Origin of the sequence: Lichenifustis flavocetrariae (genome assembly GCF_026130545.1) — a bacterium.
Taxonomy (GTDB): domain Bacteria; phylum Pseudomonadota; class Alphaproteobacteria; order Rhizobiales; family Beijerinckiaceae; genus Lichenihabitans; species Lichenihabitans flavocetrariae.
On sequence record NZ_JAMOIM010000001.1, the window covers coordinates 229,093 to 459,778 of the forward strand.

The following is a 230,686-nucleotide window of genomic DNA, read 5'->3' on the forward strand; positions in this document are numbered from 1 at the left end:
GGCATCGATCCGATGGCATCGACCGGGAAGGGACGCGGCTCTCTTCTCGATCTCATGCTTCTCGAAAAGGCCGCCTACGAGATCAGCTATGAGGTCGCGAACCGGCCGAAGTGGATCTCCATTCCGCTGCGCGGCTTCAACACCTTGGTGGATCGCCTGACCGGCCGAGAGGGACGTTCGTGATGGGCGCGCAGGAGACACAGGGGGGCGGCGCGGACGCCATTCAGGCGCTCGTCGAAGGCCGCCACGGCGACCCGTTCGCGATTCTGGGCGCTCATGTGATCGGCGGCACGCGTGTGATACGGGCCTATGCGCCCGGCGCGCGCGGGGTTGATGTCGTGGCACGCGAGGATGGCTCGCCGCTTGGCACTCTTGAAATGATCCATGCGGCCGGTCTGTTCGCCGGCCCCGTGCAGGGGAGCGGACCTTACAGGCTCCGAATCCACTGGCCGGATGCCGTGCAGGAGATGGAAGACCCGTATAGTTTTGGTCTTCTGCTCGGCGAACTCGATCTTCATCTGATCGCCCAAGGCACGCATTATCGGCTTGGCCATTGCCTCGGCGCCCAGCCCATGACGGTGGAAGGCGTCCCCGGCGTACGCTTTGCCGTCTGGGCTCCCAATGCCCGGCGCGTGTCGGTGGTCGGCGATTTCTGCGCCTGGGATGGACGCCGCTACCCGATGCGCCTGCGCCAGGCTGCGGGTGTCTGGGAATTGTTTCTGCCGCGCCTTGGTCCGGGCACCCGCTACAAGTTCGAGATCATCGGACCGCACGGCGACGTCCTACCCCAGAAGGCCGACCCTGTGGCGCGGGCCGCCGAAGCGGCGCCCGGCACGGCTTCGATCGTGGCTCGTGCCGACCCTCACGAATGGACCGATGCGGCATGGATGGCAGAGCGTCCACATCGGCAAGGACTTGAGGCGCCGATCAGCGTGTACGAGGTCCATGCCGGTTCGTGGCTTCGCTTCGCGGAGGACGGCAACCGCAGCCTCACCTGGCGGGAAATGGCCGAGCGCCTCGTCCCCTATGTGCAGGAACTCGGCTTCACCCATATCGAGTTCCTGCCGATCATGGAGCATCCGTTCGGCGGCTCCTGGGGGTATCAGCCCCTCGGGCTCTTCGCGCCGACGGGACGCTACGGCCCACCGGAGGATTTCGCTTATTTCGTGGATCGCTGCCACGCATCCGGGATCGGCGTGATCGTCGATTGGGTTCCGGCCCATTTTCCGACCGATGTCTGGGGCCTCGCCCGATTCGATGGGACGGCGCTCTACGAGCACCAGGATCCGCGCGAGGGCTTCCACCAGGATTGGAACACCCTCATCTACAATCTCGGCAGACAGGAGGTGAAGGGCTTCATTCTGGCCAGCGCCCTCGAATGGCTGGACCGCTACCACGTCGACGCGCTGCGGGTCGATGCCGTCGCCTCGATGCTCTACCGCGACTACAGCCGCAAGGCTGGCGAGTGGGTGCCCAACATTTACGGTGGGCGTGAAAACCTCGAATCCGTCGAGTTCTTCAAGCACCTGAACAGCATCGTGTCGGCCCGCCAGGATGGCGCCATCACCATAGCCGAAGAATCGACCGCCTGGCCGGGTGTCACCCGGCCCGTCGAGGACGGCGGCCTGGGGTTCCACTTCAAGTGGAACATGGGATGGATGCACGACACGCTGCAATATATGGAAAAGGATCCGATCTACCGCCAATACGACCATCACTTGATGTCGTTCGGGATGGTCTATGCTTATTCCGAGCATTTCGTGCTGCCGCTCAGCCATGACGAGGTCGTGCACGGCAAGGGGTCCTTGATCAACAAGATGCCCGGCGACAACTGGCAGAAGTTTGCCAATCTCCGAGCCTATTTCGCATGGATGTGGATGTTCCCGGGCAAGAAGCTCCTGTTCATGGGATGTGAAATCGCTCAGTGGGCGGAGTGGAACAACGATGCGTCGCTTGATTGGAACCTGCTCGATCATCCCGCCCATAAGGGAATGCAGACCCTGATCGGAGATCTCAATCGGCTCTATGTCGGCGAGGCGGCCCTGCACGCGACCGACTCGAACCCGGACGGCTTCCGCTGGGCGGTGGTCGACGATGCGCAGAACTCCGTCTACGCCTTCGTCCGCCAGACTCCGGACGAGACCACGCACCTGCTCGTCGTCAGCAATATGACGCCGCAGCCGCGGCGAGATTACCGGATCGGCGTGCCCAAGTCCGGTTACTGGCTGGAGGCGCTCAATTCCGACGCCGGCCTCTACGGGGGCAGCAATCTTGGCAACGGCGGCGGGGTTGCGACGGAAGCCATTCCGGCGCACGGCCACGATCAATCGCTCAAGCTCGTTCTTCCGCCACTCGCGACGATCGTCCTGCGCGCGCCATAGGCAGCTGCCCAGCCGCCTGGAGCAGTTTACGACGATGGCCGCAGCCGATTGGGTCGGCCATCGTCGAGAGGCAGTTCCGGGCGGGGACGGGCTGAACACGTGGGGAGGCCAGAGCGATGAGTGCTGGCGACTACAGTCAGACCGCAGGCGCTCCTGGTTTCTCGATCGATTCCATCCGCGGTCGGCAAGTCGCGAGGACGATACTGCGAAGCCAGCAATGGGCGGGATCGGAGTCGGCGCGTGGATGCCACATCTGAGACACAGTGATCGGCTCCGTGCGCACCGGCAGATCGAAACTTTGCATCGGTTTTCCGGCTTTCCCACCCCGTCGAGTCTGTTCTGCCAGAACGAAGGATTTGGTCACCAGTCCAACCAGGTTCGACGCCGACGCAACCGCCATAGCGGCCGGGAAACCGGGGACGACGACGACAATCCGGCGCCGCAGGCCGATCGCCATGAGGGCATCGTCGACAGGTCCGTGTGTCCGGCCGCGGCGAGAGGCGACCACATGACCGCAAGCCGCATATCGGGCCGCCGTCATTTCGCCCTTGAGCAAGGGATGTCCCCGACACACCACCCCGACGAAATGATCGCGGAACAAGGACTGGATCTTCACTTCCGGTCCCGTCTCACCAAGCACGCCGATATCGAGGTCAACCAGACCCTCGCGTAGCAGCCGCACGTCCTTGTCGGGTTTGGGCGCGAAACGGAGTTGCACACCCGGCGCAGCCTTTGTCACGGTTCCAACAAGTCGGGCCGCATGGGCCTCGACGAAGCCCTCGTTGGCCCGGATGGTGAAGACACGTTCGAGAGTGGCAAGGTCAATCGCCCTCGTGGCGGGTTGCAGCACCGCTTTTACCTCGCCTGCAAGTCCGTGGACGCGCTCGCGCAATGCGACGGCATGCGGGGTCGGCACCAAGCCCCGGCCGGCACGGACCAGAAGTGGGTCGCCTGTCGTGTCCCGAAGGCGTGACAAGGTGCGGCTCATGGCCGAAGTGCTGAGGCCGAGAACCCGCGCGGCTCCCGCCACACTGCCTTGGGTCAGCATGACATCGAGCGCCGTCAGCAAGTTCAAGTCGGGATCGATCATTGTGGAATAGCCTATGCTCACTCGATCCAATCCTGGCATGGCGTTTCGCGCAGGTCATTGTTGTGGGAGTTGCGCCTTCCGCCCCGTCGACATGCGCGTAGTTTGTCTCGATCCCCATGTGCAGAGAGAGACCGATGGCGCTCCACGTCGAGCCAGAGCAACGAACGGTGTCTCGGCCGTGCCTGAACGAAGACGCGAAAGAGGACGGGTTACCCGTACCGCGCCGTCACTATGCGACCCTCGCCATCCTGGCGACGCTGGTGCTGGTCGTGCTCGATGGCGCCGTTGCGAATGTGGCGCTGCCGACGATTGCCGCCTCGCTGCATGTGTCACCCGCTTCGTCGGTCTGGGTCGTGACGGGCTACCAGCTGGCTCTGGTCATGGCCCTGCTTCCTTGCGCCGCTTTGGGAGAAAGTCTGGGGCTTCGTCGTGTCTTCGTGGGCGGGGTCATCGTCTTCACTGGCGCCTCGCTGCTCTGTAGCTTGTCGCCTTCGCTGCCGTGGTTGATCGCGGCGCGCTTTATTCAGGGCCTCGGCGGTGCGGCCGTGATGGCGCTTGGGATCTCCTTGATGCGCTTCACCTACCCGAAGCGGCTGCTTGGTGCGGTGATCGGCTGGAACGCGACCGCGATTGCCTTGTCGGCGGCTGTCGGGCCGACCATCGGCGCATCAATCCTGGTTCTCGCGAACTGGCCGTGGTTGTTCGCCATCAACCTCCCGGTGGGCGCCATCGCACTCGCCGCCGCCTCGGCCTTGCCGGAGCCGCCCGGCACCGGACGAAGCCTTGACCTCACAAGCGTGGCCCTCAATGCCATAACGTTCGCATCCCTGGTCCTGAGTGTGGATCTTGCAACCGAAAGACCACAGCTTGCGGCCGTGCTGCTCGTCGTGTCCGTCTCGAGTCTGGTCGCCTTGGTGCGCCGCGAAATGCTCCGCCATGCACCGCTCATCCCGCTTGATCTGCTGCGGAACCCTTCGTTCAGACTCTCGGTGGTCGCGTCCATCTGCTGCTTCGCCGGTCAGATGGCGAGCTACGTCGCCTTGCCGTTTTATCTGCAACACAGCCTTGGTCAGGACGCCTTGCGCACGGGGCTCTACATGACGCCCTGGCCTCTCATGGTGGCCGTCGCGGGTCCGATCTCGGGACGTTTGGCCGATCGGATGTCGAACGGATTTCTGTGTGCAGCAGGCGGCGTCGTCCTCGCCTTGGGGCTCGCGCTTTCGGCCCTGTGGCCGGTCCATGACAATCTCCTGCCCCTCGTGCTCTTCTTCGTGCTGAGCGGACTCGGCTTCGGATTCTTCCAGACGCCCAACAACCGGAACATGCTGCTCTCCGCCCCGCGTGAGCGTAGCGGTGCTGCGGGCGGCTTGCAGGGCACGGCCCGCCTCCTGGGTCAGACGATCGGCGGCGTGATCATGACCTTGCTGTTCTCACAGACCTCCGCGGACGTTGCTCCTCGGATCGGCCTCGCGGTCGGTGCCGTCCTGGCTCTCGCGGGTGGGCTCGTCAGCGCGCTACGGATCGCCAAAGCACCGCAAGAAAGAAGGGTTTAGGACGCTTGCATCAACGGTGATAGCCCGCTCCCCGGCCGGGGCGCTTTGCGGAGACTGAAGATGTGCCGCATAATGCCCGCGAGCGGGCCCAAACTTCAGGTCCCAAGCCTTGGTCTTCGAGCACCAACTCACTCGCGCCGACAAATCGGTTACGCGGACAAATAGGCCACCACGTCGGCCACCGGCACGACATCCGCATATTTCAGATGCATGTCGTAAAGGTTGGCATAATGCGGGCTCTCGTGAACGTCGGACACGCATTCTTCGGGCACGATCGTCCGGTAGCCCCGCGATAGGCTGTCGACCACGGTCGCGCGCACGCAGCCGGATGTCGAGCCGCCTGTGACGATGACGGTGTCGACCCTGTGGAAGGTGAGGAGCGAGCCGAGCATCGTGTCATGGAAGGCCGAGGCCATCCGCTTGTTGATGATCACATCACGGGCACGGTCGATGTTGAGACGGTCATCCAACATCGCCCGCCGCGATCCGTGACGGATGTTTTGCAGCGAATCCTCGGTATTGGTCCGGGTGCCCCAGATGCCGCAATCCTCACCCGAAGGCAGATAGGCCACATAGGTCCACACGACGGGCCAGTTCCGAGCGCGCGCTAGATCGGAGATGCGGCTGATGTGCTCCATCTGGCGCGGGTCGGTCTCATAGGCGGTCACGAATTCGTCGGGCCGTGTGTAGGCGTTCTGAGGATCGACGTTGACGATCGCTGCCTTCGCACCGAAGCCGAAGCGCGGCGTATCGCGGGACCGCAACTCCCGATACATCTCGCGCGCAGTCATGTCGGAGCGGATCATGTGACGAGCCCTCCAGCGGATCTGCCGCTCAGCGCAGCTTCGATCGGCTTCCTTTGCTTGGCTATAGGTGCATAAGTCTGTTGCATCTCTTGCAAAAACTTTGGTCTCGTGTGGTCCGACGTTCCATGTAACGTTCCACGCGGAAACGCCAAAAGATCAGAAGGGCCTACTTCTTTGGAGATAGGCCGATGCGGACGTATCTTCCCCTGAATGCGCTGCGGGCTTTCGAATCCGCCGCACGGCATTTGAGTTTTACGCGCGCGGCCGAGGAACTGTGCGTGACCCCGACGGCGATCAGCCATCAGGTTCGTTCGCTGGAGGAGTTTCTGGAAACGGCGCTGTTCGACCGAAAGAACGGCCGGCTGAAGCTCACTCCCGCCGCCGCCGTCGCGTTGAACGAACTCTCCGAAGGCTTCAACAAGCTCGAATCCGCGATCTCGCCGCTCAACCGGCGGGGCGGCCCACAGCGGATCATCGTGGCCGCTTCCCCATCCGTTGCGTCCCTCTGGCTGCTCCCGAAGCTCCGGCGCTTTTTCGAAGCGGCGCCGGGCATCGACGTGAGTCTCTCCACGGTTGTGACAGAGGGCGACTTCGACGAGGGCGGCTTCGACGTGTCGATCTGCAGCACCGAGGATCATCCGAACCGCAAGGTCGACTACCTGATGGACGAGGAGATCGTGCCGGTCTGCTCGCCCGACCTTCTGCCGGCGAAGCGCGCGACGGCCCTGCAGGAACTGCCCTTGATCCACGACGACAAGCCGCATGAACGCTTCCCGACGTGGCAGCGCTATTTCGAGGAGATGCGAGTGCCGGTGCGCGACCCCTCGGGCGGGCTTCGCTTCAACCAGTCGAGCTTGGCGATCGAGGCGGCCGTCAAAGGCCACGGTATGCTGCTTGGACGCAGCCGGCTCATCAGCTCGGCACTGGCCGAACGCCGCCTCTTGCCCGTGACCGAGCAAGCCTATCCAGTGCGCGGTCACTATTACACCGTGCGTCAACCGGGCGCGGCCGCGAAGCCGGTGAAAACCTTCATCGACTGGTTGGCCGGCGAAGTCGCGAACGAAGACTCGGCCATGACGCGGCAGTGACGCGCCACAATCTGCCGCGATAGGGTCAATCCGCCAGCGCATGGGCATCTTCGTCCGACCACGTCAATGCCGCCGCCTGACCGGGCTCGACCGGGGCGGCGAAGAAGGTGCGGTCCGATATAAGGGCCGCGGCTTCCAGACCGTTGTCGCCGATGAGGCCGACGCGCACCAGGGCCCCGAGATATTCGACCGAACTCACATGGCCGGTGAGGCGGGCCTGGTCGGCGGACGAGCCGATGCGGCAGCGGTCCGCCCGCACCGCGATGGACCCGTTTCCGCCCGGCACGACATTGTGGCCTCCGATGAACCGCGCCACGAAGGCGGTGTTGGGTTTCTCGAAAATGTCCCGCGCGGGGGCGGCCTGCCGGATGTGACCGGCTTCCATCACCACGACGAGATCGGCCAGTGCCATGGCTTCGTCCTGGCTATGCGTCACATGCACGAAGCTGATCTGCAGTTCGCGCTGCAGGCGCTTCAGTTCGCCGCGCATGCGCTCCCGTAGGAAAGGGTCGAGCGCCGAAAGAGGCTCATCGAGGAGAAGGACACGCGGCCGTGTGATGAGCGCGCGTGCAAGCGCCACGCGTTGCTGCTGACCGCCGGACAGCAAAGCGGGCGGGCGTTCGGCATACTGTCCCATCTGCACGAGATCGAGAAACTCGCGCGCCCGCGCCCGCCGCTCGTCCTTCGGGACGCCCCGGACTTTCAGGCTGTAGGCGACATTGTCGAGCGCCGACATATGGGGAAACAGCGCATAGTTCTGAAACATCATGGAGGTGCCGCGGGCGATCGGCGGGTTATCCGTGACGTTGCGATCGCCGATCAGGATATCGCCCGCGCTGACCGGCTCATGCCCGGCGATCATCCGCAATGTGGTTGATTTCCCGCAACCGCTCGGCCCCAGCAGGCAGCAGTAGCTGGCTTTCGGGATACGCAGCGAGATCGTGTCGACCGCGATCGTGCCGGCGTAGCTTTTGCTGACCGCCACGAGTTCGACGTCGTAGGGGGCGTCCTTGTAACCCGCGGGCGGCACGGGCGTCCCGCTGACGCCGGGATCGGAATGCGCGTTCATGACCGGCTCCTCTGATGGCAGGCTGACGGCGCGCGTGGAGACACCAAGGCATCAGCCATGGGCCGACCGCTCCGCTGACAACCGCCCGCCGGCGCGGCGCCGCACGATCAAACCAATGGTGAGCATCGCCAGGGTCAGGACCGTGAAGGACACGACCGTCGTGACCGTACCGAGCGCGAACAGAACCGGCGAGGTGGCGGCGGTCGTCAGCGCCCAGATCTCCAGCGGCAAGGTGTTCTGGTTGCCGACCGTCAGCGACGATCGGGCAAACTCGTCGTAGGACAGGGTGAAACCGAACAGCGCCACGCCGATGATGCCGGGCAGGATGATCGGGAAGATGATGTCGCGGAAGCGCTGCCAACTGTTGGCGCCGAGGTCCGTCGCGGCTTCCTCGTAGCGACGATCGAACCGCCCGATGGTCGCGAAGGTGATCATCAGGCCGAACGGCAGGGTCCAGGTGAGTTGTGCGCCGAGGCCGGACGTGAAGAGACCCGTGCGCCAGCCGAGTTCCTTGAAGCCGAGCGCGATGCCGAAGCTGACGAAGAGGCTCGGCATGACGAGGCTGGCGACCGCCGTGTAGAAGAGGAGGGCCGCCCCCGGAAACCGCCGCCGGAAGCCCATGCCGGCCGAGACGCAGATCACCGCCGTCAGGGCTGCGGCCAGCAGCGCGAGCCCCAGCGAGCGCTGGAATGCGCTCGGTATGTCACCGACCCGGCCCGTCGCCTGCAACAGCCCCTGGAACCAGGTCGTCGAGGTACCGACCATGGGGAAACTCATGCCGCCGTTCGGTCCCTGGAACGACAGGACGAAGATCACGATCATCGGCCCATACAGGAAGGCCAGGAACAGGAGGAAGAAAAAGCCGAGCACGTAGAAGGAGCGGGATCGTGGCTGGCCGCCCTCGGTCATCATTCCGCCAACTCCTTCCGCACATCGACGATGCTGAAGATGCCGATCACCAGGGCCAGCACGATCACCAGCAGCACGACCGAACTCGCCGCGGCCGGTGGATATTCGAACGCATTCAGCTGGGTCGCGATGCCGGACACCACCCCGGCGCTCTTGCCGCCGCTGAGGACCCGGACGATGTAATAATCGCCCATGACCTGGGTCAGGACCAGCACCGAGCCGAGCGCCATCCCGGTCTTGGAGAGCGGCAAGATGATGTCGCGGACGATCATCCATTCGTTCGCGCCGGCATCCCGCGCGGCGGCAATCAGGCTGCGGTCGATCTTGCTCATCGAATTGACGATCGGCGCCACCATCATCAACGTGAAGATGTGCACATAGGCGAGGATGACGGCGAAATCCGAGAAGAGCAGGAAGTCGAGCGGCTGATTGACGAGATGCGTCGCCATGACCGCATCGTTGAGGATGCCGTTCCGGCCCAGGAAGGGGATCCAGGAGATCATCCGGATCACGTTCGAGGTGAAGAAAGGGATCGTGCAGGCGAGCATGAGGATGATGCGCCAGCGCAGCGTGCGGACGTGGAAGGTGAGGTAGTAGGCCACGAAGAAGCCGAGAACGAGCGTGATCGCCTCGACGATCGCCGCATATTCGAGCGTCTTGAGATAGAGCCGCCCCGTGACCGCGGAGGTGAAGATCTCGGCATAATTGTCGAGCAGGAAGGCCGGATAGATCTGCACCCGCTCGTAGTCGAAGAAACTCACGACCACCACGAAGATGAGCGGCATCACGAACATGAACAGCAACACGAGCGCGAGCGGCCCGACCTGCAGCCAGGAGACGAGCCAGTTTGGCCACGGCCGGGCTGGCTTTCGCGACGCCGCCTTCGTGCTCGGCGCGCTTCGCAGGAGGGGCGCCGCCAGGCTCATGCAGAGATGAACTCGTTCCAGCGCTTGGTCAGGTAGCGCTGCTCGTCCATCAGGCAGTTCCACACGGCCACATTTCCCATGCGGTCCCAGAGGGCACCGCCGTCGCGCTTGTTGCCGGCCTTTTCCATCATCTTCCCGAACGGGTCCTTGATGTCCTGCGCGGCCGGTTTTCCCTCGTACCAATAATCCCATTCATAGGGTTCGAGCATCGCCTTCGCGGTTTCGGGCACCGTGCTGTAATAGCCCTGGCGCGCGATGAAGGCGCCCTGCCAGCCCGAATTGTACCAGTTGAGATAGTCCATCGCGGCATCGAGCTTGAGGCCCGACAGGTGCTTCATTGGCACCAGCGTCACGCCCCAGCCGCGATACCCTTCCTTCAGCGGCACGAATTCGCACGCGATGCCCCGCGTCCTCACTTCGGTCACGGCGGGGGACCACATGGACTGGATGACGACCTCACCCGAGGCCATCAGGCTCACGCTTTGGTCGAAGTTCTGCCAGAACGAGCGGAATTGGCCACTCTTCTTGAGTTCGATCAGGGCCGCGATCGTCTTGTCGATCTCGGCCTTCGTCATGTTGCCCTTGTCGGCATATTTCATCTGCCCGGCGGCCTCTAACGCCATGGCGGCATCGAGAATGCCGATATCGGCCTCGTCGACGAGCGACGCCTTGCCCTTGAATTGCGGGTTGATGAGTTCCGCCCAGCTGTCGATCTTGTGCCCGACGAGGTCGGGGCGGATGCCAAGCGTGTCGGCGTTATAGAGGGTGGGGATGCTGGCCAGCCATTCGGTCGGCGTCGCGGATAGTTTCGTGCCATCCTTGTCGGCATAATACTGGAACTTGATCGGCGCGCCGCCCTGCACCGAAGCCTTCTTGCCGTCCGGGTATTCGCCCTTGGTGAAGATCGGAACCGTCTTGTCCCACCACTTGTATTTCGAGGTCGGCACCGGCATCCCGATGCCTTGCTTGATCAGGTCCGGCACCACGTTGATCGAAAGGTCCGAAATGTCGATAGACTCGGGCTGGGTGAAGGTGCGGTTCAACTGGGTTGCGTAATCGACAGCCTGCATGTCGATCTTAAAGCCAAGATCCTTGCTGGCTTGCGCCGCGATTTGCGGGATCACCGAAAAGGACTGGCCCACATGGGCGAGCGTGATGTCCTTGATGTTCTGCGCCCAGATCGTCGGAAAACCGGTGATCGCGCCCGATCCCACCGCAAGTCCGGCTGCCGCCGCCCCGCCTTTGAGAAGCGCCCGGCGGGACGGTCCGGACTCTTGATCCACGGATATGTCGGCCATCGAGTTCCCCTTCGGTGCAGCTTCCAAGGGGATGATCCCATCCGTGTTCCGTCGGTCCTACTGACGAAAACTCATTGGCGGGTGAGAAAAGCTTTCGTCGAAAAGGAAGGCAGGTGGCGCGCAATGAGGCAGTGGCGACCTCAAGCCTTTTGGAGGAACCAAGTCGGAAGCGGCCCGCAATGCATTAACCTAATGCGCACGCGGGAGACAGACGCAGATCCAATTTTACCGAAGCTACACGCGTCGCAGCCACGGTGGTTGAATGTGCGGTGGGGCTTATAAAAATGAAGAATATCTCGATTCTCGGTAAGTTCCTGAGTGTCATCACGTTGTTTGCGTTGTTCTGCGTCGGTGCGACGCTGTTCTCGACGAGCAAGATGCGGGTGATCGATGACACCTATAGCGATCTGAGCGATCATCAGGGTGCCGCCGGTATTTCCATGGCGCGAGCCAATCGAGCCCTCTGGGCCATGCGGTCCAGCATGGCCGACCTGTTGATCGCCAGGAAAGATGACGAGGATCGTGCCGCCCAGGCGACCCTGTCTGCGAACCGCGCCGAATTCATCAATCTCATGGATCAAAGCGCTGTCTTGTTGCCTGAACATGCAACCAGATTCGCAGCGCTCAAGCAGAACGTCATCCAGGCTCTCGAAAAAGCCTGCGCCGAAACGGTCGAGCTTGGGAAGGCAACAGACACCGAAGGCGTCCTGAAGGCCCAGAGCGTCTACAGTAAGGATTGCGCTCCGGCGCTCATGGCCATGGCGGCCGACCTGCGAGCAACCGTTGATGATCTGCTGAAAGAGACGAAGGTTATCAACGATGCTACGTCAGATGTCACGAACGCCACCATCTATACGACATGGGCGCTGATCATGAGCGGCATGGTGCTGCTTGCTCTGACGGGCTTCTTTGTCGTGCGGACATGGATTTCAAAACCGCTGACGACTTTGGCCGGATCCATGTCGGCCATCGCGGGCGGTGACTACAAGGTTGAGATCCTCGATGCCGACCGAAAGGACGAGATCGGTACGATTGCCCGTGTGGCCCAGGTGTTCAAGACGACGGGTCTCGAAAAGATCGCGCTTGAAGCGCAGGCTGCCCGACAGCGACAGGAAGCCGAGGAGGCTCGTGTGAGGGACGAGCAGGCCCGAAAGAGCGTGGCCGAACAGCAGGCGCAGGTCGTCGACTCCCTGGCGTCCGGCCTTGAGAATCTCGCCCGCGGCAACCTGATGTTCCGCATCGATCACACCTTTGCACCCGAGTACGAAAAACTGCGGGCCGACTTCAACGGTGCCATCGGTCAGTTGCAGGACACCATCTCGGTCATTTCGGCATCGACCTCGGCGATCCGGTCGGGCACGGCCGAGATCTCGACCGCCTCGGACGACCTGTCCCGCCGCACGGAACAGCAGGCTGCGAGTCTCGAGGAAACAGCGGCGGCGCTCGATGAAATCACCGCCACGGTGAAGAAGACCTCCGAAGGCTCTCGGCACGCCCAGAAGGTCGTCGGCAGCGCCAAATCCGATGCTGAACATTCGGGTCTCGTGGTCAGTCAGGCGGTCGAGGCCATGAGCGCCATCGAGCAATCGGCGCATCAGATCAGCCAGATCATCGGCGTGATCGACGAGATCGCCTTCCAGACCAACCTGCTGGCGCTGAACGCGGGCGTCGAGGCGGCGCGGGCGGGTGAAGCGGGCCGTGGCTTCGCGGTCGTGGCTTCGGAGGTGCGGGCCCTGGCGCAGCGATCGGCAGAGGCCGCCAAGGAAATCAAGGCGCTGATCTCGACCTCGAGCCAACAGGTCGGCGCGGGCGTCGATCTCGTCAACGAAACCGGCGACGCGCTGAAGCGCATCGTCACCCAGGTGGCCGAGATCAACGAAGTCGTCTCCAATATCGCAACCAGCACGCAGGAACAGGCGACGGCCTTGCAGGAGGTCAACACGGCCATCAACCAGATGGACCAGGTGACGCAACAGAATGCCGCCATGGTCGAGGAATCGACGGCGGCCAGCAAGAACCTGGCGACGGAAACCCAGGAGCTTGCGCGCCTGATCGGACAGTTCCAGGTCGACGCGAGCCATCGCCCGACCACCGCGCGGCCTCAGGCGAAGCCGGCCCGCAAGACGGTCACGGCCTTGAAGACGACCGGCTCCGGCGGGGCAGCCCGCAAGCCTGAGGCCGCGGCGCAAAGCTGGGAAGAGTTCTGATCCTATCGCAGCCCGGTACCCCGACGGTCGGCAGACATGCCGATCGATCGGGGTACTGCCGCGTTTTTCAAACCCGCTTCGGCATCGTCTGCCGAGTTTATTGACATCGGTTCGGCACCAATCGGCCTCCAAGGCGTCTATCCTCCAACCCCGAGGATGACCGATGCCCCGCTACTTCTTCAACCTTTGCAAGGACGGCCGACCCCCTGACCTCGCCGGGGCCGAATTGCAGGATCTCGCACACGCCCGCCGGGAGGCATCCCGGCAGATGGCCGAAGAGATGAAGGCCCAGACGGATCAGTTTCTGCAAGACGAGGAATGGCGGATCGAGATCTCGGATGAGACGGGTCTGATCCTGTTCACCGTGTTCGGCACAGCGGTCGAGTCGGCCGCAGGCCGGGGGTAGACATGAATTCAGCGCTGGTGGCCGTTACTCTGTCACACCAGAGCCCTGCCGGCTCTTCATCAGTGGCTGGATGTGTTCCCCAAATTGCTCCATGCCGATGATGAAATCATCGAAGGTGAGCATCACGCCTTTCAGGCCGGGCAGGGTGGCGATCTCGTCGAGCATGCGGGCGATGCTGGCGTAGGAGCCGATCAGCTTGAAGATGCCGGTCGGCTGCGGGTCTTGGATGACGCTCATGAGGTTCGAGGCGGTCGATCCCTCCTGGGCTTTGCTGTCGGCGCCGGCCTGCGTGGCCTGCCATTGGAGTGCTTCAAGGTCGGTGCCGGCCTTGTAGTGGTCCCATTTTGCGAAGGCCGCCTCATCTGTTTCATCGGCGATGATCATGAGTAGCAGCAGGGCGCCGACGTCGCGCCCGGTCGCGGCCACGGCGGCCCCGACGCGATCGAGGACGGCGCGGGGTGCTTGCGGCGCGTTCAGACCGGGCGCACCGACGAAATTGTAATCACCATATTCGGCGACGAAGCGCATGCCACGGTCGCTCTGGCCGGCCCCGACGATGGGAATGTGCCCGGAAGGCTGCGGGCTCAACAGGCAATCGTCCATCTGGAAGAAATCGCCCTTCAGGTCGGAGCGGCCTTTCGTCCACAACTCCTGCATGATCTGCACATATTCGGACACATAATCGTAGCGGCGGGCGAAATGCGCGTCGCCCGGCCAGAGTCCCATCTGCTGATATTCCTTCGGCTGCCATCCGGTGACGATATTCACCCCGAATCGGCCGGGCGCGATGGAGTCGATCGTGACCGCCATCCGGGCCACGAGGGGCGGCGGCATGGTGAGCACGGCCACGGAGGCGAAGAGCTGGATGCGGCGCGTCACCGCCGCGATCCCGGCCATCAGGGTAAAGGATTCCAGGTTGTGGACCCAATATTCGCTTGGCCCGGTATAGCCGCGTAGCTTGATCATGGAGAGCGCGAAATCGAGACCATAATGCTCGGCCCGCTGCACCACGGTGCGGTTGAGATCGAAGCTCGGCATGGTTTTGGGCGAGGTCGTGGAGATCAGCCAGCCCCGGCTGCCGATCGGGATGAAGACACCGATTTTCAAGAATTGACGCTCCTGGGCTCCCGAGGGGATGCCGGTTCCGCTGCATCCAGGGTGGCCCCCGTCGTGGCGCATGTCACGCGTTCGCACGCGCCATGGCGCCAGCGAGCCACCTTGATGGCCTATGCTCGCAAGTCCATTCCGGTGTCGCCTAATGACCTTTTCTCATCCGTCTTGAAGAAATCATGCATGGCGCGGCCCGTCGGATCGGCCCTAGCGTCGCCTCAGCGCAGCAAAGGGTGCTGCAAGCCGGGCCATCCTCCGTGACGGGGCGTCCGGCATAGAGGCGGGACCGGCATGGTGGCGAAGGTGGCTTTCATCGGAACGGGCGGCACCATGTCGTCGGTCGGCCGGGGGCCTCTCGATCTGCTGGATTACAGCATCAACAAAACCATGCTGCATGCCGAGGAAATCCTCGACGCCTTTCCCGAGGTTCGGGAGGTGGCGGAGATCGTCCCGGTGCGGTTCAAGGCCGTGCCCACCACGGCCCTTGGTTTCCCCGAATGGAAGGAGCTGGCGCTCATCTGCGACAGGCTCGTGGCCGAGCACCCGGATCTTGCCGGCATCGTCATCGGCCATGGCACGGCGACGCTGGAGGAGACGGCCTATATCCTGAGCCTCACGCTCAAGGTCTCCATCCCGGTCGTGATTGTGGGATCGCAGCGGCCGCTCAGCGGTTTGTCGACGGACGCCGCCCTCAACCTCGTCAATGCGGTGCGGACCGCGGCGAGCCCGGCGTCGCGGGGCAGGGGGGTGCTGGTGCTCCTCAACGACGAGATCCAGGCGGCGCGCGAGGTGACGAAGACCTCGACGTTCCGGATGCAGACGTTCCGGACGCCGGATTTCGGCATTCTCGGCTATGTCGACGGGGATCTCGTCCGCTATTACCGCTCCACCGAGCGGCGGCATGCACCGGACACGGAATTCGACCTCCGCCCGCTCGAAGCCCTGCCGCGTGTCGATATCGTCTATTCCTACGCGGGCGGCGACGGCACGGCGATCCGCGCCTATGTGGCGGCTGGCGCACGGGGGTTGGTCTCGGCCGGTTTCGCGCCCGGGATGACGACACCTGACGAGGGTGTGGCACTGGCCGAGGCCGTGAAGGCCGGCGTCACGGTGCTGCAATCGACCCGCGCGGGCAGCGGCGTCACCCTCGATGGGCACAAGCTGCGCGACATGGGAATCATCCCGGCCGACAACCTCAACCCCCAAAAGGCGCGCCTTCTTCTCGCCTTGGCCCTGACGGTGACGCGTGACCCGGTGGAGATCCGCCGCATCGTCGACACCTATTGAGCGCGGCTCACATGACGCAGCCAAACCTCCTGTCGGCGTCCGAGGCGGTGGCGCGGATGCGGGCGGGGCAACTGTCTGTCGAAGACCTGGCGCTTTCCTGCTTCGCGCGCATCGACGCGCGGGACGCGGTCGTCAAAGGCTGGGTGGCGCTCGACCGCGATCGGGTGCTTGTGCAAGCCCGTGAGCTCGATCGTCTCGGTCCCCGCGGCCCGCTTCACGGTCTTCCCATTGCGGTCAAGGACGTCATCCAGACGCAGGATCTGCCGACCCGACACAACTCGCCGCTCTACCAGGACAGCTTTCCGGCCATCGATGCCGGCTGCGTGAGAACCCTACGCGCCGCCGGAGCGTTGATCTTCGGCAAGACCGACACGACCGAATTCGCCGCCACCGTCCGGGGCGGCCGGTCCCGCAATCCGCATGATTCCGCCCGGACGCCCGGCGGTTCATCGAGCGGCTCGGCAGCCGTGGTGGCCGACTGCCAGGTGCCGATCGGGCTCGGCACGCAGACCGGCGGGTCGACGATCCGCCCTGCCTCCTTCTGCGGCGTCTACGCGCTGAAGGCGACCTGGGGCGCCATCAATCGCGAGGGCCTCAAGATGCTGTCGCCGACCCTCGACACGCTTGGACTCTACGCGCGCTCGGTGGCCGACCTCGACCTCCTGGCCGACGTGTTCGACCTCGAGGATCGCGTGTCGCCCAAAGCTGTCGCACTCGCAGGGGCTCGGGTCGCCGCCTGCCGGTCTCCCGTCTGGCCCAAGGCGGAAGCGGCGACACGCGCCGCCTTCGACACCGGCATCGCGCTGTTGCGGCGTGCCGGCGCGGACGTCGTCGACCTCGATCTGCCGCCACTCTTCGACACATTGCCGGATCATCACACCGCGGTCATGCATGGCGAGGCCAGAGCGACATTCCTGAGCGAGGACCGGTTCGACCACGCACGTCTGCACGACGATTTCAGGGCCATGGTGGAGAACCGCAGGAGGATCTCGAAGGCCGCTTTGCTTGAAGCCTATGATGTCGCGGCGCAAGGCCGCATGGCATTCGATGCCATCGCGGCGGATTTCGACGCCGTCTTGACACCGAGCGCCGTCGGTGAGGCTCCCGTGGGCGAGGGCACGGGGGACGCCTCCTTCAATTCGATGTGGACCCTGCTGCATGTTCCGGTGGTCAACCTGCCCGGCTTCGTGGGTCCTGCCGGGATGCCTGTTGGCCTGTCCCTCGTTGCGGGCCGCTACAGAGACCGTCATCTGCTCGGCATGGCAAAGATCATCGGACCGCTCTTCGAGGCGCAGGGAGCAACGCATGCGCGTTGAATTGCTGCGCCGCTCGACCGGGATGGCCTGAGCGACCATGACGATGTCGTCGAAGGTCGATCACGCCGCGCAGCCGGAGGTTTCCCTGCCAGCGCTGCGCTCCGGCCGCCGTCCGCTCGTTCCGCTGATCGTCGCGGCGGCCTTCTTGATGGAATCGATCGATTCCACGGTTTTGAACACCTCGATCCCGACGATCGCGACCGACCTGCGGGTCATGCCGCTCACGCTTCACATGGCCATCACGGTCTACACGCTCAGCTTGGCGGTCTTCATCCCGATGAGCGGCTGGCTGGCCGACCGTGTCGGGGCTAAGCGTCTGTTCTGCGGGGCGCTCGGCCTGTTCATGCTCGGCTCGGCGCTCTGTGGCGCGTCGCAGAATCTCGAAGGCTTGCTGGCCGCGCGCGCCCTGCAAGGGTTCGGCGGTGCCATGACGACTCCGGTCGGGCGGCTCATCCTGCTGCGATCCTTCGACAAGCGCGATCTGGCCTGGGCCATGAGTTTCATGGTGACCCCGGTGCTGATCGGCCCGTTTCTTGGTCCGCTGCTGGGCGGGCTGATTACGACCTACGCGTCCTGGCGGTGGATTTTCTATCTCAATCTGCCTGTCGGCGCGGCTGCGATCGCCGCGACCCTCGCGTTCATTGCCCCGGACCCCGAGATTCCACGCCGCCGTTTCGACCTCAAAGGGTTCCTTCTGGTCGCCCTGGCGTTCGCCTGTCTGCAACTCAGCATCGAGAACACGACCGCGCCCTTCCTGCCGGGCTTTATGCGCCTGATCGTCGCCTTGCTAATCCCCGGCGCGGCGCTGCTCTATGTCTACGGCGCACGAAACACCGCGCATCCGGCGCTTGATCTCACGCTTCTGCGGTCCCGTACGTTCCGGATCGGGGTGCTTGCTGGAAGCCTCTGCCGCGTCGGCTTGAACGGTCAGCCGTTCCTGCTGCCCCTCTTGTTTCAGCTCTGCTACGGCCTGTCGGCGCTGCAATCCGGGTCGATCACCTTCACGGCCGCCATCGGGTCGCTGATCACCCGGCCGCTCATGGTACCGCTTCTCAGGCGGTTCGGGTTTCGGCGCCTGATGCTGGTGACCCCGATCCTGGGTGCGATCGTGATCGCGGGCTGCGCGGGCTTTACGAGCACGACGCCGCGCCCCCTGCTCATGGCTTATCTCGTGCTGTCCAGCCTTGTGTCATCGGTGCAGTTCAACGCCCAGAACATGTTGATCTACGCCGAACTGCCTCCCGACCGGCTGAGTGCCAGCGTCAGTATCGCGGCCGTGGCGCAACAGATTTCCATGGGGCTCGGGATTTCGCTCGCGGCGACCTTCCTGGCCGTCGTCGGCAATCCGGCGACCGGCCCGGTCCAACGTGATTTCACCCTGGTGTTCCTGCTGATGGCCGTGATCCCGCTGCTGTCGCTTCCCCAGTTCCTGCGCCTGCGCTCGGAGGACGGTGCCGAAGTGAGCGGTTGGCGTGCGGATCGAAAGGCAAAACCGTCAGACGCCATTCCCCGTTTCTGGCCCGGCCGAGATCGTCGCCGGGATCCGGCCTGAAACTTGCAGCATCACCCTTTTGCGGACAGCGCCTGGAAGGAACCCGCTATGTCGCTTCAAGACATCACCAAAACGGAGCCGGGTCTGCGTGGCTCAGGTCCCACCCGCGAGGCATTCCGGGACGCCATGGCGAGACTCGGGGGCGCCGTGAATGTCGTCACCACCAGCGGTCCGGCCGGTCAGGCGGGCTTTACCGCCTCGGCGGTCTGTAGCGTTTCCGACAGCCCGCCAACGCTGCTCGTGTGCCTCAACCGCAGCGCGTCGGTCTATGACACGTTCAAGGCCAATGGCATCCTCTGCGTCAACACGCTGGCCTTCGGGCAGGAGGGGATTGCGAGCCTGTTCGGCGGCAAGACGCCGATGGCCGATCGCTTCGCCTCGGCCAAGTGGACCACGCTCACCACTGATGCGCCGGTGCTCGACGGCGCCCTGGCGTCATTCGATTGCCAGGTCGCCGAGATCGTCGAGAGCGGCACGCATGATGTTCTGTTCTGCTCGGTCCTGGCGGTTCGTTCGGCAACGGCCGGCCACGGGCTCATCTATTTCGACCGGCGGTTCCATGCCGTCGCCGACCAAAGCTGATTGTCGCATGGCATGTCGCTTGCCTCGCATCAACAGTTCCCGCCTCACGCTTGAAGGAGATTTGATATGGATATCGGCGTCTTCATTCCGATCGGCAACAACGGCTGGCTGATTTCGGAAGCGGCACCCCAGTACAAGCCGAGCTACGATCTGAATAAAGCAGTGGTGCAGAAGGCCGAACATTACGGGTTCGAATTCGCCCTCTCGATGATCAAGCTGCATGGCTTCGGCGGCAAGACGGAGTTCTGGGACTACAACCTCGAATCCTTCACGCTGATGGCGGGCCTCGCGGCCGTGACGACCAAGATCAAACTCTACGCCTCGACGGCCGTGTTGACACTGCCGCCCGCGATCGTGGCCCGGATGGCGACGACGATCGATTCCATTTCCGGCGGCCGGTTCGGGATCAATATCGTGTCCGGCTGGCAAAAGGCCGAATACGACCAGATGGGGTTGTGGCCTGGCGACGATTACTTCGGGCACCGCTACGAATATTCGTCCGAATACGTTCAGGTGATGAAGGATCTCTGGTCGACCGGCGAGTCGAACCACAAGGGCCGCTTCTTCACCATGACCGATTGCGCCATGAAGCCGCTGCCTTCGGCCGACATCAAGATCGTAGCGGCAGGCCAGAGCGGTCGCGGCATGGAATTCGCCGCGAGCTATGCGGACTATAATTTCGTCATGGGCACGGGGGTCAATACGCCAAGGGCATGCGCACCGACCTGCCAGAAGCTGGTAGAGGCGGCTGCCAAAACCGGCCGCGACGTCGGCTCTTACGTGCTCTTCATGGTGATCGCCGACGAAACCGACGAGCTCGCTCAGGCGAAATGGCAGAAATATCGCGATGGGGCCGATGTCGATGCCCTGTCCTGGATGGCCGATCAGGGCAGCAAGGACGCGGGCGATAACGGCACTGCCAAACACATCAACCTTCCCGAGGGCGCGGTGAATTTCAACATGGGAACGCTCGTCGGTTCCTATGCCAACGTGGCCCGCATGCTGGACGAGATCGACACGATCGAAGGCGCCAAGGGCATCATGCTCACTTTTGACGATTTCTTGATCGGACTCGACCAGTTCGGCGAACGTATTCAGCCGCTGATGCAATCCCGTGCGACCGTTCAGACCCGGCTTGCCGCGTGAGCAACGCGGTTTCGGCGGACACAATTCGCGCCACGATCATGGCCGGGACCGTGGCGCCTCGGTCGGCTGTCAAAAGCGAACTGCCGCCCCCCTATGACACGTCGTCGCCCGAACCGGCCTGGGCCGAACGAAGCTTCGCCGCCGCGGCGCCCCGACGGATGACGGTCGCGCCCGCCGGACCGGTCTCGGATGATCCGATCGACGCGCCTGTCCACACATTGGGCATCGGCGGCCTTTTGGCCGCCTACGCGGCTGGTGCAACGGACCCGGTCGCGGTCATGGCAGGCCTGAACGAGAGAATGGCATCGCACCCCTCGGGACGCGATGCCGTGCTGGCCGCGATCCCGCGTGCGGAGGCCGCGGCGGTGGAGAGTCGGCGGCGATTGCGGGCCGGGGAGGCCCGTGCGCTCGAGGGCATCCCGTTTGGGGTGAAGGACATCATCGACGTCGCGGGCGCGCCGGTCACCTGTGGGTCTCTGCAGACGGGGCGCCGCGTAGCCACCCTGGATGCCGAAGTGGTGGCTCGGCTGGTGCAAGCCGGCGCGATCCCGGTGGCGATGCTGGCGACCACGGAATTCGCCTGCGGCTCCGCCCACAACCCGCGCTATGGCGCGGTCCGTAATCCTTGGCGTGCCGACCGGTGGACGGGAGGGTCCTCGACCGGCTCCGGTGCCGCGCTGGCGGCGCGGCTGCTGCCGCTGGCGCTCGGCACGGACACCGGCGGATCGATCCGTATTCCGGCCGCGTCCTGCGGCATTACGGGCTTGAAGCCGACCCGCGGCCTCGTCCCCCGCACCGGGGTGGCGAGCTTGTCCTGGACCTTGGATCATGTGGGTCCGCTGGCCCGTTCGGCCGACGATCTCGCGGTCGTCATGCCGCTGATCGCCGGCCCGGACGGTCGGGATGCCTATGCGGTCGCGGCCTATGCCGGGGACCGGGCACGGCTCGACCTTTCCGGCCTGCGGATCGGTGTGCCGAATGGCTGGTTCGTGGAACTGCAGGACGAGGCCGTCCTGGCCGCGTGGCGCGAGGCGTTGACCGTGTTCGAGAGCCTCGGGGCGCGGCTCGTGCCGGTGGATCTCGGCCCGATCCAGACCGCCCATGAGGACGGCTATCTGCTCATGATGTGCGAATTGGCGAGCCTGCAGGAGCCCGAGATCGACCAGATGGAAGCCTTCGATCCCGGCACGCGGGCCCGTATCGAGCAGGGTCGTATGTTCGACGCGATCGACTATTTGCGCGCCCTGCGCCGCCGTCCGCTGGTGCAGACGCGGATCCTCAGCGCAATGGCCGAGACCGACGTGCTCATCACGCCCGGCCTTGGCGGCGAGGCCGCATTCCTCGACGATCTGACCATCGCGGTGAACGGCGAGCGTCACCCGCTCCAGCGCGTGGTCCCGCGCAACACCATGATCTTCGACTATACCGGTCTGCCTGCCCTGATGCTGCCCTCCGGCCTTGGCTCGACGGGGCTGCCAGTGGCGATCCAGATCGTCGGCAAGTTGTTCGACGACGCGCTCTGCCTGTCTGTCGGCAGCGCGTTTCAGCGTGCGACGGGACACCACCGGCGGGCGCCCCCCGAGGCAGCGTGACGCTCTGCCATTGCCATAGGACGGCGATTGGTTGAAGGCGCCGGCCGGTTCACCGTAAGCGCGTCGTCACCTTAGTCACGCTGTCTCACCCTCGACGATCTCGTACCCCGTGTCGATGATTTCGGGCGTCCCCGGTCGCTCGGACTGCTGCAACATCTTCTCGACCGCCATCCGCCCGATGAGAAACCGGTTCGACCGGATGGTCGAGAGCCGCAAAGGCAGGGCTTGACCGATGTCGAGCCCGTTGAAGCCGAAGAGGCCCAGATCCCGTTTCGGGGTAATGCCAGCTGTCATGCAGTGAAACACTCCGCCAACCGCCATATCGTCGTTGGAGAAGACGGCCACATCGACGTCGGGGCTGGACCGGAGAAGTGCGTCCAACATGGACCGGCCCGCCCCGGTGGAACTCGGCCCCTGAGTCATGGCTTCGCCCGCGAAAACGTGCCCGGCATCGCACAAGGCCTGCCGCAAGCCGTCGTAGCGCAGCTTGGCGCGCCGGTCTGCACTCCAGTCGTGACCGACATAGCCGAAGCGCCGGTAACCGCGGCGGAGAAGATGCCGGCCCGTGTCGTAGCCCGCGGCCCGATGTGACAGGCCCACCGCGAGATCGATCGGCGTCGCGTCGATATCCATGAGTTCGGCGATGCGGATGCCGCTCGTCTGCAGCCGTCGGCGCGTCATGGGCGTATGGTCGAACCCCGCGATGATCATGGCCGCTGGTTTCCAGGCGAGCAGCGAGGCGACGAGTTTCTCCTCCGTCGTCGCATCGTAGTCCGTGATGCCGACGACGGGCCGATATCCCGAGGGCTCGAGCCCGGCATTGATCCCCTGCAGGACTTCGGGAAACACGATATTCGACAAGGAAGGAATGATCACCCCGACGAGACTCGACACCGAGGAGGCAAGCGTGCCGGCGACACGATTGGGCACATAGCCCATCGCGTCGACAGCCTCCATCACACGTTCCCGCGTACTGTCCGCGATTGGACCGACGCCGCGCAGGATGCGTGACACCGTGATCTCGCTAACCTTGGCGCGAGCCGCGACGTCAGACAGCGTGATGGGCTGCTGACCCGTCGAGCGGCGGCGCTTCGATCGTTCAGAGGGAGCTGACATCAACCTTCGCCACGAAAACCCGTGGGCCGCCGAACGGCGTCACACGACGCCACCTTAGGTGCAGAGAGGATGATCCTCAAACCGTGTCGCGCATCCGGATGCGGCTCATGTCCACTTAATTCATGTTAGCGCTGTCATTTCGGGGATGACGGCGCTGACGGTTCCTGCGATGGTACGTTCCAAGAACAAGCAGATGCAGGACATCATGCAGCAGGGTGGACCACAGTCGGCCGTGATCGGCCTCGGTTCGATGGGCCTCGGCATGGCTCGGAGCCTTCTCCAGGCTATGCCGGTCGTCGGCTTCGATCGCGATGTCGCGGCGGTCGAGCGTTTTATCGCGGATGGTGGGCGGGGCGCCGCTTCGGTGATGGAAGCCGCTCAAGGTGCATCTATCCTGGTGCTGGTGGTCGTCAATGCCGCTCAGACGGAAGCTGTGCTGTTCGGTGAAGCCGGTACGCAGGGAGCGGCGGCGCAGCTGGCGAAAGGCGGTGTCATCATCTCATGCGCCACGATGGCGCCCGATGACGCGCGGCGGCTCGCATCGCGGTGCGCGGAGCATGGCTTGCACTATCTCGACGCGCCGATCAGCGGTGGCGCAGCCCGCGCCGCAAGCGGTGAACTGACCGTGATGGCGTCGGGCACCCCCGACGCTTTCGCGGCGGCGCAGTCTGCGCTCGATGCCATGGCCAAGACCGTCTACCGGCTGGGTGACGAGGCCGGCATCGGTGCGTCCTTCAAGATCGTCAATCAATTGCTTGCCGGCGTCCATATCGCGGCGGCCTGCGAGGCAATCACGCTCGCCAAGCGTCTCGGTCTCGACCTCGAAAAGGTCTACGAAGTCATCACGGCCGCGGCCGGCAATTCCTGGATGTTCGAGAATCGTATCCCGCATGTGCTCAAGGGCGACTACCGGCCCGCGAGTGCGGTCGATATTTTCACGAAAGATCTCGGCATCGTCGCCGATATCGGTCGCTCGACCAAGTTTCCGACGCCGATCGCGGCAAGCGCGCTGCAAATGTTTCTCATGACGTCGGCTGCCGGCATGGGACGTGACGACGACAGTTCCGTGGCGCGGCTGATCGCGCAGATCGCGGGCCTCGACTTGCCCGGACAGGCCAAAACCTAAAGCTTGGTCAACGGGCTCCAGGCATCCCGATGGGGAGGGTGGATCGTGCGGAGTGTTGACGGTTCGGCTGTCAGGCGCGGCCCAGCCCCGGATGTCGGCTGGCGCCCCGGTTCGCTATTGGAAATTCGGCAACTCAACGCCCTCACGGCGCTCATCCTGTCCGCGGCGTTGATCGATTCCTTGAAGCCCTATTTCCCCACCAACGACAATCTGCTGGGCGTCTCGGCGCTTTGAAGGCTGTCGGATCGCTGTCCAAAATGGAGCATACCTTGGCCAAGAACATCGTTTTCACCGGCGGCAGCGGCAAGGCCGGCAAACACGTCGTCGCCTATCTGGTCGAGCAGGGCTACAATGTCCTTAACCTGGACATGAAGCCGCTCGACCACCCCAAGGTCCGCACGCTCATCACCGACATCACCGACAGCGGCCAGGTGTTCAACGCTCTCACGAGCACGCTGGAAAAACACGAATTCGCGCCGTCGCTGCGGGCCCCGAAAATCGACGCCGTGGTGCATTTCGCCGCGATCCCGCGCATCATGATCACACCCGACAACGAGACCTTCCGCATCAACACGATGGGAACCTACAATATCGTCGAGGCGGCTGAAAAGCTGGGGATCCGCAAGACGATCATCGCCTCGTCCGAGACCACCTATGGCCTCGTTTTCTCCAACGAGCCGCGCGATCCGGCCTATTTCCCGTTCGACGAAGACTATCCCGTCAACCCGATGGACAGCTACGCCCTGTCGAAAATCTGCAACGAGCGTACCGGCCATGCCTTCGCGCAGCGCTCGGGTGCGGACATCTACGCGATCCGCATCGGCAATGTGATCGAGCCGCATGAATACGCGAACTTTCCCGGCTTCTTCGCCGATCCGGGCTTCCGCAAGCGCATCACCTGGAGCTACATCGACGCGCGCGATCTCGGGCAGATCGTCGATCTCTGCATCAAGAAGGACGGGCTCGGCTTCCAGATCTTCAATGCCGGCCAAAACGATTGCTCGTCCGACCTGCCGACCGCAGACCTCTTGAAGCGCTTCTATCCGAATGTTCCGGTCCACGGCCAACTCGGCGAATACGAGGCGCTATTTTCCAACAAGAAGGCGCGCGAAATGCTCGGTTTTGTCGAGCATCACAATTGGCGCAAATACGTGTCTTCGACGGCCAAAGTCTGAAGAACTGCCGTTCTCAGGATAGTTACGGCGTATCCATGCGAGCCATGGATGCGCCGCCGGCAAACCCAAATGTCGGGAGCGGCGGTAGGGATGCCATTCGAAGCACCTGGCCCGAGGCCCTGCCTGACCGGGATGCCAGATAAATCCATTGTTACCCATGCCGGAGGAGATGTCGTCAAGCCATCGCGGCGACGAGCTGCCATCACCGGAAACGAACGGCAATTCACGTAAATGCAATCTATTGCAGGCTGATCAGTGGATGACCGACCCGGTCTGAAGCGGTGGGCATGGAACGCAAGACTCTCCCGTCATGGCCCCTCGGCCTGTCCGCTGCTGTCGCACTTTTAGCTGCCGTGATCATCCTTGGTGTCGGCGGCTGGCAGATCCACCGCACGCGTGAAGCGATCCTGCGCGATGCCGAACAGAACCTGCAGAGTCTGTGTAGATCCCTCGCGCAGCATGCCGGTCGAACGATCGAAGCTGTGGATCTGGCGCTCGTGGAAGCGGTCGACCGGGCCGAGGATCCGTTGGGGAGTCCCGGATCGGCGGACTACCTGAAGCGCCGGGCTGAGATGCTGGGCCAGGTGCGTAACCTCGTACAGACCGATGCCGAAGGCGTGTGGATCAACGACTCCGACGCGCCGCACCGTCCGGTCGACAGTGCCGACCGGGTCTACTTTCAATGGCACCAGACTCATCCGGACCGGGCACTTCATGTCGACCAGCCCATCGTAGGACGCGCCAGCGGCAAGGTCAGCATTCCATTGTCGCGCCGGATCAATGCGCCGGACGGATCGTTTCGCGGCATTGTGGTGGCGACGCTCGCGCCTGAATATTTGGAGCAGTTTTACCAAAGCCTCAAAACAAGCACGCATAGCGCCATTTCGCTTTGGATGGACGACGGTCATCTCCTGCTTCGCTATCCTGCTATTCCGAACAACACGAAAAGCGATCCCTCCGCTCCTCAGGCCGCCGCAGCTGAACTCTTCAAGAACCGATCCGGCCTAAACCGCTCCCGCTCGCCTTGGGATGGCATCGACAGGCTCTTTGCTTTCGAACACATCGACGAGCTTCCGCTGGTCGTTGCCACGGGGGTGTCGGTCGACGATGTTCTCGCCGATTGGCGCCAGGACGCGATCGTTCAGTCCATCGTCGTCGGCGGAGCCGCCCTGGCGTTTGCCGTCCTTGGCTTTGGCATCGAAATACATCGGCGCCGGATCCGAATCTACCATGCCGCGTCGCGTGAGACGGACCGTCAATATCGGCTTCTCGCTGAGAATTCCTATGACCTGATCATTTTGAAGCCAAGCTTCGACGCCGCTCTCGCCTATTGCTCGCCTTCGTCGCGCGCGATGGTCGGATGGGACCCCGAAGAGATGATCTCGATGCCGACCGAGGTCTTTGTCCATCCGGATGATCTCGTCCGCGTTCAGGCCGAGTTCCAATCCCTCACGCCCGAGAATCCCGTGCTGACCAGCCAGCATCGGGTTCGCCACAAAGGAGGCTATTTCATCTGGATCGAGGTGGTGTTTCGCCGGACCCGCGATGGCAGCGTGCTGGAGTCGGCCCGCGATATTACCGTGCGCCGCCAGGCCGAACAGGCTCTGGCGGATAGTGAGGGCCGCTTCCGATCCCTGGCCGATGCCTCTCCCGACATGATCCAACTGCTCAACCTCTCAGGATTGCGCCGGTATGTCTCACCGGCCGCTCGAGAGATCTTCGGACGCGAGCCGGACGAGATGCTCGGAACGCATCCGCTCGATTTCATCCATCCCGACGACGGTCAAGGTGTCAGTGAACTCCTGCGGGGCATGACGTCAGGTGAACAAGATCGAGCCCGCAGTGTCCACCGCGTCCATCACAAAGCCGGGCACTGGGTGTGGGTTGATGTCCAATTCCGCCTCATGCGCGATGCCGCCTCCGGCCAGCCGTTTGAGATCGTTTCGCAAGTCCGGGACGTCGCGGAACGCGAAGCCCTACAGGCGCGCCTCAAGGAGGCCAACCGCCTGCTTCGGCTTGCCGAAGAGATCGCCCAGATGGGGCATTGGCGTCACGAGATCTCCAGCAACACCCTGAGGTGGTCGGAGGAAGTCTATCGCATCCATGGGGCACAGCCGGCCATTTTCATCCCCACGGTCGAAGCCGCCATTGCGATGTACCACCCGGATGATCAGGCCTCCGTCGAGCGATGCGTCGCATCGGCCATAAACCAATCCCAGAACTACGAGTTTCGGGCGCGGATCATTCGGCCGGATGGGGAAACACGCCATGTTTTGGCACGGGGCATGTGCGAGGTCGACTCCGCGGGCATGATGATCGCACTCTTCGGCATCATCATGGACGTCACCGATCTGCGGCGGGCCGAGCTCGCGGCCATGGAAAACGAGGCTCGATATCGTCTGCTGGCCGACAACACCACAGACATGATCACCCATATGGATCTGGACGGTCGACGGTTGTTCGTGTCGCCCGGATCACGCAACTTGCTGGGCTATGATCCCGATGAACTGAACAATACCAACCCGCATGACATGATCCATCCGGAGGATGCGCCCCAACTGCGGCAGGTGTTCGCCGATCTCTCCTCGGGGCGCGTCGCGCAGGCCGTTAACGTCAACCGGCTACGTCACAAACAAGGACAGTGGATCTGGGTCGAAGCGTCCTTGCAGGTGCTTCTTGATCAGGAGGGCAAGCCGGCCGGCTTCGTGGGCGCGGTTCGCAATATCATGGATCGAAAGCTCGCCGACGAAGCGATGCGGGCCAGCGAAACGCGATATCGCGTCCTTGCTGAGACGACCTCTGACGTCATCACCCAGCTCGATCTCTCGATGCGGCGGCAATATGTCTCGCCCGCCTGTCGTCATGTGCTCGGCTACGAGCCGGAGGAAATGCTCGGGTTGCGCCCGTCCGACGCGATCCACCCGGAAGACGCGGCGGATATCCGCGCCCTTGCGGCGCGCCTCGTCGCCGGCGATGTTTCAGGCGACAGGGCTCTCACGACCTATCGGATGCGCCATAAGGCAGGGCATTGGCTTTGGGTCGAAGCCGGCCTCAATCTGATCCGGGACGAGGTCACCAATGCTGCGGCGTCGATCATCTGTTCGCTGCGGGATGTGACGGAGCGCCAGCGCGCGGCCCGGCACCTGGAGCGAGCCAAAGCGGCAGCCGAGCAGGCGTCGCGCGTCAAGGCGGATTTTGTCGCCAACATGAGCCACGAGCTCCGGACGCCGCTCACCGGCATTCTTGGGGTGCACGATTTGCTGCGTCAGGATCCCAGCCTGAACGACGGGCAGCGGCGACTCGTCGGCCTTGCCAGCGATGCCGGAACATCGCTGCTCGCCATCGTCAACGATGTGCTAGATTTCAGCAAGATCGAGGCCGGCCAACTTATATTGGAGCGTGTGCCCTTCGATCTCGATGACTTGGTTGGAAGCTGCCGCGATCTGGCCGTCAAGGACATCAAGGGCAAGCCACTCGAAATTCGGATCGATCTTCACCCGGCCGTGCCTCGACGCCTCACCGGCGATCCGACGCGACTGCGGCAGATCCTGCTGAACCTCCTGACCAACGCGGTCAAATTTACAGAGCGCGGCACGATCACGGTTGAGGTCGGTTATGCCTTCGACACCGGCATGGTCCGGATCGATGTGACGGACACCGGCATCGGCATTCCTCCCGACCGGGCCGCACAACTCTTTGACCGTTTTACCCAGGCCGACACTTCGATGACCCGTCGATACGGCGGCACCGGGCTTGGGCTCGCGATCTGCAAGAAGCTGATCGAGCTGATGAAAGGCCGTATCGGGGCCGATAGCATGCCCGAAGGCGGTTCGCGCTTCTGGTTCGAAGTTCCGCTCGACCCGCATGTCCACATCTCGAGCAGCCGCGCTGTGGTCGGTGGCCGCCCGTCGCATGTCGCGAGCAGTCGCCTTCTGCTCGCGGAGGATCATGCCATGAACGCTGAGATCATCAGCGCCATGCTGACGGCACGTGGTCATCAGGTGGAGATCGTGTCGAACGGCGCCGAGGCCGTCGACGCGGTGCGGTCTGGATCCAAGTTCGATCTCGTTCTCATGGACATGCAGATGCCGGTCATGGACGGGATCAAGGCAACGACCGCGATCCGTCAGCATGAGGCCGTTGCGGCTCGGCCCCGTGTGCCGATCGTCGGGCTGACCGCCAATGCGATGGTCGAGGACGCGGCCATGTGCCTCGAAGCCGGCATGGACGCCCATATGGCCAAACCCGTCGTCTGGGCGGATCTTTTCACCACGATCGATCGGCTGCTTCAGGAGCGCACGGAGGTCGACGCGGGCCAGGATCCGATCTATCCAAGCGAATTTGACCGTGCGGTTCTCGATGAACTGGCAGGGGCGATCGGTACTGAGCGGCTCGACCACCTCCTTGACCTCTTCGTTTCCGAACTGCCGGTGCGAATGGCCCTGATCGCGGAAGCAAACGAGGTCGAGGTCGCTCAGCATGCCCATATGCTGGGGAGCATTTCGGGACAACTCGGCTTCAAGCGGCTATCCGACCTGTGCCTTGGGGTCGAACGCGATCTCAGGGCAGGCCGAAAGCCAAGCGGTATGAACGAAATGCGGGATCTCGCCGGTCGAGCTGCGGCCATGGTGGCGAATTGCAGCTACGCCGCCAAAGCCTGAACGCAGGTGCATCCCGTGGCGAAGGAGCGAATCCGGCGCGCCTCGTGTGATGCGGCGCTCAGGTGCGGTGCCGCGTTGGAGCTATGATTGTAAACCATTAAGATCGAACGAAGCTCTTTGTCCTTTCGACGCCAAGGTCGCGTATCTCTGCATGCCTGTTTACATCGCGATAACTTCCGTAGGCATAGAGTCGTACTTTATAATGTGCCCGTAAACCTCGTGCTTCCGGTCGGAGCCTATCCCTTGATGGTGCCAACCCAAGCAGGAGCGATCCTATCACAGTAGAGTCGAAAAATAATCTTATCAATTTGCTGAGAGCTCTTGCACATATGCGCAGGGCCAGTCCATCGAGGTTCCTGTGATGAAGTTGTTCCGCGCGAACCTGTCTGGAAAAGTCGCCATCCTGGTCGTAGTGTCTCTCATCCTCGCCGCATTGGCGTCGTGGCTATCGGCGTCGACGGCCCTTGAGCGCGAGGCGCGATCGCGCGCCGCCGAGCGCCAGGAGGCCAATATGCGGGTTGCCTGGGACATCCTGCATCAATATGGCAAGGAGTTGCGCGTTCAGGACGGGGTTCTCTGGGCCGATCAAACACGGCTCAATGGGCTCATCGACCCCGTCGATCGGATCAAGCAACTTGTCGGAGGAACCGCGACCCTGTTCATGGGCGACACACGGGTCACAACCAATGTCGTGAAGGCGGACGGGACTCGCGCGGTCGGCACGAAGCTCGCCAAAGGCCCGGTCTACGATGCTGTCCTGGGCAACGGAAAAGCCTTTCGCGGGGAAGCCGAGATTCTCGGTGTGTCGTATTTTACGGCCTATGATCCTTTGCGCGATGCCGCCGGTAAGGTCATCGGCGTGCTCTACGTCGGGATTCCCAAAGACGTGTTCATGAGCAGTACGTCGCAGATCGAGACCTCTTTGCTTCTCTTGAGCGGACTGGTCACGATCGTTTTGGGCGGTGCGACCTACCTGATTGGACGACGGTTGTTCTCGCCGCTCAACCGGATCGTCGGCGCCATGGGGGCTTTGGCGGCGGGCGACCCCTCGGTGCCGATGCCTTGGGCATCGCGTTCCGACGACATCGGGGCCATGGCCAGGGCGATGCTCGGTTTTCAGCAGGCCGCCGTCGAAAAGGTTCAACTTGCGCGGCAAGCCACCGAAGCACGAACCGCCGTCGAGCATGCGCGTCAGCAGGCGGAAGCTTTGCGGGCCGAAGAAGTCCGATGGCAGAAGGAGGCCACCGAGGCCATTGCGACCGGCCTCGCGCAACTCTCCAAGGGGAACCTTGCGTTTCGTCTGACTAACCCGTTTCACGCGACCTACGAAGCCCTGCGGTCGGATTTCAACGCCGCCGGTGCGAAGTTGCAGCAGGCCTTGTCGGCGGTTGCGGCCGACAGTGGCGCCATCCTTGAGGTGACGGACGAGATCTCCTCGTCGGCCGATGATCTCGCGCGCCGCACCGAAGCGCAGAGTGAAAGCCTCGAAACGACGACAAGGTCGGTCCAGGAGATTTTCGCGACGGTCCGAAAGACATCCGAAGGCGCGTCGCATGCGCGTGAGATCGTTGCAAAAGCCAAGGCGAGTGCCGAGAGTTCAGGTGAGGTCGTTCGCCAAGCGGTCGAGGCCATGAGCGGCATCGAGCAGTCCGCCCGTCAGATCGATCAGATCATCGGCGTGATCAATGACATTGCTTTTCAGACCAACCTCCTGGCGCTGAACGCCGGCGTGGAAGCGGCACGCGCCGGAGAAGCGGGGCGGGGATTTGCGGTGGTGGCGTCGGAGGTCCGCGCGCTGGCCCAGCGGTCCGCCGATGCCGCCAAGCAGATCAAAACCCTCATCGCGGCTTCGTCTCATCGGGTCGATCAGGGCGTTGAACTGGTCGGCGAAACCGGCCGCGTGCTCGAGCGGATCATCGAGCAAGTGGCCGACATCAACACGACCGTCATCGATATCGCGGCGTCCGCCAAGGATCAGGCCGAGGGCCTCGATCGGGTCGTCGCAACGATCGCTCAAATGGAGAAGATCACGCGACAGAATGCAGACATGGTCGACAAGTCGGCTGCCGCGAGCCATGGCCTCCAGTCATTGAGTGAAAGCCTGGCCTCGTCGGTGGCGCGTTTCACGCTCGATCACCGTCAGGCCGAGGTGGCCCGACCCGCACTGCGGAAAGCCGCATAGGCGGCGCGATAGACCGCATGTGCGTCGGAGGCGCAACACTTCGGCAGGCCGAAAACATCAATCTTTCAAACGCACTATCCATTTGGACAGTGCATTTCGACCGTTTCCTCCGCATGCAAGCTGCGCGGCAGTTCATGCACGGAGGACGATCATGCAGGCGTTATTTGGAATTCAGCCGTGGGTCTATGCGCTGGTGACGTTCTCGATTTCAACGGCGGCTTCGGCATCGACCTACACCTACGACCTCAACTCGTCTCTGAGCAGCAGCACCGGCGGCCCAGATCTGACGGCCGACGGAGGGACGTTGGGCGCGACGGGATATTCGTTCGGACCGAACCAAGGATTGACGTTGAGCAACGTTGGCGGGCCGGCCTTTTCGTCCTACAGCATCGACCTCAGCTACTTTTTCAACGACAATGTGACTGCGCGAGGCAATGGCTATCGCAAGATCATCGATTTCGCCGATTTGACATCTGACTCCGGTCTCTATTCGCGGTTTGGAAACATCGAACTGTATCCGAATGGGTCTGGCACTTCGACCTCTGGGTCGACCGAAAACGGCAGATTGGCCGATGTGACCCTGGCGCGTTCGTCGGCCGGCATCGTTACCGTTACGTTGGACGGAACAGGGATCCTGACATACGACGACTCGGTGTCCAAGACGTATCTGTTCTCGAACACGAGCACGCTGCACTTCTTCGAGGACGACAAGGCCACTGCTCAGGGAGAGGCCGCAGCCGGGTTCGTCAATGCCATCACGGTGACGACGGGTTCGAGCATCTCCACTGTCCCGCTTCCGGCGGCGGCACCGATGTTCGGCGCTGCCTTGATCGCCCTCGCGGGGTTCAGCTACGGCGTGAACCGACGCGGTTCGCCGCTCAAGGCCGCTGCCTGATCGCAGTCCTGGTCTCTTATGCGATCCGCGCCCGGAGCAATGGCTTCGGGCGCTCTCAAGATAAAAGCTTTGTTGCCGATTGCCTGAAGGACGTCGCTGGTTCCTACCCTTCGTCTCTAGCCTTGCGGCCGAGCATGCCCCTCTGTGGGTCATAGCCCCAGGCGGCCAGAAGAAACGCCACGGCGCCTGCCACGATCGTGACCGCGAGCGCGAGCGGATTGAGCGTCCCGTAGGTGGAGAAGCGCAACAGTTCGACCACGTAGGCGAAGGGATTGATCCTGATGAGCCAGACAATCCAGGTCGCGCCGCTCTCCTGGACTTTCCAAGCCGGATAGAGAGCCGTCGAGAAGAAAAACGCGGGAAAGATCACGAAATTCATGGTCCCCGCGAAATTCTCCATCCGGCGCACGTAGACGGTGAGGAGAAGTCCGAGCGCCGCGAGTGTGAAACTGGAGAGGAACAGCGCCGGAAGCAGTGTCGCGGGCGCGAGCGGCGGGATGTCGACCTGAAACAGGAAGGCGATCAACAGGAACACATAGGCCTGGGTCACGCCGAGCAGCGCGCTCGCCAGAAGTTTGGCCAGCAGAACGAACCAGCGCGGTACCGGCGCCGTCAGCAAAAGCCGCAGCATGCCGGCCTCGCGGTCGAAGACCAGCGCCAGCGATGATTGCATCCCCTGGAACAACAGAACCATGCCGATCAGGCCGGGCAGCATGTAGACGTCGTAGGTGACATAGGTCTCATAGGGGGGCGTGATGGACACGCCGAGGATGTTCTGGAACCCGGCGGAAAACACCACGAGCCAGAGCGTCGGTCGCACGATCGCCGAGACGAGCCGGCTTGTCTGGAAGCGAAATCGCAGGAACTCCCGCCAGATGATGGCCGACAGGGCCGAGAACCAGGGCGTCACGCGGCAGCGCCTTCCTGCCCGGTCCGTGCGACGGACAGAAAGGCGGCTTCGAGTGTGAGGCTGCCCGAGCGCGCCATCAGGTCGGAAGGCGATCCCTCCGCCACGATCCGACCGCGATGGAGGACAATGACTTTCGAGGCCTCCTCGATCTCCTGCACGAGATGGGTCGCCCAGAGCACGGCGATGTCGCGTTCGCGGGCGAGTGTGAACAGATCCGCCACGAGCGCGCGGCGGCTGCCGGTGTCGAGCCCCGAACTTGGTTCGTCGAGCAACAGGATCTCGGGGGTGGTGAGCAGGGCGCGGGCGATCTCGATCTTGCGTCGCGTTCCGCCCGAGAGTTCGCGGACCTGGCGCGGCCCGAGGTCCCCCAGGCCGAGCTGGCCGAGACAGCTAGCGATGGCGTCTCGCGCCACGCTCCCGCGCAGGCCGTGCAGGCCGGCATAGAAAGCCAAATTGTGCATCACCGTGAGGTCGAGATCGAGCACCTGTTGCTGGAAGACCAGACCCATGGACGCCAAGGCTGCCGTCGGCCTTGCGGCGAAATCCTCGCCGAGAACCTGAACCGTGCCGCGATCGGCGACGAACAAGCCTGTGAGGATCTGGAACAGGGTCGTTTTTCCCGCCCCGTTAAGCCCCAGAAGAGCCGTGACCGAGCCGCGTTCCGCCGCGAAGGAGACATCGTCCAACGCCTTGATGCGTCCGTAGGACTTGCTGAGTCCCCTCACATCGAGGGCTGCCCCGGAACGTGTAATGGCAGGCTGGCTCACTGGACGGGTGTCTTGCAAGGGCTTTCACCCTCGTCGACCCCCAGCGTGTCGAGTGTCGTGCCAGGATGCAGGAAGCCCTCGAAGGGCGCATATTCGACCACCGCATCGCCCGATGTCAGCATGATGCTCTGCCGGAACTGGTGATCCCACCGCCGGTAGGATCCCTCGACTCCCTTGCTGACGTCGATCGCGACATCGGGGCCGACGAGAGCCGCGGCGATTTCGGCGCCTGTCTTGGCCTTGCCACGCGTGATCGCCTCGACGACGGAGCGCACCGCCACCCAGGCGGCCCAGTCGCCATCCGTCATCGGTCGATGCGCCGTGCGTTCGAAGCGGTGGTTGACCTGCGGCGCGCCATAGCGTTCCGCGATCGCATCCCAGGCCGACGCCTGCAGCCCTTCGGTGCCCACGACCGGGCGCGGCCGGGACTGCTGGTAGGGCACGAAGCGCCCGAAATCGCGTGTCGTGTCGGCGAGGAAGAGGGCATCGTAGTCCCGTGACGAGGCGGTCATCAGCGCGACGTTGGTCTGATCGCGCTGGCGGGGATCGTTGCCGAACACGAAGGATTTGGTATCCGAGATCCTGGCGCCGAACTTCTTGGCGGATGCGGCGAAACTGTCGGCCAGCGTCTTATCCGCCGGCAAGGGCCCCACGAGGACAAGCGTCTGTTTCCAGTTTTTCTTGACCAGGAATTGCGCCAGCGCGTCGGTGAGCATGGCGGTACTTGGCAGGACGTGGAAGACATTCGTCCCACAGAGTTCGGCGCGAAGATCCGTTTCGGGATGCCGGATGTTGAACACGGGCGGGCCGTTGGGGGGCAGCGCCTTGCCGATCGCTTCGAGGTCGGCGAGCGGAAGATCCACGATCAGGGCGGCGGCATCGCCGTCCGCCGCCTGACGCGCAGCCGCCACCGCATCCGCGTCGGGAGCCAAAACATGCCGCTCCAGCTTGATCGTTGCACCGACGGCATGCGCGGTGGCGCGCGTGTCACGGATCGCAAGCTCGGCGCCCGCAAAAGGTTCGGGCGGAGGTGCCCGGTAGACCCCATCGTCCGATGCGACCTCCGCATAGGCGGCATCGCCCTCGCGTGAGAGATATTCGATGCGGATATCGCGTTGTGCGGCTCCGGATTGCTGGGCCGAGGCGGGTGATGGCGCGATCCCGGCGAGGACGGCCGCCAAGACCATGCACCAGGACACCTTGACGCACACGAGGGGTCGGTCCGCACGCAGCATCGGCTTCATTATCGGCTCTTTCGGGTTGGACAGCTGGAACGGCGTCGAACACATCCACGTCGGCCGTAGCAAGGGGTGGCCCCGCGCGGTGGGATCAGCGTGCAGCGAGCTTCGCCTTCAATTCCTCGCTCGGTGCGAGGTCGGCCGCCGTCTTGCCCGCTCCGTCGTGTGCATCCCGCGCGGCGCCACGCTGCAACAACAGATCGACGACCTCGTCATGTCCAAGTTCGGCGGCGATCATCAGCGGGGTTCGGCCCCGATCGTCTTTGGCGTCGATCGTCGCTCCTTTGTCGAGCAGCAGAGATACGAGCTTGACGCCGTCGTCGACCGGCACGTCGTTGGCGTAGCCTGCGGCCCACATCAGCAACGTCAACTTGTTGGCATAGACCGCATTGACCCCGACCCCTGTCGCCAGAAGGCGGGTCACCACCGGCACGAACCCGCGTGCGGCCGCATAGAGCACCGCGACCTTGCCGCTGGCATCCGGCGTTGCCGGATCGGCCCCGTGGTCAAGCAGGAGATTGACCATCGCGAGATCGCCGTTATAGGCGGCGGCAGAAAGTGGCGGAACGCCGGCCCGGCCCGGAAGGCTGACATTGGCACCATGCGCCACCAGCGCGCGGGCGGCCTTCAGACGGTCCTTCTCGGCGGCGGCATAGAGCGGCGTCGCGCCTTCCACGGTGCGTTCGTCGATGTCGGCACCATGGCCCAGGAGAAGCTCGACCACCTTGTCATGGCCGGCGCGCGCCGCATGGGTCAGGGCTGTGCCGCCTGTCCGGTCCCGTGCAGCCGTCGAGGCGCCCGCGTCGAGCAACCGCGCCGTCAACGTGTCGCATCCATTCTCGGCGGCGGAGAACAGGGCGGCGCTGACCTGGGGCGCCTCCAGAGTCGCATGGCGGGCTTCATATTGCGCCGTAAGCGCGTCACACGTGCTGTCCGCCGCAACCGCAGCGCTGGCCAGTGGGCAGAGAAGCGCAACGGTCGCGATCCAGATGAGGCCTGAGCGTCTCAAACGGGCAATAGATTTGGGCGTCAGCATCGAGGCGGCGATACTGGACGCCGCTGGACCGCACGGGCGCGCCTTGCGTTCGACACACAACCCCATACCTGCCATGTTCATCGCTGTTCTTCCGCTCGGCACGCTCATGAACCGGCGATCTCCTTCGTGCAATGACGGCGACGATGGACCGAGCATGCCGGTCCTGTCCAGTCTCGGGGCGTCCCCGCCCCGGGCATCGGGCCTTGGGGTTCTCTGCGGCATCGTGCTGATGCTCTGCGGAACGGGCTTTGGCGCGGCCCAGGATGTGTCGCAGCCGCCGGGCATCCTCTACCCGGTCGCCGATACCACCATCCATGTGAATTGCATGGGCAGCGGCGCGCCTGCCGTGATGCTGGAAGCTGGGCTTGGGGGCAATTCTCTCGATTGGACCTATGTTCAGGCCCGTGTCGCACCGACGCATCGGATCTGCGCCTATGATCGCGCAGGGGCCGGCTGGAGCGGCCGCACGGCACGTCCACGAAACGCCGCGAATATGGCGGAGGAACTGCATCTGGCCGCGGTTGCGGCCAAAATTTCGACCCCCTTCATCCTCGTCGGTCACTCGTTCGGCGGTCTGCTCAGTCAAAACTATCTCGCGCGTTATCCGGGAGAAATCGCCGGCTTGGTTCTGGTCGATTCGATGCACCCGGATCAGTTCGCACGATTCACCGAAGCCGGGGTCGACGTTCCGACGGATCCTCATGGCGTGCTGGGGCACACGCCGGCCGCCGCTGCGGCCTATGGGCTCCCGGAGCCGCTGCAGGCCGTGGCCATCTCCCTGGCGCGTTCCGGCAAGACGCGCGTTTTCGTGGTGCGTGAGATGAGCGCGATGCTGCAGATCGCCCATGACGTCGACGCCGAGCCGCGTCCGCTTCGGCCAATCCGGGTTCTCGTCCACGGCAATCGTGAATGGGACGTGCCCTATCCGGATGGACGCATGGAAGCGGCATGGCGGGCCATGCAGGCGGATCTTGCCAAGCGCTTCGGCGCCTCCACCCTCACGATTGTGGAGGGAAGCGGCCACGAAATACCCCTTGATCGACCGGCCGCGGTCGTCACGGCCATCGAGGATGTGGTTCGCGAAGTGGTTGCGGCCCGGCCTTTGTGAAGGCTCGGCTTTAGGCCTTGTCCGGGATCGGCCGCCATGGTCCGGTAAGGACGTGGGATGTGGGACCGAATCGATGAAGCGCGTAATTGAAGTCGGATGCTTGATTCTGTTGCTCCAGGGCGGGGCCTTGGCGGCGACCAAAAAGGGCATGCGGTTTTGGAACCTGACGGGAGAGACCTTGTCCGAGGTGGCGCTCGCGCCGGCGGGCACCAAGAATTTCGGGGCCAATCAATGTGCGAACGACAAGGACGGCACGGTTGATTTCGATGAGGATGTGGCGGTCACGGGCGTGACGCCTGGCCGCTATGATGTCCGGATGAAGGATGTCTCGGGCCGCGTGTGCTACGCCAAGGCCGTCGAGGTGAAGGCCAACGCGACCTTCTCGGTGCATCAGAAGGAGCTGGTCGACTGTGCGAAATGACCGGCCGGCGTTTCCTCTGGCCGTCGGATGGATCGTCCGGCTTGCCGCCACGGGCGTGTTGCTGCTTGGCGCCGTGAACGCTGCGGGCGCGAAGGACACGGGGTTGAAATTCGTGTCCAACGAGCGGTCGAGCGAGATCTTCATCCTCGACGCCAATGATAATGCCGCCGGCTCCTTCAAGAGCTGCGGCCGTCCGCGAGGCATGAAGTTCACGCCGGATCACATGCGTTTCATCGTGGCCTGCGGCGGCGACAACACGATCGCGATCTACGATGTCGGGTCGCACAAACTCGTCAAACGCTTCCGCGACGTGCCGGACCCGGAAGCTTTCGACCTGCACCCGAACGGCCATGATCTCTACATCTCGAACGAGGACGATGCGGAGGCGACGGTCATCAATATCGAGACCGGCGAGGTGACAGGCCATTTTCCTGTCGGCGAAGAGCCCGAGGGTGTTCTGGCGACACCGGACGGCAAATATGTCTTCGTGGCCTCGGAGGCCGCGAACCTCGTGCAGGTGATCGATGTCGCGACCCAGAAGGTGGTGAAGGAGATCCTCACCGCGACGAGGCCGCGCCGGCTGGCTCTGACGCCGGACGGCAAGACGGTGTGGGTCTCCGACGAGATCGCCGGGATCCTCGAGACAATCGACGTCGGCACCCTGGCGGTTACCGGGAGCGTCACCTTCGAGGTGCCCGGCCTGCAGAAAGACCAGATTACGCCGGTGGATATCGCGATCACGCGGGACGGCCGCAAAGCCTATGTGGCTCTGGGGCGCGCGGACCGTGTGGCCGTCGTGGATGTCGCGACCCGGAAGCCCATCGACTACATCCTCGTCGGCAAACGACCCTGGGGTCTCCGCCTCACCAAGGACGACAAAAAGCTCTATGTCGCCAACGGCTTGTCCGACGATGTTGCGATCATCGATACCGAGAAGGGCCGCCTCACCAAGGCTGTGCCGGTGGGTGTGATCCCCTACGCGATCCTCGTCGACGATTAGGAACTCCGGGCGTTCTCTGGGCTCGGATGAACCTGCAAGAGAACGATCCGGCAGATCATTGATGAGATCGAAGCTGTATCCCTTCGCTCCGCTTGCGGGGAGAAGGTGCCGGCAGGCGGATGAGGGGGAAGCATTGGGGAAGACCCTCATCCGGCTTGTGGCCATCTTCTTCCCATAAGTTGGGGAAGGGACTTTTCGGGATCGCAGGGATCAAAGGCCGAGGGTTCGTCTTGACGTCGTTGGCCTTAGCCGGCGGTCGCCTGAGCCTTCCTGACCTCAGCCAGGATCGCCTCGGTGTCCTCGATTGTTCGCCGCCCACGTGGCGCCGGCAGGGCGATGCGGGCCAGGATTCGCGCCGGTCTCTCGCTCAGGACGATCAGCGTATCGGCAAGGCCGATGGCTTCCACGACATCGTGCGTCACCATCAGAACTGTCGCGCCGCTCTGCCCGACCGTTTGCGCAAGGACTTCGCGCAACCGATCGGCGGAGGCTCCGTCCAGAGACACGAAGGGTTCGTCCAGCAGCAACAAACCGGGATCGATGGCGAGCGCTCGCGCGAGGCTGACCCGGCGCGCGAGCCCGAGCGAGAGTTCGGACGGATAGCGGGACAGGACTGACGTGAAGCCGAGCCGATCGGCGAGGTCGGCCGTGTTGTCCGGCATCGCGGCGGGCCGTGCGAGAGCGATGTTCTCCGCCACGTTTCGCCAGGGCAACAGGCGTGGCTCCTGAAAGACCACGCCCAAGCGGAGAGCCTCAGGGTTCCGGACCTTGCCCACGAAGCTCTGGTCGAGACCGGCCGCGATCCGCAGAAGCGTGGTCTTGCCGCATCCCGACGGCCCGATGAGCGCGACGAAGCCACTTTTTGGCAGCGAAAGGATGAAGTCCTGGAGAACGACGACCCGGGTCGCATCGGCCGCGACATGCGCCTTGCGGGTGACGGTGATTTCAAACGCGTCGGGGACGCCAGCGTGCGGCGCGCCGTTCAAACGGTTGCACCCCGAGGATCTCGACCCCGAGCATGAGGGCGACGAACATCAGCGCATAGGCCAGGATCTTCGTGACGTCGAACAGGGAGAACGAGGTGCCGAGCACGAAGCCGACTCCGTTGGGACGCCCCAGAAGTTCGACGACGAGGACGATCTTCCAGACGGTCGAGAGACCCGACCGCGCCGCGATCGCGAGATAGGGCGCGAGTTGCGGCAGCAGCAGATGACGCAGGCGCTTCAGCGCCGAAAAGCGAAACACCTGGGCCATTTCGGCGAGGTGGGCGTCCATCGCGCGGGCCCCCTCGCGCGTGGTCACGATGACATTGGGCAGTTTGTTGAGCACGACCGCGACGATCGCAGCGGTCTCGTCGAGGCCGATCCACAGATAGGCAAAGATGATGACGACCAGTGCCGGCAGGTTGAGGAGGATCACCACCCATGGGTCAAAAAAGCGGTCGACAACCGGAACACGCCCCATGGCGGTGCCGATGATCGTTCCCAGCACGAAGGCGACCGTGAAGGCCACGCCGACCCGTCCCAACGTACAGGCAAATTGAAACGGCATCTCTCCGCTGCGGATCTCTAACCCGATAGTCCCGATGATCGTTCCGGGTGTGGGAAGCAGCCGGGACTGCGCCACCAGGGCCGCGACCTCCCATATCGCAAAGAGGACGGCCAGGGACAGGGCTTTCGTCACCCATCACTCCACGGCCGACGACAAGCGGTAGTAGAGGGCCGGGTCGAATTTGGTTCCGGATCCGACCAACTTGCCGGACGCCGTTGCGGCCAGGATCGAAAAGAGCCGTTCGGCATCCGCCGCTTCCTCACGGATCGGTCGGTGTGGAATGCCAGCACGCGTCGTGTCACGGTAGGCCTTGAAGAGGGCCTCGTCATCGGCATGCATCAGTGGCCGCAACGCGTCCCACTCCGCGTCCGACTCGGCCAGGATCGCGTTGGCTGATTGGGTCGCCCTCAGAAACGCCTCGAGCGTGGGCTTGTGAGCCTTCGCGAAATCCTCGGAAAACACGTAGCCCGTGAAGGCAACCGGGGACGCGACGCCCAGGTCCCGTTCCGCCTGGGCGACATCGAGAACGCGATGGAAGCCTTGAACATCGAGTTGGGCACAATAGTTCCAGAATTCGAGGCTGGCATCAGCCTCCCCGGTCCGCGTCTTTTCATAGATGAGCGGCGGTGCTCCGAACATCAGCGTCGCCTCGTGGCTGAGGTCGAGGCCCGACTTGAGAGCTGCCGCCTGGACGATGAGCCAGCTCTTGTCGAGCGGGCCGCCCGCGACCGCGAGACGTTTGCCCCGAAGATCGCGCAAAGTGGAGATCCCCCCGTCGCCACGGGCCATGACGGCGCCGGCCGCGGTCGAGTAGGGGTAGAAGAGGAGCTTGGCGCCGAGCGACCTTTCCCGGACGACCCAAAGCCAGTCCGTGACCGCGAGATCGACCGAGCCGGCGTTGAGGGCGAGTTTGGCCGCGTCGGGTGAGGCGAGGGACACGGTTTCGAGGTCGAGGCCAGCCTTGGCGTCGAGCCCATGCCGCCGCATCGTGTCGATCTGCCAGGCGACCGTTCCCGTCGACAGGAGACCGATCCGGATGTGTTCGGCCGCCATGGCGGCTGACATGCAGGACAAGCCCGCCAGGATGACGGAGAGCTGGACCATCGCGCATAAGCGAAGCGCGGATCGCGTGGTCAAGCTCACAAGCCTCACAGGCTGACCGTCATGCCGTCGAAAGCGATCTCCCAGCCGCTGGCCTCTACGGTTCTGCGCTGGGGCGAATCTTCGATCAGCACGGGATTGGTGTTGTTCAGGTGGATGAAAACCTTCCGCGCGACATTGATGTGCGCCAGAGCGTTGAGCGATCCGCTTTCTCCGATCATTGCCATATGGCCCATCCTGGCAGCGGTCTTCGATGAGAGGCCCAGCGCAGGCAATTCATCATCCGTGAAAGTGGTGCCATCGAAGAAAAGCAGATCCGCGCCAGCGAGCCGCGCGCGAAGAGCGTCCGTCACATGGGCGCACCCGGGGATGTAGACGAATCGGCGTCCGTTCGAGGTGATATCGAGACCGACCGTCATTTCCGTTTCCGAGCCGATGCCCTCGCCCTCGGACTGAAAAAACAACGGTCGCTTTCCCGGCACCGCGAAAGCGACAATGTGCAGCCCCCCACTCGCGAACGGGTGATCGAGCCGAAAAGGGATTCTGCGAACGAAGCTTGGATTGAGAACGCGGAACACCGGATCGGCGTCCAAAGTCTCTAAAACCTCAGCCGATGCGTGCAACGCGAAGGAGTGGTTCTCCCGAAGCGCCAGGAGGCCTGCCACATGGTCGAGATCGGCATTGCTCAAAATCACGGATTCGATCGGCGAGGACCGGCCTTCGCGCTGTGGATGCAGCTGCGGGGCCGCAAGGATCTGCGCGCGCAGATCAGGCGAAGCATTCAACAAGACCCAGGAAGCACCGTCGACGCTGACGGCCACGGTTGATTGTGTCCGTGGTCGCACCCGTGGACTGCCTTCCCAGGCAAGGCTGCAGACAGGGCAACGGCAATTCCACTGCGGAAAGCCGCCCCCCGCCGCCGATCCGAGCACCAGAACGTGCATCCTCAAACGCGGATCGAGCCGCTCGACCCTCAGATCTCGATGTCGGCCGACTCGTAGCTCGTCACTTCCATGCCGATGCAGACTTCTTCGACCACCGGGGTCGTCCAGATCAACTGCTGCATTACAAAGTTCTCCCTAAGCATCCAGCGATCTTCATCGCTTTGACAGGTCGATGGTGCTGCAATTCCGCTGTAGCGTCAATCCGACGTGTAATCCTCTGAGAGCTTTCTCGGCGATCCACAAAGGTGCATTGGCTGATCCCGGTCGCTGCTTCTGCAAAGGTCACGCGGCCATCTTTCGCACGCGCCCCGAGGGGGCTGCGGCATCCACTTCAAAGCGACCGACGAGCTGCGCGAGGGCCTCGGTGTCCCGTGCCAAATTATGGCTGGAGGCTGTCGTTTCCTCCACCATGGTGGCGTTCTGCTGTGTCACGGTCTCGATGTTGGTCACCGCCAAATTCACTTGGTCGAGGCCCGCGGCCTGCTCATTCGCGAGGGCTGCGATATCGGTGACGATGTCGTTGATTTCGACCACCTGACCGAGGATCCGCTTCAAAGCCACGCCGGACTCGCCCACGAGGTGCACGCCCTTGTCCACCTGCTGCGTCGCCGCGATCACAAGGTCCTTGATCTCCCGCGCGGCTTCCGCGGATCGTTGAGCCAGGGCCCTGACTTCCGAGGCGACGACCGCGAACCCGCGTCCGGAATCGCCGGCTCGCGCGGCCTCGACGCCGGCGTTGAGGGCCAGCAGGTTGGTCTGGAATGCGATCTCGTTGATGACGCTGATGATCTGCCCGATCTGGCTCGATGATTTCTCGACGTCGGTCATGGCCTCTATGGTCTGGCGCATCACGTCGCTCGAATGTTCGGCGTCCGTCTTGGCCGTGCCGACGATGTCGCGTGCGTGGATCGCACCTTCTGCCGATTTGCGCACCCGCGCGGTGATCTCGTTCAGGGTCGCGGCGGTTTCCTCGACGCTTGCCGCTTGCTGCTCGGTGCGTCTGGAAAGGTCGTCGGCGGCCGTCGAGATTTCATCGGTCCCCGACTGCAATTCCTGTGTCCCGACGATGATCTGCTTCATGACATCTCGAAGCTCGGTCACGGCGGCATTGAAGTCGCTGCGCAATCCTTCGTATTCAACCGAGAACGGAGTGCTGAGCCGGTAGGTCAGGTCGCCCTTGGCGAGATGCGCGAGACCTTTTGCCAGGCTGTCGACAACCGCGGCTTGGCGGGCGGCAGCCTCGGCCCGGTCCGCGTCGGCTTTCTGTCGAATGGTTTCTTGTTCCTTTCCGAGGCGGGCTGCCTCGGCCGCCAACTCATCGCCCCGGAGCATATTGCTCTTGAAGACCTGGACGGCGCCCGCCATTTTCGTGATCTCGTCGTGCCCCTCGTTTTTCACCTGCGCATTGCGATCCCCCTGCGCCAGACGCTCCATACTGGAGGCCAGGGCGCTGAGTCGCCGAATGACCACCCGGCCGACATAGAGCCAGCCGATCGCAACCGAGATGAGAAGCGCCACGCCGCTCAGAACCACGCTGATCGTCAGGCTTTGGTCCGTGACACCCTTCGAATGAGCCACTGCGCCGGCGACGGCCTCCTGCTGTCCGCTCACAAGCTTTTCAACCTCGACGCCGAGTTCGGCGGCGGCAGCCGTCATGGTCTGGAGAAGTGCGACCGTGTTGGCGTCGAGCTTCTCTTGCTCGGCCCGCAGCGCGAAGACGCTGTCCTGGCCTGTTCCCGCAAGGAACAGCCTTTCGCTCAGTGCGTTCAGCTTGGCTCGGTCAGGGCCGTCGCCGTAGACGCCGATGATCCTGTCATAGGCCTTCAGCGCATCCATCAACCGGCTGTGAGCCGTCGTATAACGTTGCTGGACGTCCGCCGCGGCATCGCTCTTGACGCTGCTGGCGGCGGACAGCATGCCGATCGTCAGGTTGCCGTCGGCCTGAACTTCCATGAGCGCGCGGAGCGCCGGGATCGCGACGTCTCCGAGCCGGCGTTGGATCGTATCGACGGCCGAGGGTGAATTGGTCCGCTTCAGCCCGACAAGAAGGACATTGGCCGTGTTTTGCGCCGTATCGACGAGTGGTTGCAGGAAATTCGTGAAATCCTGGTAGGCCGTCAAGGCGCTGGCGACTTTCTCGTCAAGCTTGGCCGCCAGAGCGATCCGTGACTCGGCCACGCCTCGCAAGTTGTTCATTTTCTCGGCGAGCGCCGTATTCTTGGCGTCAATCTTCGCGAGGACCTCGGGTGAATCGGTCATCCCCCGCAGAACGGCCAAGCGTTTGTTCTGTTCAGCTAGGAGGCCTGACAAGCGATTTGCCTGATCGCTCAACGCGGCAGTGTCCTTCCGGGTCGCCAGCGCGGGAGCCTCGGCGGCGAGGACCGACGATCGTTGCGCGAAGGTCAAGGACTCCGTAACCGTGGGAATCGTCCGCGAGCCGAGTTCACTGACGATATCACCTCCCTTGGAGGTCAGCCAGACAGACGACAGACCCGAAAGGATCGTCAAGCTGGCCACACAAGTAAAAGCCGCGATTAACCTTGCGCCGATCCCGAACCGCACGGTTGGTATGTTTGGTGTTGAAGGATGAGCCGACGCCAACAAAGTCATTCGAGGAACCCTCACGTGTTCCTCTGTTGTGACACCGAACATTTAATGGCCGGTTCCATCCGGTCCGGCCGATCGGTTGCTTAGTAGCTTCCGGCCAGCCCTGCCAGATACGTCGACACCTTGACGAGATCGTCCTCAGGCGTGGCCTTCATCAGACTCGTCATGCCGGGATTGTTGCCGCGCACACCGTTCCGGAACTCGGCGGTGGTCTTCACAAGGTAGTCGTGGCTCTGGCCGGCCAATCGTGGAACCGTGCTATTGCCTTGAAAACGCTCAAGATGACAGCTCGTGCATTGCACGGATGAATTGACCGTCTTGGCAATCCGGGTCACCTCGTCGGAGGCAGCCGGCTGATCCAGGACGGGCCAAGTCTTTTGTGCGAAATACGCCGCCAGAGCCTTCATATCGTCTTTCTCCAACGTGGAGGCGATCTGGCTCATGACTTCGTTCTGGCGCGCGCCCTTTTTGAAATCTCGTAATTGAAGGTAAAGATAACCTTCTGTCTGCCCCCAGATGATCGGGATATTCTTTGCCGTCGGCACGCCGTTAGCGCCGTGACAGGAGGCGCAGACCCCGGCTTTCTCTTCGATCGTATCGGCTTTCACGGGCCCACCGGCATCTTTTAGCCCAAGGAGCGCCAAAACGCCCAGAGCCACGGCTTGCAGCCTCGACACCCTCATGATCGTCAATTTCGTATCCGCCGTTGTAAAAGGGGCGGAGTCGTCGAACGACCCCGCCCCTTATTGTGCTCTAGGCCTTAATTGATGGTGAAGGCCATGATCGCATTGCCGCGCTTGTAGTCGAGCTGTGTGTTCCCGCCGGCACCGACCACGATATATTGCTGACCGTCGACCGAATATGACGACGGTGGAGCATTGACGCCGGCGCCAGCCTGGAACTGCCAGAGTAGTGATCCATTCTCCGACGAATAGGCCTTGAACAGGCCATTGCCTTCCCCGGTGAACACGAGCCCGCCCGCCGTGGCCAGGATGCCGCCGATCATCGGCTGAGCCGTTTTGACCTGCCAACGGATCTTGCCGGTGTTGTAATCGACGGCCGTGACGTTGCCCCATTGTTCCTCGGTCGGGATCACCTTGAAGGCGCCGCCCAGCCATAATTTGCCTGACGGATAGGCCGAGCTCTCCACCGAATAGGTCATCGGCTGGTGCAAATTGATCGCATAGGCAAGGCCCTGCTTCGGATCGGTGGCGATCGGGGACCATTCGACCCCCCCGTTCGCGCCAGGCAGCATGCGGGCGCCTTCCTTGGTCGGCAGAGCCCACATATTCTCTTGCGGCACCATGGCTTCGGAGAAGCGGATCAGGCTGCAGTCCTTGGCGTCGTGAACATAGAGGTGGCCGGTCTTGCCAGCGTGCAGAATGCCTTTGACCGGCTTGCCGTCCTTGTCTGCCACCTGCGTGATCACGGGCGGGGAGACCGCGTCGAGATCCCAGACGTCGTGCGAGATATATTGCTGGTGGCAGATGTATTTCCCCGTATCGAGATCAACGGAGACCAGCGAGTCGGTGTAGAGATTGTCGCCGGGGCGTGACGCACCATCGAGATCCGGAGAGGGATTGCCAACAACGAAGTAGATTCGATTGGTTTCGAGATCCACGGCCGGGTTCTGCCACACGCCGCCGCCAAGGGTCTTGTAGGGGTCGCCGAGCTTGGCCAAAGCGGCCTTCTCGGCCGCAATGTCGCGGTGCATGTCGCGTCCGGTCAAATCTTTCTCTGCCCAGACGCCGACCGAGTTCTCCGGAACTGTGTTGAAGGTCCACACCAGGTTGCCGGTCTTCGCATCAAAGGCCTTCACGAAGCCCCGGATACCGTATTCGCCACCGTTGGTCCCGATCAGAACTTTGCCCTTGGCAACCGTGGGCGCCATGGTCTCGCTGTAGCCTTCCTCGGGGTCGGCGACCTCCTTGTCCCACACGGTCTTGCCTGTGTGGGCGTCGAGCGCGACCAGATGAGCGTCGAGCGTCGCGACATAAACGAGGTTGTCGGCGACTGCCACGCCCCGGTTGTTCGGGCCGCAACAGAATGTCGTGATCGGCCCCATCTTGTGCGCGTAATGCCAGATCTCTTCGCCGGTGCGCGCATTCAAGGCATAAACGTGACTGAACGATGTGGTCACGTACATGATGCCGTTCACGATGATCGGCGACGTTTCGAGTGATTCCTTCACCTCGGTTTGAAAGATCCACGCGGGCCGCAGCTTCGCGACATTGGTCGTATTGATCTGACTGTTGGGGTAGAAACGGGATTGTCCGTAATCCCCGTTGGTGTGCAAGAAGTTCGAGCTGTCGCTCGACGCATGCGTCAGCAGGTCCTGGGTGACGGACGACAAGTCTCCGAATTTCGTGGCTGACTTGATTTCTTCAGAATATCCCGGGCCTGACAGCGCCATGGCGAAGGCGGCCGCCAGCATGGTCGTACTCAGATGATATCTTCGCGGATCCGCCATCTGTGGTCCCTCCCAAAAAGCGCCACGTTCTCGAATTGCGGCGTTAACATGGGAGGATGAACAGTGCCCCTATATTGGTCAAGCGAATTAGGGAGATGGCGGGATAGGAGCCGGCCGTTGGGTGACGATGAGGGTGCTCCAGAGCCGAATGCGGAGGTTCACTGTCGTTCGCGCGTAAGGTTGGTAGGCCCGTCGACTTGATCGCTACCCTCGGTCGCACTGCGCATCTGCTCTTGCCAAGCGATGCTGCTGCGGTCTCGGCGTCTCCCGCTGGCTTCGATGTCGACTCGGATCGAACCAGCTGCGGCCGATAAGTCAAAATCAAGAATTTCTCAAGCATAAATCAGAGAACCCTGGCTTGAAGGTTCCGGAGGAGCCGAGCCGTCTCGTTTCTTGAGGAAAACGAAAAGTCTTGGCCGGTACTGTGCCTCCAACATGAGGTAGGGCGTCCGCGATGCGAAAGGCGGGGTTGACCGGAGGCAAGAGGCGGCTTCGCTGTGCGGGTGGGCACCGGCCTGACCGAGCCGCAGGGGCGCATGCCGCGTCAACAATGTGCCGGTGGCCCGCGGAAGCAGCGCCGACCGGGAAAGATCGAATCATCTGGCCGGGTGACCCACGGACAGGCTGGCCCAACGCATGGATGCAACGCCGATGAACGTACCAATGACCAGTCTGGACAAAGCCGCTGCGGCCGGAACGCGCGAGTTGATCGCCTTCCTGGTCGGAGAGCAGGAGTTCTGCGTCGATGTGGTGAGTGTCCGAGAGATCCGGGTATGGACTCCTGCCACGCCGGTTGCGCATGCGCCTGGCTTCGTCTGTGGCGTCATCAACCTGCGTGGCGCGGTTCTGGCCATCATCGATCTGGCGGTGCGGCTTGGTTTGCCACCCACCATCCCGACCAGCCGCCACGCCATTCTTGTTGTTGAGATCCGGGAACGGGTCGTGGGGTTGCTGGTCGAAGGCGTCTCCGAGATTCTGACCGTCAAGAACGATATGATCCAGCCGGCGCCCGATGTCGCGTCGCAGATGGCGCGGGATTTCGTGCGTGGTATCCTGGCGGTCGATGGGCGGCTGATCAGCCTTTTGGTGCTCGACGCCGTCCTCCCATCGGAAACGGCGCAGTCCAGCCAGGACTGGGACACGTTTTAAAACGCGGAGACCGCCTCCGGGCGCGAGCAACGATGCATGTCGGATCATGAGGACGTCGTCATCATGCCGATCATGGCCAGCATGATCGAGAGCTTCCATCGCGCCCTCGACATCGTGGCGCGCGAACGCCGATACCTGACCCTGACGGAGGCGCCCCCGCTCCCCGACACCCGCGCTTTCGTGTTGAACGCAATGGCCGCCGGTGATCCGCGCTTCGTCGCGCTGCTCGGGGACGAAGTCATCGGCTGGTGTGACGTGCGGCGGCATTTCTTCCCCGCGCATGCGCATCGCGGCACGCTTGGGATCGGCGTTTTACCGGCTCATCGGGGGCAGGGGATCGGGGCGCGGCTGATCCGCGCCTGCCTCGATGAAACCGGTCATCTGGGCTTCACGCGGATCGAACTGGACGTGCATTCCGATAATCTGCGTGCGATCGCGCTCTACGAGAAGATGGGTTTCAACCGTGAGGGCCTCACGAGGGATGCGGCGCTGATCGACGGTGTGTATCGCGACGCGATCGTGATGTCCCTTGTCGATCGCGGCGCTGGTGCCCCCGCCCGAACGCTGTCGTGAGGGCCGTCCGGTCGTCAGGATTTACTCGCCCTGAGCGACTCAGTTGGGAGGCCTTGTCGCCGAATCCCGAACCTGCTCGGCTGGCGCGGGTCGCGCCTCCTTGATCCCTGCTCCGGGCGGCCCAACGGCTTCGTCGAAACAGGCAAGCCGCTCGACCTGATCCTTGATGGACCAGCAACCGTAAGACGACGGCGCGTTCCCGATACTGCTCGCCGCGAGCAACATCCCGACGATGATGCCATTCCAGCTCATTGCTCAGCCCTCGTTGGCCTTGCGGCTGACGATATCCAAAAGCGTTGTCTGGCCGCCGACCAAATTTTCGCTCCTGTCGCAGGACGCCTGCGGCGCATCCTGGCCCCATGACCACTGTAACCCTTTCCTCCGACGCAGCGAAGACTGGATAGTGATCCCGCACGTCGTCAGGCGATGCTGACCTCGGTGGAACCCGAAACGCGTCGGGGTCGCTGACAGCAACGAGAATGCGGACTGGTGCCAAGGGAGCAGGGCGGCAATTGGGTCAGCGTGTCATGATCAATCGTCCATCCCCGCCTTCCTCCCACGCCGGCTTGGCCCTAAAGGGAAGGGAACAGTGTTAGGCGGGGATTATAGGCGGCATGGCTGCGGCCAGTCAGAGAGCGGCGGAACTCGACGGCGAATGGTCGGCCATGATGGCGGCGGCCCAGACCGGCGATCGGATCGCCTATGAGCGTTTGCTGCGCGGCTGTACGCCGTTGATCCGCCGTGTCGTGATGCGGCAGGGGGTCTATGCCGACCGTGCCGACGATGTTGTGCAGGAGGTTCTGCTCACCATTCATCGTGCGCGGCAGACCTATGATCCGGCCCGCAGCTTTTCGGCGTGGCTTTGCGCGATCGCGCAGCGGCGCGCCATCGATGCGCTGCGCCGCCGGGGACGTCAGGACCGGCGCGAGGTGTTCGCGCCGCTGGACTACGAGAACCATCCCGACCCATCCGACGCGCGCCAGCACGGCATGACGGAGTCGATGCAGGACGCCTCCATGCGCGGGGCCATCGACGAGCTGCCCGACGGCCAGCGCGAGGCGATCGAGATGTTGGCCCTGCAGCAGATGTCGCTCGATGACGCCGCGATCGCGACCGGAAAAACGAAAGGGGCGTTGAAGGTGAACATGCATCGGGCCCTCAAAACCCTGCGGGCTCGGTTTGGGGGAGATCTGGGATGACCGCGCAGATCGACAGGCTCATCGCTGATCTCGGCGCCGACCTGCGGCCCGTCCGTCGCTTGTCCGCGCCGATTCTGCGGGCGGCCGGGTGGCTTTTGCTCGTCGCGACCCTGGCGATCGTTCTGGCCTACTTTGCGAACCTCCCGGCCATCGCGCATCGGCTTCGCTTCGTCCCCGACATGTGGCTCGCGGTGCTCGGCTCCACGCTCACCACCGTGCTGGCCGCCATCGCGGCTTTTGAGTTGAGCTTCCCCGATCGCAAGCCGGTTTGGGCCCTGCTGCCGCTGCCCGGCTTGGCACTCTGGGTCGCGGCGACCGGGATGGGTTGCCTTCGCGCCTGGGTGATCCCCGACACGCATGCAGCGGACATGGCGGAGGCGACGCATTGTTTCCGTTTCATCGTGCTGCTGTCGATTCCGCTGTCGATCGCAATGATCCTTATGATCCGGCGCGCCTGTCCTTTGCGCCCCAACCTCACGGCCGCGACCGGTGGGCTGGCGGTCGCGGCGGCGGCCGCGACCTTGCTCAACTTTTTCCATCCCTATGATGCCGGCGCGACCGATATGGTCGTCCACATTCTGGCGATCGGTCTCGTGATCGGGGCCAATCGTGTGCTGGGCGGCCGGCTCCTCACCCCCAAAACTTTTGCCCGGCGCCTGTAACCGGATCGCGGATCGGACCGAAGACGAGACAGTGGCGACGACGTCACTGTTCCCCGGAGCGATGCTTCGTGCCGCTCGCTCCATTTCGGAAAGATCCGATCATGACCAAATCCCTCGCCCTTGCTTGTTCCGCTCTCGCGCTCTGCGCCGGCTTGTCGTTCGCGTCCGTGGCTCAGGCCGATGACGCCATGAGCGCGGGCTCGGGCGATGCCATGATGAAGAAGGACAGCATGAAGAAGCACGACACGATGATGAAGAAACACGATGGCATGATGAAGAAGCACGCCATGAAGGGCGATGCCATGAAGAAGGATTCGATGAGCAAGGACGCGACATCGGACGAGTGAGACGTCGGGCAGAAAGCCGAAGCACATCGCCTGCCGCGATCTCAGTTTCTCCCTTGGCCCCGCTTTACAGCTATCTGATACAGGCCATGATTTCCCCTCTCCCTTGCGGAGAGGGGAGCGGATTCGATTGCGACTCTTTTGGAAGATCGTGCGTCCAAGCTGCTCCTCAATCAACGAGCCGCACTTCGTTAAATAGCTACGTGGAAGGCGTCTCGGCTAGAAGGGCCGCCTCAAGCAAGTCCACAATCCGATCTATGCTGAGATCGGCTGGCGGATTCGCGGCCAAGACTTTCTCGTCCCGCGCGAACTGCCCCTGGCGCGGGAACACGGTGGTGACGCGCGAACCCCAGGCTGTCTTGAAGGCGGTGAGGATACGGACCTTGTCGTCGACCAGCACGTGATGCTCGGCCGGAAATTGCGCCAGGATCGCGTCGAGTTCTTCGTCCTTGTGAACGGCGATCATCAGGTCGCCGTTGACCGCATCGGCAAGGCCTGAGCGCCGGAGTTTGTTCGGCTGGAACACTGCGTCGCCGTCCGTCAGCAGGGCTGTGCGTCCGAGACCGCGCATGCGATCCAGCACATCGAGAGCACCCGGATAAAGCAGCGTCTCGTAAGGGTAGTCTAGAATGAAGGCGGCGAGCCGCAAGGCCTCGCGGTCATCGGGCCGCTCCAATCGGTAGCTCTGGCAGGCACCGAGATAATCGCGGTAGCCGAGCGTCTTGAACAGGTGGTCCTGCAGCGCCCAATATCGATCCCGCGCGGCCGCTCCCGAGGTCGCGGCGACATGCGCCTTGAGATCGTCCTGAAAACGGTCGTTGTCGAGAAGCGTGTTATCGACGTCGACCAGGAATACGCGTGCGTCCGTCATTCCGTGTCCGCTCCTGGCATGCTGCCGCCCGCGATATCATGCATTGCAAGGGTCTCGGCAAGGCGTTTGGCCATCAGACCACTTCCGGCACCCGTTCAGCGGGCGGGGTGTTGCGACTGCGGCCGGTCCGCACCACGCCGTCGATCATCACCATGCCGATGCCGGGCAGGTCGCCGAGCTCGACCGCTTCGAGCAGCGTCTTGCCGGCGCCATGCTGCGGCCGATCCAGGAAGGTGAAGTCGGCCGCGCGACCGACTTCTACGAGGCCGCAATCGAGCGAGCGCATACGCGCCGTATTGCCGGTGCCGAAGCAGAAGGCCACCTCGGCCGGCACCTCGCCGAGCGACGACAGCATGGAGATCATGCGCAGGATGCCGAGGGGCTGCACGCCCGAACCGGCTGGTCCGTCGGTGCCGAGGATCAGGCGCTCCATCTGGTTCATCTCGCGCGCGGTCCGCAGCGTGTAGAGCGCCGCGCGCTCGTTGCCGTTGTGAACGATTTCGAGGCCGCGACCGCAGCCCTCACAGATGCAGCGGATCTCGCGATCGGGCAGGGCGGTGTGGCCGCCGTTGATGTGGCCCACGACATCCGTGTCGGCTTCGAGCACCACGGCCGAATCGATGAGGCCCGAGCCGGGGATCGAGGGGCCACCCGTATGGATGGTCGATTGAATCCCGTATTTGCGCGCCCAGCCCACCATCTGCCGCGCCGTCGCGCCGTCCTTCACGCCGCCGAGGCCGACCTCGCCGAGCAACGTGACGCCCGCCGCCGCGAGTTCCTTAAAATCGTCCTCCACCATGCCGGGCTCGATCACCGGCGCACCGGCATGGATCTTCATGCCGCCGGGCCGGAAGGCCGTGAAGGCGCGCTGCGCGAAGATCGCCATGGCCTTGAGGCCGACGATGTCTCGCGGCCGCCCCGGTGTATGCACCTCGCCGGCCGAGATCATCGTGGTGACGCCGCCATGCAGCGTCGAATCGATCCAGTTGATCTGGCTCTGGCGCGGCGTCCAATCGCCGGCGACGGGATGGACGTGGCTGTCGATGAGGCCGGGCGATACGCCGCAGCCGTGCGCGTCGATCGTGGTCTTGGCGCCCTCGGTGTCGAGGTCCTTGAAGCGGCCAATGGCCGTGATCCGCCCATCGACCGCCACGATCGCATCGGCATCGAGGATCGGGCGGCCGATGTCGCCGCTGAGCAGCAGGCCGATGTTCTTGATGACGAGCTTGCCCGAAGGGCCGGCCGCCGGTGCGTCATGCGCCATCCGCGTGTCTCCTGGAACGATCGGGTGGACCCGCCGCGAGGGCAGGCGGTTAGATCGTTTGTATACGAACGATGGCGAGCCTAGAGGAGCCAGGGCGCTGGCTCAAGGGTTTGGGCTGATGCAACGGCGTTGCATTGCGGCTTCGGGTTGGGAGCTGTTGCGTAATCTTCACCGAAACCGGTGTTGTTCTTGACGTGCTTAGGATCGGCCATCGTCGTGAGGTCTATGAATGAACGCGATCCACATCAACGCCACCATTGACGGCGACACGGTGACGACGCCGCGCGCCGAGTTCGATCGAATCGTCGAGTTGCTCGAAGATGCGCAGGATGCTGCTGCGGCCGATAACATCAGCCGTAAACTTTTGTCTGGTGAGGAAGAGTTGCTTCCCGCCGCATTCGTCGACCGCGCTCTTGCGGATGAAAGCCTCGTCCGTTTGTGGCGTGAACATCGTCACCTCACGGAAGAGATGTTGGCCGGTCAGGCCGACATCCCGGTCCAGACATTGTACGAGATCGAGCAGGGGACACGCGAAAGCAGCGTTGCCGTGCTGAAGGCCATTGCCGTGGCCCTCCAGGTTGGGCTCGACGATTTGGTTTAGCTACGACCTCAAGCGTGGATGCCTTCATGGGCGTGCCGCGACCCTGCCACGTCATTGCGAGGCGGCGAAGCCGCCGTGGCAACCCCTGCCGCGCCGAGGTCATGGATCGCTACCGGCCGGGCCGTCGCGATGACGGGCCAGCGACCCCTGTCAAAGCGGTCCGATCTCAATTGAAGTCGGCCTGCTTACCCCGCGACTTTCGAGAAATCCGCCACCGTCAGCGTCGTCCGCCGCAGCGCGTTGAGCAGCCGCAGGCGGTTGCGGCGGAGGCCGGCATCGTCGGCATTGACCGTGACACGCTCGAAGAAGGCGTCGACGGCCGGTCGCAGCCGCGCCATGGCGCGCATGGCGGCCTCGAAATCCTCGCAGCCAACGGCGGCGGCCGTGTCGGCCTCAGTGAGCGTCAGGGCTTCGGCGAGGGCGTGCTCCTCGGCCAGGTCGAGCAGTCCGGGCTCATGGGCGGCCTCGAAGGCGCCGGCACCGTCCTTCTTCTCCTCGGCCCGCAGGATGTTGGCGGCGCGCCGGTAGCCGGCGAGCAGCGATTTGCCGTCCTCCGTGTCGAGGAAGCGGCCGAGCGCCTCGACGCGGCGGACGATCATCAGCAGGTCGTCCTGGCCGGGCAGGGCGAAGACGGCGTCGATGAGGTCGTGCCGGGCGCCTTGATCGCGGAGATATACTTTCAGGCGGTCGGCGAAGAAGGCGAGGAGATCTGAAAGAACCGGAGTTTCATCATCTTGCCCACCGAGTCCGAAATGCAGTCGGTTTCCGATTTCGGACGCTTGTTGAGCCAGGGCGGTCAGCCGCAAAGTGGTCTGTATGTTTTCAGCAGCTGGCTTCTGTGCAATCGACCGTTGTTCGGCCATGTTCGAGTGAACGCGAGAAAATCTCAGTGGGTGAACCAGCGCCTGCAGAAGCCGAAGTTTCATGGCGCGATCCAATACGATCCTAATTACCCCCAACGCCGCTCGCCGCAACGCATAAGGGTCCTTGCTCCCCGTGGGCTTCTCGTCGATGGCCCAGAACCCGACGAGCGTATCGAGCTTGTCGGCAAGCGCCACCGCGATCGATACCGGATCGCTCGGCACCCGGTCGCCCGGCCCCTGTGGCTTGTAATGCTCCTCGACCGCCGCCGCGACCGAGGCGTCCTCGCCCTGCGCCGCCGCGTAGTAGCGCCCCATCAATCCCTGCAGTTCAGGGAACTCGCCCACCATGTCGGAGACGAGATCGGCCTTGGCCAGAAGCGCCGCCCGCTCGGCCTTGGCCGGATCGGCGCCGACAAGCGGCGCCAGATCCTTCGCCAGCGCCGCGATGCGTTGCACGCGCTGACCTTGCGTGCCCAGCTTCTCGTGGAACACGATGCTGTCGAGCTTCGGCAGCCGGTCTTCGAGCCGCACCTTGAGGTCCGATTCCCAAAAGAACTTCGCATCCGAGAGCCGCGCCCGCACCACCCGCTCGTTGCCGGCCACGATGGCGGCGCCTCCATCTGGCGCGACGATGTTCGAGGTCAGCAGGAACGCGTTGGCGAGTGTCTCCTGGCCGAGCCGGCGCAGCACGAAACATTTCTGATTGGCCCGGATCGTGGCCCGGATCACTTCCGGCGGGATGGCGAGAAAACTCTCGTCGAAGCGGCCCATCAGCACCACGGGCCATTCGACGAGGCCCGCCACCTCGGCCAGCAACGCCTCGTCCTCGACCACTTCCAGCCCTTGTGCGAAAGCGAGGTCGCGGGCGTCGTGCCGGATGATCTCGGCCCGGCGTTCGCTGTCGAGCACCACCTTGTGCTTCTCAAGCTGCGGCCCGTAGTCGTCGAAGCGCTTCACCGTGAAGGGGGCGGGCGCGAGGAAGCGATGGCCGCGCGTGATGTTGCCAGCCAAGATGCCGCCCACGCTGAACGCCACCACCTCGGGGTCCTCGGTCTCGGCCCCAAAGGTGCAGAGGATGGATTGCAGCGGCCGAACCCAACGCAGCGCCTCGGGCTGTGAGGAGTCCCGACCCCACCGCATCGACTTCGGCCAGGGAAAGCTCTTAATCAGCGCCGGCAGGATCTCGGCCAGCACCTCGATCGTGTCGCGGCCGGTCCGGGCGATGACGGCGGTGTAGAAGGATCCTTTCTTCGGGTCCTCGGTCACGCTCGCCTGCTCGATCGAGGTGAGGCCCGCGCTCTTCAGGAACCCTTGGATGGCGCCTTCGGGCGCCCCGACGCGCGGCCCCTTGCGCTCTTCCCGCGTGTCCGGCTGTTTCACCGGCAGGCCCGCGACATGCAGGGCCAGCCGCCGGGGCGTCGCGAAGCCGCGTGCGCCCTCATAGATCAACCCGCGCTCGACCAGCGCGTCGGTCACGAGCTTCGTCAGGTCGAGTGCCGCCTGACGCTGCATGCGCGCCGGAATTTCTTCGGAGAAAAGTTCGAGCAGGAGATCGGGCATGTGAGGCTTGCTGTGACTTCGGAATGCCTTCCTAGTCGGCGCCGGCCGCTCTGTCACTTCGGCAGGTGCGACAGTCCCGCATTTGGCATGCGGCTCTCGCCGTCTTAATCTTTGTTATGATATCGCGACATCCCATGTTCAGTGTCCTGATCCCGACCAAAAACCGGCCCGACCTCCTGGAACGGGCGCTCCGCTCGGTCCTGCGCCAGCAAGGTCCCTCCTGGGAGGCTATCGTGGCCGACGACGGGGACGGGAGCGGCGAAGCGGCCGTGCTGGCCATGGGCGATTCGCGCATCACGGCGCTGCGCACGGGAGCGCGCGGACAGGTGCCGGCGCGCAACATGGCTTTGGCCCGCGCCCGTGCGCCGTTCATCGCCTTTCTGGACGACGACGACTGGTGGGAGGCGCCGGACCATTTGGCCCATTTGGCGAGGGCTCTCGCGGCGGGTGCCGACCTCGCCTATGCGGATGGACGCATCGTGCGCGAGAACGACGGCGGCGTGGAAATCCCCTTCCTGGCGGGGATCGACCAAGAGGCTATCCGCCATGACAATATGCTGCTCGTGTCCGGCATCGCCTTCACGCGCGAGGCGGCGACCCGTGTCGGCCCGTTCGACGAGACCCTGCCGATTTATTGGGATTGGGATTTCTATCTGCGGCTGGCCGCCGGCGGGGCTCATTTCACCCATGCGGGCGGCGACGGCGTGCGGATTTCGGCACGGCAGGGCACAGCCTCGTCGGAGACCCACCGGGCCTTGCGACAGGCCCAGCTCGATCGGCTCAGCGCCCTGCATGGGCTGACGGGGCTTGTGTTGCGCAACCATGAAAGCATCGCGCTCGACCAGGCCGCAGCCCTTGTCGAATGAGGTGTCTGGCCCCGCGCACGTTGGGACGTCACATGAAAGCTGTTAGGTTCAATCCGCGCATTGAAGGCGCATCGGGAGGCTTACGATGAGTTGGCTTGGCGGGGCACTGGGAAACATCATGGAGTCGATCGGCTCCTCTGGCATCGGGGGGCAGCTCGCCAAAACCCTCGGGCCAACGGTGCTGCAGAGCGTGATCGCGCAGCTCAACCAGAACGGGCTGGGACCGAAGGTGAACTCATGGCTGGGCGGCGGCGAGAACCAGCCCATCACGCCCGACGAGATCCGCAATGCGCTGGGCAATCAGAAGCTGCAGGAGATCGCCGCCTCGCTCGGCATCCCGGCCGACAAGATCTCCGAGATCCTGGCGCAGGCTCTTCCGGCGGCTGTGGATCATGCCTCGCCGAACGGAACGATCGAACCGGAGCCGCAAGAGCCAGCTAGCAAAAGCTAAAAGGGCGGAGACGAATCGCTGCCGCCGAGGTGGGGCCATCACGCGCGCCGCGGTTGAGACTGTCGTGCTGTCGGCGGAAGCTGATCGAGAGGCGCACGCTGTCCGTACACGATCATTGCCCGATGATACCAAATATTGGTACGATGTGGCTCGACCGGGAGAAATCCAATGGCGCGGAACACATCTGTTTCGCTTGGCGATCATTTCGCCAGCTTCATCGACCATCAGGTTCAAACGGGTCGCTACGGCTCAGCCAGTGATGTCGTGCGGGCGGGCTTGCGCCTTCTCGAAGAGCATGAAGCCAAGGTGAAGGCATTGCAGGCCGCCCTCATTGCCGGCGAAGAGTCCGGCGAACCTGTTCCCTTCGAGAGTGCAGCGTTCCTCGTCGAGATGCGAATGAAGCACGCCCGATAAGATGCGTGGCTACAGGTTATCGCCGCTCGCACGAACCGATCTCGAACATATTTGGGTGCACACCTTCAAGAACTGGTCGGCGGAGCAAGCGGATCGCTATCACCAGAGCATCATCGCTGCCATCGAGGGTTTGCTCCGAGGGGAAAGTGTAGGTCGGCCCGTCGATATCCGCGCAGGCTATTTCAAATATGCCGTTGGGGCGCATTTCGTGTTTTTCACACTTTCGGACACTTCCCTCGACGTCATCCGGATCCTGCATCAGCAGATGGACGTCAGCAGACATCTGTAACTTCGGCTCGCGTTTGCGCGGGTCGGAGAGACTCGGATCTCAAGCAGGCAAACGATTTTCGTCGAGTTAAGGCGCGGAACCTCAGGCGGACGCCGCGCCACCGCCCGCCGTCTTCAGCCAGGCCGCACCGCAGGCTTTCGCGAGTTCGCGCACGCGCAGGATGTAGCTCTGCCGCTCGGTCACCGAGATCACGCCGCGCGCATCGAGCAGGTTGAACAGGTGCGAGGCCTTGATGCACTGGTCATAGGCCGGCAGCGCCATGGCGTGCCGGCTGCCCTCGTCGCCGGCCGCCAGGATCGCCTTGGCCTCGCCCTCGGCATCCTTGAAATGCTGGAACAGCAGCGCCGTGTCGGCCTGCTCGAAGTTGAAGCGGCTGTATTCCTGCTCGGCCTGCTTGAACACATCGCCGTAGGTAATGCGTTCGTCACCGTCGCGGCCGTTGAAGTTCAGATCATAGACGTTCTCGACGCCCTGCACATACATGGCGAGCCGTTCGAGCCCATAGGTGAGTTCGCCCGACACGGGAGAACATTCCACCCCGGCCACCTGCTGGAAGTAGGTGAATTGCGAGACTTCCATGCCGTCGCACCAGCACTCCCAGCCGAGGCCCCAGGCGCCGAGCGTCGGGCTTTCCCAATCGTCCTCGACGAACCGCACGTCATGCAGCGCGAGATCCACCCCGATCGCGGCGAGCGAACCGAGATAGAGCTCCTGCAGGTTCGGCGGCGAGGGTTTGATGATCACCTGGAACTGGTAATAGTGCTGCAATCGGTTCGGGTTCTCGCCGTACCGGCCATCCTTGGGGCGGCGCGAGGGCTGTACATAGGCGGCCCGCCAGGGCCTCGGGCCAAGCGCCCGCAGCGTCGTCGCCGGATGGAACGTGCCGGCCCCCACTTCCATGTCGTAGGGTTGCAGGATCACGCAGCCCTCAGCGGCCCAAAACCGCTGGAGCGTGAGGATGATGTCCTGGAAGGATCGCGTGGGTTCGGCGGGCGCGCCGGCAGTGGCAGACATTGACATCCCGCTCGGGTGGCTCAGGCGGCCGGACCCTAGTGAGGAGGAACAAGCGGGTCAACCGGCCATCGGCAGCCGGAGAATGTCTGGCTGGACATTGCGAAGGCGTTGGAAAGCTGGAGCGGGTGAAGGGAATCGAACCCTCGTATTCAGCTTGGAAGGCTGCTGCTCTACCATTGAGCTACACCCGCGTCGCCTCAGCATAGCCGAGCTTGAACCCGAACGCGATATAGTTTTGGTGGAGGAGGTAGGACTCGAACCTACGAAGGCGTAGCCAGCGGATTTACAGTCCGCCCCCTTTGCCACTCGGGACACTCCTCCGCACCGACCTTGACACCGAAGCGTCATGTGGATGCCGAAAAAACGGATCCGCCAAGGCGAACCGTCCCTCTCGTGGCGCGCTTATGGGGGATGGGGCGCGGGTCTGTCAATCGGAAAACCGGCGGGATCAGCGCTGTGCCGATTGCCAGTTCGGCGCCTCGTAGAAGGGCGCGTTGGAGGCGGGCAGAAGCGGGCGACCGCGAATGTGGTCGGCGGCTTTTTCGGCCAGCATGATGGTCGGGGCATTGAGATTGCCGGTGGTGATGGTCGGCATGATCGAGCTGTCCGCCACCCGGAGGGCCTCAAGGCCGATGACGCGCGTCTCGCGATCGACGACCGCCATCGGGTCGGCCGCGTCGCCCATGCGGCAGGTGGAGCAGGGATGGTACGCGCTCTCCACCCGCGTCTTGATGAAGGCGTCGATCTCGTCGTCGCTCTGCACGGCTGAACCCGGTTCGATCTCCTCGCCCCGGTAAGGCGCGAAAGCGGGTCGGGCGAAGATCTCGCGGGTCAACCGCACCGCGGCCCGCATTTCGGTCCAATCGTCCGGATGGCTCATGTAGTTGAAGAAGAGCGCCGGCTTGTCGCGCGGGTCCTTCGAGCGGAGTTTGACTTCGCCCCGGCTCTTCGACCGCATCGGCCCGACATGGGCCTGGAAGCCATGCCGGTCGGCCAGATCCTTACCGTTGTAGGAAATGGCAGCCGGCAGGAAATGATATTGCAGGTCGGGCCAGCGCACGCCCGGGCGGCTGCGGATGAAGGCGCAACTTTCGAAATGATTCGTCGCGCCGAGTCCGTCGCGGGTGAGCAGCCATTGCGCGCCGATCTTGGCTTTCGCCAGTAGCCCGAGCGAGGAATAGAGCGTGATCGGTTGCGTGGCGGCCACCTGAAAATAGATCTCCAGATGGTCGGTCAGATTCGCGCCCACGCCTGGGCGGTCGGCCACGAGCGGGATGGCGTGCTGGGCAAGTTCCCTGGCGGGACCGACCCCCGACAATTTGAGCAGTTGCGGCGAGTTGATCGCGCCGCCCGCAAGAACCACCTCACGCCGGGCCCGGGGTGTCACGGACGTGCCGCCGCGCGTGCACACGACCCCGACGGCGCGGCGGCCCTCGAAGGCGATGCGTTCGACCAGCGTCTCGGTCCAGACCGTCAGGTTCTTTCGCGTCCGCGCCGTGTCGAGGTAAGCACGCGCGGCGCTCCAACGGCGGCCGTTATGGACCGTACGGTCCATGCGGCCGAAGCCCTCCTGCTGGGCGCCGTTCACGTCTTCGGTCACGGGATAGCCGGCCTGCCGGCCTGCCTCGATAAAAGCTCGATAGAGCGGGTTGTCGAGCCGGCCGTAACTTGTATGCAGAGGGCCGTCATGGCCGCGATAGCCATCGCCGCCTTCGCCCCGCGTCTCGGCACGGCGGAAATAGGGCAGCACGTCGCGATAGGCCCAGCCGCGCGCGCCGGCCTCATCCCAACCGTCGAAGTCGAGCGGGTTGCCCCGGATATAGACCATGCCGTTGATGGTCGACGAGCCGCCGATCACTTTGCCGCGCGGGCAGGAGATGCGCCGTCCGCCGAGCGCCGGCTCCGGCTCGCTTTCGTAGTTCCAGTTCGCGCGTTCGATGTTCATCGCCATCGCCAGGGCGCTCGGCATCGCCATCAGGATGTGGCGGTCGCTGCCGCCACCCTCGATCAGCAGCACCGTGGCGGTGCCGTCTTCCGTTAGTCGATTGGCGAGAACGCAGCCGGCCGACCCCGCGCCGACGATGATGTAGTCATAAACGATCGATGGGCCGGCTTGCGTCACGATCACCTCTGCGGGGGTTGCGCCGTTCCTGCGACGGCGTGCGGGAGAAGTGCTCGCTGTAGCACTTCGAAAAATGGGAGGCCGAGACGAACCCGCAGGCGAGGCCGATCGACAGAATCGGCATGGAGGTCTGCAGCAGCAGGTGGCGGGCGCGTTCGAGCCGCAGGCCCAGATAGTAGCGGGTGGGCGCCTGGCCCAAATATTTACGGAACAGACGTTCGAGTTGGCGAGTGGAAAGCCCCACGCGGTCGGCAAGATCGGCGCAGGACATCGGTTGCTCGATACAGCGCTCCATCTCACCCACGACGCTGATGAGCTTCGGATGCGCGACCCCGAGCCGGGCCCGTAGTTCCATGCGCTGCCGCTCGTGCGCATCGCGCATGCGATGGTGAATCAGCTGATCGGTCACCGCGGAGGCGACATCCTTGCCGCGCTGGCGGGCGATGATCGACAGCATCATATCGATCGCCGCCGTGCCACCCGCGCAGGTGAAACGCGTGCGATCCAGCTCGAACAGTTCCTGAGTGACCGAGAGGTCCGGGAACTCCTCGTGGAAGCTGTCGAAATTGTCCCAGTGGATGGTGCAGCGGTAGCCATCCAGAAGACCCGCGCGGGCCAGAATATAAGGACCGGTGCAGATCGCACCGAGCGTCACCCCGCGACTTGCCAGGCCACGTAGCTTGGCCATCAGGTCGCGCGTGTCGACGGTCTGCACATCGACGCCGGCGCAGACCACGGCGGCGGCCGCGCCGGCCGCCTCGTCGTAGCTCCCGTCCGCCGGAATCGCGATGCCGTTGGAGGCTTGCACGGGTCTGCCGTCGCACGTCAGGATCAGCCATCGGTAGGCCGGCCGGCCCAGCGCCCGATTGGCGAGGCGCAGGGGCTCCACCGCGGACGCGAAGGCGATCATCGAGAAATCATGCACCATCATGAACGCGATGGTGATGCAACTGGCATCGCTCTCCGAGAGGGTTTCAAATGGCGGAGCCGGCCGCTGCGACCGGAGCGGAAGTATCCTGGCCTTGTCCTCAGACCGAACCGACACATGGGTCATTGCCACGTGAACCTCATCCAGTGATGGATCGAACGGACCGGCCGCGATTGGCATTTGTCCAATTCAAACCTAGCCTAAACGACCAGGCTCATGCAATTCCGACACCACTGTCGAATTCACGACACGATTGAGAACCACTTGGCCGCTTCTCAGCCCTTCAGCCCGTAACCCGGAACTCTCCTGGTACCAGCCCATTGGACGGAGAGGCTTCTGACGGGACGACGGCTTCGATGCGCAACATCACCCGAATCGCTTTGACGTTTTCAGCGGTGTTTCTGGCGCAAATCACTGCTGCGGTGTCCGCTGAGGGCCGATCGGCGAAGCCGCCGGTGTTGGTGGCTCAACTCGGCAACCTCGGGCCGACCAGCCAGCCCTACGGCTATCAACCGTATAACGATCGGAATCCAACGGGTTTTTATCACCCGAACGGCATGGGGTACGGCTCCTATTACATGACGCCGAAATATCACGGTCACCGCATTCACGCGCTGCGGTACCGGAAATTCCGAGGCTATTGAGGCGAAATCGATTTACCCTGCTGCTAACTTAGGCAAGGAGGCAGCGGGGAAGTGTTAAGGTCCACACTCCACGCTGCGACAATGCTCCGCACCAGGCAGGGACTGCGACTTTGACCGAGCAGCGTCTGACGACCTTTTCGGGGGACATCACCCCGCTGATTGGCTGGTTCGTGACATCCGGCCATCCTCTCATCCAGCAGCGGTTCTACGCCGCCATCGACAGCTCTGGGCTGCTCTGCTGGACCGACGATCTCGCGGCCGCCGAACAGTTCCCGTTGCGGGAAGACGCGGAGCGGTTCGCTTCGCTCTTGTGCCCGAACGAAGACTGGTCGGTCATTCGCTGAGCGGAACGGCTGGGACGTTCTCGTCGATCGGAGCTGCACCTCTGTGTGGCAGCACTTGGCCAAGAGCCGATGCCAGATCTCCGCCGCTCCCCACGATCACGCGGTCGAGCCCGAGCCAGGCGGCCATTAAGGTCAGTTCCGCTGCGAGATGTTCGCAGAGATCGGCGGGCGGGTGGGGCTCGGCATGGGCGTTCTGCACGAGGAGCGCCGAGGCATGGCGGTCGGCCTTCAGGTCCACCCTGGCCGCCAGTTTGTCGCCGAGCAGAAACGGCAGCACGTAATAGCCGTGCAGCCGTTTGTCCGCCGGGGTGTAGATTTCGATCCTGTAGCGAAGTCCGAACAGGCGCTCCGTACGGTCGCGGGCCCAGATCAGCGGATCGAACGGGGCCAGGAGGGCCCGCGCCAAGGCCCGCCGCGGCTGCCTGGCGTCTCGATGCAGGTAGGCCTGCTGCTCCCACCCCTGCACCCGCACCGGAATGAGATCGCCCGCTTCGACGAGCTCATCAAGGCGCGGCTTGGCGTCATCGGGCGAAAGGCGGAAGTAATCGCGTAAGTCATTGGCGGTTGCGACGCCGAGAGCCTTCGCGGAAAGTGCGAGCAGGGCCCGGTGCGCCTCGGCCTCTTCAGGCGTGGGCCTGTCGAGGATGCTGGCGGGCAGGACGCGCTCGGTGAGGTCGTAGACGCGCTCGAAGGTGCCGCGCCGGGTGCGCGTGGTGATTCGACCGCTCCAGAACAGCCATTCGAGCGCGGCCTTGCTGTCGCTCCAGCCCCACCAGCCACCGAGCCCGCGTGCGCCGCCGAGTTCAGCCGCCGTGAGCGGACCCATTTCGGTGATTCGTTGCAGAACGGCCTCGGCTTCGGGCCGGCGCTCCGTTGCAAAAGCTTTTAGCCCGCTCCAGACCCCAATGCCGCGGTCAGCACGCGCCATCCGCCAGCGCAGCAGCGGCTGCATATCGAGTGGCAGAAGCGAAGCTTCATGGGCCCAATATTCGAACAGGCGCTGCGGCCGGCCCCAGGCGGCAGCCTCAAGCGTCGACCGGGGGTAGGAGCCGAGCCGCGAAAACAGCGGCATATAATGCGCCCGGGTCAGCACATTGACGCTGTCGATCTGCAGCAGATTGAGCCGGCCGATGGCGCGACCGAGCGTGCCCCAGTTCATGACGCCTGTCGGACGCGGATCGGCAAGGCCTTGCGCCGCAAGCGCGACGCGCCGGGCAACGGGTAGGGAAAGTGTCTCGGCCACAATCGGCGTGATAGCCTGTGCGGCCTCTCGGGCCAAACACTTTCAGCGTCAGCGAAAGGCCGACGTCAGGCCGCTGATCCCGCAAGGGACAGTCGCCGCCGGGACAAAACTGCGTCCAGCATGAGGACGATCAGGGCGGAGGCGGCCAATATGGCGCTTATCGTGGGAAGCTGCGCATAGGACATGCCGGCCGCGATCGCGCTGCCGCCCAGCCAGGCGCCGAGCGCATTGCCGAGGTTGAAGGCGCTTTGATTGAGGGACGAAGCCAAGTTGGGGGCCTCGGCGGCGCCGTCGACGACTCGCATCTGCAAGGGAGCGCCGCTCGCGAAATGCACGAGGCCCCAGCCGGTGATCGCGGCGGCCGCGCCAACCGGGGTGGTGATCGCCAGACCGAGAACCAGCAGCATCAGGACCAGGGTTCCGGTCAGGCCGATCAGGGCGGTGAGCTGCCGCCAATCCGCCAGACGGCCACCGAGCAGGTTGCCGATGGTGATGCCGACGCCAAACAGCAGCAGCACGGTCGTGACGCCGTGCGACGAGATGCCAGCCACGGTTTCGAGAAGCGGTGTCACATAGGTGAAGGTGGCGAAGAGGCTCGCCGACAGCAATGTGCTGACCAGCATGGGAAGCAATACCGCCGGCTTGGCCAACACCCTTATCTCTTGGCTGAGCCTGATGCCGCGCTGCGGCGGCGAGGCGGGGAGCCAGCGCATAATTGCAAAAGCGGCCAGGATCCCGATCGGCACGATGGCCCAGAAGCTCGCTCGCCAGCCAGCCCATTGGCCGAGCGCCGTCCCAAGCGGCACGCCGAGCACATTGGCCAGCGTCAGGCCGGAAAACATGATGGACACGGCCTGCGAGCGCTGCTTCGGCGGAACGAGGCTTGAAGCCACGACCGCGCCGATGCCGAAGAACGTGCCGTGGCAAAGCGCCGTGAGAAGCCGGGCCGCCATGAGCAGTCGATAGCTCGGCGCGATTGCACAGAGGAAATTGCCGAGGATGAAAAGGCCGACAAGCAGCAGCAGGGCGCGCTTGCGCGACAGCCCCGACAACAACGCCGCCATGACGGGAGACCCGAAAGTGACGCCGAGCGCATAGCCGCCGATCAGCAGTCCGGCGGCCGGGATCGTCACATCGAGATCCCGCGCGACATCCGGCAACAACCCCATGATCACGAATTCGGTCGTGCCGATTCCGAAGGATGCGATCGCGAGCGCGATCAGCGACATCGGCAATTTCATGAAAGTTGGTCCGCGACGGTCAGGTTGCCCGGCGCGAACCTACAGCTGGCATGTCACGGTCGGAAGACACGCTTTTGCATTGCAGCATATTGCGGCGCGAATGGTTTGCTGCCGGACCGGTCGCCCATGTGACTGGCTTACCCACGCAAAGGGGCATGGATTCGTCACACCTTCCGCACAGCCCCCTTCGCCGCGCTCGTTGTCATCGCCGCATAGGCCTTCAGCGCCGTCGTTACCTTCCGCTTGCGAACCTCTGCCGGGTGCCAGCCCTTTTCCGCCTGTGCCTCACGCCGTGCGGCAAGCTCCGCGTCGCTGACGGCCAGATGGATCGACCGGTTCGGGATGTCGATCTCGATCGTGTCGCCCTCATGCACCAACCCGATCGTGCCGCCTTCGCCCGCTTCCGGCGAGACGTGACCGATGCAGAGACCGGACGAGCCGCCCGAGAAGCGGCCGTCGGTGACGAGCGCGCACACCTTGCCGAGACCTTTCGACTTCAGATAGCTCGTCGGATAGAGCATTTCCTGCATGCCGGGACCCCCGCGCGGCCCCTCATAGCGGATCAGCACGACGTCGCCAGGATGGACGCCGCCATTGAGGATGCCGAGAACGGCCGCATCCTGGCTCTCGAAAATGCGAGCCGTGCCGGTGAATTTCAGGATCGACTCGTCGACGCCGGCCGTCTTCACGATGCAGCCGTCTTCGGCGAGATTGCCGAAGAGCACCGCCAGCCCACCATCCTTCGAATAGGCATGTTCGACATTGCGGATCACGCCCGTCTCACGGTTTGTGTCGACGTCGTCGTAACGCTCGCTCTGACTGAAGGCCACCTGGGTCGGCACGCCGCCTGGCGCCGCCTTGAAGAATTCATGCACCGACGCGCTCTTGGTGCGCACGACGTCCCAGCGATCGAGCGCGGCAGCGAGGCTCTCGGCATGGACCGAACCGACGCTCGTGTCGATCAGCCCGGCGCGGTCGAGTTCGCCCAAGATCCCCATGATGCCGCCGGCATGATGGACGTCCTCCATATGGACGTCGGCGATCGAGGGCGCGACCTTGCAGAGCACAGGCACCCGGCGCGACAACCGGTCGATGTCCGCCATCGTGAAGTCAATCTCCGCCTCATGGGCGGCGGCGAGCAGATGCAGCACGGTGTTGGTGGAGCCCCCCATGGCGATGTCGAGCGTCATCGCGTTCTCGAAGGCCTTGAAGCTCGCGACGTTGCGGGGCAACACGCTCGCGTCATCCTGCTCGTAATAGCGGCGCGCGATATCGACGATCAGATGGCCGGCCTCGACGAAGAGGCGCTTGCGGTCCGCGTGGGTGGCAAGAGTCGAGCCGTTCCCGGGCAGCGACAGGCCGAGCGCCTCGGTGAGGCAGTTCATCGAATTGGCGGTGAACATGCCCGAACACGAACCGCAGGTCGGACAGGCCGAGCGCTCGATGACCTTGACGTCTTCATCGTCGACCCGGTCGTCGGCCGCAGCAATCATGGCGTCGACGAGGTCGAGTTTCTTGGTCTTTCCTGACTTCAGTACCGCCTTGCCGGCTTCCATCGGCCCACCCGAGACGAAGACGCTCGGGATATTGAGGCGCAGCGAGGCCATCAGCATCCCAGGAGTGATCTTGTCGCAGTTCGAGATGCACACCATCGCGTCGGCACAATGGGCATTGACCATATATTCCACACTGTCGGCGATCAGCTCGCGCGACGGGAGGGAATAGAGCATTCCGTCATGCCCCATGGCGATGCCGTCATCGACCGCGATGGTGTTGAATTCCTTGGCGACGCCGCCTGCCTTCTCGATTTCGCGCGCGACAAGCTGGCCGAGATCCTTCAGGTGCACGTGGCCGGGCACGAATTGCGTGAAGGAATTCACCACCGCGATGATCGGCTTGCCAAAATCCGAATCCTTCATCCCCGTGGCGCGCCAGAGACCGCGTGCGCCGGCCATGTTGCGGCCATGAGTTGTGGTGCGGGAGCGATAGGCGGGCATAGCGAACCTTCTGGGCTTGGAGCGCCGGTGCGCCCAAGGATACGGTCATGATTTTATGTCTGATCTAAACCTCTCCGAGCACCTTGGCCAGAGCAACCCGTTGTGCCGCCGGACATGCGAGGAGCTAACAAGGACTTTCACCCGCCCCGCCCGAGCGGGCCGCGATTGCGCGCGATTAAGCGATGTCGAACGTTGGCACCGGGCCCGTTCCCCAATATCCTGGCGCCGTCAACAGCGGCCGGTCGACGGGTCGGCGTGGCATTAAATGCGCCTCAGGCGGGGAACGAACATGGCGGAAAACAAAATGTTGGCGCAGATGTCCGAGAAGAGCGGCTTCATCGCCGCCTTGGACCAGAGCGGAGGATCGACGCCGGGAGCCCTGCGGGCCTATGGCATCCCGGCCAGCGCCTATAACGGCGACGCTGAAATGTTCAAGCTCGTGCACGAGATGCGCGTGCGTATCATGACGGCGCCTGCTTTCACGGGCGACAAGGTGATCGGCACGATTCTGTTCGAGAAGACGATGGACGGCGAGGCCGAGGGCAAGCCCGTTCCGACCTTCCTGTGGGAGCGTGGCATCGTGCCCTTCGTCAAGGTCGACAAAGGGCTCGAGGCCGAGAAGGACGGCGTGCAACTCATGAAGCCGATTTCCGATCTCGACACGCTGCTGGCCCGCGCCGCCAAACTGGGCGTGTTCGGCACCAAGATGCGGTCGGTCATCAACCTTGCGTCACAGGACGGTATCGCGGCCATCGTGGCTCAGCAATTCGAAGTGGCAGCGCAGATCGGCAGGCATGGGCTGATCCCGATCATCGAGCCCGAAGTGTCGATCAAGAGCCCGGACAAGGCCGGCGCCGAAGCGATCCTCAAGGCCGAACTGGCCAAGCATCTCGATGCGTTGCCCCATGACCGCAACGTCATGCTCAAGCTGACGATCCCGGATGTCACGGACACCTATGCGCCTTTCGCCGGGCACGACCGCGTGGTCCGCGTGGTGGCGCTGTCGGGCGGCTACAAGCGGGACGATGCCTGCCGGCGCCTGGCGAAGAACCACGGCATGATCGCGAGCTTCTCGCGGGCGCTCGTCGATGACCTGAAATATTCGATGAGCGACGCGGAGTTCAACGCCGCGCTGGGCCATGCGATCGCCGAGATCTATCAGGCGTCGACCGTCAAGCACTGAGCGCCGCATGGCCCTCCAGTCTTGAATGCAGAGGGCCGTGACTGAGCCTGCTCTTGCAAAAGCGGGATCAGTCATTTGGACCCGCACATTGAAGCAGAATTGAAAATGTCTGCTTCAATGTGCTTCGCGCAATCGGACTACTGTTCCGGCTAGAGGCCTGCGGCCAGGCGAAGAGCCGCGTTGATCCGCTCCTGCCATCCAGGTCCGTCCGCCTGGAATTTCTCCAGCACGTCCTGGTCGATCCGCAAAGACACCGTTTCGCGCGCACCGGGAAGCGCGGCCGAGGGAGCCGGACCCTCGATCGGCTTGGTCGTCACTTTCTTGAACGCGGCCTCGGCGGCCTGCACCGCGTCCATGGGACGTCGTGTTCTCTCGAATGCCATAAACTTTCCTCGCTCTCGCGTGTCGTCCGCGATCTCGATCTTGCGGGGCTACCAAGCCTCACCCTGCAAAAATCTTCTCTCGGCCGTCCGGACCGTTGATCTGCGGTGCGGCCGGGATCCCGCGCAGCCTGTGAATCAGCTCGGCCTGGCGCGCGGTCTCCGTCTTGTTCATCAATTGCGCAAGCTGATTGCGCAAGGTGTTGATGCTGCGTCCGCGTCGTGTCGAGATTTCGCGTAGGTCGAAACCGGCGAGCAGGTGGGCTGCGAGATCGGCCTCGGCATCGGTCAGGCCGAAGAACTCCGCAAGCTGGGCCGCCGAAGGACCTTTGGCCTTGGGATCCGTCACGAGCACCAGCAGAGCGGGCTGCGGCAGCATCACGGCATGTGCGCTTCTGCTCAGGGGCAACGTCATCAGAACCAGCGGCGCGCCGCCGCTTGGCCGCGGCAGCCGGACCGTGCGCGCCGTGCGTCGCAACGCTTCGGGATGAAGCGCGGACGCGATGGCATGCTGCAGAGCCCGGTTGGCAGGGCCAGTCTGGGCCGCGAGATGCCGGCCGGCGAGGGTGAGACCATCCTTCTCGCGCAGGAGGCTCTCGGCTGGCCCGTTCAGCATCACGGGATAACCGGAGGCGTCGAGCAGCATGACCCCGAATCCCGCCGCGTGGAGCGCCAGAAATCCACCTTCGGTTCCCGCTTCCGCATAGGCAAGCCGCCGAGCGATCTTCGCCGAGCGTTGCAGGTGAGGCAGAAGAAATTGGCCGACCGCGATGTCCTTCGCGTCGAAAGCTCCCGCCGACCAGGGCCGGAGAAGGGAGATGTCCTGAATGCCGTAGTCATCCGACCAGATGGCCAAGCGAAGCCCCTCGTGCAATCCGCGAGGCTCGAGGTAATCCGCATAGATCTGCGTTCGTTTCAGGTCGTCAACCTCCACCATCTGCCGTGTGGAGAGCACTTCGCCCGAAATCTTGACCGGTTTGCTGATGCCCCAGATGTTGCGCTTGAACCACGTGTCGAGGAATTGGTCCTGATAGTCGGATTGATCGAGGCCACAGGCGAGCCCGATATACTGCGTCTTATCGTGACTCCTGGTGAACAGGTCAGCGAAATGTGCATCGAACAAAGATGACAGATTTTCGAGCACAGTCAGCCAGCCTGAAGGCGCCAATGCCGCGTCGTAGATCGACTCCAGCATACGTTCCATCACGTCGCTGGAAAGTCCGTTCATCATCGATCGTCCTGAAGCCAAACTTGCCGCAAGCTAGGCATCAAAGAGAGCGGTCGCAACGCTATTTCGTCGTGATGATAAAGACAGCGAGATGATCTGGTCATTCGGCCGTGCCCGGTCGGTCATCTCCGCCGATCACGCGGCGGGTTCGATCAAGGACGGACTGTCGTCATCCTGGCCGCTCATGTTCACGCGATTGGAGACGATCCATTTCCGCAGGGCAGTCTCGGCTGCCGGTTGCAGCATTTCCGGACCGGCGGTTCCAGAAAGCCAGGCGTCGAATTGCTCCGGCATCAGGATGACCGGCATCCGGTCGTGGTAAGGTGCCATCCAGGCCGTCGCGCCCGAGACCAGGATCGTGGCGGACAGGATGTCCTCGCCGGTCGCCTTGTCGCGCCATCGGTCCCAGAGGCCCGCGAAAGCCAGCACGGGGGATCCGTCCGCCGCGGTGAACAGATGCGGCACCTTGGCGCCCCTTGCTCCGGTCCATTCATAGAAGCCGCTCGCCGGGACCAGGCAGCGCCGTCCCCGGAAGGCCGTGCGGAAGATCGGCTTCTCGGCGGCCGTTTCTGCGCGAGCGTTGAACGTGGCCGGGACATCCTTCAGCGGCTTCGACCACCAGCCTGGCACGAGGCCCCATCGCATGCGAACCAATTCGCGTTGCCCTGCCGGATCAAGACGCACGACATCGATGATCGTCGTCGGGGCGATATTGTAGCGTGGCTGCAGGTTAAGCGGAGCGCCGACGAGCTTCAAAAACGCCTGCACTTGGGCCCATGTGTAGTTCTGGGTGAAACGACCACACATCGAACACTCGTCAAGCCACTCTCGGGAGTGCGACCCTGCCGAGCCGCGCCGAGGCTCTTTGTCGCCCTTTGAAGGCCGCAGAGGCGTTGTCACCTCATAGCCAGGGTGTCGGACGGTGTCGAGACGCCCAGTTCCACAGGGTGGTGTGGTCATGAGGATGATTTACGGTCTCGCCGCGCTGGCGGGGTTCATGGGACTGGCGGTTCCGGCCGCCAGCCTGCCGCTGGGGGCCAGCCTGCAGCTCGTGGGCCGCGCGCAGGAACTCTCCCGAGCCGGTGCTTCCTGGGGCACCCCGCAGTTCATCAGCGACCGCCATCGGATCCGGAGGCGCCGACCAGTCGCGGCGACCGCTCCGCAAACCGTCGAGCCGAGCAGCGGTGACATGGGCGGCTACGTGGTCAATCGTTACGGCTATGGCAATTACGTCGCAGGCCCGGCGGGATATGGGGGCTATCCGACCGGAAGTGCCGAGGCTCAGATCTGGAAACAGCGGCAGGAATGGAAATGCCAGGCTGTCCCTGAGAGATGCTGAGTGGCTCGCCGTTCGCAAGATCACGACAATGTGCGTCTTGATGAGCCACGAGGCTGCACATCTCAGATGACGTTATGGATTGTTCGAAGCGACCCTTATGGTCGCAGTGATATTTTAAAGTGCTTTGTTCAACGCGGAGCAGGTGGATGTTTGATTTTATCACCATCAGCAATGGCATCGCGATCGTCCAGCACACCGAAGACGGGCATGTCTATCGTTTCAAGCCAGTGCAGCCCGGTAAATGGGACAAGCTGATCTTTTTGGGATCGGACGCAAATGAAGCCGCGAGTTCGTCGACTGAGATGTTTGCGGTTGCGGCACTCCGATTCGCCGAACGCGCGGCAGCCGAATGCATGTGCGGAAATGCCGATATTCCTGAGGCGACCTCCGTCCAAGACAGAGGCGGATTGTCGGCTTGGCTCAACAGGCTTCGGATCGGGCCCCGGCTGCCCCCAAAAGCACTGGAGGAGACGGGACACTGAAGCCTCTCGATCGAAGATGATGTGCAGGATCGCTTCAGGCTCTCGTTGCGGCGCTTCCAGTCAGAGGCCGGCGTCTGCGCCAGTCTGTCGCGACCGTCGGTCAAGATCGTGCCGTGTTGGATTGGCAATTTGAACATCGCGGACATGGACCCGGATGACTTCGCTCGAGCCGCGTCGACCTGTCTCGACGCCAGATCCCCAGGAATGTGAGCCGGAAGGCTTCGGCGACGCCGTCGAAGCGGCGGCCCTGATGCTGGGCCTCGTTACGGCGCTCGCGTTTGTGGGTTTTCGATGGGAGCGCAACCGGGAGGAGGCGGCCCACACTTTTGCAGTCGAACTCATGGAACGCGTGGCCCGTCACGGCGAGCATGCGCTCGTCCCGGTCTGGAGCGGCGCCGGAAAAGGGCCGACATCCAGTTCGGCCCGCCATACGTTCCGCGCCTTGCGCGGCCTTGGCGCCCTGGTCCCCACCGAGGCCGGAGCCTGCAAGGTCGTGACACGCTTTTCGGTCTGCAGCGGCACACGGTTTCATTGTTATGTCTCAGGCACAACACCGGTTGGTCCCGTCGAGGCCTCGATCGGGCTTTGCGACGATGGATCAGGGGCGTCCTACAGTTTCGACACGTTCGACGTGACGCTGCCGCTCATGGGAGCCGATCACGGCAATCGCGCCGAGGTCGACGTCAGCCGGGACGGAATGATCCGCTATGGCACGACACCGCTGCCACCCGAGGCCCTGCCGGTGCGGCTCCACAGGCGTGCCCCAATGGGTCCGCTTCGGTGGTAGGCGGCCGGCCATCGGGCGCCTCCCAGTCGGGCGCCCCCGCCGCCCTTGCGCGACGTGACCAGATCGCGGCGGTCCTGCGGGTCCTGGCGCCGCGTCTGCCCGACTACGAAGCCGGCGTCGTGGTCGACCGCGCGATGGACAGCCGCGGCCTGCATCGGGCGCACCCGGGCGAGGCCGCTTGGCTGGCCCTCGTGGCCTATGTTCGCCATGTTCTGACCGACTACGATGAGTTGCTGGCCGACGGATACGATCCCGAAAGCGCACGGTTCTTCGTGCTGGATAGCATGAACGAAGCTCTGGCCGCATGGGGTGTGCGCAGAAAGGTCGTCGAGGACGGGACTTCTACGCCTTGAGCCGGCCTCCCGGCCGCTAAGCGGATTGCAAACCGCAGAGGCGCTCGGCGAGTTTGTCTATGCTGACGTCGCCTTTGTTGAGGATCTGGGTCGCACCCTGAAGACGACGCCGATCTGCCTGCGTCAGGTCGAGCGCCGTGAGCACCACGACCGGAATGGTCCCGCAGCCAGGTCTCGCCCGCATTGTTTCGAGAAATGTGAATCCGTCCATGATCGGCATTGAAAGATCGAGCAGGACGATCCCGGGACGGGCCGCGGCGAGTTGTGCCAGTCCTTCTTGCCCATTGCCGGCCTCGGTGACAGACCAGCCGTCCCGTTCCAGTGCCGTACGGATCAGGGTCCGTGTGTTCGGGTCGTCATCGATAATCAAGGCGTCGGTTTCGGGCGGCCGGTAGCGGTCCATGACCGACTTCAGGCGGTCCCAGCGCACAGGCTTCATGACGTAATCCGCCGCGCCGAGCGAGGCCGCCAGGGCTCTCTGCTCCACGAAGGTCACCATGATGACCGGGATCTCCTTGAGCGCAGGGTCATCCTTGAGAGCGCTCAGCACCGACCAGCCGTCGACACCCGGCATCATGACGTCGAGGACGATCGCGCGTGGCTTCAACTCCTGGGCCAAGGCGAGACCATTGATTCCATCCGCCGCGGTTCGGGCCCGAAACCCCTCGCGACGCAGGAAGCGGGTCATCAGGGCGCGCTGATCCGCATCGTCATCAATCACCAGCACGAGGTCACCCGTCTCCTCGCTGTGCTGGTCAGCCTGGCTTTCGGCATCGATCTCCGTCGAGGCGATCGTGGCCGGGAGGCTGACCGTGAAGGTACTGCCCTGGCCCTGGATGCTCTCGACGTCGATGCGGCCGCCGAGCATCGTGGTGAAAGCCCGCGTCAGCGAAAGGCCCAACCCCGTCCCGCCGAAGCGCCGCGTCGTCGACTCGTCGGCCTGTTGAAACCTTTGGAACAGCTTGGCCAGTTGTGGCTGCGACATGCCGATGCCGGTGTCGGAGACTCGAAAGAGAATCCGGTCCCCCCGCAGCCCATGCTCGCGCGACACCGCGAGGGTCAGAACGCCGGCTTCGGTGAATTTGGCGGCGTTGCTCAGAAGGTTCAGGAGGATCTGCCTGACCTTCGTCACGTCCGAGCGCATTTCGCCGAGATTGGGGGCGAGTTGGAGATCGAGACGGTTGTTCTTCTTGCCGACCAGGCTCTGGACGGTCGTGGCGAGATCGCGAACGACGCTCTCGATCCCGAATTCCTCGGAGAACACCTCCATCTTGCCGCTCTCGATCTTGCTCAGATCGAGAACGTCGTTGATGAGCCCCAGAAGGTGCCGGGCATTACTCTCGATCTTGGTCATGTCGGCCGCCAAGCCGAGCGTATCCTCTCCGTCCGCGATCTCTTCGAGCATCATCTCGCTATAGCCGATGATGGCCGACAGCGGCGTCCTGAGCTCATGGCTCATGTTGGCGATGAAGGTGCTCTTGGCGAGGTTCGCTGCTTCGGCTTCATCCCGCGCGGCTTTGAGGGCCATTTCGAACTCGCGCCGTTCCGTAATGTCCTCGTGCACCCCCACCCATTCGCGAATTCTGCCATCCGGCTCGAGCACCGGCACAGCCCGGATGGAGAACAGGCGATAAACCCCGTCGTGCCGCCGAACCCGGTGTTCGAAGAGGAAGACTCGCCGGTGCGACACCGCTTCGTTCCAGGCGTTGACCGTGGGTTGCACATCGTCGGCATGCACGGCTTTGGCCCAGCCAAAACCCTGATATTCGGCTTCGGTCTGGCCGGTGAACCGCTCCCAGTCGGGCTGCGGCCCGCGCATTTCGCCCTGTGCGTCATTGGTCCAGATGATGTCCCCGACCGCCTCGGCCGCAGCCCGGAACCGCTCTTCGCTGGCCCGAAGCGCGCCCTGTATCCTCTGCTGGTCGAACGAGGAGGCCAGCATGGCGAGAAACAGGATCAGGAACGTCGCGCCTGCAACCGAGAGAGCGAGGTTCTGCTGTCCCATGGCAGCGCCCAGATGTGCGTGAGCCGCCATGCCGCCCGCCGCGAATGTGAATGTGGCAGCGCTCATGCCTGTGTAGTGCATGCCGGCCACCGCCAAACCCATGACGGCCGCGGCGGCGAGCTTCTGCCACACTCCATTCTGCCGAAACGTCAGCCAAAGCGCCGCGGTCGCGGCCGTGACGGCAATCAAGATTGAGGCGACGATGAGGAGGGGGTTGTAGGCAATGGTGCCCGACATCTCGATCGCGGCCATGCCGGTGTAATGCATGGCGGCAACACCCGCGCCCATGACGAGGCCGCTCACCAGGACATCCCGGCGGCCGGCCTCGCGTCGGCTGGACCAGGCGAACGCCACCCCGGTGACACCGACGGCGATCAGAAGCGACGCGAGTGTTCGCCCAACGTCATAGGCGACCGGTAAAGCCGTGTCGAAGGCGAGCATGCCGACGAAATGCATCGACCAGATGCCTCCGCCCATGGCAACCGCCGCGGCGAGCACCCATGCCCAGCGCGGCCCCGTGAACGTGCCCCGCAGACGCCCGCCGAGATCGAGCGCCGTATAGGACGCGAACATCGCGATGGCGATCGACAGCACGACCAAGACCGAGTTGTGCCTCATAGGGTCCATCTGGCGTCAACTCCGTCGGCATCGATCAATGGCGGTTTTTCGATCTCTGCGCATGGAGTGTCGCCGGTCCCCCGAAAAACATCGCTAACATGGGCAGGAAACTGGAGAATTCCATGCTTCTGCGCGTTCGAAGCAGATTGCTCTCCGACCTCCACGGAGGCCACGGCACCTGATTTTCGAGGAAGCAGATGGGCGTTCTGCAACGCGTGTTCGAACGTAAGCCGATCGGCCCCGAGGCCGATCACGGGCTCGGCCGCACGCTCACGGTTGCCGATCTCGTCACGCTTGGCATTGGCGCCACGGTCGGGGCCGGGCTGTTTTCGCTGACCGGGATCGCGGCAGCGGATTTTGCCGGCCCCGCTGTCGTGATCAGCTTCGCAATCGCGGCCGTTGGCTGCGCTTTGACCGGGCTTTGCTACAGCGAACTCGCGGGGATGATCCCCTCCTCAGGCTCGGCCTATGCCTACGCCTATGCGGCCCTTGGCGAAGTGGTCGCCTGGATCATCGGTTGGGATCTGCTGATGGAATATGCGATCGGCGCCGGGACGGTGGCGTCCTCATGGTCGAGCTACGTCCGGTCGCTGCTGCATGGGTGGGGATGGGATCTCCCGCATTGGTTCACTGCCGTTCCGTCGGCCGGCGGCCTCATCGATCTGCCGGCCGCCGCGATCATCGTGATGCTGTCGCTGCTGCTCATTGCCGGCATCCGTGAATCGACCCGTGTGAACGCGATCTTCGTGGTCCTCAAGGTTGCAGTGGTCCTTGTGGTCACGGGCCTCGGTGCTTTCTACGTGAACCCGGCCAATTATCACCCGTTCGTACCCGATAACACGGGGCAGTTCGGGTCCTTCGGCTGGTCAGGCGTGCTGCGAGGCGCCGGCGTCGTGTTCTTCGCTTACCTCGGCTTCGATGCGGTGAGTACGACGGCCGCCGAGGCGGAAGAACCGCAACGGTCGGTGCCGATCGGCATCCTCGGCTCGCTGGTGATCTGCACGTTGCTCTACATGGCCTTCGCGGTCGTGCTGACCGGCATGGTGAACTACCAGAAGATGCACGGGGATGCGGCACCGGTCGCGACCGCCATCGAGCGGACGCCCTTCCTCTGGCTGCAGGTAACGGTCAAGCTGGGAGTCATCCTCGGCTTCACCTCGGTTCTGCTCGTGGGCCTGCTGGGTCAAGCCCGGGTGATGTTCGCCATGGCTCGGGACGGCATGCTGCCCGCCGTCCTGGGTCGTCTCCATCCTGGCCGGAAAACGCCATGGGTGGCCCATCTCACCATGATGGGGCTGACCGTCCTCTTGGCCGGCTTCGTGCCCGTGGAGGCATTGAGCAAGCTGACCTCCGTCGGCACGCTCCTGGCCTTCGCGATCGTGTGCGGCGGTGTGCTCGTGCTGCGCGTCCGTGAGCCGGAGCGCCCGCGGCCATTTCGCGTGCCCTGGAGCCCTTTCGTCCCGGCCTTGGGGATCGTCACCTGCCTGGGTATGATGGTGTTCCTGCCCTGGCAGACGTGGTTGCGGCTGGGCGGATGGTTGGCCCTCGGCCTTGTCGCCTATGGCCTCTACAGCCATCGGCGGGCCACGAGTGTGCGTGCCGCCGCGGCAAACCAAGGGCCTGGTGCATCCTGAATCCGGCGCTGTCTCGGCCACGCAACGGCGGCGCCGATCACACTATCACTTTAAAGCAATCGACTGCGGCCATCGCTTCAGAAGCCTGAATTCGCCGATCAGGCGGTCATGCGCCGCATGGCCGCGATGATGTCTTGTTCTCTGTAGGGTTTTGGAAAAAATACACTTCTTGGCGGCAGCGGCACGCTGTCCGGATCGTAATAGCCCGAGGTCACAATGATCTCGATCGGAGGCCAGCGATCACGAATGGCGGCCGCAAGCTGCATCCCGTCCATTCCATTCGGCATGTCGATATCCGTGAAGACGATCCGGATGTCGGTACGGCTTTCGAGGATGCGAACCGCCTCGATGGCGTCGGCTGCCTCCACGACATCAAACCCCGCGTCCTCCACGAGGTCCACGGCCATCATGCGCAGGAGCGGTTCGTCCTCGACGACGAGAACGACTTGCTTCGTTTCGACGGGCTCGCTGGTCACGTTCGTCACGAGTGCCTGACCTGATCGAGAGGAGCTTCGAAGTCGGCTTCGAAGCCGGAGGCGGGGTAACGTAGCTCCACCCCGCCGGTTCCCACGAGACCCATGCGAATGAGTCGCGACCCGAACCCCCGGCGGCTCGGTTCGCGGGGTGGCGGACCGCCGTGCTCGCGCCACGCGAGGATCAACCTCGTATCGTCGCCAGCATCTTCGGCGTGCCACGAGATCTTCACGTGACCACCCTCACAGGAGAGCGATCCGTATTTCATGGCATTGGTCATGAGTTCGTGGAGCAACAGCGACAGGGAGAGGGTCGCGCGTGGTCCGAGTTCAATGGCCGGTCCGGACACTTGGAACCGCTCCGGCAACGTGAGCCTGAGCAATGTGGCAGTGGCGATCGTTTCGATCTTGGCCGCCGTCCAATTTTCGTCCAACAGGACGTCATGCGCGGTCGAAAGAGCGTGAAGGCGCCGCGTGAAGGCCTCGACCGCCTCCCGATCCGGCACAGATTTGAGCGTCTGCACGGCCACGGCCTGGACCATCGCGAGCGTGTTCTTCATGCGGTGGCTCAGCTCGTAATTGAGCAGGCGTTGCTGGTGCTCCGACTGGAGGCGAGCGACGCCGACTTCCAGCCGATCGGCCACGGCCCGGAGGAAGCCGACCTCTTCGGCCGTCCAGTGACGCGGGCGGCTGTCCTGGACGATGAACACCGACACTGTGCGGCCGCGCTCCCGCACAGGCATGTTGATCAAGGCGTGGATCTGAACGGCGAGCATCGGGCCCGGATCGGGAGCGGTCCGTGGATCGGTCCGGACATCTTCGATGATGAGCGGTTCGCCGCGCATGAGATCAGCGCGAATGTCGCCGTAGTCAGCGAACCGGTGTCGCCCTGCGATGCTGGACATCCCGGCAACCGTCCAATCCGGCTCGATCTCGACATATTCCGCAGTCGCGTCGAGCCTCCCGAAGCCGGCGCGCGTCACTCCCATGGTGCGGCCGACGATTTCAGCCGCGACCTGCGTCATCTGCGGCACGGTTTCGATGTCGCGCAGACGATCACCGAGTTCCAGCAGGGCTTCTTTCCGTGCTTCGTTGGCCCGGCGAGCCCGCTCGGCCAGGACCCGCTCCGTCACTTCGAGGAACAGAACCGCGAACGTGTCGTCGGTGATCTTGTGTGCCCGGCCTTCGTACCAGCGCGCCATATCGCCCGCCCGGCGCGTGAAGGTGATGGATCGGCCGTGGTCGACCACCTGTGCGAAATCTTGGATCCACTCATCCTCGATCCCGGGGAACACTTCACGAATGGTATGTCCGACGGCGTCCTGCGACGACACCCCGACGAGGTCGCCCCAGGCCTTGTTGACCTCCTCATAGCGCCAGTCGACGATATGGCCCACATCATCCCGGATCACACGGCCGACGATGAACCCTTCCCGAAGCCGTTCGAACAAGTCGCGCCAATACGCGTCCTTGATCTCGACGGCTTTGAGCGCGGCGACTTCGCTGACTTCCGTAAGGCCGGCCGTCGCTGCGGCGGAGAACAATTGCGTGATCTGCAGATCCCGCGCCGTGAAGGCATTCGGCAAGCTGGACTGCAGTTTCAGGACGCCCAAAACTTGGTCGCCCCGTGTCACGGGGGCCAACACGGCCGACCGCGATTTCAGCCGGAGCGCGAGGTCGCGATTGGTACGCGGATCGGCCAGCACGTCGGCCGCGAGGATCGGCGCACTTGCCCGGACGCAATGTCCCGCAAGACTGTCCGAGAGCCGCACCCGCTCGCCGACGAAAGGCGCGAGGGACCCTTGCACCGCCCGGTATTCCAGAATGTCGCCATCGACCAGTTCAAGCACACCGCCCTCGGCGGCCGGGACAGCCTGCATCGTGCCGGCCACCAGGGCGTTCAGAATGACGTCGATGTGTCCGCCAGCCGAAGCGATTGCGGCCTGCACGGTCGCAAAGGCGTTTCGCTCGCGCCGCGTGGTTTCCCGCTCTGTCAGAAGAGCATCGCGGCTCTGCAGGGATCGCCGCAGCTCCATCTGGCTCATGACCTGCCGGGCCAGCGCTTGCAGTCCGGTCAATTGCTCCTGCGTAAGCCCCGCGGGCCGGGGCAAATGATCGATGACGCACAAGGTGCCGAGCACGCGCTGATCCGGCGCCACGAGGGGAGCACCTGCATAAAACCGGAGGTGTGGATCGGCCGTGACGAGAGGATTGGCTTGCGTCCGCGGATCGAGAGTCAAATCCGGAATCTGCAGCACCGTTGTCTGGGCCAGCGCATGAGCGCAGACCGACTCGTTCAACGAGGTCTCGCACCGAGGGAAGCCGATGCGCGCCTTGAACCATTGGCGGCTCTGATCGACGAAGCTGATGAGGGCGACCGGCGTATGGCAGAGCTGGGTTGCCAGCAGCACGATATCGTCGAAGCCCTGCTCATCCGGCGTGTCGAGAATATTATAGCTGGCGAGGGCGGAGAGCCGTTCCTGTTCGTCGACAAAGAAGGGGTCGTCGATCGTGCCCGCCATATTCATGACTTCCGCACCTTCGAAAAGCGCCGCGATGCCACGCGAACCGGTTTGGCCTGCGCTGGTTGTTTCGGAGCATGCCGTGGACGTCCGGCTTGCCCGTTCGCGGCGCCGCCGCAATAAGCCACGCGAGGCACCAGGATTTTGCTCACACGCACGGCTCGGAATAGCGTCTCGGATAATTGGCGCGGCATTCTGCTTTAGCGCACGAATCAATCCAACACACAATGTTGGACGCGTAATCGGGTTAAAGTCAGCGCGCGCCGCTAGGCCGGGGACACCCGGAGCGCCGCCTCGTAGGCCAGCCGCACCCACTGCGCCATCTCGTCGGCATCGTCGAGTGCACTTTCGGGGACCGACCAATAGGGCATTTTGATCGGCTTCCCTTTGCGGCCCTCGTACGTCCACTGACGCGCCCCAGCCGCCTCGAACGCGATGGCGCTATCGGCATCGGCTTTGAGCAGGATCTCGCCCTTGAACTCAACCGCGACGATCAGGCCAGCGTGATAGATGCCTTTGCCGCCGAACATCCGCTTGATGGTCACCGGCCCGAGACGCGAGAACATGTCTTCGATATCGGCATTCGTCATGCGCTTGTCCTCGTCGGGGCCGAGGCTCCCTATCCGGAGTTTCGCCGACCTCAAAAACCGCGAACGCTAGAACAACCCAGCGATCAGGTTGATCGTCAGGGCCAGCACGGCCGTGTTGAACATGAAGGCGATCAATCCATGCACGGTGCCGATGCGCCGCAGGCGCGGCTTGGTGAAGGCGATATCCGCCGTCTGGCAGGCGACGCCGATCACCACGGCGAAATGTACGAAGTCCCAATTGTCGGGTTCCCGATCACCAGGAAACAGAAGCCCGCCGATCACATCGTCTTCTTCGGGCGTGGTCTTGTCGGGCGCGTAATATTCATGCGCGTAGTGCAGCGCGAAGATGAGCTGGGTCGTAAACCATGAGAGAGCGACCGTGACGAGCGCCAGGGCAACCCTGAGGTCCTTGATCAATCCCACCGCATTCTTGGCCCGCGACAGCTCCAGGCCGACGGCCCAGAGACTCGTCGAGGCTGCGATCAAGACCGCCACGATGATGATGCCCTGACCTTCATCGTGAGCCGCGACATGGGCCTTCAGGTCGGCCAGATCCTGCGTCCGCATGTGGAGCAGGGTGAGAGCCAGGAACCACAGGCAGGTCACGTCCCAGCACAGGATCGCCCGTGTGCTCGCCTCGATATGGGCCGGGACAACGCACGACAGGAGGAACAGGATGAAGCCGATCGCGATGCCGCTCGTCAGCCTCGGACGCGACACGAACGGCCGCAGCGACGGCACGATCCGACGACGGCGCCCTGACAGGGAAGTTGTGGCCGACAAGCTGAATCTCCGTCACACACGATCATGGCGCCCGATCTCGACGCGAGGGCGCTCCACCCTCTGGCATCTGTCGGCAAATCATTCTACATATGAATTGCGGAGCTGCGGGGTGCGTGAGGACATGTACTCCCGGGGCCTTATCGATTCCTGAGGGAGCTGTCCCTGACCTCGCTCGTGGGCTTGGTCACATGGCGCCCACCTACGCTGTAGGTTCCCGGGGTCGAAATCCCACGGCCACTGTGGCCCCGCACTTTATTCCTGGCATCTGAGGCGCTTGGAGAGGTCGACGAACGTCGTCGAGTGTGTCATCCCAGCCTGATGGCAGCTTCCTCCAAGACTGGGATCCGCGCTGAAGCTCTCGCGCGTCGCGCGGCTGTGTCGGACGCGGTACGTGACGCTTTCGCGTCCCGCCTCGCAACCATGGGCGCAAGCCTCGTGCGCAGCGAGCAAGACCCTTTCGCAGACCCGGTCGTGTCCCTGTTTCTGCCCGTGCGGGGCGAGCCCGACACGCGGCCCTTGATCGATGTCTTGGCTAAGGTCGGCCTCGTGACGTCCCTTCCGGTGCCGATCGCTCGAGGGGAGCCTCTCGTGTTCCGACGCTGGTCTCCGGGCGAGCCTCTGGAACAGGGGTCATGGGGCATCGAGCAACCTCCCGTCGAGGCGCCGACGGTCGAGCCGGATGTCTTGTTCGTGCCCTTGGCGGCCTTCGACCGGCGTGGGGCCCGCATCGGCTACGGGGCGGGCTATTACGATGCGACGCTGGCCGCCTTGCGCCGGAAGAAACACGTGCGGGCCATCGGGGTTGCGTTTTCCTGTCAGGAGGTCCTGTACGTTCCTGCCGAGGACCATGATCAGCCGCTCGACCTCGTCCTGACCGAGCGCGACGTCATTCTTTGCGAGATTTGAGGCTCCATGCGTCTCTTGTTCATCGGCGACGTCATGGGCCGCGCGGGCCGCGCCGCGATCACGACGGAACTGCCGAAACTCAAAACCGCCTTGAAGCTCGATGCCGTGGTGGTCAATGGTGAGAACGCCGCAGGCGGCGTCGGCATCACCGAAGCGATCTGTTCCGAAATCCTGGACGCTGGCGCCGATGCCGTGACGCTCGGCAATCACGCCTGGGACCAGCGCGAGGCGCTCGTCTTCATCGAGCGGCAGCCGCGTTTGATCCGCCCCCTCAACTACCCGCGCGGCGCGCCGGGGCGGGGTTGCAACCTGATCGAACTCGCCAACGGCCAGCGCCTGCTCGTCATCAACGCCATGGGTCGCGTCTTCATGGACACGCTCGATGATCCGTTCGCGGCGGTCGACCGCGAGGTGGAAGCCTGCCCGCTCGGCACGGCCTGCGACGCGATCCTGCTCGACATGCATGCCGAGGCCACGAGCGAGAAACAGGCCATGGGCCACCATCTCGACGGCCGCGTCAGCCTGGTGGTCGGCACCCACACGCATATTCCGACGGCCGATCACCAGATCCTTCCCGGCGGCACCGCTTATCTGACCGACGCCGGCATGACCGGGGATTACGACAGCGTCATCGGTGTCGAGAAGGAGGAGCCAATCCGGCGCTTCCTGACCAAGCTGCCCGGCAGCCGCTTCGAGCCGGCCAGCGGGCCTGCGACCTTGTGCGGCGTGATGGTGGACATCGACGACCGCACCGGCCATGCAAACCGCATCGCGCCGCTGCGCATCGGCGGTCGCCTCGCGCCGACGATGCCGGATTTTTAGCGCGGGTCCAAACCTCAAGCCCAGTTGCGCGAAGCGCCTCAGTTGGTCGCTGATCCAAATCGTAAGGTGCCGAGGGCTCATCCTGCGATAGGGAACACGCAGCCTCCATCAGGAGTGCGAAGGTCGATGCGCAGACCGGCTCGACCGCGAGCACGACGTCGAGTTCGGCGCGTGGATGCGTTTCGTTGAGGTAGAAATTCCACCTCTGCGAATCCGCCGGCCGGCGCCTGACATCACGCAATCGTGTGCGCCTGCGTCAGCGCGATTTGCATCGTGTCGTTAACCGTCACGTAGCTGGATCCTAGAGGGGGCTTCCACCTGGGGAGGAGGAAAGCCCAATGGCCCGCATTCGGACCTTGAGCAAGGTTCTGCTCGGCGCAAGCTGTGCAGCTTTAATGGTTGGTACCGCGTCTGCTGCTGTCATCACGAACAGGACGCCGGTGGATTTTACAGGCGGTTCGGTCAGCATTGGCTTCGGCACGCAGGACATCACGTTCAGCGATAACGGCACCAATATCTTCGATTTCAATCCGGTGAGCGTGGCGACAAGTGGCGGCGGTGCCGTAACGTACTCGTCTTTCTTTGGTGTGCCCTTTACTTATTTCGATGCGATCCGCGGCAGCGGCAGTCTGACGTTCGGCTCGACGGCAGAGTTCTCCAGCTTACCTGCTGCCACGGTTATTCCATACTCGGCGACGCCATTCATCATCGGTCTCGCCGACACCACCAGCAACGGCACGCACTACGGCTATGGCGAGTTCGCCGGCACGTCGCTTGTCTCCTACGGCTTTGAGTCCGTGCCGGGTCAGGCCATCACGATCTCAAACACGAGCCTGTCAGCCGTCCCGCTTCCAGCCTCTGCTCCGATGTTCGGTGCGGCCCTGCTGGCCTTCGCCGGTTTAGGCTACGGCGTGAAGCGCAAGAAGGCTGCCGCCTTGGCCTGATCTTCGGTCCCAGCCCGTAACTGCCGCCCGTGGCTCACGCTGCGGGCGTTTTGCTTTTGTTAAGGACTTGCGATCCCTGGCCAAGCTGCCCGGTAGCCGTTTCGAGCCGGCAAGCGGGCCTGTGGCCTTTTGCGGCATGATGGTGGAGATCGACGACCGGACCGGCCATGCAGACCGCGTCGCGCCGGCGATGCCGGATTTTTAGAAGGAGCAAGACTCGCAACAGCGCGATGGCGGCGCAATGCGCAAACCGGCTTCGGCAACTTCACTCGACTGTGAGGATGATGTCGAGTGAGCGGCGTGGATCATCCCGGCATTAGGTAGCAAACACACCAAGGGTAGTCGCTGCGTTGGTCAGTAGGGTAATTCGTACGCGGGAAACCGATGGCGCAGCTACGGAGTAGCCGTTCAAAACACCGACATTTTGTTCTTGCCAAAAAATTAAATTTAGGTAATTTTTTATCGCGGCGTTTTATGTTTTTTCAAGGTAAAAATTATGATGTAAAAAAACTTGTAGTGGTGGCTGGCGTGCTGTTTGCGGCAGCTTCGCCCGCGTCTGCCACAGTGCTGACGTTTGATAATCTCAGTGGCTCCGGTGTACTTGCGGATGGATATGGCGGCATAAATTGGGGTGGTATCTGGAATTACTACGATTCTGATCAGACCCCGTACACGCCTGAGTCTCCGCCCGAACGAATCTATGCCACACTTGGTACTCAGCTTCCGTCGTTTTCTTTCATCGCCGACTCGGTATTTAGTGGCGTCTATGTGTCTGGACTGGGTAGCGTAAGCGGACCAATTGGATTTAACCTTTATTTAGGTGGAAATCTGGTTGGAACTTCAAGTGGCACCGTAGATCCTTCGAGTACTCCTACTTTGCTTTCTTCGGCATATTTTGGTAAAGTAGATACTGTCCAGTTCACGGGGTCTGCTGATTATTATACTCTGGACAATGTCGCTTTCAACACCTCTACCGTCCCACTCCCGGCATCGGCCCCGATGTTTGGCGCAGCCCTCATGGCCCTTGGAGCTGTCGGCTACGGCATGAAGCGCAAGGCGAAGGCTGCGGCCTGATACGGTTTGGAAAGGTCTGTGCGCTAAGCGACAGACCGGCAAGTCAACACGAGGCGCCCGTAGCTCACGCTGCGGGCGTTTTTGTGTTGGGTAGAGTGGAGGAACGGCTCAGGCGTATCCTGACGCCTCACACGTCCTTCTTGCTCACCTCAGGTCCAACCCGCCGCCCGAAATCAACCGCCGCCGTTTCCTGTCCCTGCGCGATGATGCCCTTTCGGATCGCGCGGGTGCGGGTGAAGAGTTCGAACAGTCCGTCGCCGTCGCCGTAGCGCACCATGCGTTGCAGGGCCGAGAGGTCTTCGGTGAAGCGGCCGAGCATTTCGAGCACGGCGTCCTTGTTGTTCAGGAACACGTCGCGCCACATGGTGGGGTCCGAGGCGGCGATGCGGGTGAAGTCGCGGAAGCCGCCGGCCGAGAATTTCATCACCTCGGTCTGCGTGACCTCTTCGAGATGGGCCGCCGTCCCCACGATATTATAGGCGATCAGATGCGGGACGTGACTGGTGATGGCGAGCACCATGTCGTGGTGCCTGGGCTCCATGCGTTCGACCCGTGCCCCAAATCCCTCCCAGAGCCGGTGCATCGCGTCCGTGCCGGCCTCGGTCGAGCGCTCAAATGGCGTCAGGATGCACCAGCGGTCCTGGAACAGTTCGGCAAAGCCTGCATCCGGTCCGGAAAACTCGGTGCCGGCCACGGGATGAGCCGGCACGAAACAGGCCTGCGCGGGCAGATGCGGCAGCACCGCCTCGATCACCGCCACTTTGACCGAGCCGACATCCGACAGGATGGCGCCCTGCTTCAGATGCGGCGCGACGGTCGCGACGACGCGGCCGCTTTCGCCGACCGGGACGCACAGCACGACCGCATCGGCGTCTTGCACCGCCGCTTCGCTCGTCTCGGCCACGACATCGGCGATGTCGAGCTCGCGGACCCGCTGTCGGACCGTCGGGTCGGCATCCGTCACGACGATGTGCCCCACCTGACCGGCGGCCCGGGCCGCCCGCACCACGGAGGTGCCGATCAGGCCCAGTCCGATGACGGTCAGCCGTTCGAAGATCCGCTCAACCACGCGCCGACCCCGAGCCCTTCATGAAGTTCGCCAGGGTCTCGACGACCAGACGGTTCGCTTCCTCCGAGCCGATCGTCAGCCGCAACGAATCGGGCAGGCCGTAGGCCGCGACGCGACGCAAGATCAGCCCCCGGTCGAGCAGATAGGCGTCGGCCTCGGCGGCCGTGCGGCCCGGCGCGCGCGGGAAGGTGAGAAGCACGAAGTTGCCGACGCTCGGCGTCACCTCCAGGCCCAGCGCGCTCAGTTCCGTCGTGAGCCAGGCCAGCCACGTGTCGTTGTGGGCAAGCGAACGCTCGACATGGGCGACATCCGCGATGGCCGCGATGCCGGCTTCGAGGGCCGGCCCGTTGACGTTGAAGGGGGCGCGGATGCGGTTCAGCGCGTCGCAGACGGCGGCAGGCGCATAGAGCCAGCCGAGCCGAAGACCGCCCAGGCCGTGGATCTTCGAAAACGTCCGGGTCATCACGACGTTCTCGCTCTCGGACACGAGTTCGAGACCCGAGGAATAGTCGTTGGTGCGCACATATTCCGCATAGGCCGCGTCGAGCACCAGCAGCACATGCGGGGGCAGGGCGGCATGCAGCCGCTTTACCTCGGCGTGCGGCAGGTAGGTCCCGGTCGGATTGTTGGGGTTGGCCAGGAAGACCGCGCTGGTGCGATCGTTCACGGTAGCGAGAATCGCGTCGACGTCCGCCGTCAGCGCCGTCTCGGGCACCGTCACGGGGGTGCCGCCGGCCGATTGAACGGCGATCTTGTAGACGAGAAAACCATGCGCCGTGATGATGGCTTCCTGTCCCGGACCGACATAGGCGTGGGCCAGAAGCGTCAGGAGGTCGTCCGATCCGCAGCCACAGACGATCCGGGCGGGATCAAGACCGTAGCGCGATGCGATCGCCTCCCGCAGGCGGCGCGCCGAGCCGTCGGGATAGAGTTCAAGCGTGCTCGCCGCATCACGGAACGCCGCGATGGCGCTCGGCGCCGGCCCGAGCGGGGTTTCGTTGGATGACAGCTTGAACGTCTTGGCGCCACCCGTTGCCGCGCTCTTGCCCGGCACATAGGCGTCGATCGCCATCACGTTGGCGCGGGGGAGCGGGCGGGCGGGTGCCGAAGAAAACTCGGTCATGGAGAAGTCCGGTCGTCCGTGAAGGTCATGCGAGTTCGAATCGGGCCGCATGGCTGCCGACCGCGGTCACCGCGGTGGTGCCGGCAAACTCGGCCAAGGTGGCGCTCAGACGACCCTCCGGCAGTGTACCGGGCGTCGATAGCAACAGCGCCGCACCGTCGCTTTCGGCCGCGTGGCCCACGATCGCGCCGCCGAGCGTTGCCAAAGCCTCCGCAAGCCCCTCGCGCCAGCGGTCGAGCGTCACGGCGTGGAACACCACGTCGCGGGCGGCGGCTGCGGTGACCGGGCGGGCGATGACGAAGACCGGGATGCCGGCCGGATGATCAGGCCGCTCCACGAAAGGCAGGCGGGCGATGATCTTGGGCGCCTCGGGCGGCATCAAGTCGCGCCACCAGGCCGACTTCGCATTCTCGGCCCGAAGGAGGCCGAGGTCGCCGGCCGCAGCCGCCACCGCCCGGATGACGCCGTCGGTGCCGAAGTGGCTGTGCAACGGCACCGTGAAGCCGAAGTGAAAGCGGGCGCTGTCGCGCATCGCCGCATCGCCGCCCGCCATATCGGCATGAACCGCATAGGGGTTTTGGAGGAACGTGAAGGTCGAGATGATGACCCGCCAGATGCTCTCGACCGTGTCGAGCGGCAGCCGGCCCGTATGCCGCTCGGCCAAGCGCCGCATCATCTCGGCTTCGCGACCCGGCCGGAACGCCGAACCGCCCCCCTGGCGCGCCTTGATGGAGATCAACTGGTCGATGATGCCGCTGCGTTCGATCAACAGGGCGTGCATCCCGGCGTCGATCCGATCGATCTCGACTCGGAGATCGTCGAGTTGGGTGGCAATCGAGGAAGCGGCGGTAGGATCGGACAAGGCAGGTTCGGGCTCTTTCGAGGCCGATACGATCGGCCCGGATGCAACTGGGGTCATAGCGGCGGTGACCGCTTTTAGCAAAGGGCCTTTGCGTCGGCGCAACCGTATGGCTCCCCCTACCTCATTGGCCGACCAATAATAAATGGCGCCAAGATTCAGCTCTCCCGGCGCAGCTTGGTAAGTTGACGTTCACATCCGTCGGGGACAGTGCCTCGGAGAAGAAAGAGGCGTGAACATGCAGGCGGTCAATTGTGAAGGGTGCCAAAACGGCGTCGGCTTTGCGCTTCCGTTTTCGATGGCCTTTCAGCCGATTGTCGATGTCGAAGCCGGGTCGATCTTCGCCCATGAGGCGCTCGTGCGTGGCACGGACGGTGCTGGCGCCGGCAGCATCCTGTCCGCTGTCGACGAGGACAACCGTTACAGCTTCGACCAAGCATGCCGCGTCAAGGCGATCGAACTGGCCTCCGGTCTCGATCTGCAGAAGGACAACGGCTATCTGTCGATCAACTTTTTGCCGAATGCGGTCTACGAGCCGAGTGCCTGCATCCGCTTGACGCTCGCGACCGCCAAGCGGACTCAATTCCCCCTCGACCGGCTGATCTTCGAGTTCACCGAGAACGAGCGTCTCGATCCCGCGCATGTCCAACGCATCATCGCGAGCTACAAGGCATTGGGTTTCAAGACGGCGCTCGATGATTTCGGCGCAGGCTACGCGGGATTGTCGCTGCTGGCTCGTTTTCAGCCCGACATCATCAAGATCGACATGGACCTGATCCGCGGCATCGACACGAGCCGCGTGAAGCGCGTTCTCGTCCGCGCCATCGTCACCGCCTGCGCCGACCTCGGCATTTCCGTCCTGGCCGAAGGGATCGAGACGGTCGATGAATATGCGGCCTTGCGCGATTTGGGCGTCCGACTGCAACAAGGATATTTGTTCGCGCGGCCGGCCTTTCAGGCTTTGGCCATCCCGGCTTGGCCTGACGTGTTCTGACTCGCCGGCTCAGTCGGATCGACCGCAGTCATCGCTCCAACAGAAAAGGGCCGCTCCCAAGCTGGAAGCGGCCCCCGCATTGTCCGGCCTTCAGGCCGATCCTGGTGTCGGACCTACGCAGCCAAAACCGCGGCGGAGACAGAAATCCAGGCCTGGCCCTGCGGCTTGAAACAATGAGACACTGGATCACCTCCTTTCGTTGCGTTGCGATAAAGGGAGGATGCCTGCTTTCTCCCGATCCTGCAACCCTGTTGCGGCACGTCACTCATGTGACGTAAGGCCCCGCCAGGACGCTCAGAACGTATAGCCGATCCGGCCCCCGAAATTCGTCATGCCCGCATTGCGGGCGCAGAGATGGTCGTTGGAGATATGCTCGGCCGTGGCCATCACGCTCCAATGATCCGTGAGCTGATAGCCGAGCGTGGCCGATTCCCGGAACATGAGGTGACAACCCACGGCCGAGTAGCCGACAGGCGGCACGAACTGCGTGTGGCCATCGTTGTAGGAGCCGCCGAGCGAAATTTCACCGAACAACCGCTGATAGATCGGCACCGTCCAGGTGAGGCCGAAATAACCGTCGCTCGTCTTGCCGTCCGTGTTCAGATTGCCACCGACATGCAGGCGGGGGATGAGGTAGTTCCAATAGCCCGCATTCGTTTCCACGATCCGCGGGCTCAGGAGTTCCGCATTGAGGTCGACGCCCGAGCCTTGCTCCGGCGTGTCGTAGCCGTGGTAGAAGATGCCGCCGCGCACCTCGGACAAGACCCCGAACGGATAGGCATGGGCAGGCGCTTGCGGCGTCACATAGGACGCGGGCGAGGCTGGAAAATCCGCGGCATGGCCCAGCGTGGCCGGGAGCGCCAGGGCCAGAGCTGCCGTTGTCGCGATGGTCTTGACGAAACGCGTATTCAAAAGCAGCTCCTCGGCGAGTGAAACCGCCACGACATTGTTTAGCGGTACTCAGCGTCGAGCCGCTTGTCCATGCGTCCAGCGAGATCCTGGATAAATTGCCAGGCAGTGCGTCCTGAACGCGACGCTCGCGTGGTCGCCCATTCCAGGGCCTCTCCAACCAGTTGGTCGCGCGGCAACTCGAGGCCGAGCCTTGCCGCATAGGCGTCGATCATCGCGAGATAGTCGTCCTGCGAGCATTTGTGGAAACCGAGCCACAAGCCGAAACGATCGGACAAGGACACCTTTTCCTCCACGGCCTCGCCGGGGTTGATGGCGGTGGCGCGCTCGTTGTCCATCATGTCGCGCGGCATGAGATGACGTCGATTCGACGTCGCGTAGAAGATGACATTATCGGGCCGTCCCTCGATGCCCCCGTCGAGCACGGCCTTCAGGGACTTATAGGATGTGTCGTCCGTATCGAACGACAGGTCGTCACAGAACAGGATGAAGCGGCACGGCGCGTCGCGCAGCAGCGTCATCAGCGCCGGCAGGCTGTCGACATCCTCGCGGTGGATCTCGACGAGCTTCAGCGGCAGTTCAGACCCTCGCGCGCCGTTGACCGTCGCATGGACGGCTTTGACGAGCGACGACTTGCCCATGCCGCGTGCTCCCCACAGCAATGCGTTGTTGGCCGGGAGACCGCGCGCGAAGCGCTGCGTGTTGTCGAGAAGGATGTCTCGGACCCTATCGATCCCCTGTAGGAGGTCGAGGTCTACCCGGTTGACCTTTGGGACGGGCACCAGCCGCCCGGCCGTGGCCGAGAACACAAAGGCGTCCGCGGCTCCGAAGTCGGGCTGGGCCGGGGGGGTGGGGGTCAGGCGTTCGAGCGCCGCCGCGATACGTTCCAGCACCGGGAGCAGCGAATCCGTCATTGTCATTAGGCAATCCAGCGAGAGTCGAGCGCCGTCCTGGCGGTCGGTGTGAAGAGAAAAACGGAGTGGCGCGTCGCCAGCCGGGAACGCTGTCTCGCCGAATGCCGCGCGACATAACCCCTCGCGGCCTTCATGCAAGTCACCGACGCCTATCCAAATGGATCATGCCTCCCACCAGGCGACCACCTAGCGTTTCTCGCGCTTCCGGCGTTCGAAGCATTTTCTTCGGCGCGCAGGCCAAGCGAGGCGGAGACCAGTATGAAGATTTCAGCGAGATTTTCAAATGCTTCAATTGAGGTCGGACATGCCCGATCCCCGGGGAGGAATGGAGCGGACCTCATGGCGCGCGGCCGGCTCGTCATCCTCGGGTTCGCATTCGGTGCGATAGGCATGGGCGTGGGGACGTCCTCGGCGGCTCCGATCACCTACAATATCAATCAGACGATTGGGTCCGGCAGTGTCGTGGGCAGCATCGGCACCGACGGCACGCTCGGCAGTCTCGGCGCGAGCAACGTGGTCGACTGGACGCTCACCCTGACCAGCGGCATGGCCTCTTATGTCCTGACCTCATCCAATAGCGCCGTGGTCGGGTCTGGTGCCGATCTGATGGCTACCTCCTCCCAACTGCTCTTCGATTACAGCGGTACGGATGGCGGCTACTTGTTGTTTCAGCAGGGCCTTTACAGCGGCAATCACTATTATTGCGATGCAGCGGCCGGCAACTTCGCCTGTTCCCAAGGCGCGACGGTGGCTCCGGAGAGCAACAGCAGCCCGAGCTTCCAGAATGTCGGACTGTCGGGAAATGTGGTGATCGGCACGGCGGTGTCTTCCGTCCCCCTGCCGGCGGCCCTCCCCTTGTTCGGTGTCGCCGTGCTGACCTTGGCGGGCCTGGGCTATGGGAAGAGCCGCCGCAAAGCCAGCGCGGTCACAGGCGCACCGATCGCGTGACACCTCGATTCTGATCGTTCGAAGGGCGCGCGGCGGAAGCTGCGCGCCCTTCGACATCCTGCCGGCAGGAGCGTTGCAGCCGCCAGGCGCGACGCTTCCCGTAGACGTGGACAGAACGGCGGCCGCGCAGCCTCTCCTGTTTGTAAGTTTTGACGCGATTGCTTTCACGCGGCCGACTTGTATAGTCCCGCGCGATTTGTTGGGCCGTGGGCTCAAGGCTCACCACCCACTGGAGTTTTCAGGTGTTCACTTCTGCATTCGCGCAAACGCCCGGGGCCCTGGGCGGCAGCGCAGACATTATCCAATTCGTCGTGCCGATGGTTGCGGTTCTCGGCATCATGTATGTGCTGATCCTCCGACCTCAGCAAAAGCGGACCAAGGATCATCAGGCCATGATCACCGCCGTGCGACGGGGCGACACGATCGTCACCACCGGCGGGCTGATCGGCAAGGTCACCAAAGCGACGGAGCCGACCGAGCTCGAACTCGAAATCGCCCCGAACGTCCGGGTCCGGGTCTCGCGCGCCATGATCTCCGAGGTTCGTGCCAAGGGCGAACCCGTGAAGGAAGCAGCAATCAAGCCATGATGGTTCATGTCCCGTTGAGCCTCGAGGCGCGCCGCGCATGATCCGCTATGCTCCGTGGAAAGTCGTGTCCATCATCGTGGCCACGCTGATCGCGCTTCTCCTCGTTGTCCCAAGCATGCTGCCGCAAACGGCGCGCGAGTCGCTGGCCCGCAATGTGCCGTGGCTGCCGGCGAAGACCATCGTGCTCGGTCTCGATCTCCAGGGCGGTGCCCATGTGCTGCTCGAAGTCGACACACCCTCGGTGATCCGCACCAAGGTGGAGGGATTGCGCGACGACGTACGCCGGACGCTGCGCGAGGAGAACGTGCGCCTGACGGGCGGCATCGGGTTGCAGGCCAAGGGGATCCAGCTGCGGGTTCCTGATGCCAACGACCGCGCAAAGCTTCTGCCGAAACTGCGGGCCCTGGCCCAGCCGCTTGGCGCATCGCTGACCGGGGCCGTGTCGGAATTCACCGTCAACGAGGGCGACGACGGCGTCATCCAGTTGGCCCTCACCGACCAGGGGATCGATGCGCGTGTGCGGCGTGCCGTCGATCAATCGATCGAGGTGTTGCGCCGCCGCGTCGATGCGCTCGGCACGACCGAGCCAAACATCCAGCGCGAGGGCAACGACCGCATTCTGGTGGAAGTGCCGGGGCTGCAGGACGCGCAGCGGTTGAAGGATATTCTGGGCACGACGGCGAAGCTCGAGTTTCGCCTCGTGGCCGACGCAGGTGAGGCCCCGTCCGACGTCGAGCAACTGCCCTATTACACGCCGACCGAGGGAAATGGCACACTGCCGGTCGAGAAGCGCGTGATGGTGCAGGGGGAGGACCTGACGGACGCGCAGCCCGGCTTTGACTCACGGACCGGTGAGCCTGTCGTGAACTTCCGCTTCAACCTGCGCGGCGGCCAGCAATTCGGTCAGGTCACGTCGGAGAATGTCGGCAAACCGTTTGCGATCGTTCTCGACGAGAAGATCGTATCCGCACCGCGTATTCTTGGGGCCATCACCGGCGGCTCGGGCCAGATCTCTGGTAGCTTCACTGTGCAGCAGGCGAACGATCTCGCGGTCCTGCTGCGCGCCGGCGCTCTTCCGGCCAAGCTGACGATCGTCGAGGAACGTACGGTCGGTCCTGGCCTCGGGCAGGATTCGATCGACGCCGGCAAGCGGGCCGCCTATGTGGCCGCCGTGCTGGTCCTCGGATACATGCTGCTCACCTATGGGGTGTTCGGCATTTTCGCTGATATCGCCCTGGCGGTTCACATCTTGTTGATCTTCGCCTTCATGGTGCTGCTCGGCGCGACCCTCACGCTGCCGGGCATCGCCGGCATCGTCTTCACGATTGGCGTCGCGGTCGACGCCAACGTGCTGATCTATGAGCGTATCCGCGAGGAGAACCATGGCGGCCGCTCGATCCTCCAGTCGCTTGATGCCGGGTTCCGGCGGGCCTTCGCGACTATCATCGACTCGAACGTCACCATGTTTGTGGCCGCCACGATCCTGTATCTATTCGGGTCCGGGCCGGTGCGCGGATTTGCCGTGTCGTTGGGTCTGGGTATTCTGACCTCGGTCGTGACCGCCGTGACGATGACCCGGATGATGATCGCCGTCTGGTACCGCGTTAAGCGGCCGACCGTTCTGCCGATCTGAGGCGACCTTCATGAAACTCCTTCGCCTCGCGCCCGAGAACACCAAGCTTGGATTCATGCGCCTCCGGCGCTTCTCCTACCCGTTCTCGGCCTTTCTCTCGATCGTCTCCGTCGTGACCTTTCTGGTCTGGGGGATGAATTTCGGCATCGATTTCGCGGGCGGTACGGTGCTGGAGCTGCGCGCAAAGTCGGGGACCGCCGACACCGCTGAGTTGCGTAAGATGGGGGAGGGGCTGAACATCGGGAACGTCGAAGTGCAGGGCTTCGGCACGCCGTCCGATGTCACGCTCCGCTTCGGGGTGCAGCCGGGCGGCGCCGCGGCCCAGGAGACGACTGTCAGCAAGCTGCGCGATCTCGTGCAGGCCAATTATGACATCCGCCGCGTCGAGGTGGTCGGTCCGCGCGTCTCGGGCGAACTCGTGCAGTCCGGCACGCTCGGCGTGGTCGTGTCGATCTTCGCGGTGCTGCTCTACCTGTGGTTCCGGTTCGAATGGCAATTCGCGGTCGGGGCCATCATCGCGACCATGCACGATCTGCTGCTGACCGTCGGCTTCTTCTCGGTGACCCACCTTGAATTCAATACCACCTCGATCGCCGCGATCCTGACCATCGTGGGCTACTCGTTGAACGAGGCCGTGGTGGTGCTCGACCGCATTCGGGAAATGATGCGTAAATACAAGCGCATGTCGACGGCTGACATGATCGACCTGTCGGTCAATGCCGTGCTGCCACGCACCATCATGACGGCAACCACGGTCGCCCTGGCGCTGCTCGCTCTCGTGCTGTTCGGGGGCGAAGTGATCAAGAGCTTCTCGCTCGCCATGATGTGGGGCGTGGTCGTCGGCACCTATTCGTCGATCTTCATCTGCTCGCCGATCCTGATCTATCTCGGGGTTCGCACCGAAGCCGGTGCCAAACCCCTCCCGACCAAACAGGCACCCACGAAGCAGGAACCGACACCCGCGAAGGCGCGGACAGCCTGACGGTTATCTTCGGGGCCGGCATGGCCTCGGACGGTGCGGCTTTACGGGCAGGGACACCGATCATGGTAGAACCGACTGGTTATGTCCCCGGTGCGCATGCCATCGATGCTTATGGCAGCGGCGCTTTCAAATTCGCCGGCATGTCGCACCGGGGCTCCATTCTCGCGCTCCCGACCGGTATCCATGCTTGGGGACCGGAGCGGTTCGAGGAGATCGACGTCGCGTCGTTGGAGGCTTTGTTCGCCCTGCCGAAGTCCACTGTTGAATTGCTGCTCGTGGGCACCGGTAACGATCTCGTGCCTCTCCCGGCCACGCTCCGCACTCAACTGAGGGATGCCGGCATCCGCTTCGACCCGATGGCGACGGGTGCCGCGGCCCGCACCTACAATGTGCTGATGGGCGAAGGCCGCCGTGTCGCGGCTGCCTTGCTGGCCGTTCCGTGACGATTCCATCGTCGCCTGACGCCAACCCAAATGATGCCCACTGCGAATCATTGGTCAAAACCAGCGACCGTTCCGCTTGGCTCGCAGCCCTGTTCGCGCCCCCTGACAAGCGCCACTTTCTCTATGCCATCGAGGCTTTCGCGATTGAGATCGCGGGGGTGAGGGCAAAGGTTCGCGAGCCTCTGGCGGGCGAGTTGCGGCTGCAATGGTGGACCGATGCCATCGAGGGCGAAGCACGCGGGGACGTTCGCGGTCATCCCGTCGCCGCGGCGCTGATCGAGACGATCCGACGGGCGCATCTGCCGAGGGCCACGCTGACCGGGATGATCGACGCGCGTCGCACGGATTTGTATGACGATCCTCTCGCCTCGCTCGATGAGTATGCGGCTCGTGCCGACCAGATCCATGGTGCCAGGATCAGCCTCGAAGCGCTCGCCCTTCAAGGCACCCGCGATCCCACGACCGAGGCGGCGGCGCGGCATGCGGGACGGGCCATGGCGGTCGTCGAAACGCTGCGCGCCTTTACCAGCGGCGGAACACCGTTGCATATGACGGTGCCACTCGACCTGCTGCGCCAGCATGGCATCGGCGCGGCCGAGGTTCTGGTGCGGCGGACCTCGGCCCCGATCCGGGCTGCCATTGCGGCTCTGGTCGATTTCGCATGGCAGGAATGGGCGGCGCTTCGCGACACTCGGCGGACGCTTGACCCCAGAGCCGCACCCGCGTTCCTCACCGCAAATCTCGCCGTGCCGGAACTCAAGCGAACGCGGCAGCGGGCCTACGACCCCTTCACCACGCAGGTCGGGCTGGCGCCCTGGCGTCAGCAGTGGATCCTATGGCGCGCAGCACGCCGCAACGGCATCCTCTGACCTCAGGCTGACATCTGCCCCATCCACGATCGGCTCATGCGCCCGTGACGACCGGCACGTCCGAGCGGCTACCATATTCGGCCCAGGAGCCATCGTAGAGGGCAGCATCCGCTTTGCCCAAGGTTGCCAAAGCGAGGACCAGGATCGCGGCCGAGACACCTGAGCCGCAGGTGGCGATCACGGGTTCGCTGAGGTCTATGCCGGCATCCGCAAAGGCGCTCCGCAAGGCAGCCTGGGATTTCAACGATCCGTCCGCAATGAGGTCGGAGAACGGAACGTTGAGGCTGCCCGGCATGTGGCCCGCCCGGACGCCTGGGCGGGGTTCCGGCGCCTCACCCTTGAAGCGCGCCGCGGGACGTGCGTCGACCACACGTGCGGCGCCGGTCTCCAGTGCGTGCCGGACGGCGGCAAAATCGGCGACGGCGCCTTCCTGCTGGTGGGCCGTAAACGAAGCTGGCGGACGCCGGGCCGCGCCGGCCTCGATGGGTCGACCTTCGGCCTTCCATTTCGGCATCCCGCCGTCCAGGAGCCGGACATCGCGGGCGCCGAAGATCCGCAGCGTCCACCAAACCCTCGGTGCCGAGAATAGACCCATACCGTCATAGACGATGAGAGTCGCGTCGGACGGAATGCCGAGCGCACCGACCGCTCGGCCGAAGCTTTCCGGATCGAGCAACATATGCGGAAGGCCGCTGGATGCGTCTGAGAGACCATCGACATCGAAGAACACAGCGCCGGGGATGTGTCCGTTCTCGAAGTCCTGCCGCCCGTCGCGGTTCTGTGTCGGCAGGTACCAGGATCCGTCGATCACGACGAGGTGCGGATCGGCGATGCGGGCGGCCAACCAATCGGTTGTGACAAAGGGGCTTGCAAGAGCGTCGTTCGGGCGCGTGTCAACCATCGGGGCCTCGGGATGTGCGGGGGACCATGACCCGTTCGGACCGGCTTCGTCAATGCGGGATACAGACGAGGCCAGAGTGCAGTATTTCCTAACGCACGCGAATACGTAGAAAGCGAATAAAATAATACGAAATAAAGGTCTTTGATTTTATTCATAGGTAGAGATCGTCTGAGAGTTATTGCTTGATTATGAGATGCTGGATCTTCGATGTGTTGAAGATGCGAGGCCGGTAGTGATTGCGAGGACAATGATTGCGGTTGCGTTTGCTGTCATGGCAGTTCCAGCGTCTGCCGCAAGTGTGACCTACACCTACGCCGGGATCGTCGACTACGGCTATGACCGGGCCGGTATTTTCGGGTCGAACACGGAGCTGACCGGTCAGGCGTTCCGGCTGATCGAAACCTTCGATTTCGCCAAAGCCGCTTATCGTTATGTCGATGCCGAACAGAGCCTGCAGTTTGGGGGCACCGAGCGCGGTTTCTCGAATTCCGCCAGCCTTACTCTGACGATCGGCGATACCTTGCGTTCCATCGCGGACCTGTCCGATTACATTTACAGCGGATCGGTCACCGGCAAGCACCAGGATTTCGTCAAGGACAGCTCAGGGTATGAATATTCCGGATTCTACGTCGCTTCGACGCTGATGCCGGCCGATTATGGAAGCCAGTTCAGCCTGACCTCGAAGGACGCCACCTTCATCGGCAACTATCAATATTTCGATGCCAATGACGCCGCGCGGGCCACCTATGCCAGCTTCGACGTCTCGTCCCTGACAGTGACGAATGCTGCAATCTCTGCCGTGCCGCTTCCCGGGTCGTTGTCCATGTTCGGTGCCGGACTGCTGGGTCTAGGCGTCGTGCGCTATGGGGTTCGGCGTCGCCAAAAGACGGTGTGACGCCGACAACTGCCGGGCAGGACCGCGTCGGCGCTTCCGCTAATACAGCACGCCCGCTCTGGGCAGTCTCGCGAGACGTCGATCGGCTGCGGCCGGGACGGCGAACAAGCCGGTTCATCGGCACTTCCCAACCTGGAAGGCCTGTTTTACAAGGCCGCACCGCTTCTTCGTGCAAGGCACTGCCATGACCGCGATCATCGACATCATCGCCCGTGAAATTCTTGACAGTCGCGGCAATCCGACGATCGAGGTCGATGTCACGTTGGAAAGTGGTGCCTCGGGTCGCGCGGCGGTGCCGTCTGGCGCCTCGACCGGCGCCCATGAAGCGGTCGAATTGCGCGACGGGGACAAGAGCCGTTACGGCGGCAAGGGGGTCCAGAAGGCGATCGCCGCCATGGAGCCGATTTTCGAAGCCTTGGAGGACATCGACGCCGAAGACCAGATCGCTGTCGACGAGGCGCTGATCGCGCTCGACGGGACGCCCAACAAATCCAAGCTTGGAGCCAATGCGATCCTTGGCGTGTCGCTGGCGGTCGCCAAGGCCGCCGCGGACGAATCGAACCTCCCGCTTTATCGCTATGTTGGTGGCACGCAGGCGCATGTGCTTCCCGTTCCGATGATGAACATCCTCAACGGCGGCGCGCATGCCGATAACCCGATCGACTTCCAGGAATTCATGATCATGCCGGTCGGCGCCGAGAGCCTCTCGGAGGCCGTGCGCTGGGGCTCGGAAGTGTTTCACACTCTGAAAGGTCTCCTGAAGAAGTCGGGCCAGAACACCAATGTGGGCGACGAGGGCGGCTTCGCGCCGAACCTGCCGTCGGCCGAAGCTGCTCTCGACTTCTGCCTGGAGGCCGTGACCAAGGCCGGCTTCAAGCCGGGCCAGGACATCGTGCTGGCGCTGGATTGCGCCGTGACCGATTGGTTCAAGGACGGCGTCTATCACTATGAAGGCGAGGGTAAGAAGCGCTCGATCCAGGAACAGGCCGAATACCTCGCCAAACTCTCCAAGGACTACCCGATCGCCTCGATCGAGGACGGTATGGGTGAGGACGATTGGGAGGGCTGGAAGATCCTGACCGGCCTCATCGGCGACACCTGCCAACTCGTCGGCGACGACCTGTTCGTGACCAACACCGAGCGGCTCTCGCGCGGCATCAAGATGGGTGTGGCCAATGCCCTTCTGGTCAAGGTGAACCAGATCGGCACGTTGACCGAGACGCTTGCGGCCGTCGACATGGCGCATCGTGCCGGCTACCGGGCCGTGATGTCGCATCGGTCGGGTGAGACCGAGGATTCGACGATCGCGGATCTCGCGGTCGCGACCAATTGCGGGCAGATCAAGACCGGATCGCTCGCCCGCTCGGACCGGTTGGCCAAGTACAACCAGCTGATCCGCATCGAGCAGAGCCTCGGCCTTCAGGCCAAATATGCCGGGCGCGGAGCCCTGAAAGCTCTCTGAACGGAGGGGTGGCGGGGAACCTGCCGGTCGCCCGCAACGCCCGACAACTTCGCTTCGCTCGACGCGGATTTGTTGTTGACGCGTGCGGCACGCCTGCTCACAACGACCGGATGACAAGTTCCGCCATGATGTCCGGCCTCTATTACGCGTCGCTTCAATAGCGGCGGAGTGCTTGTCATTTCTCAACCGCTGCGACGCCAGCGGTTGAAGTTATTAAAAAACCGTCGGTCTCGCCTCTTTCAGCAGGCCGAACGTGTTATCTACCATCACCATCAAGAATCGTGTTTCGATCGGCATCGTTGGGTTCGGCGCCTTTGGGCGTCTCATGGCCCGTCATCTGGCGCCTTTCTTCGCCTTGCGCGCCTATGATCCCCGACTTTCAGCCGGCGGCGCTGGCGACATCTCCCCGGTCGTGTCGTGCACCCTGCGTGAAGTCGCGCAATGTGGAATTGTGATCATCGCAACACCGGCCGCCGCCATCGAAAGCGTGGTGAAGGCTCTGGCGCCTCACCTGCGACCGGCGACGCTTGTGCTGGATGTGGGGTCGGTGAAGGTTGCTCCGGCCGAAATCATGCGGCGGCACCTGCCCGAACATGTGGATATCGTGGCAACGCATCCGCTGTTTGGGCCGGAAAGCGCCAAGAACGGCATTCGCGGTTTGAAGATCGCCGTGTGCCCATTGCGAGGTCGCCGGGGTCCTGAAGTCGGCGCCTTCCTCAAAAAATGCCTGGGCTTGGACGTGCTGTTTGCGGCAGCCGAGGACCATGATTCCGAGGTCGCGTTCGTGCAGGGTCTGACGCATGTGATCGGCAGGCTCCTCGGGGATTTCGAGCTCTCGCCGATGCGCTTCACGACGCGGAGTTTCGAGCTTCTGTTGGAAGCTACCGACCTCGTGCGTCACGACGCACCCGAGGTTGTCGACGCGATCCTGGGCGCCAATCCCTATGTCCAGGAGGTTCGGCAACAATTCTTCAGGGCGGCGTCGCGCCTTGAAGCGGAGTTGACGCAACGGCATCGCGGAGGGGCGTTTTCCAGAGATCGGGCTGCGGCCGAGCACGATACGCCTCCCTCCGAACCGGCGCGTTAAGTACCCGTTCACCACGACCCATCATAGTCCGGCTATGGTCGTCCGTACCCGTCTTCGCGCCGTTCTCATCCCCCTGACGCTCTACGCGGTGTCGGGCATCGCCTCGACTTATTTTCTCAACACGGCCAAGAACGGGGAGCGCGGCACGAAGGCCAAGCTGGAATACAAGGCCACGATCGCCGAGCTTCGGGCCAATCTCGACGACCTCAAGGCGCAACGCGCCAAGTGGGATCACCGTGTGATGCAGATGCGATCCGAGGGCGTCGACCGCGATCTCGCGGAGGAACAGGCGCGCAACAAGCTTGACTATGTTGATTCGCGTGACGTCGAGATTTTCACGGGATCGATCAAGCACTGATATGACGCGATTGTGCAATGCACAAACGCAGGTGCAATAATACGCAAGCACATTCAAAGATTTGAGCATAGCTGGTCTCCCCGGGAGACCTCTCGCTTTTCTGAAAAAGCTCCACTAGGTTACCGGCAAGACGTGTTGGGGGCTGGCGTAGCTACGCTCCCGTTTTGCCCAGGAGCAATCATGGCCCCAGCCCTGAAAACCGCAAGGCCCGAGGCCAACGGGTCTGTGCCCGCGCCAGCCAAGTCGAACGTTCCGCCCTTCACAAAGGAGGAGGACTTTTCGGCCTACAGCGAAATGCTGATGATCCGCCGCTTCGAGGAGAAGGCCGGCCAGATGTACGGCATGGGGCTCATTGGCGGCTTCTGCCACCTCTACATCGGCCAGGAGGCCGTGGTGGTGGGCATGCAGATGGCCCAAAAGCAGGGCGATAAGGTCATCACGGGCTACCGGGACCACGGGCACATGCTGGCCTGCGGCATGGAGGCGAAGGGCGTGATGGCGGAGCTGACAGGCCGGCGCGGAGGATATTCGCACGGCAAGGGCGGCTCGATGCACATGTTCTCCAAGGAGAAGCATTTCTACGGCGGCCACGGGATCGTGGGCGGGCAGGTGCCCCTCGGTGCCGGTCTCGCCTTTGCGAACCAATATCGCGGCGACGGGACCGTGGCGGTGAGCTATTTCGGTGATGGGGCCGCCAACCAGGGGCAGGTCTACGAGAGCTTCAATATGGCGCAGCTGTGGAAGCTGCCGATCGTCTTCGTGATCGAGAACAATCGCTATGCGATGGGCACCTCGGTGACGCGCTCCTCTGCGCAGCCGGACTTTTCGCGCCGTGGTCTCTCGTTCAATATCCCTGGCGAGCAGGTCGACGGCATGGACGTGCGCGCCGTGCGGGCTGCCGGCGCCAAGGCGCTCGAATGGTGCCGCGGCGGCAATGGCCCCATGATCCTGGAAATGCAGACCTACCGCTATCGCGGCCACTCGATGTCGGACCCGGCCAAATACCGCTCGCGCGACGAAGTGCAGAAAATGCGCGACGAGCAGGATCCCATCGAACAGGTCCGCAATCGCCTTTTGAATGAGCACAAGGCCAAGGAGGACGACCTCAAAGCGATTGACGCGAAGGTCCGGTCTGTGGTGACCGAAGCGGCGGAATTTGCGCAGCACGACCCCGAGCCGGATCCGTCCGAACTTTGGACCGACATTCTGCTCTGATCGCGACGGGATTCAGGACACCACGATGGCCACCAATGTATTGATGCCCGCCCTATCGCCCACGATGGAGCAGGGCAAGCTTGCCAAATGGATGAAGAAGGTTGGGGACCCTGTGAAGTCGGGCGATATCCTGGCTGAGATCGAGACCGACAAGGCGACGATGGAAGTCGAGGCCGTCGACGAAGGGACCCTCAGCGCCATTCTGGTCGAAGAAGGGACCGACAATGTCGCGGTGAATACCCCGATCGGCGTCATCGTGGCCGAGGGTGAGGATGCCTCGGCGGCTGCGCCGCCTCCGAATGGGTCGGTTTCCGCCAAAGCGCCGGAACCCGCCAAACCCGGGGCCGCCGATGTCGCCGAGAAGCCGCAGCCTGCCGGCGTGCCGATCGAATCCGCTGGGCCGCCCACCAAAGCCGCGACCCATGGGCTGACCGGCGGGGCGCCAGCCGAGGCCGCGCCAGAGGTGCCGGAAGGCACCGCGTTTGTCAGCGTCACGGTGCGTGAAGCGCTGCGCGACGCCATGGCCGAAGAGATGCGGCGTGATGGCGACATCTTCGTGATGGGCGAAGAGGTTGCCGAGTACCAGGGTGCCTACAAGGTCACCCAGGGTCTTCTGCAGGAATTTGGCGCCAGGCGGGTCATCGACACGCCGATCACTGAATATGGCTTTGCGGGCATCGGCGTCGGCGCCGCCATGGCGGGTCTGAAGCCCATCGTGGAATTCATGACGTTCAATTTCGCCATGCAGGCGATCGACCACATCATCAATTCGGCGGCCAAGACGCTCTACATGTCGGGTGGCCAGATGGGTTGCCCGATCGTGTTCCGTGGTCCGAATGGCGCCGCGGCGCGCGTCGGCGCGCAGCATAGCCAGGATTATACCGCCTGGTATTCGAGCGTGCCGGGCCTCATCGTGGTGGCGCCCTATACGGCGGCGGACGCCAAGGGCTTGCTGAAGAGCGCGATTCGCAGCCCCAATCCGGTTGTTTTCCTCGAAAACGAGATCCTGTACGGCCAGCAATTCGATGTGCCGCAACTCGACGACTTCACCGTCCCGATCGGCAAGGCCAAGGTGGCGCGCCCCGGCAAGGATGTGACGATCGTCTCCTGGTCGATCGGCATGACCTATGCGCTCAAGGCCGCCGACGAACTCGCCAAGGAGGGAATCGAGGCCGAGGTGATCGACCTCCGCACCATCCGGCCGATGGATACGGAGACGATCCTGGCGTCGGTCAAGAAGACCGGCCGCTGCGTGACGGTCGAAGAAGGTTGGGCACAGTCGGGCGTCGGAGCCGAGATCGCGGTCCGGGTCATGGAAGGCGCCTTCGACTATCTCGATGCGCCGGTGGCCCGCGTCTCAGGCAAGGATGTGCCGATGCCTTACGCGGCCAACCTCGAAAAGCTGGCGCTGCCCAACGTGGGCGAAGTCGTGGCCGCCGCCAAGGCCGTTCTCTACCGCTGATCGTCGACATACGCGCCGTTTTCCAGCGGCGCCCTTTCGTGCTTTCGAGGCGTCCATGCCCACAAACATTCTGATGCCGGCTCTCTCCCCCACCATGGAGAAGGGCAACCTTGCGCGTTGGCTCAAGAAGGAAGGCGATGCGATCAAGGCCGGCGACATCATTGCCGAGATCGAGACCGACAAGGCCACGATGGAGGTCGAGGCCGTCGATGAGGGGACGCTCGCCAAGATCGTGGTGCCGGACGGCACCGCGGATGTGGCGGTCAACGATGTGATTGGCGTCATCGCGGGCGAAGGCGAAGATGCGGGCAGCGTAACCACCGCTCCTGCGGCCAGCAAAGCACCGGCTCCGGCAGCCGGCGATCTCGCGGTGCCGGTCGGCCTGCAATACGAGCGCGCGCCCAAGATGGAGCCGGTCGCCGGCCAGGCCGCCAAGCCGGCTGCCGTGAACGGGCATGACAAGGCCGAAGGCGGCCGCGTCTTTTCCTCGCCGCTCGCCCGCCGCATCGCCAAGGAGAGCGGGATCGATCTCGGCGCGATTCAGGGCTCGGGTCCGCATGGCCGCGTGGTCGAGCGCGATGTGAAAGCCGCGATGGCGGGGGGCGGGGCCGCGAAGGCAGCGCCCAAGGCCGCAGACGCTTCCCAGGTTCAAGCGCCGGCCGCGACGCCTGCGCCAGCACCGAAGCCTGTTGCGGCATCTGACGAGACCGTCAAGAAGATGTTTGCGGCCGGTTCATTCACCGAGGTGCCGCATGACGGCATGCGCAAGACCATCGCGCGCCGGCTCGTCGAGGCCAAGCAGACGATCCCGCATTTCTATGTGACGGTCGATTGCGAACTCGACGCGCTGCTGGCGCTGCGCGAGCAGATCAACGCCGCGGCCCCCAAGGACAAGGATGGGAAGCCCGGCTACAAGGTCTCGGTCAATGACATGGTCATCAAAGCCATGGCGCTGGCGCTGCAGCGCGTGCCCGAGGCCAATGTGACCTGGACCGAGGCCACCATGCTGAAGCACAAGCACGCCGATATCGGTGTCGCGGTGTCGATTCCGGGTGGCTTGATCACCCCGATCATCCGGGCGGCCGAAACCAAGACGTTGTCGGTTATCTCGAACGAGATGAAGGATTACGCAGCACGGGCCCGCGCGAAGAAATTGAAGCCGGAGGAATACCAGGGCGGGACCTGCGCGGTCTCGAACCTCGGCATGTTCGGGGTCAAGAACTTTCAGGCCATCGTGAACCCGCCGCATGCCACCATTCTGGCAGTGGGTGCCGGGGAGAAGCGCGTGGTCGTGAAGAAGGACGCGCCTGCCATCGCGACCATCATGTCCGTGACGCTGTCGACGGACCATCGCGCGGTCGACGGGGCGTTGGGCGCAGAACTGATCGCCGCCTTCAAGACGCTGATCGAGCATCCGATGAGCTTGCTGGTCTGAGCATTCCGCCGTCGCGGCAACCCAGCGGCGACGGGGTTCTGCATTGCTTCGCTCCGCTCGCAAGGACGGCTTCTATTCGACTGCAGTAATTTGGGGCGTTCATGGCTGATTCCTACGACGTTATCATCATTGGGGCTGGTCCCGGCGGCTACGTCACCGCGATCCGGGCGGCGCAGCTTGGCTTCAAGACGGCGGTCGTGGACCGTGAGCATTTGGGCGGCATCTGCCTCAACTGGGGTTGCATCCCGACCAAAGCATTGCTGCGGTCGGCCGACATCTATCACGGCATGCTGCACGCCGAGAGCTACGGTCTGTCGGCCGGCACGCCCGGCTTCGATCTCGGCAAGGTGGTGGGACGCTCGCGGGGCGTGTCGAACCAGCTTGCGACGGGCGTCGGCTTCCTGCTCAAGAAGAACAAGGTGGACGTGATCTGGGGCGAGGCCTCGATCACAAAGTTGGGCGAGATCGCGGTGAAGCCCGCGACGAAATCCGCCCTTGGCCGTCCGCCGATCCCGGCCCCCAAGGGTGCCCTCGGGCCAGGCTCCTACACGGCTAAGAACATCATCGTGGCGACCGGCGCCCGGCCGCGTGTGCTGCCCGGCCTCGAGCCGGACGGCAAGCTGATCTGGACCTATTACGAGGCGATGGTGCCCGAGACCATGCCGAAGACCCTGCTGGTCATGGGCTCGGGCGCGATCGGCGTGGAATTCGCCTATTTCTACCGGACCATGGGCGCCGAGGTGACGATCGTCGAAGTGCTGCCGCAGATCCTGCCGGTGGAGGATGCCGAAATCGCGGCGCATGCCCGCAAGCGCTTCGAGAAGATGGGCATCAAGGTCATCACCGGCGCCAAGGTGACCGGCGTCGAGAAGGGCGAGTCGTCAATCACGGCGACGATCGATGATGGCAAGGGCGGGCTCAGCAAGATCACGGCCGACCGGCTGATTTCGGCCGTCGGGGTCGTCGGCAACATCGACAATCTCGGGCTGGAGAAGCTCGGCGTGAAGATCGAGCGCGGTATCGTCGCAACGGACGGCAAAGGGGCCACCAACGTGCCCGGCATCTACGCCATTGGCGATATCGCTGGCGCGCCCATGCTGGCCCACAAGGCCGAGCACGAGGGCGTGATCTGCATCGAGACCATCAAGGGCCTGCACACCCATGCGCTCGACCGCGCCATGATCCCGGGCTGCACCTACTGTAATCCGCAGATCGCCTCGGTGGGGCTGACCGAAGCCAAGGCCAAGGAAGCCGGTCATGAACTCAAGATCGGCCGCTTCAATTTCATCGGCAACGGCAAAGCCATCGCGCTTGGCGAACCCGAAGGCCTTGTGAAAACCATCTTCGACGCCAAGACCGGCCAGCTCCTCGGCGCCCATATGATCGGCGCCGAAGTCACCGAGCTCATCCAGGGATTCGTGGTCGCGATGAATTGCGAGACCACGGAAGAAGAGCTTATCCACGCCGTCTTCCCGCATCCGACGCTGTCCGAGACGATGCACGAGAGCGTGTTGGATGCTTATGGTCGGGTGGTGCATATGTAGTATGCGATATCTTGGTGCGAACGCCGCAAGCATGCCATAGCGGGTCGCACTGATCGCAGGGCATGAGCGCCTATTCAACCAAGCCAACAAATACGCCTGGCAACATATTGCGTGCGCCTTCTCTCCGGACTGCCTGGCGAGATGACCGAGACCGAGTACCGCCTCGACGTTTGCGCGAAGCGATCATGCGGGTCGCATCGTTGCATCTGTTCGGTATCGGGCCTCTGACGAGGACGGTGGCGAGCCCGTCGTCTACGACACCTTCCTGCGAGACGAATGTCCAGCTGACACGGTGTTCATACGCTTCAGGGCCGCGCGGCGAGCGATGCCATCGATCATGAAGTCCAGCACTCCGGAGGGGCGCTGGCAACATGCCGTTGAGCAATCGATGAGCTTACAAGCTTGCCATGTCCTGAGGCACGATGTTTGCTAACGCCTCAGAGGCGTTTGTCAACGACAGCCTCCTGGCGATTGGGGTTTGCGGCCGCCGTACAATGGACAGGAGCGGTGATGCAGCACTTGGATATCGATTCTCTTGCAGTGCTGATCGCGGTCAGCCGTCGTCAGAGTTTTTCCGCTGCCGCAAGGGAGATCGGGCGGAGCCAGGCCGCCATCTCGTTCACGGTGGCCCGACTTGAAGAGCAAGTGAAGGTTCGATTGTTCGAACGGACACCACGAGGCGTTATGGCCACGCCCGCCGGCCTCGCCCTCGTGACATATGCCCTACGGATCATCGCGCTCGAAACGGAGGCCCTCAAGTGCCTGCAGGGCGATGTCGACCATGCGCGTGTGCGACTCGGTCTACCGGACGACTACATGGATGGGCTGGGATCGTCGGTGCTGTCGCATTTCGCAGCGGCTTGGCCCCGTGTTCAGGTCGAGATCACCTGTGACTTTTCCCGGCGATTGGAGACGCTGGTTGCCGCGGGCGACCTCGATATCGCGGTCATCACGCGTGACAGGCGATCCTTGGCAGGAGAAAAGCTGCGGGACGAGCCGCAAGTCTGGTGCGCTCGGCACGATACCCGGCCCGAACGGGAGGATGTGTTGCCCGTGGCTCTGTTCAGCGACCAGTGCCGCGCCCGGCCTTTGATCGTCGAAGCCTTGGAGGCGCTCCGCCGCCCCTGGCGCCTTGCATTCACCTGCAGTCACCTGCATGGGATCTATGCGGCGGTTGAGCGGGGAGCGCTCGCCGTTCTACCTGCCTCCTGCGTCCCGGCGCATTTCCGTGTCGTCGGACCCGAGGACGGGTTGCCGGACCTTCCGACCCTCGAACTCGCTCTTCTCGTTGGCGAGGGCGTTGGCGTCATGCCACGACGACTGGCGCGAATTCTCCGGGATCGCTTCGTTCCGGATCAGGTCTCGGACGGGAGGACTGCCACTGCCGCCTGAAAGGCAGCCGCGAGAGCATCGATCTCCTCCGGTCCGTGAGAAAACGACATATACACGCGACCGAAACACTGCGGCATCACGATCACGCCTCGCGCCCGCATCGCGTGATGAAGCTCGAGGGAGAATGTCGGTTGCGCAAAGGCCAAGGCCTCAGTGTAGTTTGTCGGGCGGGCACCCGGCCAGATCGTGAAGACAGTGCCATAGCCGCTTGTCTCGATCTCGACAGCCGACCCGGTGTGGCATGCCGCAAATCGGCTCCGTAGGGCGTCGCCTCGCGCGAGCAGGGCTGGATAATCTTGTTGGTCGAGTTCGGCCAATGTCGCGTTGACCGCTGCGCAAGCGACAGGATTGCCACTATAGGTCCCCGCGCGGTTGGCCCGCCCATCTTCCAGAACCCGCATGACGTCGAGGCGCCCAAGGACGGCCGCAACCGCCATGCCGCTTCCGATTGCCTTGCCGACAGTGGCAAGATCGGGATCGAGTCCGAGACGGTGGCTCGTCAGCCCTGCATGGAGGCGGAACCCCATCAGCACCTCGTCGGCGATGAGAAGGGCGCCGTGTCGGCGTGCGAGGGTTTGGAGATGCTCAAGGTAGCCGGGCGCGGGCATGATGCAACCCGCGTTGGCCATCATGGGCTCGACGATGATCCCCGCAATGTCAGTGCGTTCCGCGAAGACCGCTTCCGCATCGGCGAGATCATTGAATCGGGCCAGAACCATGGAGCCATTGTCGGGCCTATGGTTCGCCGCCGGGTGGGCTTCCATCGAACCGGCGTTGCCGAAGGCTTGATCGTCGTACCAGCCGTCATAGCCGGCCGCCATCTTCACCACGCGTGAGCGGCCGGTACAAGCGCGGGCGATGCGACAGGCGAGGTGGACGGCTTCGCTCCCGCTATTGGTGAACACCACCCGCGTGAGCGCACCCGCATGGGCAGCCAGCGCGGCGGCAGCCGCTTCCTCGCTGCGATGGGCGAAGGCCGGCAACGGACCATCGCGCAAGGCTCGCTGTGCTGCTTCGATTACGGTTGGCGGGGCGTGTCCGAGGATCGTGCCACCAAACCCCAATGCCGTGTCGATGTAGCGCCGGTTGTCCGTATCCCAAAGATAGGGGCCCGCCGCGCGCTGCACCGAGAAGGCTTCGCCGGGCAGGGAACGGCCAGCACTGGATATGCCGCCGACGAGATGGGTTGCCGCCATGCCTCAAAGTCCGAAAAAGTGCGGCAGCCACTCGGTCAGGGGCGCTACCATTGCGAGCAGGACCACGCAGGCCACGCTTGCGGCCCAGTAGGGCGCGAGCCAGCGCGACACAGCCCACATGTCCACGCGGGCGACGTTGCAAACCACGAAGATGTTGGTGCCGATCGGGGGCGTGAAGAGCCCGATGCCGAGCGTCACGATGAACAGGAGGCCGATCTGGTATTCACCGAAGCCCGCCGCGCGTGCGATCGGATGAAGGATAGGGCCGAGAATGACCAGGGCTGGCCCGAGGTCGAGCCAGAAGCCCACGACTTTCAGCAACCCGAGGACAAGCATCATCGTGAGCGCCGGGCCGACATGGAGTCCGGTAATCCAGGAAGCCGCCAGCATGGGGATGCGCTCGACAGTCAGGACCCAAGCGAATGGTGTTGCCACCGCCATGACCATCATGATCGCGCCCGTCGTGGCGAGAGCGTCCCGGGCAATCCCGATCAGATGACCGGGTTTCAACTCCCGATAAACCAAAGCCCCGACCAGTAGCGCGTAAATCACCGCGAGACCTGCGGCTTCGGTTGCTGTTGCCAGGCCACCGACGATGGAGCCGAGGATCAGCAGCGGCATCAGCAGGGCCGGTCCGGCGGCGCCGGTCTCGGCCATGAAGCGGCGCATTGTCAACCGCTGCTCAAGGCGGGGAAAGCCGTGACGGACTCCGACGCCATAGGAAACCAGCATGAAGGCTGCGCTGACCAGCAGACCGGGGACAATGCCGGCCACGAACAATCCGCCGATCGACGTGTTGGTGATCACTCCATAAAGGATGATGATCACGCTTGGCGGCACGATGATGCCGAGCGTCCCCGAGGCGGCGGTGACGGCCGCCGCAAACGCGAGGGGATACCCCCGCGCGTGCATGGCCGGTATCATGATGGACGCCACGGCTCCCGTGTCGGCCGTCGCAGAGCCGCTGATGCCGCCGTACACGAGACAAGTCGCGACATTGGCGAGCCCGAGGCCGCCACGCAGACGCCCGAAAAGGCTTTCCGCGACACCCACGATGCGACGCGTCAGGCCGCCCTCGTTCATGATCCCCCCTGCCAAGAGAAACAGTGGGATCGCCGATAAGGTTATGCTGTCGGCCCCGTGCAGGGTCTGCGACGCGAGCCAGGACAGCGGAAGATGCAGTCCGCTCGTCGTGATGGCCAGCAAGGTCGCGGCCGCCATGGCCCAAACCACCGGGATCCCGGCCAACAACAGCACCAGGAAGGTGCCGATCATGAGCGCGACCGTCATACCGGCGTTCCGGCGCCTTGCTGGCCGACAGTCGCGGGAGCGTGCGCCTCGGATGGAGGCACGCGACCGAAGAGGCGACGTAGCGCCAGAACACCGAGGCAGGCTCCGAGCACGGGTGCCGCGGTCAATTGGACAAAGCCCGGCCAGCGCAGCAACGGCGTCGGGACTAGGCCCGAACGGTCGATGGCCGCGATCCCGCTGACCAGAAGGGCAGCACCGACGATCAGCACCACCACCGCACCCAGTTTTTCGAGCAAACGCTGCCAGGGCGGCGAGGCCGCCGACCTTAACACCTCGAAGGCGGCATTCTCCCGCCGTGCCTCGGCCAAACCTGCGCCGAGAAACGTGGTCCAGATGAAAGCGATCCCGGCGACTTCATACGACCATTCGAAGCCGGTCGTACCCAAGAACCGCGTGACCACCGCGATGAGGGTGGCCGCAACCATGACAAGTAAAGATCCAATGCCCGCCGCCGTCAGCAGCCGCAGCGGAAACCTCACTTGCCTTTCGCTTGGTTCGCGGCGGCGGTAACCTCCTCGACGAAAGGCTTTCCCCAGACTTGGCCATATTTGGCATAGACCGACGCCACCGCGGTCTGGAACGGCCCCTTATCGACCGTGTTGACCTCGACGCCCTTACTCTTCAGCTCGGCAATGACGCGCGCATAGGTGCTGTCGAGCTGACCGCGATACCAGGTCACAGTGTCGGCGGCCGACGTGTCGAGGGCTTTTCGCTGCTCCGCCGGCAAGGCATCGTAGCGATCCTTGTTGATGTACCAGAAATTCGCGGTCCAGATGTAATTCGAAATCGTCAAGTACTTGGCGGCCTCGTACCATTTCTGATCCTGGAAATCCCGCATCTCTGGCTCGACCCCATCCACCACATGCGATTGCAGGGCTGTGTAGACCTGCCCGAACGGGATCGCCTGCGGCAGCGCGCCGAGCGCCTTCAACGTGTCGAGGATGACCGGGATCGGCGGCGTGCGCAGCTTCAGACCTGCCAGATCGGCTGGCGCTTTGATGGGCCGGCGGCTGTTCGCAAAATCGCGAAAGCCGGAATCCAGAAAGCCGAGGAGAACAAAACCCTTGTCCTGGCCAAGCGCCTTGAGCTTTTGACCCTCCGGGCCATCCAGAAACCCGTGCACGTTGGCAAGATCGTCGAACAGGAACGGGAGCGCGAGCACGTTCAGTTTGGGATCAATGCCATCGACGACGCCACCCAGTCCGATGTCGATTGAGCCTGCGCCGACACCTTCCGCGATGGGGCCCTCGTCACCAAGTTGGCCGTTCGGGAAATCCTGGATTGTCAGTTGGCCGTTTGTCGCCTGATTGAGCTCGTCGGCAAAGCGGCGAACGGCCTGATCAATCAAACTGTCCTCGCTGCTCGCATGAGCGAGGCGAAGCGTGGTTTCGGCCTGTGCGGCAGGAGACACCACGATCGTCAGTCCAGTGCAACAGAGCGCAATGGCCAGAAGCTTTGATCTCCTCAACACGGGCTCACCTCTTCGTTGACATCGCGTCAGGATGAGGCTCCGTCCCAGGGGCGTCAAACTCCGCGTGGAGCAGTGGCTTCCAAGAATTTCCGCAACGCTATCGGTGATGCTTATGACGTCAGCGCGAGCTCTGGGTTTCGCGGTGGGAGTGAACGGATTTCCCATGCGGTGGACGCTTGGGTCGACGGGTCGAGACGATCGTCCACGAGGTCAATTTACCCGGCATTTCTATGAGCAACAGCCGCTGTCTTCTCCGGAGGCGATGCTGACATCTGGCTCCCGAAGACGAACCGCAGGGCCGATGGTCGGATCTCTCTCGATCACCCTCCTGCCCAGGTTAAATTCGTTTCATCCGCGTTCTTCCTGTAACGAGCGCGCGGCTCACCACGTATCTTCCTTCGTACAGGGCGGAATGCAGGCGAGGAGATGATCGATGACGACGCGACGCACGTTTTTGGGCACGGCCGCGGCCGGATTGTCAGCAGCTCTCCTGCCGATGGGGTGGAGCCAACATGCGAAGGCCGAGACCTTCGCGGTCACGCACAGCGAGGCCGAGTGGCGCAAGCTTCTGACCGGGGATCAGTTCACCGTCCTGCGCAGGAGTGGAACGGAGCGGCCCTTCACCAGCAAGCTGCTCGACGAGCACCGGGCTGGAACCTTTAGCTGCGCTGGCTGCGAGCAGGCGGCATTTTCCTCCGACACGAAATTCGACAGTGGCACGGGCTGGCCTAGCTTCTGGGCGCCGATCGAGAAGGGTGTGGGGCAGGAAACCGATTCAAGCTTCGGCATGGCGCGCACCGCCATCCATTGCGCGCGCTGCGGCGGTCATCTCGGCCATGTCTTCGATGACGGCCCGAAGCCGACAGGGCTGCGCTATTGCATGAACGGAGTGGCGCTGTCGTTCAAACCGACAGCGGCATAGCGTCGGGACCACCATGGTCCTTCTCGCGCGGCGCCGTGCGGGACCCGTTTCGTCGATACGGCGCGGGATGGCCGCGGCACCATGACCAGCCCGTGCCGCTACATGCTTGTGCGATCGGGCAGTACGATGGCCGATCACACGTCCGACATCACCTTCCTCGACCCTGCGTTCAGGCTCATGCCTTTGCGCTTGGCTGACAATGGAGCTTCATCATGAGAATAAACACGCATTGGATCTCGGGCCGGACTGGCAGGTCCGTTCTTCTTGCCGCCGGCCTTGTCGCGGCGGGCGCCGCTTTGGGGCTCGCGCCCCGGTCCTTCGCCGACGAAGTTCGCGCCGTGCCGGCGCCGGCCGTTGACGAAACGCCGAACGGAGCGACATCGGAGACCGCGGTCCTGGCCGGCGGCTGTTTTTGGGGTGTTCAGGGTGTCTACCAACATGTCCAGGGCGTGACGAGCGCCGTCTCGGGCTATGCCGGCGGCGACAAGAGCACGGCGAACTACGACGAGGTCAGCGAGGGCACGACCGGCCACGCGGAGTCGGTGAAGATCACCTTCGACCCGCGCCGCATCAGCTATGGCAAGATTCTGCAAATCTACTTCTCGGCCGTGCACAACCCGACCGAACTGAACCGCCAGGGTCCCGACAGCGGCACCCAATATCGATCGGCCGTCTTCCCCACCAGCGACGAGCAGGCCCGGGTGGCCAAGGCCTACAAGTCCCAACTCGGGGCCGCCCATGTCTTCGACGCCGCCCTGGTGACGAAGATCGAGCCGGGCAAGAGCTTCTATCCGGCGGAGGCGCATCACCAGGACTTCCTGGCCCGCAACCCGACCTATCCGTATATCGCCGTCAATGACATCCCGAAGGTCGAGGCCCTGAAGCGGATGTATCCGGACGTCTACCGCGCCGACCCGGTGCTCGTCGCTGCAGCGCCGAACACGAACTAAGGGTCCGCAGTCGGGTTGTTGCTCTTTCGCTCAACGAGAGCGCTCTCGGCGCAAAGCGGTGTTTACCGCTTTTTGCGCCGAAGCTGGTCGAAGTAGACGATTAGGATAATCAACGCGCCGGTGATGATGCGCTGCCAGAACGGATTCACGTTGAGCAGGTTCGCGCCATTGTTGATCGTGGTGAGGATAAACGAGCCGAGGAGAGGCCCCTGCACGGAGCCGACTGCCCCGAAAAGGCTCGTGCCGCCGATCACCGAGGACGCGATGGCCTGAAGCTCCCAGCCTTCGCCCTGCGTGGCATTGCCGATGCCGATACGGGCCGCTAGCAGCACGCCGACGAAGGCCGCGAGACCCGCCGAGATGATATAGGCGAGATAGATCATCGCCTTGACGTTCACGCCCGTCAGCCGCGCGGCCTCCGCGTTCGAGCCGATGGCGTAGAGATAGCGTCCCCACCGGGTGTGTTGCAGCAGCACATAGGCCGGAACCGCGACGACGATCACCATCCAGAAGAGCGACGGGATGCCGAAGTAGCTTTCGAGTGAGAAGCCAGTGAACTCCTTCGGCATGCCCGAAATTGTCTGGCCGTTCGTGATCAGGAGGCCGATGCCGCGGAGGGCCGTCAGCGTGGCCAGGGTCATGATGAAGGGCGGCAGGCCAAGCTGCACGATACCGAAACCGTGAAAGGCTCCCACCGCGACGCCCATCAACACCGTCAGGGCAATCGCGCCTGCGATACCGAAGCCGTGCGTCATGAGCAGCGCCGTGATGACGCTCGCGAATCCCACGACCGCGCCGACCGACAGATCGATACCGGCCGTGATGATCACGAAGGTCTGACCCACCGCGATGATCGCCACCATCGAGCCCTGCCGCATGAGGTTCGAGAGGTTGCGTTCCGTCAGGAAGGTGGTGGTGGAGAGCGAGAGCCCGATCCACAGGAGCAGCAGCAGGCCTAGCAGCGTCAGGCTCAAGACGAGACCCATGCGCGACCCGCGTGGGGCGGGGCTCGGCGGGGCCGCGGTTGCGAGCGGGTCCTTGGTTTGCACGGTCATGGCGGGCTCGCGAAAAAGAGGGTCAGACGCCGATGGCTTCGGTAAGAATGGATTCCTGGTCCGCCTCGCGGCCGACATGGCTCGCGACCAATTGGCCGCGCCGGAACACGTGCAGCGTGTCGCTGAGGTCGTAGACCTCTGGCAGGTAGGACGAGATCAGGATGATGCCGGCGCCATCTTTCAGCAGCCGGGCGAAGATCTTGTAGATCTCGACCTTGGTGCCGACGTCGACTCCGACGGTCGGCTCGTCGAAGATGAACAGCTTGGCGCCGTGGTTCAGCCATTTGCCGACCACGACCTTCTGCTGGTTGCCGCCAGAAAGGCTCGAGACATGGGCCTCGCGCGAGGCGGTCTTGACCTGCACGTCGCGGATCTGCTTGTCGGCCGCCGAACGCTCGGCGGTTGGATGCAGCAGGATGCCCCGCGTCAGCCGATCGAAAACCGGCAGGTTGATGTTCAACCCGACCCCGAGATTGAGGCAAAGCCCCTGGTCACGACGGCTTTCCGGCACGAGCGCGATCCCGCGTCGGATGGCATCGGCCTCGTTGCGGATGGTGATCTCCGTACCGTTCCAGAAGACCGAACCGCCGCTTTTGGCAAACCGCCCGAAGACGGTCTGCACGAACTCGCTGCGCCCCGCGCCGATCAGGCCATAGAGCCCGACGACTTCGCCCGCCCGTACCGCCAATGAAACATCCGTGAATCCCGGCCCCGAGAGCCCCTGGGTGCGCAGGATCTCCGGCCCGAACGGGATCGTCTCCTTGTAGTGGATCTGATCGACCGAACGGTTGATCATTCCTTTGATCAGCGCGCCCTCGTTGGTCTCGCTCACCTTGCTGGTCGAGACCAGCGCGCCGTCACGCAGGATCGACACGCGGTCAGCCAGTTCGAACACTTCTTCCAGGCGGTGACTGATGTAGACGATCGTCACACCCTCGGCTTTGAGCCGACGGATGAGGGCGAAAAGTTGAGCCGCTTCCTGCCGCGTGAGATAGCCGGTCGGCTCGTCGAAGATGAGAAATCGCGTGCCACGGGTCGAGGCCCGCGCGGTCGCCACCAACTGCTGCTGGCCGATGGTCAGGCTCGACAGCGTCGCGCCTGCCTGGATCGCGAAGCCGATGTCGTCGAGGATCTTCTGCCCGGCCCGCACCATGGCGCGATGGCGCAACAGACCGAAGCGGGTACTCTCGTCGCCGAGGAACAGGTTCGCGGCCACGCTGAGATGCGGGCACAGCACCACTTCTTGATGCACCGCATTGATGCCGAGCCCGATTGCCTCATGCGGCGAGGCAAGCGCCACCGAACGGCCCTCCCAGAGGATCTCGCCGCTTGAACGCTGATGAACGCCTGTCAGGGTCTTGATCAGGGTCGACTTGCCGGCCCCGTTCTCACCCACGATGGCGTGGATTTCGCCGGGCATGAAGTCGAGGTCGACGCTCTTCAGCGCGTGGGTGGCGCCAAACCGTTTATCGAGCTTCTGCAGCACCAAAAGGGGTGCCACGACGGCCTGCGCCGCAGGACGTTCGAGCGTCATCGTGCTCATGGAACCCTCCCTCGAATGCCGCCGCCCGCGTGGGACGGCGGCAGAATGTCGACGATAGGCGGGTCAGTTCAGCTTGGGATTTAGCAATTCTTGGCTGCGGGGCGTGCTCATATTGGCCTTGGTGATGGCGTTCACGCCCGTATCGACATTGGCCGCCACGTTTTCGCCTTTGGAGGCGGCGAGGGCGGTCTTGACCCCATCGTAACCCATGCGGAAAGGGTCCTGCACAATCAGGGCATAGATTGTGCCGTCCTGAAGGTAGCCTACGAGCTTGGGGTCGCTGTCGAACGCGATGAGGGTCATCTTGTCACCGAGCTTGTTCTCAGCAACGGCCTGACCCGCGCCCTGGCCCATGATGAGGTTATCGGCAAAGGCACCGACGAGGGTCGGGTCGGCCGTAATGAGGTCCGTCATGATGTTCAGGCCTGTGGTGGCCTGTCCGTCCGCCACCTTTTCCTGTGTCAGCTTCAGACCGGGATATTTCTTCAACTCTTCCTTGAAGCCCTGTACCCGCTGATCGAGCGAGCCGACGCCCGGGAGCGAGTTGATGAGCGCCACATTACCTTCGGCCTTGCCGGTCTTAGCCTTCACGCCCTCCGCGAGTGCATCTGCCGCCACACGGCCGCCCTGGACGTTGTCGGTGGTGAGGAAGGATGTAAACGCCTTGGAATCAGCGGCTGAGTCGATGCCGATAATCTTCACCGATTTCGCGGCTTCGTCGATCGGCTTGCCGAGCGCCGCAAACTGGGTTGGCGAAATCACGACGGCGGCCGGTTTGCTGGCGACCGCATTCTCCAGGATCGTGATTTGACCATTGATGTCCGACTCGGATTGGGCGCCGAGTTCCGGCACCTTTACGCCGAGGTCTTTGCCTGCCTTGCGGGCGCCGGCCAGCACGATCTGCCAATAGTTCGAAGTCGTATCCTTGACGATCACCGGGATCGTCGTTTCGGCTGCAAAGGATGTCCCGCCGAAGCTCAGGAGAATCGGAAAAACCGTCGCCAAAAGAATCTTTTTCATCGCATTCCCTCCGTAATGTGTCTTGTCGGGCGTTCTTCGACGCCTTGGTGAGATCCATCCCACAATCGACGCACGCGGTCACGCGGCGTTGAACACCAGTGGCCAGTCCGGCCGAGTTATTTCCGCGCCTCGCACCACCGAATGCTGCGTCAGTCGACCTCAACCAGAGCCTTCACCACCCCGGCGCCAGGCCCGATCAGCTTGGCGAACTCGCTTGGCAATTGATCGAGGGTAAGCCGATGCGTGTTGAGGGCCTTTGTTGGAATCCGACCTGCACCGAGTGCGGCCACCACGGTCTCGAAATCCTCGCGCGTCGCATTGCGGCTGCCGAGCAGCGTCGTCTCCCGCTTGTGGAACTCCGGATCAGAAAAGCTGATCTGGCTGCTGACGATCGAGACGAGCACGTAGGTGCCGCCATGCGCCACGAAACCGAAGCCGCGCTCCATGGCGGCCGGGCTCCCGGTCGCATCGAAGACGACATCGAACATGTCGCCATCCGTAAGTCGGGACAGCTGGGCTGCGTCGTCCGTGCCGGTCTGCACGACGGAGGAAACGCCGAGATGCGCCGAACAGAAATCCAGGCGATCGGCGCGCGAATCGAGCACTGTCACACGACCGCCCTTGAGACCGGCAAAAAGCGCGACCGCCATGCCGATCGGCCCCCCGCCGACGATCAGAATCCGTTCATCGCCACCAAGATTGCTGCGCCGGACCGCATGCGCCCCAATGGCCAAGAACTCGACCATGGCGGCCTCATCGAGGCTCAAGCCGGGCACGGGCAGAATAGCGTGCTCAGGCAGGCTCAGGTAGCCCGTCATTCCGCCGTCGCGATGCACCCCGAGTACCTGGAGTGTGGTGCAACAATTGGTCTTACCATGACGGCAGGCGACACAATGGCCGCAGGAAAGGTAGGGGATGATGCAAGCCGTATCGCCGATGCGAAGCGCGCTGCCATCCGGCACCTCCTCGATCACCCCGGCGAGCTCATGTCCCATCACGCGCGGATAGGCGAGATAGGGCTGATTTCCTGAAAAGATGTGGAGATCCGTGCCGCAGATGCCCACGCGGCGGATGCGCACCAGCACCTCGCCGTTGCCCCGCATCGGCTTGGCGCGCTGTTCCGCTTTCAAAAGACCAGGAGTCTCGCACACGATTGTCAGCATGAGATCATCGACGCTTCTTCCCCGATCCCGACCATTCAGTCATTTTTGGCCTTACCAATTAGCGCCAACCTACTAAGATGTGCTGCATGCCGTCAAGTCCGTCTGATCGGTTCGATCCAGTGAGCCTAACCCCTACAAAGCGAGGCGAGCCGCGCCGGCTCTATCAGCAGGTCGCGGACCAGATTCGCGCGCATATCCGCAGCGGTCGTTTTCCGCCCCTGTCGCGGCTACCCGCCGAGCGGGACTTGGCCCAGCAACTCGACGTGTCACGGCCGTCATTGCGTGAAGCGCTGATCGCGCTCGAAATCGATGGTAGTGTCGACATCCGGATGGGCTCCGGCATTTACGTCTGCGCTCCCTCCGAGGCCCAGGGGAGCGCGACCCAGGCGCTCGGCGAAAGTCCCTCGGAGTTAATGCAGGCGCGGGCGGCGATCGAAGGGGCAACGGTGGTGTTGGCTTGCGCCCGCATGACACCGGAAGCGCTCGCGGAGTTGCGGCAGATGCTTGATCGGATGCGGTCGATGATTGCGGAAGGAGTGACGCCCTTCGAACACGATCGCGCCTTCCACATGGCGATCGCTCAGCAGGCCGGCAATTCGGTGCTGGCTCGCATCGTCGGCGAGATGTTCGACGAGCGTCAGAGCCGCATCGCTGCCGGTCTCAGCCGAAAATACGAGACGCCCGACACCTGGATCGCGGCCTTGGCCGAGCACGAACTGATCTACGCGGCTTTCGAGGCCGTGGATCCGCTCTGGGCTCAATCCGCCATGACCCGCCACATCCAGCTTTCCGCAGACCGGTGGACGCGTGACATGGAAGAGTGAGCCGGCGCTCGCTCTGCTGTCGAACGTTGCCAAGGCCCAGTTGAGGGCCTCAACGAGACTGAAGTGTCAGGACGGCAGCAGCAACTCCGGTAATCCTGAAAGATCGTCCAGCACGACGTCGGGCACCCAGTCCGGATTGAGCGGCTCGCCGATCCGGTCGATCCAGACGGATCCGATACCGAGTTCGTGGCAGACCTTGAGGTCGGTGAACTGACCCATGCCGACGTGAATGGTCTCGTCCTTCGTCACCCCCATGACGGCATATGCGTGCAGGAACAGCTGATGATCCGGTTTATATGCTCGAGCCTGCTGAGCCGTGACGACGTAGTCGAGCGGGGTGCCGATCGCGGCAATCGTGCCGGTTATCAGCTCGTCATCGGTGTTGCTGATGACTGCGAGCCTATAGCGCTCCCGTAGCCGAGCCAGCGCGGCCGGCACCTCGGGATGGGGCGCGATCCACCGCAGGATCGACAGCAATGTTTCCTGATCGTCCGAGGTGGCAGAGTAACCAGCATCACGCAGCACTTCGTTGAGGCTCGACTGCAAGACGGCTTTGTAGTTGCAGAAGGGCGAACGCTGCTGCCGCTCCACCGCCGCCTCACGCAGCCGATCAGCGAGGGCAGTTACCTGCTCGTCCGTCTCGTTCCCTCGCAGACGCCTGGAAAGGATTGCGCGGACTGCCCGCCTCACGGCGTCGTGCCATTGCACCAGCGTGCCATAGCAATCGAAGGTGATGACCTTAGGAATTGGATCAAGCTTCAGCATGGCCGGCCATACCCCTCGAATGTGACCTTGGATCGAGCGGACAGGTGTCGCTCAGAATGCCTGTTATTCACGAGAACCAGCCTTTCGCGTGCCGGGTTCTCGCAGGCCGGATCGAAGTTGGAGATCCCACCACAGCCAAATCGCAATCTACCGATCGCTCGCATTTTAGACTAGGACTGGCTCATTGCCCGTCGGTTTGGGATGAGGGTCGCCATGAAGACACAGTCCTCCCATGCGCCAGAATTTGCAGTTCTCCTCCGTATCAACCCGCTGTTCGGCGACCTGGACCCCAATATTATCGCCGGTCTCGCCGGTCTCTGCTCCACACGTTGCTTGACCCCCAAGGAGGTGCTGTTTCGCAAGGGCGATCCGGGCGACGCCCTCTACGGCATTCGGCGGGGCCAGATCGGAATCGAATTCTGGACCCGGAATGGAACCCACGTGACCCTGAACACTCTGGGCAGTGGCGATATTTTCGGAGAGGTTGCGATGCTCGACGGCTGCGAACGCACCGCCGATGCGGTCGCGTTGGAAGCGACTGAATTGTTTTCCCTCCGCCGTGAGCACGTGATCGCGCATCTCGAGCGAGAGCCAAGTATCGCGCTCAAGTTCATCGAGCTTTTGTGCAAACGGCTTCGTTATATGTCCGGCCGGATGGAAGAAGTCGTGAGCTTGAAGATGGGCGCCCGCCTGGCGCGCCGACTACTGGTTCTCTCGGAGGATTTCGGCAGCGACGTCACGATTTCACAGGAACAATTGGCCGCTCATGTCGGGGCGGCCCGCGAAAGCGTCAACCGGCAGCTTCAGCTCTGGCATAAGAGCGGCATCCTCGACCTGAGGCGCGGCACGATCGCGGTCAAGAATACCGACGCACTCGCGGCGGAAGCACGAAAGATGTGATCCGCCCTATCAGGGTGTCAGCAGGAACAGTTTGGCGCTTGCGGCGACACGATCGCCTCGGCGCTTGGCTTCGTCGAGCATCGTGCCGAAGAGCTTGTCGGCCTGTTGAGCGCCCTCCTGTTTAAGGACATCGAAGGGACCGGAACTCGCAACCGAAATCAACATTTCAGGCACGCGTCCGGCACCTGGATTGTGCGAGACAGGAATATCGAAGGTCTTTGCATCCCCGTCGTCCTTCAGGCTTTTGGACAGGTCGACGACGCCGCCATCTTCTTGAACGAGCAGCAAGGCCAGTGTCCTGGCGGAACCGGAAATCGATCCCGCAACGGATTTGCCCCGACCGACGCTGGTGTTTTTCACGAACAGAGAGGGAGCCTCGGCTCCGTCCTTCCCGGCCTGCCGCAGGAAGTCGACGGCGGGGCATTGCTTGGACCAGATCCTGTTGCCGACGATCTCCGGCGAGAAGCCGATATCCCGGGTGAAGGCCGCGTCGAAGGCCTGGAACGCATCCTTGGCCTGGGCAAAACCGTCGATCGCGGCTGAGGTGTCCGTCACTTTGACCGGTAAGGCCAAAAAGCATCCGCCGCCGTCATAAGCCTTGATGTAGTCGATGGTGCGATCGGCCGCGGTCCGAGGCGGTTGAGCCGGTGCCTTGGGGGGCTGAGGTTGAACAGGTGTATCCTGGTTGGCCTTGTCCGAATTGAGCGCGGACGATTGCTCGTTGGCTGTTCCGCCGTCTGTGGGCTTGTCATCGGGATTCTTTGGCCCCTGCGTCTCCGTCGGCACTGCTGTTTCGGTTGGCACGGCCGAGGAGGCCAGGCGGGGTCGCTCACGCGGCGCCAGCCACTCATAGGCACCCAAACCCGCGCCACCGACCAGGATGAGCCCCAACGCACAGCCGAGGATCCAGCGCTCCACCGGAACCTTCGGCCGTTCGACGGGCAGGAAAGCGCGAGCCGAGGGCGCGAGCCTCTGCGTCTCCGCCGGCGGAGCGGGGAAGCTCGCGCGCTCCACCTTGGCTGTCCATTCCGCGACCTCCTGCATCGATTGCGGCCGCTTTTGCGGATGGGGCTGCAGCATGCGTTCGAGCAGGGGCCGCAGCCTTGGATCGATCCCTTCGAGGCTTGGCACCCCTTGCCGCTTTTCGACGACCTCGGCCTGCGTGCCACCCATGTCGAGCGGTCTCCCGAGACTGGATTCCGCGAGAACCAACCCGAAACTGTAGATGTCGGAAAGCGGGGACACGTTACCGCCCATCAAGCCGAGCTGCTCAGGTGAGACGTAGTTGTACTTGCCCGCAAACCCGTCGCCGATAATCGTCGCGCCTCCGATCTCGGCGGCCCGGGCAATGCCGAAATCGATGATCTTCGCGCGCGAAACGTCCCGTGCCGGCACGATGATATTGTCCGACGAGATGTCGCGATGAACGATGCCGCGACCATGAGCGACCTGGAGACCGGACGCGACCCGCCGACGCAGGGCCGAGACCTCGTCGAACGACAGGGGGCCTTGCTTCAACAGCTCCGGCAGCGGTGGACCGTCGACGAATTCCATCGCGAGATAATGCCGCCGCAATGTCGGATCGAAGGAAAAACTGTAGTAGCGGACGATCGCATCATGCGTGATGTCCTTGAGGACAAGGGCTTCTTTCTGGAACAGCGCCGCCGCCACCTTGTTGTCCATCATGTCGGGCCGGATCACCTTGATGGCCACGCCGCCGCCGCTGTGGATTTCGTGGCCTTTGAAGATCTCCCCCATTCCGCCGCTGCCGATCGGCGTGTCGATCTGATAGGTGTCGTTGAGGACCGAACCTGGCTGCAAGATTGGCTGGGCGATGGTTGATGCCGAGGAAATCGTCGGCAACTCCGTCTCGGGCAGGGTGGCGATATAGTCTGCCGCCAACCGGAAGATCTGCACCGGATGGGCAATGTTCTTCAGCGTCTGTTCGCCCGCATCGACGAACGGGAAGGGGAGGCGGCCCCGGATCTGCTCCTGGATCGAGCGCGAGATGCAAAGCCCGCCGGGCTCGCATAGGCTTTCCAGCCGGGCCGCCACATTGATGCCGTCGCCGTAGATCTTGTCGCCGTCGACCACAATGTCGCCGAGGTTGATCCCGAGGCGGAACCGCAACTGACGCTCAGGGGGCACTGTTGCGTTTCGGGCCAGCATGCCGCGCTGGATCGCGATCGCGCAGGAGACCGCCGCGACGGCGCTACCGAATTCCATCAGCATGGAATCGCCCGCCGCATCGACCAGGCGAGCCCGGAACGAGGCGAGCGCGGGCAGAATGAGGTCCCGGCGATGCGCCTTCAGGGCCGCCATAGTGCCGACTTCGTCGATCCCCATGAGCCGGCTATATCCAACCACGTCGCCGAGGATGATGGCGGCTAGCCTACGTTCGGTCAGCGCCTCGGACACGGAACATCCTGTTTTGACAATCGCGCTACCTTATCATCGTTCGATCCAACCGCGAGCGCGTCGCAGGAGGAGGGTCAAAAAGGGTTTGGATCGAGGATCGTCGTAGCGCCGGAAGTCGGCTCGCAATGAAAGTAGTACCGGACCACCACCACCGTGACATTGTCGACGCCACCACGCCCGATCGCGAGATCCACCAAGGCGCGGCAGGCGTCCTGCGGAGTTCGGCCGGGTAGCGTGGCATGGAGTTCGGCATCCGTCACATAGTTCGTGAGGCCATCGGAGCAGAGCAGGAACGTGTCACCATGTCGAAGCACCCCTTGAGCGATTTCCAGCTCTAGCTCGCTCGACACCCCGATGGCGCGCGTCAGAATGTGACGGCCCGGCGAGGTGCGGCCCTCCTGCTCGGTGAGTAGGCCACGTTCGACGAGATCCTGGACCTCCGTATGGTCTCGTGACACCAACGCAATGCCGTCCTTTTGAACGAGGTAGATGCGGCTGTCTCCGGCCCATACGCACGCATAGTGGACGTCATGGGTCAGGAGAGCCGCAAGGGTCGTACCGATAACGGTGCCTGTCTCAGCAGCGACCCGCATCAATTCATTGTTGACGTCGACCACACAGGCTTCGCAGGCGCGGAGCAGCTGAGCGGCCGAGGCCTGCGGCATGATCGTGCGGAGCGCATCGATCATGGCATGGCTGGCATAGTGCCCGGCATCGTGGCCGCCCATGCCGTCCGCCACCGCCCAGAGGCCCGCCGGGGTACCGGCCAGGCAGGCGTCCTGGTTCTCGCGCTGTTGCGTGCCGGGATGGGTCGAGGCACCTGTCTCGAAGCGTGACAGGAGAGGAGGGACCATGGTTTGAGCCTCCCGGCATCACGCCAGCAAGTCGCTGAAATCGCCCGTCATCATTCCGGTGAACACGAATGGGTCCGGCATCCGGCGCTTGGCCATGGCGAAGGCCGGAAACCCTTCGCCACCCACAGTCCACCAGAAGCTTGATGCCGCATAGGCGGCGGCATGGTCAGCCATACGGGCCGAAGTGAAAACGTCGGTGAAATGATCCTGGGCGGCCTCGATCAGGACCGTGCCGTCAGACAGTGAAAGCGCTCCCCGCCTGGCGAAAGGCGGGATGGCATCGCTGGGGGTTTCCAGTCGGTCGAGCGCCGCCACGACGCTTTCATAGGTGGTCTCGGGTTCGAGGGTCGACAGAAGGAAGTCCTCGGCCGCCGTGAACCATCCGGTCTGAGCTTCGAATTCCGGCGGCGGGAGCGCGCGGGCGTCACCGGCCCGAACGAAGACCGTGAGCGGGAAGTACCGTCCGATCGCATCGAGCGACGGCATGAAAGCCCCGATGATCGTCTCGCCGCAGAGCTCAGACCCGAGCCAGAAACGCCAGATCGGGGCTTTCAGGAAAGCCGGTCGCCAAGCGGTACCGAGCCGCAGCGCACTCGCCGAAACGCCTCCCTGCAGCCAGGCTTCCCAGAGCACCAAGAATTCCCGGGACGCCGACACGGCGATGAAGTCGCGCTTCGAAGGGAGTTTCCCATAGAGTCCGTTGCGCATGGCAGAGGGTTCCGTTCAGATCCGGGCCGGACACTGGAATTGCCGCACCATGGCAAGGTTGAGGGGATTGACGGCGGACGCGGCGGCGAATTGGAATTTATAGGTTTGGCCGCCGCTGAAAAACGACACGCTGGTGCCGCCGCGGCCGGCGTCGTCGAGCAGGCGGAACAGCGACCAGACGCCCGTCTTGTTGACCAGGGTCGACACCTCGGGAGGGGTGGCAGTCTGGGTGGTTGCCGGTGCGTCCGCGGCCGGCGTTGAGGCGGTCGAGAGCGTGATCTTGATCTGGTAGGTCCCCGGCCCGGGCCAGGATGCCGCCGTCGGCGCGCTATTGCCAGCCAGGGCCGTGATCGGCGTTCCGTAGAAATCGATCTTGGCCGTCACGCTCGGGTCCGTGATGGCGGGCGGGGTCACGGTGACCATGAAGGAGGGCTGGGCGCTGCCTGAGCCGAAATAGGCGTCCCGGATCTGGCTCGCATCCGTGAAACTTTTCAGGAGGCTTGGTGACAGCGCGCGTGCAACGGGATCACCAGGCCTCCAAACCCAGCCCCGCCCGGATTTCTGCGCGAATTTGGCGAGATTGCGGGTGAAGAAGGAATCGAGTTCCCCGCCCGGCCCGAAGACCCGTCCGAAATCGACGAGCCCGATGTCACGATCCGAGGCTTTGACAAAGGGATAGCGGTTGTCTGTCGCGGCCCTGCACGTGTCGGCGACCTGATCGAGCTCCTGGGCCAGAAGACCGATGGCGGTTCTCACCTCCTCGCTGTCGAATTCCGCCGCCGCACCCTGGATCATGTCGGAAAATGGGACCGGCAAGCTGGGACCGAGGTTGCGCAAGGCGGCGATCTGCAATTGGAGGTCCGCGTTGGTCTGCGGCCTGTCGCTCGGGTTGCTGGCCTGCCGCTTCAGGTCGTTCGCGATATTGCCGAGCGTCTTCAGCAATTGGTCGATTGGCCGGGTTCCGGCATCGCCGGAGAGCATATCCTGGAACCCTTTGAACGCATCCTCGATCGCCGCGCCCGGCGCGCCGTCCTGCAAAAGCCCCGAACTTTCGACCGCAGGCTTGGTTTCGGCCGAGGCGTCGGCGGGTTTCGGCGGCGGCCGCGTGACTGCGGTCTGATCGCGGATCCCTTCGATCAGTTGTCGGATCGGCGATGTCGGCGAGGCGGCAGCCGTCAACGCCACATAGGTCTTGTCGGTCGCGAACCGTTTCAGGCGGATCTTGCGCAGCATCTGCTGCCAGGACGCGATGAAATCGCGCGTGTAAATCGCGAGCAAATCCTGCGGCAACGTCTTGTATTGCTCGGCCAGGGAGGATTGCTTGGCGGACTCGCCGAGCACCCAGCGTTCCGCGTCGATCTGGCTCGCGATCTCGGCGAAGCGGCCGAGCAGCGCGCGGTGAAACCCGTCATAGGTGTAGAAATAGGGCACGTGGATCGTCGCGAGCGGCTCGGGGCCCGCGGCTTCGAACACGGTGGCGAGCTGAGAGCCGCCCTGCCGAACCAGCGACCAATCGGGTTGCTTGGCCGAAGGCGAGGCTTGCGACTTCAACAGCTCATAGGCCCGCTGGGCGACGCTCAGTTGAGCGAGCGAAGCCTCGCTGTCTTCGAGCAACGGCCGGCTGAGAGACACCAGGGGTTTGTCGCCCTCGTCGAGATCGAGCATGGCCTGGAGATGCTCTTCCAGGGCCTTGCGGCCCGGCTCGTTGCCTTCGCCGAGATAGAGGTTGTCGGCCCAGTCGCGCCGCATCCAGTCGAGCACGAGTGCTGGATCGGTCTTATGCAGGCCACCCAGCATCTTGTAGACTTTCAGGGCCGGGTAGATCACGCCGGGATCGGTGCGCTTGGCGTCGAGCACCTCTTCAAGCCGGAAGATCAGGCGGGGGCGAAACATCCGCTCGAGCGCCACATGATACGAGGTGATCGCGGAGGATTGCAGCCTGTCGTGCTGGCTCAAGCCGAAGGTCTCGGCCAACGGAACAGCCTCCGTCCGTTCGGCATAGCCATCGGGAAGCGCGCGCAGCCGCCCGAGTTGCGGCAGCACCTTGGACAGATCATGGCTCGCGATGGTGGTTTGCTGCGACACGCCATTGTCGTTCGCGGTGTAATCCGCGACGGCGGATTTGACGTCCGAAATGAGCGTCGCGTTGCGGCCGTAGCTGATCCACCACAGGCCCACGAGGCCGAAACCGACCAGGATCATCGCCGCATAGGCGCAGGCTTTGAGGATCGCGGCCCGGCGCACCGCAGCGCGATCGGTCGACACCCAAGCGGCCTCGCCGATAATGACTTTGTTAATGAGGTCGGTGAGGAAGAAGCTCTTGCCCTCGCCCGAATAGCTCGATGCGGCGATCTCCACGGTGCCGAAACTCTTTTCGAGCGCCCCGATCAGTTGATCGATCGGAGTCCCCTCTTGGGTTCCGGATGTAAAATAGAAGCCGCGCAGCGTCGCATTGGCGTGATAGCGGGTCGGCTCGAAGATCTGGTTCAGGAAATCGAACAGCGGGCGCTTCAACGCCTCCATCTGCGTCGGAAACCCGTAGAGCTGCACGCGGGTGGCGGGCGCCGGCTCGTCCTGGAGCCGGTCCAGCATCTCCTCGTTGAGACTTTCGACAAGCGCGTCGAACTCGGCCGGCACTTGGCCGACGAGGTTGCTGGTCTTGTCGCTCGTCTGGAACGTCGCGCCGAAGACCTGCGCGCGCCCGGTTTGGCCGAGGTTCTGGAAGAACTCGTTGAAGCCGAGAACGAGGTCCATCTTGGTGAACAGGGCATAGACCGGGAAGTCGACCTTCAGACGGGTGTGCAATTCGAGAAGGCGCGCCCGCATGGCGGCGGCGAGAGCGGCGAGGTCGGTGGCGCTGAGCGTCAGAATGTCCTCGATGCTGATCGCCACCAGGACGCCGTTGATCGGCTGTTTCGGCCGCCCCCTCTTCAATGTGTCCAGGAATGCGAACCAGCTTTTCTGGTCGGCCTGCGGGTCGGATTCATGCGTGGTGTAGCGGCCTGCCGTGTCGATCAACACGGCTTCCTCGGTGAACCACCAATCGCAATAGCGTGTGCCCCCGACGCCCGCGACGACCGCGGGCCGCCCACCGCCGGCCAGCGGGAATTTCAAGCCGGAATTGACCAGGGCGGTGGTCTTGCCCGATCCGGGCCGCCCGATCAGGACGTACCAAGGCAGGTCATAGAGATAGCTGGCCTTGCCGCCCCGCGCGTTCTTCAGCGTCGCGAGCGCATCGTTCATCCGCCCTTTGAGGACGTCCGCGTCGCTGTGGTCAGGCTCCGCGCCGCTCAGGCTTTCGGCGACCTGGTCGGCGCCTTTACGGCGGCGCCAGATTTTGACGCCCGCAAGCGATCCGGCGCCGGCGACGAGAAGCAGGATCAGAATGTCGCGAACGATCGGATTTTCGAGCGGCCGCATGTCGCCGAAGGCGATCAGCGGGCCCGCCAGATAGACGATCGCGGACAACGACCCGAGCCCCAGCCCGTAGAGAACGATGCGGATGATTTCCTTCGACATCGTCGTGTTCTCTTACCCTCGACGCGAGTTCGATGCCGGATGGACGCCGTCGCGCATGGTTCAATCGGTCCGCTGCACGAGGATTTCGACGCGACGGTTCTGCCGTCGTCCAGCCTCGGTCTTGTTGTCGGCGATCGGCATGTCGGCGCCCTTGCCTTCGAGCTTGAAGCGGCTGGGAATGGGAAATCCGTCCTTCAGGATCGCGACGACATTCTTGGCCCGGGCGACCGAGAGATCGTAGTTCGATTTGAAAGCATCGGTCGGACCGAGCGCGGTATTGTCGGTGTGGCCGATCACGCCGATCGTTCCGATCTCCTGTTCCAGCATGGTGCGGATGCGGTCGGCGAGCGGCATGAACTGGCTGATCACCGCGGCTTGGCCGGGTTTGAACAGCAGCAGGCTGCCGACATTGATGACGATCCAGTTCGGGCCGGTCGGGTCTGGCACGGAGATCGTGCCCGCCTTGATCTCGGGAGCCAATGCCGCGCGGATGCGCTGGAGCTGCGTAAGCTGGGTCACGGTCGGGACCGGCGGCGGCGGCGGCGGCACGAAGGTCTTTCGCGCAAGGGTGATCGGCGTCGCCGGATTGAGCGCCAAGGTCGCGGCCGAGGCGGCTTCGGCGCCGCCGCTCAACAGGTAGCGCAGAATGGCGAAGAGGACGAAACACAGCAAAAGCGCGACGGAGCCGACGGCCCAAACCGGCACCTGCACGCCTGTCTTCCGGGCCGCGAGGGCCTGGCCTTTCCAGCGTGGCGACAGATCCCGCGCCACCTTCGGGCGCACGCGCCGGAGGGTCTCGTAGATATTGCGTTGCACCTGCTGCAGCGTGGCGAAGCCGCCGCCTTCGGATCGATATCGGCCCTGGAACCCAAGCGCCAGACACGCGTGCTCCAATTCCAGGAGCGAATAATTCACCACCGGATCGACCTTGGCGCGGTCGACCAGCTCGAAGAAACGGACGCCACCGATCCGCTCGCCGAAGAAACTCGCCAGCATGCTGTGGCGGCTCCATTCGTGACGGTCGTCGGCTGGAATATTCTGCACGATGTCGTCGGCGGTCGCGCAGACAATGTACTTGGCCATGGTGGCCTGATCCTCGGGCACGCCGGCCTTGCGGATCTCCACATCGAAATTCTGGATCGCCTGAGCCACCTGTTCCATCAGGGGCGCGAAGCGGGCGGTCAGCAGGGACGCCCGCAGGCGTCCGAGCATCAGGAGAAGCGGCGACGCCGCGCGCATCAGTGGATTGCTGTTGGGGGCGAACAGCTCATCGATCCGCGCCAGAGCCCGCCTGGATGGACCCGTGGCGACCGGGGCAGGGGCGGCGCTCGCGATCCAGTCCTCGTCCGGCCCGACCGCCTGCGCTCTTGGCGGGGAGGCGGGTGGCGGCGCTGCCCGAGGCAGGCCCTGCGGCGGAGGAGGCGGGCTCTGGGTCCAGTCGCTTGGCGGCCAGGCACTCTCGTTTCGAGTGCCGGGCGGAGCGGGTGGGGCGGCAGCCTTGCCCCATTCCGGCGGGGTGGGCGCCTGTGGCCAGCTTGGTGCCTGTGGGGTCGAGGGTGGACCGGGCCGGCGCCCGCCCGGGTTGGGGCGGATGATGGTCCGGTCATCCCGTTCGGGCGGCCCGCGATCACTCATCGCGCTCCCTCCAGAATGGCCCAAAGTTCCATTCGCAGGTCGGGCCAGTCACCAGAGAAGTGCATGCCGATCGCGCTCGCGGTGCTGAACTCCGGCCACATGGGCGATTTGCGGTCCAGGTAGAAATAGACGTGATCCGTTATGGCGCGGATCTGCGGTGGCGGCGTCGGCAAGTGGATGAGCGGCACGCCGGGCAGATGCTGGTAGACGATCTCACGCATCTTGGTGTCGGGTCCGACCTTGAACAGATTCGGGAACTGGCTCTGGATCTCGGTGAGCGCACGGCGCGACTCGACTTCCAGCACGAAGGTCGCGTTGCGGAACAGCGCGCGGTCCCGGATGGTCGAGATGAAGGCGTTGGGCGATCGCTGGATGATCTCCAGCCGGATCGCGCGGCGCGACCAGCCGACATTCAGGAACTCCTGAATGTCGCTGATCAACGGCGCGAAGGTCGCGTCGAGATGATCGTGATCGTAGGCCGGATAGGTGTGGGCGCGTCGTTCCGGAGTGGAGAATGTCGCGAGTTCTCCGGCGAAACGGAGAAGATCCTGATAGAGGCGCTCGGGATGGACATAGCTCGACGCGCGAAAGTGGCGCAGAACCGGAATTTGGCGGTTCAGCAATTGCAGCACGAAATAGTCGACGCTCTGCAGGCCTCCGCCCGATGACGGATCGGCCGCATAGCGGGCAAGCTCTTCGAGCTTGTTGTCGACCCAGCCGATCACGCGGTCGAGCCAGCCCTGCACGACGGCATGAGCCGAACAGATGAGGACGGGCGGCACGAAGCGCTGGTCGAAGATGATCTTCTTGTCGCTGACTTCGGTGATCTCGGCGATGGCCAGGCTGGCGAAACCTGGTTTCGGCGTTTTCCGAAGATCGTAGCTCAACCGCGGATAGGCGACGTCGATCTCCTGTTCGACCCGCAGCGACGAGGTCGAGTCGATGAACGTCTCGGCGCCTGTCGTGTAGCGGCTCGCGCTCTCGGCGGCGTTGTCGTCGACCTCACGGGTGTTGGGCGCAATGACGGGCAGGGACAGCCAGACGACCTGCTTCGCGGCATTGACCGGGACCTCGATGGGCTCGGGCAGGGGGCTGTCTCCGGGAATGTCGAAGGGCGTCCCGTCGGGCATGATCCCGGTCGCATGCCGTACCGAGAACTTGCTCTGCTGGGCAAGGTCGAAGTCGATTTCGAGATGCGAAAATCCCCAGGGATAGGGGCTGGCATGCCGGGTCCGAGCCTCGACGAGGTGCTCCAGATAGCGATCGGTCTGCTGCAGGTGCTGGGGCCTGAGGAACAGGCCTTCAAGCCAGGCGACCTTGCTGTACCACGACATCGAAACCCTTTTTGGTCGAAATAAGTCGTTGAAATCTTAACCGTTGCGGCTGGACTTGCCAGGGCCCTCGGGGGGCCGCTGGGCCTGATCGTAGCACTCGGCAAAATATTGCATGAAAAGGTCCTGCATGCCCTTCTCGTTTCGTCCGCTGCGGGCCTGCCAGCGCGATTCGTAGAGCGCCCAGAGCCGGGCGCCGCGTGAGCCGACCCATCCCGCCACCCCCTTGTCGGGACCAAGCGCTTCCTGGATCGACTTCGGGTCCATGTCGTCGAGCAACATCGTCAGCGCCTTCTGCATCGCCGCGAATGTCCTCACCTGATGCGACTTGAGATCGTCGAAACCCTGTTGCAGCGCCTGCTCTGCATCGAGGTAGCTGCGCGTCGGTGGTCCGATCATCACCCGCAGGGCATCGCCGGCCGAGGGCGAGAATTTCAACGGATTGTTGTCGAGGGCCGCGATCATGGTCTGGTTTGACGAGCGGACGATGCGCTTTGTCTGGCCACGGGCCTCGAGCAATTGCTTCACATTGTCGGTGACAAGCAGCAGGAGCCGCCCGAGCCATTCAGCCAGATCGCCCGCATCACGCTTCGCAATGGCATCCTGTGGCAGACCCGCGCCTTTGGCGAATCGGGCGACCACATCCGCGCTCTCCCGCGTTGGAATGGTCGGGCTCGGAGGGGCTCGCATGGCCACCGCTGGCGACGGGGCTGGAGGCAAGACCGGCTCCGGCGGCGTCTGTTCGGGGCCACTGCTCCAAGGCCCCTCCGGTCCTGCGCCGACCCAGAGCGAACGGCGCGGCGTCGGAATGGGCGACGGCGGCTCGGGCGGCGGCGGCAATGGCATGGGGCCGGCATCCCAGCTCAGGGGCTCCGGCTCGCGACCGGCCTCCCGTTCGGGCGGGACGACGGGACGCGCCACGAAGCCGCTCCCGGGCGCGTTCGGCACATCGACAGCCCATTCCAGGAAATCCGGCCGCACCGGCACCATCTGGGCCGCCGGCCGGAGATCGCGCGGATCGAGCGGCGGCGCCGGATTTTCAGCCCCGCCCCAGAGGTCGCCCATGTCGGGCAGAGCCGCCACCTCGGCCGGGCGGGCCTCCTCCTCCTCGACTTCCACTTCAATGATGTAATGGCCGATCAGCAGGCGGTCGCCGGTGCGCAGCCGATGCGGCGACTGAAGGCGATGCTCGCTGCCGTTCAGGAAGGTGCCGTTGCGCGAGACATCGTACAGAAAGTAGCTGCCGTTCTTGAAACGGATCTCGCAATGTTTGCCCGAGACATGCCGGCCGGGGTCCGGGAGGGTCCAGTCGAGATGTGCATCCCGCCCGATATCGGCGCCGCGCGCACCCGTGAGGACGTAGGACAGAGGTCCACCGTCCGGCATTCGGGGCAGGTTCTCGATCCTAAGATTGAGGCCCATCATCGTCCTCTGGCGTCGGAGAGCCGTTTGGGTTCAGCCACATCATCATAGTCCGAATTCCGCGATGCGCGATCCATCTGCGATCCATTCACGCGCCACGTTCGGTTTGCCGATCTTCGGAATGGGATGCAGCAGCAGGATGAGCGCCACCCGAACCATCGTGGCGGTAAGGTGCGGTGCGGCCGGCATCGGATTGGGGGTGTCGGGTGCCACGCTGGCGCCGGACCATGCCGCCCCCAGCGCCAGCCAGCTGGCGGGGCTCTCCTTGTCGCCTTTCTCCCAGCACGCGTGGGCGGTGCGACGCCGCTCTTCGGAGGGTGCCTCGGCCCAGGCTTCCGCAGCCAGCAGAGCCGGGCTTGCGGCGTGGGACGAGGCCCCATCGCGGAGGTTCGAGCGCAGGCAGCGGCAACCCCACGCCACCGCCTCGCGCCGCGGGAGCAGATAGGCGCAGAACGAAATCGCCTCGTCGAAGCTGTGGCAGTCGAGCAGCAGCTTCAAAAACGCCGCGGGCGTACCGCCGGTCGGCTCTGTCTTGACGTGGTCCCGCGCAGACGGGAAGGCATCGAACAAGGCCCGATCGGTGTTGAAACGCACGCCCATCCTCCCAGAACCTCGACCGCTTCCGGCGTCGACTGGATCCGCGCCAAGCCCCCTCACGTCGGCAGCAGCATGGGGATCATGCCGTTCACGGTCAAAAGCCCCGTCACATTCACGATCCCGACGAGATTGATGATCGGCGCCGTCACGGTGACCTGAGCCATGCCCGTGATCATGATCATCGGCGCCGTATCGCTCATGGAGGCTGGCGTCATGGCCGTCGACGTCAGGGGGCCGCATGCATCGGTGTGAGACAGCATGGCCGTCGACGAAATAGCCATGTTCGCGCTCGTGGTCTGGTTCATCATGATCGAGACATTCTGGCTGCCCATCGCCAGAGTGATGTTCTGGTCCCCCATCTCGAGCTTCAACTCGTCGTCGCCGTTCTTCAGCGTGGTCGAGCGGGACGGGCTTCCCATTGGAGGCATGAATTTCTCACCGATCTCACGCGTTTCGGCGTTGAGAACCACGAGATTCAGGTCTTTCTGGGCGTGGATGCCGATCTCCTCGGACCCTGCCTTATCCTCGAAGACGAGTTCGTTGTAGCCGTTGTGCCCTTTCGAGGAATCGGTCTTCCAGCCGTTCTTGGTCTTGTTGGAGGGGAGGTCGTAGGGCACCTTGTTGTCGCCGTTGTAGACGGTGCCGGTCACGAGTGGCCGGTCGGGGTTGCCTTCCAGGAATTCGACGACGACTTCCTGATCGATGCGGGGGATGAAGATGCCGCCCCAGGCCTTGCCGGACCAGACTTGTGCGATGCGCACCCGGCACGACTGCATCTTCTTCCGGTCCCAGTAGAACTGCACCAGGATCCGGCCTTCCTCGTCGACATCGATCTCCTCGCCGGACTTGCCGACGACCTTGGCGGTCTGCGGCCCGTGCACGAAGGGACGAGGGGTCGTCAGCGGCGCCCGAAAGGGCCGGTCGCCGGGCAGGAACTCATAGCTCCCCTCATAGACCTGGTCCTCCAGGGTCGCGGCACCGGACCGATAGCTTTCGGTGACGATCGTGTGGGTCGCGCCGAGGACGAGGTATTGGATGTTTTCTGACGGCTTGATCTGCTCCTCCAAGGTCGTCAATCCACCGGGGAAAAGGCTTGGCGCTGCGCCTGATGCAAAGCGCCGCTGATCGCGGGCTTGTTCGGCTTCGAGTTGAACTTTGGCAAAGCGATCGCCCTTGTCCTGCTCGATATATTGGCCAGGATAATCGTAGAATTCCATGTCGGATTTGGTGTAGCCGGCCGTGCCCTTGGCGTCGGACAGGAGCTTGGCGTTCGGCTTCATGTAATCGTAGTCTTTGAGCTCGACCTTTCCGGTCCGGAACTGTCGGTCGGCTTTCCATTCGAAGACATGCTCGCGCTCGCGCCGGTCACTGCCTTTGAGCGCGATGAACGGGAGCGAGGCGAGCCCGGGCACGGCCTGATGCGACGATTTCGCGTCAGCCATCACCAGCATGTGCTTGGCGCTCGAATGATCGAAGAAATAATAGATGCCGTATTGCTCCATGAGACGGGAGACGAAATCGAGGTCTGTCTCCCGGTACTGCACGCAATATTCGATCTGAGGGTAACTTTGCGTTGTATTGTCCCGGAAATCGTTGAATCCTCGATCTGAAAACACCTGTTTGATAATTTCAAGCACAGTCTTCTTCTCGAAGATCCGGCAATCCGTCGTGCGGGACAGCAGCCAGAACCAGGGTCGCAGCACAAGTCGATAGGAAAAATAGTCGTTCTTGGGGCCGAGCCATTGTGCCTCGACGAGAATGCCGTTGAACACGCGCGTCCCGCCATAGGCCGTCAGGCTCACGGAACAGTTGCGGCCGATGGCGCGGTCGAAGTCGACGTCGCGCTCTTCGCTCAGCGCGTCGATCGTGAACTCGAACAATTGCGACATGTGCTCAGTGCCGTTGAAACGCACCAGCACGAGCGTGTCCTCCCCGAGCGGGGTCGTGAGTGTTGCGATACGTTCGGCCTGGACTAATGCGGCACTCATGGGTGGCTCCGGGTCCCTAAAGCTCTAAAAAAATCGAAACGCTCTGTCCTCGATAAAACGTCATGCACCGGCAGGGAGAACGAACCGATCGAATATTGCCATGTCGAACGCCCGATCGCCAAGGTGTTCTCCTTTCACTCAACCTCCCATAGTTGTTCACAATTCGCGAAAGACAAATATTCCGGCACACACGTTGGGAGGCAAGTGACCTGGGTCCACCTGTTTGGAGAAGCGTGACGTCTTAGGCCCCCGCTTCGTCTCATCGGTTTACGCGACATCGCGATGAAAGACGGTGACGAGCATCACGTAGCTCGGCTTTTCTTGGTTCTCGGACCCGAGCGCCACGATGGGATCGTCCACTCAGATCTCGTGCGAGTTCGCTTCTTTTCGGATCGCATAGGCAGCGCAGGAGAGCTACTCTGCCTAACAAACCACGGCGATCGGAGCGACCAAAAAGTGAAGTTCGCAACCGCGACGAGCTTGTTTGGCAATCAGGGATCGCTCGGAAAATCAGCCGAAATCTCTATGTTGCTCGGTCGCGTCGACGGTTCTTGCCGAACTCGGGTGGAGTGCGCGCTACATATGAAAAACTGGCTATGAATATTACTCCAATACGTCTTTAAGTTAGGACAATTTATCAATATGAATAAACACATAGTGGCGAAATTTCGAACCCATCGACAATCTCACGTTCTTTTCCTCGCCGCTTTTCGTTTTGTACGTCTTTGCTTGGATCGTGTACTGCTGGTTGGCTTGGTCGTGGCTTGAGTAAGCGATGCATCCGTTGTTGCCCCGGCGCAATCCGCTCGGCACGTAATTCCCGAACGTGTTGCCATCGATGCAGATGAAATCGGTGTTGCCGGTCGGTGGCTTGTAGAGAATGCACACATGGCGAAAGACGCCGTACTGGTCGCGGGGCAGGCATATGTCTCCCTGCTGCAGTTCGACACCCGAGCCGACAAGTCGCTCGACCTTGATGGGGGGAGCGCCTGCGAACTGGTCATCGCCGGCATAGTTGAGGACGGTAAAGCGTCCCGGATTTTGCATGGCGTGGCTCAATGCCTTGATCCCGGATCTCAACGGCGAATTGACGCCGAGCCCGGCGCCGAGCGAATTCGCCCATGTCGAGTCGACCCCCGCGATGGTGGCGTAGAGAAAGCTGACGAACGAGCCGCACCACATGATGTCCTTATCGTCGTAGATTCCGTCTCCACCGTTTTGAGTGCTGCCGATTTCGCTGTTCATCTGGTCTTCGGCGACCCGGATCACGGCCTTGCGCCAATCCTTCAACGCTCGAAGTTCGTCGCGGAAACCGGGATGCACGACGATGCTGCCCTTGCCGTCGACCGATACCTTACCGCGCACCTGCGCATGCCCCGCCTTGGCGGGGCCGACACGGATCGTCAATGGCTGGATGAATTCGGCGCCGGACTTCCAGCCCCCGACATCCTGCGTCAGCCGACCGACGAGAGTGGCAGACCCCTCCTTCAGACCCCGGAGCGAGAACGTCCGCGGGTTGCTGCGGGACATGTCGACACTTTCCAGAGCGACCACATCCTTGCCCTGAGTGATGTCGAGGCCGATATCCTCGCCGCCGAAGAGCCACATGTCGTATTTCTCGCCAGTCTGCATGGCGACGGCCGAGTTGATTGCGTCAAAGCCGTACCCCTTCGTTGAGGTTGCGGGCAGCAGATTGGCCATGGCGTGTTCTCCGATCAGCGATTGGAATTTTTTGGAACGATGTCGACCCGCCGAACCGACGGCAGGTCGGGAAGCGAGTTCGGGCTTGGGCGATCCGCCACTTATCTGGCCCGGCTTCTGCAACTGTTTGCGGCGACAAGTTTCGGTCGCACAGGAGGATTCCTGCCTTCCCGTTGGCCCCGGAACACGGTTCCGTGCGACAAGGATCGGGTTGAGCCCTGGTCGGGCCACATTGTAACCTTGACCGCGGCGTGATGTCTTGCGCCCGCGAGAGGCGTGAGAGCGAATGGCTGGCCTGGACCTAGTGAGTTTGACGGCCCCGATCGACGCCGATCAACCCTGCGGCCCCGATCTCGAAGCCGAGGACGACGACGCCTTCGCCAACTTTATGGCGACCACCGAGATGGTGCTGCCCGACCGCTACTTCGTCGAAGATCACGAAGGCAATCGGAAGCCGTTCTATACGGACGACCGCTTCAAGGACCTCAACCTGGGGAGCACCGTGGCGCTCGGCACCAAGCTTCTGACGCGGACGCACGACCTGCGTCTGATCGGTCTCATGGCGAAGCTTGCCATCTTCGACCGCAAGCTGCCCGACTTTGCCATTTGCATTGATGCGATCGCCGCCCTCCTGGAGAGCTTTTGGGACGAGGTGCATCCGCGCCCCGCCTCGGGTCTTCGCGTCGGCGTGCTGGAGCGGCTCAACGAACAATATACGGTCGTGACCGCGCTCAACAACGCGCCGCTGCTGCGCAGCCGGCGGTTCGGCAGCGTGAGTTGGCAGAGCTATCTGGCCGCCGTACGCGAAGGCGCGGGCGGGCGGGAGGATGCCGACACGTCGGCCGTCGACCGTGTGCTCGCCGAGGAAAGCAAATCTGATCTCGCGCCGGTCGAGGCGACACAGGCGACGTTGCGGGAACTGAGCGACGCGCTGAACCGGATCGGTACGGTCTCGGCCGAGAAAGACCCGGCCAATCCGGTCAACCTCAGCCGGCTCTCGGACGCCGTCCGGAAAATCCGTGCCATGCTCGACCGGGTCAATCCGCCCGCGACACCGGTGGACGCCGACAAGGAGACCGGGGACGGCGTCGAGGCGGTCGAGAGCCGTGCGCCCGATACCGGCGCCACCTTCCCGTCGTCCAAGGCCGCGGAGCGCGCTTTGGCCGAGGCCACGCGCTATCTGACCGCCTCGGAACCCTCCAGTCCGGCGCTTCTGCTGCTGCGCCAGGCGCAGGCGCTCATCGGCAAATCCTTCCTCGACGCGCTCGCCTCCCTGCTGCCCGATCAGGTGCGGCGGGCGACGCTCAATATCGCGTCCCTCCCGGCCTTCGACCAGCCTTTGCTTCAGATCGCCGAAAAGGGCCTCGATCCGGATAGTGCGTCCTCGTCCGCCGATGATGGGGAGGAGGACAGCGACGAAGAGGCTCCTATGGCCCGTGTGACGTCGCGTGCCGAGGCCTTGACGCTGCTCGACCGTGTCGCCGGCCACTACCGAGCCGTCGAACCGTCGAGCCCGGTTCCGATGCTGATCGACCGGGCACGCGGTCTGGTCGGCAAGGATTTCATGAGCCTGATCCGAACGATGCTGCCGGAGGCCGTGTTGCGCGGGGAATGAAGTGTCGGCGACCGCACCGGCATACGGGTTGGTCATCGCAGTGGCACGCACCTCGTCGAGCGGCGCGGGGGAAGCCCTACCGGAGTCTTGCGCTGGCATCTGCGACTCCGACGAGCTTCGACAGAGACGGCCATTCCGAGAGGCGACGGACCCCGAAGGTCATGGTCCGCCGGGGAGCGCGATCCGGGGTGCCGCTTACCGTTGAGATGAAATTCTTGCCGCGGTCGTGTTGCAGGCGCGCACTGAGGCTGCGGATGATGTCTTGCGCTGTTTCAGGTCCAATGTGGTGCATCGGGGTGCTCCCATCCGTGAGGCCTGGATGACGGCCTCATTGGCGCAGAGATAGACCTGGCCAGTCCGAAGGTCTGTGATGCCCGTCACAAGGCTTCGCGGAGGAAGTCACGCCGCGGCCGGCACCGCACCTAATTCATCAACGCGCGATAGCGGACCGGTATGAAGCCGCGGGAGAGTAACCAGGACAGTGGATAGATATTGCGGCACACGCGGCCGTTGCAGGCGCCTGGTGATGCTTCCATGACCTGAGCTTCGCGGTTCGGGGTGAAACCCAGGAACAGCACGACGTGGGAGCCGGGCTTGTCCAGCGCATCGCCCGGCTGAAGGTCCCATGGGTTGGCCAGCTGTTCGGCGATGGCGGGGATCGCGGCGGTCGAGAAGTGGGTGGACAGGCCCCAGGCCGCGCTGACGAAGGACGAGCAATCGACCCCGGCCACGTCGGTTCGCACACCGTCCTTCGTGCAGACGTTTCCGGCCAGGGTTCCATGCTGGATCCGGTCGACGAACTGCCGGATCGACCCTTGGCAGCCCCAGCAATAAGGCACGCCGCGCACGGTTTGGCCGACCTTGCCAATCATATACATCGGCACCCGAATACGGCCGCTGAAGCCGCTGCAGGCCTCGTTGTCGGCCCCGTAGACGGGCGGCGTCACGGTCCACTGGATTCCCTCATAGCTGAGGGCTGCCTGGATGACCTTCTGCCGCGTGAGAGGGCCGACCGCCATGCTGATGCCTTTCGGGTCAGCCCAGGCCAGGGCCGCCGCATTGGGTTGGCGACGACTAGCCTCAACGAATTTGGCGTTGGGCGTCGCCCGAAAGCCGAGGCCGATGATGTCGACGGCGGTCTTCAGCGTCTTGAGGAAATAGACATCACCGTCCGCCGACACGGTCACGCAGCGGCGGGAGACCGTGGTGCTCGACAACGGCACCTCGTGGACGCCCTCAAGGACGCCTGCGGGCGAAAATCTGGCCACGAACGCGAAAGCCGTGTCCCTGATGCTGAGCGGAATATTCTCCGCCAGCACGTACATGCGCCCGCTCTTGTCGATGTCGAGGAACGCGACGGTGCCAAGCCGATCGCGGACGCGAAGACGGATCTTGGCTGACACGCCGCTCGCGCCCTGACCCTGAATGTCGAGAACCGCGCCCGCCCCCCGGTCCGTCAGCGTGACACTTGCGACGACGGTGCCGCGGCCGTGGGTGGAGACCGTCTGCCGGGCGAGGTCGTTACGGCGGTTCGTCTTGACCCCACGTGTCGTCTCCCCTTGAAGGTCGCCGCCGTCGGTCGACCCGACCTGGGCAAAGGCCGTCATGACGGTGTCGTCGACCGGTTCCGCTGAGCGGGTCTCGGTCAGGCCGCGCGTCGGCGCACTTTCGGGGCCTAGAGGCTGCAGAGCATGGACCTTGCCGTCCCAGACATAAAGATCCGCGCCCTTGACCACCAGATCGGTCGGCCGGACATCCGGCGGAAGGGCGAGCGCTTGAGGCGCGGCGGCCGTGTCTTTTGGGTCGAAGGTCAGGATGCGGGAATTGATCTGATCGAGAACGAACACCTTGCCGCGCTCGCCTGTCGCGATCGCCTGCGGGCCATCCTCCTCTTGGTCCTCGCCCGCGTCGCTGAAGCTGGTGCCGACTGCGGTGGGACCGTCACCAGAGGTAAAACGCCTCACGAGCCGGTCGTCTGCGGTCGCCGATGTGATCTGACAGAACACCAGGGTGATCGCTAAAGCCAGGACGGCTCGGGACATGATGGAGTTCGCCCAAGTCATGGAAGGTCTCACCGGCAATGGGTTTCTCGAAATGCAGAAGACGAAAACGGAGGCTCGGAGGGTCGATCACTCGATCGTGTAGGGCGCCGCCGCAAACGACCAAACTCCGGGACTGAAGCTGCGGGCATCCTTGCTCGAAGCGATCTTCAGGCCGATCACCGACTGGGCCAGTGCATCGACCGCCGCTTGCAGGTTCGTGGGAGACGCAGGTGTCTCGGGAAGATCGATGATCTGGACCGGACGGTCGCTCAGGATCGCCACGATGGCGCCGTTGCCGCGAGGCGGATCGGCCTTGAACACGAACCGGGCCAGAGGGCTCGTCAGGTTCGGGATCGTGACCGGAGAGCCGGGTCTGATCAGATTCGCGGTCGCGACATCGCCGGCGGTCCGGGAGAGAGACAGCATATTGGGGTAGATCTGCGTCCACCGCCCTTCCGCGTTGATGTCGACGATGACGATAAAGCCAGGGCGCTGCGTCGATACGGTCAAGGCGATCTGGGCGCCGAGATGCAGATTGCCGTTCGGGAGGATGTTCAACACGACCCCGGCCGGGTTCTCGGTCTTCAACGCAGTGAGAGGTGCCGCGCCGGCAGGCGGTGGAGCGGCGTCGGGTGGCGGTTCTTCGACACCTTCGAGAATCGTCACGGAGCGATCGGCGGCTTGCAGTGGTTGCCCGGCCGCCAGGAGTGCGCCGAGGGCGAACACCAGGACCAAGCCGAAGCTGCTCGGTTGTCTGCTACGGATCATGTCGCTGCCTCCCGGAACCTCAAGGAACGGTGAAAAGTCCGACCAGCCCGAGCCTCGCGTCAGGCGGCTGGAAGCGGCGGATCACGTCGAACAGCCGCCCCGCGCTCCTGCGTTTGTCGAGTTCCCGAAGCGCGGTCACGAGGCCGTCCATCGGTGCGCCGGAGGTGATCGCCAGCACCTGGTCGGCGCCGAAGGGATCGCGCACCGTGAAGGGGACCCGATAATGGCCCCCCGTGGATAGCAATTGCTTCGGGTGGATCGGGTAGAGCAGTTGCACGATCCCGGAGCCGGTGATGTCGACCAGGACCAGATTGCGGCCCTCGATATCGGTGACGTCGATGTCGATCCGGCTGCCTTGCCGATGCAGCGAGGCATCCGGCAGGACATGGACGGACTGGGGAGATTTGACCACGAGGCTCTTCAGATCCCGCACCGCCGCCGTGCGATCGATCACGCCGGGTAGGTCGTCGAGCGCGACATCGAGCGCGATCTTGTCACCGCCCGCGATCGCCTCATGAGCCACGGGGTTCCAGATCAGATCCGGCGTTCCCTCAGGGTCTACGATCGTGAAGGGCGTTTGGAGAGCTTGCAAGCCCGCAAAGATGTCGCTGTGCGCCGTGGCGGACGCAATGCGGACCGGGATCACCGGACGCTCGGCAGAGAGGGCGGCCTTGACGGGCGGGGCGGGTGTCGGATGAGCGACCCCGCGATCCCCCCATTGCAGGACGACATCCCGGTCAAGATCACGGTGGGGTGATTCGAGCGTCACGATGTTCTGGCGCTCGTCGGACAGCTGATAGACCACTTTGCGGGCATAGGCGAAGAGTTCGCGCAGCGTGGTCTTGCCATCGTGCTTCTCGTCCGCCGCGCCCTGGATCGCGCGGGCGAACGCATAGGACAGCGCACCCCGGTAGACATTGTCGATCAGCACCTCCGGGGCCTTCGTCTCGCTGTCGACCGCGGCCAGAAAGGTCGTGCGTTCGAAGTCGAGGGGGGTCAACATCGCCTCGGCAGGTGTCGACACGGGCTTCAGATCATCCTCGGCAAGCCGATATCGCGGCACCTGCCGGTAGCTGATCGAAGGCGAGTCGACGGCAACCTCACGCGAAAGGCCACCGCCGTAACACGTGTCGGCCACGAAGATGACCTGCGCGCCCCGGTCCTCGATCAGCTTGATGTAGTGGTGGAACTCGTGATTCAGGATCTTCTCCGCGCCTCCGGCGCCGGTCTTCGGGTCGAACCCGACCAGAAGGAACACTTCGTCGGTTCCGTCATCCGACGACCCCTTGACGCGCTCATCCTCCTTGGAGCCGTGACCCGCGAGCGTGATGATGACGAGATCGCCAGATCGGCTGCGGGCCACCAGTTTATCGAGTTCACCGATCAGCCGCGCCCGGACGGCCGCGGCGTCGATCAGTGTCGTCACGTCTTTCGATCCCATGCCGGCGAGCGCGGTCTCGATATCGCGTGCATCCGCGACGGCGCCGCGCAACGGATTGACGTTCTGGTAGTGATCGATGCCGACCACGAGCGCCCGCACCTCGCCGCTGCCCGGCGCCATCAACACGAGCGGGGAGGGCGCCGCCTCAGCTGCGAGCCCGGGTGTCCCCGCAAGGCCGAGCAGGAAACCGATGAGAGCGATCAGGCGTGCCATGAAAGCATGCTCCTACTCTCGCAGCCATTCGACGCGCCGGTTCAACGCGTAGATGTCGTCCTGCGTCAGCCCTGCCGAATCCTCGATCTTGATCGGCTCGGTCGCGCCCACCCCGTTAGCCTGGATCGGAATGTCGACCCCACTCTCCCGCATGTAGGTCGCGACGGCCTCAGCCCGCTCTTTTGACAACTTCAGGTTGTGTTCAGTCTCTCCTCGGACATCGGTATGCCCGACAACCACGACCTTGGAGGGCTGCTGCTCGCGGATCGCCCGGGCGAGCTCGCGCGTTGCGTCCTGACCAAGCGGCGTGAGCGTGGCTTTGTCGAAATCAAAGATGATCGGCAGGGGCAGGGCATGCGGAACGATGCCTCTGACAGAAGGGGAAAGATAGCCGCCCAGCATCCCGCTCCGCCGGTCGTCCAGGGCCGCCACATAGGTGGGGGGTGTCTGCCGCGACCCCACATTGGCTTCGAGTACGCGCGAGAGCGCCGCGCGGTCGATGAGTTCCTGGATTTCAGCTTTGGACGGTGCCGTCGGGGTCACGGTTTCGTTTTTGACGGTCTCGATGGCGGCATCGAAGGCGAGCGCAGCTTCCCCGAAGCGACGCGCCCCGAACCGGACCTCCGCGAGGGTCGCGGCCGCCTGCCACAGTACACCGGGACGGGCTGCATCGGCCAGAACCCGCTCGTATTCACCGCTCGGCCGTCCCTTGGCCATCAGATCCTGGGCCATGCGAAGCCGCAAGGCGGCCAGACGGCGCTGCACCGGAACCTGGAACCGGCCGCATACGCCGTCGGTGGCGATCTGGTCGACCAGGCTCTGGGCATCGGCCTCCCGCCCGGCGTCGACCGCCTCGTTGAATTGTTCGATCTTGCCCGCACAGGCGTCGGCGTGGCTTGGGGAGATCCCGCCAAGGGACACCATGATCGCGCCGATGAGGAGTGAGACAGCGCTTGTTCGCAACACGGTTCGGATCCCAATCATTGGGTCTCGCGAGGTTGGCTCGCATGAAGGTCACGCTAGTCCAAACCCCGAGGCCATTCCAGCATGCCGACTTGCTGTGACGCCCGCTTGGTGATCTTGATCACGTTGGGCGCGTTGCATTGGCAGGACCGACGTTTGGGCAGGCCCGTAGGCTCGTGGATCAGCCCCATTGTGCATGCGTCGGCCCCTTTGGTGAAACCCCCGTTCAAGCGAGGATTCTGTCATGCAGGGCGAAAGGGCTGTTGCGGTCGGGCTGTCGCTCACGCTTCACGCCTGTCTCTTGGGGACTTTCGTCCTGCATCTGGCCCTGGCGCCGAGCCTCACGCCGGGGCCGCCCATCATCGTGTCGTTCAACGCCCCGCCCTCCATTGGCGAGACGGTCGCCTCCGTGGCGCCGCGGGAGGTTCTGCCTTCCGCCGAATCCGCTGCTCTCCCAACCATTGCCCCAGTGCCGATCGGGCCTGTTTCCGCAACACCGACGCTTTCGGAGCCCGCCGTCTCTGTGATGAGCGATCAAAGGGCCGCGCTAGAACTGCGGCCGCTTGCTAGCCTACCACCTTCTCAAATGCCGAACCGCCTCGGGCCAGAACTGCTGGCTTTGCCACGAAGTGCCGGACAAGTGGTTGAACCAACGTCCCCCGGCTTTGAGGCAAAGCCCCTCCGAGATGAGGATCAGTTGAGTTCCGCCCCGATGGCGGCGCAGCCCTTGCCGCCCAGCTCGCTCGCGCCGGAGGCTGAAGCCCCCGCCATGATCTCGAGAGACCAGGCCGCAGTCGAGGCGCCGCCCGCGGCGCTCAATCCGGAGACGACGCCCGAGCCTCAGCTCCCCGCGCTGGCAGCAATTTCAGACCTCCGGCCACGTTTACCGGAGATCCACGCCGAGAGCCTGGTTGGACCAGCCATTCCGACTTTCGTTCCGCCGGCGCAGATCCTCGCCGACACGCCGCCGCCGGCGGCTGCCTCCCCGACTGCGTCGGGATCTGAGGCACCACTCGTAATTCCCTCGCCGCAAAGCGCTTCCGCTTCGCCTTCGGTTGAGCACGCGGGACCGCCTCCCGCGCCAGATTTCGTTCGGGAAGCGAGCGCACCGCCATCTCAAGGTGTCGCACCAACCACGTCTCTGGTGCGATCGGAGATGCCGCACGAAGCCGTCACCGCGTCACTCGCGCAGCCGGCGCCAGCACAAGCCATCGATCTCGGCACGACGGACATTCCGGCGGGCCCTACGGCTGCGGAGCGGGCGCAGCAAATCCGCGCTTTTGTCGATCGATACGATGGTGGCCCCTGCTTCTTCGCGGCTGTGCGACAGGTTTCAGCCACAAATGCCGAGATCGAGAGTTTCGCGACAATGCCCGGCACATTCCAGCAATTCGACCGGGCGCTGAAGACCTCGACCGGGATCGAAGCGACGGTCTCCGGACAGCGGATTTGGTCGGCACAGTGTTCGGCGGTCGAGTATCTGCGGAGATTGCCGCACGACACCGACAGCGGGCCGTCGCTCGTCCTGGAGCGCCGCGCGCTCGACCGCGGCGACACCTTGTCGGGCACCATTGGCGGGGCTGCCGGGCGCCCTTTGCGTCTCTTCGTGATCGCAGAATCCGGCGCCGTGACGGATATCAGCGACGCGGTGTCGGAACACGACGGCAACCCGTCCTTCTCGTTCCGTCCGCAACTCTCCACACCAGGCGGCCCCTTTCCGCAGATCCTCGTACTGGTGGCCGGGGCGGTGACGCTTCCGCTTCATCCAGTGACCGCCGACGACATTTTCAAACCCCTGTTTGCCGGCAAGGGAGCGGCTTACACAGTCGCGGCGAAGATGTTTCTCGCCGTGCGCTGACCCGCAGGCTTGCGGTACAGTGATCTTCCTCACAGTACCAACAATAGAAATGCCCTTATAAAAGGGGCGGCAAGGCAAAACCTGAAGGCTCCTCTCAGCGTCGCGATTTCTGCGGCGGAACGAGACGGCACATTCGGTTAGGTCAATGTCCGGGCATTCGGGACAAGAGCCAACAGGGCGACGCAAAGTCGTTGCCCTGAGGCGTCTTCGCCTCAGTTCGATTTGTAATTGAGTTCAGTCATTTAGAGCACCGATTTGGATCTCGGCGAGCCTTCACGGAGAGGCGTCAACGTCATGAGACATTTTATTCGGCACTTGCTGTGTGCCGCTGTTTTGGGAGGACCCGTCATGTCAACACCCGCATCCGCTGAGTCGAACCGCGATGGCCATACGATCCTACAGCTTCTACTGAACGTTCCTCAACTGGCGCAATACTACCATTTCGACGAACGGCCGGAGCGATTGCCGCTCAAGATCGCCAATGTCACGGCCGTGGACTTCGGCTCCGCCACGCTCCTGGCTGCTGGCAAACCCGCTATCCTGACGCGAAGTCGTGACGACCAAGCCTTCGAGATTACGGCCTGCGACTTCCGGAGCAATCGCGCGGAGATAAGGTTTCTCTATCCAGTCGAGGGGCTCATTGGCCAAGCCACCTTCAAGAAGGTCGAAGATAGATGGTCAGTCGATCAAATCGAGGTCGGCGAAGGAAAATAATTGGACCCCAGTTTATTCCTATTCGCGACGGAGTATTTTGATGATTATCGATAGGACCGACCAGACGACTTATCCAAAATTTACAAGCTACGTTCGCAATAAGCTTCCGCAGGTTGCGGATGTTCCGTCTATCGTTGCCGCCTTTGCAAAATACGGTCAGATCAATCGAGTGACCTTGCGACGGGCGTTGGCCTGGGGCAACGAACCTCATATCGTGATCAAAGAATTCAATGGGGCCATCGGCCTGTTCAACGGAAGCGTTGCCCCCAATATCATCAACATTCACACCCGAATCGTCGACGAATTTGAAGACGGCCATGGTCTGCGGAAGACGAAATGGCACAAGGATGTGTTTCTCGTCGGCGTGACGCTGCTGCATGAGCTGACGCATTGGGCCGATAACCTCGACGGGATCGACTTTCCAGGTGAGGAAGGCGAGCAATTCGAGACAGATGTCTACGGGATGGTCATCAACGAGTAGGAGAGCGGACCGATGGCGTCCAAGCTCCTTTCATCGCGGGTCATACCCATGGAGCGCGTATCTCGCGGGACTGCTGGGCCGCGATTGCCCGCGCGGTCCGCGACGCCCCGACTGCAAATGCAAAATAGTCAGGCGAAGATACGCGACCGATTGCCAGGCGGGAGATCCTGCGGCTAACCTCCGGGCCATGAGGGACCCTATGGATCACCAAAAGTCGACCCGGGCTTGCCACTCGCTCTCGCCGACCAGGGCGGTGCGATGGGTTAGCGTTTTCGCACTCGCGCTCCGATTGGGCAGCGCGGCACAGGCGGCAGAGGCGCCCGGCATCGCGGTCGAGTTGAACAAACTGGAGTCGCAGGACAAGTCGTGCCGCGTCTACTTCGTGATCGACAACGCGGGGCCGACAGCCTTTCAGAGCTTGAAGCTCGATCTCGTGCTGTTTCGGACAGACGGCGTGATCGACAGGCGGTTGGCCCTCGATTTATCTCCGCTTCGGCCCAATAAGAAAAGTGTCAAACTGTTCGAACTCAATGACCTGCCCTGCGACAGCATCGGCAGCATTCTTCTGAACGACGTCGTCGACTGCCGCGATGCCTCCGGCCCGATCGCCGATTGCGCCGACAGACTTCAGGTGTCGTCGCGCGCCGCGGCGCATTTCTCGAAATGATCGCAGTCCTGCTCGCGTGGCCCTGCCGCGCCGACGCTTTCACGCCCCCACGCTGATGCTGGCTGGATCGATCCTGCATGCCGACCCGGTCGTGCAGATCGTGCTGGCGCTGCTTTTTCTTGGGTCGGTCGCGAGCTGGGCTATCATCGTCGAAAAGATCTTGTCGCTCTCACGGCTGCGCCGCGAGGTCGGCCAGGTGGAGGCCTTTGCCCGCCATCAGGTTAAGCCCTCCGCCGAACCGTCGCGGCTGTTGAGTTCGATGCTGAGCGCGCGGGACGAAGAGGCCCGTGCCTTGGGCGACGATCTGCGGGGCCGGTGCGCCGCCGCCATGCGCAGCGCCTACGTGGCCGAGTTGCGGCGGTGGGACGGGGGATTGCCCTTTCTCGCGACACTGGCGTCGAGCGCGCCGTTCATCGGCTTGTTCGGCACGGTCTGGGGCATCATGCGGAGTTTCTCCGCCATCGCGACCTCCAACGATACCAGCCTCGCGGTCGTGGCGCCGGGCATTGCCGAGGCGCTGTTTGCCACGGCGATCGGCCTTGCGGCAGCCATTCCGGCGGTCATCGCCTATAACCTCATCCGCTCCGCCCTTCGCGGCTACGGTCATCGCCTTGGCGCCGCGACGACACTGATCGCCCGGACGTCTCATCCGGTGGCGTTCTGATGGCCGTCCTGCCCGACCTGTTCGGCGACACCGACGATGACGAGCGCGACGGCGGCGTCTTCGCCGAGATCAACGTGACACCCCTCGTCGACGTCATGCTGGTGCTGCTCGTCGTCTTCATGGTGGCGGCGCCCTTGATGGTGCAGGGCGTGCCGATCGAGCTCCCGAGAGGCGGCGGGACGGCGCTGGGCAGACCTGTGAAGCCGCTCATCATCTCGATCAGCTCGGACGGTTCAATTCACCTTCGGGACGAGAGCGTATCCGCTGAGGATCTGCCCGCTCATCTGCAGGCGATCCGGGTGAACGAGGGGGACGCGCTGGTCTATATCCGAGCGGATCGGACCATCTCCTACGGCACGGTGATGACGAATATCGACCAGTTCCGCGCCGCTGGCTTCAGCCATGTGTCGCTGTTGAGTCAGCCGGTTTCAGCAAAGCGAGCTCCCTGACGGGACCCGGATAGCGTGCCATTCGCGCCAATCTGCGGATGGGAAACTAAGCGAAGGCAAGTTCGAAACCGGGAAGCACATGACCGCAGAGTGTTAACCGAGATGTCTACTGCCGGCTGGCTCCTTGGTGTTTCAAAAAACTGAATTTCGATTTAATTTAATCATCCTTGATTTGATGGTCCCGCAATGTAGTCTTTGATCCGCCAAGTAAATGGGCATTGGTTGGTGCGGTCGCTCTTCGGCATGCCTCGTGTTCCCATCACCATCGCTGCCCCGGAGCAACCGGATTTTGTCGCGGCGACTCTTGGAAACGAGCCCATGACCGGCCAACCCACCGCGCGGCGCAACTGGGTGCATCGAAGCGTCCTCCTCACGGCACTGACGCTGGGACTTCTCGACATCTGGATCGCCGTGGTTTCGCTGCGCTGGCCTTTGGTCGGCGATGCGGCGATGTTTCATTTTGCAGTGTCGCAATTCATGCTCGGTGCCGTCCCGTACAAGGACTTCATCGATATGAACATGCCGCTGATCTACGTCATTCATGCCGCCGTCATTTGGGTCGGCGGGATGGGAGATCTGGCGTTTCGTATCTTCGACCTCGGCAGTTCGGTGGCGATCGGACTGCTGGCCGGCGCACTTGTCCGGCCGGCTGGCCTGAGCAATGCCTTCTTGGCGGCCGTCACAATCATCGCGGCGCATCTCCTGTTTGGTCCGCAAGCGGCTGGAGAACGCGATTTTCTGCTCCTCGGTCCCGCCTTTACGGCCGCCCTCTGCAGCGTAAGAGCCGCCGAGCGGCCCAGCGCAGGTTTTCCGTGGCTGTTTGCAGCCGGAGTCGCGGTCGGTCTGGCGGCCCTGCTCAAGCCGACGGCGGTCATTCTTCTTGCACTGCCCCTCACCGTCCGACCTTTCCGAGTCGCGAACCTTCTCGTCGGCGGGGCGGGCCTTTGCAGCATTGCGCTCGTCACACTGCTGGTGATGACCGATCTCGGCGCGACGGAAGCTTTCATTCGAGATTTCCGTGACTACGAGCCGTTCTATGTTGGGCTCGCTCACCGGTCTTGGCTGGTGCTGCCGGCGGTGGCCCTGAAGCACACGGGTCTCGGTGTCGGCGGCTTGCTGCTCGCTGCCGTGTTTTGCGTGCGGGCTGAAACCTCGCCTCGCTTGCTTGTCCTGATCGGACTGGCGGTGTTTGGCGCGATCCATTTCATGTTGCAGGGCAAGGGTTTCTTTTATCACGCTTATCCGTTGATCGGCGGCGTCGCGTGCCTAAGCGCCTGGAGCCTGCCCAAAACCCCCGTTCCGTTCACCTGTGCGGCGCTGGGCGTCTCGGCCGCGGTGTTCGGCACGCAAGCCGTGCAGGCCTTCGAATATTCCCGGTTTCCCGCCGATCTCATCATGCCGGCCCCGGTCAGCCGGACTCTACAAGACGCCCTAAAGGCGCATGTGGCGGCTGGCGCGCGCGTTCAGATGCTCGACATGAGTGGTGGTGCGTTCCTGGCAATGGCCCGCAGTGGGCTGCGGCAGGCGACACCCTATGCCTACTGGCTCTATCTCGCGCCCGGCAAACCGGCGTGGCGCTCCGAATTCGTGAAAGACATCCAGTCCCGTCCTCCAGACGCAATCCTGGTCACCGATGCGACCTGGCCATCGGAAGACGGCCTGAAGGCTGTCGACGACTGGCCCGAGTTCAGCGCGGAGCTTGCGTGTTGCTATCGCCTGATCGAGGCTCAAACTCGCACAGAACCCTCTATTCCATGGTTCGCGTCTTCGCCCTCTGTTTCGTGGCGCCTCTATGTTTTGCGCGGACCGGCTGGCTGAGCGGCTATCGCGCTGGTCGCTTTGGACGAGGAAACGACGCAATCCTGCCACGTCATTGCGAGGCGGTAAAGCCGCCGCGGCAATCCACGCGGCGCTCTGGACACGGATCACCACGCTGCGCTCACGATGATGATCAAGCGATCAACTCCAAATGCGGTCACCCTGCCCTTATTGAAAAGGGAGGGGACCGCGTGGAGCGCCTCCTACATCGTCGGCATCGAGAACTCGGCGCCTTCCTTCACGCCAGAGGGCCATCGTGCCGTGACCGTCTTGGTCTTCGTGTAGAAGCGGACCGAATCCGGGCCATGCTGGTTCAGGTCGCCGAAGGCCGAGCGCTTCCAGCCGCCAAAGGAATAATAGGCCAGCGGCGTCGGGATCGGTACGTTCACACCCACCATGCCGACCTGCACGCGGCTGACGAAATCACGCGCCGCGTCGCCGTCGCGGGTGAAGATCGCGGTGCCGTTTCCGTATTCGTGGTCGTTGCAAAGCGCCAAGCCTTCCTCGTAGGTCTTGGCACGCACGACGGCCAGCACCGGCCCGAAGATCTCTTCCTTGTAGATCCGCATGTCCTTGGTGACGTTGTCGAACAGGCAGGAGCCGACGTAGAAGCCTTTCTCGTAGCCTTGCATCTTGAAGCCTCGCCCATCGACGACGAGGTCGGCGCCTTCCTTGATGCCGATGTCGCAATATTGGTGCACGCGATCGACGGCGGCCTGGGTGATCACCGGCCCGTAATCGGCGCCGGCATCGGTCGAAAGGCCAATTTTCAAGGCTTCAACCCGGGGAACGAGCTTTTCCATCAGCGCGTCGGCCGCGGCCTTGCCGACCGGCACCGCCACCGAAATGGCCATGCAGCGCTGGCCGGCCGAGCCGTAGCCGGCGCCGATCAGGGCGTCGACGGTCTTGTCCATGTCGGCATCAGGCATGATGACCATGTGGTTCTTGGCACCCCCGAAGGCATGCACGCGCTTGCCGTTCGCGGCGCCTCGCGCGTAGATGTATTCGGCGATGGGCGTCGATCCGACGAAGCCGATCGCCTTGACCTCGGGATGATCCAGCAGGGCGTCTACCGCCACCTTGTCGCCGTTGACGACGTTGAGGACACCGGCTGGAAGGCCGGCCTCGATCATCAATTCGGCGAGGCGCATCGGCACACCCGGATCGCGCTCCGACGGCTTCAGCACGAAGGAATTGCCGCAAGCGATCGACGGCGCGAATTTCCACATCGGGATCATCGCTGGAAAATTGAAGGGCGTGATGCCGGCCGTGACGCCGAGGGGCTGGCGCATCGAATAGGCGTCGATGCCGGGACCTGCGCCGTCCGTGAACTCGCCTTTTAGCAAGTGCGGAATGCCGCAGGCGAATTCGACGACCTCGTAGCCGCGCTGGATATCACCCATGGCATCCGGAACCGTCTTGCCATGCTCGCGGGCCAGCAACTCGGCCAGATCTTTCTGGTTGTCGAGCACAAGCTGGAGGAATTTCATCATGATGCGCGCCCGGCGCTGCGGGTTGACGGCGCCCCATTCGCGCTGTGCTTGCGCGGAATTCGCAACCGCGGCTCCCACTTCCTCCGCACTGGCCAGTGCGACGCGGGCGGAAATCTCGCCCGTCATTGGCGTATAGACGTCGCCCAAGCGCCCCGATGTGCCGGCGACCTGCTTGCCGCCGATGAAATGTCCATATTCCTTCACGAGTGCCTCCCGAGCATCTTGACCGGATGCACTAAGCAGAGAATGTTTTTGCACATCAAGTTGCGAGATCGCGCATCCGATGTGCGCAAAAAGGCTGAGCTGTGGATTGGGACAACCTTCGTTTCTTTCTCGCGGCAGCCCGAACGGGGCAGTTCGTGACGGCGGCCCGGCAGCTCAAGGTCGATCATGCGACCGTGAACCGGCGTATCACGGCTCTCGAGCGCGCCCTCAACGCGCGACTGTTCGACCGGCGCACCACGGGAGTCGGGCTCACCGCAGCCGGGCAGCGGCTACTTACCGCGGCTGAATCCATCGAGACGGAAGTGTTGCAGGCGCAGGCGGCACTGACCGACAAGGACGTCGAATTGTCCGGGACCGTCCGCATCGGTGCGCCGGATGGCTTTTCGACCTATTACCTGGCGCCCCGCTGCGCCGGCTTCGTCGAGCGCCATCCCGGGATCACGATCCAACTCGTCCCGAGCCCGCAGGTCGTGCCGCTTGCAAAGCGTGAAGTCGACATTGCGATCGTGCTGGACAAACCTGAGGCGGGGCGCTTCGTGACACGGAAGCTGACCGACTACGACCTCGGGATCTTTGGGGTCGACCATTACTTCGAGCGCCACGGCATGCCGCTTCATGTCGGCGATCTCAAGCACCACCGCCTGATCGGCTATGTCGAGGAATATGCCTACGCGTCCGCGCTCAATTATGTGCGTGATCTGTTCACCGATCTTCCCATTGCGTTTCAATGCGCTGGGGCCATCGGTCAACTCGAGGCCGTGCGTGCCGGCCTAGGTATCGGGGTCGTTCACCAGTTCATCGCGCAACGACATCCGGATTTGCGTCCGGTTCTGCCCGACCGCCGCGCCACCCGCGCCTATTGGATCGTCGAGCATCAGGATACACGGGGCCTCGGCCGGATCAGGTCCGACTGCACGATTTCCTGGTGGAAATCGTGCAGTCGGACCGGCGAAGCTTTCTGGCGAGGCCTGACGATCAGGCGTTGTAGTCACCGTCGTCCCCGCCAAAACTGCCGCCGTCATCCGTCCCGTAATCGGCCGCAGTGTCAAAGCCCTGGTCGCTTCCGGCGGCATCCGGCGGCGCCTCGTCGCCATAATAATTATTGACGATCGTCTCGCCGCCCGCGCCCGGGAAGCTACCGCCAAACCCACCCATGCCGGAGGAAATCCCGAAGGGATTGTTGGACCCATGGAACAGACCGGAAATGGAGTTGGCCAGCAACGCGCCACCCGCAACGCCGGCCGCCATGCCGAGGGCTCCCTTAAGAAACCCACCGCCGCCTGCGCCGCCCTGTTGGCCCTGGCCCCAGGGCCCAGCCTGTTGTTGACCTGCATTCTGGTTCCATTGGCCCTGCGGTGGCGCGTAGTTCGGCTGCGGCGGCGCATATTGCCGGCTCTGCGGAGGCTGCTGGGGAGCACCGGAACCGAAGATGGAGCGTCCGAGACCGCCGAGGAACCCGCCCTCGCTGCCCGACGATCCTTGCTGCTGTCCGCTCTCAAGGCTTTGGACCTTGGCTTCTAGTTCCTGAAGTTTGTCGTTCGCGGCCCGCAGCGCCTGTTCCTGCACGATCACGGTCTGGGCTAGGAGGTAGGGGGCATAGGGCTGCTGCTTCACGGCATCGGTGATGAAGGACTCGGCATCGCGGTCGCGCTGCCCCGTGCCGGCGGTGCGGATCCGGTCGAAGAGACCGGACAGCAACTGACGTTCATCGGGTGTCATCGACTGTCTCCCTCAAGCGCGGGCGTTTCCCGCCCGGGTAGATATGGGACTGACCTCACGCACGTCCAAGGTCCCGACGGACCGGACCCGCATGAAAGGCCGTTCATCTTGGCTATGAAGGCGCCGACGCTGTTTGTTTGCCCGTTCCGTCTATTCGGTGAGCATCCGTTCCGCTTCCTGGCGTCCTGGAAATGGCTGACTGAGTGCCGCCTTCACGACCGACCGGCCCGCATCCTTGTCGCCCATCGCCATCAACACTGCGCCGTAGTGAAAGCGCAGTTGCGGGTTGTCTGAGGTGTCGGCTTTCGCGCGCACCAGCAGGGCTTTGGCGGACGGGAAATCGCCCAGCCGGTAGTCGATCCAGGCCAACGTATCGAGGAGCGCCGGATTGTTGCTGACGGCGACGCGCTGGAGCGGCTTGCGGGCCTCGCTCAACAAGGCTTTGTCGTTGGGCTTCATGTCGGCGACGAGGCTCGCGTAATTATTGGCCGCGACCACGGACTGCGGGTTCAGCTTCAAGACGTCCTGGTAGGTCGCGATCGCCGGATCCTTGTTGTCCGCCTGTTCCTGCAAGCTGGCCTTGGCCATCAAAAGCGGCTCGCCCGGCGCGCCGGCTGCGAGCCCGTCGTTGAGAACGGCAACGGCGCGATCCGGCGTCTTCCGCAAGGCCGCAGCCGCTTCGAGATAGGCCGCGGGTAGCTTCGGCGCAGCCTTGATGGCGAGGGCGGTCGCGTCATTGGCCTTGTCGTCCTGCCCGGCGTTCCGATAGAGAGCCGAAAGAACCAGATCGGCGACCGCCGCATCCTCACCGGTCAGCTTCTCGGTCAGCGCGGACACGAACGTGATGGCCTGATCGGTCTGCTTGCCCGCGACCGAGCTGCGGGCGTAGCCCGCCAAAGCCTCGCGATCGAGCGGCTTGCTGCCCGATGCATCGATCATTTTCATGTAAGCTGCCGCGGCAGGTACCGGGGTGCCCTTGGCCTCGCTCAATTCGGCATTGAGCAGCGCCATCACGCGCTCGGATCGCGGCACACGGCGCATCTGGTCGATCGCCGCCTGTGCGGCCGTCCAGTCTTTCTGCTGTGCCGCGAGCCGGACGAGCGCCATTCGTCCCTCGAAACCCTCGGGGTTTTTGTTGACGTAATCCGCGAGTGCCTGCCGGGCGAGATCCGGCTTGCTCTGCTTGAGATAGAGGTTCGCCAAGGCCGTGACGGGCTGCAGGTTCGCCGGGTCGAAGTAGACGACCTTCTTCCAGGCATCGATCGCCTTGTCGGTGTCGCCCTGCTGCGTGTAGGCCTGCGCCAAGATCGCGAGCGCGCTTGCACTTCGAGGCCTGCGCGCGGCGACCGCCAGAAGATCCGGAATGGCATGGGCGGCATCATCCGACTTGACCATCAATTCGGCGCGCAACAACAGGGCGTCGTCGTCGTCCGCCTTGGCCGTCACCGCATCGTCGAGAAGCTTGCGGGCTGCAACGGGGTCGTTCATCCCCAGATCGAGGCGCGCAAGCGCAAGCCGCACGGCCGAGCGGGCCGGGCCCTCCGGCACCCTGGCGATGGCGGACTGAAGCGCCTGGGCCGCTTCGTCCGGCTTTTTCGCGCGAAGCAAGGCTTCGGCTCGCATCAGATCGAATGAACTGTCTTTAGGTGTGGCCGCAATCGCCTCCTGCATCGCCTTGTCGGCCGCCTGGTCGCCCCGATGTTTGGCCATGAAAACGATCAGGGCGGCGCGCATCTCGCGGCTGTCGGGCAGCGCCGCCACGCCATCGCGGAGGAGTTGTTCGCCCGCATCGACCTGTCCGGTCGCGACATCCAGTTCGGCGAGGGTCGACCGGATCCCGACCGACTTCGGGTCGGCCTTCAACAGATCCTGATAGAGCGCGACCGCCTCGTCCTTCTTGTCCTGCATCAGGAGAGCCGCTGCCTTGAGGCGGATCAAAGGCACGTCGGTCGGGTGCGCCTTGAGGCCGATGGCGAGGGAGACGAGCGCCTTGTCGCTGTTCTTGTCGGCAAGCGCATCCGCGGCCATGACCGACGTGGCGATCGGCTGGCCTGGGCTTCGTAAAAGCGAAAGCTGAGCGTCCGCGCGCGCCTTGTCGCGATCCCCTTTGCGCTGTTCCGCCCAGGCACGGAGCGCGAGCGCATCGGGATCGTTCGGGCGGGAGCCGAGTGTTCCGTTGATCCGTCCGAGAGCCGCATCAAGCTGGTTGGCCTCGATCAGGATCTGCGCAACCTTGAGTTGCGCCTTGATGTTGCCTGCCTCGGGCATGGCGGCTCGGGCATATTCCTCGAACGCCCCTTTGGGGTTCGCGAGCCCCTCCTGGATCTGCGCCGCGAGGAAATGCGCGTCGCCGCTCTTGGGGTCGCCTTTGATCGCATTTTGGATCTCCACCAGGGCGTGGGTGTAGTCCTTCTGGGCGTAGAGATCCTGGGCCGCCTTGAAATGGGTGGCAGTCTCTTGCGGCGACTGCTTGTCCTTGCAGCCTGCCAGGACAAGGAGGGATGCCGCGGCGAGAAACAGATGGTGCTTTGTCATCGACCAACCTGAATATCTGAAGGAACACTCGCAGTGTTTGAAAAACGTTTCGCTCTTAAAAGCAATCGTCGAGGCAGTGCCGGGTTTCTAATTATCTCAATCCAGTAAACGGGTTCGCCCTGACAGGCTACATGCTGCCTCGCGCGCCCACGCGACGGAAAAGACGGCCACGCTCCGAGAATAGAACCAGCGCGAAGGCCGCGAGTCCATAGACCAGGAAGCCGATTTCGAGCGGTAACGTCGTGCCGTCGAAATGTTGTCCAATGACGAATCCCAGCAGAGCTCCGCCCGCAGTGGTGGCGAAGCCCTGGATCGACGATGCTGTTCCGGCGATATGGCCGAGCGGCTCCATGGCCAGAGCGCCGAAATTCGATGCGACGAGGCCGAAGCAGAACATCGTGCCCGCCTGCAGAATCGCGAACGTCACAATCGATTCATGGCCGCTCGCGACCAGCGCCGTATGGATGAACGCGATTCCCAGATAGCCGAGCAGCGCGCAATGCGACACCGGACGGGTTCCTACCCGGCCCACCACGCGGGAGTTGAGCAGCGATGCCAGCGCCATGAAGAACGCGATGCCGGCGAAGATGCCCGTGAACAGCCGCGGCGCCTGGAACGTCTCGACGAAAATCTGCTGGGCCGAATTGATGAAGCCGAACAAGCCGCCCATGATGAACGTCATGGCCAGCATATAGCCGACGGCGCTACGGTTCGTCAGGGTCACCCGGAAGGCGTCGTAGATGCGGCCGGGTGCGATGGGCAGGCGGTCACGTTCATGCATGGTCTCGGGCAGTCGTGCCCACACCCAGAGTGTCACAACCAGTCCGAACAGCGCCAGGGCCCAAAAGATTCCGCGCCAGGGCAGGACCAGCATGATGATCTGGCCGATCGAGGGGGCAAGGATGGGTACGGCAAGAAACACGATGAAGGCCAGCGACATGACCCGCGCCATCTGATTGCCGGCGTAGCAATCGCGGACGATCGACACGACGAGCACACGTGTCGCGGCCGACCCTATGCCTTGGCAGACGCGGGCAAACAGCAGCATCTCGATCGAACCGGCCATCGCGGCCAGCATGCTGGTGGCGACATAGATGATCAGCCCCGCCATCAGCACTGGACGGCGGCCGAAACGGTCCGCGAGGGGGCCGTAGACGATCTGCGACGAGCCGAAGGACAGAAGATAGACGGTGACGATCCACTGCTGCTTGTTGCCGACCGGCAGCCCGAGCGAATGGGCGATGGCGGGAAGAGCCGGCAGCATCGAGTCGACTGCCAGGGCATTGACGGCCATCAAAGCCGCCACAAGCCCGACGAACTGCCGGAAACCCATGCCAGGATGTGGCGTCGTCTCGGCGCGAGACTGTACCGAAAGTGCGATCTGAGTCATGGCCATCGTCTGGAACGCCAAGCCGTGTGGATGCGACGCGAAAACCGCGTGGACTTGGCCGGCGAGGCGGGATCGCCCTTTCTTGCGGGGCGAATGTGGTGGCGGTCGGGCAAGCCGGCGGAAAATCCGCGCCAGTCAGGCCAAGTGGCCGCTCTGCAACAGCGGCTAGCGGCGGTTCCAGGTCACGAAGCTGTAAGCGGCATCGTCTTCAGGGTGAGGCGTCGCCGCGATCCGAGCCGCGACGAACCATTCGCGGTCATGGATCGGCGGGAATTTGGCGTCGCCGTCGGGCTCGATGTCCACCTCGGTGATCGACAGGCGGGAGGCCAGCGGCATGAACGCGGCATAGATCATGCCGCCTCCCGCGACCATGAGTGTGTCCGCGCCGAGGCGGTCGGCGGCACGATCGGCTTTCTCGACGGCATCACCGATATTGGACGCGACAATCGCGCCGGCCGGCACAAATCCTGGGTCTTGCGTCAGTACGATAGTCGAACGCCCTGGAAGGGGATGCCCGATCGACGCGAAAGTTCGCCGTCCCATTATGACCGGTCGACCCAGCGTGGCGGCCCGGAAATGCTGGAGGTCGCCCGGCAGCCGCCAAGGCATATGGCCGGAACTGCCGATGACGCCGTTGCGGGCCACGGCCGCGATCAGCACGATCGGCCGCATCAGCCGGCTCGGCCGAGATCAGCCAGAGCGTCACCCGTCAGGCGGCAGGTCGTCCAGTCGTCTTGCAATGACGCGCCTTGGCTCCGGTAGAACGCGATCGCGGGCGTGTTCCAGTCGAGTACCGCCCATTCGAGGCGCGGCAATCCCTCCACCACGCAGCGATGCGCCAAAGTCCGCAGGAGTGCCTTGCCGATCCCGTGCCGCCGAAAGTCGGGGCGGACGAACAAGTCTTCGAGATACAGGCCGTGACGACCCCGAAACGTCGAAAAACTGTAGAACCAGAGCGCGAACCCGGCCGGGTCTCCGTCACATTCGGCAATGTCGCAGAACACGCGCGGCTGCGGTCCGAACAAGGCCGCGGCGAAATCGCCGGCCGTCGCCACGACGTCCTGCTCCAGCTTCTCGTAGATCGCAAGCTCGCGGACGAATTGCAGCACGAGTTCAATATCGGCCGGTCGGGCGGGACGAATGGCCACCCGGCCCGGCGTCGTGTTAAGAGCAGAGGTCATAGGCGACGGCTTAGCGGCCGGAGCGCGCGAAGGTCAACATTCGGGGTAGGGGACGTGGATCAGCGAAAGGGACTGACCGACGAGGCGCGTCAGGACATCGACGCCACGCGGGCGGATCGGTTCGAAACGCGCCGCGCCACCGTTCCGGCACTGGAGGAGGTGCTGTTCGAGGCTTTTCCGGTGCTCGATCACGGCTTCATCCGGGTCATCGACTACATGGGTGACGATGGCGCCGTGGTGCAGGCCGCGCGCGTCTCCTATGGACGGGGCACCAAGAAGGTCAGCGAGGATCGCGGGCTGATCCGCTATCTGATGCGCCACTGGCATTCGACACCCTTCGAGATGTGCGAGATCAAGCTGCACGTGAAGCTGCCGATCTTCGTGGCGCGTCAATGGATCCGTCATCGGACGTCGAGCGTGAACGAATATTCGGCGCGCTACTCGGTTCTCGACGAGGAGTTCTACATTCCGGCGCCCGCCCAATTGGCGGCCCAATCAAGCAGCAACCGCCAGGGACGGAGCGAGCTGTTGGAAGGATCGGAAGCCGCGCAGGTGCTCGATCTCCTCCGAGACGACGCGTCCCGAAACTATCGCGACTATCTTTGGATGCTCAACGAGAACGACGCCGATCCGGAGCGAAGCGGCCTGGCCCGCGAACTCGCGCGGATGAACCTCACGCTGAACATGTACACCCAGTGGTACTGGAAGACGAACCTGCACAATCTCTTCAATTTCATGAGGTTGCGTGCGGACGCGCATGCACAATATGAAATTCGTGTCTATGCCGACGTGCTGCTTGGCCTGACTGAACGTTGGGTGCCCCTCTCCCACGAAGCCTTTATGGAATACCGCATGGGTGCGCTCACGCTGTCACGCACCGCGGTGGAGATCGTGAAGCGCCTGCTTGCCGGGGAGCGGGTAACGCAAGAGACGAGCGGCCTACCGCCGCGTGAATGGCGGGAATTCGCGGCTGGTCTCGGCCTAAGCTGATCCTTGCATGTCGTCGGTCGACGTCATTCCTGGAGATCAGGCTGTTGCCCGGTGGGCCGGATCGAGGTTTTCGAGGTCCCGGCGGACGGAGCTCCAACCACGCCGGCGCGGCCGCGCGAACGTCACGCTCTCCCGCAAGGCAATCGCAGATCCGCTGCCGATCACGATGGCGGATCCGATCATCATCGTCATGCTCGGGACGGTGCCGAACACCAGCCATCCGATGACGATCGCCAACGGGATCTGCGCATAGCTGAAAGGCGCCAGGAGTGACGCGGGCGCGCAACGATAGGCGACGATCTGCAGGACCATGGCCGTGGCCGCCAGCAGCCCCATGATGCCCCCCAACCCGAGCCCCGTGAGATCCGGCGTCTTCCAGCCGGGCAGCGCGGCGCCCGATAAGACCAAAAAGCCTACGAACGCGGAGATCACGATTGTCGTCTCCGTCCGCTCTGTCCGGCTGAGACGCGTCGTGATCACGGTGAGAGCCGAAAAGACGCTCGATAAAAGCGGAAACAGCGTAGCTGCTTGAAACGTTCCCCCTCCAGGCTGCACGACGATCAGTATGCCGGCAAAGCCGACCCCGCCCGCCACCCAGCGCTGCCAGCCGACGTGTTCTTTGAGGATCCAAGCCGCGAGGCCGGTGATGATCAGGGGGGCGCAGAACGCGATGGCCGTCGAATCGGCGACCGGCAGAAACATGAAGCCGACGAGCGCGAGGGCTGTCGAAATGGCGCTTGCCAAGCCGCGTGAGACCTGAAGAAGCGGTCGCGCGGCACGCAACACGCTCGGCGTGCGGAGAACGATCGGCGCAACGGCGAGAACCAGGACCGCATAGCGCATCCAGGCAACTTCGAGACCCGTGTAGGTGACCGCCAGCGTCTTCGAGATCATATCGGCGATCGGGAACAGCAGCGTGCTCAGCAGCAGCGCGCCGATGCCTGCGAGGGTTCGATCCTTCGACAGTGACCGGGACGCGGTACTCTCTGCCTTCGGCGCGAGTGGAACAAGGCTCAGGCGCGCCTGCGGCTGCGCGATCGCGTGGACCTCCTCTGCTTCGGGACGCAGACGAGCCGAGGAGAGCGGAGCCAAGCGGAAGCCTTTACGGCGAGAGACGAATGGCGTGACGCTGCAAGCTGGATCTCACCAGAGTGTTAACGGATCGGCCTTGCATGTCAGACTTGCGTGGCGCGCATTCACCAGGCTTGGAGTCGGCGCTCGACAAGCCCGGGGATGCGTGTCACTCCGCGCGGCGAGGCTGAGGGACAGCATGACGGGTGGCACACAGGATTACGTCGGGGATCCCCGCAACGATCAGGTTCTCATCTCGGTCAATGGCGTGCTGGTGCCGCGCGACGACGCAAAGGTGTCGGTCTTCGATTCCGGCTTCGTGCTTGGCGACGGGGTCTGGGAAGGCTTGCGGCTGGTCGACGGCAGGCTAGCCTTTCTCGACGCGCACCTCGACCGCTTGTACGATGGCGCCCGCATGCTGATGATCGACATCGGCCTCACCCGCGCCGAATTGGCCGCCCGTCTCGCCGCCTGCCTTGCCGCGAACGAGATGCAGGACGGTGTCCATATCCGCCTGATGGTGACCCGAGGCCCAAAGCGCTCGCCCTATCAGGATCCCCGCCTGTCGCTCGGTCAGGCCACGATTGTCATCATTCCGGAATGGAAGCAGCCACGTCCCGAGATGTTCGCCAAAGGGATCACGCTGTTTACGGTGCATGTGCGCCGCACGGGGCCGGCCGATCAGGACCCCAAGCTCAATTCGCATTCCAAGATCAATGATATCCTGGCCTGCATCCAGGCCACCCAGGCCGGCGCCGACGAGGCCCTGATGCTCGACGACCGCGGTTTCGTAGCGACGTGCAATTCAACGCATTTCTTCATCGTCCGGGATGGTGAAGTGTGGACCTCTGGAGGCGGCTTCTGCCTTCGTGGCATCACGCGCGGCGCCGTCATCGCGGCGGCTCGATCCGGCGGCATCCCGGTCTTCGAGCGTGATTTCTCGCTATTCGACGTCTATGGTGCTCAGGAGGCCTTCGTGACCGGCACCTTTGCGGGCCTGACGCCCGTCGCCAGTGTCGATGGGCGCCCGCTGCCCATGCTGGGCGATGCGGACGACGCCTCCGGCCCGATCACGCGGCGTCTGCGCGACCTGTACCGCGACCTGATCCGCCAGGATGCCGCACAGCAGGAACGTCTGCGGTGACCGACGTCATTCGCATCACCATGTGGTCAGGCCCGCGCAACGTATCGACCGCGATGATGCGGTCATTCGAGAACCGATCCGACACCAGCGTCAGCGACGAGCCCTTCTATGCCGCCTACCTCCGCGCGACCGGCCTGAACCACCCGATGCGCGACGCCGTGCTCGCAAGTCAGCCGCATGACCCTGCGGCCGTCATCGCGGCTCTTCTGGGGCCCGTGCCGGACGGACAGACGATTTGGTACCAGAAGCACATGACCCATCACATGCTGCCGGATTTCGATCGGAACTGGCTCGATCAGGTCACCAATGCCTTCTTGGTGCGGCGCCCGGAGGCGGTGCTGGCCTCATACGTCGAGCGGCGCGCCGAGGTGACCCTCGCCGATATCGGCTTGCCGCAGCAGGTCGAGATTTTCGAGAGGGTAGCCGACCGGCTGGGAGCGGCTCCGCCGGTCCTTGAAGGAGCGGACGTCCTTGCCGCTCCACAGTCGGCCTTGAGTGCGCTTTGCCGACGCTGCGGCATCCCGTTCGATGCCGCCATGTTGGCGTGGCCTGCGGGACCGAGACCTTCGGACGGCGCCTGGGCGCCGGCTTGGTACGACAAGGTTGAAGCCTCGACTGGGTTCGGACCTCCTCGCGCCGAGGTGGCCTTCGCCGAGTTGCGCGACGACTTGAAGCCGATCGCCGAGGCGGCGCAGCCCTATTACGAGCGGCTGGCGCGCCATCGGATCGGCGTCAAGCTCTCCTGATGCGGTGTTCGGCGTCAGGCTCCTGCGAGACTGAGCGGAAAATCGGGCTCCGAACGTGCGGCAGCCGCGCGTTCCGCATTCTTGTCCCGGCCATCGAGCGATTCGGCTTTCTTGAACTCGTCGACGGCGGCCTCAAGATTGCTGCGGGCTTCGGCCATCTGACCCTTGAGCTCGTCTGCCGATCGCTTGAGATTGTCCCGACGCGTCGCCGCGGCCCGAGCATAGGTCGGATAGGCGAAATGGGACGGATCGGTGATGCCCGACCGAGTCTCCTCGGTGGTGATCTCCCGGTCGAGGTCAGTCGCCATCCGGTTAAAATCAGCGATCATATACTCGATCTGCTGAACCCGACGACGACGCTCCTCAACCTGGAAGCGTTTGAGGCGAACGATATGATCCCGCGACTTCATACGCAGAAACTCCAAGACGCGAGTTTGAACAAGTAGGAACCCGAAGGTCCCCGACGACTTCCGCGAGACAGGGTTACCATCGCCGAAGCAAGTTGCTTCTTCCTTACGCCACACGGTAGGAATGGAGCAGGCGGCCATGTGAATCGCCGAACGGCTTCGGATCGCCAGCTCTGTGGCGCTTTTGCAACAATCGTGGCTTGGGTGGCGTGAAATGCTGGCTAAGTCGCATCTGGACCGGCCGCGCGGGCGTTCACGAGTATGGCGTAAACTTGGCGTTTACCTCTCTCGTTAACATTGGGTTTCGGTTATGTATCGGGTGGCCTAGAGCGGTGGTGATCGAGGTCGGAACGCAATCATTCAAAATCGCGACAGCTGAACGAGCGCGTCGCGGCTTGTTTTGCTCCGTCCAAACGGGGTCGATCATGACGATCGCTCCGCCTGTCGAGCACCTGTCCCCCCGCCAACCATGTGGCACGAACGCCAGAGCGCTGAATGCGCGGTGTGGCGTTCGGTCCAGGGTCGAATGGAAGTTTGTTAACCAGTTTCGTTTAGGTCTCGGTCATCGGTCCGGTCGGCCGGTGACCTCCGCGTCACGTCGCGCCGCCCGGGCGCCGTCGTGGTCAGTGGACCAGAACTACGCCACCCGGGACAATGGTGGGGATCATTTATGCGCGTTCTACTGATCGAAGACGACAGCGCCACCGCGCAGAGCATCGAGTTGATGTTGAAGAGTGAAAGCTTCAACGTCTACACGACCGATCTCGGCGAGGAGGGTATCGACCTCGGTAAACTCTATGACTACGATATCATCCTGTTGGACCTCAATCTGCCTGACATGTCTGGCTACGAGGTCTTACGGACGCTTCGTGTGGCAAAGGTGAAGACCCCGATCTTGATCCTGTCCGGCCTGGCTGGGATTGAAGACAAGGTCAAAGGCCTGGGTTTCGGAGCCGACGATTATCTCACGAAGCCGTTCCACAAGGACGAACTCGTAGCGCGTATCCACGCGATCGTCCGGCGCTCGAAGGGTCATGCTCAGTCTGTGATCGCGACCGGGGACCTGATCGTTAACCTCGACCAGAAAACCGTCGAGGTGTCCGGTGCCAGGGTTCATCTGACCGGCAAGGAATACCAGATGCTGGAGCTGCTTTCGCTTCGCAAGGGCACGACCCTGACCAAGGAGATGTTCCTCAACCATCTCTACGGCGGAATGGATGAACCCGAGCTGAAGATCATCGACGTCTTCATTTGCAAGCTGCGCAAGAAGCTGGCAAATGCGAGCCATGGCCGGAACTTCATCGAAACGGTCTGGGGACGCGGCTATGTGTTGCGTGAGCCCAATGAGGCGGAAGAGCGGATCACCGCCTGAACATAGGTCATGTTGCGAAAAGCCGCCCCCGGTCATCGGGAGGCGGCTTTTCGCATGTGCGGCTCTCAGGCTCCATCTCGGTCTGCTCCACAAGCACCATGGATCGGGAGCGACGTCGCAGAGAGATTCGCGTCGGCCGGACCGTCGAGGAACAGCACGGCGCCGCCCAAGGGACAGATCCGTCTTATTCCTTCGACGCTGTCATCTCGCGCGCTTCAGGGCGAACCCGGCAGATTTCTATCCGATGCCCAATTCCTGGCATTTGGCTTTCAGGATCGTTTGATCGAAAGGTTTGAGCAGAACCGTGTTCGCTCCAGCATGGCGGGCACGTGCCACGTGAGCGACGTCGTTTTCTGTCGTGCAAAGAATGACGAGCGGTCCTCCGCCATCCGGCATCCTGCGCAATTCCTGCAAAAAGCCGAATCCGTCGAGCACCGGCATATTCCAATCGAGCAGGATAACATCGGGCATCCGCGCCGTGCAGGTGCCGAGTGCAGCCTGACCGTCACAGGCCTCCGACACGGTCAGGGCCATTTTTTCGAAAATGCGCCGTGCGACTTTCCGGATCACCGGGGAGTCGTCGACAACAAGAACGTGCGTCATATCTCTGTCTCGAAAGGCGCCGACTCGCGCTTGAGGATGAAATCGGATCGGCGTTCACTCTTCCATGGAGTGTTGAACAACCCCTGAATGCTTGCCGTTCCGGGCGGAGGCAACAGGGCGCGCGGGCAGGGTTGGATTCGTGTCCGCTGCGAAGGACCGATAGATGTAGTCGATCTTTGCCTCAATGCCCTCGTCACCGCCCCTCAAGCTCAGCGGGTCGGCGGGCATACGCATGGCTTCTCCCAGGGCTCGACACATGCCCCAAAGAGCCAACTCGGCGAGAACGGGGTCCGACGGACGCCAGAGCCCGGTGTTCATCTGCTCGACAATCAGCGTCGACACCACGTCGTGGAACAGGTCGAACGCTGCCCGGTCCTCGGCTTCCAGCTGATCCAAAGCGAGTTCCCGGAGCAGGTGGTCGATCAGGAACGCATTGTCCGTGCTCAACTCGACAAGGAGCCGGATTATGTGCCGCATGCGTTCCGAAGCCGATGCGGGCTCGTCCATTATCGCATTTATTCTCAGTCGGTAGTCCTTGATCAACGGTTTGGTTACGGCGTCAAGAAGGCTTCGTTTATCTTTGAAATAATAGCTGATGAGGGCCGGCGTGACACCGCATCCTTGAGCGATTTCACTCCGCGTCAGACTGAGTTTGCGACTTGATTGAAGATAGAGGCGTGTGGCTTCAATAAGCTTTTCCCGTCCGTTAATGCCGCTGTCTCGTGGCGGCCGACCTTGCGTCCGCTTTGTCATCACCATCGCTGCATCCTGAAGTACAATATAAAAATAAATACAACCAGAAGGAGAGTGAGACAAGAGTGTTCGTGCTTTGTTTCGATTAATTGGTGAACGAAGGTGCTGAATCCTGGATCATGGCGGTCGACACTGAGGCTGCCGCGAGGGAAAGCTGTGACAAGATCTAGGCGGGGGTAGAGCGGTAGAGTATGGGTCCGGATGTGCGGGCAACGAGTGGTGCAGAAGTGTCGCCTGGCACAAGGCGCGATTCCGCCTTGATCGATGTGCAGGTTGGGAACCGCGCCCGACGGGCTGTGCCGATCGGCGCCGCCTCCTGCCCTGGAGGCACCCGATCCGAACTCGCGAAACGCTCGCCAGAATGGGCGCCCTTCGCCCTCACTCCCGCTCAAAGCGCATCCTTCGGACCACCCCTGCGAAAGGCGTGATGGGGCTTCTTCCGCTCGTTGAGGCTGATATGGTGGAAATCTTGAGACTGTGGGTTCCTCGCCGCGCCAGACTGGAGTTGAAGGCAGTTACATCCGTCCCCCCTCCCTGGCGCCCGCCCGCCGGGACCCAAGAAGCTGTGGAAGTCCAATCCTGGAGATCCGCGTGAACGGGCCCGATGAAAAGCCTGTGTGCAAGCCTATGAGGATGTCGTCGAGGGTGCCGTACGCCCTGGCGCAACTTGGTGAGTCACGCCTTGGACTACAGTGAGCGGACGGCCGGGGCCTCGACCGAAGCCTCGGTCCATGCGCAAGTCTTTTTCACTCGAACCGCGCCCGTGGTGGCCGAGCAACTGATAGGCGTGGGCTTGTTCGTGGGCGGGGTCGGAGGTCTCGTCGTCGAAGCTGAAGCCTACACGCGGGACGATCCCGCTTCTCACAGTTTTGGCGGCCCGACACCACGCAACCGGTCGATGTTCGGTCCGGTCGGCCGAGTCTATGTGTATCGATCTTACGGATTACATTGGTGCTTCAACATCGCCTGCGGGTCACCAGGCGACGCCGTTCTGATCCGTGCCCTCGCGCCGACGGAAGGGCTCGCCACCATGCGGATCCGGCGGGGAATGGACAGCATTCGCGACTTTTGTCGCGGCCCGGGTCGCTTGTGCCAGGCGCTCGGGATCTCGGGACTGCATGATGGAATGGATGTGTTGCTGACGCCGTTTCAGATCGTCGATCGGATCGCAGCGCCCGCGATCGTGGTCGGTCCCCGGATCGGGCTCAGCAAAGGGGCGGAGACGCCTTGGCGTTTTGGCTTAAGCGAGTCACCATATCTCAGCCGTGGTTTTCAGACACGGTCCCGGCCAGTGAGCGCGGCGATTTGCTCAAGCCCCTTGCCATCGAGGTTCTCACGTCCGAAATCAGAATGATGACAAAGCACGAGGGTTGTCTTGGCAGATGATGACGAATGGAGCGTGCCGCCGGAGGCGCGACCCAGGCCACGTGATTACACGTTCGATCTCGATGAGGCGTTAGCGTCTGTCGTCGCGCTCGAGGCCGAGATCCCTGACACCGCGTTTACGGCCGGTATGCTGGGAACGGAGCGGGCAGGAAGCGGTGTCTTGATCCGCGACAGTGGCTTGATCCTGACGATCGGCTATCTGATCACTGAGGCCCGTGAGGTGACGTTGAGGACTGCCCGAGGGCAGATTGTCGATGGCCATGTTCTTGGTGTCGATCAGGCCTCCGGGCTTGGACTGGTGCAGGCACTCGAAACGCTCGACATTCCGGCGATTCGCCTTGGTGATTCCCGGCATGCGGCTCCTGGCGATCAGGTCATCGTCGCGGGGGGAAGCGGTCGGCGGCGCGCGCTGGCGGCCCAGATCGTCGCTCGGCAGGAATTTGCCGGCTATTGGGAATACCTCATCGAAGAGTCTATCTTCACCTCGCCTGCCCATCCAAATTGGGGTGGCACGGGTCTGATCGGCAGCGAGGGAGAGTTGCTCGGCATCGGCTCCCTGCAACTGCAGCATCAAGCCCGTGGCGGTGAGGTTCGGCCGCTCAATATGATTGTCCCTGTCGAACTCTTGACGCCGGTGTTCGACAATCTGGTCGCAGGCCGTCCTGCTCGGCAACCACGTCCCTGGCTCGGGGTTTTCGCGCAGGAGCACGACCAAAGTGTCGTCATCCTGGACATTGCACAACATGGTCCTGCCAAGCGTGCTGGTCTGAAGCGAGGCGATATCGTCAAAAAGGCCGGCGAAATGGAAATCACGAATCTCGCTGATTTCTACCGGAGCCTGTGGGCGCTCGGTCCAGCCGGCGTGACGGTCGACCTAAAAATCGAGCGTGACGGCGATGCCTTCGATCTTCGTGTGAAATCCGCGGACCGCCAGAGCTACCTGAAAACGCCGAAGCCGCATTGATCAAAGCGAGGGTCGGCGTCGCCGCCCTCGCTTTTCGTGTGTCAGCTCAGATGGGCTGAGAACAGCTTGTTCATCTCGAACATCGTCACCTTGTCCTTGCCGAACACCGCCTTCAGCTTATCGTCGGCGAGGATCTCACGCTTGTTCTCGGGATTCTGCAGGTTGTGATTGCGGATATATTCCCACACCTTGCTGACCACCTCGGTCCGGGGCAGGGGATCTTTCCCGACGACGGCCGCGAGTTCGTTCGATGGCTTCAGCGGCTTGGCCAGCGCTGCATTGACCTTCTTCGCGGGCGGAACGGCGGCGGCCTTGGCGGGGCTCTTGGCCGCCTTCGGAGCTTCGTCCTTCTTGGCCTTGTTGGTCTCCGACTTTGCGGCCGGCTTAGCTGGCTTGGTCGCCATGATAGTTGTCTCCTAATATGGCGGACGCGCAGATCCCGCCCTGCTTGAACAAACTCGACATCTTAGGCCTCCCGAACGAGCGCGGCACGGACGCACGTCTGGGGACGTTTTTCTCCAACATCGCGACCATCGGCCCGCGCTCTGAGTTCGAGCTTTCCGCTGCCTCGATGCTTTTCCGTTCTGTCTCACAAGCGCTTGATGCGCAAGCAAGACAACGCTCAAAGCGACGTCTCAAGTACCGGACAGCGCCAAAAGAGCAACTATGCCCTGATCGAGATGCCGAATGACCCGATAAGAAGAGGTTCTAGGGTCGACGGGGTCGAACGCAAGATAGCGGACCTGCCCACACCAGTTTTCCACCGCCAAATCCGCCAGATCGTCGCTCCCGCGCCGCGGTCCGTCTTCCTGGCGGGCAGAGCGGCAAATCCTGCCGTGAAATTGCCGGAGCATCGGTGCTATAAAGCCCTCTTGTTTGGCTGAGGTCGTCATGAACGCTTCCCCTGGATCGCATCCGAACGCCGTCGTGCGTGTAGGTTCGGTCGTTTTCGGCTCCGACCTTCCACTGGCCGTCATCGCCGGCCCCTGCCAGATGGAGAGCCGCGCCCATGCGCTTGAAACCGCCGAGGCGCTGCGCGACATCGCTGCCCGGCTGAAGATCGGCCTCGTCTACAAGAGCTCCTTCGACAAGGCGAACCGAACCAGCCTCGGAGGTACGCGCGGCATCGGCTTTGAGGCAGCTCTTCCGATCTTCGCCGAGATTCGCGAGCGCTTCGGCTTGCCGGTGTTGACCGACGTGCATGAAACGCAGCAATGCGGCCCGCTTGCCGAGGTTGTCGACGTCCTTCAGATTCCCGCCTTCCTGTGCCGCCAGACCGATCTGCTGATTGCCGCCGCGCGGACCGGGAAGGTCGTCAACGTCAAAAAGGGCCAGTTCCTGGCCCCTTGGGATATGGCACATGTCGTCGCCAAGCTCACGCAGGCTGGCGGCTCTGACGTGCTTGTGACCGAGCGCGGGTCGAGCTTCGGCTACAACGCGCTCGTGGTCGACATGCGCGCGCTTCCCATCATGGCGCGGACAGGCGCCCCGGTCATCTTCGATGCCACCCATTCGGTGCAGGAACCCGGAGGGCTTGGCGGCGCGAGCGGCGGCAAGCGGGAATTCGTGCCGGTTCTGGCGCGCGCCGCGGTCGCGATCGGCGTGGCCGGGGTCTTCATCGAAACCCATCCTGACCCGGATAGTGCCCCCTCGGACGGTCCTAACATGGTGCCGCTCTCCCGGTTCGAGGACCTCCTGGCGGATCTGCAAGCGTTTGATGCCGTCGCGAAATCGCGCCGCCTCTCAGATGCTCGTTAAGGCGGGGCGGGCTTGGCAGAGGTGCTGAGGATCATGGGAGGGCTGAACGTGGTTGGATCGAGTGCCTGGGTGGAACCGGCGATGGCGGCGCCACAGCAGGGTGTCGCGCCCGGATCGACGCAGGCCAGTGCTCTTCGGGCGTTGGAGGTCGAGCTACGGGGTTTGACGACCCTGCGGGCCGCTGTGGCTGGCGACCTCGGCCAAGCCGTCGCCAAAGCCGTCGATCTCATTCTTGAGGCCCGTGGCCGCGTCATCGTCACCGGTATCGGCAAGAGTGGTCATATCGGACGCAAGCTCGCCGCCACCTTCGCTTCCACCGGGACGGCGTCGATGTTCATTCACCCGACCGAAGCGAGCCACGGCGATCTCGGCATGGTCACCCGTGACGACATCGTTTTCGCTCTGTCCTGGTCCGGCGAGACCGTTGAACTGCGAGATATCGTTCATTACGCCGGCCGTTACCGCATTCCCCTCCTGGCCATGACGGCAGCGCCTTCGAGTGCTCTTGCCCGGGCCGCGACCGTCGCTTTGGTGATGCCGAAGACCGACGAAGCCTGCCCACACAATCTTGCGCCGACCACCTCGACGCTCATGCAACTCGCCCTCGGCGACGCGATCGCCATCGCGCTGCTCGAGCGCCGCGGCTTCACTCCGAGCCACTTCCGGCAATTCCATCCGGGCGGCAAGCTTGGAGCGGCCCTGCTCAAGGTCAGCTCGGTGATGCGGGCCGGGGATCGCATCCCCATCGTCCTGCCTGGGGCCGATATGAAGGACGTGTTGATGACCATGTCGTCCGGCCGTCTGGGATGCGCCCTAATCGTCGAGGCTGACCGGCTGCAAGGCATCATTACCGACGGCGATCTACGGCGTCATATTGATAACGATCTGCTGCGGCGTCAGCCCCGCGAGATCATGACTCCTGCGCCGCGCAGCGTGCATCCCGACATGTTGGCGAGCGCTGCGCTCGACCTCATGAATGGCGGCTCGCGGCCCATTTCGGTTCTTCCTGTGCTCGACGGCGACCAGATCGTTGGTATCTTGCACATGCACGACCTCGTCGCCGCGGGTCTCTCCTGACCGCGGCTATGACGGATCCAGGATGGCGAGCAACTTTCGATAAAGCTTTGCCTCTGGGCCGTCGGGCTTGCAGAGGCCCTCGGCCATCTGGCGCCGCATCGATGTGCCGATCTCATCCTGCACGGACGCGATATCGGCGGCCGTGACGGAGCCGTCATCGACCAGGGCCTGCCGGCGCTTGCCGATCGCGTCCTCCTGCGCCTCGGAGAGATCGAACTTGCAAAGATCGTGCGCAACCTCGATCGTCGCGAGATCGATGACTTGTTCGCGCGGGTCATCGTCCTGAGCCAGGGCGGTTCCGCCGACGACCAGCGACACGCAGATGGCAAAGCCCAAGCGCCTCAAGGCCGCTGCTCCCCGGCGAGTTCGGAATTCACAACGGACCCCGACTCGGTCGTCGCCACTTCGGACGGCGGTGTGAGGAGCTTGAGAGCGTCGTCTCCGGCGGCCACGACCGCGTCCCGGAGATTCGCATCCTCGGCGCTCGCGCCCTCGCGTTGAGTCAGCTCGGCTTCGAGCAGATCGAAGCGCTTCTGCAACGCCGCCAGGGCTTGTTCGGCGTGCTCGATCGTCATGCTTTGCTCCGCGATTTTCGACTTGGCCGATGCCAGCGATCGTGCGCGACGTCGCAAGCGTCGGTCGCGTTCGATGGCCCGTCTGCTCGCGACCACGAGTGCCGCTTCAGTCCTCGCCAATTCTTCCCTGAGATCCGCCAACCTCGCAAGATCCGCTTCATGCGCCTTCGCGACCGCTGCCCGTGTCGCTGTGACCTGCGTCAGGTTAAGCATGAGAACGGCGATCTTATCATCGCGGTCTTCGAGTTTCGCCACGAGTCCCTCAAGACGCGTCTCGAGTGCGGCGATCGATCCCCGCCGCTGTTCGGACAGGGACAGCACCTGATTGTAACGCGCGGCCTGTTCCCGAGCGACTAGCGCCGCGCTTTCGATCCCGCAGTCCGCGTCGTGCAGGGCTTTTTCGAGAGCCGCCCGCTGGCCTTCAGAGTCGCGCAGGTCCCGACGGAGCTCCGTCACTTCGGCGATGAGGGCGCTTCGCTCCGCCCGGAGTTCCGCCGAAGACGTCTCGGCGACGACCAGGCTGACGGTGCGATGGCCGAGTTCGACCGAGAGGGCCGCTCCTGCCTGTCGGCTCCGCTCCAGATCCTGTTCCAGCCGCCGTTCGATCACGGCGGCCTTCGCTCGCAAACCGTCCCGTTCGGCATCGATTTCCTGGGCCGACAGTGGAACCAGTGCTTCCAGCCGCTCTCTGGTGAGCCGAAGCGCGCGCGCCCAAAGGATCGGGACGCAGGCCAGCGAAATCACGGTGGCGATGCAGAACCCGAGCCCAAGGAAAAGTACGTCCTCGATCATGCGCGACGCAACCTGCGCCTTCGAGCGTCACGACTTAGAATGGGTTCCACGTCGATTGCTGCGTGAACTTGAGATACGAGATGCTGACACCAAATCGAGCCCCGACACCCGTTCGGATCGGCACGAGGATCACGTTCTGGTCGGTCAGCGCCGTGAAGCCGAAGCCGCCAACCAGATAGGCCGAGCCATCGGCGCCCCCGAAACGACGGAAGATGTCCTGCGTGGCGGCGAGATTGTAGACCAGCATCATCGTGCGGTCGCCGTCGGCCCCCGCGTCGAAGCCGATCGATGGTCCCTGCCAGTAGAGGTGTTGGTCACCGGCATTGCGGGTGTAGAGCACGCCCTCGCCGTAGCGAACGCCGCCCACGAAAGCGCCGGATGCTTCCTGTCCGAGGATATAGCCGTTGGGCAGACCCCATCGGCGCACGGCCTCCTGAACCACTTGCGCCAGCCCCCTCGACATGCTGCCGAAAAAACGATGGCCGTTATCCACCAGTTCTTCCATGCGGAACGGACGTGGGCGTTCATTCGCGGCCCATGTTGGCAGGATGCCGAGCAGCAGGGCCGTGGCGGCCGATCCGCCACCGCAAATCAACTGCCGGCGCGAAACTTCAACCATGGAGCGAACCCTCTTGGAGACCATCGCGAGATCGGGATTTGATTTTGCCCGGCGGGTGATGAACCGGCTATGAAGGGCGTCGATCCGGGTGTGGGCTGAGGCGCTCCGCATCGGATCGTCGTCCCCATGCAACAAACCCACCGTTGCGAAAATCGGCCGCGCGTTTGCCGTAACCAAGGTCGCCGCCTTCGACCGACAGAACGACGCCACCGGCCGAGCGCAGGACAGCATCGCCCGCCGCCGTGTCCCACTCCATGGTCGGCCCGAACCGGGGATAGACGTCGGCTTGCCCTTCGGCCAGCGCGCAGAATTTCAGCGATGAGCCCGCTGTCCGCCGCTCGGCAATCTGCAGTGTTGCCAGGAACTCCTCGGTCTGCGGATCGGCATGGGAGCGGCTCGCCATCACCACGAGGCCTCCCGCGGGTGCCGCACGTGTCCGCAGTTCCGTCGGCGCCGGCACGAGGTCGAGATCGCCGCCAGGTTCAATCGCGCACGCGAAGGCGTTGTCGCCCGCAAACCAGAGTTTGTTCAAGGCCGGCGCATAGACGGCGCCGACCCGTGCCACCCCATTTTCGACGAGCGCGATATTGACCGTGAACTCGCCGTTGCGGCCCAGGAATTCTTTCGTTCCATCGACGGGATCGACGAGCAGAAAGCGTCCGTCCAGCGTGGGTTTATCCCCACGGGCCGCAGCCTCCTCGGCCAGGATCGGGATGCCTGGAACGAAGCGTCGCAATTCCTCGAGGATCAAGGCTTCGGCGAGTTCGTCCGCTTCGCACACCGGACTCGAATCGGCTTTGAGCCGCATCTTGGCGCCCGACGCATAGACCCGCATGACGACCACACCGGCCGCAACGGCGATCCGTGCGAAGCCGGCCGCGAGGGCATTATAGTCGCTGCGCCAGGATTCGAGGCTCGCGGGCAGCTCGTATGTCAGTTGGGTCTGTGCCATGGCCATCGATGCGACGCGCAACCTGCGGCGTCGCTGTCCCTTCCGTCAATGCCGGGTTCTTCCGTCCGCGCGCGGTCCGGTTCCCAACGAACCCGCCATGCGATATCAAATCTAAGCGGCGCGGCAAACCCCGTGATTCGGTAACCGCGATGAACTCGCCGACAGCCGAGGGCTCAAGATCGGCTGCCGGCCTAGGCAATTGGATCCGGCATGAACATTTCCCTCGACGCTCTCGACCTTGCGGCTTTGCTTTGTTCGCGGGTGTGCCATGACGTGATCAGTCCTGTGGGCGCCATCATCAATGGGCTGGAGATCCTGGACGAGGAGAAGGATCCCGAAACGCGCGCCATGGCGGTGGAGCTTATCAAGAAGAGCGCCTCGACTGCGTCGGCGAAGCTGCAGTTCTGCCGGCTTGCCTTTGGGGCGGCCGGGTCGGCGGGGGCATCGATCGACACGGGCGATGCCGAGAAGGTGACGCGCGGCCTATTGCCGGACGAGAAGGTCAAGCTGAACTGGGATGCACCTCGCGTTCTGATGCCGAAGAACCAGGTCAAGCTCGTGCTCAATATGTGTCTGATCGCCATCGCGTCCATCCCGCGCGGCGGGGTCATCAAGGTGATGACGGGCGGCGAGGGCGAGGCGATGATGGCTCGGGTCGAGGCGACGGGCTCGCACATTCGCGTGGCGCATGGCGTCATTACCTTGCTGCAGGGCGAAGCGGAGGCCGGCAACGTCGACGCCCATGCGATCCAACCCTATTTCACGCATCTCGTGGCCCGCTCGACCGGCGCACGGGTGACGCTCGTGCAGGAAAGTGACCGCGTGGTCATCGAGGCCCTGCGTGACCAGGCTATCGAGGAGCCGTCCGAGCCGGACGGACACGATGCCGAGGACGAGGTCCTGAGCCATTCGGGACTTGAAAACGAGGTCTGATGACGCTGACACTTGCCGCCTTTGACATCTCTCGTCATTCCGGGGCGGTGTCGGCGAACCCTGAACCGGGGAGCCACGCTCCTGCTCGCCGAGGCTCCGGTTCCGGGTCTCCGCGGCGCCCGGCGCGGGATGAGGCGGCCGATGAACTTCTCTCCACGGCACGGCTCTTCGCTTCCAGCACGGTCTTGGCCCGATGCGCGGATTCGTTGATGGCCTGCAGGTTCGGAAACCCCCAAAAAGTCAGCAACTCCGGCCATGGCCGATCCCGCTGATCACGCCACACGCTGAACAGCGGTACCCGATGGTCGGCCTCCGCGCTCCGCAAAAGCCGTTTCCCGGTAACCGCGCAACGACGCCTTTGAAGGCGGCTCAGGAGGCGTAGATGTTCTCCCGGGGCATTCCATAGTTTCCAGGCCATGACGCACGCGGCATGCCAGCGGGCACGGGTGTTCGGCGCCCCGGCCTGCCACAGGTCGCGGTGCCAACCGAAGCGGAACACCATCTGTCCGCAGAGGCAACAGAAGCCCGGTCCCCGATCCCATCGCGCCTCCCGATAGGGGGCGGGCGGTAGCCTGAAACTGGTCGGTCGTGTCTCTTCGTCTCTGGATAATCGCCACGACCATCCCTCCGGCGCCCCGCTCCGCGCCGCAAGTCCCCGTGCCAGCCGGTCGGCCCGGAGAGGATGAGCACGCCAGTAGCTCTCCACGGCAAGACGCGGCAGGGCCGGCGTCCAAGACTGTGTCAGGGAATGAACCAGCACCGGCGCGGGGAATACGTCCGGTCGGGCCCGCTCCAGTTGCAACCGCGCCCGTTCATTCCGCTGCGCTCGCCATTCCGGCATGATTCGATCCGTCCGCACCGCGGGAGAGGTACGGGTCCGGGTGGGAGGTTCGCAAGTCAGAAAAAAGCCGTTGCCCTTGAAGGGGCAACGGCAGTCAGGTCTTTCAACATGACTATGCCTGAGCCGCATTTCAGTTCCGTGTCAAAAATCCAAAGAATGGCACGGATCGAATCAGAGGGCGCGCGGAGCGCTATCCTGTTCAGCCAAAGCGGTCGAAGGGTTGGTCTCGAGACCGTCGACATGACGCGACACCGCTGTCCGCTCGCCGAACAATCCACGGGGGCGGAGAACCAGGATGGCGCAGAGGATGATACCGATCGCCACGACTTGGAGTGACGCGGCCCGAGCCTGGAGTTCCGGCGGGAAGATGGCCGTGAGGGCGGCGCCCGAGCCGCTCCAAAGCCCCCAGATCAGGACGGCGCCGATGATCGCCCCGGCATTGTTGCCCGAGCCGCCGATGATCAGCATGGTCCAGATCTGGAACGTCAGGGCCGGCAGGTAATTGTCGGGCGCGATGAAGCCGATCGCATGCGCCTGCAGGGCACCACCGAGGCCGATGACGGCGCCGCCGAGCGCGAAGGCCTGGAGCCGGTAGGCCGTGGCATTCTTTCCGAGCGCTGCCGCCGCCGTTTCATCCTCGCGGATGGCGCGCAGCACCCGACCCCATGGGCTCTGCGCCAGCCGTTCGAGCGCCAGGAAGAGCGCGACGGTCAAAACGACCATGCCGAGAAACTGCAGGGCCGCAAACGCGCCAGGTCTGTCGGCGAAACCCCCGAACGGCCGGGGAATGAAGCCGATGCCGAACGGCCCGCCCGTCACTCCCTGGACGTTCAGGCAGGTGAGTTGCACCACGACCGCGACACCGAAGGTGGTGATGGCGAGATAATCCGACCGGAGACGGAGTGTCAGGGCACCCACCAGCAGCGACGCAAGCCCCGCCGCGGCGGCTGCTCCGATCAGGCCGGCGACGATCGGCAGGGCGAAGCCGCCGAGATGGGCCTGCGTGGGCGGTGTCGTCAGGATGGCCGACGTATAGGCGCCGATCGCCGCGAAGCCGGCGATCCCGACATTGAAGAGGCCCGTCTGCCCCCATTGAACGTTGAGACCCAGGCACATGATCGCATAGGTCAGCGCCGTGGTGCCGAAGAAGGCCGCGTAACCGAGAAGGTCAAGCATCAGGCGCGCCGTCCGAACAGGCCGGCCGGTTTGACGAGCAGCACCGCGATCAGCACCGCGAAAGCCACCGCGCCTCGCCATTGCGCGCCCACGAAGGCCACGGCCGCGGCCTCGGCGAGCCCCACCGTGAAACCACCCACCACGGCACCCGGCACCGAGCCGATGCCGCCCAGGATGGCGGCCGCAAAGAGTGGCAGGAGGAGGTCGAAGCCCATGAAGGGCCGCACCTGCACGAGCAGTCCCACAACGACGCCGGACGCGCAGGCCAGCGCCCCACCGATCATCCAGGTGATCCGGATGACGCGCGTCACATCGATGCCGGCCACGCGCGCGAGCGTGGGATTCTCACTCACGGCCCGCATCCCGCGGCCCGTGGCCGTTCGGGTCATGAAGAGGTGGACGCCGATCATCAGCAGGCCCGCGAGAACCACCAGCACCATCTGGTTCGGCGTCGCGCGCAAGCCGAAGCCGAGCGGCCTGGCGATCTGCAAGGCCCGGGTGAAATAGGTCGGCTGCGCGGTGAACAGCGCTTCGAGCAGGCTGCGTAAGGCCATCGAGGCGCCGAAGCTCGCCATGATGGCGATGATGCTCTCGCCTTTGTCACGCAACCGCCGGAACAGCAGCCAGTCGAGCCCCAGTGCAAGCCCGCCCGTGAAGCCCATGGCGATGACGGCCGCGCATAGGGTCAGCCAGGTGAACGAAAACGGGCCGAGCGGCGGGGTGGCGTGGCCGACCAAGAGACCCATGGCGGCACTGGCGGCGAGTGTCGCGTAGGCACCCCAGGCGATGAATTCGCCATGCGCGAAATTCGCGAACCGCAGAATGGAATAGGTGAGGGTGACGCCGATGGCCCCGAGCCCGATCGTGGCACCCGCCACGGTCCCGTCGACCAGGAACTGCAGGCTCAAACCAACGCCTCCGCGGCGCGCCGGTGGATTCCCAGATAGAGTTCGGCCACCACGGGATCGTCCGCCATGCTGCGAGCCAGGCCTTCGTGGCGATTGAGGCCCTCGACCAGCACCAGGGCACGGTCGGCCAGCGCCAGGGCGGCGCGGACATTCTGTTCGACGAGCACGATGGCGACGCCTGACTCGCGGATGCGGTCGAGGCGTCGGAAGACCTCGCTGACGAGCTTCGGCGACAGGCCGGCGGACGGTTCGTCGAGCATCAGCACACGCGGCCGGCCGATCAGGGCCCGAGCGACGGCCAGCATCTGCCGTTGTCCGCCGGAGAGGCGGCCGGCCTGCAGCGCACGGGCATGCGCGAGGTCGGGGAAGGCGTCGAACATCTCGGCCATCCGGCTGGCCGCCACTGTCCGATCGGCAAGTGCATCCCCGGCGATCTTGAGGTTGTCGGTCACCGACAGGGTGCCGAAGACATTTTCGGTCTGCGGCACGAAGGCGAGGCCCATCCGGGGCCGCAGGTGAGGGGCCACATGGGTGATGTCGTGGTCGCCGAGCAGCACGTGTCCGCTGCCGATCGGCACGATGCCCGCCAGCGCCTTGATGAAGGTCGATTTGCCGGCCCCATTCGGTCCGAGCACGGCCAGGATCTCCCCGGGCGCCACCCGCAGCGACGCGCCGCGCACGATCGGCAGATCCGGGTCGTAGCCGGCCGTCACGGCTTCCGCGACGAGCAGCGCTGTGGCCGGAGCGGGTAGGCTCATGCCGCAGCCGATCCAAGATAGGCTTCGATGACCCGGGGGTCGCGTGCGATCGTGTCCGGTGCGCCCTCGCAGAGCAGTCGGCCTTGCGCCATGACGAAGACATGGCTGCAGAGGCGGGTCACCAAGTCCATGTTGTGCTCGATGAGGAAGACCGTGACGCCCCGGGCGTTGATGGTCGCGATGCGGTCCATGATGATGTCGAGCAGGCTCGGATTGACGCCGGCCGCGGGCTCGTCGAGCAGCAGCACGCGGGGGTCGCCCATCATGACGCGCGCGATTTCGAGGAGCTTGCGTTGTCCGCCCGACAGGACGCGCGCCGGCTGGGTCGCCAGTCGATCAAGGGAGACGAAGCGCAAGAGGTCCATGGCCTTGCCAAGGGTCTCGCGTTCCTGACGGTGGACCTTCCGGGGTGTGAACCAATTCGGCAGGATCGCCTCGCCCGACTGATCGTGCCGCCCCAGCATGACATTCTCGACGACGCTGAGAGCCGGAAAGGGCCGCGCGACCTGAAAGGTGCGGCCGAGCCCGAGCCGTGCCCGTCGATAGGCCGGCGTGCGTTCGATCGAAAGCGCGTCGAGCATGATCCGGCCCTTCGTCGGTGTTTGGACACCGGCCAGCAGGTCGAACAGGGTCGACTTGCCGGCTCCGTTCGGGCCGATCAGCCCCGCCACGACCCCGCGCGAAACGCTCAGCGAGAGAGCGTCGACCGCCACATTGCCTCCGAATCGCTTCGTGACTTCCCGGACTTCGAGGACGGAGTCCGACACTCGTTGCGGCTTGTATACGGACGTGGTGTCGTCCGGTGACGGGGGCATGATCTTGACCTTCGCGTGACGCGCGGACCTTATGCGATCTTGCCGGCCAGGCAAGGACCAACGCGAATGCAAGACGTGAGCCAGGACGGTTTCGAACTCTTCGATCTCCGGGTCGAGATGATCGTGCCCGAGGGTGTGCCGATCTACTGCGGGGCCAAGGCGGGCGACCATTTCGAATTGCGCGGCGAGATGCTGACGCTGCCGCCCGGGCAGGGGATCTCGATCTACTCGCTGGCAGCCGTGCTGCCGCTTCTTGCGGCCAAGCAGCGGCCGACGCACAGCAACGATTGGATGACCACCGACGCCGAGATCGCCTGCCCGGACCCCAATTGCGGCAGCCGCCTGCGCATCATCCGCACCGGGACGCGCCGCTTTCGTCACGCCGAGACGACTGCGGTCCCGCTCTCTTCCGACACCGAGCAGCCATGACCGAAACGACAGACCTCCGTCCCGACTACAGGATCAGCCGCGTCATCCGGGGCAATTGGCAGCTCGCGGGTGGCCATGGCGCGGTCGACCGCGATGCCGCCCTCACGGCGCTGCTCAGGGCGTTCGACTCCGGGGTTTTTACCTTCGATTGTGCCGACATCTACACGGGCGTCGAGGACTTGCTCGGCGCCTTCCGAGAACTTCTGACCGATCAGCGCGGTGCGGAAGCAGCTCGGCGGCTGCGGGTACACACCAAGCTGGTCCCGGATCTCGACAAACTGCCGACGCTGACCCGAGGAGACCTCGCGGCCATCGTGGACGAATCCCTGCGGCGGCTGCGGGTCGATTGCCTCGACATCGTCCAGTTCCACTGGTGGGACTATGCGGTACCGGGCGTGGTCGAGGCCATGCTGGCGCTCGACGAGTTGCGCCAAGCCGGCAAGCTGCGTTTCGTCGGCGCGACGAACTTCGACACGCCACACACCCGGGCCATTCTCGACGGCGGCGTGCCGCTGGTCTCCATGCAGACCCAGTATTCACTGCTCGACACGCGGCCTGAGAACGGGCTCGGGGCGCTCTGCCAGCGCCACGATGTTGCGCTGCTTTGCTACGGCACGGTCGCGGGCGGCTTCCTGGGGGATCGGTGGCTCGGAGCGCCGGAACCGGTGGATGCGCTCGAAAACCGCTCGTTGACGAAATACAAGCTGATCATCGACGAGTTCGGAGGCTGGGCTCTGTTCCAAGAGCTGCTCCAGGCCTGCCGCAGGATCGCGGACCGGCACGGCACCGATATTGCCACCATTGCGAGCCGTGCCGTTCTCGACCGGCCGGGCGTTGCCGCCGTCATCGTCGGTGGCCGCAACGACGCTCACGTGTCCGCAAACGCGCGGATCGGGGCGCTGCGCCTCACGCAGGCCGATCGTGCGGAGCTCGACCATGTGCTCAGGCATCGCCGGGGACCGGCTGGCGACACCTATACGCTCGAACGCGACCGCACCGGACGCCATGGTGCGATCATGAAATACAATCTGAACAGCGTTGTGACCTGACGAAGAGATCAATCCGTCGGCGCTCGGGATCGCTCTCAGGCTTTCGAAGGCCCCGTCCAGAAATCGGCCTGAAGTGCTGCCGCTTCTTCGGCAAGCAGAGGACCCACCACTTGAACCTGACGCTGCCCCGTCGCGAAGACATCGCGGCACGGCAGGTCAAGCGTGGGGTTTTCGTCATGGTCGCCTGTCTGCGCCTTGAGGTCCCGCTCCGATTGCCCGAAGACCACCCGGCCGATGCCGGCCCAATAGATCGCACCCGCGCACATCGCACAGGGCTCGGCGGAGGTGTAGAGCGTGCAGCCGGCGAGTTCGGCGGGGCGCCATTCTTTCGACGCGCGGGTGGCCAGCAGGCGCTCGGCATGCGCGGTCATGTCCCGGTCCTCGGCACGATAGCCGTTTTCCTGCTCCATCAGCACGATGCCATCCTGGTTCACCAGGAGGCACCCGAACGGATGGTCTCCCCGATCGCGCGCTCGCCGTGCGACCGCGAAGGCTTGCCGCAAGAAGACGACATCGTCGGCACCCTGATGTTTTGACATGTCGATCACTCTTCTCAGGCGACACGTTGACGATTGGCGGTTTCATTCGAGGGAGCTGGAGGGGGCCGCGGTGTTTCCGCCATGATGACCCGGTGCAGAGCGCGCGCGAGATCCTTGATCGCATAGGGTTTTTGCAGAACGGGGAAATCCCCGGCCGATGGGTCCGCGAGCGCCGCACTGAAGCCGGTCGTCAGAAGCACAGGGAGGCCGGGGAAGCGTTCACGGATCGCGCGCGTCAGGGCCAGGCCGTCCATCCCTGGCATGACCACATCCGAGAAGACGACCTTGAATCCGTCAGGATCCTCATCGAGGAGCGCGAGAGCTTCTTCGGCGTTGCCGACGAGGGTCGTGAAATATTTGAGTTCCTTCAGCATATGCGTGGCCAAACGACCGACCTGCGGGTCGTCGTCGACGACAAGGACACGAACGCCGCGACCGTCGGGAACGGCCTCCAGGTCCCTCGCTTCCCGCACGATCTTTCGATCATCCGCAGCCTGAGGCAAGTGGAGTGTGAACGTCGAACCTTGGCCAAGCGTGCTGACGGCTGAAACCTCGCCTCCCGATTGCTGGGCAAAGCCAATCACCTGAGACAGACCCAAGCCGGTGCCCTGGCCAACCTTCTTCGTGGTGAAGAAAGGCTCGAACACGCGGTCGAGCATTTCGGGCGCGATCCCGCCGCCGGTGTCACTGACCGAAACAGATACGAATGCGCCCTCGCGGCGGGATTTCGCTCGGATATCCAGAACGTGGTCACTCGTTTTCACGGTGATCGTTAAACGCCCACCGTCCGACATCGCATCCCGGGCATTCACGGCCATGTTCACGATCGCCGTGTCGAATTGGTTCGGATCCGCATTCACAAGGCAAGGTTCGTTGAGGATTTGCGTTTCAAAATGAATGTGGGGGCCGGTGAGCCGATCCAACATTTGGCTGATGCAAGATACGTTTTCGGCGACATCGAAGATCTCGGGTTGCAGAGCTTGGCGTCGCGAGAAGGCGAGTAGCTGGGCGGTCAGTTTGGCAGCGCGTTCCGCCGCGTCCGCGATGGCATCCACATAGCGTCGGCGGCGCTGCTCGCTGATGTCGTCCCGCCTCATCAATTCGACCGATGACTGGATCACGGTGAGCATGTTATTGAAATCATGCGCAACGCCGCCCGTAAGCTGGCCGACGGCTTCCATCTTCTGCGACTGGCGCAGAGCCGCCTCGGCGTTCTGCCGAGCCAGGATGGCGCGCTCGCGCTCCGCGGCTGCAGTGGCGACTTCCTCATAGGCGTGAAAGCGTCTCACGATGGCCCAGATCAGTGCCCCAATGCACAGAATGGCGATCAGCACGAAGCCGAACGTCACGAGGACCTCACGTCGCCAATCGCTCAGGATCAGGGATTTCGAGCGGGCGATGTTGATCCGCAATGGGAAACCATTGACCGGCTGGGATGCGGCAATCCGTGCCTCAGGAACGCCGTTGTCGATAGTCCAGAGCTTTTCCGACACGTCTGGAACACCATGCCACGTGGGAACCGCAGGCGTGATCTCCGCCGGCGGCTGCCTCTGGCCAAGCTTCGCCGGAGGGAAGCGTGCCATCAGAACCCCGTCCCTTCGCCAAAGTGCGATCAGATTGCCCGGATCAAGATGCAGAGAAGTATAGAGGTGTTCGAAGTAGCTGATTTGAATGGCGCCGAGGACGAGGCCTATGAGCGTGCCATCGGGTCCATTGAGGCGTCGCGCCAAATAGAGGGTCGGTGTACCACTGCCGCGGTTGATGACGGGTTCACTGAGATAGGTCGGTTCGAGCGGATGATCGCGGAGATATTTGAAATAGTCGCGATCATTCAGCTGAACGTCCGGCACCGGCCAGTACCGAGAAAAGTTAATCAGTTTCCCTTCGGTATCGATGATCGTGATGGCGTCGAGCTGGGGGATGCCGGCGGCCCGCGTTTGCAAGGCTTCATGGACCGTGAACGTTGATTCACGCTTGTTGAAGCCCTCCGGCGTCGTGATCCCGTCATTCTGGATTTCGTCCGCGATGCTCCCGAGGACAAGATCGACATTTTGAAATGAGCGACTTGTTTCTTCCGCCAGAAGAAGATCGAGCGTCCGAAGCTCCCGTGCAGCGTCCGTCAACTCGGCGTTGTAACGACGGGCGGCCAGGAGTGTCGTGAGCAGAACAAGAAGGACGATGACCCCGAAGCCGATCGCAGTCACCTTCCTGATGGGGCTCAACCTTCGCAGCCGTGTGAGCAGGGAGGCGAGGCCCGCTCGAACATCAAACAGGTGCCCGATCATCTCAGAGGCGGTCCCCGCATCCCCGTCTCACCTTGCCGGAACGCACATGATTCGAACTTTGCGACCGTTTGGCGCAATGACGCAAGGGGATCATACAATTTTGATCACCTCGGCGACTCGCGAGATCCGTGCGACCTGTGAGGAGGCTCACAGATGCGGTCGTGCTCCATGTGCCACACTCCGAACGCTCGCGGCTCTCCTGTCACGATGCCTGAAGGCTCGGCGCCTCAGCATCCTTTCAGTGTTGAACCGCCTGTTCGGGGGGACATGGCATGTCGATCTGCGCGCTTGAATTTCAGCCCTCCGGCGTTTCGGTGCAGGGACGCGGAACTGCACCGGAGACCCGAGGTTCTGTCGCCAATCCTGACTGCGGGTCTGCGATCCTGTCCCAAGCCCTGGATGTGTTGAGCGATGCCCTAATTCTCACGGACCGGCTGTCTCGCGTCCGGCATATCAATCGAGCCGCGCGCGCGATTCTGGCGGAAGGGAGCTTGGTCATTCGCAACGGCTTGCTCTGCGCCAGAACCATCCAAGAGACTCATGTTCTTCAAGAGTTGATCTCGAGCCAGGGTCGCGAAGCGACCGCCGCCGGTCATTTTCGAACGAACGCTACCTGTGGACGAGGAGGCCTCGTCCTCACCGTCGTCACGGCGCAGAACATGCCCACGGACGAGCCAGACGCCGGATCGGTTCTCGTGGTCGCGCATGAACTCAACCGCGCCCAGATCCCCTCACCTTGCGTGATCGGCAGCTTTTTCGGCCTTACCCCCGCGGAAGCAAGGCTGGCCTATGAAATGGCCCATGGCGATGGTCTCGGCGCGTGCGCCCGTCGCCTCGGCATCACGCCCAACACCGCCCGCACGCATCTCAAACATGTGTTCGAGAAGACCGGGACGCGCCGGCAGGCTGAATTGCTGCGGCTGCTCCTCAGCTGTGGTTTTTCCCTCGCGGATTGTTCCCCCGCAGCGACGAACGTGAGTCTGCGCGCGGCAGGACGCCGTCGTGCCTGATCGGCGAATGAGCCCCGAAGCCATGCCGGGGGGCCTTGCTCAGACTTCGCGGGAACAGCTGTATGCTCCGGTGGGCTTACTCGGCCGCGAGCTTTTCGAGTGCATGCCAATCCAGGATCGACAAACCTCCCGGGTGCAGATCCACCAGGCCGGCACGTTGCCAAGTCCTGAGATACCGATTTGTCGATTCTCGCGAGAGGCCGACGAGGTTGCCGATCTCGCGTTGAGACATCCTGATGCTGGGCTGCTGACCGGCCGGGGCGTCGGCCATCTTGCCCACCGACAACAGCGCTTGCGCCAGCCGCCCCGACATGGGGCCGAAGCTTGCCTCCGCGAGCCGATGGCTCGTCCGTCGCAGCCGGCCGCTGAGGACCTTGAGAAGGGTCAAAGCCGCCGAGGGTTCCGCCATCAGGGTCGACATGAAATCGCGGCGCTCCAGCAGCAGCAGCCTGCAATCCGACAGAGCGGTCGCATCCGCGCTACGGGGCAGTCCGTCGAGAAGCGCAAGCTCGCCGAAGACTTCGTTCTCGCCGATGATATTGAGGGTGAGTTCGGTGTCACTCGCGGATGGCACAGAAATACGCACAAGGCCCGAGATCATGGCCAGCAGACCGAACCCCTCGTCGCCCATCGAGAAGATACGCTCTGCTTTGACGAAGGTCAGCACACGGGCATGAGCAACGAAACGCGCGATCACCGGCGGCGGCATGTCACGGAAGAATTCATGGCGCATCAGGAGGGCCGATTTCTCAGCCTCGATCATGGAATATCGGCCTCACGCAAGCTCTTGCGGAACATTGGGCGGAAGTCCCATTCGGCGCGGCAAATGGTGCCATCAGCCACCCAGCATGACACACGCCCCTCATTTGTAGAAGCCGCGTTGTCGGCGATGTCGAACTATGCCGATATAGCAACCTTCCAAGCAACGTCCGCTCAGGCCAGCGCTATTCGGAGAGAGGGTTTGACGGGGATCTTTTCCAAGCCTTCCACGGTCGGCCGACAGTGAAGGCCGCGTCGGCTCCCTCAACGCTGCCTTTCGGCCGCGATGCCGTCCAGAAGACCTATCAACGTGGCACCCATCGGGCGTGCTCGCCGAACGACACGCTCGCACGCCTGAAGCCGCTGTTGCCGGCTTTCGGCATCACGCGGGTCGCCAATCTCACGGGTCTCGATCGGGTCGGCCTGCCGGTCGTCGCGGTCTTTCGCCCCAATGCCCGGTCGAGCGCTGTCTTCCACGGCAAAGGCATCGATCTCGCTGCCGCGAAAGCCTCCGGGATCATGGAAGCCATAGAAACATGGCATGCCGAGAACGCGGTGCTCCCGCTCATGTTCGGGAGCACCGTAGACCTTCGCGCACGGTTCCACCTGGTCGACACGGAGGGGTTGCCTCGGCGCACCGACCTCGCGTTGTCCGCACATGCGCCCCTTCTCTGGGCGGAGGGCACCGATTGGATGTCCGAGGCGGCAACGTGGGTGCCGTTCGACCTTGTTCACGCGAATTTTACCGTCGACGGGCCTTTCACGACAGACGTGTTCTCAACCGACACCAACGGCCTCGCGTCCGGCAATACGTTCTGGGAAGCCGTCAGCCACGGCCTCTGTGAGATCATCGAGCGCGATGCGACGGCGCTTTGGCGGGCGAGCGCGGCCGATCGACAGAAGGCGATGCGCGTCGATCTCGCCGCCGTGACCGATTCGCTCTGCCTGGAGGTCCTCGACCGGTTCGCGCAGGCCGGCCTCGATGTCGCCGTCTGGAACATGACCACGGACGTCGGTGTTCCGGCTTTTCAGTGCCTGATCAAGGATGCGTCGGACCGGAGCGGCCACATCGGAAGCGGGGCCGGATGCCATTCCAACAGGCATGTGGCCTTGCTGCGGGCCCTGACGGAAGCCGCCCAGGTGCGCATGACCTACATCGCCGGATCGCGCGAAGATCTCAATCCCGATGACTATGCGTCCGCGACCATTCGCCATCGGCACCAAAGCGTCGCCCGGATGATGGAGGCCGGACCCGGCCAGCGCTCAATCGCCGGCGAGGCCGACGAAATCTTTGAGACTTTCGAGGCCGAAGTTCGATGGCTGCTGGATCGGCTCAGGGGGGCAGGGCTCCGCGAGGTGGTCGTCGTCGATCTTTCGCGGCCTGACTTTGACCTCTCGGTCGTGCGGGTCATTGTTCCTTTTCTCGAAGGGTCCGATCATCACCGGGGAAGCTATGTCCCGGGGCGCCGTCATCGACTGCAGACGAGTTCGTCATGACAGCCGCCTGCGTCTTTGTGGGACCGACGTTGCCGGCAAGCGAGGTCGCGCGGCATCTCGATGCCGTCTGTCTGCCGCCAGTGGCCCAGGGGGACGTGATCGGCGCCGTCCGGCGGTACAGACCGCAGGCGATCGGGCTGATCGACGGCGTTTTTGGCGGGGCTCCGGCGGTTTGGCACAAGGAAATTCTCTGGGCCCTGTCGGAGGGCGTCGCCGTCTTCGGCAGCGCCAGCATGGGGGCCTTGCGGGCAGCCGAGTTACACGGGTTCGGCATGCGCGGCGTCGGCCGGATTTTTGAGGCCTATCGCGACGGTGCTCTCGAAGACGACGACGATGTCGCGGTCATCTATGGGCCTGCGGAGATCGGTTATCCCTGTCTGTCCGAGCCTATGGTCAACATCAGGGAGACGCTGTCGCAGGCCCAATCCGAGGGCATACTCGCGCCATCATCGCGCCTCGCGATCGAGCGTTTCGCGAAGTCCCTGCATTTTCCGGAGCGGACCTGGTCGAACATCCTGAATGGTGAAACCCGCCCGGATCGGGCCGACCTGTCCCGCATCCAAGCTTGGGTGGAAACCGGAAGGGTGGACCTCAAGCGCCGTGACGCGTTGGCGATGCTGACCGCGATGCGCGACACTTCTCCTCAGGGAGCGACGACCTCTCCCTCGTTCCACTTCGAGAGAACCACCTTCTGGGCTGATTTGACGGCCCGGATTGCGACGGTCGATGCGGCATCGGACGATCAGAACGCCGAGGCGATCGTGGACGAACTCCGCCTGGAGATGCCCGATCTGTTTCGAGACCTTCGGGACGAATCCCTCCTTCGCTACGCAATCGATCTTGTCCAGGAACCTACGGGCGCGGAAGATCGCGGCCTCAATTCGGTGGAGGCCGCCGATGATCTGCGTGCCTCCTTGCATTTGTACAATCAGGCAGCCTTCCAAACCTGGCTCGCGCGGAACGACGTCACGCCGCACGCCTTTGACGATCTCGCGGCCCGCTTGGCGCGCCAGGACCGATTTCGCGCCTCCGCGATCCCGGTTCTGTCCCGCTACCTGCTGGACGAGTTGCGATTCAGGGGCGACTACGAACGCTTCGCGGCACGGGCGCAACGGAAACAGGCGCACCTTGCGGAGCATTTGCCCTCGGAGGAACTGGCGCCCTCGATGCGCCTGGCGCTGCGGGATTGGTTTTGCAGACACCGCCTGGGGCAGCCGGGCGACCTCGACCTCGGCACGATCCTGGAGCGCTCGGGCTTCGCCGATGCGGCGCATCTCGACCGCGCCTTGCGCCTCGAACATTTGTATCTGACACTCAGCACACCCGCGATCGACGGGTGATCGGATGCGTGCTGCCGAGCAAGGTCCTGGGAGGATAGCGATGGGGCCGGATGCCCGGCGGGATGGCATTAAGTTCCGGCTGTTTCCGAAGCCCCCGTCGCTTCATCCAGGTCGACCGCCAGAAACGATTCGCGTCTCCAGCGGCCCAGGTTCGATCGGGGCCGGGCCGAGCGACGGTCGCATGTACCTGCTTCGGCCCCTCGGGAAGCAACAGCCCTACGGTTCCGTGAACACGTCGAGGGGTGCGCCCCAGCTCGAACTCCCGCCCTGGCGCGGCGAGATCGCGCCACCGGTCGCTCCGGACCGAACCGGTCATTTCGATCACCTCATCTTCGGCGAGCCGGGTTTCGAAGAGGCGCATGTGTTCGGAAGCGTGCGTTTCGTCATGGATATCTGGCAGAGCTATGCCGGGCAGCCGATCGACTGGCACTTCGCCGAGGCCTTTCCCCGCCTCGAAATCAGCATCCTGCCGGGCCTGAACAATGCCCACGCGGGCTACGGCTACATGGAGGTCGGCGCCTATCACACGGAGGATGGGGGGCTGCTGCCCTATTCCCTGAACTTCGACGTGATCGCCCATGAAACGGGGCACCTCGTGATCTACTCGCTCATCGGCGTGCCGACGCCGCTCACCGAGCGGGGCGAATATTTCGGCTTTCACGAATCGGCGGCGGATCTTTCGGCTCTCGTCGCCGCGCTGCATTTCGATCTGCATGTCGACCAATTGCTCGAAACCACGCACGGGAATCTCTATACGTTCAACGAACTCAATCGCTTCGCCGAGCTGTCGGCCTCGGACCAGATCCGCTTGGCCAGCAACACGCTGACAATGGAGGATTTCGCTAAAGGCTGGACCGATGAACATGCGTTGTCACAGCCCCTGACGGGTGCGTTCTTCGACATTTTCATCGATATCTTCCAGGAGCATCTCGTCGATCGCGGCATCATCCCCCGCCGCATCGCCGACCTCACCCGGCTCGTCGCCAGAAGGCCGGACATTGTGGCGGCGATCCAACCTGCTTTTGACGATGCCTATCGCCAGGCGCCCGAGGCCTTTCGGGGCGCGCTCTTGGCCGCACGCGATTACCTTGGCTTCGCCCTGGCCGAAACGTGGAAGCGCTTGTCGCCCGGCTTCTTCAGCTATGCCAAGGTGGCCGAGACGCTGCTCGGCGTCGAAGCCGCGATCAGCCGTGGCCGATATCGCCATGCCATGCTGGAAAGCTTCGACTGGCGTGGCGTTGGACGGGTGGCAAGCGGGCCAAGGCGCGCACCGCCCGGACCGGACAGCCACAGCCAGTCGGTTCGCACGCTTATTCCGGACTTTGGCCGTCGGGATCGCCCGACCCAAGGGCTACGGCCGCGATTTTCCAATTGCCGCTGCGACATGCACCGGAATTTCAAAGGGGGTGTTTATGGCTGAGACATTGTTATCCGCGGGTCAGCTGAAGCTTTTTGGCAGGCTCGTCTCCGAATTGCATCTCATGCGCCTGGGAGAGGCGACACAAAAGGCGGCCGCCGCAACGGCTGAGGCTGGCAGCGCCTGGCTCGCCGACCATACCGATGCTTCCGCCGAGACGGTACGGGACAAGATCCTCGACCATGCCCGAACGCTGACGCAGGCCGACCAGATCTTCGCGGCCTTCAAAGTCTACGAGGCCGCCGCCAGCGCCGTTGCCGAGGGACTGGCGGCGTCCGGTGTCGTCGCCAAAGCCTTGGACCAGGCACTTGCCTTCGGTCCCTACAGGGCGAACGGCGGCAACAAGTTCCTGCAAAATCAGCTGGAGGCTTCCGAGACGCCGGCTCTCGCTCGGATCTATTCGTTTTCCTATCAGGGCGACTATTACGACCTGAATACCCCCGCGATCTTTCTGGTTCACGGACCCGGACTTGCGATCCGCAAAGGGCCGCAGGACGGGGGTTCCGACCTCGAAACATCCGGTGTCATGGCGCGTGTGTGGGAGTTCAGCAGCCCGCAATGGCAGGGCGGCGCCAACGATCTGCGTTACTGGGAATATGACAAGAGTGATTTCTCGATGCGCTTCGACCTCTCGAGCGGCCCCTTGTGGCAGATTCTTCTGGAACCGGCGGCACGGGGCGCCGAACTCAGCAGCGGCGCAAGCCTGAGCAGCGGCGCGAGTCTCAGCAGCGGGGCAAGTTTGAGCAGTGGGGCGAGCTTGAGCAGCGGCGCCAGTCTGAACGGCGCCACGATGCGCGGGAAGCGCTGACCGCGGTCATGCCGGACCGGTCTTGACCGGTCGGTCCGGCCGCCAGAGCATCTGAAACTTTTCCTCGTCTTCGCCGACGATCTGAAATCCCATCCGACGGTAGAGGCCGATGGCGGGGTTGCCGCGGATCACGTCGAGGGCCACTGTCCGGCGCGTCTGCGTCGCTCGCGCGGTCAGCGACGTGAGCAGGAATGTGCCGATCCCCTGGCCCCGCCATTGGGCATGGAGATGCAGCTGATCGAGATGGAACCGGCGTTTCGTACTGGACACCTGGATCCAGCCGAGATCCTCCTTGGAGATGCACGCGATCTTGGAGCAGCGCGGCTTGAACCCGCGTGAAAAGCGTGCGCGCAGCCGATCCTCGTCGCCGAGCCCGAGCGCGGTGAGCAGAGGCAGCATGGTTTGCAGGTAGAGGCCTTCCGCTAACCCTCGGTCCCCCTTGTGGGTTGGACGAAGTTCAACCTCTTGCGGGCGGATGCGGCAATGGGGGGGCGGGCCGTTTGGCACGGAGGTGACCCAGTTCCGGACTAAATGGACCAACGGACTTGGGGCCGAGTTTACGAAGGGTGTCGCGTTGCGATCAAGATCCGTTTGGGTGATAGTGGAAGAACGCTGCACGTAAAGCTTTGGACCTCGTTATGGATGAGCAGCAGAACCTTCAGCCCGCGAGCCGCCGTCGCAAGCTGACTGCGATCCTCATGGCCGATATGGTTGGCTATAGTGGGCGGATCGAACAGGACGAGGTCAACAATTCTGACCACGCGGCGCGGTCGATCGATCTCTTCAAGTCGCTGATCGGATATTACGGTGGCCGCGTCGTCCAGATTGCCGGGGATGGCATTTTGGCCCTGTTTGAAAGTTCGGAGGAAGCCATCCGGTTTGCGGTCCAGGTGCAAACCGAATTTCGCGAGCAGGCGCGATGGGAGAACGGCGAACCGATCGAGTTTCGCATCGCCACCAATCTTGGAGAGGTTCCAAGTGGCGACGAGGTGATCCATGCCCATTGCGTGAATGTCGCGGCCCGGCTTCAGGCGCTGGCCGATCCCGGGGCGATCTTTGCTACGGGCGGCGTTCGCCGCGCCGTCGGCAATGTCACCGAAGTGTCCTTCCGGCTTCTCGGCACGTTTCCGTTGAAGGGGATGAACGAGGTCGTCGAGGTTTTCGCGGTGGAGCGGGTTGCGGTTCCGTCTCCATCGGTCAGCCGGCGTGGACCGGACCCCCAGGCGTCTCGCGTGATCCCCGAGGCACAGCCATCGGTCGCGGTTCTGACCTTGACCAATCTGACGGGCGATCCATCCAACGAGGCCCTTTGCGACATTATCGGTGAAGGCGTCATCTCCGACCTGAGCCGGTTTCGTCACCTGACCGTGATCGCGCGGCATTCCGCCTCGCTTTTCAATCTGAAGCTCAGCTCGGCCCGGGAGATCGGTCAGCGCTTGCGCGCGCGCTACCTTTTGGGTGGGAGCCTTGTCCGCGCAGGCCGTCACCTGCGGGCGATCGTCCAGCTCATCGAGGCGGAGTCCGAAAACGTGATCTGGTCGGATCGCTTCGAGATCGCGCTCGGCCAATTGTTCGAGATCCAGGATGAGATCACGGGGGCGGTCGCGTCGCGGCTCTCGGTCCAGATCGATTTCGCCGAGCACCGCCAGGAATCCAAGCGCCCGCGCGACATGCGCTCCTATGGCCTCGTCATTCGCGGTCAGGACATGATCCTGCGCTTCTCGCGGCAGGCCAATCTGCATGCCCGTCGTCTGTTCGAGGAGGCGGCCGAGCTGACGCCAACCTATGCGCGGGCCTACAGCGCGATTTCCCGAACCCACAACCTCGATTGGCGCTATTCCTGGTCGGCAAACCCGGCAGCCTCCTTGGACACGGCCGTCGAGGCTGCCCGCAAGGCCATTCATCTCGACAGGGTCGATTCACGCGCCTTCGCGGAATTGGGGTTCGTCCATCTCTATCGGAAGGAACACGACGAGTCGCTCGCCGACTACCGGCGCGCCGTTGCGCTCAACCCGAACGATGCCGATGTCCTGGCCGAATATGCCGACTCGCTTGTCTATGCCGGCGATCCCGCCAGTTCGATCGAGATCATCGAGCGGGCGATGCGGCTCAATCCCTATTATCCGGACTGGTATCTCTGGTATCTCGCCGATGCTCAGGACGCCCTCGGCCGGTCGGAGGACGTGGTCACCACCGTCCATCGCATGCAGAATCCGGACGAGGGGCGACGCCTGCTCGCCGCCAACTATGCGCATCTCGGCATGATGGACGAAGCGCAAGCGGCGGCCAGGGAGGTCATGCGCCTCCATCCGAGTTTTCGGATTGAGCAATGGCGTGATCGGCCGCCCTACAAGGACGAACTCGTGTTCCAGCGCTATATCGAGGGGCTGCGCAAGGCCGGCCTTCCCCAGTGAAGGGATGCTTCTACCGTTGGGCGCTGCGGCTACCTTCGTCGCTTCTGGGACTCTGCAGCCGAACCCCGCAACCGGTGCGTTCCAACTTTGCGCGCTGAGCCTCCGCGGTTTGGATCTGAGCTGCCCTTCGTCAGGAATGACTCGCTGAGTCCCGTTCGATTCCATAATGATGAAGGCGCTGCATAGCCGATAGAGTGGGTAGCGACATCAGGCATTCTTGCTGCGGGCGCGTTCTGCAAGGAATGCCGCATGTTCGGATGCAAGCTCGCCTGCGAGCGCCTTGGCGATCAAGGCACGTGTCTCCGGAACGCCATAGAGGGCCACGAAGGAACCGAAACGCGGCCCTCGCTCCTCACCGAGCAACACTTGATACAGCATGTTGAACCAGTCGTTCGACACGCCGGGTCGCTCGGGCGTTGCGGTCTTGGCCTTCAGATCCTGGTAGCGCGGGATGACCCGAGCGATGTCGTAGAGCGCCGTTTGGATCTCCTCGGCCGAAGCGCCCGACGGCAGGTCGCCAAGCATGCGTGACAAGGTCTCGAGCGCCTCGCTCTCGACCGCGTCGGGAGCCCGGTAGGTCTTGGCCGGACGCACGAAGTCGCGGAAATACAGCACCGCGTAGCCGATCATCTCGTCGAGCCGCGGATGCGTGGCGGGGCTGACGCCGGGGGCATAGCGCTGCAGGAAGGCCCAGAGCACGCCCGGCTCCTCGCTGTTGGCGACGGCCGCGAGATTGAGCAGCATGGCGAAGGAAATGCTGGTGCCGCTGTTCGATCCCTCGGCTGCGAGCCGCTCGGACGCCGGCGGATCGCCCGCATGCAGATGCCAGACGGGGTTGCCGAGCCGTTCCTTCCAGGCCTGACGCGGATAGGCCTCAAGAAACGTGAGATAGTCGTCCATCGCGCGTGGGATCACATCGAAATAGAGCTTCTTGGCCGCCGTCGGCTTGCCGAACATGAAGACCGAAAGGCTCTCGGGCGACCCATAGGTCAGCCATTCGTCGATCGTCAGGCCATTGCCCTTCGACTTCGAGATCTTCTGGCCTCTGTCGTCGAGGAACAGTTCGTAATTGAAGCCTTCGGGCGGCTCGGAGCCGAGGGCGCGCACGATGCGGCCCGACAGCTTGACCGAGTCGATCAGATCCTTGCCGGCCATCTCATAGTCGACCCGGAGGGCGTGCCAGCGCATGGCCCAGTCCGGCTTCCACTGCAGTTTGCAATGTCCCCCGGTGACCGGCGTCTCGAACAATTCGCCCGTCGCCGGGTCGCGCCAGCTGATCGTACCGCGCGCGGCGTCATGGCCTTCGAGCGGGACCTGCATGACGAGGCCGGTGTGCGGGTGAATCGGCAGGAACGGCGAATAGGTGGACGCCCTCTCCTCACGCAGGCTCGGCAGCATGATGGCCATCACGGCGTCGAGCCGTTCGAGCATCAGCCGCAAGGCTGCATCGAACCGGCCGGCCTTGTACTCGGCCGTCGAGGACATGAACGTATAATCGAAACCGAAGCGGTCCAGGAAGGCGCGCAACCTTGCATTGTTGCCCTCGCCGAAGCTCGGATATTCGCCCCAGGGGTCCGGCGCCTGGGTCAGCGGCTTGCCCAGGGCTGCAGCGAGCCTGTCCTTGTTGGGGACGTTGTCGGGGACCTTCCGAAGGCCGTCCATGTCGTCCGAGAATGCGACGAGCCGCGTCGGGATCGTATCCCGCGTTAGAACCCGGAAGGCCTGGCGCACCATCGTGGTACGCGCCACCTCGCCGAACGTGCCGATATGCGGCAATCCCGAGGGACCGTAGCCGGTCGAGAACAGCACGTCCGCCTGTCCGGTGCGTTTCACGCGCGCCACAAGTTTCCGGGCTTCCTCGAATGGCCAGGCATTGGAGGTTTGCGCGATTTCGAGGGGAATGTCGGACCAACTGTTCATTATTGTTTTCTGACGAGGCGCGGCATGCGTGCATCTTCCGGGTGTCATGCTGCTGGGACGAGGTCAAGATCCGAGGACATATACCGAGATGAACTGTCCCGATTGGCGCGCGACATCCAGAGATTTAAAATCATCATCAATCAGTAGGCGAAAGATTGACTCGAATTCATCTTGAACTAGAACGTTGGTACCTGGGGCGCTGCAGTGCGTGCCATCACGATCGGAGGTATTTCGATGAAGTATGTATTTCTCGCGTCCGCGGTACTGGCGGGTTTTATCAGCCAGGCGCAAGCGTTGACCATCACGACGACCCAGGTCCTCCCCCCTGTCGGGCAGATCATTGTGCCGACGCCTGAGCCCGGCTTCGTTGGCTTCAGTTTCTCGACATCATCGGTCGTGTCCGGTGGTACGATTACCGCCTTGTCGCCGTTTACAGGTGTGGCTGGCTACACCAGCGCGCCTTTCGACTATGTGCTCGGCAACGGAACAGCGACCTTCACCAAGGCGCTCGATCCGACCTTTGTGACCGGAGGAGACACGTTTTCCTTCATCTACGGGTCACCCGACTCGTTCAACACGATCTCCTTTAGCAACGGCATGTCGTTTACGGGAGCCGACTCCGCCTTCAGCACCAAGGGCTCCGGCTATTTCGTGACAACGGTCAGCGGCTTGGGTAGCTATGATTCCGTGACGTTCGCCTCCAGCACGAACTCGGTGGAATTCGCGACTTACAACGTCTCGTCTGTTCCCCTCCCGGCTTCGCTTCCGATGTTCGGTGGTGCTTTGTTGGCTCTTGGCGGCCTCGCATTGCTCAAGAAGCGCAGCGGCAATGGTGCTGCTGCCGCCTGATCGTCTGCTGACATCCAATTCTTCCCTCCCGTTGGGAAGGAAGATTACGGTCCTGGCCTCGCCGTTCACGCGGCGGGGCTTTTTCTATCCGTCAGCGATACACCGGGTGATGGGCACGGCATAAACCCGATCACGCCCCAGGGCATGGGCGATCCGGCTCCGGGTGCCGAAAAGCGGTGTGAAAGCCGCGTGGTGGATGTTCAATCCCCCTGCATAGGCCCCGAAGGCCGGCATCACGCAGCGGAGGCCGTCGGAGACGAAGCACCGCCGCCTAGTGGTTCCGCTCGTGCCAACAACACGGGCGACCGGGTGGAGATGGCCGGCGATCTCGCCCGTTCCCGAGTCTGTCTGCGGCTCGTGACGAAGGACAATCGGACCCACGTGCCATTCCGCAGAGACTGAACCGATGAGGCCCTCATGTGGCAGCGGGTCATGGTTTCCGGTCAGCCAAAGCCAGTCGCGGCCGTGTTGGATTGCCGCGAGAACTGTCCTGTCCGCGTCCGAAAGCCGAGCAGCCGCGAAGGGATCGTGAAAACTATCTCCCAGCGCGACGACCAGGCGGGGAGCGTAGCGCCTGACCACATCGGCCAATGCCGCCAGGGTCGCCCCTGTATCATAGGGTGGCAGCAGCATCCCGCGTCGGGCGAAAGACGAGCCCTTCTCCAAATGGAGATCGGCCACGAGCAACGCCCGCTCGCCCTCGTGGAACAGAGCCCCGCTCGGATCGGCTAGAAAACGCTCGCCGGCGACCATCAAGGGCGACGTCGTGTCAGGCCGGTTCTCTAAAGCTTCGGCCCTCAACCCCACACGCTTCCTCCACCAGCACGTCCGCGGCCTCGGCCAGGATCTCGTCCTGCGCTTCGCCATAGACCGGCTCACGCCCGATTTCGAGCATGATCGGCACGGCCAGCGGCGAGACGCGGTCGAGATCCTTATGGATGATTCGACCCTTGATGCGCAGCAATAGATCACCGAGGCGCTTGAGATCGAGGAGTCCGGTTGCCGCATCCTCGCGGGCGGCGCGCAGCAGGATGTGGTCGGGCTCGTGCCGTCGCAGCACGTCGTAGACGAGGTCGGTCGAGACCGTCATCTGCCGTCCCGTCTTCTCCCGCCCCGGGTGTCGTTTCTCGATCAGCCCGGCGATAATGGCGCAGGACCGAAAGGTGCGCTTCATCATGGACGATTCGTCGAGCCAGGCTTCCAGGTCGTCGCCCAGCATGTCTTCGCCGAACAGGCCGTCGAGATCGACGAGGCCGTTCTTGATGCGCGCGCCGATGTCGGCCTTCATCCAGACGGCGAGCGCATAGTCGTTGCCCACGAAGCCGAGCGGCTTCAGACGCTCGCGTTCGAGCCGCCGGGTCAGCAGCATGCCGAGCGTCTGGTGCGCGAGGCGTCCTTCGAAAGGGTAAGCGACGAGGTAGTGCCGCCCGCCCCGGGGAAACGTCTCGACCAACATGGAGTCAGGCGGCGGCAGCAGGCTGCGCTCGGCCTGGATGTCGAGCCAGTCCTGGACTTGGGACGGAAGCTCGGGCCAGGCGTGCGGCTCTGACAGCATGGAGCGGACACGGCTCGCGAGATAGGTGGAGAGCGGGAACTTGCTGCCGCCCCAGGCGGGGATCTTGGGCGTGGTGCTCTGCACGCGCTGCACGAGTGCCTCGTCCTCGACGATTGCTTGGAGGGCCAGGATCTCGCCGCCGAATATGAACGTGTCGCCCGGCACGAGCGATTCGAGAAACCCGTCCTCCATCTCACCCAGGACCCGGCCCCCGCGCCCGATCAGCGTCTGGCCCATGGGTCCCGTGCGCGACCGGACGAGCCGCACTTTGAGCATGGTCGCGGCCACGATCGTCCCGACATTCATGCGATATTGCTGCGCGATGCGACCGTTGCTGACGCGCCAGCGGCCGTCCTTGTCCTGGCGGATCTTGGCGAAGCGCTCATAGGCCTTCAGGGCGTAGCCGCCATGCGCCACGAAATCGAGGACACGGTCGAAATCCTCCCGGGTCACCGCCGCATATGGGGCCGCGTCCGTGATCTCGGAATGGAGATCCTCGGCCCGGAAGGGCGCCGCGCAGGCCATGCCGAGCACATGCTGGGCCAATACGTCGAGCGCGCCGGTGCGCGGCACTGGCGTGTCCTGGACGCCATGGGACGCCGCGTCGATGGCGGCGCGACATTCGATCACCTCGAACCGGTTGGCCGGCACCAGAAGAGCCCGCGACGGCTCGTCAAGCCGGTGGTTGGCGCGCCCGATGCGTTGGGTAATCCGGCTCGCACCCTTCGGCGCCCCGACGTTGATGACGAGATCGACGTCGCCCCAATCGATGCCGAGATCGAGTGTCGCCGTGCACACCACCGCTTTGATCGTGCCCTCGGCCATCGCGGCTTCGACACGCCGCCGCTGGCTCGCGTCGAGCGAGCCGTGGTGGAGCGCGATCGGCAGGTTCTCGGCGTTGTGTTTCCAGAGATCCCAGAACAATTGCTCGGCCTGGAAGCGTGTGTTGGTGAAGATCAGCGCCATCTTGCAGCCGCGCAGCGCCTGATAGATCTCGTCGAGCGCGTGCCGGGCGCTATGACCGGCCCAAGGCAGGCGCTCGCGTGTGTCGAGCATGGAGATCTCGGCCCGCGCACCCTCGGGCGCGACCACGAGGGCAGGGGGTAGATCGTCCCGGCCGCGGAGGTAGGCGGCAAGTTCGGCAGGTTCTCGAACCGTGGCCGACAGGCCGACGGTTTGGACGCCGGGCGCGAGCCTTCGCAGGCGCGCGAGGCCGAGCGACAGCAGGTCCCCGCGCTTGTTCGTGACGAGAGCATGCAATTCGTCGAGTACGATGCGGCGGAGATCTCCAAACAGCATCGCGGCGTCGGGACTGGCGAGGAGAAGGGCAAGCTGTTCGGGGGTCGTCAGAAGGATGTCCGGCGGATCCCTGCGCTGCCGTTGGCGTTTGCCGGCGGGCGTGTCGCCGGTGCGGGTTTCGATGCGGATCGGCAATCCCATCTCGCTGACCGGGATCTCGATGTTGCGTGCCACATCGACCGAAAGCGCCTTCAGTGGAGAAATATAGAGCGTGTGGAGCGCGGGGCGGCTACGGGCCTGTCCCATGAGGTCGACCAACGAGGGTAGGAAGCCCGCGAGGGTCTTCCCAGCCCCGGTCGGCGCGATCAGCAGCGCGCTTTGTCCCGCCGCCGCATGAGCAAGAAGCGCCAACTGATGGAGGCGTGGCGACCAGCCACGAGCCGCAAACCAAGACGCGATACGGGGTGGAAGCGAGACTAGGGGTGTGGCGACGTCGAGCACCCCTGAGAACTTAGGTAGTCCGAGCCAAGACCGCCAGCCCGGGAACGTCGCGCCCGCTCTCGGTGCGGGTCACGCAAGGTTGCAGGATCGCACACGAAAGTCCGGCTTCCGCCAAGATCCGACGGATATAGGCCGGCGAGTGCCGAAAACGCAGGTCGCCCCCAAGTCGGTAGTCTTCGGCCTCGGCAGCTTCGACCGTTCCGGCGAAGATGCCGTCTTCACGAAGCAGGCGGCCGACTTGCTCAAAAATGGGCCGGAGGTCACCCAAGTAAACCAGGACATCCGCCGCAACCACGAGGTCGTAGCGCCGCGCCGGCAAGCCACGCATGACCGCGACGCACTCGCCCGGCATCAAAATTCCATAGAGCGACGTCGCAGCCGCTTGTTTCAACATCTCGGTCGAAAGGTCGATGCCATCGATCTCGGCCGTCCGGTGGGTAAGAGACTTGGCCATCAAGCCTGTGCCGCAGCCGAGGTCGAGGGCTGCCACGATCCGTCGAGCCCCGACAGCTCGGTCGATCAGCGCCGCAATGACCTGGGGCCCACGATAGGCGAGACCGGCGACGAGATGAGACTCGAACCGCGGCGCATATTGATCGAAGAGAGCGGCGACGTAGGCGGGTGACATGCCGTTTGGTGCGCTGCCCGTGAGGCGGGCGCGATGGAGCGCTGTCCCGAGCGTCCCGTCCCGATCGAGCACGTGCGCCCGTTCAATGGCGGTCAGCGCCTTGGCGGCTGCCCCCGCCTGTTCCAGCGCGAGCCCCCAAGCAAGATAGGCTGGTGCCCAGTCCGGTGCCTGTTCAATGGCCTGCGCGAAGAGATCGGCAGCCGCGACAGCGTCGCCTTCGGCCAGGAGGGCATCCCCATAGGCATAGCGTTTGTCGGCCAGGACGCTACCCGAAGAGGCGAAGGACTGCCGCATGCCATGGTCTCCTCAGTGGCGCCGCCGGCACTGTTCGCAGACGTGCGCAGCGCCGGAAACTCAACAAGAATTCATTAACATTGAACGGAATTTACACCACGTCGACCGCCATTCTCGCGTATGATCCTGGTACGAACGCTGAAGTGCATTTCCCGACTTTCCCGGTCGCTGCGAAGTGGATCAAGGCAGGCTCGAAACCTTTTTCAGCTCGGCGCAACAAAATTGCGGTCCCGCGGTTGTAAACGAGAGTTTTGTCGAGGAGTGGAGACGATGAAGATCACAGCAATGCGGAACGTGGGGCTTGCGGCTCTTGCGGTCGGCGCGGCCGCTTTCGCAACCATGGCTCCCGCAAGTGCTCGGGACGGTGGGGCTATCGCGGCTGGTGTCGTGGGTGGATTGGCCCTGGGAGCGATTGCTGGGTCGGCTGCTGCCAACGCAGGTGGAGCGGGCTACGGCTACGGCGGCTACGCGCCGGGCGGATACGCGCCTGCTTATGCGCCGCCTCCTGCTTATGGCGGAGGCTGCTACCTCACCCGTCAGGCGACCTACGATGCCTACGGGAACTTTGCGGGATATCGCCGCGTAAGGGTTTGTGAGTAGGGCGAACAATTCAATCTTTTGCTGGGTGTGCCGATCATGACAGACGCCGTATCCTCCGTGAAATCCATGCGCCGCTTTGGACTGGTGCTGGCGGCGTGCTTTATCGGAGCACCGCTGGCGGCTGCTCCTCTCGCGGGTGCTCATCTGTCGTTTCGTCCGCTGACGATCGGCCATCAGTCCTTGAAGGTCGCGAAGGCATTTGGCGCAGACGACGAGGATTGCATCTTCGTGACTCGGCATGTGCCGCGGCCTGACGGAAATCTGCACTCGGTCAAGAAGCTTCTTTGTCGCGACGCTGCCTGACCCCTTTACGGTCGGGTTTGTGCGAACTCAGGATATTCTCACTTTAACGCCGGCCGGCATCTACTGCCCGGCCGGCGATTTTTTTGTTGACCCGATGCGGCCCGTAGGGCGGGCCCTTGTAACGCACGGGCATAGTGATCATGCCCGTGCGGGTCACGACAAGGTGATGGCAACCGCACCGACGCTCGACATCATGGACGTTCGCTACGGTCAGGATTTTACCCGAGAGCGCCAAGTCGCGGTGCTCGGCCAAGCGGTTCGGATTGGCGACGTTGTGATTACGTTCCATCCGGCGGGACACGTGCTCGGTTCGGCGCAGATCGCCATCGAGCTGGATGGGTTTCGTGTCGTCGTCTCTGGCGATTATAAGCGATCGCAGGATCCGACGTGCTTGCCGTTCGAGCCTGTGCAGTGCGATTCCTTCGTGACCGAGGCGACTTTCGGCCTGCCGGTCTTCCGATTTCCCGATGCGGAAACAGAGGCCCGCAAGCTTTTGGCGTCGCAGGCCTTGTTTCCTGACCGCACGCATCTCCTGGGCGCTTACGCCCTGGGCAAAGCGCAGCGCATGATCCGCGTGCTGCGGGATCTCGGTTACGACCGCCCGATCTATCTTCATGGCTCCATGGTGCGTCTCTGCGACTATTATGGCAGGGCAGGGATCGATCTTGGCGAACTGCGGCGTGTCGATCCGGCTCAGCGCGGACGTTTGGGTGGCGAAATCGTCCTCTGTCCGCCGAGTACCTTGAAAGACACCTGGGCGCGAAAGTTCCCCGAGCCGATCACCGTGGCCGCATCGGGGTGGATGCGCGTGAGGGCACGGGCCCGGCAAAAGGGGGTCGAACTTCCGCTGATCGTCTCCGATCATGCGGATTGGCCAGCTTTGTGCGCGACGGTCCGTGAGGTCGGGTGCTCGGAGCTATGGGTCACGCATGGAGAGGCTGACGCTCTCGTGCATTGGGCCGGGATGCAGGGGATCGAGGCGCGACCGTTGCACCTGATGGGCTATGGCGAAGAGAGCGATGAGGCGTTGGACGAAGCGGCATGAAGGCCTTCGCCCAGTTGTTGGACCGCTTGTCGTTCGAGCCTTCGCGCAACGGCAAGCTGCGCCTCATGGCCGATTTCTTCCGGCGCACGCCGGACCCGGAGCGCGGCTACGCTCTCGCGGCTCTCACCGACACTCTGAAATTCCAGCATGCCAAACCGGCGTTGGTGCGGGCTCTTCTCGAGGAGCGTGTCGATCCCGTCCTGTTTAACCTCAGCTACCATTATGTGGGGGACCTGTCCGAGACCGCGGCTCTGCTTTGGCCAGCGGCTGCCCATCCCGGTGAGCCGCCGCTCTTGTCCGAAGTGGTCATGACGCTTGCAACCACCAGCCGTGCCGCCTTTCCGCGACAACTCACGCTGTGGCTCGATACGCTCGACGAGATCGGTCGCTGGGCTCTCCTGAAACTGATCACCGGCTCGCTTCGCATCGGCGTTTCGGCACGTCTGGCCAAGACGGCGGTCGCCATCCTTGGAGGTCATGAGCCGAACGAGATTGAGGATGTTTGGCACGGACTGGTCATTCCCTATGGTCAGCTGTTCGCCTGGATGGATGGTACGGGACCACGGCCGGCATCCGTGGATCCGGCGCCTTATCGCCCCGCGATGCTGGCGCACCCGCTCGAGGAGCGGGATGTGGCTTCGCTGGACCCGAAAGACTTCTCGGCTGAATGGAAGTGGGACGGTATCCGGGTTCAGGCTGTCGCGGGTCACGATGCGGACGGCCGGCGCATCGCCAAGCTCCACTCGCGCGCCGGGGAAGATATTTCCGCGGCCTTCCCGGACCTAATCGAATCCTTGCGCGACCCGCGATTCGGCGATTCAGCGCTCGATGGTGAATTGCTGATCATGCGCGAAGGACGCGTGCAATCCTTCGGGACGCTGCAGCAGCGCTTGAACCGGAAGACCGTCTCGGTCAAAGCCATGGCGGATTACCCGGCGCATTTGCGCGCCTATGATCTTCTGGCCGAAAGCGGAGAGGATCTCCGAAGCCTGCCCTTCACCGAGCGCCGGGAGCGGTTGGAGGCGCTCGTCGATCGCCTCCATGATCCGCGGGTTGATCTATCTCCCATCGTCGCTTTCGACAGTTGGGAGCAATTGGCAGAGTTCCGCGCCGATCCGGTCCAGGCGGGAGCCGGACCCGACGCCGACGCCATCGAAGGGCTGATGCTGAAGCGCCGCGAAAGCGCCTATGTTCCGGGGCGCCCGAAGGGCCTTTGGTTCAAGTGGAAGCGTAACCCGTTCAACGTCGATGCGGTGCTGATGTATGCTCAGCGCGGCCACGGCAAGCGAGCATCCTTCTATTCCGATTACACGTTCGGGGTGTGGCGAGGCACACCGGAGGCGCAGGAACTCGTGCCCGTGGGCAAGGCCTATTCGGGTTTTACCGACGAGGAACTGACGCGCCTCGATCGTTACGTTCGGAACAATACGACGTCACGGTTCGGTCCCGTGCGCGAAGTGGAGCACACCACCGAGAAGGGATTGGTCCTGGAGATCGCGTTCGAAGGTCTCAATCGGTCGACGCGGCACAAGTCCGGCCTCGCCATGCGCTTTCCTCGCGTCAACCGGATCCGATGGGATAAACCGACCGGAGAGGCGGATCGTATCGAGGTGCTGGAAAGCCTGCTCAATTCGCCGAACGAGCGCTGACCCGCACATTCGCGTGATCGCTCCGTCCCTGGGCATCGATCACCACCACGGTCGAGAACCCTTCCTCCGTTGGCAGCCATGCGGCGTCACGGGCAAACGGCCGACTGTCCACGGGACGGCCGTCGACGAGCCAGCGGTAAGGGCGCTCACCACCGGTTGCGGCGAGCTTGATCGCAGAACCGTGGCCCTCCCGTCCTGGGGCAAGATCTGCCAGCAGCTTGGACTGCGCAATCGGGAAGGTGATGTGAGGGCCGTCCTCCGCCACGATCAGCGTACCCGGATCGAGCCGAGTCAAAGCCGCGGGGGGTGGACCGGCGAAGACAGGTGCAAGGGTGCGGCGCGGCAAAGGGTCGGGCGGCATCAGGTCGAACAATCGAAACAGCAGCGCTGCCGCGCCCGCACCGACGCAGCCGGGGCAACTTCCACCGTCAGCCCGTCCCATCCAAAGGCCCGCCACCCGACTGCCATTGAACCCGATCGCCCAGCCGTCCCGAAAGCGGTAAGACGTGCCCGTCTTATAGGCGATGCGCCCGGCTCGGCCGGTGGTGCCGGGCGGAGGAGGCATGTCCGACAGGATGTCGACGACGGCATCCGCGGCGGCAGGCGTCATGATCGATGCGGAGGTCGTCGGCTCGCCTGGCTGATCGTGGAGTTCCTGCATCCTGCCGCCGGCCGCGAGCCCCGCATAAGCCTCAAGGAGATGCGTCAGGGTCATGCCCGCGCCGCCGAGGGCCACAGGCAGGCCCGGGATCGCAGTCGTGTCGCCGAAATCAAGTGGAATGCCGGCCGACTTCAACCGTTCCGCAAAAGCCACGGGACCGACACGCTTCAGCGTCAGAACGGCCGGCAGGTTGAGCGACAATTGGAGCGCCTGCCGGATCGTGACATCGCCGTTGAACGTGCCGTCGAAATTATGGGGTGCGTAGTCGTCGAAGCGCGTCGCCGCATCCCTGACGAGACTGCCGGGATGGGCCAGCAGCCCTTCGAAGGCGAGGCCATAGATAAAGGGTTTCAGCGTGGAGCCGGGGGATCTCGACGCATTCGTCAGGTCCACCGCTCCGCGCCGCCCGGCATCACCGAAAGCCGCGTTGCCGATACTGGCAAGGATCTCGCCGGATCGCCAGTCGGCCACAAGAGCTGCCAATGTCACCGGCCGGGGTAGGGTGTCCAAATCCTGGGCCAGCAACGACTCGATGCCGGTCTGCAACGCCGCATCGAGCGTGGTCGGGATCACGGCGGCCGGGTTCGCTGTCGCAGCGGCGAGACGCGCGGTCAGATGCGGCGCGAGCTTCGGCATCAGGTGCCGCATGGAAGGCAGCGGCGTGGCCAAGACGCTCGCCAGGGCTTCGCTCTTGAAGGTTCCATCTGCGACGGCGCGCCGAAGCAGCCTGCCGCGCCCGGCGATGGCTGCCGCCGCATGCCGATCCGGCCGGAGACGGTTCGGGTTCTGGGGCAGCAAAACCAGCAAGGCCGCTTCGGCATCGGAGACGTGGCCCGGTTCCTTGCCATACCACGCAAGGCTCCCGGCCCTCAGGCCTTCGAGATTGCCGCCCATCGGGGCCAAGCTCAAATAGGCCCGCAGGATCTCGGCCTTCGAGCAATGCGCTTCGAGTTGCAATGCGCGGAGAATTTCGATGAATTTGGAGCGGAAGGTGCGCGGACGAGGTTCGAGCAGGCGAACGACCTGCATGGTCAGGGTCGATCCGCCGGAGACGATACGTCCGTGGCTGAGGAACTGTCTCGCCGCCCGCATCAGCGCCAACGGATCCACGCCGGGATGATGCCAAAACCGTTTGTCCTCGATATCGAGCAGCAGATCGAGATAGCGCGGCGACACCTCCTCAGGCGAGGTCGGCAGACGCCAGCGGCCGTCATGCGCCGTGAAGATGCGCAGTGGAAGGCCCGCTCGATCGGTGACGATTGTTGAAGTGTCCCGCAGCCGCTCGAAATTGAGCGGATAGAGTCGGTCCAACATCGCGGCGGGGAGGCAGGCGATCGCGCAACCGGCAGCCGCCGCGGTGGCCCATGCCCGCGCCCCAGTCCACCTCACGGCTTTCGCGCCGCCTTTACATCGAGCGTGCCGGCATCAGTCCGAGCGAAATAGGCCGGGACATACATGTCCTCGACTTGCGCGCCGGGGCGCGCGTAGGTGCCAGGCGTCACGGCCCGGACCACATAGGCCACCTTGAAGGTTTGGCTACCTTGCGTGAGGTCGAAACCCGCAAGGTAGCGATCGTCACGTAGCGCCGTGAAGGTCGGCTCGGTCAGATCTTTCAGCCAGGCGAACTTCGTCGTGTCACGGTCGCCAGACAAGCCGATCGTTTCAGGCTCCAACCCGGCCGGCAGCCGGTCGACCGCGAGGACCTTACGCTGGAGGTCTCCTGCCATTTTGCCGGAGAGGACCATGACCAATTCGTCGTTTTGGTGAACATCGGCGAGATCGGCGGGGCTGCCATCGAGGTGGTAGACGTCGCGCTGGAGATTGAACCCGTTCTCGAAGCGAGGCTGCGGCCCGGACGGAACGCCGGTCGTGGCGAGCGAAAGGTAGACGGGGTCATGCCCTTTGTTCACCACCTCGATCGCACGGTTCTGACCGAGCGGTGTCGACACGCTCGCCCGCGTTTGCCCCTTGATGGCCTTGCCGTCGAGCAGGATATCGAGCGGCGTCTTGGTCTTGAGGTCGAACGCACTGCGCAGAACCCAGGTCTCTTCCTGCGTACTCATCCATGCCTGGCCGCTTGCCAGACGGGCAAGGTCGGTCGCCTGCGTGAGAAGAGCATTGGGAGGCAGCACCTTCTCTTCCGCCGCGAGCGAAAGCATCATGGCCCGGTCGCGAAGATCGCTTCCATAATCGCTCAGGTAGACGTTTGGCTTCCGGACGATTGCAGTCGCTTGCAGCAGGTCGGAGGCAAGGTCGCGCTCGCCCGATCGCATCAGCACTGTGGCGAACTGAACCCGTGCGAGATCGCTCGGCAGGATCGCACGGTCGTGAGTGGCCACATAGCGCAATTGCGAGAGATCGAGCTTCCCGGCGCGTGACAGGACCACGGCTGTGTAGGCCGCGGCTGCGACGTCCTGCGGCTCCTGCCCGGCTGTCGCGAAACGGCCGACCAGCCAGTTGACCGCCCGAGTCTTCATGCTCTCGGGAACGGACAGGCCTTGCTTCTCGGCGTGCTGCAGGAAGTCGATCACATAGGCCGTGAGCCAGATGTTGCCGCTGTCGAAGGCCGACCAATAGCCGAAGCTGCCATCCTGGGCTTGCAACGAATAAAGCCGCGCGATGGCACCTTGTCCCGTGACCGCGTCATCCACCGGCGCCGCTGCGCTACCGCCGAGTGTGGCGGCGAAGAGTTCGGGAAAGGCGCGACTGACCGTCTGTTCCGCACAGCCGTAAGGATAGCGTCGCAATTCAGCCAGGAGACCGGGGACATCGAAGGCCGGCACGGTCGCGACCGCAACATCGAGAGTGCCGGTTCCCGGGACGAGATCCTGGCCAAGGGCGTCGCCGGCTGTCAGCTTGCCGTCCGGGTCGAGGGTGCGGATCTGCCGCGTCGTCACATAGGCGTTCGGGGACCGCACGCCGATGTCGAAGTCACGCACCACCTTCGTGCCGTCGTCGCCCGTGGCGACCATATGGATGTGCGCGGGACCAAGCGCACCGGTCGCGGTGAGCATGCGGTCGGCGTAGCGGCGCTTGTCACGCTTGACGTCCTTGAACAGGACGTCATCCCGCTCGAAACTCAGCGGTCCATCGGCGCTCAGGGTGATCTTGTAAGTCTGTTCGGGCGCTTCGAGCGCCGTCAGCATCACCCGCACCTGGGCTTTGTCGCCTGGGGTGAGAAAGCGGGGCAGGGTGAGTTCGGCCAGGAGAGGAGGCCGTACCGTCACGGCGCGTTCCGCATGTCCAAACCTGTCTGCCGTCCAAGCCACAGCCATCAGGCGGAGCTTGCCGCTGAAGTCCGGCACGTCGAGCGCGACATGGCCGTGCCCATCGGGGTCGAGTTCAACGGCCCCACTGAAGAGGGCCACGGTCTTGAAGGTCTTGACGTCGACGCCGCCCAACTGAAGCTTGGCCCTGGCGTCACCGCCTTCGACGAGACGTCCCGCTTGTCCGGCCGGATCGATCAGCGTGCCATAGACATCCCGCAGTTCGAAATCCGGCGCGCGGCGGCCGAGGAAAAAGTCTGCCGGGTCCGGCGCCGTGAAATCCGTCATCCGCAGCACGGCTTCATCGACCGCCGCGACCGTCACATAGGCGGGTCGATCCTTTGGCGCCCCCGTCACAGTGATGCCAACCGAGAGGCTGGTCTTCGGCTGGATCTTCTCCGGCGCGTCGAGGGCGACATCAAGCCTGTGCGCGGCTGTCGCGCCCGGCACCCAGGCGAGTCCCACGGCGCGGACCGGCAGGCGTGGAACGACCGCGCCCGTCGCCGAAACCGCGATCGCCACCACATAGGCACCCGCCGCAGGGACGTCGGCGGCATCGAACTCGACAATCCCGCCACCCTTCGGGACATCCGCCTCGCGTACCTGATGCAGGCTGCCGCCATCGAGCATCACAAGGACGCGGCCCGCGAAAGCGGGTTCCACGCGGGCTCTGATATGGCCGGGAGCTGCGCCGGGATCGAGCGTGACGGGCATGACATCCGGCTTGCGATCGTCTGCTGCGACGTTTCCCCACCACCCAGCCGTGAACCTGACACTGCTCGCGGTTTTTCCGGACTCGTCATAAGCTTCGAGGCGGAAGCGGCCGGATGTGACGGCGACACTCAGATGGCCCCTGCCGTTGGCGTCGAGCGCCAGATCGCCACCGTTGACGCGGGCATCGCTGACGATCTCCTCCGACTGCCAACGCCCATCGCGGAAGAAGGTGTTGTAAGTATAGTCCTCATGGACAAGGTCCCACTTCAACCCGGCCGGCCCGACCGGATGACCGGCGCCATCGACCAGAACAAGATCAAAGGCGGCTTGCGCGTTTTCGGGAATTCCGCCCTGGAAGCTCGTGCGAAGACCGATGAAGCGGTCGGCCGTCACAAGCGCATGTGTCAGGTCGGTCGTTGCCGCTCGACCGTCGACATCGTTGACGGTTGCGTGCAGCGCGAGTTCGAGCGGCCCGCTCGTATCGGGCGTGTCGCCGGTGGGGAGCGGAACGGTGGCGGCCCCCTGGTCATCGGTCGTGAAATCCTGGGCGTCCAGAGCCTTCGGCAAAAAGGGCTCCTGGACCAGCCCGAAGCTGTAATCCGCCAGATCGGGAAACGGCTCGGCCGCGGTCTGGATCGTGGCTTCGATTTGCCCGCTCAGCTCCGCACCCGGGCTGCCGTAGAAATAGTCGGCCTTGATGGTGGGGGAGATCGCGTCGCCCAAGCGCATGGGGCCATCGGGCAAGCTGAGCTTGGCCTCGAGCCGCGGCGGTACGAAATCCTGAACCGAGACTGTCGTGCTGCCGAGGCGATCCTTGGTGCCGGTTCCGGCCCAGATCGTCCATTCGCCGCTATAGGCATTGTCGGGCACCGGAATGTCGAGCGTGCCGCCGCCCGCCCGCGCAAGATCCGGCTTCAACTGGGTCGCCTCGACGCCGTCCGGCCGGACGAGGTGCAGAACGAGCGGGGTCGGCGATGCGAGTCGGGCGGCGCCGTCGCGCAAGAGCGTGCCGAGGTGGATGGTCTCGCCGGGTCGATAGACACCGCGATCGGTCCAGAGAAAGACGTCGAGGGCGCCCGGAGGTGTCCGACCCTTGATGTCAAGGTCCGTGAGATCGAGGGACGGCGTGTCCAGTTGAATCCAGGAGAAGTCGCCACGCGCGGTGCTGGCCGACAGGAGACGAGGGGCGTCGCCTCCTTCCCCTCGCAGGAGACCGCCAGGGATCAGGGCCCGGCCTTCGGCGTCGGTCCTGATTGTTGTCAGGATCTCACTGCTATGCGCGACCAGGCGCAGCTCGACGTCGGGCAGAGGCTGAGCGGTCTGCAGCGATCGGGTGCTGATCAACAGTCCGGCAGCGGTCTTGATCGTGACGAGGCCCACATCCGAAACGCTGAACCATTGCGTCGCGCGGTCCGTGTCGTCCTCGACCGGTTTGCCCTCCGGAACCGCAAGGGCAACGTAGACGCCCGGCAGGAGTGATTTCACCAACTGGCTGATCGGCAGCGCCGTCGTGACCTGTTGATTGGCCTTGTTGACGATATCGACGCGGCCCTCGAACACCTTGCTGCCTTGCTCGGCAATCTGGTTGGCGGCCCAGCCCGAGACACCCTGCCCGAACCAATCATTGCCAACCCGGTCGGCCAAAGCGCGCTCGCCGAAGCGATAAAGAACGATATGAGCCTTGCTGACGTTGACGCTCCTCAGCGGCAGTCCCACGCCATCCGTATAGGGCAAGAGGGTCTTGCTGCCGTCGAAGCTGACCACCGGCTCGCGATCGGGCACGTCGATCGCGACAGTGACGTCTTTGGCCAGTGTGCTGCCGTCCGCGGCCGGCAAGCCGCTTTTCAGGCGAACGGAGTAATGCGTTCCATGCTGCAGGCCCGTGACGCACAGATCCTTGCCGCGCGGCTGAACCACATGGTCCGTTGCCGGCTCGATCGCCACGAAGGGATCGAAGGCCGCCGCGTTTCCGCGCGGCAGTGCCGATGAAAACGAAAAACATGCACCCGGAACCACGCGGTCGGGTTGCACTGTAACGTTGAGGTAATCGACGGCCGAGGCGGGGGTCGCACCGAAAACGGCCAAAGCCGTCAGGCTCAGTCCTGCCAGCCACGCGGTCGACCGCCCAAGGTAGTGCCCGGCCATGACTACTCCTGCCCGCCACGCGATGAGCTTCAGTGGCGACCAGGATTATAGAGGGCCGATCGCTATCAGGCTACGGGCGACGGCATGGCGGATCAACAAAGCCGCGACATGCGAGAACAGGTGGGAGCGACCGTTCCTTAAACCGGACACGAATTGTAAAAAGGCCTTGAACGCTCTGTCGCCGTGTGAGGCCTAATAGGCGTCCTGCTTCATCACTGCAAAGCACGTGCGCACCATGATCCGAATGTCGGTGAGCAGCGACCAATTATTGATATACCAGACATCGAGATCGACACGGCGGCGCATCTGCTCGGTTCGCGCGGTTTCCCCGCGATAGCCGTGCACCTGCGCCCAGCCGGTGATCCCCGGCTTGACGTGATGGCGGCGATAATAGTCTCCAATCAGAGCACTGTACTCACGGTCATGCGCGAGAGCATGGGGGCGGGGACCCACCAGCGCCATGTCACCTTTCAATACATTGAACAACTGAGGCAATTCATCGATGCTGCTGCGACGCAGGAACTGGCCGACGCGCGTGACGCGATGGTCACCCTTCTTGGCCTGCACAATCTTGTCGTCGTCCTCCTGGACCGTCATCGTTCGGAATTTGTAGATGACGAACTGGTCTTGATTGAACCCATTGCGACGTTGTCGGAAGATCACCGGTCCCGGTGAGTCAAGTTTCACAGCCATCGCGGTGATCAAAAACACCGGAAGGAGAAGGATGATCGCGAAAGAAGCGCACACGATGTCCACGGCCCGCTTCGAAGCCAACTCACCGAAATTCATCGGAGCACGCTGGAGATCGATGAGTTGCATCGCACAAGCGTCATGCGGACCATGACGATGAACGACCGACCGGAAGACGTGGTTCGGAAGAAGTCGAACCGGGAGAGGTGAGACCCGGAAGGCTTCCTCGATCGCGTTCAGCCGCTCAGCCGATTCCCATTTGGCGACGACGATGAACTCCTTTGCCTTCGAGGCGCGCGCATGTTCCAGGGCATCCGAAATGCGCGATGTCTCGATCGATGTGTCGCCATCCCGCGCACGATCGAGCGAGGCTCGACCGACTTCGCGAAGGCCGAATTGGTGCAGCAGATAGGACGGACTGATCCGCATCAGCTCTTCGGACTCGCCGACCAGGAAAGCACGTCGCCCGATGATCGCATCACGCCGAAGAAGAGCGGTGATCAAATTTGCCCCGCCGATCCGGACCAGGCAACAAGACGCGATCATCAAAGGAGTGAAGCACAGCCACGTGCCTCTTGAGAAATCCGGGCCAACCTTCAGCAGAAACAAAAGTGTGGTGAGCGCAAGCACCACGAAACCGCAGGCCATGAACAGCTTCTGGATGTAGCGGCCGGGCTTGATCAGCACAGGCAGGCGGTAAAGGCCATTCGACCTCGCGAGAAGCACATAAAGCAGACTTGCCATCGAGCCAATGCCGACGGTGATGTCCATCGTCACGGTCGGGTGCCCCGCGACGTCGCCGTAGATCGCCTCGCCGACGATGCTGCTCATCACGATTGCCAGGACTTCAACGAGGCCAACCCAAAGGCCGACCGATCGGTAAGAGACCTGGAAGCCTCGGGATCGGGACAGGACCGAGGACGGCGTTTCCAAAGCGATTAAACGTTGGCTCATCTAGCGGAACGCTCCATCACTCGAATGATCACAGATTGCTTATCCATTTTTTAACGCTGCACTGCCGCGAAGACAACCAAGCGTTCTGAAATTGCTTAATTGCAAACTATTCTGGTTTTTGAGCTTGACGGACCGGCGGCCATTTTTGCCAGGAATTCCATGCTGCAATGCACTCGTTTCGGCTGCAGCGATCATCAAAAAAGCTTCGATCAAAAAAACGTGTTTTCAGCGTCGGCTGAGATTTTATGCCAGGGCGTATGAACGCCAGCGGCCATCTCAACTAATGCCTATTTAGATTGCATTCGAATCGTTGTCAAAAGGCAGCTTTAGGAGCGACCACGCTAGATCGGACCTGGAGGTTCATCCATGGTCGCTTTGGGAATGGCCGGTTTCGCCGCTGGCGTGGCGCTCGGTCTGCGCTTTAAGGTCCTTGTGCTCGTGCCGGCACAGGTGTTCGCGATGCTGATAGCGGTGCTTGTTGTCCTGGCGGGCCTCACATCAACCGGATCCGCCCTGTTGGGATTGGCCTGTGCCTGCGCTTGCCTCCAACTGGGCTATGCCGTCGCGATTGCAATTCCCCGGCGGGGTCGTCGATCCCTGCAGCCCGATCCGATCAAGGCATGATCGCGTCGCTCGGGTGAAGCGGCACCGCTAAGACCTCATACGATCTGGAGATTCCCTGAAGATCGGGTCCGCCCGAAACGAGAGCAGCAACGACGCCGATCAGGCTCCGATGATCGCGAGCCATTCTTCTTCGTTCAAGACTTGAAGACCCAGATCTCGGGCCTTGGCCTCTTTCGAGCCCGCGCCCGGTCCGGCGACCACTATATCCGTCTTTTTCGACACTGATCCAACGACTTTGGCGCCGAGCCCCTCTGCTCTGGCCTTGGCTTCGTCTCGCGTCATCTTTTCCAGCGATCCGGTGAAGACCACCGTCTTGCCCGCCACCGGGCTCGATGAGACCACGGGCTCCATCGGTTCGACAACGACGCTTTCCAGAAGCGCATCGATCACCGTCTCGTTGTGCGGTTCCGAGAAGAAGTCCGCGAGGGCTTCAGCCACCACGTCCCCGAGACCTTCGATGTTGCGCAACTCGGCCCGTGCCTCCGAGGCGGGGTCGCGGGCCGCCCGAGCCACCGCGCGTAGAGCATCGACGCCGCCGAAGTGCCTGGCGAGCCGGCGTGCGTTCGTTTCTCCGATGTGACGGATGCCGAGGGCGTAGAGAAAACGGTTGAGGGGCACTTTGCGCCGTCCGTCGATCGCGGCAAACAGGTTGCGGACGGAGGTTCGACCGAAGCCTTCACGGTCGGCGAGCTTCTTCAGGCTCTTCGTATCGCGTTCCGCAAGGGTGAAGATGTCCGCCGGAGAGCGGATCAGCCCCTCTCCGTAAAAAAGCTCGATCTGCCTGTCTCCCAGGCCCTCGATATCGAAGGCCAACCGGGAGCAGAAGTGCTTGAGGCGTTCGACAGCCTGAGCCGGGCAGATCAGGCCGCCCGTACACCGGCGTACGACATCCGCCACGCCGGTCTTCGGGTCGATCTCCCGGATCGCGGCCGATCCGCAGGCCGGACAGAGCTCCGGGAAACGATAGGGTTCGCCCCGCGTGCTGTCCGGTTCGAGCACCGGGCCGAGGATCTGCGGAATGACATCGCCCGCTCGCTGCACGATCACGCGATCGCCGACCCGGACGTCGCGGCGCCCGATTTCGTCTTCATTGTGAAGGGTGGCGTTCTCAACGACCACGCCGCCGACCGTCACGGGTTCGAGGCGGGCGACGGGCGTCAGCGAGCCGGTGCGTCCGACCTGAATGTCGATCGCGAGAAGCCTTGTCGTGGCCTTCTCGGCCGGGAACTTATGGGCCACCGCCCACCGCGGTGCGCGCGAAACGAAGCCGAGCCGGTTCTGGAAGGCGAGATCGTCTATCTTGTAGACCACGCCGTCAATGTCATAGGGCAGGCCCGCCCGCTCGGACTCGATGGCGCGATAATGCGCGACGAGGTCGTCCACGGTGCCACAAAGTTTCGCGAGCGGGTTGGTGGGCAGCCCCCACCGCGAGAAGACGTCGATCATGCCGCTCTGCGTGATGGCGGGTATCACGCTCATCTCGCCCCACGCATAGGCGAAGAAACGGAGGGGCCGGGACGCCGTGATCGCGGGATCGAGTTGCCGCAACGAACCTGCGGCCGAGTTCCTTGGATTGGCGAAGACCGTCTTCCCGGCCGCCGCCTGCCGGGCATTGAGGGCCGCGAAGTCGGGCTTGGTCATGTAGATTTCTCCGCGCACCTCGCAGACCTCGGGAACATCCGGGCCGAGAAGCCGATGCGGGATCGCCGCCACCGTCCGGATGTTGGCGGTCACATCCTCGCCCTCGAAGCCGTCGCCACGCGTCAGCGCCAGGGCGATCTCGCCGGCCTCATAGCGGATCGAACACGAGAGCCCGTCGATCTTCGGCTCCGCGAGGATCGGCAACGGTGCATCCGCCGGCAGGCCCAAAAACCGGCGAACCCGCGTGACGAAGTCCGCCACCTCGGATTCAGCGAAGATGTTGCCGAGCGAGAGCATCGGCACCTTGTGGCGCGCATGCGCGAATTTTTCCGAAGGCGCGGCCCCGACGGTCTCGCTCGGACTCTCGACCGTTGCGAGAGCAGGGAACGAGGTTTCGAGCTCCAACAAGCGGCGGCGAAGCGCATCGTAATCGGCATCCGAGATCGTGGGTGCGTCATTCTGATGGTAGGCGATATCGTGCGCCTTGATCTCGGCCACGAGCCGGGCGTGCTCGGTGCGGGCCCGGCGCTCGGACAGCGGCTTGGGTGTTGGCGTTTTCGGCATGCTCAGGCCCGGCAGGTCGCGATCGATCGGCTCGATTGTACCGCGTTCCGGTAAAATTTGACTGATGTCGGGAGGACTCTTACTTCGGCGGGGCCGCGGATTTCAGACGGGCCTGTTCCGGACCAGGCGATAGACGACATGGCGTCGTTTTGGATCGTCGTCGGGCCGGTCCGGGTGATGGAAATCGGCGTCGGGGTCATGACGCATGCCGATGCGCTCCATCACGCGGCGCGACGGCAGATTGCCCGCCACCGCATAGGCCAGGATCTCGCGAAAACCGAGGCGATCGAAGCCATATTCGACGGCGGCTCCGGCGGCCTCGGTGGCGTAGCCGAGACCCCAAAAGGACCGCGCGAGGCGCCAACCGGCCTCCACGGCAGGCCCCACAGGCAGATGTGCATCCACATATTGCAACCCGACAAAACCGACGAACGGTGCGACGCCCGGAGCCTCGACGGCCCAGAATCCGAAACCGTGCGCTTCGATATGGGCCTGCAGCTTGGCGGCTTGCGCATCGCTTTGCCGGCGCGTGAGGACACCGGCGGACCACCAGCGGCGAACCTCGGGATCAGCATTGAGCGCGGCATAGGCAGGCAGGTCCTCGGGCCGCCACCGCCGCAGGAGCAGGCGAGGAGTTCGAATCGCGGTCACGGATCGGCTCCGTTCGATGGAATCACTCAGCCGGCCATCACGCCGCATGTCCTGGTTTCGGTGGCAAGACGTCCCGGTCCTTGTCCCAAACCGTTTGGATATCTTCAAGGCTGCGGCCCTTGGTTTCGGGCACCAACCGCTGTGTGAAAACGAAGGCGGCCGCCGTCAGCGCCGCATAGACAAAGAAGGTCACTGGGCGGCCGAGCGCGTCGACCATGGCCAGGAAGCTCAGGGCGACGACGAGGTTGCAGCCCCAGTTCGCGGTGGTGGCGAGGCTCATGCCACGGCCGCGGACAGCTTGCGGGAAGATCTCCGAGATCAGAAGCCAGAACACGGGGCCGAGCCCGACGGCAAAGAAGCCCACATAGGCCGTGAGACTGGCCGCCGTGAGCCAGCCAAGCACACTCGAACCCGATTGGAACAGGAAGGCCGCTGCGAGAACGCAGAGGCTTGCAGCCATGCCGCCGAGCCCGACGAGAAGCAGCTTGCGCCGGCCGACGCGATCGATGAGCCGGATGGCCACCAGTGTCATCGCGACATTGACGACGCCGATGCCGGCTGTCGCCAGGATGGAGGCCGAGGCGGAGGAGAGACCCGCGGCCTGAAAGATCGTGGGGGCGAAATAGATGACCGTATTGATGCCTGTCACCTGCTGGAAGGCCGCGAGGCCGACGCCTACGATGAGCGGCATGCGGCTCGACGGGTCCCAGATGGAGACGTGCTGCTTCGCTTCGGCCTTGGCCTCGCGTTTCAGGTCTTGCTCCAACTGCGCGAGTTCCGCTTCGACCTCCGTTGCGCGCTCGTAGGAGCCGCGGAGCGCCTTCAAGGCTCTTCGCGCGTCGGCGATGTGCCCGTGACCCGCGAGCCAGCGCGGACTTTCGGGAAGTGCCAGCATGCCGCCAGCGAGAATCACACCCGGCAAGGCACCGAGACCGAGCATCCACCGCCATTGCCCTTGGGCCGAAAACGCGTAGCCGACCAGGTATGAGACCACGATCCCGGTGGTGATCATCAGCTGATTGAGTGACACGAGGGCGCCGCGCGATTCCGCTGGCGCCGTCTCCGCAAGGTAGAGTGGCGCCAGCATCGAGGACACGCCGATCGCGAGACCCACAAGAAGGCGTCCGACGATGAGCACCGGCAGGCTTCCCGCAAAGGCACAAACCAGCGAGCCGGCGACGAAGATCAAGGCCGTGACCAGGATGACGGGGCGCCGACCGAAGCGATCGGCCACGTCGCCCGCGACTGCGGCACCCAGTGCGGCCGCAGCCAGAGCCACACTGGTGACCACGCCCTGCATGAAGCTCGACAGGTGAAATGCATCGCGCAGGAACAGCAAGGCCCCTGAGATCACACCCGTGTCGTAGCCGAACAGCAGGCCGCCGAGGGCGGCCGTGGCGGCGATCAGGCTTGCGTGCATCAATCTTCTCCCCCGCCGTCACGATTTGGAACGGCTGTCCATGTCGCGCGGGCAACGGACCAAGGCCTTGATTGTAGGGCGTGCGCGCCAAACTGGCACGCATATCAACCCCTCATCGCACGCGCCGCTGGAGGACATCGTCCCGCTCGTCAGGGTCTGGCCGGCTGCATCGCCGCATCCCGGCGCCGTGGTAGATTGCCGTCCCCAATCGCGCTATGGCGAGTGCGAGACAGAACATTCAGAGTGGCTTCATGACACAGCAGACGTCAGGCGAGATGCGGATCGAAAAGGACTCGCTCGGCGAGATCGCGGTTCCGGCCGGCCACCTGTGGGGCGCACAGACGCAGCGCTCGATCGAGTGTTTCCCGATCGGCACCGCACGTTTCGTTTGGCGACGCCCGGTCATCCGGGCCTTCGGGATTCTGAAGAAGAGCGCCGCGATCGCCAATGGCGAATTGGGCCAATTGCCGGCCGACAAGGTGGCCATGATCGTCAAAGCGGCGCAAAGCGTGATCGACGGCGATGTCGACGAGGAATTTCCGCTCGTGGTGTTCCAGACCGGTTCCGGCACGCAAAGCAACATGAACGCCAATGAAGTCATCGCCAATCTCGCGATCCGCAATGCGGGTGGCAAGCTCGGCTCCAAGACGCCAATCAACCCGAACGACGATGTGAATCGCGGCCAATCGTCCAACGATACCTTCCCGACCGCGATGCATATCGCCATCGTCGAGGAAATTTCGCGTGACCTGTTCCCGGCCGTGACGCAGTTGCGCGACACGTTCGAGCGCAAGGGGCGGCAATTCGACGACGTCGTCATGGTGGGCCGCACGCATCTGCAGGACGCGACGCCTGTCACGCTGCAACAGGTGTTTTCGGGTTGGGTGGCACAACTCGACGAGGCCCTCGCTGCCATCACGGCCACTTTGCCGGCACTCTATGCCTTGGCGATCGGCGGCACGGCGGTGGGCACGGGCATCAATGCCCATCCGCGCTTCGGCGATGTCACGGCGGCCAAGATCGCGGCCGAGACCGGGCACGCCTTCATCTCGGCTCCCAACAAGTTCGCGGCTCTATCGGCGCATGATGCCGTCGCCAACACGAGCGGCGCAATCCGGACGCTTGCGGGCGCGCTGATGAAGATCGCCAATGACGTCCGCTGGTATGCCTGCGGACCCCGGGCGGGATTCAATGAAATCACGATCCCCGAGAACGAACCGGGCTCGTCCATCATGCCGGGCAAGATCAACCCGACGCAGTGCGAGGCCCTGACCATGGTGGCGGTCCAGGTGTTCGGCAACGATGCGGCTGTCGCTTTCGCCGGATCGCAAGGCAATTTCCAGCTTAACGTGTTCAAACCCGTCATGCTGCACAACGTGCTGGAATCCACCATGTTGATCTCGGACGCGTGCCGGGCTTTCGACACGTTCTGCGCCAAAGGCATCGAACCGAACCGCGCGAAGATCGAGACGAACCTCAAGAACTCTCTGATGCTGGTGACCGCACTCAACCCGCATATCGGCTACGAGAAGTCGGCCAAGATTGCCCTTCTGGCCCACAAGGAAGGGTCGAGTCTGAAGGAGGCGGCGCTGAACCTCGGCTTCGTGACCGAACAGGAATTCGATGCCTGGGTGATTCCCGCCGACATGACACATCCTCTGCCGGAGTGAGCAGAAGCTGGCTGGGTTTCGGATGCGCGTCTCAAACCGCCCCGATGGGGGCGATCACGCGGGTGTCACCGCAGGGATCGCTTTGCCTCACAAACTCAACCAGCCGAGATCCGGTCCTAACGGTACGATGCCAGGCGGGTTCAGTGCTTTGATCGAGTAGTACCCCCGCTTGATATGATCAAGGTTGACGGTGTCTCTCACACCTTCGACGTCCAGGACGCGCTTCAGATAGGCGGCAAGCTTCGCGTAGCTCGCGACCGTGCGAATGTTGCACTTGAACAGGCCGTGATAGGCGGCGTCGAAACGGATCAGAGTGACGAAGAGGCGAATGTCGCTTTCTGTGAACCGCTCGCCCATGACGAAACCCGTCTCGCCGAGATCACGATCGACCGCATCGAGCGTCTCGAAGACTTGGCGGCAGGCGTCCTCGTAGGCCCGCTGCGACTGCGCGAAACCGGCTCTGTAGACACCGTTGTTGAGCGTGTCGTAGATCCGCTTGTTGAAGGCGTCGATCTGCGTTGCGAGATCGGCCGGATTGAGGTCGATCGACGGCTCCGCCAGGGTTGCGAAGGCCGTGTTGAGCATCCGGACGATGTCAGCCGATTCGTTGTTGACGATCGTCTGCCTCTGTTTGTCCCACAGAACCGGCACGGTCGCGCGCCCGTTCATGGCCGGCTCGGCCCTCGTGTAGATTTCATGCATGTAGGTCGCGCCGTTCAGCGCGTCGTGATCCGCGCCGGACGTCTCGCCGAAGCGCCACCCCTGATCGGTCAAGGCGGGTTCGACGACCGACACGGAGATGAGGCGGTCCAGCTTCTTCAGCTTCCGTACCATCAGGGTTCGGCTCGCCCAGGGGCAAATCAGGGCCACGTAGAGGTGATAGCGATCCGGCTCCGCCTTGAACCCGCCAAGGCCGGTCGGCCCGGCTTCGCCGTCCGGCGTGATCCAGTTACGAAACGTGGAGGCCGCACGTGCGAAGCTGCCATCGCGGCCCGGCCCGTCGCTCGGCTTCCAATCCCCGACCCATTTTCCGTCGATCAGCATCGATGCCCCCGTTGTCTCCACCCTTCGTGATCATTATCACGGGAACAGCAGAGGACGAGCCATGCCAATCTACGCTCTCGGGGATCTGACCCCGGATCTTCCCACGGAGGGTTCGTATTGGATCGCGCCCGATGCACATGTCATCGGCCGGGTCTCACTCTCGGAGGGCGTCGGCGTCTGGTTCGGCGCTGTCCTGCGCGGCGACAACGAAGCCCTGTCGATCGGTCCGGACACCAACCTGCAGGAAGGCGTCGTGTGCCACACCGATCTCGGTTTTCCGCTGACGGTGGGGCGCGGCTGCACGATCGGTCATCGCGCCATCCTGCATGGATGTACGTTGGGAGACGACGTCCTCATCGGCATGGGCGCGACGATCATGAACGGTGCCCGCATCGGGTCTGGATCGATCGTCGGCGCAGGCGCCTTGGTGACGGAAAACAAAGTCTTCGGCGAAGGATCGTTGATCGTCGGCACCCCCGCGAAGGCGATCCGCCAGCTAGATGCCGCCGCGCAGGCTGCGCTGCGGCAATCCGCGGCCCACTATGTCGAGGCGTGGCGTCGATTCTCCCAAGATCTCAGGCCGGTCGGTTGATCAGCGGGGCGCGCGCTTGGCCAAAATACGCTGCAACGTACGGCGGTGCATGTTGAGCCTTCGCGCGGTCTCCGAGACGTTGCGACCGCACAGTTCGTAAATGCGCTGAATATGCTCCCAGCGGACCCGATCAGCCGACATGGGGTTTTCCGGAAGTTCGGCTTTATCGTGACGCGTCGCCATGAGGGCCGAGTAGATCTCGTCAGCGTCGGCAGGCTTGGCGAGATAGTCGAATGCGCCGAGCTTCACGGCCGTGACGGCCGTCACGATATTCCCATAGCCGGTAAGAATAATGCCCCGGGCATCTGGCCGACGCGCCTTGAGTTCGGAAATCACGTCGAGACCATTGCCGTCGCCGAGCCGCATATCGATCACGGCATAGGCCGGAGGTCTGTTTGATATCGTTTCGAGTCCTTCGGAAACCGATTCCGCCGTTTCCACTTTGAAGCCACGCGAATCCATCGCCCTGGCCAGGCGAGTAAGAAACGGCTTGTCGTCATCGACGATCAGCAGTGAAGGGTCCTCGCCGATCGAGGGCGAGACAGCGGCGGGCGTGTCCTGGAGCAGCGACATAATCAGACTTTCAAAAGTAGCTCAGCGATACATGTGGCCGGTTCGACCTATGTCAAAGACCTTGAAGCGATTGTAATGTCTGAAGGCGGCGTTTTGTCTGAGGCGGATTGGCGCGCTCGCCTTCGAATGAAGCGCGCGGCCATTCCACCGAGATCACGGCGCCGGTGGCTGGGGCCGCCGCATTGCCCATCTGGAGGACGGCCCCGGATCGCTCGAGGAGTGTCTTGGCGATGAAAAGCCCGAGCCCCAGCCCGGCACCTTCTTCGGATTTCGCGCGCCGCTCTTGGTTCTTCGAGCTGAGATACGGCTCGCCCAGCCGCGACAGGATGTCGGGGGAAAAGCCTGGGCCGTCGTCAACGATCGAGACCCGAACGAAATGTTCTGTCCACTCTGTGCCGATATGGACGGAGTTCTGGGCATAATCGATGGCGTTTTCGACCAGGTTGCCAAGCCCATACAGAATGCCCGGATTCCGTCCGCAAACAGGCTCGTCGCCGACTCCATTTCGGGTAACAGTCAACGAGACGCCGAAGTGACGATGAGGCCCCACGACCTCCTCGATCATGTGTGACAGCGTCATCTGCTCCAACGGCCCCGCACGCTCGTCGTTCAGAGATGCGAGCTTGCCGAGGATCACACGACACCGCCCGATCTCTTGATCGAGCAACGCCAATTCGTCGCGAAACGTCTGGGCGTCCATGGGTGCGGACGATGGTCCCGTATTTCGCATCAGTTCTTTCACCACAAGCGTAATCGTGGCGAGCGGGGTTCCAAGCTCGTGCGCGGCCGCGGCCGCAAGGCCGTCGAGCTGCGTGAGATGCTGTTCCCGCGCGAGCACCAGTTCGGTCGCGGCAAGCGCATCGGCCAATTGGCGCGCTTCTTCGGCAACCCTCGACGCATAGACGCCCGTGAAGGCTGCGCCAAGCACCACGGCCATCCAGGTTCCAAGAGCGAAGACCGGCGGCAATTCGAGCCGTTGTCCGGGGATCCAGGGCAAGGGCATATGGAATTTGACCAGAATGGTTGCGGCGACTCCCGTCAGAAGGCCCAGGATCAATGTGCGGTAAGGAGACAGCGACACCGCGGAGATCATCAGCGGAGCCAGGAACAGCATCGAAAAAGGGTTGCTCAAGCCGCCTGTGAGGTAGAGCAGAAGTGAGAGCTGCAGGATATCGAAGGCCAGGAAGACCGCGGCCGGCCGATCCTCGAATCGATGGGTCAACGGGAACTTGAAACGAAGCGCGATGTTGAGGACGCCGGAAGCGGCAACCACCACCAGGCAACAGATCATCGGAAACTCGAAGCCGAGGCCGAATGCCGTCACCAGCACCGCCATCAGTTGCCCACCGATCGCGAGCCACCGCAGACCGACCATCGTGGCCACCCGGAGGTGCCTCGGCGGTTTGTCGAAGGCGTTTTTCAGCATGGCGGGCACAAGATGATCCTCAAATCCAGGTCGACCCGCAACGCCGGGCGTCCCACATGTTGAGCACCGATGTGGGTGCCGCTCCCGCACATTCAAAGGCGATCGTTCTGTCGGACGTGACGAAGCTCTATAAGGGCAAAGCGGCCGTGTCCCACCTCTCCTTCTCGATCGCCCAAGGGTCGGTCACGGCTCTTCTTGGCGGCAATGGAGCGGGCAAGACCACGACGATCGGCATGATCATGGGGCTGATCTTGCCCACCGCCGGCACCGTTCGGGTGCTGGGCGTCGACATGGCCGTCGACCGGCATGCCGTTCTTGGACGGATGAATTTCGAGAGTCCCTACGTCGACATGCCGCACCGTTTGACCGTGCGGCAGAATTTGACGATTTTCGCGAAGCTCTACGGAGTGGCGCGAGTGAAGAACCGCGTGGCCGAACTTGCGGAGGATTTGGCTCTTGGCGACTTCCTCGATCGGCCCTCCGGCCAGCTCTCGGCCGGTCAGAAGACCCGCGTGGCGCTGGCGAAGGCGTTGATCAATGAACCCGAACTCCTGCTGCTGGACGAACCAACGGCATCGCTCGACCCCGATACGGCCGACTGGATTCGGGCGCGGCTCGAAACCTATCGGCGGCGGCTTGGGGCCACGATCCTGCTCGCCTCACACAACATGGCCGAGGTCGAACGGCTGTGTGACCGCGTGATCTTCATGAATGCGGGAAGCGTCGTTGCCGACGACACGCCTCAGGCTCTGCTGGCCCGGTTCGGGCGCGACGATCTGGAGGACGTCTTCCTGGACGTTATCCGAGGTCAGGCCGCGCGATCCGTCCCGAAGGAAAGCGTCCGATGAGCGTCATCACCGAGTTAGGCGGCAGCTTCTCGCCGGGACGCGTCGGCGCCATGGTGCTGCGGTACATCTATCTTCTTCGCTCGTCCTGGCCCCGGGTGGCCGACCTCATCTATTGGCCGACCGTGCAGATGATCACGTGGGGCTTCATCCAGACGTTCGTGTCCCACTCCAGTGCGCCGAGCGCGCCGATGGTGGCGGCCGGAAGCTTGATCGGCGCCGTGATGCTGTGGGACATCCTGTTCCGCGGACAGCTCGGCTTTTCGATGTCGTTTCTGGAGGAAATGTACTCCCGCAACATCGGCAACCTCATGATGAGCCCGCTGCGGCCCCTCGAATTCGTGGCCGCGCTGATTGCCATGAGCCTTCTGCGGCTCGCCATCGCGATCGTGCCCGTGACCGCTTTGGCGGTGCTGTTCTTCGGTTTCAACCTCTGGGGGCTCGGGCTGGCGCTCGCGGCGTTTTTCATCAATCTCATGCTGACAGGCTGGGCGGTCGGGCTGCTCGTCGCGGGACTGCTGTTGCGCAACGGTCTCGGTGCCGAAGCGCTCGCCTGGAGCCTGATGTTCATTTTGATGCCGCTGACTTGTGTCTATTACCCGGTGTCGGTCCTCCCATCGTGGCTCCAACCCGTGGCTCTCCTGCTACCCCCGACCTATGTATTCGAAGGACTCCGGGCCCTTCTGATCGAGCACAGGTTCTCGGCGGGCGATATGGCGATTGCGTTCGGCATCAATGCCGTGCTGTTTGCCGGCGGGCTGATCGCCTTCCTGATGCTGCTCGAGAGCGCCAAGCGCCTTGGATCGCTGCTGCAAACAGGTGAATGAGTTGGCCCCCCCGATGAGACCGGCAGTTCCGTCGCGATTGTTTCTACAGGACCTTAATCCTATATTTCGCTCTTCAACATGACACTGGCTGAGCGTGGCAAAAGCGGCCCTCGCGGCTGGTGGCTAGACGCGTCGCTGTGCGTTCGAAAGCTGAGCTGATGAAACTGTCGTATCAGATGTATGAGATGGCGCATCTGGCGCTTCTCCCGGCCCGTATGATGTCGGATGCGACACGCGTTTGGTTCAAGAATCCGCTGAACCCAGCTGCCTATACGCCCTTCGGGCGCAACATGGCCGCCTCTGCCGAATTGTTCGAACGGATGACGCGGCGCTATGGAAAGCCGGTTTTCGGATTCGAGACCACGGTCGTCGATGGTGTGGAAGTGACCGTCCACGAGGAATTCGTCTGGGAACGTCCTTTCTGCAAGTTGCTGCATTTCCGCCGGGACGGTCTTGAGGGTCGGCCGCCACAACCCAAGCTGTTGATCGTCGCCCCAATGTCGGGCCATTACGCCACCCTGCTGCGCGGGACAACCGAGGCGTTCCTGCCCCATTTCGATGTCTACATCACGGATTGGGCCGACGCCCGGATGGTGCCCAAAGCCGTCGAGGTGTTCGATCTCGACGATTACATCGACTACGTCATGGCGATGTGCAGGCTGCTCGGCCGCCAGGAGCCGACGACTCCGGTTCATACACTCGCGGTTTGTCAGCCCGCCGTACCGGTGCTGGCCGCGGTCGCGCGAATGGAAGCCGAGAACGATCCCCTGTCACCGGCCTCCATGACACTGATGGGCGGTCCGATCGACACGCGCCGGTCGCCGACGGCTGTCAACAAGCTGGCGGAGGACCGTGGCACCGACTGGTTCCGACAGAACTGCCTGCGTACGGTCCCGTTCCCCTATCCTGGCATGGGGCGCTCGGTCTATCCGGGATTTCTTCAGCTTTCGGGCTTCATGGCCATGAACCTCGACCGGCACGTCAACGCTCATTTCGACATGTTCAAGCACCTCGTCCAAGGCGACGGCGATTCGGCCGACAAGCACCGCGAGTTCTATGACGAGTATATGGCCGTGATGGATCTCACGGCGGAGTTCTACATGCAGACGATCGAGACCGTCTTCGTGCGCCAAGCGCTGCCGAAAGGGGAGATGACCCATCGGGGCAAGCCGGTCGATCCGACGGAGATCCGCCATGTCGGCCTGTTGACCATCGAAGGCGAGAAGGACGACATCTCGGGCCTCGGCCAGACGGAAGCCGCGCAGGACCTCTGCATCAACATCCCGGCCCACATGAAAAAGCACCATGTGCAAATGGGCGTCGGCCATTATGGCGTGTTCAACGGCTCGCGCTTTCGTGCCCATATCGTGCCGATGATCGTCGATTTCGCGCGAATGCTGGATGCGCGTCGGGTGCCAGAGCGGCTTGCGGGATAGGCTTTGGCGCGTTTCGCGGCGCCTGCGCCGGAGCTTGACGTCGGGGCGGCCAAAGCGGAAGCCTTGCCTTATGCAAGGATCGATTCCGGACCATCGTCCTAAGTTCAGGCCGCCTTTCGTTTCTCAGGGATGCCCCAACGCATGAGTGCCCGGTCGCCGACACGGCCGAAGCTGAATCCGGAGCCGCAGTTCTTCGACATTGAACACCGGGGCGTCCGTCATCGCGTCGTCGTGAAGCGCGTGGCCAACGCCCGGCGTTTCATCCTTCGAGTGCGGGTCTCCCGTGGTGACGTTGTGCTGACGATGCCGCCGCACGGATCGAACAAGGCCGCGCAGGCTTTCGCGCTCCGGCATGCCGAATGGGTGGCGGACCGTGTCGGTCACCTCCGCCGGCCTCTGCCTTTCGAGCCCGAAGTAGAGATTCCATTGCGCGGCGCGATGCTGCGGCTGGTGGCTCGGCCGGGTCTCCGACGCCGTGCGTGGGTGGAGGCGGAAGCTGCCGGATCGTCTGTGCTGTGCGTGAGTGGCCCGGCCGGTAGCTTTGCTCAAACGGTCCAAGGATTTCTGCGCGACGAGGCGCGGCGGGATCTGGCGGAAGCCGTCAGGCGCCATGCCGCTCAGGTCGGCCGGCACGTGACCGGCCTTACGTTGCGCGATACGAAATCACGCTGGGGCTCCTGCACGGCGCGGGGCAGCCTCAACTTCTCGTGGCGGCTGATCTTCGCCCCTCCGCTCGTGCTCGACTACCTCGCGGCCCACGAAGTTGCGCATCTGGTGCACATGAACCATTCCGATGCGTTCTGGGCCTTGACCCATCAACTCGCCCCCCGGAGCGACGAGGCCGAGCAATGGTTGAAGCGTCACGGCGCGTCGCTGCATCTGTACGGGGCGCCGGGCGACGGGAACACAGGTTGAGGATCAATCCGCCGATTGGCCATTCCTGACAATGCTCAGGTAAACGGGCGGACGTCCCTCGCGCAGAGCCTTGGCCTCATAGCGGGTCGACGGCCAGTCGGGCCAGGGTTGGCGCCAATCGTCCGCGGTCGTCGGCTCCCACGCGAAATGGGGCGAGCGGCGCACGCGAGCCAGGGTCCAGCCGGCATAATCGTCGATATCGGTCGCAAAGCGCAGCATCGTTCCCTGCGCCATAACGCGCGCCAGCCGATGGAGGATGTCGTCCGACACGAACCGGCGCTTGCGCTGCCGCCGTTTCGGCCAGGGATCGGGATAGAAAAGATCGACCCCGGCAAGGCTCCCGGTCGGCAGCCGGTCGATCAAAAGGCCGGCATCCCCGTTCCAGATACCGACGTTGGTCAGCGCCTTTGCGTCGGCCAATTCCAGAAACTTCGCGACGCCATTGCGGAATGGTTCGCAGCCGATGAAGCCTGCTGTTGGTCGGTGTCCGGCGTGATGCGCGAGATGCTCGCCGCCGCCGAAGCCTATTTCCAGCCGCAGTTCGGCCGCAGAGGGAAAGAGGGCGTCTCGCGTGAGATCATCGTTCGGCCCGATCGCGAGCCGGGGCAACAGTTCCCGCATCAGCACCGATTGCGTGCTGTGCAGCTTGCGACCGGTGCGGCGCCCAAAGACGCCGCCCTCGCCCGGACGCGGACGGTCCGCGCCCGCTTCCTCGGTCATTGTTCCGCTCAGGCCAAATGCGAACGCAGCTGGTCGGCCAAGTCCGTGGATTCCCAGGAGAACCCGCCGTCGCTGTCCGGCTTCCGCCCGAAATGCCCGTAGGCGGTGGTGCGGGCATAGATGGGCTTGTTGAGCTTGAGGTGCTCGCGGATGCCCCGCGGCGACAAGTCCATGGCCTCCATCAACACCGCTTCCAGCTTGCCCGCATCGACGCGACCAGTGCCATGCAGATCGGCATAGATTGACAGTGGTTTGGCGACGCCGATCGCGTAGGACAATTGGAGGGTGCAGCGGTCCGCAAGACCCGCCTCGACGACATTCTTGGCGAGATAGCGGGCCGCATAGGCGGCCGAACGGTCGACCTTGGTGGGGTCCTTGCCCGAAAACGCGCCGCCCCCGTGCGGGGCCGCCCCGCCGTAGGTGTCGACGATGATCTTGCGCCCTGTCAGGCCACAGTCGCCATCGGGTCCGCCGATGAAGAACTTGCCGGTGGGATTGATATGCCAAGCGGTCTGATTCGAGATCCATCCTTCGGGCAGC

The 230,686-nt window shown here is 63.4% G+C and carries 206 protein-coding genes, 2 tRNA genes, 1 other RNA gene and 1 pseudogene (2 of these 210 running past the window's edge); 102 read left to right on the forward strand and 108 right to left on the reverse strand.

Translation table 11 applies throughout. From position 1 onward, the window contains the following. Window positions 1-183 carry the end of a maltose alpha-D-glucosyltransferase gene (gene treS, locus M8523_RS01050; protein WP_282582964.1) on the forward strand. The gene continues 3,096 nt to the left of window position 1, outside the view, so 183 of the gene's 3,279 nt are visible here — the last part of the coding sequence; its start codon lies beyond the left edge, outside the window; it ends in the stop codon at window positions 181-183. Continuing rightward, a complete protein-coding gene (glgB, locus tag M8523_RS01055) occupies window positions 183-2,381 on the forward strand; it encodes a 1,4-alpha-glucan branching protein GlgB (RefSeq protein WP_282582965.1) in 2,199 nt (732 codons plus the stop codon). The genes treS and glgB overlap by 1 nt, the downstream gene beginning before the upstream one ends. Before the next feature lie 136 nt (window positions 2,382-2,517). Here the strand turns inward: glgB and M8523_RS01060 are convergent, their stop codons facing one another. Then, window positions 2,518-3,471 (reverse strand): LysR family transcriptional regulator, encoded by a 954-nt coding sequence (locus M8523_RS01060; protein WP_282583405.1) that lies wholly within the window; start codon window positions 3,469-3,471, stop codon window positions 2,518-2,520. 134 nt (window positions 3,472-3,605) lie between these two features. On the opposite strand from M8523_RS01060, the gene M8523_RS01065 reads away from it, so the two are divergent. Beyond that, window positions 3,606-5,024 (forward strand): MFS transporter, encoded by a 1,419-nt coding sequence (locus M8523_RS01065; RefSeq protein WP_282582966.1) that lies wholly within the window; start codon window positions 3,606-3,608, stop codon window positions 5,022-5,024. Between the two features lie 149 nt (window positions 5,025-5,173). Here the strand turns inward: M8523_RS01065 and M8523_RS01070 are convergent, their stop codons facing one another. Further along, complete coding sequence (locus tag M8523_RS01070) at window positions 5,174-5,830, reverse strand: isochorismatase family protein (protein WP_282582967.1); 657 nt, start codon at window positions 5,828-5,830, stop codon at window positions 5,174-5,176. Window positions 5,831-6,018: 188 nt separating this feature from the next. Between M8523_RS01070 and M8523_RS01075 the strand changes: the two genes are divergently transcribed. Further along, window positions 6,019-6,918, forward strand: coding sequence for a LysR substrate-binding domain-containing protein (locus tag M8523_RS01075; RefSeq protein ID WP_282582968.1), 900 nt, complete (start codon window positions 6,019-6,021; stop codon window positions 6,916-6,918). A gap of 25 nt (window positions 6,919-6,943) precedes the next feature. Here M8523_RS01075 and M8523_RS01080 read toward each other — a convergent pair whose 3' ends face one another. The 4 genes from M8523_RS01080 to M8523_RS01095 are packed head-to-tail and all read right to left on the reverse strand — an operon-like array spanning window position 6,944 to window position 11,120. Beyond that, complete coding sequence (locus tag M8523_RS01080; protein WP_282582969.1) at window positions 6,944-7,987, reverse strand: ABC transporter ATP-binding protein; 1,044 nt, start codon at window positions 7,985-7,987, stop codon at window positions 6,944-6,946. 51 nt (window positions 7,988-8,038) lie between these two features. Further along, the gene (locus M8523_RS01085) at window positions 8,039-8,896 is read right to left on the reverse strand and encodes an ABC transporter permease (RefSeq protein ID WP_282583406.1); all 858 of its coding nucleotides are present in this window, start codon (window positions 8,894-8,896) and stop codon (window positions 8,039-8,041) included. Then, entirely contained in the window at window positions 8,896-9,822 is a 927-nt protein-coding gene (locus tag M8523_RS01090) for an ABC transporter permease (RefSeq protein ID WP_282582970.1), read from the reverse strand. Before M8523_RS01090 ends, M8523_RS01085 begins: the two co-directional genes overlap by 1 nt. Next, window positions 9,819-11,120 carry an ABC transporter substrate-binding protein gene (locus tag M8523_RS01095; protein WP_282582971.1) on the reverse strand — a complete coding sequence of 434 codons (1,302 nt, stop codon included), beginning with the start codon at window positions 11,118-11,120 and terminating at the stop codon, window positions 9,819-9,821. Before M8523_RS01095 ends, M8523_RS01090 begins: the two co-directional genes overlap by 4 nt. Before the next feature lie 284 nt (window positions 11,121-11,404). Here M8523_RS01095 and M8523_RS01100 point away from each other — a divergent pair, with 284 nt between their 5' ends. Both M8523_RS01100 and M8523_RS01105 read left to right on the forward strand, forming a co-directional pair. Further along, a complete protein-coding gene (locus M8523_RS01100; protein ID WP_282582972.1) occupies window positions 11,405-13,327 on the forward strand; it encodes a HAMP domain-containing methyl-accepting chemotaxis protein in 1,923 nt (640 codons plus the stop codon). Between the two features lie 163 nt (window positions 13,328-13,490). Beyond that, the gene (locus tag M8523_RS01105; protein ID WP_282582973.1) at window positions 13,491-13,733 is read left to right on the forward strand and encodes a DUF6894 family protein; all 243 of its coding nucleotides are present in this window, start codon (window positions 13,491-13,493) and stop codon (window positions 13,731-13,733) included. A gap of 24 nt (window positions 13,734-13,757) precedes the next feature. Here the strand turns inward: M8523_RS01105 and rutA (M8523_RS01110) are convergent, their stop codons facing one another. Further along, entirely contained in the window at window positions 13,758-14,840 is a 1,083-nt protein-coding gene (gene rutA / locus M8523_RS01110; RefSeq protein ID WP_282582974.1) for a pyrimidine utilization protein A, read from the reverse strand. A gap of 294 nt (window positions 14,841-15,134) precedes the next feature. On the opposite strand from rutA (M8523_RS01110), the gene M8523_RS01115 reads away from it, so the two are divergent. The 6 genes from M8523_RS01115 to M8523_RS01140 all read left to right on the forward strand — a co-directional run bounded on the left by M8523_RS01115 (window position 15,135) and on the right by M8523_RS01140 (window position 22,318). Continuing rightward, window positions 15,135-16,130, forward strand: a complete 996-nt coding sequence (locus M8523_RS01115; RefSeq protein ID WP_282582975.1) for an asparaginase — start codon at window positions 15,135-15,137, stop codon at window positions 16,128-16,130. Window positions 16,131-16,141: 11 nt separating this feature from the next. After that, window positions 16,142-17,446 (forward strand): amidase, encoded by a 1,305-nt coding sequence (locus tag M8523_RS01120; RefSeq protein ID WP_282582976.1) that lies wholly within the window; start codon window positions 16,142-16,144, stop codon window positions 17,444-17,446. A gap of 37 nt (window positions 17,447-17,483) precedes the next feature. Continuing rightward, entirely contained in the window at window positions 17,484-18,998 is a 1,515-nt protein-coding gene (locus M8523_RS01125) for a DHA2 family efflux MFS transporter permease subunit (protein WP_282582977.1), read from the forward strand. Between the two features lie 48 nt (window positions 18,999-19,046). Continuing rightward, window positions 19,047-19,580: a flavin reductase gene (locus M8523_RS01130; RefSeq protein WP_282582978.1), complete on the forward strand. Its 534-nt coding sequence runs from the start codon at window positions 19,047-19,049 to the stop codon at window positions 19,578-19,580. A 66-nt stretch (window positions 19,581-19,646) separates the two neighbouring features. Then, window positions 19,647-20,726: a pyrimidine utilization protein A gene (gene rutA / locus M8523_RS01135; RefSeq protein ID WP_282582979.1), complete on the forward strand. Its 1,080-nt coding sequence runs from the start codon at window positions 19,647-19,649 to the stop codon at window positions 20,724-20,726. Beyond that, window positions 20,723-22,318 carry an amidase gene (locus tag M8523_RS01140; protein WP_282582980.1) on the forward strand — a complete coding sequence of 532 codons (1,596 nt, stop codon included), beginning with the start codon at window positions 20,723-20,725 and terminating at the stop codon, window positions 22,316-22,318. The genes rutA (M8523_RS01135) and M8523_RS01140 overlap by 4 nt, the downstream gene beginning before the upstream one ends. Before the next feature lie 75 nt (window positions 22,319-22,393). Here M8523_RS01140 and M8523_RS01145 read toward each other — a convergent pair whose 3' ends face one another. Next, window positions 22,394-23,434: a LacI family DNA-binding transcriptional regulator gene (locus M8523_RS01145; protein ID WP_282582981.1), complete on the reverse strand. Its 1,041-nt coding sequence runs from the start codon at window positions 23,432-23,434 to the stop codon at window positions 22,394-22,396. 169 nt (window positions 23,435-23,603) lie between these two features. Here M8523_RS01145 and ltnD point away from each other — a divergent pair, with 169 nt between their 5' ends. From ltnD to M8523_RS01175, 6 genes are all read left to right on the forward strand, one after another. After that, window positions 23,604-24,560 (forward strand): L-threonate dehydrogenase, encoded by a 957-nt coding sequence (gene ltnD / locus M8523_RS01150; protein ID WP_282582982.1) that lies wholly within the window; start codon window positions 23,604-23,606, stop codon window positions 24,558-24,560. 45 nt (window positions 24,561-24,605) lie between these two features. Then, a complete protein-coding gene (locus M8523_RS01155) occupies window positions 24,606-24,794 on the forward strand; it encodes a hypothetical protein (protein WP_282582983.1) in 189 nt (62 codons plus the stop codon). A 35-nt stretch (window positions 24,795-24,829) separates the two neighbouring features. Continuing rightward, on the forward strand, window positions 24,830-25,735 hold the full coding sequence (locus tag M8523_RS01160) for an NAD-dependent epimerase/dehydratase family protein (protein WP_282582984.1): 906 nt from the start codon (window positions 24,830-24,832) through the stop codon (window positions 25,733-25,735). A 287-nt stretch (window positions 25,736-26,022) separates the two neighbouring features. Then, complete coding sequence (locus M8523_RS01165; RefSeq protein WP_282582985.1) at window positions 26,023-30,396, forward strand: PAS domain S-box protein; 4,374 nt, start codon at window positions 26,023-26,025, stop codon at window positions 30,394-30,396. A gap of 361 nt (window positions 30,397-30,757) precedes the next feature. Continuing rightward, window positions 30,758-32,578 carry a methyl-accepting chemotaxis protein gene (locus tag M8523_RS01170; RefSeq protein WP_282582986.1) on the forward strand — a complete coding sequence of 607 codons (1,821 nt, stop codon included), beginning with the start codon at window positions 30,758-30,760 and terminating at the stop codon, window positions 32,576-32,578. 151 nt (window positions 32,579-32,729) lie between these two features. Next, window positions 32,730-33,473: a hypothetical protein gene (locus M8523_RS01175; RefSeq protein WP_282582987.1), complete on the forward strand. Its 744-nt coding sequence runs from the start codon at window positions 32,730-32,732 to the stop codon at window positions 33,471-33,473. A 103-nt stretch (window positions 33,474-33,576) separates the two neighbouring features. Here M8523_RS01175 and pedC read toward each other — a convergent pair whose 3' ends face one another. The 4 genes from pedC to M8523_RS01195 form a co-directional block, all read right to left on the reverse strand. Beyond that, the gene (gene pedC, locus M8523_RS01180) at window positions 33,577-34,383 is read right to left on the reverse strand and encodes a lanthanide ABC transporter permease protein PedC (RefSeq protein ID WP_282582988.1); all 807 of its coding nucleotides are present in this window, start codon (window positions 34,381-34,383) and stop codon (window positions 33,577-33,579) included. Further along, window positions 34,380-35,150 (reverse strand): ATP-binding cassette domain-containing protein, encoded by a 771-nt coding sequence (locus tag M8523_RS01185; protein ID WP_282582989.1) that lies wholly within the window; start codon window positions 35,148-35,150, stop codon window positions 34,380-34,382. Before M8523_RS01185 ends, pedC begins: the two co-directional genes overlap by 4 nt. Next, a complete protein-coding gene (locus M8523_RS01190; protein WP_282582990.1) occupies window positions 35,147-36,394 on the reverse strand; it encodes an ABC transporter substrate-binding protein in 1,248 nt (415 codons plus the stop codon). The genes M8523_RS01185 and M8523_RS01190 overlap by 4 nt, the downstream gene beginning before the upstream one ends. Before the next feature lie 85 nt (window positions 36,395-36,479). After that, window positions 36,480-37,505, reverse strand: coding sequence for an ankyrin repeat domain-containing protein (locus M8523_RS01195; protein ID WP_282582991.1), 1,026 nt, complete (start codon window positions 37,503-37,505; stop codon window positions 36,480-36,482). A 73-nt stretch (window positions 37,506-37,578) separates the two neighbouring features. On the opposite strand from M8523_RS01195, the gene M8523_RS01200 reads away from it, so the two are divergent. The 3 genes from M8523_RS01200 (at window position 37,579) to M8523_RS01210 (ending at window position 39,953) form a co-directional block, all read left to right on the forward strand. Next, window positions 37,579-38,532 (forward strand): alpha/beta fold hydrolase, encoded by a 954-nt coding sequence (locus M8523_RS01200; protein ID WP_282582992.1) that lies wholly within the window; start codon window positions 37,579-37,581, stop codon window positions 38,530-38,532. Window positions 38,533-38,605: 73 nt separating this feature from the next. Then, window positions 38,606-38,953, forward strand: a complete 348-nt coding sequence (locus M8523_RS01205) for a hypothetical protein (RefSeq protein WP_282582993.1) — start codon at window positions 38,606-38,608, stop codon at window positions 38,951-38,953. After that, window positions 38,943-39,953, forward strand: a complete 1,011-nt coding sequence (locus tag M8523_RS01210) for a PQQ-dependent catabolism-associated beta-propeller protein (RefSeq protein WP_282582994.1) — start codon at window positions 38,943-38,945, stop codon at window positions 39,951-39,953. The genes M8523_RS01205 and M8523_RS01210 overlap by 11 nt, the downstream gene beginning before the upstream one ends. 245 nt (window positions 39,954-40,198) lie before the next feature. Here the strand turns inward: M8523_RS01210 and M8523_RS01215 are convergent, their stop codons facing one another. The 8 genes from M8523_RS01215 to M8523_RS01250 all read right to left on the reverse strand — a co-directional run bounded on the left by M8523_RS01215 (window position 40,199) and on the right by M8523_RS01250 (window position 48,626). After that, on the reverse strand, window positions 40,199-40,939 hold the full coding sequence (locus M8523_RS01215; RefSeq protein WP_282582995.1) for an ABC transporter ATP-binding protein: 741 nt from the start codon (window positions 40,937-40,939) through the stop codon (window positions 40,199-40,201). Next, entirely contained in the window at window positions 40,899-41,636 is a 738-nt protein-coding gene (locus M8523_RS01220) for an ABC transporter permease (protein ID WP_282582996.1), read from the reverse strand. The genes M8523_RS01215 and M8523_RS01220 overlap by 41 nt, the downstream gene beginning before the upstream one ends. A gap of 3 nt (window positions 41,637-41,639) precedes the next feature. Further along, window positions 41,640-42,641 carry an ABC transporter substrate-binding protein gene (locus M8523_RS01225; protein WP_282582997.1) on the reverse strand — a complete coding sequence of 334 codons (1,002 nt, stop codon included), beginning with the start codon at window positions 42,639-42,641 and terminating at the stop codon, window positions 41,640-41,642. Window positions 42,642-42,652: 11 nt separating this feature from the next. Then, window positions 42,653-43,549, reverse strand: a complete 897-nt coding sequence (gene pqqB, locus M8523_RS01230) for a pyrroloquinoline quinone biosynthesis protein PqqB (protein WP_282583407.1) — start codon at window positions 43,547-43,549, stop codon at window positions 42,653-42,655. A gap of 29 nt (window positions 43,550-43,578) precedes the next feature. Continuing rightward, window positions 43,579-43,671: a pyrroloquinoline quinone precursor peptide PqqA gene (pqqA, locus tag M8523_RS01235; RefSeq protein ID WP_282582998.1), complete on the reverse strand. Its 93-nt coding sequence runs from the start codon at window positions 43,669-43,671 to the stop codon at window positions 43,579-43,581. A gap of 160 nt (window positions 43,672-43,831) precedes the next feature. Next, window positions 43,832-45,955, reverse strand: coding sequence for a methyl-accepting chemotaxis protein (locus M8523_RS01240; RefSeq protein WP_282582999.1), 2,124 nt, complete (start codon window positions 45,953-45,955; stop codon window positions 43,832-43,834). A gap of 284 nt (window positions 45,956-46,239) precedes the next feature. Then, window positions 46,240-46,839 (reverse strand): c-type cytochrome, encoded by a 600-nt coding sequence (locus M8523_RS01245; RefSeq protein WP_282583408.1) that lies wholly within the window; start codon window positions 46,837-46,839, stop codon window positions 46,240-46,242. 77 nt (window positions 46,840-46,916) lie between these two features. Continuing rightward, window positions 46,917-48,626: a pyrroloquinoline quinone-dependent dehydrogenase gene (locus M8523_RS01250; protein ID WP_282583000.1), complete on the reverse strand. Its 1,710-nt coding sequence runs from the start codon at window positions 48,624-48,626 to the stop codon at window positions 46,917-46,919. 663 nt (window positions 48,627-49,289) lie between these two features. Between M8523_RS01250 and M8523_RS01255 the strand changes: the two genes are divergently transcribed. The 5 genes from M8523_RS01255 (at window position 49,290) to M8523_RS01275 (ending at window position 52,556) form a co-directional block, all read left to right on the forward strand. Continuing rightward, complete coding sequence (locus M8523_RS01255; RefSeq protein WP_282583001.1) at window positions 49,290-49,775, forward strand: chemotaxis protein CheW; 486 nt, start codon at window positions 49,290-49,292, stop codon at window positions 49,773-49,775. 36 nt (window positions 49,776-49,811) lie between these two features. Further along, window positions 49,812-50,348, forward strand: a complete 537-nt coding sequence (locus M8523_RS01260; protein WP_282583002.1) for a GNAT family N-acetyltransferase — start codon at window positions 49,812-49,814, stop codon at window positions 50,346-50,348. Between the two features lie 614 nt (window positions 50,349-50,962). Further along, window positions 50,963-51,547 (forward strand): sigma-70 family RNA polymerase sigma factor, encoded by a 585-nt coding sequence (locus M8523_RS01265; protein WP_282583003.1) that lies wholly within the window; start codon window positions 50,963-50,965, stop codon window positions 51,545-51,547. Then, a complete protein-coding gene (locus M8523_RS01270; RefSeq protein ID WP_282583004.1) occupies window positions 51,544-52,209 on the forward strand; it encodes an NrsF family protein in 666 nt (221 codons plus the stop codon). Before M8523_RS01265 ends, M8523_RS01270 begins: the two co-directional genes overlap by 4 nt. Before the next feature lie 101 nt (window positions 52,210-52,310). Next, the gene (locus tag M8523_RS01275; protein WP_282583005.1) at window positions 52,311-52,556 is read left to right on the forward strand and encodes a pentapeptide MXKDX repeat protein; all 246 of its coding nucleotides are present in this window, start codon (window positions 52,311-52,313) and stop codon (window positions 52,554-52,556) included. A gap of 196 nt (window positions 52,557-52,752) precedes the next feature. Here M8523_RS01275 and M8523_RS01280 read toward each other — a convergent pair whose 3' ends face one another. Together M8523_RS01280 and M8523_RS01285 are read right to left on the reverse strand one after the other, a co-directional pair. Continuing rightward, the gene (locus M8523_RS01280; RefSeq protein ID WP_282583006.1) at window positions 52,753-53,424 is read right to left on the reverse strand and encodes an HAD family hydrolase; all 672 of its coding nucleotides are present in this window, start codon (window positions 53,422-53,424) and stop codon (window positions 52,753-52,755) included. A 73-nt stretch (window positions 53,425-53,497) separates the two neighbouring features. Continuing rightward, the gene (locus M8523_RS01285) at window positions 53,498-54,688 is read right to left on the reverse strand and encodes an Enamidase (protein WP_282583007.1); all 1,191 of its coding nucleotides are present in this window, start codon (window positions 54,686-54,688) and stop codon (window positions 53,498-53,500) included. Between the two features lie 229 nt (window positions 54,689-54,917). Between M8523_RS01285 and M8523_RS01290 the strand changes: the two genes are divergently transcribed. Further along, a complete protein-coding gene (locus tag M8523_RS01290; protein ID WP_282583008.1) occupies window positions 54,918-55,289 on the forward strand; it encodes a helix-turn-helix domain-containing protein in 372 nt (123 codons plus the stop codon). Between the two features lie 185 nt (window positions 55,290-55,474). Here M8523_RS01290 and glyS read toward each other — a convergent pair whose 3' ends face one another. Next, window positions 55,475-57,712, reverse strand: coding sequence for a glycine--tRNA ligase subunit beta (gene glyS, locus M8523_RS01295; RefSeq protein WP_282583009.1), 2,238 nt, complete (start codon window positions 57,710-57,712; stop codon window positions 55,475-55,477). Between the two features lie 134 nt (window positions 57,713-57,846). Between glyS and M8523_RS01300 the strand changes: the two genes are divergently transcribed. The 4 genes from M8523_RS01300 to M8523_RS01315 all read left to right on the forward strand — a co-directional run bounded on the left by M8523_RS01300 (window position 57,847) and on the right by M8523_RS01315 (window position 59,732). Beyond that, window positions 57,847-58,578, forward strand: coding sequence for a glycosyltransferase family 2 protein (locus M8523_RS01300; RefSeq protein ID WP_282583010.1), 732 nt, complete (start codon window positions 57,847-57,849; stop codon window positions 58,576-58,578). 85 nt (window positions 58,579-58,663) lie between these two features. Next, the gene (locus tag M8523_RS01305; protein WP_282583011.1) at window positions 58,664-59,029 is read left to right on the forward strand and encodes a YidB family protein; all 366 of its coding nucleotides are present in this window, start codon (window positions 58,664-58,666) and stop codon (window positions 59,027-59,029) included. A gap of 168 nt (window positions 59,030-59,197) precedes the next feature. Beyond that, the gene (locus M8523_RS01310; protein ID WP_282583012.1) at window positions 59,198-59,443 is read left to right on the forward strand and encodes a type II toxin-antitoxin system ParD family antitoxin; all 246 of its coding nucleotides are present in this window, start codon (window positions 59,198-59,200) and stop codon (window positions 59,441-59,443) included. 1 nt (window position 59,444) lies between these two features. Then, entirely contained in the window at window positions 59,445-59,732 is a 288-nt protein-coding gene (locus M8523_RS01315) for a type II toxin-antitoxin system RelE/ParE family toxin (RefSeq protein WP_282583013.1), read from the forward strand. An 81-nt stretch (window positions 59,733-59,813) separates the two neighbouring features. On the opposite strand, the gene M8523_RS01320 is transcribed toward M8523_RS01315, so the two are convergent. The 5 genes from M8523_RS01320 to M8523_RS01340 form a co-directional block, all read right to left on the reverse strand. Continuing rightward, on the reverse strand, window positions 59,814-60,746 hold the full coding sequence (locus tag M8523_RS01320; RefSeq protein WP_282583014.1) for a glycine--tRNA ligase subunit alpha: 933 nt from the start codon (window positions 60,744-60,746) through the stop codon (window positions 59,814-59,816). Window positions 60,747-60,863: 117 nt separating this feature from the next. Beyond that, window positions 60,864-60,937 (reverse strand) — tRNA-Gly (locus tag M8523_RS01325). A gap of 45 nt (window positions 60,938-60,982) precedes the next feature. Then, window positions 60,983-61,067: transfer RNA gene (locus tag M8523_RS01330), tRNA-Tyr, on the reverse strand. Window positions 61,068-61,194: 127 nt separating this feature from the next. Next, the gene (betA, locus tag M8523_RS01335; RefSeq protein WP_282583409.1) at window positions 61,195-62,847 is read right to left on the reverse strand and encodes a choline dehydrogenase; all 1,653 of its coding nucleotides are present in this window, start codon (window positions 62,845-62,847) and stop codon (window positions 61,195-61,197) included. Further along, window positions 62,837-63,778, reverse strand: coding sequence for a GlxA family transcriptional regulator (locus tag M8523_RS01340; protein WP_282583015.1), 942 nt, complete (start codon window positions 63,776-63,778; stop codon window positions 62,837-62,839). Before M8523_RS01340 ends, betA begins: the two co-directional genes overlap by 11 nt. 374 nt (window positions 63,779-64,152) lie before the next feature. Between M8523_RS01340 and M8523_RS01345 the strand changes: the two genes are divergently transcribed. Continuing rightward, a complete protein-coding gene (locus tag M8523_RS01345) occupies window positions 64,153-64,440 on the forward strand; it encodes a hypothetical protein (protein WP_282583016.1) in 288 nt (95 codons plus the stop codon). Window positions 64,441-64,550: 110 nt separating this feature from the next. Next, window positions 64,551-64,784: a hypothetical protein gene (locus tag M8523_RS01350; RefSeq protein WP_282583017.1), complete on the forward strand. Its 234-nt coding sequence runs from the start codon at window positions 64,551-64,553 to the stop codon at window positions 64,782-64,784. Here M8523_RS01350 and M8523_RS01355 read toward each other — a convergent pair. The 3 genes from M8523_RS01355 to ilvD form a co-directional block, all read right to left on the reverse strand. Continuing rightward, window positions 64,774-66,027, reverse strand: a complete 1,254-nt coding sequence (locus M8523_RS01355) for a winged helix-turn-helix domain-containing protein (RefSeq protein WP_282583018.1) — start codon at window positions 66,025-66,027, stop codon at window positions 64,774-64,776. The genes M8523_RS01350 and M8523_RS01355 overlap by 11 nt on opposite strands. A 65-nt stretch (window positions 66,028-66,092) precedes the next feature. After that, a complete protein-coding gene (locus M8523_RS01360; RefSeq protein ID WP_282583019.1) occupies window positions 66,093-67,268 on the reverse strand; it encodes an MFS transporter in 1,176 nt (391 codons plus the stop codon). A gap of 164 nt (window positions 67,269-67,432) precedes the next feature. Continuing rightward, on the reverse strand, window positions 67,433-69,265 hold the full coding sequence (gene ilvD, locus M8523_RS01365) for a dihydroxy-acid dehydratase (RefSeq protein ID WP_282583020.1): 1,833 nt from the start codon (window positions 69,263-69,265) through the stop codon (window positions 67,433-67,435). 289 nt (window positions 69,266-69,554) lie between these two features. Here ilvD and M8523_RS01370 point away from each other — a divergent pair, with 289 nt between their 5' ends. Then, window positions 69,555-70,448 carry a fructose bisphosphate aldolase gene (locus M8523_RS01370; RefSeq protein ID WP_282583021.1) on the forward strand — a complete coding sequence of 298 codons (894 nt, stop codon included), beginning with the start codon at window positions 69,555-69,557 and terminating at the stop codon, window positions 70,446-70,448. A 149-nt stretch (window positions 70,449-70,597) separates the two neighbouring features. Here M8523_RS01370 and M8523_RS01375 read toward each other — a convergent pair whose 3' ends face one another. The 3 genes from M8523_RS01375 to M8523_RS01385 form a co-directional block, all read right to left on the reverse strand. Then, entirely contained in the window at window positions 70,598-70,831 is a 234-nt protein-coding gene (locus M8523_RS01375; protein ID WP_282583022.1) for a BrnA antitoxin family protein, read from the reverse strand. Between the two features lie 58 nt (window positions 70,832-70,889). Continuing rightward, entirely contained in the window at window positions 70,890-72,059 is a 1,170-nt protein-coding gene (locus tag M8523_RS01380) for a helix-turn-helix transcriptional regulator (RefSeq protein ID WP_282583023.1), read from the reverse strand. A gap of 132 nt (window positions 72,060-72,191) precedes the next feature. After that, complete coding sequence (locus M8523_RS01385) at window positions 72,192-72,863, reverse strand: SOS response-associated peptidase (RefSeq protein ID WP_282583024.1); 672 nt, start codon at window positions 72,861-72,863, stop codon at window positions 72,192-72,194. A 151-nt stretch (window positions 72,864-73,014) separates the two neighbouring features. Here M8523_RS01385 and M8523_RS01390 point away from each other — a divergent pair, with 151 nt between their 5' ends. The 4 genes from M8523_RS01390 (at window position 73,015) to M8523_RS01405 (ending at window position 75,017) form a co-directional block, all read left to right on the forward strand. Beyond that, a complete protein-coding gene (locus tag M8523_RS01390) occupies window positions 73,015-73,395 on the forward strand; it encodes a hypothetical protein (protein ID WP_282583025.1) in 381 nt (126 codons plus the stop codon). A 146-nt stretch (window positions 73,396-73,541) separates the two neighbouring features. Next, on the forward strand, window positions 73,542-73,877 hold the full coding sequence (locus M8523_RS01395) for a hypothetical protein (protein WP_282583026.1): 336 nt from the start codon (window positions 73,542-73,544) through the stop codon (window positions 73,875-73,877). Window positions 73,878-74,031: 154 nt separating this feature from the next. After that, entirely contained in the window at window positions 74,032-74,664 is a 633-nt protein-coding gene (locus M8523_RS01400; RefSeq protein WP_282583027.1) for a hypothetical protein, read from the forward strand. Beyond that, window positions 74,658-75,017 carry a DUF2293 domain-containing protein gene (locus M8523_RS01405; RefSeq protein WP_428349579.1) on the forward strand — a complete coding sequence of 120 codons (360 nt, stop codon included), beginning with the start codon at window positions 74,658-74,660 and terminating at the stop codon, window positions 75,015-75,017. The genes M8523_RS01400 and M8523_RS01405 overlap by 7 nt, the downstream gene beginning before the upstream one ends. Window positions 75,018-75,033: 16 nt before the next feature. On the opposite strand, the gene M8523_RS01410 is transcribed toward M8523_RS01405, so the two are convergent. Continuing rightward, complete coding sequence (locus M8523_RS01410; RefSeq protein ID WP_282583028.1) at window positions 75,034-77,649, reverse strand: response regulator; 2,616 nt, start codon at window positions 77,647-77,649, stop codon at window positions 75,034-75,036. Window positions 77,650-77,837: 188 nt separating this feature from the next. Here M8523_RS01410 and M8523_RS01415 point away from each other — a divergent pair, with 188 nt between their 5' ends. Continuing rightward, complete coding sequence (locus tag M8523_RS01415; RefSeq protein WP_282583029.1) at window positions 77,838-79,274, forward strand: amino acid permease; 1,437 nt, start codon at window positions 77,838-77,840, stop codon at window positions 79,272-79,274. Between the two features lie 98 nt (window positions 79,275-79,372). Here M8523_RS01415 and M8523_RS01420 read toward each other — a convergent pair whose 3' ends face one another. From M8523_RS01420 to M8523_RS01435, 4 genes are all read right to left on the reverse strand, one after another. After that, window positions 79,373-79,759, reverse strand: a complete 387-nt coding sequence (locus tag M8523_RS01420) for a response regulator (RefSeq protein ID WP_428349581.1) — start codon at window positions 79,757-79,759, stop codon at window positions 79,373-79,375. Further along, window positions 79,756-82,275 (reverse strand): GAF domain-containing protein, encoded by a 2,520-nt coding sequence (locus M8523_RS01425; protein ID WP_282583030.1) that lies wholly within the window; start codon window positions 82,273-82,275, stop codon window positions 79,756-79,758. Before M8523_RS01425 ends, M8523_RS01420 begins: the two co-directional genes overlap by 4 nt. A gap of 260 nt (window positions 82,276-82,535) precedes the next feature. Beyond that, complete coding sequence (locus M8523_RS01430; RefSeq protein WP_282583031.1) at window positions 82,536-82,859, reverse strand: TfoX/Sxy family protein; 324 nt, start codon at window positions 82,857-82,859, stop codon at window positions 82,536-82,538. A 66-nt stretch (window positions 82,860-82,925) separates the two neighbouring features. After that, entirely contained in the window at window positions 82,926-83,642 is a 717-nt protein-coding gene (locus tag M8523_RS01435; protein ID WP_282583032.1) for a DUF1345 domain-containing protein, read from the reverse strand. A 96-nt stretch (window positions 83,643-83,738) separates the two neighbouring features. Here M8523_RS01435 and ssrS point away from each other — a divergent pair. From ssrS to M8523_RS01460, 5 genes are all read left to right on the forward strand, one after another. After that, a non-coding RNA gene (ssrS, locus tag M8523_RS01440) (6S RNA) lies at window positions 83,739-83,892 on the forward strand. A 68-nt stretch (window positions 83,893-83,960) separates the two neighbouring features. Further along, complete coding sequence (locus M8523_RS01445; protein ID WP_282583033.1) at window positions 83,961-84,548, forward strand: 5-formyltetrahydrofolate cyclo-ligase; 588 nt, start codon at window positions 83,961-83,963, stop codon at window positions 84,546-84,548. 6 nt (window positions 84,549-84,554) lie between these two features. After that, window positions 84,555-85,370, forward strand: a complete 816-nt coding sequence (locus M8523_RS01450; protein WP_282583034.1) for a TIGR00282 family metallophosphoesterase — start codon at window positions 84,555-84,557, stop codon at window positions 85,368-85,370. 338 nt (window positions 85,371-85,708) lie between these two features. Then, a complete protein-coding gene (locus tag M8523_RS01455; RefSeq protein ID WP_282583035.1) occupies window positions 85,709-86,314 on the forward strand; it encodes a hypothetical protein in 606 nt (201 codons plus the stop codon). A 384-nt stretch (window positions 86,315-86,698) separates the two neighbouring features. Continuing rightward, window positions 86,699-87,388: a hypothetical protein gene (locus tag M8523_RS01460; protein ID WP_282583036.1), complete on the forward strand. Its 690-nt coding sequence runs from the start codon at window positions 86,699-86,701 to the stop codon at window positions 87,386-87,388. A 127-nt stretch (window positions 87,389-87,515) separates the two neighbouring features. Here M8523_RS01460 and M8523_RS01465 read toward each other — a convergent pair whose 3' ends face one another. The 3 genes from M8523_RS01465 to M8523_RS01475 are packed head-to-tail and all read right to left on the reverse strand — an operon-like array spanning window position 87,516 to window position 90,442. After that, on the reverse strand, window positions 87,516-88,457 hold the full coding sequence (locus M8523_RS01465; protein WP_282583037.1) for a prephenate/arogenate dehydrogenase family protein: 942 nt from the start codon (window positions 88,455-88,457) through the stop codon (window positions 87,516-87,518). Continuing rightward, window positions 88,450-89,580, reverse strand: a complete 1,131-nt coding sequence (hisC, locus tag M8523_RS01470; RefSeq protein ID WP_282583038.1) for a histidinol-phosphate transaminase — start codon at window positions 89,578-89,580, stop codon at window positions 88,450-88,452. Before hisC ends, M8523_RS01465 begins: the two co-directional genes overlap by 8 nt. A 25-nt stretch (window positions 89,581-89,605) precedes the next feature. Beyond that, window positions 89,606-90,442 (reverse strand): chorismate mutase, encoded by an 837-nt coding sequence (locus M8523_RS01475; RefSeq protein ID WP_282583039.1) that lies wholly within the window; start codon window positions 90,440-90,442, stop codon window positions 89,606-89,608. A gap of 235 nt (window positions 90,443-90,677) precedes the next feature. Here M8523_RS01475 and M8523_RS01480 point away from each other — a divergent pair, with 235 nt between their 5' ends. Beyond that, the gene (locus tag M8523_RS01480) at window positions 90,678-91,433 is read left to right on the forward strand and encodes an EAL domain-containing protein (RefSeq protein ID WP_282583040.1); all 756 of its coding nucleotides are present in this window, start codon (window positions 90,678-90,680) and stop codon (window positions 91,431-91,433) included. 294 nt (window positions 91,434-91,727) lie between these two features. On the opposite strand, the gene M8523_RS01485 is transcribed toward M8523_RS01480, so the two are convergent. Continuing rightward, window positions 91,728-92,345 carry an acyloxyacyl hydrolase gene (locus M8523_RS01485; RefSeq protein WP_282583041.1) on the reverse strand — a complete coding sequence of 206 codons (618 nt, stop codon included), beginning with the start codon at window positions 92,343-92,345 and terminating at the stop codon, window positions 91,728-91,730. Between the two features lie 38 nt (window positions 92,346-92,383). Further along, window positions 92,384-93,262: an ATP-binding protein gene (locus M8523_RS01490; RefSeq protein WP_282583042.1), complete on the reverse strand. Its 879-nt coding sequence runs from the start codon at window positions 93,260-93,262 to the stop codon at window positions 92,384-92,386. Window positions 93,263-93,595: 333 nt separating this feature from the next. Here M8523_RS01490 and M8523_RS01495 point away from each other — a divergent pair, with 333 nt between their 5' ends. From M8523_RS01495 to M8523_RS01520, 6 genes are all read left to right on the forward strand, one after another. Beyond that, window positions 93,596-94,204 carry a hypothetical protein gene (locus tag M8523_RS01495; RefSeq protein ID WP_282583043.1) on the forward strand — a complete coding sequence of 203 codons (609 nt, stop codon included), beginning with the start codon at window positions 93,596-93,598 and terminating at the stop codon, window positions 94,202-94,204. Between the two features lie 242 nt (window positions 94,205-94,446). Further along, a complete protein-coding gene (yajC, locus tag M8523_RS01500; protein ID WP_282583044.1) occupies window positions 94,447-94,791 on the forward strand; it encodes a preprotein translocase subunit YajC in 345 nt (114 codons plus the stop codon). A 37-nt stretch (window positions 94,792-94,828) separates the two neighbouring features. Next, complete coding sequence (gene secD / locus M8523_RS01505) at window positions 94,829-96,424, forward strand: protein translocase subunit SecD (RefSeq protein WP_282583045.1); 1,596 nt, start codon at window positions 94,829-94,831, stop codon at window positions 96,422-96,424. Window positions 96,425-96,434: 10 nt separating this feature from the next. Further along, window positions 96,435-97,406, forward strand: coding sequence for a protein translocase subunit SecF (secF, locus tag M8523_RS01510; protein WP_282583046.1), 972 nt, complete (start codon window positions 96,435-96,437; stop codon window positions 97,404-97,406). A gap of 62 nt (window positions 97,407-97,468) precedes the next feature. Next, window positions 97,469-97,849: an Mth938-like domain-containing protein gene (locus M8523_RS01515; RefSeq protein WP_282583047.1), complete on the forward strand. Its 381-nt coding sequence runs from the start codon at window positions 97,469-97,471 to the stop codon at window positions 97,847-97,849. A gap of 50 nt (window positions 97,850-97,899) precedes the next feature. Further along, complete coding sequence (locus tag M8523_RS01520; protein ID WP_282583048.1) at window positions 97,900-98,718, forward strand: phytoene/squalene synthase family protein; 819 nt, start codon at window positions 97,900-97,902, stop codon at window positions 98,716-98,718. A gap of 34 nt (window positions 98,719-98,752) precedes the next feature. Here M8523_RS01520 and sseA read toward each other — a convergent pair whose 3' ends face one another. Next, window positions 98,753-99,619, reverse strand: coding sequence for a 3-mercaptopyruvate sulfurtransferase (sseA, locus tag M8523_RS01525; protein WP_282583049.1), 867 nt, complete (start codon window positions 99,617-99,619; stop codon window positions 98,753-98,755). Window positions 99,620-99,890: 271 nt separating this feature from the next. On the opposite strand from sseA, the gene M8523_RS01530 reads away from it, so the two are divergent. The 9 genes from M8523_RS01530 (at window position 99,891) to M8523_RS01570 (ending at window position 110,469) form a co-directional block, all read left to right on the forward strand. After that, window positions 99,891-100,514 (forward strand): PEP-CTERM sorting domain-containing protein, encoded by a 624-nt coding sequence (locus tag M8523_RS01530; RefSeq protein WP_282583050.1) that lies wholly within the window; start codon window positions 99,891-99,893, stop codon window positions 100,512-100,514. Between the two features lie 184 nt (window positions 100,515-100,698). Continuing rightward, the gene (gene eno / locus M8523_RS01535; RefSeq protein ID WP_282583051.1) at window positions 100,699-101,976 is read left to right on the forward strand and encodes a phosphopyruvate hydratase; all 1,278 of its coding nucleotides are present in this window, start codon (window positions 100,699-100,701) and stop codon (window positions 101,974-101,976) included. 253 nt (window positions 101,977-102,229) lie between these two features. After that, entirely contained in the window at window positions 102,230-103,063 is an 834-nt protein-coding gene (locus M8523_RS01540) for a prephenate dehydrogenase/arogenate dehydrogenase family protein (protein ID WP_282583052.1), read from the forward strand. Between the two features lie 34 nt (window positions 103,064-103,097). Beyond that, the gene (locus M8523_RS01545; RefSeq protein WP_282583053.1) at window positions 103,098-103,421 is read left to right on the forward strand and encodes an FtsB family cell division protein; all 324 of its coding nucleotides are present in this window, start codon (window positions 103,098-103,100) and stop codon (window positions 103,419-103,421) included. 180 nt (window positions 103,422-103,601) lie between these two features. Then, on the forward strand, window positions 103,602-104,636 hold the full coding sequence (gene pdhA / locus M8523_RS01550; RefSeq protein WP_282583054.1) for a pyruvate dehydrogenase (acetyl-transferring) E1 component subunit alpha: 1,035 nt from the start codon (window positions 103,602-103,604) through the stop codon (window positions 104,634-104,636). A gap of 25 nt (window positions 104,637-104,661) precedes the next feature. Next, entirely contained in the window at window positions 104,662-106,098 is a 1,437-nt protein-coding gene (locus M8523_RS01555; RefSeq protein ID WP_282583055.1) for a pyruvate dehydrogenase complex E1 component subunit beta, read from the forward strand. Between the two features lie 55 nt (window positions 106,099-106,153). Further along, a complete protein-coding gene (locus M8523_RS01560; protein ID WP_282583056.1) occupies window positions 106,154-107,533 on the forward strand; it encodes a pyruvate dehydrogenase complex dihydrolipoamide acetyltransferase in 1,380 nt (459 codons plus the stop codon). Between the two features lie 101 nt (window positions 107,534-107,634). Beyond that, window positions 107,635-109,077 (forward strand): dihydrolipoyl dehydrogenase, encoded by a 1,443-nt coding sequence (gene lpdA, locus M8523_RS01565; RefSeq protein ID WP_282583057.1) that lies wholly within the window; start codon window positions 107,635-107,637, stop codon window positions 109,075-109,077. A 510-nt stretch (window positions 109,078-109,587) separates the two neighbouring features. Continuing rightward, window positions 109,588-110,469 (forward strand): LysR family transcriptional regulator, encoded by an 882-nt coding sequence (locus tag M8523_RS01570; RefSeq protein ID WP_282583058.1) that lies wholly within the window; start codon window positions 109,588-109,590, stop codon window positions 110,467-110,469. Here the strand turns inward: M8523_RS01570 and M8523_RS01575 are convergent. Genes M8523_RS01575 through M8523_RS01590 form a run of 4 tightly spaced genes read right to left on the reverse strand, consistent with a single transcriptional unit; the run spans window position 110,433 to window position 114,390 of the window. Further along, window positions 110,433-111,665 (reverse strand): aspartate aminotransferase family protein, encoded by a 1,233-nt coding sequence (locus M8523_RS01575; RefSeq protein WP_282583059.1) that lies wholly within the window; start codon window positions 111,663-111,665, stop codon window positions 110,433-110,435. The genes M8523_RS01570 and M8523_RS01575 overlap by 37 nt on opposite strands. Window positions 111,666-111,668: 3 nt before the next feature. Beyond that, window positions 111,669-112,955: a TRAP transporter large permease gene (locus M8523_RS01580; protein ID WP_282583060.1), complete on the reverse strand. Its 1,287-nt coding sequence runs from the start codon at window positions 112,953-112,955 to the stop codon at window positions 111,669-111,671. After that, on the reverse strand, window positions 112,952-113,455 hold the full coding sequence (locus M8523_RS01585) for a TRAP transporter small permease (protein WP_282583061.1): 504 nt from the start codon (window positions 113,453-113,455) through the stop codon (window positions 112,952-112,954). The genes M8523_RS01580 and M8523_RS01585 overlap by 4 nt, the downstream gene beginning before the upstream one ends. Beyond that, a complete protein-coding gene (locus M8523_RS01590; RefSeq protein ID WP_282583062.1) occupies window positions 113,452-114,390 on the reverse strand; it encodes a TRAP transporter substrate-binding protein in 939 nt (312 codons plus the stop codon). Before M8523_RS01590 ends, M8523_RS01585 begins: the two co-directional genes overlap by 4 nt. Window positions 114,391-114,880: 490 nt before the next feature. On the opposite strand from M8523_RS01590, the gene msrB reads away from it, so the two are divergent. Next, complete coding sequence (msrB, locus tag M8523_RS01595; RefSeq protein WP_428349594.1) at window positions 114,881-115,369, forward strand: peptide-methionine (R)-S-oxide reductase MsrB; 489 nt, start codon at window positions 114,881-114,883, stop codon at window positions 115,367-115,369. A gap of 212 nt (window positions 115,370-115,581) precedes the next feature. Then, a complete protein-coding gene (gene msrA, locus M8523_RS01600) occupies window positions 115,582-116,319 on the forward strand; it encodes a peptide-methionine (S)-S-oxide reductase MsrA (protein ID WP_282583063.1) in 738 nt (245 codons plus the stop codon). A 62-nt stretch (window positions 116,320-116,381) separates the two neighbouring features. Here msrA and M8523_RS01605 read toward each other — a convergent pair whose 3' ends face one another. The 4 genes from M8523_RS01605 to M8523_RS01620 all read right to left on the reverse strand — a co-directional run bounded on the left by M8523_RS01605 (window position 116,382) and on the right by M8523_RS01620 (window position 121,100). Then, window positions 116,382-117,374, reverse strand: coding sequence for an ABC transporter permease (locus M8523_RS01605; RefSeq protein ID WP_282583064.1), 993 nt, complete (start codon window positions 117,372-117,374; stop codon window positions 116,382-116,384). Between the two features lie 22 nt (window positions 117,375-117,396). Then, window positions 117,397-118,917, reverse strand: coding sequence for a sugar ABC transporter ATP-binding protein (locus tag M8523_RS01610; protein WP_282583065.1), 1,521 nt, complete (start codon window positions 118,915-118,917; stop codon window positions 117,397-117,399). 63 nt (window positions 118,918-118,980) lie between these two features. Further along, window positions 118,981-119,937, reverse strand: a complete 957-nt coding sequence (locus tag M8523_RS01615; RefSeq protein ID WP_345894208.1) for an ABC transporter substrate-binding protein — start codon at window positions 119,935-119,937, stop codon at window positions 118,981-118,983. A gap of 149 nt (window positions 119,938-120,086) precedes the next feature. Beyond that, window positions 120,087-121,100, reverse strand: a complete 1,014-nt coding sequence (locus M8523_RS01620) for a zinc-binding alcohol dehydrogenase family protein (protein ID WP_282583066.1) — start codon at window positions 121,098-121,100, stop codon at window positions 120,087-120,089. A gap of 119 nt (window positions 121,101-121,219) precedes the next feature. On the opposite strand from M8523_RS01620, the gene M8523_RS01625 reads away from it, so the two are divergent. After that, window positions 121,220-121,924: a FadR/GntR family transcriptional regulator gene (locus M8523_RS01625; protein ID WP_282583067.1), complete on the forward strand. Its 705-nt coding sequence runs from the start codon at window positions 121,220-121,222 to the stop codon at window positions 121,922-121,924. Window positions 121,925-121,990: 66 nt separating this feature from the next. Here the strand turns inward: M8523_RS01625 and M8523_RS01630 are convergent, their stop codons facing one another. Continuing rightward, on the reverse strand, window positions 121,991-122,689 hold the full coding sequence (locus M8523_RS01630) for an HAD family hydrolase (protein WP_282583068.1): 699 nt from the start codon (window positions 122,687-122,689) through the stop codon (window positions 121,991-121,993). 213 nt (window positions 122,690-122,902) lie between these two features. On the opposite strand from M8523_RS01630, the gene M8523_RS01635 reads away from it, so the two are divergent. After that, complete coding sequence (locus M8523_RS01635) at window positions 122,903-123,589, forward strand: Crp/Fnr family transcriptional regulator (protein WP_282583069.1); 687 nt, start codon at window positions 122,903-122,905, stop codon at window positions 123,587-123,589. Window positions 123,590-123,598: 9 nt separating this feature from the next. Here the strand turns inward: M8523_RS01635 and M8523_RS01640 are convergent, their stop codons facing one another. From M8523_RS01640 to M8523_RS01685, 10 genes are all read right to left on the reverse strand, one after another. Further along, window positions 123,599-126,007, reverse strand: a complete 2,409-nt coding sequence (locus tag M8523_RS01640; protein ID WP_282583070.1) for a protein kinase domain-containing protein — start codon at window positions 126,005-126,007, stop codon at window positions 123,599-123,601. A gap of 74 nt (window positions 126,008-126,081) precedes the next feature. Beyond that, window positions 126,082-126,861, reverse strand: coding sequence for a PP2C family protein-serine/threonine phosphatase (locus tag M8523_RS01645; protein WP_282583071.1), 780 nt, complete (start codon window positions 126,859-126,861; stop codon window positions 126,082-126,084). Window positions 126,862-126,879: 18 nt separating this feature from the next. Next, a complete protein-coding gene (gene tagF / locus M8523_RS01650) occupies window positions 126,880-127,569 on the reverse strand; it encodes a type VI secretion system-associated protein TagF (RefSeq protein ID WP_282583072.1) in 690 nt (229 codons plus the stop codon). A gap of 15 nt (window positions 127,570-127,584) precedes the next feature. Beyond that, window positions 127,585-131,088: a type VI secretion system membrane subunit TssM gene (gene tssM / locus M8523_RS01655; RefSeq protein WP_282583073.1), complete on the reverse strand. Its 3,504-nt coding sequence runs from the start codon at window positions 131,086-131,088 to the stop codon at window positions 127,585-127,587. A 60-nt stretch (window positions 131,089-131,148) separates the two neighbouring features. Beyond that, window positions 131,149-132,723, reverse strand: a complete 1,575-nt coding sequence (gene icmH / locus M8523_RS01660; protein ID WP_282583074.1) for a type IVB secretion system protein IcmH/DotU — start codon at window positions 132,721-132,723, stop codon at window positions 131,149-131,151. Next, window positions 132,720-134,057, reverse strand: a complete 1,338-nt coding sequence (gene tssK, locus M8523_RS01665) for a type VI secretion system baseplate subunit TssK (protein WP_282583075.1) — start codon at window positions 134,055-134,057, stop codon at window positions 132,720-132,722. The genes icmH and tssK overlap by 4 nt, the downstream gene beginning before the upstream one ends. Before the next feature lie 36 nt (window positions 134,058-134,093). Next, window positions 134,094-135,476, reverse strand: a complete 1,383-nt coding sequence (tagH, locus tag M8523_RS01670) for a type VI secretion system-associated FHA domain protein TagH (protein WP_282583076.1) — start codon at window positions 135,474-135,476, stop codon at window positions 134,094-134,096. A gap of 45 nt (window positions 135,477-135,521) precedes the next feature. Then, window positions 135,522-136,070, reverse strand: a complete 549-nt coding sequence (locus M8523_RS01675; protein ID WP_282583077.1) for a DUF6931 family protein — start codon at window positions 136,068-136,070, stop codon at window positions 135,522-135,524. 59 nt (window positions 136,071-136,129) lie between these two features. Beyond that, entirely contained in the window at window positions 136,130-138,061 is a 1,932-nt protein-coding gene (locus M8523_RS01680) for a type VI secretion system Vgr family protein (RefSeq protein ID WP_282583078.1), read from the reverse strand. Window positions 138,062-138,685: 624 nt separating this feature from the next. Further along, entirely contained in the window at window positions 138,686-139,762 is a 1,077-nt protein-coding gene (locus M8523_RS01685) for a hypothetical protein (protein WP_282583079.1), read from the reverse strand. Between the two features lie 286 nt (window positions 139,763-140,048). On the opposite strand from M8523_RS01685, the gene M8523_RS01690 reads away from it, so the two are divergent. After that, window positions 140,049-141,377 (forward strand): type VI secretion system protein TssA, encoded by a 1,329-nt coding sequence (locus tag M8523_RS01690; RefSeq protein WP_282583080.1) that lies wholly within the window; start codon window positions 140,049-140,051, stop codon window positions 141,375-141,377. A gap of 422 nt (window positions 141,378-141,799) precedes the next feature. On the opposite strand, the gene M8523_RS01695 is transcribed toward M8523_RS01690, so the two are convergent. The 5 genes from M8523_RS01695 to M8523_RS01715 all read right to left on the reverse strand — a co-directional run bounded on the left by M8523_RS01695 (window position 141,800) and on the right by M8523_RS01715 (window position 147,623). Beyond that, on the reverse strand, window positions 141,800-143,419 hold the full coding sequence (locus M8523_RS01695; RefSeq protein ID WP_282583081.1) for an NHL repeat-containing protein: 1,620 nt from the start codon (window positions 143,417-143,419) through the stop codon (window positions 141,800-141,802). Window positions 143,420-143,506: 87 nt separating this feature from the next. Continuing rightward, complete coding sequence (locus tag M8523_RS01700; RefSeq protein WP_282583082.1) at window positions 143,507-144,187, reverse strand: DUF4384 domain-containing protein; 681 nt, start codon at window positions 144,185-144,187, stop codon at window positions 143,507-143,509. 19 nt (window positions 144,188-144,206) lie between these two features. Further along, window positions 144,207-145,841, reverse strand: coding sequence for a caspase family protein (locus M8523_RS01705; RefSeq protein WP_282583083.1), 1,635 nt, complete (start codon window positions 145,839-145,841; stop codon window positions 144,207-144,209). Window positions 145,842-145,853: 12 nt separating this feature from the next. Further along, on the reverse strand, window positions 145,854-146,807 hold the full coding sequence (locus M8523_RS01710; RefSeq protein WP_282583084.1) for an OmpA family protein: 954 nt from the start codon (window positions 146,805-146,807) through the stop codon (window positions 145,854-145,856). A gap of 690 nt (window positions 146,808-147,497) precedes the next feature. Beyond that, a complete protein-coding gene (locus M8523_RS01715; RefSeq protein ID WP_282583085.1) occupies window positions 147,498-147,623 on the reverse strand; it encodes a hypothetical protein in 126 nt (41 codons plus the stop codon). A gap of 337 nt (window positions 147,624-147,960) precedes the next feature. Here M8523_RS01715 and M8523_RS01720 point away from each other — a divergent pair, with 337 nt between their 5' ends. The 7 genes from M8523_RS01720 to M8523_RS01750 all read left to right on the forward strand — a co-directional run bounded on the left by M8523_RS01720 (window position 147,961) and on the right by M8523_RS01750 (window position 153,455). Next, window positions 147,961-148,662 carry a hypothetical protein gene (locus M8523_RS01720; RefSeq protein WP_282583086.1) on the forward strand — a complete coding sequence of 234 codons (702 nt, stop codon included), beginning with the start codon at window positions 147,961-147,963 and terminating at the stop codon, window positions 148,660-148,662. Window positions 148,663-149,010: 348 nt separating this feature from the next. Then, on the forward strand, window positions 149,011-149,376 hold the full coding sequence (locus M8523_RS01725) for a hypothetical protein (RefSeq protein WP_282583087.1): 366 nt from the start codon (window positions 149,011-149,013) through the stop codon (window positions 149,374-149,376). 40 nt (window positions 149,377-149,416) lie between these two features. Then, a complete protein-coding gene (locus tag M8523_RS01730) occupies window positions 149,417-149,857 on the forward strand; it encodes a hypothetical protein (protein WP_282583413.1) in 441 nt (146 codons plus the stop codon). Window positions 149,858-150,056: 199 nt separating this feature from the next. After that, window positions 150,057-150,524: a hypothetical protein gene (locus M8523_RS01735; protein ID WP_282583088.1), complete on the forward strand. Its 468-nt coding sequence runs from the start codon at window positions 150,057-150,059 to the stop codon at window positions 150,522-150,524. A gap of 16 nt (window positions 150,525-150,540) precedes the next feature. Further along, window positions 150,541-151,188, forward strand: a complete 648-nt coding sequence (locus M8523_RS01740) for a MotA/TolQ/ExbB proton channel family protein (RefSeq protein ID WP_282583089.1) — start codon at window positions 150,541-150,543, stop codon at window positions 151,186-151,188. Next, window positions 151,188-151,637 carry an ExbD/TolR family protein gene (locus M8523_RS01745; protein WP_282583090.1) on the forward strand — a complete coding sequence of 150 codons (450 nt, stop codon included), beginning with the start codon at window positions 151,188-151,190 and terminating at the stop codon, window positions 151,635-151,637. The genes M8523_RS01740 and M8523_RS01745 overlap by 1 nt, the downstream gene beginning before the upstream one ends. 318 nt (window positions 151,638-151,955) lie before the next feature. Beyond that, complete coding sequence (locus tag M8523_RS01750) at window positions 151,956-153,455, forward strand: hypothetical protein (RefSeq protein ID WP_282583091.1); 1,500 nt, start codon at window positions 151,956-151,958, stop codon at window positions 153,453-153,455. A 203-nt stretch (window positions 153,456-153,658) separates the two neighbouring features. On the opposite strand, the gene M8523_RS01755 is transcribed toward M8523_RS01750, so the two are convergent. Further along, window positions 153,659-155,152 (reverse strand): CoA-acylating methylmalonate-semialdehyde dehydrogenase, encoded by a 1,494-nt coding sequence (locus M8523_RS01755; RefSeq protein WP_282583092.1) that lies wholly within the window; start codon window positions 155,150-155,152, stop codon window positions 153,659-153,661. Between the two features lie 155 nt (window positions 155,153-155,307). Between M8523_RS01755 and M8523_RS01760 the strand changes: the two are divergent. Beyond that, window positions 155,308-156,000: pseudogene (locus M8523_RS01760) on the forward strand (LysR family transcriptional regulator); the annotation flags it as partial. Between the two features lie 148 nt (window positions 156,001-156,148). On the opposite strand, the gene M8523_RS01765 reads toward M8523_RS01760, so the two are convergent. From M8523_RS01765 to M8523_RS01785, 5 genes are all read right to left on the reverse strand, one after another. Then, on the reverse strand, window positions 156,149-156,892 hold the full coding sequence (locus tag M8523_RS01765; protein ID WP_282583093.1) for a DUF2076 domain-containing protein: 744 nt from the start codon (window positions 156,890-156,892) through the stop codon (window positions 156,149-156,151). 150 nt (window positions 156,893-157,042) lie between these two features. Continuing rightward, window positions 157,043-159,427: a tetratricopeptide repeat protein gene (locus M8523_RS01770; RefSeq protein ID WP_282583094.1), complete on the reverse strand. Its 2,385-nt coding sequence runs from the start codon at window positions 159,425-159,427 to the stop codon at window positions 157,043-157,045. 127 nt (window positions 159,428-159,554) lie between these two features. Next, the gene (locus M8523_RS01775; RefSeq protein ID WP_282583095.1) at window positions 159,555-160,817 is read right to left on the reverse strand and encodes a multidrug effflux MFS transporter; all 1,263 of its coding nucleotides are present in this window, start codon (window positions 160,815-160,817) and stop codon (window positions 159,555-159,557) included. Between the two features lie 165 nt (window positions 160,818-160,982). After that, window positions 160,983-161,489 carry a dihydrofolate reductase gene (locus M8523_RS01780; protein ID WP_282583096.1) on the reverse strand — a complete coding sequence of 169 codons (507 nt, stop codon included), beginning with the start codon at window positions 161,487-161,489 and terminating at the stop codon, window positions 160,983-160,985. Next, window positions 161,489-161,998 (reverse strand): GNAT family N-acetyltransferase, encoded by a 510-nt coding sequence (locus M8523_RS01785; RefSeq protein WP_282583097.1) that lies wholly within the window; start codon window positions 161,996-161,998, stop codon window positions 161,489-161,491. The genes M8523_RS01780 and M8523_RS01785 overlap by 1 nt, the downstream gene beginning before the upstream one ends. A gap of 54 nt (window positions 161,999-162,052) precedes the next feature. Between M8523_RS01785 and thyX the strand changes: the two genes are divergently transcribed. Continuing rightward, on the forward strand, window positions 162,053-162,988 hold the full coding sequence (gene thyX, locus M8523_RS01790; RefSeq protein WP_282583098.1) for an FAD-dependent thymidylate synthase: 936 nt from the start codon (window positions 162,053-162,055) through the stop codon (window positions 162,986-162,988). A 36-nt stretch (window positions 162,989-163,024) separates the two neighbouring features. Here thyX and M8523_RS01795 read toward each other — a convergent pair whose 3' ends face one another. Continuing rightward, entirely contained in the window at window positions 163,025-164,080 is a 1,056-nt protein-coding gene (locus tag M8523_RS01795; RefSeq protein ID WP_282583099.1) for a DMT family transporter, read from the reverse strand. Window positions 164,081-164,258: 178 nt separating this feature from the next. Between M8523_RS01795 and M8523_RS01800 the strand changes: the two genes are divergently transcribed. Both M8523_RS01800 and M8523_RS01805 read left to right on the forward strand, forming a co-directional pair. Further along, window positions 164,259-165,203: an aminotransferase class IV gene (locus M8523_RS01800; protein WP_282583100.1), complete on the forward strand. Its 945-nt coding sequence runs from the start codon at window positions 164,259-164,261 to the stop codon at window positions 165,201-165,203. Then, window positions 165,200-165,949, forward strand: a complete 750-nt coding sequence (locus M8523_RS01805) for a sulfotransferase-like domain-containing protein (RefSeq protein WP_282583101.1) — start codon at window positions 165,200-165,202, stop codon at window positions 165,947-165,949. The genes M8523_RS01800 and M8523_RS01805 overlap by 4 nt, the downstream gene beginning before the upstream one ends. A 14-nt stretch (window positions 165,950-165,963) precedes the next feature. On the opposite strand, the gene fliJ is transcribed toward M8523_RS01805, so the two are convergent. Then, window positions 165,964-166,359 (reverse strand): flagellar export protein FliJ, encoded by a 396-nt coding sequence (fliJ, locus tag M8523_RS01810; RefSeq protein ID WP_282583102.1) that lies wholly within the window; start codon window positions 166,357-166,359, stop codon window positions 165,964-165,966. A gap of 667 nt (window positions 166,360-167,026) precedes the next feature. Between fliJ and ctrA the strand changes: the two genes are divergently transcribed. Next, complete coding sequence (ctrA, locus tag M8523_RS01815) at window positions 167,027-167,728, forward strand: response regulator transcription factor CtrA (RefSeq protein ID WP_282583103.1); 702 nt, start codon at window positions 167,027-167,029, stop codon at window positions 167,726-167,728. Between the two features lie 237 nt (window positions 167,729-167,965). On the opposite strand, the gene M8523_RS01820 is transcribed toward ctrA, so the two are convergent. Both M8523_RS01820 and M8523_RS01825 read right to left on the reverse strand, forming a co-directional pair. After that, window positions 167,966-168,331: a response regulator gene (locus M8523_RS01820; protein WP_282583104.1), complete on the reverse strand. Its 366-nt coding sequence runs from the start codon at window positions 168,329-168,331 to the stop codon at window positions 167,966-167,968. A 54-nt stretch (window positions 168,332-168,385) separates the two neighbouring features. Continuing rightward, on the reverse strand, window positions 168,386-169,090 hold the full coding sequence (locus M8523_RS01825; protein ID WP_282583105.1) for a TetR/AcrR family transcriptional regulator: 705 nt from the start codon (window positions 169,088-169,090) through the stop codon (window positions 168,386-168,388). Between the two features lie 664 nt (window positions 169,091-169,754). Between M8523_RS01825 and M8523_RS01830 the strand changes: the two genes are divergently transcribed. Further along, a complete protein-coding gene (locus M8523_RS01830; RefSeq protein ID WP_345894209.1) occupies window positions 169,755-170,438 on the forward strand; it encodes a DNA-3-methyladenine glycosylase in 684 nt (227 codons plus the stop codon). Between the two features lie 21 nt (window positions 170,439-170,459). Next, window positions 170,460-171,434 (forward strand): S1C family serine protease, encoded by a 975-nt coding sequence (locus M8523_RS01835; protein WP_282583106.1) that lies wholly within the window; start codon window positions 170,460-170,462, stop codon window positions 171,432-171,434. 41 nt (window positions 171,435-171,475) lie between these two features. Here M8523_RS01835 and M8523_RS01840 read toward each other — a convergent pair whose 3' ends face one another. Both M8523_RS01840 and M8523_RS01845 read right to left on the reverse strand, forming a co-directional pair. Continuing rightward, on the reverse strand, window positions 171,476-171,838 hold the full coding sequence (locus M8523_RS01840; protein WP_282583107.1) for an SWIB/MDM2 domain-containing protein: 363 nt from the start codon (window positions 171,836-171,838) through the stop codon (window positions 171,476-171,478). A 231-nt stretch (window positions 171,839-172,069) separates the two neighbouring features. After that, window positions 172,070-172,327: a hypothetical protein gene (locus tag M8523_RS01845; RefSeq protein ID WP_282583108.1), complete on the reverse strand. Its 258-nt coding sequence runs from the start codon at window positions 172,325-172,327 to the stop codon at window positions 172,070-172,072. On the opposite strand from M8523_RS01845, the gene kdsA reads away from it, so the two are divergent. Continuing rightward, window positions 172,326-173,192 (forward strand): 3-deoxy-8-phosphooctulonate synthase, encoded by an 867-nt coding sequence (kdsA, locus tag M8523_RS01850; protein WP_282583109.1) that lies wholly within the window; start codon window positions 172,326-172,328, stop codon window positions 173,190-173,192. The genes M8523_RS01845 and kdsA overlap by 2 nt on opposite strands. A 21-nt stretch (window positions 173,193-173,213) precedes the next feature. Beyond that, complete coding sequence (locus M8523_RS01855; RefSeq protein ID WP_345894214.1) at window positions 173,214-174,269, forward strand: KpsF/GutQ family sugar-phosphate isomerase; 1,056 nt, start codon at window positions 173,214-173,216, stop codon at window positions 174,267-174,269. Window positions 174,270-174,275: 6 nt separating this feature from the next. On the opposite strand, the gene M8523_RS01860 is transcribed toward M8523_RS01855, so the two are convergent. The 4 genes from M8523_RS01860 to cysQ all read right to left on the reverse strand — a co-directional run bounded on the left by M8523_RS01860 (window position 174,276) and on the right by cysQ (window position 177,207). Beyond that, window positions 174,276-174,614: a hypothetical protein gene (locus M8523_RS01860; protein ID WP_282583111.1), complete on the reverse strand. Its 339-nt coding sequence runs from the start codon at window positions 174,612-174,614 to the stop codon at window positions 174,276-174,278. Then, on the reverse strand, window positions 174,611-175,636 hold the full coding sequence (locus tag M8523_RS01865; RefSeq protein ID WP_282583112.1) for a coiled-coil domain-containing protein: 1,026 nt from the start codon (window positions 175,634-175,636) through the stop codon (window positions 174,611-174,613). The genes M8523_RS01860 and M8523_RS01865 overlap by 4 nt, the downstream gene beginning before the upstream one ends. 34 nt (window positions 175,637-175,670) lie before the next feature. Next, window positions 175,671-176,255 (reverse strand): DUF1134 domain-containing protein, encoded by a 585-nt coding sequence (locus M8523_RS01870; RefSeq protein WP_282583113.1) that lies wholly within the window; start codon window positions 176,253-176,255, stop codon window positions 175,671-175,673. Between the two features lie 67 nt (window positions 176,256-176,322). After that, window positions 176,323-177,207, reverse strand: a complete 885-nt coding sequence (cysQ, locus tag M8523_RS01875; protein WP_282583114.1) for a 3'(2'),5'-bisphosphate nucleotidase CysQ — start codon at window positions 177,205-177,207, stop codon at window positions 176,323-176,325. Between the two features lie 210 nt (window positions 177,208-177,417). Between cysQ and chpT the strand changes: the two genes are divergently transcribed. Next, window positions 177,418-178,140 carry a histidine phosphotransferase ChpT gene (gene chpT, locus M8523_RS01880; RefSeq protein ID WP_282583115.1) on the forward strand — a complete coding sequence of 241 codons (723 nt, stop codon included), beginning with the start codon at window positions 177,418-177,420 and terminating at the stop codon, window positions 178,138-178,140. 1,012 nt (window positions 178,141-179,152) lie between these two features. On the opposite strand, the gene M8523_RS01890 is transcribed toward chpT, so the two are convergent. Genes M8523_RS01890 through M8523_RS01905 form a run of 4 tightly spaced genes read right to left on the reverse strand, consistent with a single transcriptional unit; the run spans window position 179,153 to window position 182,638 of the window. Then, window positions 179,153-180,157: a branched-chain amino acid ABC transporter permease gene (locus M8523_RS01890; RefSeq protein ID WP_282583117.1), complete on the reverse strand. Its 1,005-nt coding sequence runs from the start codon at window positions 180,155-180,157 to the stop codon at window positions 179,153-179,155. Beyond that, the gene (locus M8523_RS01895; RefSeq protein ID WP_282583118.1) at window positions 180,157-181,065 is read right to left on the reverse strand and encodes a branched-chain amino acid ABC transporter permease; all 909 of its coding nucleotides are present in this window, start codon (window positions 181,063-181,065) and stop codon (window positions 180,157-180,159) included. The genes M8523_RS01890 and M8523_RS01895 overlap by 1 nt, the downstream gene beginning before the upstream one ends. Next, window positions 181,062-181,823 (reverse strand): ABC transporter ATP-binding protein, encoded by a 762-nt coding sequence (locus M8523_RS01900; protein WP_282583119.1) that lies wholly within the window; start codon window positions 181,821-181,823, stop codon window positions 181,062-181,064. The genes M8523_RS01895 and M8523_RS01900 overlap by 4 nt, the downstream gene beginning before the upstream one ends. After that, window positions 181,820-182,638 carry an ABC transporter ATP-binding protein gene (locus tag M8523_RS01905; protein WP_282583120.1) on the reverse strand — a complete coding sequence of 273 codons (819 nt, stop codon included), beginning with the start codon at window positions 182,636-182,638 and terminating at the stop codon, window positions 181,820-181,822. The genes M8523_RS01900 and M8523_RS01905 overlap by 4 nt, the downstream gene beginning before the upstream one ends. Window positions 182,639-182,704: 66 nt before the next feature. On the opposite strand from M8523_RS01905, the gene M8523_RS01910 reads away from it, so the two are divergent. Beyond that, on the forward strand, window positions 182,705-183,067 hold the full coding sequence (locus M8523_RS01910) for a TIGR04076 family protein (protein WP_282583121.1): 363 nt from the start codon (window positions 182,705-182,707) through the stop codon (window positions 183,065-183,067). Then, entirely contained in the window at window positions 183,064-184,116 is a 1,053-nt protein-coding gene (locus M8523_RS01915) for an aldo/keto reductase (protein ID WP_282583122.1), read from the forward strand. The genes M8523_RS01910 and M8523_RS01915 overlap by 4 nt, the downstream gene beginning before the upstream one ends. A gap of 35 nt (window positions 184,117-184,151) precedes the next feature. On the opposite strand, the gene M8523_RS01920 is transcribed toward M8523_RS01915, so the two are convergent. Both M8523_RS01920 and M8523_RS01925 read right to left on the reverse strand, forming a co-directional pair. Further along, on the reverse strand, window positions 184,152-184,655 hold the full coding sequence (locus M8523_RS01920; protein WP_282583123.1) for a nucleoside deaminase: 504 nt from the start codon (window positions 184,653-184,655) through the stop codon (window positions 184,152-184,154). A 14-nt stretch (window positions 184,656-184,669) separates the two neighbouring features. Next, a complete protein-coding gene (locus tag M8523_RS01925; RefSeq protein WP_282583124.1) occupies window positions 184,670-186,877 on the reverse strand; it encodes a hybrid sensor histidine kinase/response regulator family protein in 2,208 nt (735 codons plus the stop codon). A gap of 722 nt (window positions 186,878-187,599) precedes the next feature. Here M8523_RS01925 and M8523_RS01930 point away from each other — a divergent pair. Further along, entirely contained in the window at window positions 187,600-187,950 is a 351-nt protein-coding gene (locus M8523_RS01930; protein WP_282583125.1) for a helix-turn-helix transcriptional regulator, read from the forward strand. Between the two features lie 76 nt (window positions 187,951-188,026). Here M8523_RS01930 and M8523_RS01935 read toward each other — a convergent pair whose 3' ends face one another. Beyond that, window positions 188,027-188,713 carry a Crp/Fnr family transcriptional regulator gene (locus tag M8523_RS01935; RefSeq protein ID WP_282583126.1) on the reverse strand — a complete coding sequence of 229 codons (687 nt, stop codon included), beginning with the start codon at window positions 188,711-188,713 and terminating at the stop codon, window positions 188,027-188,029. A 239-nt stretch (window positions 188,714-188,952) separates the two neighbouring features. Between M8523_RS01935 and M8523_RS01940 the strand changes: the two genes are divergently transcribed. The 4 genes from M8523_RS01940 (at window position 188,953) to M8523_RS01955 (ending at window position 193,771) form a co-directional block, all read left to right on the forward strand. After that, the gene (locus M8523_RS01940; RefSeq protein WP_282583127.1) at window positions 188,953-190,206 is read left to right on the forward strand and encodes a YcaO-like family protein; all 1,254 of its coding nucleotides are present in this window, start codon (window positions 188,953-188,955) and stop codon (window positions 190,204-190,206) included. Beyond that, the gene (locus tag M8523_RS01945; RefSeq protein WP_282583128.1) at window positions 190,203-191,546 is read left to right on the forward strand and encodes a TfuA-like protein; all 1,344 of its coding nucleotides are present in this window, start codon (window positions 190,203-190,205) and stop codon (window positions 191,544-191,546) included. The genes M8523_RS01940 and M8523_RS01945 overlap by 4 nt, the downstream gene beginning before the upstream one ends. Before the next feature lie 181 nt (window positions 191,547-191,727). Further along, window positions 191,728-192,966 (forward strand): gluzincin family metallopeptidase, encoded by a 1,239-nt coding sequence (locus M8523_RS01950; protein WP_282583129.1) that lies wholly within the window; start codon window positions 191,728-191,730, stop codon window positions 192,964-192,966. Continuing rightward, window positions 192,959-193,771, forward strand: coding sequence for a hypothetical protein (locus tag M8523_RS01955; RefSeq protein ID WP_282583130.1), 813 nt, complete (start codon window positions 192,959-192,961; stop codon window positions 193,769-193,771). The genes M8523_RS01950 and M8523_RS01955 overlap by 8 nt, the downstream gene beginning before the upstream one ends. A 6-nt stretch (window positions 193,772-193,777) precedes the next feature. On the opposite strand, the gene M8523_RS01960 is transcribed toward M8523_RS01955, so the two are convergent. After that, complete coding sequence (locus M8523_RS01960) at window positions 193,778-194,170, reverse strand: GNAT family N-acetyltransferase (RefSeq protein ID WP_282583131.1); 393 nt, start codon at window positions 194,168-194,170, stop codon at window positions 193,778-193,780. Window positions 194,171-194,409: 239 nt separating this feature from the next. On the opposite strand from M8523_RS01960, the gene M8523_RS01965 reads away from it, so the two are divergent. Next, complete coding sequence (locus M8523_RS01965) at window positions 194,410-196,185, forward strand: tetratricopeptide repeat protein (RefSeq protein ID WP_282583132.1); 1,776 nt, start codon at window positions 194,410-194,412, stop codon at window positions 196,183-196,185. 207 nt (window positions 196,186-196,392) lie between these two features. Here the strand turns inward: M8523_RS01965 and M8523_RS01970 are convergent, their stop codons facing one another. Continuing rightward, the gene (locus tag M8523_RS01970) at window positions 196,393-198,105 is read right to left on the reverse strand and encodes a lysine--tRNA ligase (RefSeq protein WP_282583133.1); all 1,713 of its coding nucleotides are present in this window, start codon (window positions 198,103-198,105) and stop codon (window positions 196,393-196,395) included. A 234-nt stretch (window positions 198,106-198,339) separates the two neighbouring features. Here M8523_RS01970 and M8523_RS01975 point away from each other — a divergent pair, with 234 nt between their 5' ends. Then, window positions 198,340-198,954 carry a hypothetical protein gene (locus tag M8523_RS01975; protein ID WP_282583134.1) on the forward strand — a complete coding sequence of 205 codons (615 nt, stop codon included), beginning with the start codon at window positions 198,340-198,342 and terminating at the stop codon, window positions 198,952-198,954. An 84-nt stretch (window positions 198,955-199,038) separates the two neighbouring features. Here M8523_RS01975 and pdeM read toward each other — a convergent pair whose 3' ends face one another. From pdeM to M8523_RS01990, 3 genes are read right to left on the reverse strand one after another with little or no spacing between them, the layout of a single operon-like run. Beyond that, window positions 199,039-199,707 (reverse strand): ligase-associated DNA damage response endonuclease PdeM, encoded by a 669-nt coding sequence (gene pdeM / locus M8523_RS01980; RefSeq protein ID WP_282583415.1) that lies wholly within the window; start codon window positions 199,705-199,707, stop codon window positions 199,039-199,041. Window positions 199,708-199,723: 16 nt separating this feature from the next. Continuing rightward, window positions 199,724-202,249, reverse strand: a complete 2,526-nt coding sequence (locus M8523_RS01985) for a ligase-associated DNA damage response DEXH box helicase (protein ID WP_282583135.1) — start codon at window positions 202,247-202,249, stop codon at window positions 199,724-199,726. A 10-nt stretch (window positions 202,250-202,259) separates the two neighbouring features. Next, window positions 202,260-203,171 carry a class I SAM-dependent DNA methyltransferase gene (locus M8523_RS01990; RefSeq protein WP_282583136.1) on the reverse strand — a complete coding sequence of 304 codons (912 nt, stop codon included), beginning with the start codon at window positions 203,169-203,171 and terminating at the stop codon, window positions 202,260-202,262. A gap of 270 nt (window positions 203,172-203,441) precedes the next feature. Here M8523_RS01990 and M8523_RS01995 point away from each other — a divergent pair, with 270 nt between their 5' ends. The 4 genes from M8523_RS01995 to M8523_RS02010 are packed head-to-tail and all read left to right on the forward strand — an operon-like array spanning window position 203,442 to window position 206,768. Beyond that, window positions 203,442-203,771 carry a hypothetical protein gene (locus M8523_RS01995; protein WP_428349622.1) on the forward strand — a complete coding sequence of 110 codons (330 nt, stop codon included), beginning with the start codon at window positions 203,442-203,444 and terminating at the stop codon, window positions 203,769-203,771. 36 nt (window positions 203,772-203,807) lie between these two features. Further along, window positions 203,808-204,074, forward strand: a complete 267-nt coding sequence (locus tag M8523_RS02000) for a hypothetical protein (protein ID WP_282583137.1) — start codon at window positions 203,808-203,810, stop codon at window positions 204,072-204,074. Between the two features lie 19 nt (window positions 204,075-204,093). Next, the gene (locus M8523_RS02005; protein WP_282583138.1) at window positions 204,094-205,119 is read left to right on the forward strand and encodes a ligase-associated DNA damage response exonuclease; all 1,026 of its coding nucleotides are present in this window, start codon (window positions 204,094-204,096) and stop codon (window positions 205,117-205,119) included. Beyond that, the gene (locus M8523_RS02010) at window positions 205,116-206,768 is read left to right on the forward strand and encodes a cisplatin damage response ATP-dependent DNA ligase (protein WP_282583139.1); all 1,653 of its coding nucleotides are present in this window, start codon (window positions 205,116-205,118) and stop codon (window positions 206,766-206,768) included. Before M8523_RS02005 ends, M8523_RS02010 begins: the two co-directional genes overlap by 4 nt. Here M8523_RS02010 and pbpC read toward each other — a convergent pair. From pbpC to M8523_RS02025, 3 genes are all read right to left on the reverse strand, one after another. Continuing rightward, on the reverse strand, window positions 206,746-208,818 hold the full coding sequence (gene pbpC, locus M8523_RS02015; RefSeq protein ID WP_282583140.1) for a penicillin-binding protein 1C: 2,073 nt from the start codon (window positions 208,816-208,818) through the stop codon (window positions 206,746-206,748). The two genes, M8523_RS02010 and pbpC, sit on opposite strands and share 23 nt — an antisense overlap. Next, window positions 208,815-213,554: an alpha-2-macroglobulin family protein gene (locus M8523_RS02020; RefSeq protein ID WP_282583141.1), complete on the reverse strand. Its 4,740-nt coding sequence runs from the start codon at window positions 213,552-213,554 to the stop codon at window positions 208,815-208,817. Before M8523_RS02020 ends, pbpC begins: the two co-directional genes overlap by 4 nt. A 192-nt stretch (window positions 213,555-213,746) precedes the next feature. Continuing rightward, window positions 213,747-215,198, reverse strand: a complete 1,452-nt coding sequence (locus M8523_RS02025; RefSeq protein WP_282583142.1) for an undecaprenyl-phosphate glucose phosphotransferase — start codon at window positions 215,196-215,198, stop codon at window positions 213,747-213,749. A 366-nt stretch (window positions 215,199-215,564) separates the two neighbouring features. Between M8523_RS02025 and M8523_RS02030 the strand changes: the two genes are divergently transcribed. Beyond that, window positions 215,565-215,822, forward strand: coding sequence for a hypothetical protein (locus M8523_RS02030; protein ID WP_282583143.1), 258 nt, complete (start codon window positions 215,565-215,567; stop codon window positions 215,820-215,822). A 99-nt stretch (window positions 215,823-215,921) separates the two neighbouring features. On the opposite strand, the gene ligA is transcribed toward M8523_RS02030, so the two are convergent. From ligA to M8523_RS02045, 3 genes are all read right to left on the reverse strand, one after another. Then, entirely contained in the window at window positions 215,922-218,027 is a 2,106-nt protein-coding gene (gene ligA / locus M8523_RS02035) for an NAD-dependent DNA ligase LigA (RefSeq protein WP_282583144.1), read from the reverse strand. Between the two features lie 102 nt (window positions 218,028-218,129). Then, on the reverse strand, window positions 218,130-218,678 hold the full coding sequence (locus M8523_RS02040; protein ID WP_282583145.1) for a GNAT family N-acetyltransferase: 549 nt from the start codon (window positions 218,676-218,678) through the stop codon (window positions 218,130-218,132). A 37-nt stretch (window positions 218,679-218,715) separates the two neighbouring features. Beyond that, window positions 218,716-220,098: a sugar porter family MFS transporter gene (locus M8523_RS02045; protein WP_282583146.1), complete on the reverse strand. Its 1,383-nt coding sequence runs from the start codon at window positions 220,096-220,098 to the stop codon at window positions 218,716-218,718. Between the two features lie 251 nt (window positions 220,099-220,349). Between M8523_RS02045 and fumC the strand changes: the two genes are divergently transcribed. Next, window positions 220,350-221,768: a class II fumarate hydratase gene (gene fumC / locus M8523_RS02050; protein ID WP_282583147.1), complete on the forward strand. Its 1,419-nt coding sequence runs from the start codon at window positions 220,350-220,352 to the stop codon at window positions 221,766-221,768. A gap of 87 nt (window positions 221,769-221,855) precedes the next feature. Here the strand turns inward: fumC and M8523_RS02055 are convergent, their stop codons facing one another. Beyond that, window positions 221,856-222,812: a glutathione S-transferase family protein gene (locus M8523_RS02055; protein WP_282583148.1), complete on the reverse strand. Its 957-nt coding sequence runs from the start codon at window positions 222,810-222,812 to the stop codon at window positions 221,856-221,858. Window positions 222,813-222,873: 61 nt separating this feature from the next. Here M8523_RS02055 and M8523_RS02060 point away from each other — a divergent pair, with 61 nt between their 5' ends. Beyond that, entirely contained in the window at window positions 222,874-223,404 is a 531-nt protein-coding gene (locus M8523_RS02060; protein ID WP_282583149.1) for a gamma carbonic anhydrase family protein, read from the forward strand. On the opposite strand, the gene M8523_RS02065 is transcribed toward M8523_RS02060, so the two are convergent. Together M8523_RS02065 and M8523_RS02070 are read right to left on the reverse strand one after the other, a co-directional pair. Beyond that, window positions 223,405-223,977 carry an ActR/PrrA/RegA family redox response regulator transcription factor gene (locus tag M8523_RS02065; RefSeq protein ID WP_282583150.1) on the reverse strand — a complete coding sequence of 191 codons (573 nt, stop codon included), beginning with the start codon at window positions 223,975-223,977 and terminating at the stop codon, window positions 223,405-223,407. It lies immediately after the preceding gene. Window positions 223,978-224,029: 52 nt separating this feature from the next. Then, entirely contained in the window at window positions 224,030-225,403 is a 1,374-nt protein-coding gene (locus tag M8523_RS02070; protein WP_282583417.1) for an ActS/PrrB/RegB family redox-sensitive histidine kinase, read from the reverse strand. A 56-nt stretch (window positions 225,404-225,459) separates the two neighbouring features. Here M8523_RS02070 and M8523_RS02075 point away from each other — a divergent pair, with 56 nt between their 5' ends. The 4 genes from M8523_RS02075 (at window position 225,460) to M8523_RS02090 (ending at window position 229,426) form a co-directional block, all read left to right on the forward strand. Further along, on the forward strand, window positions 225,460-226,251 hold the full coding sequence (locus M8523_RS02075) for an ABC transporter ATP-binding protein (protein ID WP_282583151.1): 792 nt from the start codon (window positions 225,460-225,462) through the stop codon (window positions 226,249-226,251). Further along, on the forward strand, window positions 226,248-227,075 hold the full coding sequence (locus M8523_RS02080) for an ABC transporter permease (RefSeq protein ID WP_282583152.1): 828 nt from the start codon (window positions 226,248-226,250) through the stop codon (window positions 227,073-227,075). The genes M8523_RS02075 and M8523_RS02080 overlap by 4 nt, the downstream gene beginning before the upstream one ends. 164 nt (window positions 227,076-227,239) lie before the next feature. Further along, window positions 227,240-228,511, forward strand: a complete 1,272-nt coding sequence (locus M8523_RS02085) for a polyhydroxyalkanoate depolymerase (RefSeq protein WP_282583418.1) — start codon at window positions 227,240-227,242, stop codon at window positions 228,509-228,511. A gap of 141 nt (window positions 228,512-228,652) precedes the next feature. After that, window positions 228,653-229,426: a M48 family metallopeptidase gene (locus tag M8523_RS02090; protein ID WP_282583153.1), complete on the forward strand. Its 774-nt coding sequence runs from the start codon at window positions 228,653-228,655 to the stop codon at window positions 229,424-229,426. Between the two features lie 3 nt (window positions 229,427-229,429). Here M8523_RS02090 and trmB read toward each other — a convergent pair whose 3' ends face one another. Next, window positions 229,430-230,146 (reverse strand): tRNA (guanine(46)-N(7))-methyltransferase TrmB, encoded by a 717-nt coding sequence (trmB, locus tag M8523_RS02095; protein ID WP_282583154.1) that lies wholly within the window; start codon window positions 230,144-230,146, stop codon window positions 229,430-229,432. An 8-nt stretch (window positions 230,147-230,154) separates the two neighbouring features. Next, window positions 230,155-230,686, reverse strand: partial view of a methionine adenosyltransferase gene (gene metK, locus M8523_RS02100; RefSeq protein WP_282583155.1) — the end only. It continues 659 nt past the right edge of the window; only the last 532 of its 1,191 coding nucleotides appear in the window; its start codon lies off the right edge, out of view — the gene reads right to left on this strand; it ends in the stop codon at window positions 230,155-230,157.

Coding starts and splice junctions, on each gene's coding strand:
- glgB (WP_282582965.1), top strand. CDS start 183: ATGGGCGCGCAGGAGACACAGGGGGGCGGCGCGGACGCCATTCAGGCG.
- M8523_RS01060 (WP_282583405.1), bottom strand. CDS start 3,471: ATGATCGATCCCGACTTGAACTTGCTGACGGCGCTCGATGTCATGCTG.
- M8523_RS01065 (WP_282582966.1), top strand. CDS start 3,606: ATGGCGCTCCACGTCGAGCCAGAGCAACGAACGGTGTCTCGGCCGTGC.
- M8523_RS01070 (WP_282582967.1), bottom strand. CDS start 5,830: ATGATCCGCTCCGACATGACTGCGCGCGAGATGTATCGGGAGTTGCGG.
- M8523_RS01075 (WP_282582968.1), top strand. CDS start 6,019: ATGCGGACGTATCTTCCCCTGAATGCGCTGCGGGCTTTCGAATCCGCC.
- M8523_RS01080 (WP_282582969.1), bottom strand. CDS start 7,987: ATGAACGCGCATTCCGATCCCGGCGTCAGCGGGACGCCCGTGCCGCCC.
- M8523_RS01085 (WP_282583406.1), bottom strand. CDS start 8,896: ATGACCGAGGGCGGCCAGCCACGATCCCGCTCCTTCTACGTGCTCGGC.
- M8523_RS01090 (WP_282582970.1), bottom strand. CDS start 9,822: ATGAGCCTGGCGGCGCCCCTCCTGCGAAGCGCGCCGAGCACGAAGGCG.
- M8523_RS01095 (WP_282582971.1), bottom strand. CDS start 11,120: ATGGCCGACATATCCGTGGATCAAGAGTCCGGACCGTCCCGCCGGGCG.
- M8523_RS01100 (WP_282582972.1), top strand. CDS start 11,405: ATGAAGAATATCTCGATTCTCGGTAAGTTCCTGAGTGTCATCACGTTG.
- M8523_RS01105 (WP_282582973.1), top strand. CDS start 13,491: ATGCCCCGCTACTTCTTCAACCTTTGCAAGGACGGCCGACCCCCTGAC.
- M8523_RS01115 (WP_282582975.1), top strand. CDS start 15,135: ATGGTGGCGAAGGTGGCTTTCATCGGAACGGGCGGCACCATGTCGTCG.
- M8523_RS01120 (WP_282582976.1), top strand. CDS start 16,142: ATGACGCAGCCAAACCTCCTGTCGGCGTCCGAGGCGGTGGCGCGGATG.
- M8523_RS01125 (WP_282582977.1), top strand. CDS start 17,484: ATGACGATGTCGTCGAAGGTCGATCACGCCGCGCAGCCGGAGGTTTCC.
- M8523_RS01130 (WP_282582978.1), top strand. CDS start 19,047: ATGTCGCTTCAAGACATCACCAAAACGGAGCCGGGTCTGCGTGGCTCA.
- rutA (WP_282582979.1), top strand. CDS start 19,647: ATGGATATCGGCGTCTTCATTCCGATCGGCAACAACGGCTGGCTGATT.
- M8523_RS01145 (WP_282582981.1), bottom strand. CDS start 23,434: ATGTCAGCTCCCTCTGAACGATCGAAGCGCCGCCGCTCGACGGGTCAG.
- ltnD (WP_282582982.1), top strand. CDS start 23,604: ATGGTACGTTCCAAGAACAAGCAGATGCAGGACATCATGCAGCAGGGT.
- M8523_RS01165 (WP_282582985.1), top strand. CDS start 26,023: ATGGAACGCAAGACTCTCCCGTCATGGCCCCTCGGCCTGTCCGCTGCT.
- M8523_RS01170 (WP_282582986.1), top strand. CDS start 30,758: ATGAAGTTGTTCCGCGCGAACCTGTCTGGAAAAGTCGCCATCCTGGTC.
- M8523_RS01175 (WP_282582987.1), top strand. CDS start 32,730: ATGCAGGCGTTATTTGGAATTCAGCCGTGGGTCTATGCGCTGGTGACG.
- M8523_RS01190 (WP_282582990.1), bottom strand. CDS start 36,394: ATGAAGCCGATGCTGCGTGCGGACCGACCCCTCGTGTGCGTCAAGGTG.
- M8523_RS01195 (WP_282582991.1), bottom strand. CDS start 37,505: ATGAACATGGCAGGTATGGGGTTGTGTGTCGAACGCAAGGCGCGCCCG.
- M8523_RS01200 (WP_282582992.1), top strand. CDS start 37,579: ATGCCGGTCCTGTCCAGTCTCGGGGCGTCCCCGCCCCGGGCATCGGGC.
- M8523_RS01205 (WP_282582993.1), top strand. CDS start 38,606: ATGAAGCGCGTAATTGAAGTCGGATGCTTGATTCTGTTGCTCCAGGGC.
- pqqB (WP_282583407.1), bottom strand. CDS start 43,549: ATGCACGTTCTGGTGCTCGGATCGGCGGCGGGGGGCGGCTTTCCGCAG.
- pqqA (WP_282582998.1), bottom strand. CDS start 43,671: ATGCAGCAGTTGATCTGGACGACCCCGGTGGTCGAAGAAGTCTGCATC.
- M8523_RS01245 (WP_282583408.1), bottom strand. CDS start 46,839: ATGAGGGTGTCGAGGCTGCAAGCCGTGGCTCTGGGCGTTTTGGCGCTC.
- M8523_RS01250 (WP_282583000.1), bottom strand. CDS start 48,626: ATGGCGGATCCGCGAAGATATCATCTGAGTACGACCATGCTGGCGGCC.
- M8523_RS01255 (WP_282583001.1), top strand. CDS start 49,290: ATGACCAGTCTGGACAAAGCCGCTGCGGCCGGAACGCGCGAGTTGATC.
- M8523_RS01260 (WP_282583002.1), top strand. CDS start 49,812: ATGTCGGATCATGAGGACGTCGTCATCATGCCGATCATGGCCAGCATG.
- M8523_RS01265 (WP_282583003.1), top strand. CDS start 50,963: ATGGCTGCGGCCAGTCAGAGAGCGGCGGAACTCGACGGCGAATGGTCG.
- M8523_RS01270 (WP_282583004.1), top strand. CDS start 51,544: ATGACCGCGCAGATCGACAGGCTCATCGCTGATCTCGGCGCCGACCTG.
- M8523_RS01275 (WP_282583005.1), top strand. CDS start 52,311: ATGACCAAATCCCTCGCCCTTGCTTGTTCCGCTCTCGCGCTCTGCGCC.
- M8523_RS01280 (WP_282583006.1), bottom strand. CDS start 53,424: ATGACGGACGCACGCGTATTCCTGGTCGACGTCGATAACACGCTTCTC.
- M8523_RS01285 (WP_282583007.1), bottom strand. CDS start 54,688: ATGGCGCATGACGCACCGGCGGCCGGCCCTTCGGGCAAGCTCGTCATC.
- M8523_RS01290 (WP_282583008.1), top strand. CDS start 54,918: ATGAACGCGATCCACATCAACGCCACCATTGACGGCGACACGGTGACG.
- glyS (WP_282583009.1), bottom strand. CDS start 57,712: ATGCCCGATCTCCTGCTCGAACTTTTCTCCGAAGAAATTCCGGCGCGC.
- M8523_RS01300 (WP_282583010.1), top strand. CDS start 57,847: ATGTTCAGTGTCCTGATCCCGACCAAAAACCGGCCCGACCTCCTGGAA.
- M8523_RS01305 (WP_282583011.1), top strand. CDS start 58,664: ATGAGTTGGCTTGGCGGGGCACTGGGAAACATCATGGAGTCGATCGGC.
- M8523_RS01310 (WP_282583012.1), top strand. CDS start 59,198: ATGGCGCGGAACACATCTGTTTCGCTTGGCGATCATTTCGCCAGCTTC.
- M8523_RS01315 (WP_282583013.1), top strand. CDS start 59,445: ATGCGTGGCTACAGGTTATCGCCGCTCGCACGAACCGATCTCGAACAT.
- M8523_RS01320 (WP_282583014.1), bottom strand. CDS start 60,746: ATGTCTGCCACTGCCGGCGCGCCCGCCGAACCCACGCGATCCTTCCAG.
- M8523_RS01340 (WP_282583015.1), bottom strand. CDS start 63,778: ATGATCGCCTTCGCGTCCGCGGTGGAGCCCCTGCGCCTCGCCAATCGG.
- M8523_RS01345 (WP_282583016.1), top strand. CDS start 64,153: ATGCGCAACATCACCCGAATCGCTTTGACGTTTTCAGCGGTGTTTCTG.
- M8523_RS01360 (WP_282583019.1), bottom strand. CDS start 67,268: ATGAAATTGCCGATGTCGCTGATCGCGCTCGCGATCGCATCCTTCGGA.
- ilvD (WP_282583020.1), bottom strand. CDS start 69,265: ATGCCCGCCTATCGCTCCCGCACCACAACTCATGGCCGCAACATGGCC.
- M8523_RS01370 (WP_282583021.1), top strand. CDS start 69,555: ATGGCGGAAAACAAAATGTTGGCGCAGATGTCCGAGAAGAGCGGCTTC.
- M8523_RS01375 (WP_282583022.1), bottom strand. CDS start 70,831: ATGGCATTCGAGAGAACACGACGTCCCATGGACGCGGTGCAGGCCGCC.
- M8523_RS01380 (WP_282583023.1), bottom strand. CDS start 72,059: ATGATGAACGGACTTTCCAGCGACGTGATGGAACGTATGCTGGAGTCG.
- M8523_RS01385 (WP_282583024.1), bottom strand. CDS start 72,863: ATGTGTGGTCGTTTCACCCAGAACTACACATGGGCCCAAGTGCAGGCG.
- M8523_RS01390 (WP_282583025.1), top strand. CDS start 73,015: ATGAGGATGATTTACGGTCTCGCCGCGCTGGCGGGGTTCATGGGACTG.
- M8523_RS01395 (WP_282583026.1), top strand. CDS start 73,542: ATGTTTGATTTTATCACCATCAGCAATGGCATCGCGATCGTCCAGCAC.
- M8523_RS01400 (WP_282583027.1), top strand. CDS start 74,032: ATGACTTCGCTCGAGCCGCGTCGACCTGTCTCGACGCCAGATCCCCAG.
- M8523_RS01410 (WP_282583028.1), bottom strand. CDS start 77,649: ATGGACCCTATGAGGCACAACTCGGTCTTGGTCGTGCTGTCGATCGCC.
- M8523_RS01415 (WP_282583029.1), top strand. CDS start 77,838: ATGGGCGTTCTGCAACGCGTGTTCGAACGTAAGCCGATCGGCCCCGAG.
- M8523_RS01425 (WP_282583030.1), bottom strand. CDS start 82,275: ATGAATATGGCGGGCACGATCGACGACCCCTTCTTTGTCGACGAACAG.
- M8523_RS01430 (WP_282583031.1), bottom strand. CDS start 82,859: ATGACGAATGCCGATATCGAAGACATGTTCTCGCGTCTCGGGCCGGTG.
- M8523_RS01445 (WP_282583033.1), top strand. CDS start 83,961: ATGGCAGCTTCCTCCAAGACTGGGATCCGCGCTGAAGCTCTCGCGCGT.
- M8523_RS01450 (WP_282583034.1), top strand. CDS start 84,555: ATGCGTCTCTTGTTCATCGGCGACGTCATGGGCCGCGCGGGCCGCGCC.
- M8523_RS01455 (WP_282583035.1), top strand. CDS start 85,709: ATGGCCCGCATTCGGACCTTGAGCAAGGTTCTGCTCGGCGCAAGCTGT.
- M8523_RS01460 (WP_282583036.1), top strand. CDS start 86,699: ATGGCGCAGCTACGGAGTAGCCGTTCAAAACACCGACATTTTGTTCTT.
- hisC (WP_282583038.1), bottom strand. CDS start 89,580: ATGACCGAGTTTTCTTCGGCACCCGCCCGCCCGCTCCCCCGCGCCAAC.
- M8523_RS01480 (WP_282583040.1), top strand. CDS start 90,678: ATGCAGGCGGTCAATTGTGAAGGGTGCCAAAACGGCGTCGGCTTTGCG.
- M8523_RS01490 (WP_282583042.1), bottom strand. CDS start 93,262: ATGACAATGACGGATTCGCTGCTCCCGGTGCTGGAACGTATCGCGGCG.
- M8523_RS01495 (WP_282583043.1), top strand. CDS start 93,596: ATGGCGCGCGGCCGGCTCGTCATCCTCGGGTTCGCATTCGGTGCGATA.
- secD (WP_282583045.1), top strand. CDS start 94,829: ATGATCCGCTATGCTCCGTGGAAAGTCGTGTCCATCATCGTGGCCACG.
- secF (WP_282583046.1), top strand. CDS start 96,435: ATGAAACTCCTTCGCCTCGCGCCCGAGAACACCAAGCTTGGATTCATG.
- M8523_RS01515 (WP_282583047.1), top strand. CDS start 97,469: ATGGTAGAACCGACTGGTTATGTCCCCGGTGCGCATGCCATCGATGCT.
- sseA (WP_282583049.1), bottom strand. CDS start 99,619: ATGGTTGACACGCGCCCGAACGACGCTCTTGCAAGCCCCTTTGTCACA.
- M8523_RS01530 (WP_282583050.1), top strand. CDS start 99,891: ATGGCAGTTCCAGCGTCTGCCGCAAGTGTGACCTACACCTACGCCGGG.
- eno (WP_282583051.1), top strand. CDS start 100,699: ATGACCGCGATCATCGACATCATCGCCCGTGAAATTCTTGACAGTCGC.
- M8523_RS01545 (WP_282583053.1), top strand. CDS start 103,098: ATGGTCGTCCGTACCCGTCTTCGCGCCGTTCTCATCCCCCTGACGCTC.
- pdhA (WP_282583054.1), top strand. CDS start 103,602: ATGGCCCCAGCCCTGAAAACCGCAAGGCCCGAGGCCAACGGGTCTGTG.
- M8523_RS01555 (WP_282583055.1), top strand. CDS start 104,662: ATGGCCACCAATGTATTGATGCCCGCCCTATCGCCCACGATGGAGCAG.
- M8523_RS01560 (WP_282583056.1), top strand. CDS start 106,154: ATGCCCACAAACATTCTGATGCCGGCTCTCTCCCCCACCATGGAGAAG.
- lpdA (WP_282583057.1), top strand. CDS start 107,635: ATGGCTGATTCCTACGACGTTATCATCATTGGGGCTGGTCCCGGCGGC.
- M8523_RS01570 (WP_282583058.1), top strand. CDS start 109,588: ATGCAGCACTTGGATATCGATTCTCTTGCAGTGCTGATCGCGGTCAGC.
- M8523_RS01575 (WP_282583059.1), bottom strand. CDS start 111,665: ATGGCGGCAACCCATCTCGTCGGCGGCATATCCAGTGCTGGCCGTTCC.
- M8523_RS01580 (WP_282583060.1), bottom strand. CDS start 112,955: ATGACGGTCGCGCTCATGATCGGCACCTTCCTGGTGCTGTTGTTGGCC.
- msrB (WP_428349594.1), top strand. CDS start 114,881: ATGACGACGCGACGCACGTTTTTGGGCACGGCCGCGGCCGGATTGTCA.
- msrA (WP_282583063.1), top strand. CDS start 115,582: ATGAGAATAAACACGCATTGGATCTCGGGCCGGACTGGCAGGTCCGTT.
- M8523_RS01605 (WP_282583064.1), bottom strand. CDS start 117,374: ATGACCGTGCAAACCAAGGACCCGCTCGCAACCGCGGCCCCGCCGAGC.
- M8523_RS01610 (WP_282583065.1), bottom strand. CDS start 118,917: ATGAGCACGATGACGCTCGAACGTCCTGCGGCGCAGGCCGTCGTGGCA.
- M8523_RS01615 (WP_345894208.1), bottom strand. CDS start 119,937: ATGAAAAAGATTCTTTTGGCGACGGTTTTTCCGATTCTCCTGAGCTTC.
- M8523_RS01620 (WP_282583066.1), bottom strand. CDS start 121,100: ATGCTGACAATCGTGTGCGAGACTCCTGGTCTTTTGAAAGCGGAACAG.
- M8523_RS01630 (WP_282583068.1), bottom strand. CDS start 122,689: ATGCTGAAGCTTGATCCAATTCCTAAGGTCATCACCTTCGATTGCTAT.
- M8523_RS01635 (WP_282583069.1), top strand. CDS start 122,903: ATGAAGACACAGTCCTCCCATGCGCCAGAATTTGCAGTTCTCCTCCGT.
- M8523_RS01645 (WP_282583071.1), bottom strand. CDS start 126,861: ATGGTCCCTCCTCTCCTGTCACGCTTCGAGACAGGTGCCTCGACCCAT.
- tagF (WP_282583072.1), bottom strand. CDS start 127,569: ATGCGCAACGGACTCTATGGGAAACTCCCTTCGAAGCGCGACTTCATC.
- tssM (WP_282583073.1), bottom strand. CDS start 131,088: ATGTCGAAGGAAATCATCCGCATCGTTCTCTACGGGCTGGGGCTCGGG.
- icmH (WP_282583074.1), bottom strand. CDS start 132,723: ATGAGTGATCGCGGGCCGCCCGAACGGGATGACCGGACCATCATCCGC.
- tssK (WP_282583075.1), bottom strand. CDS start 134,057: ATGTCGTGGTACAGCAAGGTCGCCTGGCTTGAAGGCCTGTTCCTCAGG.
- tagH (WP_282583076.1), bottom strand. CDS start 135,476: ATGGGCCTCAATCTTAGGATCGAGAACCTGCCCCGAATGCCGGACGGT.
- M8523_RS01680 (WP_282583078.1), bottom strand. CDS start 138,061: ATGAGTGCCGCATTAGTCCAGGCCGAACGTATCGCAACACTCACGACC.
- M8523_RS01685 (WP_282583079.1), bottom strand. CDS start 139,762: ATGGCCAATCTGCTGCCCGCAACCTCAACGAAGGGGTACGGCTTTGAC.
- M8523_RS01690 (WP_282583080.1), top strand. CDS start 140,049: ATGGCTGGCCTGGACCTAGTGAGTTTGACGGCCCCGATCGACGCCGAT.
- M8523_RS01695 (WP_282583081.1), bottom strand. CDS start 143,419: ATGTCCCGAGCCGTCCTGGCTTTAGCGATCACCCTGGTGTTCTGTCAG.
- M8523_RS01700 (WP_282583082.1), bottom strand. CDS start 144,187: ATGATCCGTAGCAGACAACCGAGCAGCTTCGGCTTGGTCCTGGTGTTC.
- M8523_RS01705 (WP_282583083.1), bottom strand. CDS start 145,841: ATGGCACGCCTGATCGCTCTCATCGGTTTCCTGCTCGGCCTTGCGGGG.
- M8523_RS01720 (WP_282583086.1), top strand. CDS start 147,961: ATGCCGCACGAAGCCGTCACCGCGTCACTCGCGCAGCCGGCGCCAGCA.
- M8523_RS01725 (WP_282583087.1), top strand. CDS start 149,011: ATGTCAACACCCGCATCCGCTGAGTCGAACCGCGATGGCCATACGATC.
- M8523_RS01730 (WP_282583413.1), top strand. CDS start 149,417: ATGATTATCGATAGGACCGACCAGACGACTTATCCAAAATTTACAAGC.
- M8523_RS01735 (WP_282583088.1), top strand. CDS start 150,057: ATGGATCACCAAAAGTCGACCCGGGCTTGCCACTCGCTCTCGCCGACC.
- M8523_RS01745 (WP_282583090.1), top strand. CDS start 151,188: ATGGCCGTCCTGCCCGACCTGTTCGGCGACACCGACGATGACGAGCGC.
- M8523_RS01750 (WP_282583091.1), top strand. CDS start 151,956: ATGACCGGCCAACCCACCGCGCGGCGCAACTGGGTGCATCGAAGCGTC.
- M8523_RS01765 (WP_282583093.1), bottom strand. CDS start 156,892: ATGACACCCGATGAACGTCAGTTGCTGTCCGGTCTCTTCGACCGGATC.
- M8523_RS01770 (WP_282583094.1), bottom strand. CDS start 159,427: ATGACAAAGCACCATCTGTTTCTCGCCGCGGCATCCCTCCTTGTCCTG.
- M8523_RS01775 (WP_282583095.1), bottom strand. CDS start 160,817: ATGACTCAGATCGCACTTTCGGTACAGTCTCGCGCCGAGACGACGCCA.
- M8523_RS01780 (WP_282583096.1), bottom strand. CDS start 161,489: ATGCGGCCGATCGTGCTGATCGCGGCCGTGGCCCGCAACGGCGTCATC.
- M8523_RS01785 (WP_282583097.1), bottom strand. CDS start 161,998: ATGACCTCTGCTCTTAACACGACGCCGGGCCGGGTGGCCATTCGTCCC.
- M8523_RS01800 (WP_282583100.1), top strand. CDS start 164,259: ATGACGGGTGGCACACAGGATTACGTCGGGGATCCCCGCAACGATCAG.
- fliJ (WP_282583102.1), bottom strand. CDS start 166,359: ATGAAGTCGCGGGATCATATCGTTCGCCTCAAACGCTTCCAGGTTGAG.
- ctrA (WP_282583103.1), top strand. CDS start 167,027: ATGCGCGTTCTACTGATCGAAGACGACAGCGCCACCGCGCAGAGCATC.
- M8523_RS01820 (WP_282583104.1), bottom strand. CDS start 168,331: ATGACGCACGTTCTTGTTGTCGACGACTCCCCGGTGATCCGGAAAGTC.
- M8523_RS01825 (WP_282583105.1), bottom strand. CDS start 169,090: ATGGTGATGACAAAGCGGACGCAAGGTCGGCCGCCACGAGACAGCGGC.
- M8523_RS01840 (WP_282583107.1), bottom strand. CDS start 171,838: ATGGCGACCAAGCCAGCTAAGCCGGCCGCAAAGTCGGAGACCAACAAG.
- kdsA (WP_282583109.1), top strand. CDS start 172,326: ATGAACGCTTCCCCTGGATCGCATCCGAACGCCGTCGTGCGTGTAGGT.
- M8523_RS01845 (WP_282583108.1), bottom strand. CDS start 172,327: ATGACGACCTCAGCCAAACAAGAGGGCTTTATAGCACCGATGCTCCGG.
- M8523_RS01865 (WP_282583112.1), bottom strand. CDS start 175,636: ATGATCGAGGACGTACTTTTCCTTGGGCTCGGGTTCTGCATCGCCACC.
- M8523_RS01870 (WP_282583113.1), bottom strand. CDS start 176,255: ATGGTTGAAGTTTCGCGCCGGCAGTTGATTTGCGGTGGCGGATCGGCC.
- cysQ (WP_282583114.1), bottom strand. CDS start 177,207: ATGGCACAGACCCAACTGACATACGAGCTGCCCGCGAGCCTCGAATCC.
- chpT (WP_282583115.1), top strand. CDS start 177,418: ATGAACATTTCCCTCGACGCTCTCGACCTTGCGGCTTTGCTTTGTTCG.
- M8523_RS01890 (WP_282583117.1), bottom strand. CDS start 180,157: ATGCTTGACCTTCTCGGTTACGCGGCCTTCTTCGGCACCACGGCGCTG.
- M8523_RS01900 (WP_282583119.1), bottom strand. CDS start 181,823: ATGAGCCTACCCGCTCCGGCCACAGCGCTGCTCGTCGCGGAAGCCGTG.
- M8523_RS01905 (WP_282583120.1), bottom strand. CDS start 182,638: ATGCCCCCGTCACCGGACGACACCACGTCCGTATACAAGCCGCAACGA.
- M8523_RS01910 (WP_282583121.1), top strand. CDS start 182,705: ATGCAAGACGTGAGCCAGGACGGTTTCGAACTCTTCGATCTCCGGGTC.
- M8523_RS01915 (WP_282583122.1), top strand. CDS start 183,064: ATGACCGAAACGACAGACCTCCGTCCCGACTACAGGATCAGCCGCGTC.
- M8523_RS01920 (WP_282583123.1), bottom strand. CDS start 184,655: ATGTCAAAACATCAGGGTGCCGACGATGTCGTCTTCTTGCGGCAAGCC.
- M8523_RS01930 (WP_282583125.1), top strand. CDS start 187,600: ATGCCCACGGACGAGCCAGACGCCGGATCGGTTCTCGTGGTCGCGCAT.
- M8523_RS01935 (WP_282583126.1), bottom strand. CDS start 188,713: ATGATCGAGGCTGAGAAATCGGCCCTCCTGATGCGCCATGAATTCTTC.
- M8523_RS01945 (WP_282583128.1), top strand. CDS start 190,203: ATGACAGCCGCCTGCGTCTTTGTGGGACCGACGTTGCCGGCAAGCGAG.
- M8523_RS01950 (WP_282583129.1), top strand. CDS start 191,728: ATGTACCTGCTTCGGCCCCTCGGGAAGCAACAGCCCTACGGTTCCGTG.
- M8523_RS01955 (WP_282583130.1), top strand. CDS start 192,959: ATGGCTGAGACATTGTTATCCGCGGGTCAGCTGAAGCTTTTTGGCAGG.
- M8523_RS01960 (WP_282583131.1), bottom strand. CDS start 194,170: ATGCTGCCTCTGCTCACCGCGCTCGGGCTCGGCGACGAGGATCGGCTG.
- M8523_RS01965 (WP_282583132.1), top strand. CDS start 194,410: ATGGATGAGCAGCAGAACCTTCAGCCCGCGAGCCGCCGTCGCAAGCTG.
- M8523_RS01970 (WP_282583133.1), bottom strand. CDS start 198,105: ATGAACAGTTGGTCCGACATTCCCCTCGAAATCGCGCAAACCTCCAAT.
- M8523_RS01975 (WP_282583134.1), top strand. CDS start 198,340: ATGAAGTATGTATTTCTCGCGTCCGCGGTACTGGCGGGTTTTATCAGC.
- pdeM (WP_282583415.1), bottom strand. CDS start 199,707: ATGGTCGCCGGCGAGCGTTTTCTAGCCGATCCGAGCGGGGCTCTGTTC.
- M8523_RS01990 (WP_282583136.1), bottom strand. CDS start 203,171: ATGCGGCAGTCCTTCGCCTCTTCGGGTAGCGTCCTGGCCGACAAACGC.
- M8523_RS01995 (WP_428349622.1), top strand. CDS start 203,442: ATGAAGATCACAGCAATGCGGAACGTGGGGCTTGCGGCTCTTGCGGTC.
- M8523_RS02000 (WP_282583137.1), top strand. CDS start 203,808: ATGACAGACGCCGTATCCTCCGTGAAATCCATGCGCCGCTTTGGACTG.
- M8523_RS02010 (WP_282583139.1), top strand. CDS start 205,116: ATGAAGGCCTTCGCCCAGTTGTTGGACCGCTTGTCGTTCGAGCCTTCG.
- M8523_RS02020 (WP_282583141.1), bottom strand. CDS start 213,554: ATGGCCGGGCACTACCTTGGGCGGTCGACCGCGTGGCTGGCAGGACTG.
- M8523_RS02025 (WP_282583142.1), bottom strand. CDS start 215,198: ATGAGCCAACGTTTAATCGCTTTGGAAACGCCGTCCTCGGTCCTGTCC.
- M8523_RS02030 (WP_282583143.1), top strand. CDS start 215,565: ATGGTCGCTTTGGGAATGGCCGGTTTCGCCGCTGGCGTGGCGCTCGGT.
- ligA (WP_282583144.1), bottom strand. CDS start 218,027: ATGCCGAAAACGCCAACACCCAAGCCGCTGTCCGAGCGCCGGGCCCGC.
- M8523_RS02045 (WP_282583146.1), bottom strand. CDS start 220,098: ATGCACGCAAGCCTGATCGCCGCCACGGCCGCCCTCGGCGGCCTGCTG.
- fumC (WP_282583147.1), top strand. CDS start 220,350: ATGACACAGCAGACGTCAGGCGAGATGCGGATCGAAAAGGACTCGCTC.
- M8523_RS02055 (WP_282583148.1), bottom strand. CDS start 222,812: ATGCTGATCGACGGAAAATGGGTCGGGGATTGGAAGCCGAGCGACGGG.
- M8523_RS02060 (WP_282583149.1), top strand. CDS start 222,874: ATGCCAATCTACGCTCTCGGGGATCTGACCCCGGATCTTCCCACGGAG.
- M8523_RS02065 (WP_282583150.1), bottom strand. CDS start 223,977: ATGTCGCTGCTCCAGGACACGCCCGCCGCTGTCTCGCCCTCGATCGGC.
- M8523_RS02070 (WP_282583417.1), bottom strand. CDS start 225,403: ATGCTGAAAAACGCCTTCGACAAACCGCCGAGGCACCTCCGGGTGGCC.
- M8523_RS02075 (WP_282583151.1), top strand. CDS start 225,460: ATGTTGAGCACCGATGTGGGTGCCGCTCCCGCACATTCAAAGGCGATC.
- M8523_RS02080 (WP_282583152.1), top strand. CDS start 226,248: ATGAGCGTCATCACCGAGTTAGGCGGCAGCTTCTCGCCGGGACGCGTC.
- M8523_RS02090 (WP_282583153.1), top strand. CDS start 228,653: ATGAGTGCCCGGTCGCCGACACGGCCGAAGCTGAATCCGGAGCCGCAG.
- trmB (WP_282583154.1), bottom strand. CDS start 230,146: ATGACCGAGGAAGCGGGCGCGGACCGTCCGCGTCCGGGCGAGGGCGGC.